General features: G+C 54.3%; 149 protein-coding genes, 1 pseudogene and 1 riboswitch (1 of these 151 cut by a window edge). Of the genes and pseudogenes, 35 read left to right on the forward strand and 115 right to left on the reverse strand.

Annotated elements, in window-relative coordinates:
• Together ACI1P1_RS08525 and ACI1P1_RS08530 are read right to left on the reverse strand one after the other, a co-directional pair.
• Window positions 1-344 (reverse strand): hypothetical protein (locus tag ACI1P1_RS08525; RefSeq protein ID WP_416215952.1); only part of this gene is annotated, 344 nt, incomplete at its 3' end.
• Window positions 345-519: 175 nt separating this feature from the next.
• Window positions 520-5034, reverse strand: coding sequence for a DEAD/DEAH box helicase (locus tag ACI1P1_RS08530; protein ID WP_416215953.1), 4515 nt, complete (start codon window positions 5032-5034; stop codon window positions 520-522).
• A 308-nt stretch (window positions 5035-5342) separates the two neighbouring features.
• Between ACI1P1_RS08530 and ACI1P1_RS08535 the strand changes: the two genes are divergently transcribed.
• Entirely contained in the window at window positions 5343-7565 is a 2223-nt protein-coding gene (locus ACI1P1_RS08535; protein WP_416215954.1) for a methyl-accepting chemotaxis protein, read from the forward strand.
• Between the two features lie 953 nt (window positions 7566-8518).
• On the opposite strand, the gene ACI1P1_RS08540 is transcribed toward ACI1P1_RS08535, so the two are convergent.
• Window positions 8519-8818: a hypothetical protein gene (locus ACI1P1_RS08540; protein ID WP_416215955.1), complete on the reverse strand. Its 300-nt coding sequence runs from the start codon at window positions 8816-8818 to the stop codon at window positions 8519-8521.
• Between the two features lie 164 nt (window positions 8819-8982).
• Between ACI1P1_RS08540 and ACI1P1_RS08545 the strand changes: the two genes are divergently transcribed.
• Complete coding sequence (locus tag ACI1P1_RS08545; protein ID WP_416215956.1) at window positions 8983-9492, forward strand: hypothetical protein; 510 nt, start codon at window positions 8983-8985, stop codon at window positions 9490-9492.
• Here ACI1P1_RS08545 and ACI1P1_RS08550 read toward each other — a convergent pair whose 3' ends face one another.
• The gene (locus tag ACI1P1_RS08550) at window positions 9493-10926 is read right to left on the reverse strand and encodes a stalk domain-containing protein (protein WP_416215957.1); all 1434 of its coding nucleotides are present in this window, start codon (window positions 10924-10926) and stop codon (window positions 9493-9495) included.
• A 180-nt stretch (window positions 10927-11106) separates the two neighbouring features.
• Here ACI1P1_RS08550 and yhbH point away from each other — a divergent pair, with 180 nt between their 5' ends.
• The 8 genes from yhbH to ACI1P1_RS08590 all read left to right on the forward strand — a co-directional run bounded on the left by yhbH (window position 11107) and on the right by ACI1P1_RS08590 (window position 18880).
• Window positions 11107-12255, forward strand: coding sequence for a sporulation protein YhbH (gene yhbH, locus ACI1P1_RS08555; RefSeq protein WP_416215958.1), 1149 nt, complete (start codon window positions 11107-11109; stop codon window positions 12253-12255).
• 228 nt (window positions 12256-12483) lie between these two features.
• Entirely contained in the window at window positions 12484-12690 is a 207-nt protein-coding gene (locus ACI1P1_RS08560; protein WP_416215959.1) for a TOBE domain-containing protein, read from the forward strand.
• Window positions 12691-12926: 236 nt separating this feature from the next.
• A complete protein-coding gene (modA, locus tag ACI1P1_RS08565) occupies window positions 12927-13802 on the forward strand; it encodes a molybdate ABC transporter substrate-binding protein (RefSeq protein ID WP_416215960.1) in 876 nt (291 codons plus the stop codon).
• Between the two features lie 5 nt (window positions 13803-13807).
• Window positions 13808-14485 (forward strand): molybdate ABC transporter permease subunit, encoded by a 678-nt coding sequence (gene modB / locus ACI1P1_RS08570; RefSeq protein WP_416216224.1) that lies wholly within the window; start codon window positions 13808-13810, stop codon window positions 14483-14485.
• 207 nt (window positions 14486-14692) lie between these two features.
• A complete protein-coding gene (locus ACI1P1_RS08575; RefSeq protein WP_416215961.1) occupies window positions 14693-16300 on the forward strand; it encodes a spore germination protein in 1608 nt (535 codons plus the stop codon).
• Complete coding sequence (locus tag ACI1P1_RS08580) at window positions 16297-17397, forward strand: GerAB/ArcD/ProY family transporter (protein WP_416215962.1); 1101 nt, start codon at window positions 16297-16299, stop codon at window positions 17395-17397. The genes ACI1P1_RS08575 and ACI1P1_RS08580 overlap by 4 nt, the downstream gene beginning before the upstream one ends.
• Before the next feature lie 2 nt (window positions 17398-17399).
• Window positions 17400-18629: a Ger(x)C family spore germination protein gene (locus ACI1P1_RS08585; protein WP_416215963.1), complete on the forward strand. Its 1230-nt coding sequence runs from the start codon at window positions 17400-17402 to the stop codon at window positions 18627-18629.
• Complete coding sequence (locus ACI1P1_RS08590; RefSeq protein WP_416215964.1) at window positions 18626-18880, forward strand: hypothetical protein; 255 nt, start codon at window positions 18626-18628, stop codon at window positions 18878-18880. The genes ACI1P1_RS08585 and ACI1P1_RS08590 overlap by 4 nt, the downstream gene beginning before the upstream one ends.
• A gap of 11 nt (window positions 18881-18891) precedes the next feature.
• Here ACI1P1_RS08590 and recQ read toward each other — a convergent pair whose 3' ends face one another.
• Window positions 18892-20682, reverse strand: a complete 1791-nt coding sequence (gene recQ / locus ACI1P1_RS08595) for a DNA helicase RecQ (protein ID WP_416215965.1) — start codon at window positions 20680-20682, stop codon at window positions 18892-18894.
• Window positions 20683-20845: 163 nt separating this feature from the next.
• A complete protein-coding gene (locus tag ACI1P1_RS08600) occupies window positions 20846-21544 on the reverse strand; it encodes a TerC family protein (protein WP_416215966.1) in 699 nt (232 codons plus the stop codon).
• Between the two features lie 797 nt (window positions 21545-22341).
• Between ACI1P1_RS08600 and ACI1P1_RS08605 the strand changes: the two genes are divergently transcribed.
• Window positions 22342-23418 (forward strand): bifunctional 3-deoxy-7-phosphoheptulonate synthase/chorismate mutase, encoded by a 1077-nt coding sequence (locus tag ACI1P1_RS08605; protein ID WP_416215967.1) that lies wholly within the window; start codon window positions 22342-22344, stop codon window positions 23416-23418.
• Window positions 23419-23506: 88 nt separating this feature from the next.
• Here ACI1P1_RS08605 and ACI1P1_RS08610 read toward each other — a convergent pair whose 3' ends face one another.
• Window positions 23507-25105: a PstS family phosphate ABC transporter substrate-binding protein gene (locus ACI1P1_RS08610; RefSeq protein ID WP_416215968.1), complete on the reverse strand. Its 1599-nt coding sequence runs from the start codon at window positions 25103-25105 to the stop codon at window positions 23507-23509.
• A 199-nt stretch (window positions 25106-25304) separates the two neighbouring features.
• Here ACI1P1_RS08610 and ACI1P1_RS08615 point away from each other — a divergent pair, with 199 nt between their 5' ends.
• Window positions 25305-26282 carry a YpdA family putative bacillithiol disulfide reductase gene (locus ACI1P1_RS08615; protein WP_416215969.1) on the forward strand — a complete coding sequence of 326 codons (978 nt, stop codon included), beginning with the start codon at window positions 25305-25307 and terminating at the stop codon, window positions 26280-26282.
• 625 nt (window positions 26283-26907) lie between these two features.
• On the opposite strand, the gene ACI1P1_RS08620 is transcribed toward ACI1P1_RS08615, so the two are convergent.
• The gene (locus tag ACI1P1_RS08620; protein ID WP_416215970.1) at window positions 26908-29949 is read right to left on the reverse strand and encodes a glycoside hydrolase family 2 TIM barrel-domain containing protein; all 3042 of its coding nucleotides are present in this window, start codon (window positions 29947-29949) and stop codon (window positions 26908-26910) included.
• 82 nt (window positions 29950-30031) lie between these two features.
• Between ACI1P1_RS08620 and ACI1P1_RS08625 the strand changes: the two genes are divergently transcribed.
• A complete protein-coding gene (locus tag ACI1P1_RS08625) occupies window positions 30032-30256 on the forward strand; it encodes a hypothetical protein (RefSeq protein ID WP_416215971.1) in 225 nt (74 codons plus the stop codon).
• A 306-nt stretch (window positions 30257-30562) separates the two neighbouring features.
• Here ACI1P1_RS08625 and ACI1P1_RS08630 read toward each other — a convergent pair whose 3' ends face one another.
• The 3 genes from ACI1P1_RS08630 to ACI1P1_RS08640 form a co-directional block, all read right to left on the reverse strand.
• Window positions 30563-35476, reverse strand: a complete 4914-nt coding sequence (locus ACI1P1_RS08630) for a family 43 glycosylhydrolase (RefSeq protein WP_416215972.1) — start codon at window positions 35474-35476, stop codon at window positions 30563-30565.
• A gap of 166 nt (window positions 35477-35642) precedes the next feature.
• Entirely contained in the window at window positions 35643-40523 is a 4881-nt protein-coding gene (locus ACI1P1_RS08635) for an S-layer homology domain-containing protein (protein WP_416215973.1), read from the reverse strand.
• A gap of 418 nt (window positions 40524-40941) precedes the next feature.
• A complete protein-coding gene (locus tag ACI1P1_RS08640) occupies window positions 40942-41892 on the reverse strand; it encodes an acetylxylan esterase (RefSeq protein WP_416215974.1) in 951 nt (316 codons plus the stop codon).
• 217 nt (window positions 41893-42109) lie between these two features.
• Between ACI1P1_RS08640 and ACI1P1_RS08645 the strand changes: the two genes are divergently transcribed.
• Window positions 42110-43252: a zinc-dependent alcohol dehydrogenase gene (locus ACI1P1_RS08645; protein WP_416215975.1), complete on the forward strand. Its 1143-nt coding sequence runs from the start codon at window positions 42110-42112 to the stop codon at window positions 43250-43252.
• Window positions 43253-43327: 75 nt separating this feature from the next.
• On the opposite strand, the gene ACI1P1_RS08650 is transcribed toward ACI1P1_RS08645, so the two are convergent.
• The 13 genes from ACI1P1_RS08650 to ACI1P1_RS08710 all read right to left on the reverse strand — a co-directional run bounded on the left by ACI1P1_RS08650 (window position 43328) and on the right by ACI1P1_RS08710 (window position 63824).
• Window positions 43328-44203, reverse strand: a complete 876-nt coding sequence (locus tag ACI1P1_RS08650) for a nitroreductase family protein (protein WP_416215976.1) — start codon at window positions 44201-44203, stop codon at window positions 43328-43330.
• Between the two features lie 430 nt (window positions 44204-44633).
• Window positions 44634-46415, reverse strand: coding sequence for an S-layer homology domain-containing protein (locus ACI1P1_RS08655; RefSeq protein ID WP_416215977.1), 1782 nt, complete (start codon window positions 46413-46415; stop codon window positions 44634-44636).
• A 95-nt stretch (window positions 46416-46510) separates the two neighbouring features.
• Window positions 46511-49822, reverse strand: coding sequence for a rhamnogalacturonan lyase (locus ACI1P1_RS08660; RefSeq protein ID WP_416216225.1), 3312 nt, complete (start codon window positions 49820-49822; stop codon window positions 46511-46513).
• A gap of 326 nt (window positions 49823-50148) precedes the next feature.
• The gene (locus tag ACI1P1_RS08665; RefSeq protein WP_416215978.1) at window positions 50149-50415 is read right to left on the reverse strand and encodes a hypothetical protein; all 267 of its coding nucleotides are present in this window, start codon (window positions 50413-50415) and stop codon (window positions 50149-50151) included.
• Between the two features lie 190 nt (window positions 50416-50605).
• On the reverse strand, window positions 50606-51448 hold the full coding sequence (locus tag ACI1P1_RS08670) for a metallophosphoesterase family protein (RefSeq protein ID WP_416215979.1): 843 nt from the start codon (window positions 51446-51448) through the stop codon (window positions 50606-50608).
• Between the two features lie 627 nt (window positions 51449-52075).
• The gene (locus ACI1P1_RS08675) at window positions 52076-52813 is read right to left on the reverse strand and encodes a ThuA domain-containing protein (RefSeq protein ID WP_416215980.1); all 738 of its coding nucleotides are present in this window, start codon (window positions 52811-52813) and stop codon (window positions 52076-52078) included.
• Between the two features lie 157 nt (window positions 52814-52970).
• On the reverse strand, window positions 52971-54488 hold the full coding sequence (locus tag ACI1P1_RS08680; RefSeq protein ID WP_416215981.1) for a glycoside hydrolase family 43 protein: 1518 nt from the start codon (window positions 54486-54488) through the stop codon (window positions 52971-52973).
• Window positions 54475-56589, reverse strand: coding sequence for a beta-galactosidase (locus ACI1P1_RS08685; RefSeq protein ID WP_416215982.1), 2115 nt, complete (start codon window positions 56587-56589; stop codon window positions 54475-54477). The genes ACI1P1_RS08680 and ACI1P1_RS08685 overlap by 14 nt, the downstream gene beginning before the upstream one ends.
• Before the next feature lie 141 nt (window positions 56590-56730).
• Window positions 56731-58416: an extracellular solute-binding protein gene (locus tag ACI1P1_RS08690; RefSeq protein ID WP_416215983.1), complete on the reverse strand. Its 1686-nt coding sequence runs from the start codon at window positions 58414-58416 to the stop codon at window positions 56731-56733.
• 58 nt (window positions 58417-58474) lie between these two features.
• Window positions 58475-59344: a carbohydrate ABC transporter permease gene (locus ACI1P1_RS08695; protein ID WP_416215984.1), complete on the reverse strand. Its 870-nt coding sequence runs from the start codon at window positions 59342-59344 to the stop codon at window positions 58475-58477.
• Between the two features lie 31 nt (window positions 59345-59375).
• On the reverse strand, window positions 59376-60338 hold the full coding sequence (locus tag ACI1P1_RS08700) for an ABC transporter permease (RefSeq protein ID WP_416215985.1): 963 nt from the start codon (window positions 60336-60338) through the stop codon (window positions 59376-59378).
• A 169-nt stretch (window positions 60339-60507) separates the two neighbouring features.
• The gene (locus ACI1P1_RS08705; RefSeq protein ID WP_416215986.1) at window positions 60508-62007 is read right to left on the reverse strand and encodes a response regulator transcription factor; all 1500 of its coding nucleotides are present in this window, start codon (window positions 62005-62007) and stop codon (window positions 60508-60510) included.
• Complete coding sequence (locus ACI1P1_RS08710; RefSeq protein WP_416215987.1) at window positions 62004-63824, reverse strand: sensor histidine kinase; 1821 nt, start codon at window positions 63822-63824, stop codon at window positions 62004-62006. Before ACI1P1_RS08710 ends, ACI1P1_RS08705 begins: the two co-directional genes overlap by 4 nt.
• A gap of 200 nt (window positions 63825-64024) precedes the next feature.
• Between ACI1P1_RS08710 and ACI1P1_RS08715 the strand changes: the two genes are divergently transcribed.
• Window positions 64025-65479, forward strand: coding sequence for a SpoVR family protein (locus ACI1P1_RS08715; RefSeq protein ID WP_416216226.1), 1455 nt, complete (start codon window positions 64025-64027; stop codon window positions 65477-65479).
• A gap of 244 nt (window positions 65480-65723) precedes the next feature.
• On the opposite strand, the gene ACI1P1_RS08720 is transcribed toward ACI1P1_RS08715, so the two are convergent.
• The 17 genes from ACI1P1_RS08720 to ACI1P1_RS08800 all read right to left on the reverse strand — a co-directional run bounded on the left by ACI1P1_RS08720 (window position 65724) and on the right by ACI1P1_RS08800 (window position 94156).
• Window positions 65724-67706: a response regulator gene (locus tag ACI1P1_RS08720; RefSeq protein ID WP_416215988.1), complete on the reverse strand. Its 1983-nt coding sequence runs from the start codon at window positions 67704-67706 to the stop codon at window positions 65724-65726.
• A 25-nt stretch (window positions 67707-67731) separates the two neighbouring features.
• The gene (locus ACI1P1_RS08725) at window positions 67732-68598 is read right to left on the reverse strand and encodes a CheR family methyltransferase (RefSeq protein ID WP_416216227.1); all 867 of its coding nucleotides are present in this window, start codon (window positions 68596-68598) and stop codon (window positions 67732-67734) included.
• 16 nt (window positions 68599-68614) lie between these two features.
• Complete coding sequence (locus ACI1P1_RS08730) at window positions 68615-72244, reverse strand: response regulator (RefSeq protein ID WP_416215989.1); 3630 nt, start codon at window positions 72242-72244, stop codon at window positions 68615-68617.
• 159 nt (window positions 72245-72403) lie between these two features.
• Window positions 72404-73948, reverse strand: a complete 1545-nt coding sequence (locus ACI1P1_RS08735) for an extracellular solute-binding protein (protein ID WP_416215990.1) — start codon at window positions 73946-73948, stop codon at window positions 72404-72406.
• Between the two features lie 101 nt (window positions 73949-74049).
• Window positions 74050-74922: a carbohydrate ABC transporter permease gene (locus ACI1P1_RS08740; protein WP_416215991.1), complete on the reverse strand. Its 873-nt coding sequence runs from the start codon at window positions 74920-74922 to the stop codon at window positions 74050-74052.
• Window positions 74923-74955: 33 nt separating this feature from the next.
• On the reverse strand, window positions 74956-75921 hold the full coding sequence (locus ACI1P1_RS08745; RefSeq protein ID WP_416215992.1) for an ABC transporter permease: 966 nt from the start codon (window positions 75919-75921) through the stop codon (window positions 74956-74958).
• Window positions 75922-76146: 225 nt separating this feature from the next.
• Complete coding sequence (locus ACI1P1_RS08750) at window positions 76147-77628, reverse strand: extracellular solute-binding protein (RefSeq protein WP_416215993.1); 1482 nt, start codon at window positions 77626-77628, stop codon at window positions 76147-76149.
• The gene (locus ACI1P1_RS08755) at window positions 77625-79937 is read right to left on the reverse strand and encodes a helix-turn-helix domain-containing protein (protein ID WP_416215994.1); all 2313 of its coding nucleotides are present in this window, start codon (window positions 79935-79937) and stop codon (window positions 77625-77627) included. The genes ACI1P1_RS08750 and ACI1P1_RS08755 overlap by 4 nt, the downstream gene beginning before the upstream one ends.
• A 47-nt stretch (window positions 79938-79984) precedes the next feature.
• On the reverse strand, window positions 79985-80179 hold the full coding sequence (locus tag ACI1P1_RS08760; RefSeq protein ID WP_416215995.1) for a hypothetical protein: 195 nt from the start codon (window positions 80177-80179) through the stop codon (window positions 79985-79987).
• Window positions 80180-80707: 528 nt separating this feature from the next.
• Window positions 80708-82291, reverse strand: a complete 1584-nt coding sequence (locus ACI1P1_RS08765; RefSeq protein ID WP_416215996.1) for an ABC transporter substrate-binding protein — start codon at window positions 82289-82291, stop codon at window positions 80708-80710.
• 58 nt (window positions 82292-82349) lie between these two features.
• Window positions 82350-83228 (reverse strand): carbohydrate ABC transporter permease, encoded by an 879-nt coding sequence (locus ACI1P1_RS08770; RefSeq protein WP_416215997.1) that lies wholly within the window; start codon window positions 83226-83228, stop codon window positions 82350-82352.
• Window positions 83229-83244: 16 nt separating this feature from the next.
• Window positions 83245-84219: an ABC transporter permease gene (locus ACI1P1_RS08775; protein WP_416215998.1), complete on the reverse strand. Its 975-nt coding sequence runs from the start codon at window positions 84217-84219 to the stop codon at window positions 83245-83247.
• Between the two features lie 258 nt (window positions 84220-84477).
• A complete protein-coding gene (locus ACI1P1_RS08780; protein WP_416215999.1) occupies window positions 84478-85866 on the reverse strand; it encodes an ABC transporter substrate-binding protein in 1389 nt (462 codons plus the stop codon).
• A 31-nt stretch (window positions 85867-85897) separates the two neighbouring features.
• On the reverse strand, window positions 85898-87253 hold the full coding sequence (locus ACI1P1_RS08785; RefSeq protein ID WP_416216000.1) for a response regulator transcription factor: 1356 nt from the start codon (window positions 87251-87253) through the stop codon (window positions 85898-85900).
• Entirely contained in the window at window positions 87246-89051 is a 1806-nt protein-coding gene (locus ACI1P1_RS08790; protein WP_416216001.1) for a sensor histidine kinase, read from the reverse strand. The genes ACI1P1_RS08785 and ACI1P1_RS08790 overlap by 8 nt, the downstream gene beginning before the upstream one ends.
• A gap of 160 nt (window positions 89052-89211) precedes the next feature.
• Window positions 89212-89787 (reverse strand): putative ABC transporter permease, encoded by a 576-nt coding sequence (locus ACI1P1_RS08795; RefSeq protein WP_416216002.1) that lies wholly within the window; start codon window positions 89785-89787, stop codon window positions 89212-89214.
• A 46-nt stretch (window positions 89788-89833) separates the two neighbouring features.
• Window positions 89834-94156 (reverse strand): acyl-CoA dehydratase activase-related protein, encoded by a 4323-nt coding sequence (locus ACI1P1_RS08800; protein WP_416216003.1) that lies wholly within the window; start codon window positions 94154-94156, stop codon window positions 89834-89836.
• 328 nt (window positions 94157-94484) lie between these two features.
• A riboswitch (glycine riboswitch) is annotated at window positions 94485-94579 on the forward strand.
• A gap of 168 nt (window positions 94580-94747) precedes the next feature.
• On the opposite strand from ACI1P1_RS08800, the gene ACI1P1_RS08805 reads away from it, so the two are divergent.
• The gene (locus ACI1P1_RS08805; protein ID WP_416216004.1) at window positions 94748-96130 is read left to right on the forward strand and encodes an alanine/glycine:cation symporter family protein; all 1383 of its coding nucleotides are present in this window, start codon (window positions 94748-94750) and stop codon (window positions 96128-96130) included.
• 68 nt (window positions 96131-96198) lie between these two features.
• On the opposite strand, the gene ACI1P1_RS08810 is transcribed toward ACI1P1_RS08805, so the two are convergent.
• The 5 genes from ACI1P1_RS08810 to ACI1P1_RS08830 form a co-directional block, all read right to left on the reverse strand.
• On the reverse strand, window positions 96199-97854 hold the full coding sequence (locus ACI1P1_RS08810; protein WP_416216005.1) for an ABC transporter substrate-binding protein: 1656 nt from the start codon (window positions 97852-97854) through the stop codon (window positions 96199-96201).
• A gap of 153 nt (window positions 97855-98007) precedes the next feature.
• Entirely contained in the window at window positions 98008-98832 is an 825-nt protein-coding gene (locus ACI1P1_RS08815; protein ID WP_416216228.1) for a carbohydrate ABC transporter permease, read from the reverse strand.
• Between the two features lie 68 nt (window positions 98833-98900).
• Window positions 98901-99878, reverse strand: a complete 978-nt coding sequence (locus ACI1P1_RS08820) for an ABC transporter permease (RefSeq protein ID WP_416216006.1) — start codon at window positions 99876-99878, stop codon at window positions 98901-98903.
• An 18-nt stretch (window positions 99879-99896) separates the two neighbouring features.
• Complete coding sequence (locus ACI1P1_RS08825) at window positions 99897-101873, reverse strand: glycoside hydrolase family 20 zincin-like fold domain-containing protein (RefSeq protein ID WP_416216007.1); 1977 nt, start codon at window positions 101871-101873, stop codon at window positions 99897-99899.
• Window positions 101830-104049, reverse strand: a complete 2220-nt coding sequence (locus tag ACI1P1_RS08830; RefSeq protein ID WP_416216008.1) for a glycoside hydrolase family 3 C-terminal domain-containing protein — start codon at window positions 104047-104049, stop codon at window positions 101830-101832. Before ACI1P1_RS08830 ends, ACI1P1_RS08825 begins: the two co-directional genes overlap by 44 nt.
• Before the next feature lie 258 nt (window positions 104050-104307).
• Between ACI1P1_RS08830 and ACI1P1_RS08835 the strand changes: the two genes are divergently transcribed.
• The gene (locus ACI1P1_RS08835; protein ID WP_416216009.1) at window positions 104308-105186 is read left to right on the forward strand and encodes a helix-turn-helix transcriptional regulator; all 879 of its coding nucleotides are present in this window, start codon (window positions 104308-104310) and stop codon (window positions 105184-105186) included.
• A gap of 106 nt (window positions 105187-105292) precedes the next feature.
• Here ACI1P1_RS08835 and hfq read toward each other — a convergent pair whose 3' ends face one another.
• The 3 genes from hfq to ACI1P1_RS08850 form a co-directional block, all read right to left on the reverse strand.
• Window positions 105293-105487, reverse strand: a complete 195-nt coding sequence (gene hfq, locus ACI1P1_RS08840; RefSeq protein WP_416216010.1) for an RNA chaperone Hfq — start codon at window positions 105485-105487, stop codon at window positions 105293-105295.
• Window positions 105488-105615: 128 nt separating this feature from the next.
• Complete coding sequence (locus ACI1P1_RS08845) at window positions 105616-106917, reverse strand: glycosyl hydrolase family 18 protein (protein ID WP_416216011.1); 1302 nt, start codon at window positions 106915-106917, stop codon at window positions 105616-105618.
• 526 nt (window positions 106918-107443) lie between these two features.
• Complete coding sequence (locus ACI1P1_RS08850; protein WP_416216012.1) at window positions 107444-108556, reverse strand: CobW family GTP-binding protein; 1113 nt, start codon at window positions 108554-108556, stop codon at window positions 107444-107446.
• 181 nt (window positions 108557-108737) lie between these two features.
• On the opposite strand from ACI1P1_RS08850, the gene ACI1P1_RS08855 reads away from it, so the two are divergent.
• Window positions 108738-109256 (forward strand): MogA/MoaB family molybdenum cofactor biosynthesis protein, encoded by a 519-nt coding sequence (locus ACI1P1_RS08855; RefSeq protein ID WP_416216013.1) that lies wholly within the window; start codon window positions 108738-108740, stop codon window positions 109254-109256.
• Between the two features lie 102 nt (window positions 109257-109358).
• Here ACI1P1_RS08855 and ACI1P1_RS08860 read toward each other — a convergent pair whose 3' ends face one another.
• The 5 genes from ACI1P1_RS08860 to ACI1P1_RS08880 form a co-directional block, all read right to left on the reverse strand.
• Complete coding sequence (locus ACI1P1_RS08860; RefSeq protein ID WP_416216014.1) at window positions 109359-109766, reverse strand: bacteriohemerythrin; 408 nt, start codon at window positions 109764-109766, stop codon at window positions 109359-109361.
• 216 nt (window positions 109767-109982) lie between these two features.
• Complete coding sequence (locus ACI1P1_RS08865; RefSeq protein WP_416216015.1) at window positions 109983-110477, reverse strand: GtrA family protein; 495 nt, start codon at window positions 110475-110477, stop codon at window positions 109983-109985.
• A 60-nt stretch (window positions 110478-110537) separates the two neighbouring features.
• A complete protein-coding gene (locus tag ACI1P1_RS08870) occupies window positions 110538-111509 on the reverse strand; it encodes a glycosyltransferase family 2 protein (RefSeq protein ID WP_416216016.1) in 972 nt (323 codons plus the stop codon).
• An 88-nt stretch (window positions 111510-111597) separates the two neighbouring features.
• Window positions 111598-115494, reverse strand: coding sequence for a glycosyltransferase family 39 protein (locus ACI1P1_RS08875; protein WP_416216017.1), 3897 nt, complete (start codon window positions 115492-115494; stop codon window positions 111598-111600).
• A gap of 170 nt (window positions 115495-115664) precedes the next feature.
• Window positions 115665-117569 (reverse strand): DUF2334 domain-containing protein, encoded by a 1905-nt coding sequence (locus ACI1P1_RS08880; RefSeq protein WP_416216018.1) that lies wholly within the window; start codon window positions 117567-117569, stop codon window positions 115665-115667.
• 271 nt (window positions 117570-117840) lie between these two features.
• Here ACI1P1_RS08880 and ACI1P1_RS08885 point away from each other — a divergent pair, with 271 nt between their 5' ends.
• Complete coding sequence (locus ACI1P1_RS08885; RefSeq protein ID WP_416216019.1) at window positions 117841-118935, forward strand: M15 family metallopeptidase; 1095 nt, start codon at window positions 117841-117843, stop codon at window positions 118933-118935.
• Between the two features lie 835 nt (window positions 118936-119770).
• Here the strand turns inward: ACI1P1_RS08885 and ACI1P1_RS08890 are convergent.
• The 6 genes from ACI1P1_RS08890 to ACI1P1_RS08915 form a co-directional block, all read right to left on the reverse strand.
• A complete protein-coding gene (locus tag ACI1P1_RS08890; protein ID WP_416216020.1) occupies window positions 119771-120445 on the reverse strand; it encodes a winged helix DNA-binding protein in 675 nt (224 codons plus the stop codon).
• A gap of 334 nt (window positions 120446-120779) precedes the next feature.
• Entirely contained in the window at window positions 120780-125453 is a 4674-nt protein-coding gene (locus ACI1P1_RS08895; protein ID WP_416216021.1) for a glycoside hydrolase family 9 protein, read from the reverse strand.
• Between the two features lie 156 nt (window positions 125454-125609).
• Complete coding sequence (locus ACI1P1_RS08900; RefSeq protein ID WP_416216022.1) at window positions 125610-126962, reverse strand: hypothetical protein; 1353 nt, start codon at window positions 126960-126962, stop codon at window positions 125610-125612.
• A 25-nt stretch (window positions 126963-126987) separates the two neighbouring features.
• Entirely contained in the window at window positions 126988-128553 is a 1566-nt protein-coding gene (locus ACI1P1_RS08905; RefSeq protein ID WP_416216023.1) for an extracellular solute-binding protein, read from the reverse strand.
• Window positions 128554-128693: 140 nt separating this feature from the next.
• Complete coding sequence (locus ACI1P1_RS08910; RefSeq protein ID WP_416216024.1) at window positions 128694-129605, reverse strand: carbohydrate ABC transporter permease; 912 nt, start codon at window positions 129603-129605, stop codon at window positions 128694-128696.
• A 32-nt stretch (window positions 129606-129637) separates the two neighbouring features.
• Window positions 129638-130612 (reverse strand): ABC transporter permease, encoded by a 975-nt coding sequence (locus tag ACI1P1_RS08915; RefSeq protein ID WP_416216025.1) that lies wholly within the window; start codon window positions 130610-130612, stop codon window positions 129638-129640.
• Window positions 130613-131361: 749 nt separating this feature from the next.
• On the opposite strand from ACI1P1_RS08915, the gene ACI1P1_RS08920 reads away from it, so the two are divergent.
• From ACI1P1_RS08920 to ACI1P1_RS08935, 4 genes are all read left to right on the forward strand, one after another.
• The gene (locus tag ACI1P1_RS08920) at window positions 131362-132030 is read left to right on the forward strand and encodes a DNA-binding response regulator (RefSeq protein ID WP_416216026.1); all 669 of its coding nucleotides are present in this window, start codon (window positions 131362-131364) and stop codon (window positions 132028-132030) included.
• Window positions 132031-132130: 100 nt separating this feature from the next.
• The gene (locus ACI1P1_RS08925; protein ID WP_416216027.1) at window positions 132131-133672 is read left to right on the forward strand and encodes a GNAT family N-acetyltransferase; all 1542 of its coding nucleotides are present in this window, start codon (window positions 132131-132133) and stop codon (window positions 133670-133672) included.
• Window positions 133673-133699: 27 nt separating this feature from the next.
• Window positions 133700-135229 carry a PrpR N-terminal domain-containing protein gene (locus ACI1P1_RS08930; RefSeq protein WP_416216229.1) on the forward strand — a complete coding sequence of 510 codons (1530 nt, stop codon included), beginning with the start codon at window positions 133700-133702 and terminating at the stop codon, window positions 135227-135229.
• Between the two features lie 98 nt (window positions 135230-135327).
• Complete coding sequence (locus ACI1P1_RS08935; protein WP_416216028.1) at window positions 135328-136668, forward strand: MATE family efflux transporter; 1341 nt, start codon at window positions 135328-135330, stop codon at window positions 136666-136668.
• A 755-nt stretch (window positions 136669-137423) separates the two neighbouring features.
• On the opposite strand, the gene ACI1P1_RS08940 is transcribed toward ACI1P1_RS08935, so the two are convergent.
• From ACI1P1_RS08940 to ACI1P1_RS09065, 26 genes are all read right to left on the reverse strand, one after another.
• On the reverse strand, window positions 137424-139715 hold the full coding sequence (locus ACI1P1_RS08940; RefSeq protein WP_416216029.1) for a bifunctional 2',3'-cyclic-nucleotide 2'-phosphodiesterase/3'-nucleotidase: 2292 nt from the start codon (window positions 139713-139715) through the stop codon (window positions 137424-137426).
• Window positions 139716-139842: 127 nt separating this feature from the next.
• Window positions 139843-141534: a sensor histidine kinase gene (locus ACI1P1_RS08945; protein ID WP_416216030.1), complete on the reverse strand. Its 1692-nt coding sequence runs from the start codon at window positions 141532-141534 to the stop codon at window positions 139843-139845.
• Between the two features lie 40 nt (window positions 141535-141574).
• Window positions 141575-143260, reverse strand: a complete 1686-nt coding sequence (locus ACI1P1_RS08950; RefSeq protein ID WP_416216031.1) for a response regulator transcription factor — start codon at window positions 143258-143260, stop codon at window positions 141575-141577.
• 834 nt (window positions 143261-144094) lie between these two features.
• A complete protein-coding gene (locus ACI1P1_RS08955; protein WP_416216032.1) occupies window positions 144095-145609 on the reverse strand; it encodes an ABC transporter substrate-binding protein in 1515 nt (504 codons plus the stop codon).
• Between the two features lie 182 nt (window positions 145610-145791).
• Window positions 145792-146685 carry a carbohydrate ABC transporter permease gene (locus tag ACI1P1_RS08960; protein WP_416216033.1) on the reverse strand — a complete coding sequence of 298 codons (894 nt, stop codon included), beginning with the start codon at window positions 146683-146685 and terminating at the stop codon, window positions 145792-145794.
• A 14-nt stretch (window positions 146686-146699) separates the two neighbouring features.
• Window positions 146700-147680 carry an ABC transporter permease gene (locus ACI1P1_RS08965; protein WP_416216034.1) on the reverse strand — a complete coding sequence of 327 codons (981 nt, stop codon included), beginning with the start codon at window positions 147678-147680 and terminating at the stop codon, window positions 146700-146702.
• A 130-nt stretch (window positions 147681-147810) separates the two neighbouring features.
• Entirely contained in the window at window positions 147811-149769 is a 1959-nt protein-coding gene (locus ACI1P1_RS08970) for a right-handed parallel beta-helix repeat-containing protein (RefSeq protein ID WP_416216230.1), read from the reverse strand.
• A gap of 251 nt (window positions 149770-150020) precedes the next feature.
• Complete coding sequence (locus ACI1P1_RS08975) at window positions 150021-152360, reverse strand: helix-turn-helix domain-containing protein (protein ID WP_416216035.1); 2340 nt, start codon at window positions 152358-152360, stop codon at window positions 150021-150023.
• A gap of 233 nt (window positions 152361-152593) precedes the next feature.
• Complete coding sequence (locus ACI1P1_RS08980) at window positions 152594-155062, reverse strand: beta-galactosidase (protein WP_416216036.1); 2469 nt, start codon at window positions 155060-155062, stop codon at window positions 152594-152596.
• A 549-nt stretch (window positions 155063-155611) separates the two neighbouring features.
• Window positions 155612-161677: an S-layer homology domain-containing protein gene (locus tag ACI1P1_RS08985; protein ID WP_416216037.1), complete on the reverse strand. Its 6066-nt coding sequence runs from the start codon at window positions 161675-161677 to the stop codon at window positions 155612-155614.
• 266 nt (window positions 161678-161943) lie between these two features.
• Window positions 161944-162957 (reverse strand): hypothetical protein, encoded by a 1014-nt coding sequence (locus tag ACI1P1_RS08990; protein WP_416216038.1) that lies wholly within the window; start codon window positions 162955-162957, stop codon window positions 161944-161946.
• Between the two features lie 497 nt (window positions 162958-163454).
• On the reverse strand, window positions 163455-164510 hold the full coding sequence (locus ACI1P1_RS08995; protein WP_416216039.1) for a PT domain-containing protein: 1056 nt from the start codon (window positions 164508-164510) through the stop codon (window positions 163455-163457).
• A 203-nt stretch (window positions 164511-164713) separates the two neighbouring features.
• Window positions 164714-165976: an MFS transporter gene (locus ACI1P1_RS09000; protein ID WP_416216040.1), complete on the reverse strand. Its 1263-nt coding sequence runs from the start codon at window positions 165974-165976 to the stop codon at window positions 164714-164716.
• Between the two features lie 105 nt (window positions 165977-166081).
• Window positions 166082-167245 carry a winged helix-turn-helix domain-containing protein gene (locus tag ACI1P1_RS09005; protein WP_416216041.1) on the reverse strand — a complete coding sequence of 388 codons (1164 nt, stop codon included), beginning with the start codon at window positions 167243-167245 and terminating at the stop codon, window positions 166082-166084.
• A 141-nt stretch (window positions 167246-167386) separates the two neighbouring features.
• Window positions 167387-168574, reverse strand: coding sequence for a sugar ABC transporter permease (locus tag ACI1P1_RS09010; RefSeq protein ID WP_416216042.1), 1188 nt, complete (start codon window positions 168572-168574; stop codon window positions 167387-167389).
• 1 nt (window position 168575) lies between these two features.
• Window positions 168576-170087: a xylose ABC transporter ATP-binding protein gene (locus ACI1P1_RS09015; RefSeq protein WP_416216043.1), complete on the reverse strand. Its 1512-nt coding sequence runs from the start codon at window positions 170085-170087 to the stop codon at window positions 168576-168578.
• Between the two features lie 95 nt (window positions 170088-170182).
• Window positions 170183-171271, reverse strand: a complete 1089-nt coding sequence (gene xylF, locus ACI1P1_RS09020; RefSeq protein WP_416216231.1) for a D-xylose ABC transporter substrate-binding protein — start codon at window positions 171269-171271, stop codon at window positions 170183-170185.
• A 509-nt stretch (window positions 171272-171780) separates the two neighbouring features.
• Entirely contained in the window at window positions 171781-173349 is a 1569-nt protein-coding gene (locus ACI1P1_RS09025; protein WP_416216044.1) for a helix-turn-helix domain-containing protein, read from the reverse strand.
• A complete protein-coding gene (locus ACI1P1_RS09030; RefSeq protein ID WP_416216045.1) occupies window positions 173342-174799 on the reverse strand; it encodes a sensor histidine kinase in 1458 nt (485 codons plus the stop codon). Before ACI1P1_RS09030 ends, ACI1P1_RS09025 begins: the two co-directional genes overlap by 8 nt.
• A complete protein-coding gene (locus tag ACI1P1_RS09035; RefSeq protein ID WP_416216046.1) occupies window positions 174796-175791 on the reverse strand; it encodes a sugar-binding protein in 996 nt (331 codons plus the stop codon). The genes ACI1P1_RS09030 and ACI1P1_RS09035 overlap by 4 nt, the downstream gene beginning before the upstream one ends.
• A 480-nt stretch (window positions 175792-176271) precedes the next feature.
• Window positions 176272-177006 (reverse strand): ABC transporter permease, encoded by a 735-nt coding sequence (locus tag ACI1P1_RS09040; protein WP_416216047.1) that lies wholly within the window; start codon window positions 177004-177006, stop codon window positions 176272-176274.
• Window positions 177007-177062: 56 nt separating this feature from the next.
• Window positions 177063-177857, reverse strand: coding sequence for an ABC transporter permease (locus tag ACI1P1_RS09045; RefSeq protein WP_416216048.1), 795 nt, complete (start codon window positions 177855-177857; stop codon window positions 177063-177065).
• Window positions 177854-178837 carry an ABC transporter ATP-binding protein gene (locus tag ACI1P1_RS09050; protein ID WP_416216049.1) on the reverse strand — a complete coding sequence of 328 codons (984 nt, stop codon included), beginning with the start codon at window positions 178835-178837 and terminating at the stop codon, window positions 177854-177856. Before ACI1P1_RS09050 ends, ACI1P1_RS09045 begins: the two co-directional genes overlap by 4 nt.
• Window positions 178834-180774, reverse strand: a complete 1941-nt coding sequence (locus ACI1P1_RS09055; protein WP_416216050.1) for an endonuclease MutS2 — start codon at window positions 180772-180774, stop codon at window positions 178834-178836. The genes ACI1P1_RS09050 and ACI1P1_RS09055 overlap by 4 nt, the downstream gene beginning before the upstream one ends.
• Window positions 180775-181281: 507 nt before the next feature.
• Window positions 181282-181914, reverse strand: coding sequence for a Maf family protein (locus tag ACI1P1_RS09060; protein WP_416216051.1), 633 nt, complete (start codon window positions 181912-181914; stop codon window positions 181282-181284).
• A 33-nt stretch (window positions 181915-181947) separates the two neighbouring features.
• Window positions 181948-182190 carry a DUF4321 domain-containing protein gene (locus ACI1P1_RS09065; protein ID WP_416216052.1) on the reverse strand — a complete coding sequence of 81 codons (243 nt, stop codon included), beginning with the start codon at window positions 182188-182190 and terminating at the stop codon, window positions 181948-181950.
• A gap of 198 nt (window positions 182191-182388) precedes the next feature.
• Between ACI1P1_RS09065 and ACI1P1_RS09070 the strand changes: the two genes are divergently transcribed.
• Window positions 182389-183669 carry an N-acetylmuramoyl-L-alanine amidase gene (locus tag ACI1P1_RS09070; RefSeq protein ID WP_416216053.1) on the forward strand — a complete coding sequence of 427 codons (1281 nt, stop codon included), beginning with the start codon at window positions 182389-182391 and terminating at the stop codon, window positions 183667-183669.
• A gap of 272 nt (window positions 183670-183941) precedes the next feature.
• Here the strand turns inward: ACI1P1_RS09070 and ACI1P1_RS09075 are convergent, their stop codons facing one another.
• The 4 genes from ACI1P1_RS09075 to ACI1P1_RS09090 all read right to left on the reverse strand — a co-directional run bounded on the left by ACI1P1_RS09075 (window position 183942) and on the right by ACI1P1_RS09090 (window position 191401).
• Window positions 183942-185498, reverse strand: coding sequence for an SPOR domain-containing protein (locus ACI1P1_RS09075; RefSeq protein ID WP_416216054.1), 1557 nt, complete (start codon window positions 185496-185498; stop codon window positions 183942-183944).
• Window positions 185499-185642: 144 nt separating this feature from the next.
• Window positions 185643-187028, reverse strand: a complete 1386-nt coding sequence (gene murC / locus ACI1P1_RS09080; protein ID WP_416216055.1) for a UDP-N-acetylmuramate--L-alanine ligase — start codon at window positions 187026-187028, stop codon at window positions 185643-185645.
• A gap of 7 nt (window positions 187029-187035) precedes the next feature.
• Complete coding sequence (locus tag ACI1P1_RS09085; protein WP_416216056.1) at window positions 187036-188478, reverse strand: bifunctional folylpolyglutamate synthase/dihydrofolate synthase; 1443 nt, start codon at window positions 188476-188478, stop codon at window positions 187036-187038.
• Between the two features lie 289 nt (window positions 188479-188767).
• Window positions 188768-191401, reverse strand: coding sequence for a valine--tRNA ligase (locus tag ACI1P1_RS09090; RefSeq protein WP_416216232.1), 2634 nt, complete (start codon window positions 191399-191401; stop codon window positions 188768-188770).
• 549 nt (window positions 191402-191950) lie between these two features.
• Here ACI1P1_RS09090 and ACI1P1_RS09095 point away from each other — a divergent pair.
• The 5 genes and pseudogenes from ACI1P1_RS09095 to ACI1P1_RS09110 all read left to right on the forward strand — a co-directional run bounded on the left by ACI1P1_RS09095 (window position 191951) and on the right by ACI1P1_RS09110 (window position 195479).
• Window positions 191951-193018, forward strand: a complete 1068-nt coding sequence (locus tag ACI1P1_RS09095; RefSeq protein ID WP_416216057.1) for a hypothetical protein — start codon at window positions 191951-191953, stop codon at window positions 193016-193018.
• A gap of 273 nt (window positions 193019-193291) precedes the next feature.
• Window positions 193292-194146 (forward strand): annotated as a pseudogene (locus ACI1P1_RS09100) (NTTRR-F1 domain); the annotation flags it as partial.
• A 69-nt stretch (window positions 194147-194215) separates the two neighbouring features.
• Entirely contained in the window at window positions 194216-194464 is a 249-nt protein-coding gene (locus tag ACI1P1_RS29735; RefSeq protein ID WP_463605675.1) for a DUF4183 domain-containing protein, read from the forward strand.
• 85 nt (window positions 194465-194549) lie between these two features.
• Complete coding sequence (locus ACI1P1_RS09105; RefSeq protein WP_416216059.1) at window positions 194550-194834, forward strand: DUF4183 domain-containing protein; 285 nt, start codon at window positions 194550-194552, stop codon at window positions 194832-194834.
• A gap of 348 nt (window positions 194835-195182) precedes the next feature.
• Complete coding sequence (locus ACI1P1_RS09110; RefSeq protein ID WP_416216060.1) at window positions 195183-195479, forward strand: hypothetical protein; 297 nt, start codon at window positions 195183-195185, stop codon at window positions 195477-195479.
• A gap of 611 nt (window positions 195480-196090) precedes the next feature.
• Here the strand turns inward: ACI1P1_RS09110 and ACI1P1_RS09115 are convergent.
• The 3 genes from ACI1P1_RS09115 to ACI1P1_RS09125 all read right to left on the reverse strand — a co-directional run bounded on the left by ACI1P1_RS09115 (window position 196091) and on the right by ACI1P1_RS09125 (window position 203245).
• Window positions 196091-198106, reverse strand: a complete 2016-nt coding sequence (locus tag ACI1P1_RS09115) for a discoidin domain-containing protein (RefSeq protein ID WP_416216061.1) — start codon at window positions 198104-198106, stop codon at window positions 196091-196093.
• A 90-nt stretch (window positions 198107-198196) separates the two neighbouring features.
• Complete coding sequence (locus ACI1P1_RS09120; protein ID WP_416216062.1) at window positions 198197-202618, reverse strand: S-layer homology domain-containing protein; 4422 nt, start codon at window positions 202616-202618, stop codon at window positions 198197-198199.
• A 318-nt stretch (window positions 202619-202936) separates the two neighbouring features.
• Window positions 202937-203245 carry a carbohydrate-binding protein gene (locus ACI1P1_RS09125; protein WP_416216063.1) on the reverse strand — a complete coding sequence of 103 codons (309 nt, stop codon included), beginning with the start codon at window positions 203243-203245 and terminating at the stop codon, window positions 202937-202939.
• Between the two features lie 196 nt (window positions 203246-203441).
• Here ACI1P1_RS09125 and ACI1P1_RS09130 point away from each other — a divergent pair, with 196 nt between their 5' ends.
• Window positions 203442-203603, forward strand: coding sequence for a hypothetical protein (locus tag ACI1P1_RS09130; protein WP_416216064.1), 162 nt, complete (start codon window positions 203442-203444; stop codon window positions 203601-203603).
• A 105-nt stretch (window positions 203604-203708) separates the two neighbouring features.
• Here the strand turns inward: ACI1P1_RS09130 and ACI1P1_RS09135 are convergent, their stop codons facing one another.
• The 7 genes from ACI1P1_RS09135 to ACI1P1_RS09165 form a co-directional block, all read right to left on the reverse strand.
• Entirely contained in the window at window positions 203709-204455 is a 747-nt protein-coding gene (locus ACI1P1_RS09135) for a Cof-type HAD-IIB family hydrolase (RefSeq protein WP_416216065.1), read from the reverse strand.
• Window positions 204456-204468: 13 nt separating this feature from the next.
• On the reverse strand, window positions 204469-205161 hold the full coding sequence (locus tag ACI1P1_RS09140) for an MgtC/SapB family protein (RefSeq protein ID WP_416216066.1): 693 nt from the start codon (window positions 205159-205161) through the stop codon (window positions 204469-204471).
• A 17-nt stretch (window positions 205162-205178) separates the two neighbouring features.
• Window positions 205179-206129, reverse strand: a complete 951-nt coding sequence (locus tag ACI1P1_RS09145) for an MTP-1 family protein (RefSeq protein ID WP_416216067.1) — start codon at window positions 206127-206129, stop codon at window positions 205179-205181.
• A 48-nt stretch (window positions 206130-206177) separates the two neighbouring features.
• Window positions 206178-207749: an extracellular solute-binding protein gene (locus tag ACI1P1_RS09150; RefSeq protein ID WP_416216068.1), complete on the reverse strand. Its 1572-nt coding sequence runs from the start codon at window positions 207747-207749 to the stop codon at window positions 206178-206180.
• A gap of 55 nt (window positions 207750-207804) precedes the next feature.
• On the reverse strand, window positions 207805-208677 hold the full coding sequence (locus ACI1P1_RS09155) for a carbohydrate ABC transporter permease (protein WP_416216069.1): 873 nt from the start codon (window positions 208675-208677) through the stop codon (window positions 207805-207807).
• A gap of 13 nt (window positions 208678-208690) precedes the next feature.
• The gene (locus ACI1P1_RS09160) at window positions 208691-209626 is read right to left on the reverse strand and encodes an ABC transporter permease (RefSeq protein WP_258525441.1); all 936 of its coding nucleotides are present in this window, start codon (window positions 209624-209626) and stop codon (window positions 208691-208693) included.
• A gap of 106 nt (window positions 209627-209732) precedes the next feature.
• Window positions 209733-210557: an endonuclease/exonuclease/phosphatase family protein gene (locus tag ACI1P1_RS09165; RefSeq protein WP_416216070.1), complete on the reverse strand. Its 825-nt coding sequence runs from the start codon at window positions 210555-210557 to the stop codon at window positions 209733-209735.
• Between the two features lie 212 nt (window positions 210558-210769).
• Here ACI1P1_RS09165 and ACI1P1_RS09170 point away from each other — a divergent pair, with 212 nt between their 5' ends.
• Together ACI1P1_RS09170 and tnpA are read left to right on the forward strand one after the other, a co-directional pair.
• Window positions 210770-213100 carry a helix-turn-helix domain-containing protein gene (locus tag ACI1P1_RS09170; protein ID WP_416216071.1) on the forward strand — a complete coding sequence of 777 codons (2331 nt, stop codon included), beginning with the start codon at window positions 210770-210772 and terminating at the stop codon, window positions 213098-213100.
• Window positions 213101-213209: 109 nt separating this feature from the next.
• On the forward strand, window positions 213210-213350 hold the full coding sequence (gene tnpA / locus ACI1P1_RS09175; RefSeq protein WP_416216072.1) for an IS66 family insertion sequence element accessory protein TnpA: 141 nt from the start codon (window positions 213210-213212) through the stop codon (window positions 213348-213350).
• Window positions 213351-213766: 416 nt separating this feature from the next.
• On the opposite strand, the gene ACI1P1_RS09180 is transcribed toward tnpA, so the two are convergent.
• The 15 genes from ACI1P1_RS09180 to ACI1P1_RS09250 all read right to left on the reverse strand — a co-directional run bounded on the left by ACI1P1_RS09180 (window position 213767) and on the right by ACI1P1_RS09250 (window position 228528).
• Window positions 213767-214354, reverse strand: coding sequence for a hypothetical protein (locus ACI1P1_RS09180; RefSeq protein WP_416216073.1), 588 nt, complete (start codon window positions 214352-214354; stop codon window positions 213767-213769).
• The gene (locus ACI1P1_RS09185; RefSeq protein ID WP_416216074.1) at window positions 214347-215333 is read right to left on the reverse strand and encodes a hypothetical protein; all 987 of its coding nucleotides are present in this window, start codon (window positions 215331-215333) and stop codon (window positions 214347-214349) included. The genes ACI1P1_RS09180 and ACI1P1_RS09185 overlap by 8 nt, the downstream gene beginning before the upstream one ends.
• 6 nt (window positions 215334-215339) lie before the next feature.
• Window positions 215340-216512 (reverse strand): AMP-binding protein, encoded by a 1173-nt coding sequence (locus ACI1P1_RS09190; RefSeq protein WP_416216075.1) that lies wholly within the window; start codon window positions 216510-216512, stop codon window positions 215340-215342.
• Window positions 216505-216729, reverse strand: a complete 225-nt coding sequence (locus ACI1P1_RS09195; protein WP_416216076.1) for an acyl carrier protein — start codon at window positions 216727-216729, stop codon at window positions 216505-216507. Before ACI1P1_RS09195 ends, ACI1P1_RS09190 begins: the two co-directional genes overlap by 8 nt.
• Before the next feature lie 10 nt (window positions 216730-216739).
• Entirely contained in the window at window positions 216740-218311 is a 1572-nt protein-coding gene (locus tag ACI1P1_RS09200) for a class I adenylate-forming enzyme family protein (protein ID WP_416216077.1), read from the reverse strand.
• Window positions 218312-218342: 31 nt separating this feature from the next.
• Window positions 218343-219245 (reverse strand): sugar phosphate isomerase/epimerase family protein, encoded by a 903-nt coding sequence (locus ACI1P1_RS09205; protein ID WP_416216078.1) that lies wholly within the window; start codon window positions 219243-219245, stop codon window positions 218343-218345.
• Window positions 219246-219247: 2 nt separating this feature from the next.
• Entirely contained in the window at window positions 219248-220213 is a 966-nt protein-coding gene (locus ACI1P1_RS09210; protein ID WP_416216079.1) for a hypothetical protein, read from the reverse strand.
• A gap of 297 nt (window positions 220214-220510) precedes the next feature.
• Window positions 220511-222289 (reverse strand): ABC transporter ATP-binding protein, encoded by a 1779-nt coding sequence (locus tag ACI1P1_RS09215; protein ID WP_416216080.1) that lies wholly within the window; start codon window positions 222287-222289, stop codon window positions 220511-220513.
• On the reverse strand, window positions 222267-223643 hold the full coding sequence (locus tag ACI1P1_RS09220; RefSeq protein ID WP_416216081.1) for a glycosyltransferase family 4 protein: 1377 nt from the start codon (window positions 223641-223643) through the stop codon (window positions 222267-222269). Before ACI1P1_RS09220 ends, ACI1P1_RS09215 begins: the two co-directional genes overlap by 23 nt.
• Window positions 223640-223906: an acyl carrier protein gene (locus ACI1P1_RS09225; RefSeq protein ID WP_416216082.1), complete on the reverse strand. Its 267-nt coding sequence runs from the start codon at window positions 223904-223906 to the stop codon at window positions 223640-223642. The genes ACI1P1_RS09220 and ACI1P1_RS09225 overlap by 4 nt, the downstream gene beginning before the upstream one ends.
• A gap of 21 nt (window positions 223907-223927) precedes the next feature.
• On the reverse strand, window positions 223928-225049 hold the full coding sequence (locus ACI1P1_RS09230) for a DegT/DnrJ/EryC1/StrS family aminotransferase (protein WP_416216083.1): 1122 nt from the start codon (window positions 225047-225049) through the stop codon (window positions 223928-223930).
• 8 nt (window positions 225050-225057) lie between these two features.
• A complete protein-coding gene (locus tag ACI1P1_RS09235) occupies window positions 225058-226080 on the reverse strand; it encodes a Gfo/Idh/MocA family protein (RefSeq protein WP_416216084.1) in 1023 nt (340 codons plus the stop codon).
• A 9-nt stretch (window positions 226081-226089) separates the two neighbouring features.
• Window positions 226090-226353, reverse strand: a complete 264-nt coding sequence (locus tag ACI1P1_RS09240; protein ID WP_416216085.1) for a phosphopantetheine-binding protein — start codon at window positions 226351-226353, stop codon at window positions 226090-226092.
• A gap of 2 nt (window positions 226354-226355) precedes the next feature.
• Window positions 226356-227585 (reverse strand): AMP-binding protein, encoded by a 1230-nt coding sequence (locus ACI1P1_RS09245; RefSeq protein WP_416216086.1) that lies wholly within the window; start codon window positions 227583-227585, stop codon window positions 226356-226358.
• Window positions 227586-227673: 88 nt separating this feature from the next.
• A complete protein-coding gene (locus ACI1P1_RS09250; RefSeq protein WP_416216087.1) occupies window positions 227674-228528 on the reverse strand; it encodes an AraC family transcriptional regulator in 855 nt (284 codons plus the stop codon).
• A 451-nt stretch (window positions 228529-228979) separates the two neighbouring features.
• Between ACI1P1_RS09250 and ACI1P1_RS09255 the strand changes: the two genes are divergently transcribed.
• The 3 genes from ACI1P1_RS09255 to ACI1P1_RS09265 form a co-directional block, all read left to right on the forward strand.
• Window positions 228980-229618 carry a response regulator transcription factor gene (locus ACI1P1_RS09255; RefSeq protein ID WP_416216088.1) on the forward strand — a complete coding sequence of 213 codons (639 nt, stop codon included), beginning with the start codon at window positions 228980-228982 and terminating at the stop codon, window positions 229616-229618.
• A gap of 20 nt (window positions 229619-229638) precedes the next feature.
• Window positions 229639-230538, forward strand: coding sequence for a polyprenyl synthetase family protein (locus ACI1P1_RS09260; RefSeq protein ID WP_416216089.1), 900 nt, complete (start codon window positions 229639-229641; stop codon window positions 230536-230538).
• A gap of 110 nt (window positions 230539-230648) precedes the next feature.
• Window positions 230649-230686, forward strand: partial view of a hypothetical protein gene (locus tag ACI1P1_RS09265; protein WP_416216090.1) — the 5' end (the start) only. It continues 148 nt past the right edge of the window; only the first 38 of its 186 coding nucleotides appear in the window; its start codon is at window positions 230649-230651; the stop codon falls past the right edge of the window.

Here is a 230686-nt window from a genome sequence, read left to right on the forward strand (position 1 = left end):
CGAGAGGACGACAAGTAGTGGACAGGCCGCCAAAGGAAGCACAGGTACTCAAAAAAATCATCGTGAAGTAACAACCAGATAGCCAAAAAAAAGGAAAATGCCGCCATGTTTAGTTGCCTATTCTCTTTTTTGATGAAGAGCAGAGAAGGACATGTAAATATTTTCAACAAAAGCATGTTTATCCCTATCTCTAGGCATCCACCTAGCCATGTTAAGTTTAGTGCATCGCCAGTGCAAATAGCGTCGCTCACCGCCGTTAAAGTTACGGCGGCGGCACTGGCTGCTGCATCTTGGCCTAGCGCGGACATTTCCCTTCTGTTATGCTGCCGCGCAGGCTCCTTCATCAGAACCCCATACTCCTTTTACCGCGCCTGTTCTACCACCTATGACCAAATCAACGCCGTTACATTCCGCTCACCCTTCATCCTTCCCCGACTAACTTCTATATTAGCTTCTACCACTAACAGCTTCTTCCACTAAGCAATGTTCCCTTGCCACTGACCGCCCGCACCTTCCACCCTACCGCCTATACTTCAGCGCAGTCGGCCAGAAGATGAACCGCGTGCGGTCCAGCTCTCCTCCCAAACGCCGGAAATCCTCCACTAGCCCGGATTCCGCTGCAGGCCGGCCGTTCCAGCGCTCCAACGTAATTTTGCTGAGATGATGTCTGGCGATTAACGTGCTGAACACCTCCGCCAGAATTGCGGCGAGACGTTCGTTCTGCCCTTGCACGGCAGCCGGATGCCCGGGGAATACGGCTACATGTTTGCCGAAATTCTCCATCCACAGGCATAGGGCATTACCCTCGTACACCAAAAAATTGCCCGGCTTACGGGCAAACTGGACTCCCGGCAGCTCCGGCCATTCCACCCAGGCGCCGAAAGGATTGGCAGGGTCCGCCGCGGAAATCAGCACGGGTTTCCCCGTGTCTCCGGGCAAAGCCGCCTCCAGCTGCTCCACCGTCTCCCGTGTGGTAAATTGCATCGCCGGAATGTCCTTGACGAAGAAACCCCTGACAGCCATCCCCCAATCCTCCAGCTTGCGCAGCACACCCGACAGCTGTTCCCAGCCGTAAGGCGCTGCCGTTGCCGCCACCCCCCGGGTCAACAGACCGAAATTCTCCATCCAGCGTTTGCTGTAGGATAAGGCGCAGGCCTCCGCATTCTCCTCTTCCCCAGGCAGCAGCGCGTACCACCGGCCAAAGCCGGACTGGAACTCTCCGCGTTTGCCGCGGGCGCCCGACGGAGACCCGGCGGCCAGCCGGAGAGGCGCAAACTGGTCGTTGGCCGCCCGGCCCTCCCATACCAGCTCCATCAGCTTGGGGAGCAGACCGGAAGGAGGCTCCCCCGTTTCCCGGGAGAGCGCCGTCAGGAAGCTGGCTCCCTTGGAAGCCAGCAAAGCGAGAAGCTCAGGCTGCGACGAAGCAGGTCCGCCTAAAGCTCTGCGGATAAAGGGCTCCGCCTCTCCCCGTTCGGCAGCCAGAAAAAAGGCGATCCGCCCTTCCTTCTCGTCCTCCTCCTTGCGTCCCATCCAGAACAGCTCCCCCGCTGCGCACAGCTGGTCCAGCCACTCCTTGCGGTATTCCTTCAGGCGGGCGGGAAACACCATCTTCTCCCAATAGGCTACCGGAAGATAAATCCCCTGGAGCTGCCCGACAATCCGCAGCAAACCCTCCGGGCCTTCCAAACGGCGCTCCGGAAGCAGATACTGGGTTTGCAGCAGATGAAGTGCATACCGGGAGGCCTCAATGGCTCCATGCTTTACCCGGAAATCCGAGATGGAGGTGCGCACCAACCGTTCGGCAATTTTGGATGCCGTGTACAATCCGGTTTCCTGCGGCCCGGCAAAAGGGGCCGTAGTAGCCGTTCCGTCCGCCAGCCACCCCGCCGTCCACGCCTCAGCCAGCCCTTCTTCCACCCCGAAGCGGGCCGTCAGCTCCTCCGAGCGGAAGGAAAGCACACGCTCCACATACCGCCTGGCAATAAAAGAAGCCTCCGGCGTATGGGGAAAACCCGCATACCACGCTTCCTCATCGCGGCTGACAAACCGTTCCTCTCCTGCCACGCGAATGCTCCTCACGCTACCAGCCTCAAGCAGCTGAGGCAGCAGCTCATCCGCTGACGATAGAGGACCGCCACTCCCATCGCCAACACCGGCTCGTCCGTTGACCCCATTTTCGGCAATACCCTCCTGCCCTCCGGCAACTTCAGCGCCAGCTTCCGGCCCTGAAGCTCCTTCTCCGGCTGCAGACCGCCATAACCGGTCCAGTTCCTCCCGGGACAGGTCGCCGTATTCCTTTAGAAGGCGGAGCAGGATGCGTTTTTCACCGTCCGCATCCCCGCCCGCAGCAGCAAGCCAAGCAGGATGCGCCAGCCTGCGTTTTTCCTCCTCCAGCACCTGTCGGCTAATCAGCGTGCGCAGGCCCTCCTGGCCGAACCATTCCGCAGCCAGCTCCCGGTTGATGCCCAGAAGCCGCATATGGACATCACGTCCCAGCGCATCTGACTCATACAGGGACGTCATCGCAAAATCATTCATAAACCGCATGGCAAAGGGCGACGGCGCAATGGAATCCACCGTCTGCAGCTGAACGGCACCTGTCCGCAAATCCTCCAGCAGCCGGTGCAGTCCCGGCACATCCAGCTCCTCCTCCAGGCATACCGCATACGCCTCCCTCAGATAAGGATACTTATCCGCAAAAGGAAGGGCCTGCTTCAAAAGCTCCTCACTCCGGAAGCGCATGGTCCAGGAGGATTGGCGCTCATAGCCTCTGGCCAGCAGCAGCGAGGTTTCCGCCACCCGGCGAAAGGCTCTGCCGAACATGGGCGTACCCGGCAGCGCCTCCCACAGCAGCTCCTCCAGTTGGGAGGTAGACAGCCGTCCCGGCTCCAGCAGCCAATCCGGATTCCAGCCGGAGAAAACAAACTCCATACCGTCATCCTTGGCGATGGAATACACCTGGGTCGGACTTAGCGCGTCAAAACGCATCCGCAGTGCCATCTCCCAGGTTCGGTGGATACGGCGGCCCAACAGGCTGTGCACCACCAGATGATGCCGCTCCCCGTCATCCTTGTAATGCTCCGCCACAATCAGCGTATCCGTCGGCACCAGACCATGTTTGTCCTGGCTGCGGATATAACCCACCAGCTCGGAGGCCGCATCCTCATCCAGCCTGTATTCCTCCATCAGCCCCTGCATCAGCAGGCGCTCCTTCTCCTCATCTCCACTGTGCCGGGAAGCGTCCCGGATAAAGGCCAGCATACCGCCGATGCTTGTGCCGATCAGCGGGCTGCGGCCTCCCGCCTCCGCTTTCCAGAAAGGAATTTCACTGTAGCTGTGGTCGCTCTCCGTCACATAAACCCGGTCATGGCGGATGGAGCGGATTGTCCATGAACTGGCTCCCAGCTGGAAGGCATCCCCCGGCCTGCTTTCATATACATACTCCTCGTCCAGCTCCCCCAGATGCATCCGTGTCTCTGCATGATGCACCGGAAAAGCGGAGGTTTGGGGAATGGTTCCGCTCCCCATGGAGGCGGCAATGGCCGAGCCCGGAAGCCGGAACAGCTTGTCCGTGTCCCGGTTCCAGCCGATCAGCGGCCGGGAGAACGGATACCTGCCGGATAACACATCCAGCATGGCTTCATAACGCTCCCAAGGATAGTCCCGGTAACAGTCACTGCCGGCCGCCACACGGAACCATGATTCAGGGCTCCATTCCTCACCGGTCCCTGCGGCCGCCACGGCGGCAACCGTGTGCTGCGACAGCACATCCAGCTTATGGCGGGGAATGCGGATATCTTCAATGTCACGTTGGGCCACCGCCTTGGCCAGCACTGCCGCCTCCGGCAAATCCCCCCGGGTGCGGACAATCACAACCCCACGGCTTTCCCCGCCGACGGCATGGCCAGCCCGTCCAAAACGCTGGATGCCTGCAGCCGCCTCCTTGGGCGAGTCAATCTGGAGCACCACATCGATTTCTCCCACGTCAATTCCCAGCTCCAAGGTAGAGGTAGCCACCAGACAGCGCAGCTCCCCCGCCTTGAGCATGGATTCGACCTCCAGGCGCCGCTCCCGGGACACGCTGCCGTGATGGGACCGGGCCATTTCGTACCCTACATGTTCGTTCAGACGCAGGGTGAGCCGCTCGCAAAGCCGCCTGTTGTTTACAAAAATAAGCACCGACCGGGCGCCCTCCATACACTGCAGAATCCGCTGCACCAACGGCCCCCAGACCGCCTCCTTGTCCATGGCCCGGACACCTCTGGCCGGCATGGTCACGGATACGGTAAGTCTGCGCTCCATGGGGCTTTCCACAATATGGACAGGTCTTGGCATCATCTCTCCAGCACCACTGTCCGAGTGCTCCGGTTCCTCCCAGCCGCCCAGGTACCGGGCAACGCGCTCCAGCGGCTTCTGGGTGGCGGATACACCGATGCGCTGGGGATTCTCCCCGCAGAGAAAAGCCAGCCGTTCCAGCGACAAGGAAAGATGCACTCCTCTTTTGTCCGAGGCCAAATCATGAATTTCATCCACAATCACCTGCCTGACGGTGCGCAGAATCTCCCTGGCCTTCACCGCAGTCAGCATCAAATAGAGGGATTCCGGGGTGGTGATGAGGAGATCCGGAGGATGGCGGAGCATGGAAGCCCGAGTGCTTTGGGAGGTGTCCCCCGTCCGCACCCCAACCGTAAAGCCGGGCCACTCCGTCTGCCCCTCCTTGGCAACTGCCGACAGCTCCGCCGCAAACCGGAATATATGATGGTGGATATCGTTGTTCAGCGCCTTCAGCGGAGTCACATAAAGGAGCTTCACTCCCCTTCTGGCTGAGCCGGCCTCCTGTTCCCCCGCTTCCCGGACAATCCGGTCCAGGCAGGGCAGGAGTGCGGCCAAGGTTTTACCGGAGCCGGTAGGTGCGGCGATGAGGGTGCTATACCCTCCGGCAATGGCCTCCCAAGCCTCCTCCTGCACAGGGGTAGGCGAGCCGAAGGATTGTTTGAACCAAGCTTCAATAACCGGATGAAAGGAAACGGACATTTCCGCCAAAACTCCTCTCTTTTATATGAAAATGGTAAGCTACAGAGCATTCCGTCACTTTTGGGAATAAACTACGAACGTATTTTCTGTATCATACCATGAACAAGCCCAGTTCTCCATATTCTTCCTAAACGCCCTTCCTCCTATTTAAATCCGGAAAAGACGAACGTTTTGTCATATTTTCAGAATAATCTTCGAATTTTCACTTATTTGTCTCATTCCACTTCATCATTTCGACACTTCCTATGTTACAATACTTAACATCAAAAACAGAACATTATACATAGTCGATGACTGGGGGAAGAAGTATGTTTGGCTGGCTCGGATTTCGGAAAGGCCTTCCGCTGTGGTGGTCATGCAGGCTTAACAAGCATTTAAAGGAGGATATCGAGGAGATTTTCGAAGGGATTGCCCATACCCGCAAGGACCTTCTGACGGAATGGGCGACGGACTGCTGGACCCATCTGGAGCGGTATTGTGCGGAAGCGGCTTCCTCTGTGCAGGGAGGCGCGTTGTGGCAAGCCGAGTCTGCCCCTGTATGGGAGCGATTGTCACAGGCGGTACGTCAGCGGGCTGCGGATTTTTCGGAGCTGTTCGTACTGGACAGCAAGCTGGATGTTATCTATTCTACCTATGCCCCGCACATGGGGCAAAATGCCTCCGACGCTCCCTTCCGCGAGGGTGTTCTCTATTCCTCCAAGCAGAAGGACGGCCGATGCCTGTACGGCCCGTATGCCGATCCGTTGACCGTCAAGATCGGACCCAGCACCTCCTCTTTTCACGATAAAATGACCCTGCTGTTCATCTACCCCATCATGAGCGGCGGAACCTGGATGGGGGCGTTGTGCGGCCGGGTGCCCAACGATGTCCTGGGCGATCTGATCCAGCGGGAATCGGGCCATGTTTATCCGGATTCGGGTGACAATTACCTGTTTATGGCCTCCCCTGTCCTGCGTAAGGAGATTGCGCCGGGAACCGCGTTGTCCCGCAGCCGCTTCGAGGACCGGACCTTCACCCACGGGGAAAATCTGAAGGATGGCGTGTCCACGGACTGGGGAACGGTGCGGGTTTCAGAGCATACGGAGCTGGAGCTGATGTTCACCGACCCGGCCACCGGGCAGCTGCACCCGGGAGTGGCAGGGACCATTGCCAAGGGCAGCAACCTGTTTGTGGAGTTTCCCGGGTATTCGGATTACCGGCATATTTCTGTTATCGGCAAGGGTGTGACCTTCCGGCTTCCCCATTGTCCGGATTTGTGGGGCATGATGTGCGAGGGGGATCTGGAGGAGGTGTACCGGCTGCGGAGCATCGATTTCAAAATCCGCCGCGTCCAGTTTCCCGTAGTGCTGCTGTTTGCTCTGGCGGGAGCGTCCCTGTGCGGCGTGGCCGTGGCTAGGGATGTGCCCGTGCTGTATGCGGCGTTGGCCATGGGTATGCTGCAGCTGATTGGCGGCTGGGCGGTCGCCCAGACCTCCCGGCATAGAGGGACGCTGCCTATCGCGGACAGTCTGCGGCGGATCAACCGCTTCATCCGGATCAATGCGGAGGGCAAGGGGGATTTGACCCAGCGGCTGGACACCAACCATTTCGCAGGCGACGAAACCCGGGAGCTGGCCAAGTGGATCAACAACATGAACGACTCTCTGGAGGTTGTGATGCTCAAGGTGAAGCATGCCTCCGAGGATGTGCGCGCCAACCAGCGGGAGCTGGGCCAGTCCACGGACGCCACGCTGACGGCGACAGAGCGGATGGGTGAGGAAATCCATTCCATGATCCGCAGTATCCGCAGCCAGTTGAAGGATATTGACATTGCCAAGGATGTGGCCTATGAGATGAAGGCGACCCTGGCGGAGCTGGAGGCCAAGGCCTCCGAGCAGATTGCAGTGGCCCAGGGCGAGGTGGAGCGGATCGGCGGCAAAATGTCGCAGATCTCCGACACGGTGGCGGAGACCAACAAAACGATTCTGACCTTCATGGATACGGCCAGGCAGATCGGCGAGGTGCTGGAGGTAATCGGGCAGATTTCCTCCCAAACCAACCTGTTGGCCTTGAACGCTTCTATTGAAGCCGCCCGGGTTGGCGAACACGGCAAGGGCTTTTCGGTGGTGGCCAGCGAAATCCGCAAGCTGGCGGACATGACCCACTCCTCCACCGGCCAGATTCAGGAGACGGTGGAGCTGATCTACCGCAACGCGCAGTTGGCGGTGGCCTCCATGGAGGAGGGCAGCCGGGTGGTGGAGGAAGGCAACCTGCTGGTTGCCGCGGCGACTGAGCTGTTGTACAGTGCCAATGCCGGCGACAGCCAGAAGAGCCGGGCCGTGGACGAGGTGGTGGAGCTGATGGAAAAGATCGCCGCCATCAGCATCGAAAACCGCCGCATCTCCAGCCAGGTGGAAAACAAGGTGCAGGGCCTGTTGGCCGACATGGGTAATGTGCGCTACAGCTCCAATCAGGTGGATGCCATCACCATGTTCCTGCAGCAGCTGGTCGGCCAATTCCGCCTGCGGGAGGCCGGTCAGCGGAAGGGCTGATTGCGCAGCAGTATTGCGGGCACAGCTGAGTGGACGCCACATGCCGCCCAACAGGCGGATATAGGATGCAACGGTATGCAGCGGTAATAAACGGAATAGCGGAAGCCGAGCTTCCGCTATTTCCTGTGGACGAGGGCGGATGGGGCCGTTAGCGGAAGGGGAACTTCCGTTATCACCGGCCATTCCTGGACCAAACCCAGCAAAACCGCCCAATAGAGGAAGACGGGCTTCCGCTAGTGCTTCAATCTGAGCATTTCGCAGCAAATAGCGGAAGAAGGGCTTCCGCTAGTGCTTCAATCTGAGCATTTCGCAGCAAATAGCGGAAGAAGGGCTTCCGCTAGTGCTTCAATCTGAGCATTTCGCAGCAAATAGCGGAAGAAGGGCTTCCGCTAGTGCTTCAATCTGAGCATTTCGCAGCAAATAGCGGAAGCTACCTTCCGCTATCTGCCCTATTGGGGTGCCGCTGCTCCAATAGCGGAAGGCCTTTTCCGCTATTGGCCCTTGAAGCAAGCTCCCGGCAGCGAATCCCATCAATTAGCGAAAATCCTTTCCGTTATAGCCGCTTCCACGCCCTCACAGCACGGCATAACGGAAAAACGTTTCCGCTACCCTGAAATAACATGGTCCGAGCCACAGGCTGGATGTGTTATGAAAGCCTCGAAATCGGCAAAACCGATTTGAGGGCCTTCTCCGACATTCATCTCTCTTCGGTGCATCGGGTACCGCAGCTTGGGTGGCTATTCCAGCTAAAGCGGCAGCTGCGGAGGCTGAGTGTGACGAGGCCTGCTCCCCCAAAGCGCAAAAAAACCGCTCTGCGAGCGGCTATTTTGCGATGTTATCCTCAGCGGAATCTTGCAAGGGGTGTCGCTCATGGCGTTCTCAATGTTTGCCGCCACTATTGGGCGCGGTGGGCACTTCACCATGTCTTCATCTGACCCGCCGTCAACGCCGCCTTACACAACCCCAACGTCGTGCTGGCCAACGATGAGCTTCACCGGCTCCAGGTATACCCGGGTTTTGTTGAAGTCGCCCAACAGGTCGATCTCCATATCGGTGATCTTGGAGCGCATGGTTTTGCCCTCACGGCGGTCATACACTACTTCGAACTGGCGCAGGCCCAACTGGTGAGTGATAACGGTAGCGCCCAGCACCGGCTGCGGCGTATCCACCTCTGCATGCTCGAATAAAACCTCGGTCAAAATCTCATCATTCATATCCACAATGCGGACCTGCTGGCACAGCGTATATTTCATCTCAAATCCCCCGATTCCTGATAAATTCAGCCCTTATCCTTCCAAAGGCGCGTGTCGTTATATCCCGAATCATACCACAATTTGGAGAAAATATCCTTTTATTTTTGGGTAGCAGAAAAATTTGCCAGCGTTTCCACCCCCATGCTACCATTGAGAAAACAAACATGGAGGTGATCGAGTTGGAGCATCCCACTAACAGCCCGGTCCAGCAAGATCCGGCATCCGACCACAGGAGCACCACAGACACGGCTACCCCCGGGTATAACGGCTTCTCCCCGGTTGATCCGTATGATGCCACTCCGCCCCGCCGGAAGCAGTCCGGGTTGGGTATCGCGTCCTTTACGATTTTTGCCAGTATGGCCCTAATATTCGTCATTATGCTGGGAAGCGTAGCGGTAAAAATCACCGGACTCATCGATGCGGAAACCGGCGTTGCCGATTATGAAGAGCTGGAACGCAGAATGGCGGAGATGCCGGAGCTGGCCTTCATGAGCATAGCACTTCTGGGCACCCTGTTCGGCAATCTCATCGGGCTGATCCTGGGTATCATCGGTCTTGTCCAGAAGGAGCGCAAAAAGGTATTCGCCGTGCTGGGCACCGTCTTAAACGGCATTGTTATCATCGGCTTGGCCTTAATGGTGCTGGTTACAGTAGCGGCCATTTCTGCACTCTGATCAGAAGCTCAGCGACACACGGTAGAGGCTCTGATCCCATGCGACCTTGCCGCCCCAGCTCTCCACCACATACCGGACCGGCACATACAAGCGGCCGTCCACAATGACGGGAGGCGTATCCAGCGCTTCCTTTTTGCCGTCCACCAGAACCTCGGGCCGGTCGGGAGTGAAGGTCAGGGTTTTGCCGTCCTTCACCACAGACAAATTGCCCGCCTGCTCATTCCACTTGAACTCGGCGCCCAAAGCCTGCAGCAGCGGCCGTATAGGCACCAGGGTCGTATCCTGGCGGATAAAGCCCTGGAACTCAGGCCGGAACTGTCCGTTTACCTCCAGTTGTGTGCGGGGCTCCGCCAGTCTGCGGACCACCAGCACATTGCTCAGATCGCGTCCGGGTTTCGTCAGCACGGTTCCTTCAGCATACAGCGCAGAACTGGCGCCGCCGTCCAGATTCATCGCTTCCCGGAGCCCCAGGGCAACCGCCGCCTCCGCTTCCTGTTGCACGGTTACCCCGTCCATGGTTCCCATCACCAGCCTGCCCTCTGCGTCCACGCCAACAAAGCTTCTGCGGTTTGCCTGGGAAGTAAGCTTCGGATCATCAAAACCATCCCGCGCAAAATCCACATCCACCGCCCCGGCGGTTACCAGCTTCGGTCCTGCTCCGATGGCGGCCAGCCACTGGCCTGCATCAACGGACTCCCCGCTCACCGCATCCTTGGCTACTGTCTCCAGATCCACAGTATCTCCCACCTGAACCCGCGGGAGCAGGTTTCTGCGGTTGTTTTCGCTGTTCCCCGCCAGGAATACATACCCGTCTCCGGGTACAGACACCGACGCTTCAGTGATTTGGGTCACCACATTTTCGCGGATCACAATTTTGGTGCTGTTGGGATAGTCGATTACTCTGCCCATAGCAGGCGTGTACCAGACCACCTGATCGGTTTGACTGTCCCCGTAATATTTATTGACGCCCCACGGAAAATAGGTAGAGGTCTGTTTGCCTTGGACAAAGGTAACCCGGATGCCCAGCTCCACATGGCGGATAACAGGAAGCTTGTCCGCCATCCAAATCAGGGACTGGTTGGTTCCGGAATGCACCGTCTCCCCTGAAGCAACCAGAAGCCCGTTGGGATAACGGACGTCCGCCGCTTTTTCGTAGGCGTTGAAGAAGGTTCCGTTAACGGCTGCAGCCGCATGAGTCCGCTCCACAATGGCGGTGAAGGACTCATCATATCCAATGGCGCTGCGGGCTGTAACCGGCTCCAGGGCCAGCATCGGATCGCGCAGATCCACCCGCACCAAATTGACCGGGATCGTCCTGCCCCGGACCACAACCTGTTCCGTTCCCGCCTGAACCGAAGGGCTGGCGGCATAAGCGGCTTGTCCTGTCGCCAGTAAGCCGGCTGTACATAGTAGAATCAGCAGCTTGCGCATCATGTCGTCCTCCTCATTCCATTCTGTCTTGAATGCATTGTCCATTAATCATAACAGGTTTATGACGCATGCACTATGCGTTTTGTTCCACTGGAAAAATGAAGAAAAGCCCGCGAACATACCTCCCGCCGCGCTGAATATACTTAACCATAACAAGCTGCGAAGAAAAGGGAGGAATTCGAAGTGACGGAACCGCTATTTATCGTCTCCCGCGAGGATTGGTCCCTGCACCGCAAGGGCTATCAGGACCAGACACGCCATCAGGAGAAGGTGCGCGAGGCAATCAAACAGAATCTTCCCGATATGGTGACGGACGAAAGCATCGTCATGTCGGACGGCAAGCAGGTGGTGCGCGTCCCCATCAAAAGCATCGACGAGTACCGCTTCCGTTATAACTACAACAAGCAAAAGCATGTGGGTCAAGGAGACGGGGACTCGCAAGTCGGGGATGTGCTGGGGGTTGACCGCGAGGCCCAGAAAAAAGGGCCGGGCAAGGGTGAAGGCGCTGGAGACCAGCCCGGCGAGGATTATTACGAGGCGGAGATCAGCATGGCTGAGCTGGAGGAGCTGCTGTTCGAGGAGCTGGAGCTGCCCAACCTGGAGGAGAAGCAGCGGGAGATGCTCCAATCCAAGGATGTGGTGTTTCACGATATCCGCAAAAAAGGCATCATGTCCAACATAGACAAAAAACGTACCATTATCGAAAACATGAAGCGCAATGCCAATGCGGGCAAACCCGGGATCCACGGCATCTCTCCGGACGATCTGCGCTTCAAAACCTGGGAAGAGGTGCAGAAGCCCCACTCCAACGCGGTTGTGCTGGCTCTGATGGACACCTCCGGCTCCATGGGCTCCTTCGAGAAATATATCGCCCGCAGCTTCTTCTTCTGGATGGCCCGGTTTCTGCGCCGCAAATACGAGCATGTGGAAATCGTCTTCGTCGCCCACCATACCGAGGCCAAGGAGGTCACGGAGGAAGATTTCTTCACCCGTGGCGAAAGCGGCGGCACCATCTGCTCCTCCGCGTACCAGAAGGCAATAGACATCATCGATACCCGTTATCCCCCCGCCAACTGGAACATCTATCCCTTTCACTTCTCCGACGGCGACAATCTGACCTCCGACAACGAAAAATGCGTCAATCTCATCCAGGAGCTGATCAAACGGGCCAACATGTTCGGCTACGGAGAAGTGAACCAGTATAACCGGAGCTCTACTCTGATGTCCGCCTATAAGAATATCCAGCATAAGAAGTTTCTCTATCATGTCATCCGGGAAAAAGGCGATGTATACAAGGCGCTGAAGACCTTTTTTACCAAACCCGCACTCTGAAGCACATACCATTAAGCTTTCCCTCCCGCCCGGCGATCCTGCCGGGTTTTTGTCATGCCCTTTGGGAATTCTGTTGAAAAAAGGAAGGTAAAGTTTTACAATGGCGCTATACTTCCCGGTCCGGCACCTTGGAATCCTCCGCAGGCTATTGCGGACAAGCTGCGTATGGCAGCACTGGGCCGTGTTGCAAACACGCCCTAGCTCATTTGGAGAAGGGAGGGAAAAACCATGAAGATCAGCGCACGCAATCAGCTGCCCGGTACGGTTGTGGAAATCAGCGAGGGACAGGTCAATGCCAAGGTTGTGGTAGACATCGGCGGCGGCCATACCATCACCTCCATCATCTCTGTCGAATCCTTGAAGGAGCTGGAGCTTACAGTTGGCTCCGCCGTTACCACCGTCATCAAGTCCTCCTCCGTTATGCTGATGGCATAAGAGCCACTCATGCTGCGGTTACCGCCGCACCAACCCGCAAAAGCCCCCTTCCTGATCCAGGTCAAGGGGGTTTTGTGTTGTGCGAGATATGTGCTGTGCAGATATGTTATCAAATATAACAAATTATAATTAAATATAACACGATCATATAATGTTCACGATTTCATTATTTACATGTCATCATTAGCTATAGTAATATGTGTAATCATATATAGATAACCACGGGAGGGAAAATCATGCTGATGAATGGAAAATGGACCAAACTCACCATGGCCTGCGCCTTGGCGCTTGCCGCCTTTACCGGATTGGCGGGCTGCGGAGAAAAGGACGAGCCTGCCGGAGCCGCCGCCGCTGCAAGCCCATCGGCCGTATCTGCCGCTGCAAGCCTGTCCCCTTCACCCACCAAAACCCCGGAGCCGGTGGAGCTGATCATTTCCGCCGCAGCCAGCTTGACCGAAAGCCTGAATGAGATCAAAACCCTTTACGCCCAAAAGGCACCTCATGTGAAGCTTACCTTCAACTATGGCGCATCCGGCACCCTCCAGCAGCAAATCGAACAAGGCGCTCCCGCCGACCTTTTCCTCTCCGCCGGCAAAAAACAAATGGATGCGCTGGTATCCAAGCAGCTCATTGATTCCGCCACCGCCAAGAATCTGCTGTTGAACGATCTGGTGCTGGTTGTGTCCGCCGACAGCAAGCTATCCATCACCAAAGTGGAGGACCTGGCCAAGGATGAGGTGAAGAAGCTTGCGGTGGGTACACCCGAATCGGTTCCGGCGGGCAGCTACGCCAAGGAAACCTTGACCTATTACAAGCTGTGGGAAACCCTCCAGCCGAAGATCGTACTGACGAAGGATGTCAAGCAGGTGCTCTCCTATGTGGAGACCGGCAACACCGAAGCCGGCTTCGTCTACAAAACCGACGCCTCCTCCTCCAAGAATGCCAAAATCATTCTGACTGCCGATCCGGCCAGCCACGCAGCCATCGAATATCCCATCGGCGTAGTGAAGGCTACCAAACAGCCTGCGGCAGCCAAGGAATTCTACAACTACCTGCAAACTAAAGAAGCGCTGGACGTATTTGTCAAATACGGCTTCACGCTTCCTAAATAATGCCTATGGGAGACCTGCTCACGAAACCGGAATTTCTCAATCCGCTGCTTTTGTCACTTAAGGTTTCGCTGATCTCCAGCGTCATTGTTTTTCTGATCGGAATTGGGATTGCCTGGGTTATGACCACCAAGCGGGTCAAGGGTAAAACGCTGCTGGAAACCATTTTTCTTCTGCCTATGGTGCTGCCTCCTACCGTAATCGGCTTTATCCTGCTGGTGCTGGTCGGGAGAAAAACCTGGTTCGGCAGACTGGTGGAGCGGATATTCGACCATTCCTTCATCTTCAGCTGGTGGGCTGCGGTGGCCGCTGCCGTGGTGGTTTCCTTCCCGCTGGTGTACCAATCCCTGAAGGCAGGCTTCCAGTCCATTGAACGGGAGCTTCAGGACTCGGCCCGATCCATGGGGGCCAATGAATGGCAGGTCCTGCTGCATATTACCATGCCCTTAGCCTGGAGAGCCTTGGTAACAGGATATGTGTTGGGTTTTGCCCGGGGATTAGGCGAATTCGGCGCCACCTTGATGGTGGCAGGCAATATTCCCGGCCGCACCCAAACCATCCCCACCGGCATTTATTTTGCCGTGGATTCAGGGAACACCTCCCTCGCCTGGCTGTTGAGCGGTGCCACCATCGCCATTTCCTTCATTATGCTGTTGTTCACCGGCAAGCTGAAGGGCACCTCCTGAATCAACGGGAACCCGCATATTCATAGAGCCCGAGTCTACTGTCCCAAGCGGCAGTTGGCCCGGGCTTCTTTGTGTGGACGCATAAAACAGGACCAAACATCGAATCCTACATGAAAGAGCTATGTATATTCTGGAAGGACTGCCTATTTACTGCGATCCGCCCAAGTCTTACAGGGCTGTGCCCCACCCGGAAGGAGGAAGGCAAGCATGAACGTTCTGAACGGAAAACCGGCGAAAAAACGCAAGCATAAACATGCCCCCCGAACGGAGCCCAAAAAGCCCCCTCAACCGCTGACGGAAAGCCTTGATCAAAACCTGTCCCTCATCCATGGCGAATTGGTAGAGAATGTAGATGTCACCTTCCGCTATATGACCAATGAAGTGCGTATGGCGGTTATTCTGGTCGAAGGCATTGTGGATGCCGGCAAAATTGACAGGGACCTGCTGCAAACTCTGGTTAAGCCCGGTTTTGGCCAACGGGATAACCTGTCGGGATTAACCGGCGACGCCCTTCTGACTGCCGCAGCGGATGCGGTGCCCCTGGGTATGGTGAAGACTGTAAACACTGTCGAGGCCATTTTCTCAGGCCTGTTCGGGGGTTCGGCCATTGTCCTGATTGAGGGCTGCAGCCAGGCGCTGGCGGTTAACGTATCCGGCGGTGAGCAGCGCGCGGTGGAGGAGACCACCACCCAAACCGTCATCCGGGGTCCGAAGGAAGGCTTCAACGAAAACCTGCGCACCAATCTTTCTCTGGTACGCAGACGGATTAAATCCCCCAAGCTGGCGTCCAAGATGCTCCTGATGGGGGAGGTCACCCAAACTGAGGTGGCTATGATCTATTTGGACGGCATCGCGCGGCAGGAAATTGTAGATGAGGTATACAAACGCCTTTCGCAAATTGAAACCGATGCAATTCTGGACTCCGGCTATATCGAAGAATTTATTCAGGATTCCAGCTACAGCCCTTTTCCCACGTTAATCAATACCGAACGGCCTGATGTTGTGGTAGGCGCCTTATTGGAGGGGAAGGTAGCCGTAATGGTGGACGGCACACCCTTTGTTTTGATTGCGCCGGCGTTGTTCACCCGCTACTTCCAATCCAGCGAAGATTATTACCAGCGGGCGGATATCTCCAGCTTTCTGCGGATCATCCGGTTTGTGGCATTTTTTCTGTCGATGCTTCTCCCCGCCTTGTACATTTCCATTACCACCTTCCATCAGGAGATGCTCCCTACTCCCCTTCTGATCAGCCTGGCTGCCCAACGGGAGGGAGTGCCGTTTCCGGCTTTTATTGAAGCGATATTGATGGAGCTTACCTTCGAGGTGCTGCGGGAGGCGGGGGTACGGATGCCGCGGGCCATCGGACCCGCTATCTCCATTGTAGGCGCCTTGGTGCTGGGGCAAGCGGCGGTTCAGGCCGGATTGGTATCGGCGGCTATGGTCATCGTGGTATCCTTCACCGCCATATCCAACTTCGTCGTGCCGTACATCAGCATGTCCATCTCTGCCCGGCTGATCCGTTTCGCCATGATGATCCTGGGTGGCTCCTTCGGGCTGTTCGGGATTATGTCCGGAATGATGCTGGTCCTGATTCATTTGGAGAGTCTGCGCTCCTTCGGAGTGCCGTACATGACCCCCTTCTCTCCCCTCCGGCTGTCGGAGCTCAAGGATGTGCTGATCCGCGCTCCCCAGTGGGCCATGATTCACCGTCCCAGCACCAGCAATCCCGCCAATACCAAGCGGCAGTCCAAAGGCCAGCAGCCTTTACCCCCTCAGCAGCCGGAGGGAGGCGGGCAGGAAGGAGACGGATCATGAAGGAGCATATTTCGGTCTGGCAGTTAGGGGCTTTGATTTATGCCACCATCATTCCCACCGCCATTCTGGTTGTGCCGAGTGTGGTGATGGCCCATTCCAAGCAGGACGCCTGGATTTCCATTGCCGGAGCAACCGTTCTGGGAGTGGGGATTGCCTGGCTGACCGGCGCCCTTGCCATGCGGGTTCCCCAGTCATCTTCCTTTTTGGGCTGGATCTCCCAGAGGTTAGGCAAGTGGATTGCCATTGTAGTGGGCCTGCTGCTGACCCTGTACTACATCTCCATCTCCTCGATCATTCTGCAGGAGTTTACGAATATCCTGTCCGATCAGATTCTGTTCGAAACACCGGATTGGGTCATTATGTTCATCATCATGTGCGTTTGCAGCTATGCCGTTTATGGAGGAGTTGAGGTTATCGCCCGGGTTAACGGGGTGGTCACCACCGTCAGCATTATCACGTATTGCATAAGCCTGCTTCTGTTCATAAACCTGATTGAACCGAGCCAGCTGCTGCCGGTGATGAACACCCCTTTTCCCCATATCGCATACGGCGGCCTTCTGCCGTTGGGATGGCTGTCGGAAACAGCTCTTGTTCTGCTGCTTGGCCCGTTTTTGCAGTCCAAAAAAGGAATTGCCAAAGCAGCCATGGGCGGCACCGTAGCCGCCGGCTTTCACCTGACCATCACCGTAGCCCTGTGTCTGATTCTGTTCGGTCCGATCATGCCGCAGCAATTCCGCTACCCCACCTTCAGCATGATCGAAATCATCAAGCTGGGCACAACGCTGGAGCGTCTGGATATTTTGTTCGTATCCTTCTGGGTATGCACCATTTATATCAAAATGACGCTGTTCCTGTTCGGCGCTTTTCACTGTCTGACGGAAACCTTCCGCATCAAACCGTCCAAATCCGTGCTGCTGGGGTTGAATCTTGTGATTATGGCGACAGCCTTTGTGTCCTACCACGATGAAACCGTATTCGATAACCAGATGCAGCATATTACCCCGTACGAGCTGCTTGGGATGAATCTGGTTCTGCCGGCCCTGCTGGCTGTGGCCCTTTTCATCCGCAAAAAAGTCCCCCGGAAAAGGAGGTCTTAAAGATGGGGCGTTCCCGCCGGTTGGTGATCCTGTTGACACTTTCGTCTATTGTCCTTGGAGGATGCTGGGACCGCACGGAATTGAACGAGCTCTCCATTACCTCAGCGGCCGCCTTGGATATAGCCAAAAACGGGCAGTGGGTGCTGTCCTTCCAGGTGATCCTTCCCTCCTCCATCTCCGCGGCAGCGGGGACTTCAGGCGGACCCAGCGGCCAGGTGCCGGTTGTGGTGTATTCCACCGAAGGGGATACCATCAAGGGCGCCGTGTCCGAAAGCTATATGGAGGCGCCGCGGAAGCTGTATTTTGGCCATAACAGCATTCTGGTTATCGGGGAGGAGGCTGCCAAAAAAGGCTTCAGCCAAATGGTCGACCTGTACCTGCGCAATTCGGATTCCCGGGAGACGGTGAGCATTCTCATCGCGTCCGGAGACGGCCGGTCCATCCTGGAGCAGCTGCTTAGCTCGGAGCCGATTCCGGGCATCGGTCTGGAGCGTATCCTGGAGAAGCAGGAGCGGTACCTGTCCAAAATCCCCAATGTGCGGATGTATGACTTAATTAAGAAGATGCTGAGTCCGTCCCACAGCACTCTGGTTCCGGAGGTTATTATTTCCGGTTCCAAGGAGGTTACAGGTATTGACCAGCTGAAGCAAACCACCGTCCCCTCCAAGCTGCGTCTGGGAAGGGCCGCCATCATCAAGGAAACCAAGCTGGTGGGATGGATGAGTGATGAAGAAGCGCTTGGCGCTTCCTTCTTAAGCGACCAGGTCCGGGCCTCCACGATTCCCTTCGCCTCCGATCCGGACAAGGAAGATGCCAAAGATTCCACCTTCATGGTAACCAGCTCCAAAACCAGGATTAAAGTCCAGGAGGCAGACGGCAAATTCAATGTGAACGTCAAGATCGAGATAGAAGGATGGCTGAATGAAACCGGAAGCTCCACGAATCTCCTCAAGCCGGAAACCATCCGAAAGATGGAGGAAAGCGTCCAAAACGAGGTAGTCGGCATGTGCAAACGGGCATGGGCCGCCTCAAAAAAAGCCAATGCCGATGTGGCAGGCATCTCGGAGTGGATTCACCGGAGATATCCGAAGCAATGGAAGCAGATGGAGCAGGACCAGGAGGATGTGTTCAAAAAAGTCAATCTGCAGGTTAACGCTGAAGTGAAAATGAAAAAGGTCGGGCTCAGCAACAAGGGGTACAATAAACTTTCGAAGAAGGAACAGGAGCAATGAACGGAATTCTTGCGGCTTTCGTTATTCTGTTGGTGTCCGGGCTGGTGATGTACCTAGGCTTCAAGATGTCCGGTAAAAATAACAAAAAAGGCAAGCTGGTGTATGCTTGCCTTGTGGTATGGGCTGCTTATATGGCATTTGCCAAGCAGTTCGATCTGGACCCGCTGAATACCGTCACTCTGCGCACCGTGGTCCTGTCTCCAATCAGTAAATTTGTGGAGCAGTATATCTTCGGGATGACAAACGAATAACGGGTATGCGGCTACCGGTGCTTCCTGATCTCCTCCAGGAACGCATTGCCGTACTTGTCGAACTTATGCTTGCCGACCCCTTTGACGGCCAGCATCTCATCCTCGCTGCCAGGCAGCCGGACACACATATCACGCAATGTGGCATCGTGGAATATGGTGAAGGGAGGCACCCGCTCCCGTTCGGCGAAGGACCGGCGCAGCTGCCGCAGCTTGTCGAAGAGGGCCTCGTCCGCTCCGCCGGCAGCGGCGCCGGCATTGCCCCCTCCGGCCGCCTGGGGCAGAATTACCACCCGGTGGAAGACACGCTCCGTGCCTTCCAGCACACTGCGTGCCTTGGGGGTAAGGGACAGTACCGGGTATTGGCTGTCCGACAGGTTCAGGTAGCCATCCGCCACCAGCACACTGATCAGGCCGGTGATGTCCTTTTCCTTCACTTGTTTCATGATTCCGTAGGTGGGCAGCTGGTCAAAGCCCATCTGCTTGATCTTGGCATCCCCCGACCCCCGGAGCACCTTGGCGGTCATGGTGACGCCGAACCGCTGGCGCATGCGGACAATGCACGAAAAAATCTTCTGCGCCTCCACGGTAATATCATTAAGCTCCCGCTCGTCGGTGCAGCTGCTGCAGCGCCCGCAGGGTTCCGCCGTGTGGCCTCCGAAATACGATACGATATAGGATTGCAGACAGTCCGTGGTGTGGCAATAATCCACCATGTCATTCAAATTGCTGTACTCCTGCTTCTTGCGCTCCGGCTCCGAATCGCCTTGCTCCAGCAGGAATTTCTGGGTCATGATGTCCTGGGCGGCAAACAAGAGAATACACTCCCCCGGCTCCCCGTCCCGTCCGGCGCGTCCCGCCTCCTGATAATACGATTCCAGGTTCTTCGGCAGATTATAATGGATGACGAACCGGACATTGGATTTGTCGATGCCCATTCCGAAGGCGTTGGTAGCTACCATAACCTTGGTCATGTCGTACAAAAACAGCTCCTGGCTGCGGCTGCGCTCCTCATCGCTTAAGCCCGCATGGTAACGTCCGGCGGAGATGCCCAGCCGGTTCAGATACCGGTGGACTTCCTCCACCTCCTTGCGCGTGGAGGCGTAGATGATGCCGGCATCCTTGGGACGCGAGCGCAGGTAGCTGGCGATATAATCCTTCTTGTCCGCTCCCTTGACCACCGACAGGCTTAAATTCTCCCGCTCGTAGCCCGTGGTGATCCGCAGGGGATCGCTGAGCCCCAATTGGCGGACGATATCCTCCTTTACCACATCCGTGGCGGTAGCAGTAAAGGCGGCCAGCACGGGGCGGGGCTTGATCCACTGCAGAAGCCGGTTCACCGCCAGATAGCTGGGCCGGAAATCATGGCCCCATTGGGAAACGCAGTGGGCCTCGTCCACCGCCACCAGCGGGATAGAGAGCTCCTGCACCAGCTGGCAGAAGCGTTCGGATTCCAGCCGCTCGGGCGCCACATACACGATCTTATAGGCTCCCGCGGCAATCTTGCGGTACGTATCATTCAGCTCCCTGACGGAGAGCGTGCTGTTCAGAAGTGCAGCCGGAATGCCAATCTGGTTCAGGGCGTCGGCCTGGTCCTTCATCAGAGAGATGAGGGGGGACACCACCAGGGTGATACCGGGCAGCATCGCCGCCGGAAGCTGGTAACAGACGGATTTGCCGGCTCCTGTAGGCATCACGCCGAGGGCATCTCTGCCTTGAAGGATGCTCTCTACCAGCTCCTCCTGGCCCCTTTTAAACGAATCATAGCCAAAATGCTTTTTTAATTGGATGTGCGCCTGTTGCAACTTGCTGCCCTCCCAAATCCCCGCATCCGGGGTGCCTTTCTTTCGTTCGCAGCCTCTCCGGCTTGTCCGGAATTTGGCTCTTGTGTAACTGTACCATAGAAAAAAGGCCCCGTCACGCCCTGAGTAAGGGCGCCGTAGACCTGAAGTCCGCTGCTGCTTTTGCTTAAGCGGAGGCTGTGTGGTGATCGGATTTGGCTGCGGGAGCCGGCGCGTTGTTCTGGCGTTTGTTGAGCCAGTAGCCGACACCAAGGCAGATTGCAACAATAACAACCTCGATGGCATAACGCAGGAAACCGCCGCCCAGCACGTCAGCGATGAAGCCTTCGCCGGTAATCATCTTACCGGAGGTATAGGCCAGAATTGCCGCCCCCAGATAAATGATCTTGGGGAAACGGTCCATCAAGCGGATGACCAGGGTACTGCCGTAGACCATAATCGGGATGCTGATCAAGAGGCCCACAATAACCAGGGTATAGTTGTGGTTGGCTGCGCCGGCAACGGCCAGCACGTTGTCCAGACCCATCACCATGTCGGCGATAATAATGGTGCCTACTGCCTTCCAGATGCTCATGCCCGCATTAATATGGGCTTCCTCTTCCTTCTTTTCCACCAGAAGCTTAATGGCAATATACATCAGGAGAAGACCGCCGACCAGCTTGAGGCCTGTCAGACTAAGCAGCCAAACCACCAGAATGGTGGACACCGCACGGATGACAATCGCGCCGATGGTTCCTCCGATAATCGCTTTCTTCTGTTGATGCTGGGGCAGGTTCCGTGCAGCCATGCCGATAACAATGGCATTGTCCCCTGCCAGAAACAGGTCGATCATCACAATCGACAGGAGTGAAATAATAAAGTCCATCTGTGCCAAGTCCTTTCTGGGTATGAGTGTAAAGGGCACGTCCTATGTTTACCCCAAATAAGTCTTTCGCCCCGGACAGGCCCCCGTTGCAATAAAAAACAGGCCTGCTGCCGATAGGCAAAGGCCTGTGAAGAAACAGAAAACAGCCTTTACCGTGTTCGGTAAAGGTCTCGCTAACAACGTAACGTTGCCAACAAAGCCGGGGTTTCCCCGTACTGACGACTTTGCTGTAAGAGCTACTCCCCTTTATAGCCGATGAATTAGCTTAAATATAGGCCTGCTCCAAGGAGATGTCAAGACCTTTTTGCATGAAAACCTTCCATTGCCGCCGTATCAAATGCCACCCCCCGGCCGCTGTGCCGCTTTATCGCAAAACAGCGTTCATGCAGGAGCTTGCGCTTTTCCGGACGATGCTCTATAATCGCTTCTAACATGAATCACAGGCTTTCCCCAAACTTCCGCAAAACACGTTGCAGGAGAGAGTAAGCGACAGTATGTTCCGACAGGAAAGGCTTGCCACCGACTGAGAGCAGGCCTCAAGGAAACGCTCCGCCGAAGTTCACTCCGAAGTGGTGCTTTGAACCCCCGCCCCGTGCGGCCAGTAGAGGCAACCGGTCCCCATACCGTTATCATGGTCCAGAGGAAGAGATCCGCCGCTGTCTATGTATATTCAGGCATACGGGCCAACGGGTCGATTCGAATTAGGGTGGTACCACAGCTTCTTGCGTCCCTTGCGACGGAGGGCTTTTTTTATTTTCAGCTATAACCCAAATTTACCAAAACAGGGAGTGTGCGAAATGGAAAATTTGCAACTGGAACAACTAAGAAAGCAGCTGGACAGCATTAACAGCCAGCTGTTGGAGCTGATCTCGGAGCGTGCGTCAATCGCCAAGATGATTGGTGAGGTCAAGCAAAAGCAAGGGATTCCGAAATTTGACCCGGTGCGCGAGCATGCCATGCTGGAAAGCCTGGTGGAGGCCAACAAAGGTCCGTTTGACGATGCCACCATCCGCCACCTGTTCAAGCAGATCTTCAAGGCTTCCTTGGATCTGCAAAAAACCAACCACCGCAAGGAGCTGTTGGTCAGCCGCAAAAAGCAATCCGCCGACACGGTGATTACGGTGAAGGATCTGTCCATCGGCGGCGCTTCCTCCGTCATGGTGGCAGGCCCCTGCTCCGTGGAAAGCCGCGAGCAGCTGCGCACGGTTGCCGCAGCCCTGAAGGAATCCGGTGTGAAGCTGATGCGCGGCGGTGCCTTCAAACCCCGTTCATCCCCATATGATTTCCAAGGCTTGGGCATTGAAGGCCTGCAGCTGATGAAGGAAGTAGCCGACGAGTTCGGTCTGGCCACGATCAGCGAAATCGTGGATCCCGCCCATATCGAAATTGCCGGCCAGTACATCGATTTTATCCAAATCGGCGCCCGCAATATGCAAAACTTCGAGCTGCTGAAGGCAGCCGGCGAATCCCGCACACCCATCGTGCTGAAGCGCGGCCTGGCAGCTACCCTGGAGGAGTTCATCCTGGCGGCGGAATACATTGTTTCCCGCGGCAACAACCAGGTCATCCTCATCGAACGCGGTATCCGCACCTATGAGAAGTGGACCCGGAACACCCTGGACATCTCCGCCGTTCCGATTCTGAAGCAGGAAACCCACCTGCCGGTGCTGGTAGACGTGACTCATTCCACCGGCCGCAAGGATATTCTGGTGCCGTGCGCCAAAGCAGCCCTGGCTGCCGGTGCAGACGGCATCATGGTGGAGGTTCACCCGAACCCGCCTACAGCCTTGTCCGATGCGGACCAACAGCTGGATATTCCTCAATTCCAGAAGTTCATGACCGACGTCCTGGGCTCCGGGCTGTTCAAGAAATAATAAGATATATGATGAAAAAGCCGCCGGCAGCGATTGCTCCGGCGGCTTTGTTGTATGTTACACACACGGCAGGCAGTAGCGGATTGCATCAATTCGAGGAGCTTTTCACTGGCACATACCCGGTTTTCTCCACCAGCTCCTGCCCCTCCGGGGAGGTCATCCAATCCAGCATCTTCTTTACCTGCGGGCTGGTATTGGACTTGAGGGTGACCGCGTAGAAATGCCCTGCGAAAGGATAGCTGCCGTCCCGGATGGTATCCGGTGAGGGTTTGATCCCATTCACCGCCAGATACTTGATCCGGTTATCCTTCACCATGGAGGAGGCGTAATACATAAAGGTATACCCCAGGGCGTTTTTGGAATTGCGGTAGGACGCAACCTTGGAAATCACCTCGCCCATCCCTCCGGCGCGGCTGATGGTATCGGGCTCCATCATCTCCAATCCCTTCATGACCTTGTTCTGCATGGTAGTCTGGCTGCCCGAATCCTGCGGCCGCTGGTAGGGGAGAATGTCTAGATTTTTGCCCCCTACCTCATTCCAGTTGGTGATCTTGCCGGTATAGATATCCCGGATTTCTTGTATGGACAGATCCTTCACCGGATTGTTCTTGTTGGCAAAAAAGACAAAGGCGTCGCTGCCTAATGGTGTCATGACAAGCTCTTCCTGCCGGGACCGGACCACCTCCAACTGGGCTTGGGACGGCTCCGCTACAATAATAATATCCGCTTTTTTGTTGATGAGATTCTCATATGCATTGGGGGTTGTGGTGCACATGACGATGGAATACGGAAACTCGTCCACGGAGACATATACGTTGTGACGGGTCTCTGTGGCTGTGTTTTGTTTATTCCATTCCCCAAGTCCCTCATAAACCGTCTCGGCGAACGCAGCATATATGGGGTACAAAGCGGTGGCTCCGTCCAGCCGGGGCATTTCGTTCAGGTCCGTGAAGCTGAGCTGGGGTTTGTGGCCAAGCGTGGCCAAACCGTTGTTTTTCTTGAAAGGCGCTATCTTCGAAAGATCGTATTCGGACAGGTCGGTTTTCATCCCGGCTTCCCCGTATCGGAGCTTGGCGATTCCATCCTGGATCTGCTCCTTGTTGGCGATGCCGATGAATAGCCAGGTGCACGCGGCGATGGCAATTAGACAGCCTGCTGCACGCCACGCAACCGTCCTGCCGGAGCTCCGGCGGCTCCGGATGTCCCACCATACAAAACCCAGGACAAATCCGGCGGCAGCGGACAGCTCATGCACCGGCATCAACCCGCCTAACCCGCCTAACACCAAGAGCAAATTGACGATCAGATAGGCGGGATTGGCCCAGGCGAACACACCCCAAGCGGGACTATTGTAATTGCCGTTGGAGACTGTGTAAGCATAAACGGCGATGATAAGCAGTAAAACCAGCGGTGCCGCCACCGGTACATAACGCGCCCAAGGCGACGTGGGTTTGCTGCGGCTGCCTGTGCAGAATGCGATTCCCGCTACTGCTCCGACCGCCAGCGGAATCACGAATACCAGGCTTAATTGGCCCAGCCCGTATTCGCCTCCGGCATGAAAGGCATTGGACATCAGCAGGGGGACAAACACCAGGGATAACAATAAAGGAAGAGCCAAAAAGATAATCAATACAATATTTACGATGTACCCGGGACGCAAGCTTTGATGATCGGGTGTGGAACTCAAGACGCACCTCCATGGTAATTGAATCCAATATCCATACATCGGATACAGGTCCATCCATATTATAGCATAACCTTGTACGGCTTTTGACCGGACCGTGTTATTTCAGGAGATGTGCTACAATAATAAGGTAGTGTATGGAATGGAATGGAATAGTATGGTTTGGTTGGTTCACAAAGTCCTGCTGTCGGAGGTTAAGGCCATGGAAGAGGTCATTATTATCGGAGCGGGTCCCTGCGGCCTGTCCGCCGGAATTGAGCTGAAGCGTGCAGGGTTTGATCCTTTGCTTCTGGAAAAGCATGTGGTCGCCCACAGCATCAGCCAGTATCCCACTTACATGCAGTTTTTCAGCTCACCGGAGCTGTTGGAGATCGGAGACTACCCCTTTTCCACCCCCAACGATAAGCCTTACCGCCTGGAGGCGCTGACCTATTACCGCAATGTAGCTCAGCACAGCCAGGTCCGCATCCGGTCCTATGAGGAGGCGACGGCGGTTATTCCGCAGGCGGATGGAAGCTTTATTGTCGAAACGCTGAACCGGTTGGGAGAAAAAACAGCCCATGCCGCCCGTTCTGTGGTTGTGGCCACAGGCTACTTCGACCATCCCAATCTGTTGGGCATTCCCGGGGAGGAGCTGCCCAATGTGACGCATTTCTACCGGGAGGCCCATCCGTACACCGGGATGCGGGTTTGTATTATCGGGGGCAACAACTCCGCCGTGGATGCCGCCATGGATCTGCTGAAGGTCAATGCATCGGTTACGGTGGTCTACCGGGGTTCGGACTATTCGCCCAACATCAAACCTTGGGTCCGGCCGATATTTGAAAGTATGGTGAATAAGGGACGTGTCCGTATGCTGTTCAACTCTACGGTAGAGGTCATCAGCCTGGGCCATGTAAGGGTCCGGACTCCGGAGGGGGTGCAGGAGCTGGAGAACGACTTTGTGCTGGCCTTAACCGGCTTCCGCTCCAGCCGCCGTTTCCTGTCCGCCGCCGGGGTGACCGTGGAGGGGGATTGGGAAATCCCCAAGTTTGATCCGGCTACCATGGAAACCAATGTGCCCGGCTTGTATTTGGCCGGAGTGGTGGCTGCGGGGCGGGACGCCAATGAAATTTTCATTGAGACCGGGCGCAGCCATGGCAAGCTGATCGCCGCCCATCTGCTGGCGGGGCGGGCTTAAAGGCGCAGGCAAATGCGCGGGCAGCGCACAGGCAGCACCAGCTGGGAGCCAGCGAGCAGCGACAGCGTGGAGCGACAGCGTGGAGCGACAGCGTGGAGCGACAGCGCATGGAGCCAGCGAGCAGGAATTGCGCTGAGGCAGCGCGCAAGGCAGTGGGCAGAAGGCATGGGGCTTGCCACCAGGCAGTTGTGCCGGCAGCAAACAGACCCTAACGGGAGCAAGCTTCCCGTTAGGGTCTGTTTGTTGCGGCGGGCTGGCCCGGAGCAGCGCGAGGGTTATGTTACGGACCGTACAGCCGCTATTCGGCTAAAATGCGCCTATGTGAGTTTTTCGCGGACACAGGAGACGTTATTTGGCTGTTTCGAGCCCGGAATAGCGGCTTTTACCGCAGATAACGGAACCAGAGTCCACCAAAGCGGAAAAGTTCCTGTTTTCCGGGGAATAGCGGCTTCTCTGTCCGTTAGAACCCGGCTTCCGCCCACTCCCTCCGGCCACCCGTACACTACACACAATCTCCCGCGCTCCCCTGCCTTCAGTTCACTCCGCACCTTCCGCTCACTCCCTCCGGTCACCGGCACACCATGCACTGTCCCCCTGTTTCCAGGTCTTCAGCACACTTTCGCGCCTACAGCTCCTCCTTAAACACCGGGGTGATGCTAAGGCTGAAACTGAATTCCTTTTCGTTCAGGCGGTATTGATCCAACAGCTCCGGCCCGCAGGAATTGGAGCCCACTCCGCTCAGCTTGTAATCCAACTGCACAATGGTTTCCTTCCGGGGGGACAGCTCATAGGTGTGCTTCGCCTTGTCCAGATCCGCGGGTGTATAATGGGAGGCATTGAAGGAAAAATGCTCCGCACCGGAGACAAACTTCAGTCCCATCCCCAGTAGATTGGATACGATCACCCAGTCCGCGCCATAGCGGGAGCCGTTTTCCTGGGGCATCACGTAATTCTCGAACATGTCGTCCACGCTAACCAGATATTTGCCCTTCTTGACACTGTGGCGTTTGTCCATATAGCTTTCATGCGGCCCGTATCCGAAATATTCCACCTCTTCATTGCCTGCGGGCATAGTCATCTGCAGGCCGAAACGGGGAAGGAACGGCACATCCTCCCGCACCTGGACCCGGGTTTCCAGTGTAATCCCGCCTGCCGGGTCTACCTGCCAGACGGCTTCACCGTGGAGGATGGGCTTGCGGATATATCCCCCAAGTGAATAGTGGACTGCAATCTCCACTCCGCCAGCCTGCGTTTTGGACCAGGTGGTGTTGTACACCTTCATTCCGGCGCGGTCAAATCCCTCGATCTGCCACTTGTGGCGGATGTTCCGGTCATTATCCGTCGGCGCCCGCCAGATGTTGAAGCTCACAGGACCGGCCAACATGTGCACCCCGTGATAGGTAATTCCGGTAAACACACCCTCGTACAAGTCAAAAGCATGGCTGAACTCGAAGCCGGAAACCGCCAGCACATGTCCCCTTTGCTCAGCCTCTACCGGCACCACAGGCTCCAACGCAGCCGCGGACAACGCGGTGTCACCGGCAGCCTTGGCAGGCAGATGGAACTGGGCGAACACCACCTCATAACCGGCCTCCGCCCACGGATAATCCTGGCGGGTGCGCGCGCTTACTGTCAGATAATACCGTCCGGCCCCATCAGCCGGAAGCATATAAGGCACCTGCACAATGCAGCTTTCACCGGGCGTTGCATTTACGCCGGAGAGCTCCCCTTGGGCTACACACTCCCCGTCCTTTTCCACCTTCCATCCAAAAAACAGCGCGGACAAGTCTACAAAGTCATACAGGTTGGTCACGCTCAGTTGGCCCGCGGCCAAGTCCTTCTCGCCGATCCGCACCGGGGCAATGATTTGCTTCAGCTCCAGCAGGCCCTTATGAGGCTTCCGGTCCGGGCTAACCAGGCCGTCGATGCAGAAGTTGCCGTCGTGGGGCTTATCCCCAAAATCTCCGCCGTATGCGTAATAAGGTACTCCATCCTCCGTTCGGGTGAGAATGCCGTGGTCGCACCATTCCCATACACAACCGCCCATCAGCTTCGGATAACGGTAGATGACATCCCAATAATCCTTCAGGTCACCGGGGCCATTGCCCATGGCATGGCTGTATTCGCATTGAAACAACGGCTTCGTGTTATCCGGATTCTCCGCAAACTCAATCATCTCCGAGATGGAGGCGTACATCCGGCTTTGCACATCCAGAGCGTCAATATTAGGATCGCCGTTATATTTGGCCGCTGCGCCTTCATAATGAACAGGACGGGAGAGATCACGCCTGCGGGTCCATTCCGCCATGGCGATATGGTTGGGCCCGTAGCCGGATTCATTGCCCATGGACCACATCACAATGCAGGCATGGTTTTTGTCCCGCTCTACCATACGGACAGCCCGCTCCACAAAGGCCGTTTTCCAATCCGGGTGGTTGGTCAAAGTATGGAAGCTTCCCGCCTCCCAGGAGCCTGCGTTCACCACGCCGTGGCACTCCAGATCCGCCTCGTCCACCACATAGAAGCCGTACTGGTCGCATAATTCAAGAAAGCGGGGATCATTGGGATAGTGGGAGGTGCGAATGGTATTCACGTTATGGGCCTTCATCAGATTCAGGTCCTGGATCATATGGTTCAACGGAATGGTTTGCCCCAGCTGCGGATGGGAATCATGCCGGTTCACACCCTTCAGCTTGATAGCCCTGCCGTTTACGGTGAATACCCCTTCCTGTATTTTCACTTCCTTGAACCCGGTGGAAAAACGCAGCGTTTCCCCTCCCGCCGTCAGATACAGCCTGTACAGATAAGGAGTCTCGGCATTCCACAGCACCGGTTTCTCCACCACTAACCTGATCAGACCGGAGCCGTCAATGTGAGCGCTTCCGTTGGCAACCGCAGAACCCGCCGCATCCTTCAATACAGCCGAAACCTGAACCGGACCGATGGTTTCAATCTCACATTGAAGTGCGGCATGGCTGAAGTCCGGGGCCAGCTCCTGACGGTTGAACACATCGCGGATGTGCTGCTGCTCCCGGGCTAACAGATACACGTCCCGGTAGATACCGGAGAATCTCCACAGATCCTGATCCTCCAGATAAGTTCCGTCGCACCACTTCAGCACCATAACGGCGATCCGGTTGACGCCTGAGTGCAGCTTATCGGTGATGCGGAATTCTGCAGGAATCCGGCTGCCTTGGCTGTAGCCCGCATATTCTCCGTTTACCCACAGATAGAAGCAGGAGTTGACCCCTTCGAACACCAGATATTGTTCCTTGTCCTTCCATGTATCCTTCAACCGGAATTCTCTGACATACAGCCCCGCGGGATTGGCATCGGGTACAAATGGAGGATCGAAGGGAATCGGATAATTCACGTTGGTATAATGCAGCTGGTCATAGCCGTTGGTCTGCCAGCAGGAGGGCACCAGCAGATCGTCCCACCCGGAAACCTCCGCATCCGCGCGGTAAAAGTCCTCCGGCACCTCTTTGACACTGGGGTAGTAGCTGAACTTCCAACCGCCGTTCAGTGTCTGGTAGTGGGGCGAAGCACCTCTTTTGGCGGAATCTGCGGAGGCCTCGTCCCGGTATGGAATGTAATAAGCCCGGGGTGCCTCACGGTTTTCCTGCAGCACCTCAGGGTTCTCCCAATATCGGTTTACCTGAATCATCACCATCGCTCCTTTGTGTTCGGATATAACGATATGATTATTATAATAGTTGATTTCCCTTTCATCTATGGAAATTTATTAAATGAGAATAAAACAATATGAATATATAAAAGAAAATACTAGCCAGATTATCCGCTTGTTGAGCAGCCCCGAAGCAGCTTGTGAGCAGCTTGCGAGCGGCTTCGGCAGCGGCTTCTGCACAACTACCGCACGGCAGCTTCCGCAGTGGCTCGGGAGAGGCTTCGGCACGGTTTCGGCAGTGGCTTCGGCGGCAGCTTCGGCTTGGCTTCGGCGGCAGCTTCAGTAACGGCTTCTTGGAGTTACCCCCGCTGTGCTAACGGACCAGAAATCCGTTATTTATCAAAAATGCACTCTTATGAAAATCTTGCGGACCAAGGATCCGTTATTTGCTTGCCCGCCCCTCCAAAAACCACATTTTGATCCAAATAAGGGCTTCTCAGTCCGTAAAAACGGGAATACGACGTTTTTTCAGAAAATAACGGAACCTGGGTCCGTTAGCAAAACCACTACACAAAAAACCAAGGAGCGTTAGCGGGGACAAACCGCCTGGCTCCTTGGTCTTATTGATTTTACTTAGAATCAACAGCTTCTCTTAGTTGCTGCGCCACGCGATATAACGCATCAACATGGCGGACAGCTCCGCCCGGGAGACTGCACTGGCGGGCTCCAGGAGGTTGCCTTCTTTGCCGTTCAGGATACCGGCCGACACAGCCCAAGCCATGGCATCGTTTGCCCAGCCGGAGATCTCTCCGCTGTCCGCAAAGCTTTTGCCGTTGCTGCTTGGCGCAGGCTGACCGGCGTACCGGTGCAGGATCGTAGCCAACTGCTCCCGCGTGATGGAAGCTTCCGGAGCGCTGCCGTCGCTGATGCCAGAGGCCGCCGCCCAATCCTTAGCCTTGCTGTACCAATATTCCCCTCCGTCGGTCTCCACACCCTGCAGGCGCGCCATAACCGTGAACAGCATAGCACGGCTCAGTGTTGCATCTGGTGCGAAGCTTCCTTTATCCGTTCCGGTGAACAATCCGCTGCCGGTGGTGAAGGCGATCGCCTCGGCTGCCCAATGCGTGCCGGGCACATCCTGGAAGCTGACCTTGTGGTCAGTCACCTCTACGGTCATATTGCTCTTGGCGGTAAAGCTTACTCCCTCCGCTGAAACTACCGTTCCGATGATCTCCCGGGTTCCGTTATCCCGGACCGCATAAACCACCGTGGAAGCAGAAGCATTCGTAAACGGAACAGTGACCTGCGCCCGTGCCACACCTTCCGGCATAACAACAGCGGAGGTTACCTTCCCGAGGGCAGTTACAGTGGTTTCTACCTTAACTCCCTTCACATCCGTTGTGACAATACGGCTGCTGCCATCCGGTTTGCTGACGGTTTCACGCTTGCTTCCGTTTTGTTTGGTGACAATCTCGGTCGTAGTACCGTTGCTTTCCTTCGTAACCACCTCACGGTCCCCATTCGGCCAAACCGTAGTTTCCGTCACTGCACCAGTTGCCGGGTCGGTTACACTGGTGGTAGTGCTGCCGTCCTCGTTTTTGGTCCCGGCAGGAGGTGTAGTTGAAGCGGGTGGAGTGGTCCCTCCGTTTGAGGTCTCCGGGTCAGGATCGCTTGGGCTGGAATCCGAGTACACACTTGCCGTCACCGTACACGCAGCGGTAAAACTGCCATCCTTCGTAGTCGCCGTAATCACCGCCGTACCGGCGGCATGAACGGTTACCAGCCCCTGTCCGTCCACAGTAGCCACAGCCGCATTGGAGCTGCTCCAGGCTACTGTTTTGTCTGCTGCATCAGCAGGCTTTACATCCGCGGTGAGCTGAACCGTTTTCGCCCCATGGTTGGAATACAGCTGGGCGGTAGTCTGGTTCAGGGTCACCCCGGTCACATGAACGGGAGGTGTTTCCGGTTGCGTGTATACACTTACCGTCACCGTACAAGCAGCGGTAAACCCGCCATCCTTCGTAGTCGCTGTAATGACCGCTGTACCGGCGGCATGAACCGTTACAAGTCCTTGTTCATCCACAGTAGCCACTGCCGGAGCGGAGCTGCTCCAGGTCACTGCTTTGTCTGCCGCATCAGCAGGTTTCACATCTGCGGTGAGCTGAACCGTTGAAGCCCCATGGTTGGAATACAGCTGTGCGGTAGTCTGGTTCAGGGTCACCCCGGTGACTTTGACCGGCGGAGCTTGGTACTCTGCAATGGTCAAGGCCACATGGGGACTGGCTTTATGGGTATCCGTAGCAGTGTAACGCACCCAATACGTTCCCGGGGACAAATTGGCTATCTCCGTCCCCTCCACTGCTTTCCAGGTGATCCCATTGTCGGAGGACCATTCCATGGAGGCGTTAACCCCGGTAATGCGCCCATCCGTGGCCCCAGCCGCTGTTGCATCGGTATGTGTAAGTCCCTCCGGCGCAGCCTTTGGTCCTCCGATCACCATCGTCTTGAAATCATCGAAGTCCATGGAGGCATTGGCATAACCGTCAATGCCGAATAGCTGGCCAACCAGCTTGTTGCCGCCTGCATGGCGGAAATTGTAATCGGTGGCGATCACAGCATCATTGACATAAACGGTATACTTCTTGGCATTCCAGTCGGCCACCATCTTGATGTGGTACCAGGTATTTAATTGGAAGTCGATGAGCTTATTCTTTGTGGGACCGTTTTGCACCAGAATTTTGCCCATATCAAAAGCGGAAACCACGGAATAATTGCCGGTGCCGCTGTCATTCCTCACCATGGCGCCATTGGCGTATTGGAAGCTGGTATTCAACCGGGCGCGGTATTCAATGACAATGCGCTCATCCTCTCCCGACTTTACCTCGCCTGCAAACGGCAGGAACAGGTTTACTTTGCCTGAAGTAGCGGTTGTAGTCAGCCGGAGGAATTTATTGCCGGACTCTTCCTGAACCGCAGCCGCAGCTCCATTCGTCAGAGCCTCAGAGGTGATGCCGTACGGAAATTTGCCTACCGTATCACCGGAGAAATCCCGGTAAGCGTTATAGATAGCGCCGTCCTGATTATTGTTCAGTGACCCTAACAGCGCGGCTTCCGCCTGGGCCAGACTCTCCAGCTCCGCCTCAAACTGTTCCTTGGTCAGCTCGGCGTTTAAAGCCATGGGCTCTGCCTTGTTCACCTCAGCCACGAAGGCATCGTACTTGGCTTGGCTATAGTTGCCTAATCCATCGCCCAACGGATAGGAGAGGTTAACCAGCTTATTGTTCAGCTGGTTTACCACTTCGTCCAGTCCCCATCCCGGAATCACCTCTACGGCAATAGCCGCAGGAAGATCACGGCCATCCACCTTCAAGGTGGCCGGCACCTGAACCGTACCCAGGGAGCTGAAATTCAAGCCCTCCGGCTGCCAGCTCACCACATCCGCCTGCTTCGGCACATTATGGTAAACAACATCCACAACAGAGGGCCGCTTCGGTGCCATACCGGAGGATGTCTTCACGGTAGAAGCAACCTGAACTGCATCAGAGGACGCAACCACCGTCGCGGTGAAGATGGCCTGTTTGCCTTTGTAATCGGCAGTAATAAGCGCTGTACCCGGTGAAACTGCATAGACCGATTGTGTAACCGAATCTGCGACAATTCTGGCTACTCCGGGATTGCTGCTGGTATATTGGACATCCCCTGCCGGTGCATTCACCATCTCATAGTTTGAAAAACGGGCGGTTATTTGCAAGGGACGGCTTGTTTGTCCGGCTGTCAGCAGGCGGTCCAAACCGCCGTATGCAATGGACTGGACAGCTTTGGGCGCCGCGGCGACAGTAATGGCCGCAGTTGTGGTTTTACCGTTATAGGTGGCAGTGATGGTGGCGCTGCCTGCACCAACAGCATTGACGTAGCCGCCTCCATCAACAACAGCTACTCTGGTGTCGGAGGAGGTGATTACGGCTCCTGTCTCCACAGCGGAATACGTTGTGCCTGTCACCGTATACAGCGGCAGCGGCAAGGAGCCATTCAGCCCCAAGGTATACCCCGGTGCACCGAATAACAGCTCCGATGTGTTCAGCCTAACAAGATCCAGACTGTCGATGTCGGCGAAATTGTTGCCCTTCGAGAACCGGAGGACATTGCTGCCTTCCTTCAGATACAGCTTCGCTGAAGAAAGCCCCCAGCGGTTCACTCCTGAATAAACAATGCCCAAGTTGGCACCGGAGCCCCCGTTGACCGACAGAATATGGGACGCATCGTTGGCACTGGGTGAGCCATTGGCATTGCGCACGGCCAGCAGATAAAAACCCGCCTCCGGCACGTTAACGGTAAATTGGACAACATCATTGGGATTGTTGAGGTTTGTGACCTTCATTCCCCCGGAAGCACTGGGCTCCCGACGGACAGCGGGCGTCCCTTCACCGGCCGGGTCCTTCACCAGCTGTGCCTGCTCCGCTTCATAACGCTGTCTCACCGGCTCGCCGGAGGGTACGGCAATTGGAGTGTTGGGATCCACCGGCACACCCAGGTTCGGTGTATGGTCGGCATTCCACGTGAACTTCTGCGTGTGGACCTTGCGGGTCCAGCCTGATCCCGGCCAGCGGGCCGCATGATAAATGATCCAGTCCTCGGTGCCGTCCGGAGACGAGACGATACTGTGATGGCCAGGGCCGTAAACGCCGTTGGCGCTGGAGAAAATCGGCTGGTCTTTTTTGACCCAGGATGCGGGATTCATCAAATCGTCGCCTGTTTTGGCTGTAATTAGTCCCAGACAGTAGCTGTCCGTCCAGCTTCCGTTGGCGGAATAAATCAGGTTGATGGTGTCGTCCTTAACCGTAACCTGAGGGCCTTCATTAATTCTGGCCGGAAGCGACTCCCAGTCGTATTGGGATGTGGAAATCAACACCCGCTCCGAGCTGATGGTCCACGGGTTGCTCATTTTGGCGATGTATAGGTTCTGGAAGCTTCCATCCGTTTCCTCCCAGCCGGACCAGATGAAATAATGCTGCTCCCCAACCGTCAGCACCGTGCCGTCAATGGCCCAACGGTCACTGGGATCGGTAATTTTGCCCTTAAACTCCCATGTACCTGTCATAGGATCGGCACTGGAATTTTCCACCACATACATGCGGTGGTTGGCATTAGTTCCGTTGTCAGCGGCAAAGTAGACATACCATTTATAATTGCCGTCGGTATCCTTCAAATAATGCATCTCCGGGGCCCACACATTGGAGCTGTACATGGTGCCGGACACCGGTGACCAGGTCAGGCGTCTTTCCCCCGCCTCAATGCCGGAGATGGTCTTCGATCTGCGGATCATGACACCGCTGCTGTTAGCAAAAGCATTGTAGTAATAGCCGTCCGTATGCTTATAAACCCACGGGTCAGCGCCTGTTTGCATAATCACGTTGTAAAAATCCGACACTGTTTTGCCCTCCTGTGCAGAAACCGAATCCGGCTTGGATTGCCCCGGCTCTGCCGCCGCAGCCACTCCGCCCCATTGCGGGAGCATCAGCAGCACCGCGAGAAAAAGCAGCAGAGACCTGAATTTTTTCTTGACCATTTGTACGCCTCCTTGGAATCTTCGCTGCCCGTTGACTGACATGCTGCCTAAACCGCTTTCATTTCCTTGTCCCCTTGTTGGATCAGGCTTTCCCATCCGTTCCCTCATTCTACCTTTCCAGAAACCGCATAAAAATGGACAATCTTAAATTGTTTTTGTAATCGTTTTAAATGTTGCGCAGCATATTCAGCAGCACTTTTACTGCCTCTGCCCGTGTTGCCTGATCGCCGGGAGCGAATTGATTCCCTTCCCTGCCTGCCAAAATGCCCCGTTTGCTCAAGGCCGCTGCGGCCCCTTTGGCCCAATCGGGAATAGCCGTGTCATCTGCAAACGCTGTGGATGATGCCGATTCGTCTTTAAGGCCCAGCGCGTTGGCAATCATCTTGACCATCTCACTGCGGGTAATTCTGGCATCCGGGCGGAAGGAGCCGTCCTCGTAGCCGGAAATAATCCCTGCTTGCACCGCCTGGGCCACAGCGTTCAGCGCCCATTCGCCAATTTTTTCCAAATCGGTAAACGGCAGCGGCTCGCTATTCAAGAGCTTCTCTTGCGGCCGAAGCGCATTAATGAGCATAACAGCAAATTCTGCGCGTGTTACAGCTCCATCCGGCTTGAATGTGCCGTCGGGATAACCGCTGACGATTCCCAGCTCAACCGCTTGTTTAATATCGGATTCCGCCCAGTGCGCCGCCAGGTCACGGAAGCTGACTGCCGGTTTCGAAGCGGGAGGGGTTGCCGGCTGGCGGGCGCTGTTTCCGGGTTTCACCGGCACTTCCGGTGGTACTGGAAGAGGACTTTCCCCGGAAGAATCCCCATCTGACGAACTGTCCCCGGAAGAGCCTCCCGAACTATTCACCGTCCACTGCGCATACAGAGTTATATCCGCTCCGCCCATTGTGAACGTTTGGCCTTCCTTATAACCGGCTCCGCTGCCGTCCGCCTGCACATTCCAGCCGGCAAAGCTATACCCGGGCTTATCCAGACCGCCGGTGTTGCCATAGACGGAGACGGTGACACCTTGCTCATAGCTGCCGCCATCTGCCGGCGCCAAACCGCTTGCCGCACCGTTGGCGTTATAAATCACCTTGTAGGACGGCGCTTGGAACACCGCTGTAATGACCACCTCCTCGTCGGGCATGGTAAAGGTATTATCGTTCACCTTCAAGCTGCTGGGGGCATCCACTCTCCAGCCCTTGAAGAGCTGACCCGGGTCCGGCGTGGCGGTGAGAGTAACCGCCATGTCCTTCACGGCGGATGCCAGACTGGCACTTGCAGTACCGCGCCCTTCAATTGCCACCTTAATCGGGTGGCTGGCCAGGGCAAAGCTGTCTATTACATTGACGCTGAGAACCGCCGGATTCCCCTGATTAAACTGGATGGAGAAGTCAACGGTATCGCCGCTTTTCAGCCCCAGTCCGGCCATAGCCTCCTGCTTGATAGTCAGAGTTTCCCCGTTGACCGTATACCCCTCCGGTCCCAAGGGGCTATTGTATACAGAACCGGTCACTGTTGACGCGTATACCACCCCGGTTACGGACTGCGCTTCATTCCAGATAATACTCGTGTTTATATCCCCGGGAACATACAGATCATAGGTCGCCTTTTCCGGGCTGACATCCGCATCCTTCTTGGAGACCGCAATGGTGAAATCCTTGGAGTAGCTCACGCCCGCTCCGCTTCCTTCTTCAATCGTGGCCGTAACCACCGCTGTTCCCGCTCTAGTAGCGGACAGCACATTCCCGTCCAGGCTGGCTCTGGTTTGCCCGGCATCCTTGATGCTCCAAGTAATGCTTTTGCGGGTAGCCCAATCCGGAGTGACCGTACCCAGAAGAGTCAGATCCTGTCCGGCCTGAAATGCAGCAGGGACATCCATGATGTCGGACACCGCGTGGAAGGCAGTGTCATACAGGTTGCGCAGCTCAATCTTAAACCGCTGGTGGTCCTGCCCCTCATCATCGGCCAGCCGGATCACAGCATTGTTGCTTTTGGACGCGTCATTGACCGTAATCACCTTGCCGTTGCTTTTGTTAATGATTTTGTAATAATCGCCGTCCTTCTCCAGACGCCACTGCTCCGTTTCCGAGGGGGTGGGAGCCGTTTCAATCGTATCATTCAGAATCAGCTCCTGGGTTGCCGAACCAGGCTTGACGTCGAGGAAACGTGCACCACGCATAATCAGAATCCGGTAATAGCCTGTTCCCAGATCCACGAACCGCATCAGCTGGCTATTGGTATCCCCATTGGAAAATTGGATAACCGCAGCTCCCTGATTGTACTTTTCGCCAGCTACACTCAGCGCCTTGCCGCTGTGCTTCGGCTGGATTTTCACCATCTTCTCGGGGTTCAGCTCCTTGGCCGCCGTACTCATGAATCCCCCGCTGAACTTATCCAGGGTCAGGCTGTCCATATTCAGCTGTCCGGTATCCCCATCCTCACGGCGGAATTCAATGCTGTTCTTGCCGGCCTGCAGTCTGACCGTCTCCGTGGCATCCGCCCAGGTGTCCCAATTGGCTGTAGGCGGCAAGGATACCTGCTTGATCCGTTGGCCGTTCACGTACATGCTCATGGTGCGGTTGGTCGACTGTACACCCGAATAACGCAGGGTGGACGTATAGTCTGCCGTATAAGGGACATTCACATCAAAGCTGATGGCATCCCCTTTTTTCTGAAATAAGCCGGCATAACCGTTGCCCTCAAACCATAGGCGGTCCCGTCCGATCCCCGGTGTGCCTGTGAGGGTTGCCGTCTCCGCCTGATACTTCCAGGGAGTGCGTTTGTTCAGATGGACATTATCGATATGGATAATACCGGGGTCTCCGTCTGTATTCGTATAGGTGATGCTATTTTTTCCCTTGTTCAGAGGAACGGTTACTACCTGCTCCTTCCACACCGCAGCACCTCCGGAATGAGGGAGGACCACCTCCTGCACAGGCACACCATTGACTTCAACCAACAAGGTTTTGCCGCCTGTCTCTGTGGCATACCGCAGCTTAAGATCATAGGAGGCCGCATATTCCACATTCACCGGGAATTCCACAGACGAGTTTACTTGAGTCAAGCCGCTCACATAACCCGTTCCGGTATTCCCAGCCTGAGCCTGAACCGTTCCGGCATCCGCTCCTCCTGAGGTGATGGCGGATTCCGCCTCATACGTCCAGGTAGCCGCTTCCGTAACTGTGATGTAATCCAGATTCACATTGGCCGTATCCCCGCTGTCCCGTTTGTAGGTGATGACATTGCTTCCTTCCTTCAGGAATACATTGTCATACCGGTCAGCCCACTTGTCCCATTGCTTCAGGCCGTAGAAATTAGCCTCCTTGATTCTGACCCCATTCACGTACACGCTCAGAGTTCCGTCGTTCTCCGTTCCTGCGCCGTAGGCCAGCTTGACCGAATAGCTGCCGGCATGAGGAGCGTTTACGTTGAAGCTGACCGCCGCTTCGGGTCCGTTGAGTCCTCCGGCATAGCCTGTACCGCTGTATCCGGGATTCACTTGAGCAATTGCCGCACCACCCGACAGCGCTGCATTTTCCGCTTCATACAAGACGCCTTTTTTGACAATGATGGCATCCAAGCCCAAGGCGCTTTTGCCGGAAAGACGCACGGTATTGCTGCCGCTGTTCAATTGAATGTTGTGAACGGTTTTCAAGTCGAAATTCAGCTTGTTCTCCGGCCCGGCATTGGATGGGAAATCAAGCGCAGCAGGAGTCTGCCCGTTCACGCCCAATGTCATGGTGACCGGGTCTGCCGTATTGTTGTTGTAGCGGAAGTCCAGGGAATAGGTCCCGCCAACATCCGTGTTAATGGTAAACTCCGTATAGTCGCTGTCACTGGCATTGCTGTACCGGGCGTACCGGCCGGAGGAGGCATAGATGCTGTTCATGGTTGCTCTTGTCGCCCCTGATAATTCCATGTCCTCTGCTTCATAAACCTCGCTTTTTTCCTCCCCGGAGGGGCGGCTCAGCACGGTGCCGGGGTTGGAGGGGATACCCAGGTTAATGAAATCATTGTCATCCCAATTGATCCGTTGGGCCCGGACCTCTCTGTTCTTGCCGCCTTGACTATGAGTCGGTATACCATGGTATGTATTCCAGTCCTCTGTACCGTCCTCAGATTTCAGGAATAGCGGCGATCCGGTGGAATAGGAACCGTTTTCATCCGAACGCTTCATAATCGGCACGGGATGTTTGATCCAGGCCGCCTCATTCTCTACATCCTGGGTAAGATCCGCATAGGACAGGCCAACCGCGTAATTGTCATGGGTATAGCTGCTGGCGGAATAAGCAAAGAAAACCTTGCCGTTGCGCTCCACCACGGCTGCGCCTTCATTCACATTATCCACGTACTTCTCCCAATCATAGGTGGGCCGGGCCAGCGTAATCTCTTCCCCCTCCAATGTCCACGGATTTTTCATCTTGACAATGGTGGGGCATTCATCGAATCTCACATTTCCCGTTGCGGGGTCGGTGTAATAGAAATATTTGGTGTAGCTCATGTATCTCTGGCCTTTGATGTTGACGAAACCGAGAGGCAGTCCATAGCTTTGTGTATTCAGCAGCCCCTCTTGGGGAGTGAGTCCGTCTCCATTATCGTAGGAACCCTTCAGCTCCCAGGTCCCCTCGAAGGGATCGGGCGAGCTGTTCTCCAGCACATAAGAGCTGGGATGGCCATACGCAAATCGCCCCGCCTCATCGCTTACCTTCGGACCGGAGGCGAAATAGATGTACCATTTGCCATCAATTCGGTGGGCATCGGGCCCCCAGATGAATTCCAAGTTATCAGGCCGCTTCCATACCTCCTTGCTCTTGGCCGTAGATACGCCGAGTATGGTTTCATGCCGCTTTAATACCACATTGCCGTCGCCGGCTGCCGAATAATAATATCCGTCGTCCTGCCGTTCAATGGTGGGGTCGGCCCCCTTCATCAGCGGGTTCAGATAGTGGGAGGATACATCCGCATAGGCGACATTGCTCCCCATGCCTACATTAACCAGCAGCGTAGCCAGGAGCACCGCCAGGGACAAAGCAAATAAACCCATTTTCCTCATTACATCAATTTCCTCCTCAGGGGATTTGGTGTGGAGCATTTGGGCAGACAGGAAACGACTTTTTGAATAAACCGCTTACATTTTGCGAAAGCTTCCCATGGGCTGCTTCCAGTGTAATGGGATCCTTCCCCTGCAAGCCTTAAGAATCTTTAGGTTTTTCTTTACAATTTTTGTTTTTCGAGACGCAGACTCTTCCATTTGCGTGGAAAAAAGGAAAAACCGCCGGAACTTCCTCCGGCGGTTTAAGACATTTTAATTAAGGTGTGTCTGAAAACTCCGAGGGGAGCAAATTTTAGCGAATTTTCGTTCCAGGCAAGGCACTTGCCCGCAGGTGTACCGGGGGTACGTCAAGGGGAAGTAACGAAGTCAGGGGCGAAAAGGCGTTAAAAGGGCCCTCAAGCGAGTTTTTAGACACGCTCTAAAATACCTGCTTGCGGATAAACTCCAGCACCGTGCGCACATGCTTCGGACCTGTGGCATGTCCGTGGGACGGGAAAATCTCGATCTGCTTCTCCGACTCAATGCGGTTATAAGCAGCAAACACCGCTTCAGGGGGACAAACCGTGTCCTTCAATCCGACGCTCACCAGCACGGGAATGCGGATGCGGTCTGCCAGCACCGCATTGTCGAAGTAGCTGAGGGTATCCAGCGCCGTCTCCAATTGCTCGGGATAACGCCCGATGTAGTCCGCCACCTCCGACAAGGAGCCGGTGGTGTTGAAGACGGCCCAGTCCAGATAGCATAAATTAGGAATATCCGCCACGGCAAAGCTATGTCTGCAGCCCACGGCACTGACGATGAGAGCAAGGCCCCCGCCTTGGCTTCCTCCGGCTACCCCTACACGTGCAGAGTCGATTTCCGGCTGCTCCAGCACCCAATCCACCGCACGGATAGCATCGGTAATATAGGATTTGTAGTAGCTTTTGTGTGGATCGGTGATGCCGCGGGTCACCCAGCCTCTGGTTTTGCCGCCTTCAAGGGGGGCCAGATCGCCGGTTTCGCCGCCTTGGCCGCGGATATCAATCGAGAAGACAGCCAGCCCGGCCAATAGATAATGGGCAAAATGCTCGGGCATTCCGCGGCTTCCGGTATACCCGTGGTAATACACAACACAGGGATACCGGTCCTTCCCCAAAAATTCAGGCACCAGATAAATCCCGTGAATGGGGGTGCCGTCAATCCCGTTGTAAACAACATCGTAAGCAGCTACTCCCTCAAGCGGCGTAGCCATCGCCTGGCGGGTACCGGACAAGGGAGTTTCCCTTGTTTCCGCCAACACATCCGTCCAGAATGCATCCAGATCCTGCGGGGCGTGCAGTTTGGGAAAATGCGCATGAAGATCCTTGATTCTGGTCTCAATAAACGTCATTGCTCTTCCTCCTGTTTCGTCCTGTTCGGGTTTCATTATGGAGCGGGACGTTTGGAAAATCAATCATTTTTGACGGATTTTCGAGGGATTCTGCAAAGCTTCTGGACAAAAAGGTGAACTTGGATAAAAAGAGATGAATCCGTTATCCATTTTTGGCATATGGGTCTGACTCTTTGGAAATGCTAACCAAAATGTTTATCAAAGGAGGACGAAACGAATGAAAGCTTTGACTTACCAGGGCATGCGCCGGGTCAAGGTCCGGGAGGTCGCCGATCCCACGCTGCAAAAACCCGATGATATCCTTGTCCGCATCACCTCCACCACCATCTGCGGCTCGGATCTGCATCTGTTTAACGGGGAAATCCCCAATACTCCCAAGGACTTCGTGATCGGCCACGAGCCGATGGGGATTGTGGAGGAGGCGGGACCGGAGGTCACCAGCGTCAAAAAAGGCGACCGTGTCATTATCCCGTTCAATGTTTCCTGCGGGCAGTGCTGGTATTGCACCCATCAGTTGGAGAGCCAATGCGACCAAAGCAATCCTTTCCTGCATGGGGATACCGGCGGTTATTTCGGCTACAGTGATACTTACGGCGGTTATCCGGGGGGCCAGGCGGAGTATATGCGGGTTCCTTTCGCCAACTTTATGCCGTTTAAGGTGCCGGAGGATGCCGAGCTTCCGGATGAAAAGCTGCTGTTCCTCTCCGATATTGTTCCTACCGCCTATTGGAGTGTGGTGAACGCCGGGGTGAAGGACGGGGATACCGTAATCATTCTGGGATGCGGACCGGTGGGGCTTCTGGCGCAAAAGTTTGCCTGGCAGAAGGGGGCCAAGCGGGTCATTGCCGTGGATCACGTGGATTACCGGCTGGAGCATGCGCGGCGCACCAACAAGGTGGAAGCCTTCAACTTCAAAACCACAGATAATCTGCTGGGGCATCTGGAGGAAATCACCGGGGGTGGAGCCGATGTGGTCATTGACTGCGTGGGGCTGGACGCGGAAAAAACCGTGCTGGAGGTAGTAGAAACCCTCCTGAAGATTCAAGGCGGAGGCCTCGGCGCGTTCCGGATGGCCACCAAGCTGGTGCGCAAGGGCGGCACCATTCAGGTTACCGGGGTTTATGGCATGAATTACAACGCCTTTCCTTTCGGCGATTTATTCGCCCGGAACATTACGCTTAGGATGGGACAGGCGCCGGTCATTCACTTTGTGCCGGAGCTGTACCGGCAGATCAAGGAGGAGGTTTTTGACCCGACGGATATTATCTCGCACACCCTGCCCTTGACCGAAGCGGAGCATGGATACCATATTTTCGATAAAAAAGAGGATCATGCCATTAAGGTGCTGCTGAAGCCTTAGGCGGGCTCGGTTAAAGCAAAAAGCAAAAAGCCCTTTCCCTTTGTAAGGGGAGAGGGCTTTTGGTGCTGCTGCCGGTTAGGCCTTAACCACCCAGCTGGCGATATATTCAGTCCGGGCATCGGGCAATGCGAGTTGGGGATCCCGCTGCACCCAGCTTCCCTCTACTCCCGCCGCGCCGCAGCCCAGCTCAAAATGGCTCATGGCGATGCCCATATCCGTTAGCTGCATCACCTCACTGTAATTCGGTGTATGCGCCAGGTACAGATGGACGGCTTTCCGGTCCTCGGACAGCACCAGACGCCAAGGCTGCTTGTTGGAAGCGGAAGGCCCCAGACGGACCATCTCCACCGGCAGAGCAAAGACTCCGGCAGCCTTCTCCTCCAGGGGACGGCCAAAGGCGCCGTCACAAAACAGCTCGCTCCAGCCCTTTTTGTTGTCGGCCTTCACCAGTGTCCGCATGGCGGACCTGAGCAAACCTTCCTTTCCCTGCGGGTAGCCGATAGGCGTGATGCAAGGGATGGTTTCATGGTCGGCCAGATTGATTTCCCTGCCGAAGGAATTGCGGTTGAAGGTGCCGCCCATCCAGCATGTGCCGATTCCCCTGTCGGTCAGGAAGAGCACCAGCTTCTCAAAAGCGTAGCCAAAATCCAACAGCGCGGTTTTGTTATCCTTCGGAATCACACCCACCAGATACGCCTGGGGATTCTTGATCATGCCGTAGGTTCCCAGCTTGATCCCCTTCTCCGAAACGGCGCCGGTAACCTTCACTAAATCCAGTCGTGTGATGCCGCCGAAGGGTCCGGTAAGCCGGCTTGGGTCAGCGGCATACCGGGCAATCGCCTCGTAGTCTTCTTCACTAATCGGACGCGCCTCGTAGTTGCGGACGGACATCCGCTTGCGGATCACAGCAGCAGTGTCCGACAATGCAAAATCCTTGATCGTGGTTTTCATTAACCAACCTTCCTTCTTCCGGAAAATAACGCGTTCTTTATGAATATCCTCATTATCCCTTGAGTGGGATATGGCGTCAAGGAGTCGCTTGTTCTCCGAATCGGGGCTACCGGGACTTGGGGAGCTTCGGGGGCTTCGGGGGTTTCGCACAACCTACCACGCCTTGACCGCTAACGGAACTCAGTGACTCTTAGCGGCCGAAAAGACGCTTCCCCGCATCCTAACGGAACTCAGACACCCTTAGGCTGGTTCTGGGCGGATTTAGGCGGCATATACCAGCTCTAACAGTCGCTGATTTCCGTTAAAGCAGAATATTCGCGGGATTTAGCCTCTAAGTGCTCCTGAGTTCCGTTAGCCGCCGGAGGAAGGCAAAAACCGCCCGCCTTCGCACAGATGTGCGGCAGACGAACGGTTTTACTTGATGAATAACCTATTGCAGCATATAAATCCGGTACATGAACACGGCGGTTTCAGCCCGGGTCGCTTGACCCAGGGGATGAATTTGCCCGTTGTAGCCGTCAATCAGTTTGGCGGAAACCAATGCCGCCGCCGCGTCACGGGCGTAAGCCGCAACATCCGCATTGTCAGCAAAGGCATCCAACGCATTGGCTGTTCCGTTGAGGGAATAGCCTGTAGCCTTCAGAGCCCGCACCGTCAGGGCCATCATATCCTGCCGGGTGACGGGAGCCTGGGGATGGAAGCTGCCATCCTCCCCGCCTTGGGCGATACCCAGCTTTTTGGCAACCGCTACTGCGTCGGCATAATAATCACCTGCGGCCACATCCTTAAAGTTATCTGTTGCTTCAGCTGTAAGTCCCAGTGTTTTGACCAGCAACACCGTATAATCGGCGCGAGTTACAGATTTGTCCGGATCATAGGTTTGCAGCGTATCGCTGGTGCCGTTGATGATCCCCTTGGAGGCCAGCACTTCAACCGCCTGCTTGGACCAGGTGTAATTTTCCAGGTCGCTAAAGGTTTTTGGAGTGTAGCTAACCGCATACTTGCTGAAGTGAGAGGTGGTAAAGACCACCGCACCCTTCTTCGCGTCGAAGCGGCCATTATAAACCGGCGTCCGTTCACCGGATGCGGCAATATAGGTTACGGACAGCTTCTCCGCATCCTCACCTGCAGCCGGTTGATACGGAATGGCGACCTGCACAGGTGCTCCCGTGTTGCTCCATGCAGCAGCTTTGCCATCCAGAAGGAGCGACACATCAATGACCTTCTTATCCGCCGCATGCTCCGGCTTCCCAACGGTCAAGGAGACGGCAACAGTGGTACCGGCCTTCAGCTCCAAGGTGCTCAGCATGGAGGAAGGCAGCGTGACCTCGCCTGCACTGCTGACAAGGGTCAGCTCATGCTTGCCGTTTGCCGCACGCAACGCCTCCACCGGCAGCTGCACCAGATAAGCGCCGGCGGTGCCGTCCAGCTTCAACGTTACTTTCTTGAGCCCGTCTGTACCAGCCACTGCCTTGCCCAATGCATCTTGCAGCGCAGTCAGCGAAAGCGCCGCTTCTTGGCGTTGAGCGGTTTCGTTGAACTTGCCTTGCAGGGTGACGGAGACGGAGCCGTCGGTGTTAACCGGTGAAGAAGGAGCAGGGGTTAGGACAGGACCGCTACCTGAGGTAGTGGAGTCCGGTGTCGAGTCAGGCGTCGGATCCGGTGTAGGATCTGATGTCGGACTTGGTGTTGTACTTGGTGTTGTACTTGGTGTCGGACTTGGTGTCGGACTTGGTGTCGGACTTGGTGTCGGACTTGGTGTCGGACTTGGTGTCGGACTTGGTGTCGGACTTGGTGTCGGACTTGGTGTCGGACTTGGTGTCGGACTTGGTGTTGTACTTGGTGTCGGACTTGGTGTCGGCTCTGTTCCTGGCTTGGTATAATTTACGCTCTGGGAGACGACCTCAGTTATTCCTCCACCGCCGATTTTCACGGTGTATGTTCCTTCTACACTAAGAACAGTTTTGTATTGAAACGTAAACTCCCCATCCGCATCAGCCGTAGCCTGGTCAATCATATCCAGCTTGCCCTCAGGGCTCAGCACTTGAAAGGTAACGGCAGATCCGGGCTTTGCCCCTTGACCTGTCACGGATACCAAGCCGGTGGTATTGTTCAGATGAACTGTTGCAAGCAGGCCTTCGGCGAAAACATGTTGAAAGCCAGACAATGACAACACTAATGCAATAATCAGCATACTTGTAAGCTTCTTCAACGAGCACCCTCCTCCGCTAATAATCGCGATCCTTATCGTACACGGCAAGCAGGAATATGCCGTGAGGGCATATCCCACTTTCCCGGTGCCCGGTGCTACTCCAGAATTTCTACATTGGACAAGGGCTTCATATCAGTGATGTTATCCCATACGAATACTTTCACCTTATGGCCCTGAACATCATCCGGCAAACGGAATCCGGCTTGCAAGGTTTGATCTTGGCCGCTTTTGGCATTCCATTTGACGGATGCATAGTTCTTCAATGTATTTTCTGCATCGTAGAGTGCGACAATCAACGTAACTTCCTGAGTAATTGTGCTTTTATTGGAGATATCTGCGGTCACTTGAATATCCCCGCCTGCTGAAAGATGAGAAACCGTCTCTCCGGCAAAATTGGTGAAACTGATATTACGGATTACAAATTCCTGCTTTGCATTGGTATAATCCAGTTTCGGTACTTTCAAACCACCTGCCAGCACTTTGTCTTTCACATCTTCACCCAGATAAAAGCTGAGGTGAGGCGGCTGATTATAAGCAGTATTTTGCCATCCAATAGCATTACGGTACACCGGATCGTGCATTAACGTATACAGCCGGTAGTCTGTTGGTGTAGTCGTGCTATAAATCCGCAGCTCAGTGCTATCTGTATTGGGCAGGACAATCTCTTCCCGCCAGTCGCCAAGAATATCTGCTTGAAGAGTTGGCGTAGCCTTTGTACCATTGCTGCTTACTGTATCCGTAAAGGTTTTTACTAAATCAAATTTATTGGTTGTACTGTTATACTTCGTTACCTTGGAACCGCCTGGAATCGGCGCACTGGTAGAAGAGTTAGCTGCACCATCAAACAACTCCTGCAGCAAGTCACCATCCCAATAGATCGCAAAGTTCGTGGAAATCCCGCTTGGTTTGGAGTTTAGTACCGCACCTGTTTGGACATTGTACACGCCTCCGCCTTCCGCAACTGTAGAACCGGCAGATCCCCAGAATTCGTGCCCTTTTGAGGGGGTGATATTAGCAATCAATCCCCGGCCTGCATCTACATATCCATAATAAGATTGAAGCGTTTCCCCGGTAGCTGCATCATGATATTCCAAGGAAGCAACCTCTGGGATTTCATGGACACCGTATACCTGCAAACCTTCCCGATCAGGATCAAAAGCGCCCAAATGAAGCGCATCCCCATGTGAGCCCATCTCCCGCTGCATGTTGCCATCCATGGTATACAGAATGGAACCATCGTCATCCAGTGTCAGGGAGCCTGCTACAATCTCATCTTTGCCGTCATTATCCACATCACCTGTTGCCAGACTATGGTAACCAAGCCCGCCTCCTTTACCGACAACATCAGAATCAAATGTCCAATCCTCAACAAGTTGGCCATTTATCAGACTATAGGCAACGTAAGAGGTGCGTTCATAATAACCTCTGCCGAATACTGCGCTTGGTTTTTTTCCGTCCAGATATGCAAGTCCTGCAAGGAAACGATCGGAACGGTTGTACCAGGAATCACCCCAAGACTTACCACCATCTTCCCCTAAAGGAAAAGCATAATTAACAGTGTCGATTTCTCTACCGGTTAATCCTTCAAAAACAGTCATAAATTCCGGCCCGCCTATAATATGGCCATTATTATTCTCAGTATTAACATACGCACCGTTTTTGTTGATGTCTCCGATGACACTTATGACTTTATTGCTGTCATAAATACCGTTGGTGGCGCCATATACAACTGTGGCATCAGCCGTTTTTATCATCATTTCACTTTTGCCGTCTTGATTAAAGTCCGCTACTATAAATTGATTGTAATGGGCGCCGGAGGTCAGGTTTAAGCCCATATTCATACGCCATAACAACGTGCCGTCAAGCTTATACGCATCAAAAATAGTCGGACCCGTCATCGCTGTTTGTGAACTATCAATAGCATTGGAGGGATACCATTTGACGATAATCTCATATTGACCGTCTCCGTCCAAATCCCCGACAGAAGCATCATTCGCACTATAGGTGTATGTGCCACTGGCTGTCGAGCCACCATCAGGCTTTTGTAAAGGGAAAGAAAGATAATCTTTGGCTAAAGCCGTAACCTCAGTTGTTTCAGTGGGCTGATTGTCCGTCAAGGTCTCAATAATATACTTATCTTCGGCAAATCCATTGACATCCAAATAATTAGTTGCAGTGAGCGGAGCGACATTCAGCTTGGTTCCGTTCTTGTAAATATTGAATGCCACATTTTCTGCATATTCAGTGGCTAATAAACGCCAGCTAACAAAAATACCGCTATCTGCTTTCAGTGCTACAGCCCCTCTGTCCAACCATTCAGCAGATCTCGGTTGTGTAGCGGGCTCTAAACGATTGTATACGTAATGTACAGCCTCATTACGATTCAAAGCGTTGGAAAGACCAGCGGGTGTCACCACGGTTCCAATGAATTTGTATATCCCCGGTTCATGAGGGTTCCAGCTTTTCCCAACAGCTTTCCATTCAGAAATGGCAGCCGTCGTTTTTGTATTGTTGGCCAGGGTCAAATTAACAATAGAGGGTAATCCAATCGTTTGGGTATCTGTGGTAGTTTGATCCACATATACCTGGTGGTAAGGCATTTTGTTTACCAGAATAATAGTGTTATCAGGAACTGCTGTCCTATAAATCCCCATGTTATCCAGATAACTGGTCCATGTGATATTATTACCGGCTGTCCGCAGACCCACGATTTTAATAGAATCCAAAAAACCGTTAAATACAATGGTCTCCATCGAAATCGTATGTTCCTCATAAATACCGGAGCTCTTATCCTTGATTCTAACAATCATTTCATTTGCGATTTGGTCAAACAGCACACTAATGGTGTACCAGTTTAAAGGATTGGAAAATTGCGTGGTGACTGGAGCATTGGAGCCGGCTACAAATGCCAGGGGCGAATTATTTACATTTCGCAGTGCAAACACAATAAGTCCGGAACCATCCAGTAATCTGAACTCGCCTCCGTTTTCACTGGGATTGCCGCCCTTGTCATTTACCTTCCCCGGATACCAGTCAAACTGTACTAATATTTGTGCACCAGTCACTGGTTTATCCAGTTTTTTACTTGCTACCCGTCCACCCTTCTGATCAGTCATGGTGTAAGCAAGCTTTGCCGTAGTGTTACCTCCCACATCGGCTCCATAGACACTTAAGGTTGCATTGGAAGTCGTAAATCCCCAATTTGCCGGGGTAAGCGGCTCCGTATCTCCAAAATCCGTAAAATACACAGCAGACCCTACAGTATTGTAAACCTGATCGATAACGGTAGATCTGTTACCGCTTCCATTTTGCTGCGAGTCAGGATCTGCCGCCAATACCGTTACAGCTTGGGACAGCATCAAAACAATTGCCAGCATTGCGGATATCATAGATTTGTTTTTTCTCATCCAACCCACGCTTTATTCACTCCTTATTATGAAATTTAATCCCACGCCCTGGCTGTTGGAGACACCAGGCCTTGCATCCTTTCACCTCCCATTGGTAATGTAAACGATTAAAGTTAACTTCTCTTACCATTGGCCTTGCAGCAACCTGTCCACATGTTACCATCCCTATTTTTCCAACGTCTATTGCACATTTTTGAATATCCTGCAAATTCGCCAGAATTCCCCTTTTTTCACCTTTGAACTTTCTTGATTAGGTTTGTCTTTTTTTGAGTACAAGAAAAAACCGGCCCCCTCCTGCTTAGGCATGGGAGAGATCCGGTCAAGTTTTATACACCCAGCATACGGAGCAGAAGTCCCACTGCCGCTACGAATAGTCCCCCTGAACTAATGAGAATCCCGATCAGCCACTTTTGATAATCCGCCTGTCTGTTACGCAGCTGCTCCACCTCATCCCGCAGCTCCTCCACTCTCACCTGCAACGCCCGAGTGGCCTGCAACGCATCCATGCCAATATCACGGGCGGAATGGATCATATCCAGCTTGGTTTCCACCCGAGTTAAGCGCTGTAAAATTTCGTTGGTTTCATCCGGCATCCCTTATCATCCCCTCATCCTCCATTTGTACAAGATATGCCAAAAGAGCTATGCCCGCTTAGTTACTCTATCTATTTGAATCAAATTTTAAGTTGAAAGATTTGGATATGACCCTGCGAAATGGCAAAAAAAGCCCCGCAGCATGCTGCAGAGCCTGAAAAAACATGGGATGACGGTACAATCGTTTCTTCTATCTTTTCACAGATTCACGGACCAACGCAATGACTGTCTCCCGGTCCGCCTCCGTCCCCCGGGCTTCCGCTGTAGGGTGGAAATGCTCCATATGCCGGAAGATGACGGGGGTGTGCAGATGAAGTCCGGGCACATCCACATCCGCTGCTGTAATGCGGATCTCCGTGTCCCCGATCTCCACTACCCGGAAGGCATGCTGATCCAGACAGGCGGATATCTGCACAAACGTCCAATTGCCCTTCTGTGCGATAGAATCCACATGGGTATGACCGTTGAAATAGATACCCGTGCCCGTTTTGCGCTGGAGCACCTCCCATAAAGGGATGTCCGGATGAACCGACGCTTTTTCGTCAGTGGAACGGGCGGTTGTGTCGTAGACGGGATGATGGGCGAATACCAGAACGGGTTTGTCGCCGGACGCCTCCAGCACATCGGATAGCCAGGCCAGCTGCCGCTCATCCACCTCCCCACTCCAATCGTCGTAATCCATCTCCTTGGCCGTATCCAAAAAGACCAATACAGCCGCATCCGTCTCTACTGACCGGTAACGGGCTTGACCTGTAAGCTCAAGCACCTGCTTCCGCGGCTGGGCATACAGATCATGGTTGCCAAGCACATGGTAGAAATTGCGGGGTCTGCGGTTAAGCAGCCGGTACACCTCCCGCAGCTCCTCCGTGCGTCCATAGTTAGTGAGGTCCCCCAACGAAATATGTACATCCCCTTCCAGCTCCAGATACCTGTCCAAAAGAGCCCCATAAAACTCGTCTCTGGCCTCCAGCCATTCCGGAACCGCCTCATCCGCCTGATGATAATGCAGGTCTCCCATTACGATCAGCTTCATTGCCATCACTCCTATCCTTTTGAATGGGTATTTTCCTATTGTATAAAAAAGAACCCGAAAAAGCCTCCGGCGCATGCACCGAAGAAAAACGTTGCTGTTCCGGGTTTTTTCTCCCTGACTCCACCCGTTCCCTGTATGCGGTTGTCTGTTCAACTGCTTGCTCCTATATTAGCGTGTATGTGTTTGCGGAGCATTATCTGCTTGTAAGGTTTCTGTAAAAGAGGGCCTCGGCAGACCTGCAGAAGCCTGCTTGCTCCTGCAGACACCTGCTGACCAAATGTAAGCGCCAAACAATGTTCGCTATTGCTCCATCAGCGGCTCCTTTTAACCATGTAAGCGTCAAACAATGTATGCTATTTCAACTTTTGAGGTCTTTTTACGTGCGTTTTACCCGAATAGCATACATTTCTTGTACGCTATTCAGTCAAACATGTTGGATTTAGCCAAATAGCATACATTTGCGGTTCGTTATCATTTCTGTGCATCCCCTCCAGCGGTTAGATGTCCTCGAGCGGGTTGCTCTCCACCGGGTTTGCAAACATGGCCTAATCATGATGATATAAAAAAACCTCCGTACCGCAGCATAACCGCGGATTACGGAGGTTGAATGAATCACTTCAAGCCGGCCTACTCGTACACCGGGACCTGCTCCAAGGGTTGGGCGTTGCCGTATTTGGGGTACTCCCTGCCTGTGGGAGCCGCCCAGCTCACCGCATTGCGGATCACCGTCAGCACCTGCTCATTGTAATAGGTCGGGTAGGTTTCATGACCCGGACGGAAGTAGAAGATCTTGCCCTGGCCCCGGTGGAAGGTACAGCCGCTGCGGAACACCTCGCCGCCGGCAAACCAGCTGACCAGAACGGTCTCATCGGGCTGGGGGATATCGAAGTGCTCCCCATACATCTCCTCGTGTGGGAGCTCGAAGCATTCGCCGATGCCCTCCACAATCGGATGACCGGGGGAGATGACCCACAGGCGTTCCTTCTCGCCGATTTCCCGCCATTTCAGATCGCAGGAGGTACCCATCAGCTTCTTGAAAATTTTGGAGAAGTGGCCAGAATGGAGCACAATCAGGCCCATACCGTGCAGCACCCGCTGGTACACCCGCTCCACCACTTCATCTGACACATCGCCATGGGCGGTATGCCCCCACCACAGCAGTACATCTGTGTCTGCCAGCCGTTCCTCCGTCAAACCGTGCTCCGGCTCATCCAGAGTCGCTGTCACAATCTCCAGATTCTCCTTTATGCCCAGTCCGTCCGCCAACGCGCCATGAATTCCCTTTGGATATACGCTCCGCACCTTTTCGCTTGTCTGCTCGTGCCGGTTTTCGTTCCATATGGTAACTTTAATTCGTTTTGCCATCCTCTGTCGCCCCTTATCAGGATTAACTTGGTCCATGCCCACGATCAGCAGGGATTCTGATCTGATTATAGGAAAAACCCTGGATGAAAGCTAGGCGAGATCTTGCCTCATTGCTATCGGATTTTGCCCATCCATTTCCGCAGCAGACGACGCTGTTCTAATCGTCCCCTTCATAAAGAAACCAGTCAAAGTCAGCAGGTACAGCGGAGCGTTGACCATTTCCTGTTGCATACATGCCGATAAAAACTCCCGTAAACCCTCCGGCTACCTCTGTAGACAACAGCCCGCATTCCCCTATGCCCATCGAGACCGGCTCTTCACTACTTCCGGCAGAATATCCGAAGGAATAATGCGTTTTGTCCGCATGAACCGTTAAGATAACCGTGTCCTTGAACCAGGGCACTTCCTTTTCTACCTTCCACAACGTCCCCAGCCTTCTGCGGAAAATAAGCCTTCGTTCACCCTCCAGCAGCGTTACCGCCAGCTCATAATGGAAGCGTTCATTCATATACACCGTAATCCCGGCCTCTTCACCGTCGCGCTGGGGGATGAACGACAATTGTGCGGCGATACGGCAAACAAAGTGCTGCTGCCTTCTGCCGACAAAAGCAACCGGTCCTGCTTCATTCAAGGCAGCTGGAGCACCATACAGCGTTAAGCAACTGCTCCGCCGGGAGAGTGACCAATTGGCCGGGTCCGGTGAACGCAGGAAATTCCATCGTGGAGCAAGGACGGCTTCGTTGAAATCATCCCGGATATGAACCTGGGAAACTCCCTCTTGTGATCCGCTCCAGCCAGGCCCGGGCTCAGATAATGTACCCTTGTCCCCGATGACCGGCCATCCATCCTCCATCCAGGAGACCGGCGCCAGGAAGGTTTCCCTGCCGAGATGATGCTGCATGGGATACCCGACTGGTCGGATACCCAGGAATACAGCCCACCACCTGCCATCCGGCGCCTGAATCAGATCTGCATGACCTGTGGCATGCACCGGCTTGTGGAGGCTTCTGTGGGAGAGGATCGGGTTATACGGACAGCTCTCGAAGGGGCCGTCCGGTTTCTTCCCTCTTGCCACCGTCACCATGTGGCCGTATTCCGTGCCGCCTTCCGCGATCAGCAGATAATACCATTCCCCAATCCGGTACAGATGCGGGCCCTCCGGATATTGGCCTCCGGTTCCCCGCCAGATCAGAGAAAGCTCCGACAGCCGTTTTCCCGAGCCAAGATCAATCCGGCTTTGATACACCCCTTGACCCTCTGCGTCATAAGAGGTGGTATAATAGACCGTTCCATCCGTATCCACGAACATATCCGGATCGATACCGGGCTGATTCACATATACGGGGTCAGACCAATCCCCTCTCGGATCATCGGTGTATACATAGAAGTTGCCGCCTTTTGTTACATTGGTGGTGGTCATGTAGAACAGGCCGTTGTAATACCGGATAGTGGGAGCATAGATCCCGCCGGAGCTCCAGGCATCACTCAGTTGCGCTTGCTCCGGCCGTGTCAATACATGACCGATTTGCTCCCAATGTACAAGATCCTTGCTGTGAAACAACGGAACACCGGGAAAATATTCGAAGGAGCTGGTCACCAAATAATAGTCGTCCCCCACTCTGCAAACGCTGGGGTCCGGATGAAAACCACTGATAACAGGCTTATATGGATTCATAACGGCCCTTCTCCCTCCGTTCTCCCGATTTCGACTCTACCGGCTCATAAGAATCCAGCCTTACGATCCACACATCCCTTCCCGCAAGCTTCATTTCCCCGCCTGGAACCCGGTTGCCGGTCAAAAGCTCCGTGCCCAACCGTCCGCCCAAATTGATCGTAATGGAATCCTCATTATGATTCAGAATAAACATATACCCTTGACCGTCCTTGCTGCGCAGCGTCGTTTCTACCCCCTCCGGCAAACCGGGAATAACAGGGGCAATGCCAAGGGAGCTGCATAAGCGGGGCAGCCATTCCTGCAGGAAGTCCGCTTCCGGACTGGTCGCCAAGTACCAGGCTTCGCCTTCACCGAACCTGTTGACGGTAAGCGCAGGCATTCCATGATAGAAATCGTCGCCAAACACGGCCTTCACAATAGCACCCTCGGAATGGACCAAGTCACACAGCAGGCCGCACCCGTATACCTGCTTCAAGCCGGGCGGGGTCTCCTTCCATACGATCCGGTTCCGTTGGCTGGGCAATAAAGCATCGATTTCCTCCACCCACAAACCAAGCAGCTTCCGAAGCTCACCGGGATATCCCCCTGTTCTGACCAGATCATTCTCATCCACAATGCCGCTGAAGAAGGTGGTGATGAGCGTACCGCCGGCTTCAACATATTGTTCAAGCCTGTCTGCCATCCCCTGCTTCACCATATATAACACTGGGGCAATGAGCAGATCATAGCCGCTTAGCTCGGCTTCCGCACCCACCATATCCACTTCGACTCCCGAACGGAACAGCGCATCATAAACCTTATGAATCTCGTCCATGTAGTTCAGGGCGATGGTTGGCCCACTGGACATTTCGACAGCCCACCAATTCTCCCAGTCGAACAGAATGGCAGCTTTCGCCCGGACCCGTGTATCCAGCAGTTGATCAGCCAGCTTCCCAAGCTCCGCACCCAACCGGGAGCATTCGCGGAACACCCGGGTATGCTCGTGGCCGGCATGCTCGATGACGGCGCCGTGATATTTCTCGCAGGCTCCTACCGACCGGCGGAGCTGGAAGAACAGCACCGTATCGGCACCGCGCGCAACCGCCTGATAGCTCCACAGTCTCATCACACCGGGACGCTTAAGGGAATTATAGGGCTGCCAATTCTGCTGGCTGGGGGTCTGCTCCATCAGCATGAATGGCTGGCCGTCCTTCAGGCCACGCATCAGGTCATGAACCATAGCCGTGAAGCTGTATGGTGTATCCAGCCGGGGATAGTTATCCCATGATACAACATCCATGTGTTTGGCCCATTTGTGGTAATCAAGCTTTTTGAAGGCTCCCATCAGATTTGTTGTGACGGGAATGTCCGGTGTGTGTTTCCTCACTGCTTCACATTCCAGCTTGAAGCAATCCAGCAGGCTGTCAGAATAAAAACCAATATAATCCAAGGATATCCCCTGGAAGTTTGTTGCAGTCCGCCCGTTGGCACCCTGCCACTCCTCACTGAGTTCATTGGGAAGGACGATATCCTCCCATTCGTAGAAGGTATGCCCCCAGAAGGACGTGTTCCAGGCGCGGTTCAGCTCATCCAATGTGCCGTAGCGTGTTTGCGCCCATACACGGAATGCTCCTTCGCAGTTATCACAATAACAATTTCCGGCTCCGCCATATTCGTTATTGATATGCCACATGAGAAGAGCCGGATGATCCTTATATCGTTCGGCAAGCTTTTCGGCCATACGGGCTGCATAGGTACGGTAAGTGGGACTGTTGGGACAGAAGTTATGTCTTCCGCCGAACTTACGTTTGTTGCCGTGGAAATTGACCTGCAGCACATCGGGATACTTCCGCGCCATCCAGGCGGGATGCACAGCAGTGCTTGTGGCCAGACAGACGCCGATTCCGTCTGCATGGAGCTTATCCATCATTTCGTCCAGCCATTGAAAATCATAAGTTTCTTCATCTGGCTGGTTTTTCGCCCAAGTGAATACATTCAATGTGACCACATCGATGCCTGCCAGCTTGAACAAACGCAGATCCTCATCCCAGACACCCGTTTCCCACTGATCCGGATTATAGTCACCACCGTACCAGATTTTAGGCTTACGTATACTCAGCATCCTATTCCACCTCCACGATTCGTATTTTTTGTATGGGAAATGAGCGGTTAGTGAACAAAAACCCTGGCCCAATGAACCCAGGACCAAGGCTTTGTTCATCCTCCGCGAACCTACCGCGGCAGCTCCGCTTATTGGCATGCCCTACTTAAATGCCGCACGCTGGGATTCATAAATTTTGTAGAAATCATCCCACACCAGGATATTATTCTTTTCCTTGCCCCACCAATCCAGATACCAGGCTTCGATATCCTTGCCCCCTTGTTTCTCCCACAGGGCTTTGGCTTCCGCATATGCTTGATCCACCGTGTAAGACTTGCCTCCAATAATGGCCTTAATGAACAAATCGTCAATCGGCTTGGTCAGGTTGGCCATCTTGGTCTGCAGATCCTTGGGCAGCTCCGGCATATGCTCAGAGTGGGTGATCCCCTCGCCCACCGGGATTTTCTCCATATATACATTCCGTGCTTCCTTGAACAAACGCAGGGCTTCCTTTTGTTCAGGAATGCTTTCACTCAGGAAGGTTTCAGTATAGCCGTATTTGCCGCTTTCCAACCGGCTGTAGATCATATTAAAATCGCTGTTCCAGCTGACTTCATTCTTGTACTTGTCATTATCCAGAATCGTCGGACGTCCGTCGGCATCCAGCTTATAATGTGTGCCTTCAATGCCATAGCGGAACACATTGCCCGTTTCAGGTTTGGCCAGGAAATCAATCTGGCGGATAATCGCTTCCGGATCCTTGGCTCTGGCATTCACAACCGCAGTCATTTGAACCGGGTTATTCCATACCACGGTGAACCGTCCGACCGGTGACTTCGGCAGGGGCAAAATGGAGAGTTTGCCATTCGGCACATTCTTCATAAAGGTAGCCAATTCCTTGGCAGCGAAGGCAGCGTAATCGTTGGTCATCCAGCTCATAATTCCTACCTTGCCGTTCAGGAAGTCCTGCGCAGCCTTGGAGCCGTCCTTATCCGTCAGGAAGTCCTTGTCCATCACACCCGCTTCGTACAAATCCCGCTTGAACTGGGCTTGCAGCTTCATATTTTCCAGCCCGAACTGCAGCTCTTTCTTCTCGTTAACATTTACCCAGTTGGCGTTAAACATATACCGGATGGGGCCGCCCATACCACCGGACTGAATGCCTGCAATACCGTAGGTATCGTTTTTGCCATTGCCGTCCGGATCCTTCTCCGTAAAGGCTTTCGCCACCGCTACCATTTCCTCCGTGGTTTTGGGCATCTGAAGACCCAGCTTATCCAGCCAATCCTGCCGGATAAACACGCTGGACAGTGGATACACCTCGTTGATCCGGCCTACCTCATACAGCTTGCCGTCGCTTTTGATACCCGCTTTTTTCAACTGCGGATACTTCTGCATCAACCCCTTATACACGGTGCTGTTCTTTTCGATCAGATCATCCAGAGGCATAAGCTGCTTTTGGGCGAACAGGGAGTTGCGGATGCCGGTGCCGAATTCAAATATAAGATCGGGTGCGCTGCCCGAAGCAAACAGCACATTCAGCTTCTGCGCAGATTCCCAGCGGGGAACAGCTGTATATTTCACATCGTTGGGTCCTTTTTCGTTCATCCACTTGGACCACATATTATCCTCAATGGTTCCCATCCCGTTGGGCACATTCCCCCGCTCATAGATGGTTGCGGTTATTTTGCCCCGTTTCACTGCCGTCCCGGTGGAGGCTTTAGGCGTTTCCCCGGCGGGTTTGGACGTTTCGGAGGAAGCCTGATTGTTGGTACCCGAACAGCCTGCAAGCATCGAAGCACTTATAACTCCCGCTAAACCAATATAAGCCCAGCCTTTCTTTTGCATACCATCGCCCCTTATCATCTTATTGGACCTGGACATCTGCAAGCCTCTATGCTGACCATCAACCCTTAATCGAACCCAGCATCACCCCTTTAACAAAATATTGCTGCAGGAAGGGATACACGAGCAGGATGGGCACAACCATAATGATAACCGCAGCGGACCGGATTCCGTCCGGCGTCAGGTTGGAAATCATATCCGGGTCGGAGAAATCCTGCACCATGGAGGTGGATTTGATCATGTTCTGTACAAGCACAGTCAAATTATATTTGGCCGTGTCGTTGATATAAATCATCACGCTCATAAATGCATTCCAAAAGCCGACTCCGCAGAACAGCGCAATGGTGGCCAACACAGGTTTGGACAAGGGCAGCATAATGTTAAAGAGAATACGGGTTTCGCTGCAGCCGTCAATCCGCGCCGCTTCCTCCAGCTCATAAGGTATGTTGGCAAAGTAGGTCCGCATAATCAGCACATTGTATGCGCTCACAAGACCAGGCAGCCAAAGGGCGCTGTATGAATCCACAAGCCCCAGCTTGGAGACGACCAGATACGTCGGAATCAGACCGCCGTTGAAAAGCATCGTGAAGACCATAGCCAGTGTAAAGAAGTTCCTTGCATAGAACTGCCGTCGTGACAACGGATAAGCAGCCATAATGGTAGCCGATACACTGAGGAGCGTTCCGATTACCGTAATCTCAACACTGTTCCAGAAGGCATTTACAATGGGCGTTCCTTTAAATAGGCTTTCAAAGGAATACAGCGTCCAGCCCACCGGAACAAGGGACACCCTCCCGCTCATAATGGCATCGGCATCACTAAGCGACAACGCGATGACATTCATTAACGGTATGATACAGCTAAGGGCAAGCAAGGTGAGTATGACATAGTTAACGGCATAGAAAATTTTTTCTCCGGTTGTATCGCGCATCTTCTTCCTCCAATCCCGGCTGTCCGGAATATTACCATAATCCCTCATTGAACCGTCGTGCGATATAGTTCGCACTTACAACCAGCACCAATGCAACCAGAGATTCAAACAGCCCCATCGCCGTTGTCAGACTGAATTGAGCCCCCTGCAGACCAATCCGGAAAATATAAGTGCTAATCACATCGGCAATCTCGTTGACGTTTGCATTTTGCAGCATGTATACCTGATCAAAACCGACCTCCATCACTCTTCCCATGGACAGAATAAGCAGAAGAATAATCGTGGAGCGGATGCCGGGCAGGGTGATATGCCAGATTTGGCGGGCCTTGGTAGCTCCGTCCATATTAGCCGCTTCGTATAAGCTGGGATCAATGGTGGTCAGTGCAGCCAGGAAGATAATCGCATTGAAGCCCATGTCCTTCCATATTCCCGAACCAACGAATACGGCGACCCACGAGAAATTATGGTACATGAAGGCGTACGGCTCTCCAAAAATCATTTTTACGGCGTTGTTAATCATGCCATTCTCCAGGGAAAACAGGGTCATGATCATCATCGATATGATGACCCAGGACAGGAAATGGGGCATATAAACAATGGTTTGCACCGTCCGTTTGAAGGGCATGCTGCGGACCTCGTTCAGCAGAATTGCCAAAACAATAGGTACCGGAAAACCGAAAACGATGCTGAGAATGCTTAATACGAATGTGTTGCGGATGATTTCCAAGGTTCGGGGGTCCTGCAGCAGGGTTTCGAAAAAATGGAGACCCACCCACGGACTGTGAAGAATGCCGTCAAAAAAATTGTAGTCCTTAAAGGCAATGATCAGTCCCCCCATAGGAGCGTATTTGAAAATAAGAAAGTACAGGACAATAGGGGCAAACATAATGATCAAGGGAATATTGGATTTGAACCGCCTCAGCCTCTGGTTATGCAGCCTGCGTTTCGCTTCTTGCGCCGCTTGGGGCACTTCCTGCAGTGGTATGCTGTCCATAGGAGCTCCTTTCGTGAGTGATGGGTTGGATCGCTTATGTTTTATTATATGGAAAGGCCCGCCACCGGGCATTTGATATCCACTGACAGTTTTTAAATATCCTACACACTTCAGCTTTTTCCATAAAAAAAGACCGTCTTCGCAATTCGCGCGCCGGTCCGTATCCTTGTTACTGTGATTTCCTGTATTCGCTTGGTGAGATTCCAGTAAACTGCTTAAACACTGTGGTGAAGTAGCTGGCATTATCAAACCCGGTCTGCTCGGCGATTTCCGTCATCCGCATTTTGGTGCAGGCCAAGAGTGCCTTGGACTTCTCCACCCGCAGCCTGCTGACATAATTGCTGAAGGCGATTCCCGTCTCCCGTTTGAACAGGTTGCTCAAATAATTGGGCGTAACATGGACATGGGCGGAGACGGCCTGCAGGGAACAGTGCTCCCGGTAATGGGTTTCAATATACTGCTTTGCCCGAATGACCACATTATCCCGCTTCTCCTGAAGCCAGCCTTCGAACAGCCGGAGGAAGGTTTCCGCCTTATGCCCGGCCCACTCGGTAATTTGCTTATTCTCGGTGAACAACAGAAGGTCTCCCGGATGTAAATCATCATAGTCCTCCGCTTTCAAATGCTTAAAATCAATGGCCAGCAAATCGGACAATGCCGTTACCATGGCATAGATTTCGATCTTGCAGGTTTGGAGGGGAAGGCCGGCGGCACGGTGAATAAACCCGGTAAGCTTGCTCCGTGCCTCTTCCACATCCCCAATGATGAGCTCGGACAATATGCTCTCCCGCAGGGCCAAGGACCGGACGGCATCGTGATCCCCCTGCAGATTCTGGGTTTGTGCGGTGCCCCGCAGCCCGGCGTATCCATCTGCAAGCAGCTCCAGCTCATCCATGGTCCCGCCGAAGCTCCAGCCCGTCTTCAGATGAAGCAGCGCATTCACATTTTCCGCCACTGAGGCGCAGTAGGGTTCAACCACTCCGGGTGCAAGCAGAAATATACATTCTCCGCTGCTTACAGACAGAAAGACACTGTTACGGGCTTGATCCTGCACCTGCAGCAGCTCCCCGGCAATATTCGAGATGGCGTAATGGAGCAGCTTTACATCCTTTTCAAGGTAGTTTCGTCCCTCCGGAAAAAAGCTCTCCACCTGTAATAACCACAGCTCATATCCCCGCAGTAAACCGCTCATTTCATCCCAATCCTGTTTATCACAAGGCAGCCGGAACAAGGCGGCGCGCAGCGTATTGAGTTGTTTCTCCCGCAGCCGCAGCTTCTTTTCCAGCTGTTTTTGCCTGAAGCGTTCATAAGCGGTACGCAGAATGCGGCATGTGTCCGGAATCGACATGGGCTTCAGTAGAAACTCCATCACTCCGTAACGCAACGCCAGCTGCGCATACTCAAAGTCCCGGTAGCCTGTCAGTATGATGACCATAATATCGCTTCCTGCTTTCGCAAGCCGTTCGGTTAACATCAATCCGTCCACAACCGGCATCCGGATATCGGTAATGATAAGGTCGGGGCTGACGGTTTCGATTAAAGCAAAGGCTTCCTCGCCATCCGAGGCTTCTCCGACCACCTCCCAGCCTAATTGTTCGTTGCCGATTAGTTTCATCAGCCCGTCCCGGCACCAGGACTCGTCATCGACGATAAGCAATTTTCCAATCATGTCTTTCCGCCCTCCCATTCCGTCTTGTCCGGCAGCCGCAGCCTTATCTTCGTTCCCAACCCAGGTGTGGAGAGAATCTGAATACCGTATGGTTTGCCGTGCATCAGCTCAATCCGCCGGACAACACTGCTCAGGCCGATGCCTTCGCGTTCGCTTGATTGATGGGCCAATGAAGGCTCAGGCAGGAGGATGCTGCGAATGGTTTCTTCCGTCATGCCGCAGCCGTTGTCTTCAATATCCAGCACGAGGAAGGATATACTCTGGTCCGTGCCTGTTTCCCTGTACCCTCTGAGGGTGAGGTGATGTCCGGTTTTTTTATCCCGGAAGGCATGTACGAATACGTTCTCGACGACAGGCTGTATAAGCAGCCGGATGATCCTGCAGTCGTACAGCTCCTCCGGGACATCAATTTCCGCCGTCAGCACTTCCTTGTGCCTGGCCTTCTGTATGCTCAGGTAATGATCAATCTGCTTCAGCTCATCCCGCAGTGTTGTTAACCGTCCCGCAGGCTCCAATGTATACTGCAGCATCTCGGATAATGAATTCACTAGCTGTGCTGCTTCCTCATCACCAAGAGAATAGAATCTCCAGAAGAACATCCCCAGTGAATTGTATAAAAAATGTGGGTTCAGCTGTGCCTGGATCGCCTTTAATTCCGCTTCCTTCTCGCTTAATTCCCGTTGATAAACCTCGCGGATGAGGGTGTCGATCTGCTCCGTCATCTGGTTAAAGCGGTCTCCGATAAATCCAAGCTCATCCCTTGAACGGATATCCACCCGCGTATCAAACTTGCCCGTACGCACCAGTGTCATCGCTTTGACCAGACTCTTGAGCGGACTCAGCAGCCGTTTGCTGATAATGGTAATAATTAACCAGAAAAGCAGGATGCTGGCGATAGCCGACATAACCGCCACCTTCAGGATCAGCTGGCTGCGGTGGTGAATCTCCCTCAAGGAAGCACGGCTGACCAAGGTAAAGTTGACCTTATCGGATATCTGCTTGGTGTACAGATAGGACCCCCCGTCCTCTTGGACAATGAGATCTCCCCGGTCCTCCATAGGAGGCAGGATGATTTCCTGCTGCACTCCGGATTCCGTTGAATGATAGAGCATGGCCCCGTTGGAATCGTATAAGTAGGTCTCCGTGTCGCCAAGCTGGCGCAAGTCCTTCAAGTAGGTCTCGAACAAGGATGTGTTAAGCAGGATCAGCATCACGCCATAGGTGTCCAGCTCCGTTGACCGCATAAGCCGCGCGGCTAACACCCAATTTTTGTAGGCATAATCCTGAAAAAACTGCTCCTCTCCAACCCCACGCCAAATATATTCCCCGCTTGTTTCCCCTAATTGGCCGATGGTTTCATTCAGAAAACCCGGGTCAAGCTGCTGGAAGGAGCCCGCGTACGTGCCCAGATTAAACATATTGTTCTTCAAATCGTAAATCCGGATGGCGATAATCTCCGGTGCATCTAGCCGCACCTGACGCAGCTGCTCCTCCAGCTCATGCTCCAGCATAAACCGTTCGTAGGAGCTTGTACTCTCCTCCACCCCGCTGACAAGCTCCTTGACCATGGGGTTGAAGATGATGTACTCCGAAATGCGGTATATATCCTTGATTCGCGAATCCAGCCGGGCCAGCACCTGCTGATTCTGCATGCTGTACTGGCGGCTCAGCTCTTCGTTGAATAGCGTCAAATGAACCCGATAGGTAATGAGGCCTGTTATTCCGGAGATGCCGAGATTGACGGCAACGAGAATGAGGATGAGCTTGGTGCTGAAGGTGAACCGCCGCCGAAGCAGCCGGACTACAATGTCGCGCATAGAACCCACCCTTTATTTGGAAGTATGCCCTTACATTTTCGCACAGGATGATGGTTTGTACAATATCCCGCCCCCGTTCACCGGCAGTTCCCGAAGGCCCCTCCTGCCATGTGCATATCAGCAACAGCGCAAACATAAAAATGTTACGAACCCGATTTTTGAAATTCACAGCCCCCTGCGGGCTGTATTCAACCGGTAACATGAACCGCCTAAGGAGGGAACCCACCTTGCACCAGGATGAAATCAACGCACTGGAGCGTTCGATCGCCGAAATTACCGAAATCGCCACAGGCTTTGGCCTGGACTTTTACCCCATGCGGTACGAAATTTGCCCGGCGGATATCATCTATACCTTCGGCGCGTACGGTATGCCCACCCGCTTCAGCCACTGGAGCTTCGGGAAGACGTTCCACCGGATGAAGACGCAATACGACTTCGGCCTCTCCAAAATTTATGAGCTGGTGATCAACTCCAACCCCTGCTACGCCTTTCTCCTGGACGGCAACTCTCTCATCCAGAACAAGCTGATTGTCGCCCACGTGCTGGCCCACTGCGACTTCTTCAAGAACAATGCCCGCTTCTCCAAAACCAACCGGAACATGGTGGAGAGCATGTCGGCCACGGCCGAGCGGATACGGTCCTACGAGATCAAATACGGCACCGACCGGGTAGAGCAGTTTATCGATGCGGTGCTGGCTATCCAGGAGCATGTGGACCCGGACCTGGTACGTCCTTACCGTCCCAACCGGTATGATATGGACGGCGACGGAATTATGGATCAGGCGGAGGAGGCATTCGTCAAAACCACCGGCTACGAGGATTTGTGGGAGCTGGAGACGGAAGGGGATGCCGCGGCGGAGGATAAGCCCAAACGGTTTCCCCCTAAGCCGGAAAAGGATATCCTCTGGTTCATTCAAGAGTATTCTCCGATCCTGGAGCCTTGGCAGCGGGATATTCTCACCATGCTGCGGGATGAGATGCTCTACTTCTGGCCCCAGATGGAGACGAAAATTATGAATGAAGGCTGGGCCTCCTACTGGCACCAGCGGATTCTCCGGGAGCTTGATCTGACCAGCGAAGAGACCATCGAATACTCCAAGCTGAATTCGGGTGTGGTGCAGCCCTCCCGGAACAGTTTGAACCCGTATTATTTGGGGTTGAAAATCCTGGAGGACATTGAGAAGCGCTGGGATGAACCCAGTGAAGAGGATATCCGGCGGTTCGGACGGAAGCCTGGCCAAGGCCGGGCGAAGATTTTTGAAGTGCGGGAATTTGACTCCGATACCTCCTTCATCCGCAACTACCTGACCAAACAGCTGGTGGAGGATCTGGATCTGTATGTATTCGAGAAGAAGGGCGTCGAATGGAAAATCACCGACAAAACCTGGGAGCATATCCGCGATCAGCTGGTGTATGCAAGAGTCAACGGGGGTTTTCCTTATCTGGTAATCACCGACGGGAATCACACTGGGAACGGGGAGCTGTTCCTGAAGCATATGTATGAGGGTGTGGAGCTGGATTTGAAGTATGTGGAGCGTACCTTACCTTATGTGTACCGGCTCTGGGGCAAAACCATCCATCTGGAGAGCGTGGTGGAGGATAAACCGGTGCTTTTCACCTTCGACGGCAAGAAGAATAACAGGAAGTTTTTGTAGATAGAAGAGGCTGTCCAAAAAGCCCCCAAATAGAAAAGCTGACCAGAAACATGGAAGTTTTCTGGCCAGCTTTTTTTTGGTGTGGCTCCAACGGACAGTTGGCCGCTATTATAGCGGAAAAACGGTCTTTTCTTATTTTACGCGGACTCAGAAGCTGTTAAATAGACGAATCATCCCTATGCGGACGGACTTTAGCGAGAATAACGTCCTCTGTGTCAGCAGCTGCTTCATTCTCCCCCTGGCCTTAGGTGGTATGCCGCAAGATAAGCTGGCGCAGTCCTTCCATGCGGATAGGCTTGCGGATAATCTCAGCAAAACCCGCCTCCATACATGCCCTCTCCTGTTCCTTGCTTGAATCATCGGTTAGGGCAATCAGCGTCTCATTCCCGTCCGGGGGACTTGTCTGCTGCAAACGTCTGCCCAGTTCGGTTACATGGGAGTCCGGCTGATGGATATCCACAATCACCAGGTCATAGCTCCGGCCCGAAGCACGTGCCTGCAAGGCTTTTTCCCCGTTACGGACAAGCTCCACGGAATGGCCCAGATGCCGCAGCATATGCTGCAGGAGGCTCCGGTCCAGCTCCCGGTCATCCACCACCAGAATCTGCTGGGGCTGCATCGGCACAAGGGCCTTTACGTCCGCCAGATGGATGGCTTGATCCAAATCCAGCAGGCTGGCCTCGGCAGAGCTGCACAAACGGAATACCACCTGGACGGCCACCAGTGCGCCTGGCTCTCCGGGGGCTTCAATGCGGATAGAACCGCCCATCATCTCCGCCAGTGACTTGGCAATGGGAAGGCCAAGTCCGGCGCCGTTGTTTATCCTTCCGTGGGAATCCTCCCCTTGGGCGAAGGAGTTTAGCAGCAGATCCGCCTTATTCGGAGGAATCCCGATGCCGGTGTCTTTCACCAGGAACTCAGCAGTTACGCTGTTTTCGGTGCGGGCGGTTTGCAGCACGAAAACATAAACTCCCCCATTATTCGTAAATTTTACAGCATTTCCTACCACATGGATCAGAATCTGCCGCAGCCGCGCCGCATCACCCAACACAGCGGCTGGCAGCTCGGGGTCCATCATCACCACAAAATCCAATTGCTGAGCCTTCAGCTGGCCTGCAAAAATATCTCTGACCTGCTCCAGACAGCCCCGGAGAGAAAAGGCCTCCTCCTCCAGCTCCATTCCTCCGGATTCCAGCCTGGAATAATCAAGCAGATTGTTCATGATCGACACCATCGCATTGCCGCTTTGCATGATCATGTCTGCAAGCTTCCGCTGCTCCGGCTCCAGACCGGACTCCATCAGAAGATCCATCATGCCTGTCACCCCGCTCAGGGGATCTCGGATTTTATGGCTCAAAAAGGCAAACAAGCCTGACTTGGAGGAGGAAGCCCGTTCGGCAGCTTCCTTCGCCTGGATCAAGGCCTCTTCCGCTTTACGCCGCTCCGTGATGTCACGGATGCTGCAGGCAAACAAAAGACCTCCGTCCGTGGAATACCCCAGCTGAATTTCTGCAGGGAACTCGGAACCATCCTGCCGCGACAGCTCGGTTTCCCACCGTTTCCCGGCCATCTCCTGAAAGGGAGACTGCACCAGCCCGGGCAGTAAAAAGGACAGCGGGCGGTTGACCAGATTGTCGGAGGTGTACCCGAATTGCTCTGTTGCAGCCGGATTCACCCGGAGAATCGTCCCGCGGCGGTCAAACACAACAACGGTATCCAAGGAGGTTTCCATCACAATCCTGGCCTGGGCCTCCGCCTTGGTCAGCTGCTCCGTCGCCTGTACCAAGGCCTCATTGGCTTGGGTCAGCTGGGCGGTTTGGTGCTGCAGCCTCAGCTGCATTTTGAAGAGCCGGACAAAAGCCTGCACCTTCGCCTTCAGAATTTGGGGAACAAAGGGCTTCACCATATAGTCAATGCCACCGGCAGAATAACCTGCGGAAAGATGGATGGCATCCTTACTGGTGGCGCTTAAGAATATAATCGGGATATGCCGGGACCGTTCATAGGCTTGAATATGCCGGGCGGTTTCGAAGCCGTCCATATCAGGCATTTGCACATCCAGCAGGATCAGTGAAATTTCATCCCGCAGCAGACATTTCAGCGCTTCAGAGCCTGAATTCGCACGAATCAGCCTGTAGGGTTCGTCCGCCAATACAGCCTCGAGAGCCAGCAGGTTCTCAGGGTGGTCATCCACCAGCAAAATATTGACGGAATTATCGCTCTCCAATGGGATTCTCCCTCATCTCTATCACTTATTTGATTCTCCGGTAGAGCTTTTCTTTCTCGTTAATAGGTTCATAACAATCCGAACCTGCAAAATTGGAGACGGTTTCCGGGCTGCCCAGCGACAGAAAGCCGAACATGGCCAGACTGTCATAGAAAAGCTGGTGGACGCGGTTCTGGAGCTGGCGGTCAAAGTAAATCATCACATTCCGGCACATAATGACGTTGAATTCGTTAAAGGAGTGGTCCGTCACCAGGTTATGGCTGGCGTACACCACATTGCGCAGAAGCGTTGGACGGAACCTGGCCTCGTTATGCTCCACCGTATAATACTCGGAGAAATCACGGGTTCCTCCCGCAAGCCGGTAATTAACGGCAAACTTCTCCATAATGGAGAGGGGGTACTGTCCTTCCCGGGCCAAGGTCAACGCACCTTCGTCAATGTCGGTGGCATAGATGCGCGCCTTGTCGTACACCCCCTCCTCCTCCAGCAGGATCGCCATGGACAGCACCTCTTCACCTCTGGAGCACCCTGCATGCCAAATACGGATGTACGGATAGGTGCGCAGAAACGGGATAACCTTCTCCCGGAATTCCTTGAACATGGATGGGTCACGATACATTTCACTGACACTGACAATCAGCAAATCCAGAAGCAGAAACAGCTGGCGCGGATCATGGAGAATGCGGGGGATGAAGCCGGAAATCGTGCGTTCCCCCATAACCTGCATGGCATGCAGAATCCGGCGGCGGATGGAATCGTACGCGTAATTCCGGAAATCGTATCCGTAGGCTTGATAAATGGCCTGCAGAAGCAGCTGGATTTCCAGCTTCTCGTGACTGCCGGCCGTCTCCGCTTCATCCGGGGGGTAGACAACGTCGTAATCGGGTCGGATGAATCATCCCCTCCTTTTACTTATATAGCCATACCTTCAATAGGGAAAGCAGCTTTTCAATATCGATGGGCTTGCTGATATAATCGGAAGCCCCCATATCAATGCAGCGCTGCCGGTCTTCCTTCATGGCCTTGGCGGTAAGCGCGATAATCGGCACCGTGTCCAGCTCTGGCATTTGCCGGATCGCCTTGATGGCCTGGTAGCCGTCCAGTTCGGGCATCATGATATCCATCAGAATAAGATCGAAATCGGGATCCCTCTCCAGCTGCTCAAGAGCCTCTTTTCCATTTTCAACAAAGGTTACGTTCAAGTGATGGGACTGCAGCACATTCGTCAGTGCGAAGATGTTGCGGATATCGTCCTCCACAAGTAAAATGCGTTTACCCCGGAACAGATCCTCGTCCTTATACAGCTTCTTGAGAATGAGCCGGCGGTTTTCCGGCAAATGGGCTTCAACACGGTGCAGGAACAGCGCCGTTTCGTCGAACAACCGCTCCTCGGATTTAACATTCTTGATAATGATGCTCTCTGCATATTTGCGGATTTCGAGTTCTTCCTTGCGGTCCAGCTCCCTGCCGGTGTAGATAATAATCGGGAGCTGTCGGAGCTCCTCCCTCTGCCGGATCCGGTCCAGAATTTCGAAGCCGGAGATATCCCCCAGACCGAGGTCCAGCACCATACAATCATAATGGCTCTGCTCCAGCTCGTCCAATGCCTCTTGACCCGAGGATACCGCTTTGATGATGACATCATCATGCTCCATCAGATGGACCATACTGTCCCGCAGTACCTCATCATCCTCTACGATCAGCAGGCGTTTGACGGAGCGGTCCAGGAAATGCTCGATCCGGGACAGGGCGTTATCCAGCCCCTGCCGGTCAACCGGCTTCTGCAAATAGGCGATAGCGCCCTTCAGCAGCCCCTGCTGCGCCTCATCCACAATAGAAATTACATGGACAGGAATGTGGCGCAATTCCGGCTGCTGCTTCAGCCGCTCCAGCACGGACCAGCCGTCGATAACGGGCAGCTCAATATCCAGAATGATGGCATCCGGCTTATACCTATTGGCTAACGCCAGCCCTTTGTCTCCCTGAAGCGCAACGATGCCCTTAAACCTCCGCTCGCGGATCTGATCCAAAAGAATCTTGGCAAAACGCTTATCATCCTCAATAATCAGCATCACCCGGTCTTCCGGCTGCAGGTCATGACGGTCATCGGGCAAGTCCTCCGCCCCTACCCATTCCTGGTTTGCCTCCGGTTGGAGCGGAGCCAGCACATCAGGCGCTGGCAGGAGGGCTGGAGCAGGTGCTTCATCCACAGCCGCAACAGCAATTTCCTTCATGGATTGTGTACTTCCTGCCTTGGGAGCCACAGGCAGATATAGTGTGAAGTGGCTGCCGGCCCCTTCCCGGCTCTCCACCTCGATGCGCCCGCCCAATAGAAGAGCCAGATCCCGGCTGATGGTCAGACCCAAGCCGGTCCCCCCATACTTGCGGCTGGTTGACCCGTCCGCCTGCTGGAAGGCTTCGAAGATAATCGCCTTTTTCTCCTCGGCAATACCAATTCCGGTGTCGGTTACGCTGAACGAGATCTCTGGCTCCCCGTTCTTTCCTTCTGCACTGCCAATCTGGAGCTGTATCTGGCCCTGGTTGGTGAATTTGAACGCATTGGAGAGCAGATTCTTCAAGATCTGCAGCAGACGGTGGGAGTCCGTTACCAACTTCTGCGTCTGCAGACTTTCCTCCAGCTCTAAGAGAAAATCAATATTCTTCTTCTCCGCCAGGGTATGGAAGCTGCGCTCCAGGCTGCCCAGGATTTCATCCCAGGAAACCGGCTCAAGCTCAATGTTCATCTGCCCCGATTCGATCTTGGACAAATCGAGAATTTCATCAATCAGCCGCAGCAGATCGCTTCCTGCCGAATGAATGGTGGATGCGAACTCAATCTGCTTCGTCTGCAGATTGCCCTCCCGGTTCTCCGCCAGCAGCTGGGACAAGATAAGCAGGCTGTTCAGCGGGGTACGGAGCTCATGGGACATATTCGCCAGGAATTCGGACTTATAGCGGGAGGCGGTCATCAAATCGTTCGCCTGCTGCTCCAGAAGCGTCTTCTGCTCTTCAATGCGCACATTCGTTTCCTGCATCCGCCGCGCATTCTGGAGAAGCTGGTCGGATCGTTTGGTCAGCTCCTCATTGTTGGTTTCCAGATCCTCCTGCTGAAGCTTCAAGCGCATCTCTGACTGGCGGAGAGAGTCGTTGGCCGTCTTCAATTCATCCTGCTGGGCCATCAATTCTTCCGACTGTGCCGTCAATTCCTCGGTCTGCTGCTGCAGCTCCTCGGACATGGCTTGGGATTCCTCCAACAGGCGTTTGACCTCCATCTGGTTCAGCACATTATTAATCATCATTCCAATTGTGCTGCGGGTTTGCTCCGCAAGCTTCCGGTGCTGGGACGTAAACACGGCAAAGGATGCAAATTCCAGGACACCGTAAACACGGCCTTCATGTTCAATGGGCACAATCAGAATGCTGTTGGGGTTGGATGCCCCCAATCCGGTAGTAATCTGAATGTGGTGGTCCGGAACCTGCTCCAGCAGACATATCCGGTTTTCGGCGGCGCTTTGGCCGATCAGTCCTGCCCCCATCCGGAAGCTTTCCATTCCCGGGTCATCCCCGTTGGCAGCGTAAGAAGCATATTTCACCAGCTTGTCGCCGGAACGGAGATAGAACACCCCGAAGCCTGCACCCAGCAGCTCTGCCAGCTTCCGGACAAGGACTTGTGCCAGCGGGGAAATGTCGGACTGCCCCTGATAAGAGGTGGCCACCTCGGTTATCCCGGTCTGCAGCCAATTCTGCCTCTCCTGGCTCTCCAGGAGCAGGTTGGTGGCATCGCTCAAATCCTTCACTTCATCCCGGGTGTTCGTGACAATCCGTTTGCCCGTCTGGGCGCCGTCCGCCTTAGCAATTTCGGTGATGGCTCCGATAACATCCTTGATGGTTTTGACAATGGAATTAGACAGCATGGTGCCCGTAATGATGGAAATTACCACAATGAGAGCAAAAATAATGGTCAGGGCCAGCTGCAAGCCCGTATTCTGCCCATTCAGACCGGAGACCCGCTCCTGGGTCAAGGCCAGCTCGGACTGGCGGAAATCCTCCAATTGCTTGCGGAGGGGATCGATAATTTGTTTGCCCGCATCAACCTTGAAAAAATTCTGAAGGCTGGCGGTATCCCCCTCCCGCTTAAAAGCAATTGTGGGTTCTCCGGCTGTTTTGATCCACTCCTCGATTCCCGACTTAATCAGCTGCAGCTTCCGCTGCTGCCCGGGATTATCCTCCACCATCGCGGATAATTCCTCATAATCCAGCGGCCACTGGGTCTTGCCGGTTACATAAGGCTCCAGATAAGCTTCATCGCCTGCGATAATGTATCCCCGCTGCCCGGTTTCCATATCAATAACATGCTTCTCCACCTGGTTCGCCAGGTTATGAACCGCAATGTCGTGCTCGGTTATAAATTCAATCGCCCGCTGCAGGGAAGCAATTTGATTGTTTAGCAAAAGCAGCGCCGATCCCAGGAATAACAGGATGATCATGTAGCCGACAATCATTTTGGAGCGTATCGTAAATCTGCCTTTGCGGAACATGCCCACTTTCCTCTCCTGGTAGACTTTTTCTACTAGCTATTATAGATGTTGGGGGGAAAGGCGACAATCTTATTTCGTAGACTGTTCATATAACAGGACAAAGCTGCCCCTTCGCCGTTGATTTGGCAAGGGACAGCCTCTTTTTTCAAGAAAGCCTTTTTATTTTTTGGTCTTCAGGTAATCCGCCTTATATTCCTCCATCAGCTTGTCGCCGCCGGCTTTTTTCCACTTGTCGATTTCCGCTTTCCAGCCGGCCTCATCGATTTTGCCCATAATGAACTTGGTTTCGGCATCCGTAATCATCTGCTCCAGCTCTTTGCCCCGTTCGGTGTAGATGGTGGAGACCAATGTCAATGCAGGATTGTTGACGATAAACTTGTCATTTTCCGTGACGATTTTTTTGTTCTTCAGGAACAGGTCCGTATCCTTCGTCACTTTATCCATATTGTAGTTGTCGCCCCGCTGGATCAGCGTATCCCGGTACGGCTTCACTTCCTTGGCGTCGGCGTCCTTATCCAATGAAACAGTGAAGTTGCCGTCGATCTTGTAATGCTTGCCCTCAATGCCCTTGTTCAGCAGATAGACCATTTCCTTGTCCAGCAGCTTATCAAGGAAACTCAGCACCCGCTTCAGCTCCGCTTCGTTCTTCACGGAGGACTTGGGGATGGTCAGAATGCCCGCGTTGCCGCTTTCGGCAGGAACCCGAATGCCGTTCGGACCCTCCAGGGGAGCTGCGTCCATCTGTGCCGTAGGCACCACCTTGATCAGGTTCGTCAGCATGGACTGGGCATTGCCCCCGGAAATCCGGAAGGCCACCCGGCCGGACTCATACGCCTTGTCGTTAGTGGAAGCCTCAACAACGGCAAAATCCTGGTTGATCAGATTTTCCTGGTACAGGCGCTTAAACAGCTTCATGGTATTGAAGAACTCATCGGTCATGAACTCGGGGGTAAAATTGCCCTTGTCATCCACCTTCCATTTGTTCGGACCGCCCTGCGCCACGGCAAAACGGGTGAGGGTGGAGCCTGTCCCCTGATTGTAGGCCTTATCCAGCAGATAGCCGTAGGTATCCTTCTTACCGTTTTTGTCCGGGTCTCCGTCTCCCATGGCCTTGAATATGGCGTACCAGTCATCCAGGGTTTTGGGGAGCTTCAACCCGGCGGCATCCATCCAATCCTTGCGGTAGTGGACCACAGCCCGGCCCATATCCCGGAAGATGGGAATGCCGTAGAGCTTGCCGTCGGCTTTGATATTGTCGTAATAGGCCTGAGGCTGGGCCGCCAAATTTTTGTAATCCTTCAGATACGGGCCGATTTCCCAGAATACATCGGACCTCATAGCATTGATGATGGTGGGCACATAGTTGACCTTGAGCAGCTTGGGCAGCTCATTGGAGGCGATCATAACATTGATTTTTTCGTCATAGGCGGAGGTGGGAATCCACTGAAAGCTCAGATTGGTATTGGTGTACTTGGCCAGCGCCTGCTCCAGGGCATTACCCTTGGCGGGCACCTCGCCCACCTGGTTGACCGTGATGGTCAGGTCAAACGGCTTTTCCTCCTTAACCGGCTGGCTGCTTGCCCCCGGGCTTGCGGCTGTTGGGCTTCCGGCAACGGAGGCCGGTTCGTCCGATCCGCCGCAGGCCGACAGGACCGTGGATGCCAGCATGGCGGTGCCTACCAATAATGCTGCTTGTTTCTTCATTTTTTTGCTGCCCCTTTACAATAGAATTGGATGTCTATGTCAGCGCCACGCCGTTGTGCCGGCACGGGATTCATAGCGGTGAAGCCGGTTGCGGGTTACGGTCAGCCTTTGACCGAACCCAACATTACGCCCTTGGCGAAGTGCTTCTGGAGGAACGGGTACACCATCAAAATCGGGATGGTCGCGAAGACAATAACGGCCATCCGGATGGTCAGCGGCTGGATATCTGCACTGTCGATGGTGGTGTCCCCGATGCTGCTTTGGGCCAGGATGACGATTTCACGGAGCAGCACCTGAATGGGCCACATCCGGTTATCATTGATGTACAGGATGGCATTGAAGAATTGGTTCCAGTGCCCCACCGCGTAGAAAAGCCCGAAGGTGGCCATAGCCGGAAGCGACAAGGGCAGCACGATCCGGAACAGCACCCCCACATCATTGCAGCCGTCGATCCGCGCGGAATCCTCCAGGCCGTCCGGAATGTTCTGGAAGAAATTCTTCAAGACAATCAGGTTAAACGCGCTGATGGCGCTGGGGATCATCAGGGCCCACAGGGAATTGGTCAGATGCAGGGCCTTCACCACAAAGTAGGTGGGAATCATCCCGCCGCCGAACAGCATGGTGAACAACACACCCAGGAGAATGATTTGCCGACCCCGGAGCTGGGTTTTGGCCAGCGGGTAAGCCATCAGAGAGGTGAACAGCAGGTTGATGAAGGTGCCCACGACGGTGATGTAAATGGAGACCAGCATGCTTCGGAACAGCGTGTCCGTAGAAAAAATATACCGATATGAGGCCAGAGACCATTCCTTCGGCCACAAGATAAGCCCGCCCTTGGCCACCTCGGCAGGGCTGGCGAAGGAAACGGCCACCACATAGACAAAGGGCAGCACACAGATGAGGGCGATGAGAAGCAGCAGCATGTGGTTGATGATATCGAAGATCCGGTTGCCCAGGGTTTTATCATGAATCATGTTTATGCTCCCGTCCTTTCTTGGGGGCCGGCATCAATAGATGCCTTCCTCGCCGAATTTTTTGGCCATCCAGTTGGAGCCCAGCACCAGCGCCAGGCCGATAGCGGATTTGAACAGCCCCACCGCTGCGCTGTAGCTGTACTGCGCCTGGGTTAAGCCCTTGGTATATACATAGGTGTCGAACACTTCGCCTACCTCCCGATTTGTGGGAGTCAGCATCAGGAAGATGTGCTCAAAGCCGGAATCCATAAAGTTGCCCAGCCGCAAAATAAGCAAAATCACAATGGTGCTGCGGATAGCGGGAAGGGTAATATGCCACAGCTGCCGCCAGCGGCCTGCCCCGTCAATTCTTGCCGCCTCATACTGCTGCAGGTCCACCCCGGCCAGAGCGGCCAGGAAGATAACCGTGCCCCAGCCTACCTCTTTCCAGATGGATTGGGTAATAATCATGGTCCGGAACCATTCCGCTTCCAGCAGGAAGGCGATTTTGCGGCCGGTGATCCGGTACAGGAATTCGTTCAAGATACCGCTCTCCGTGGTAAGCAGAATGTAGAAGATCCCCACCACCACAACCCAGGATACGAAGTGGGGAATGTAAACAAGGGTCTGCACGAAGCTTTTGAATTTGGTACGGCGCACCTCGTTTAACATCAGGGACAGGATAATTGGCAGCGGAAAGAAAAACACAATATTGTATACGGCCAGAATCACCGTATTCCGGAACAGCATGCCGAATTGCGGCTCCGCAAAAAAACGCTGGAAATGCTTCAGCCCTACCCAAGGGCTGTCAAAAAAACCGAGATGGGGCCGGTAGTCCTGGAAGGCCATAGTCACCCCGTACATGGGCACATATTTGAAGATAATGAAGTACAGCACCCCGGGCAGCAGCATCAGATACAGCCACCTGTCCCGGAGCAGATCCCTCCTCAGCAAACCCAGCTTTCCCCGCTTGACGGGAACGGCCGCTCTTGCGGCCGGGGCGTAAGCGTCTTGCTTCATTTCGCAACCTCCTCGTTTGATGTCTCGTCTCGCCATTATGTATGTCCCTGGGCCCCATTATTGCGGGCTGCCGGGATGCCCGGCAATAACGCGCAGCCAACTTCATGCTTGCGGAGGGCAATATGGCCACGGATAACCCCCAGCCAACCTGGACATATGCCCCAATCAACTCCATGCGGACAAAAAAACGGCAGCCGGTCCCTCAGGACCGCTGCCGTGCTGCTCCTATTGCTTCTTGGCATACGCCTCTTCATATTCCCTGATCATCCGGTCGCCCCCGGCTTGCCTCCATTTGTTCAGCTCGGTCTGCCAACCCGCTTCATCCAGCTTTCCCATAATAAATTTGGTCTGGGCATCCGTAATCAGGAGCTCCAGCTCCTTGCCCCGCTCCACATAGGTGCCGGAATCCAGGGTCAACGCAGGATTGGGTACAATATAAGCTTCATTCTCCCTGCCAATCCGCTGGTTTTTGCGGTAGAGATCCGGCTGCAGGTTTCGCTTCCAATCCGCCTCCGCCTCCGTCAGATGCGGCAGCATGTCACGGTAGGGCTTCACCTCCTTGTGATGAAGCGTCCGGTCCAGCATTTCCGCATACCCGTCCTTCCGGGACCAATGCCGGTTTTCCAGACCGTTAATCAGCAGCGCCTGCAAGGCAGGCTCCATTAACCGGTTCAAAAAGCCGAGGATTTGTTTGACCTCGTCTTCTGTTTTCACCGCATCCTTGGGAATGGCGAGGAAGCCTGCATTGCCCGGTTCTCCCGGAAGACGCCTACCTTGCGGCCCGGTCAGCGGAGCAACGTCCACCACAGCTCCGGGTGAGGATTTGACCAGCATATCCTGCCACGTTTGGGCGTTGCCTCCCGAGAGCATCAGTCCCGCACGCCCGGATTCATACATTTTGGTGGTTTCGATGGTATCCGTAATGGCAAAATCACGGTTGATCAAATTCTCCTGGTACAGCCGCCGGAACAGCCTCATGGTCTCAAAAAAAGGCTCGGTCATGAACTCCGGGGTAAAACGCCCGTTCTCCACCTTCCATTTGGCCGGACCGCCTTGGGAAACGGAGATTCGGGTGAGAATGGAGCCGATATCCTGGTTGTACCGTTTCTCCAGCACCAGTCCGTAGGTATCCTGCCTGCCGTTGCCGTCCGGGTCCTCCAGAGTCAAAGCACGGATGGCCCGGTACCAATCCTCCAGGGTGACAGGCAGCTCCAGTCCCAGCCGGTCAAACCAGTCCTTGCGGTATTGAATGGCCGCCCTTCCCAAATCACGGAAAAGCGGAATGCCGTAAACCCTTCCGTCAACGGAGATATTATCGTAATACCGGCGGTCCACTGCCTGCAATTCCTTAAACTCCGGCAGATAGGGGCCAATTTCCCAGAATTGGTCCGACTTCAGCGTGGACATCATCGTGGGTGAGTAGCCCAGCTTGATCAGCTTGGGAAGCTCCCCTGCGGCAATCATCAGCCGCACCTTCTCCTCATAGGCGGAATAGGGAATCCACTGGATCTGGAGAGCGGTTTGGGTGTATTCCTCAATAGCCTGCTCCACCATATTGTTCTTGGGGGGAAGCTCACCCGTGAGGCTTAAGCCCATGGTCAGATAAAACGGCTTGCCTTCCGCGGCGGGATCAGAGCGGCTTCCGCAGGAGGCCAATGTGCCGGAGACCAGCAGCAGGCCGCACAGCACGGCAGGGCGGATGTTCATTCGGCGCTCCCCCTCATCATTTTGTCCCGGTATTGGCCGGGGGTGATCTCATACAGCTTCTTGTAGCTGCGGATAAAGGAGCTGATGTTCTTGTACTGCAGCCGCTCCCCGATTTCCGAAACCTTCAGATCGGTGGTTTCCAGCAGCACCTTGGCCATTTTCATCCGGTAATCCGACAAATATTCACTGAAGGTCACCCCGATTTCCCGTTTGAAAATACGGCTGACATACACCGGATGGTAGCTGAGCAGCTGGGCGCAGGATTCCAGGCTAATATCCTCCTGATAATGCTCCTGGATGATTTTCACCAGCTTATCTGCGATTTTCACATATTGGGTGTCGGTTTTTTCGGATAGAATCCGGATCAGGGGTGCGATCAGCCTGGATTCGAACCAGTGGATGATTTCCTCCCTGGTTTGCAAATGGAAAAGCTTCTCCACTTTCCCTTCCTCCCCGGGCACCTCGCTTAAGGGAATCCCGTGATCCTGGGCGATCTGCAGAACCCGTGACGCAAGCTGCAGCAGCAGCGGCTGGTGGGCATGGAAGGCTCCTTCCTTAAACAGCATGGCGCTGAGGTACTGCCGGAGAATTTCCGAGGCGCTTGCCGCCTGCATTTCCCGGATGGCATACACCAGCCGTTCCTCCAGCACCCGGAGATGGGAATATTCATAACAATCCGCCGGAGGAAGGGGTTCGATGTCGCCGTAATGGACGATCATTTCCGCCCCCAGCCGGATGCGGGCTTTCAGGGCGGTGAGGCTTTCCCCATAGGCCTTGACCGTTTCCCGGATATCAGCGAACGGGCTGCTGATGCCGATGCTGGCCTTCAGTTGCAGCACCTGTCCGGCATGGTGCTTGACGGCTTCCGCGAAGGTATAAAAGGCGGCTTTGGCCTCCTCTGGCGTATCCGCCTGGACCGCCACAATGGTGACCTGGGAATACTGCACGGTAATGGGCGGGAACCGGTTGGAGGCAGGCAGCACCTCCTGGGCAATGTTGCCTACGGCATACAGCAGAAGCTCCCGGTCCTCCTCGTTGTAGCGGGTGTCCTGCAGGTTATCTACCTGCAGCGCTAGCACCCCCAGATGACTCCATTTCTCCGGGAATCCCTCCATAGCGGAGCGGAGGATATAGTCGTTTTCGGTAATTTGGCCCGTCAGCAGCTTCAGCACAAAAAATTCCTTCAGATGGCTGGCCTGCCCCAGCATCTGCTGCTCCACCCGGTCCCGGGATACCACCAGGGACTGGATACTGGTTTTGATATATTCCAGCTCATCCCGCCCCGGACGGGGAGGCTCCTCCTGGGCAGAGCGTTTGATGCCCGTCACCATCTCCAGCAGCTTGCGGATGGGCCGGTACATCCGGCGTGAGCCATAGAGGGCAGCCGCCGAAACAGCCAGCAGAATAGCCGCACACATGGCCAGTGTCATCTCGGCGATGGCCCGGGACTCCGCCCGCAGGGCTTCAATGGACAGCAGGGATACATAGGTCCAGCCGTTGTAGGCGGAGGTCCGGTAAAGAGCGGCCACCTCCTTGCCCTCCATACGGGTATGGAACAAACCTGACGGCTGCTCCGGATTGGCGCCGAGCTTTTCCAGGACAGCCCGGTTGACGGTCTCATAGGCAGTCTGGGGTTGACCGCCGCCCAGAATGGCGGTTCCCGCCCGGTCCAGCACATAGCTGTAATTGGTGGAAGCAGGGGAATTCAGGGCTTCATTAATATCCGAGGCCATGACCCGGATCACCAACAGCCCCTGGGGCCTGTCCGTTTGGGGGAGGATGGGGATTTTGTGGACCAGCGTAACTGTCTCCACTGTTCCTTCTCCCTCCTCTCCGTTAGTGGCGGGGGTCCCTGCATGCCATAGGATGCTTTTGGGGGAGGCGGCATAATCCATAAATTCCCCGACATTCTCCATTTCCTGCAAAGGCTTCAAGGTGTTCAGACTCAGCGCCCAGCTGCGCTCCAGATTCACCAGATAGGCCTGGGTAATAACTACATCGCTGGATTGCAGGTTGTAAAGCCCTTCCGTCAATTCGCGGATGGCTTCGAAATCGGTAATATCGTAGGACATCGCCATGGAAGCCTTTACAAGAGAGGAGTTGGCAAACTGCGTGGCGGATTTTTCCACAGACCGCAGCATTTGCTCTATGCGCATTTGGGTTTGGGTCAGCCACTGCATATTTACCTCCTTGACCTTACTCTCCACGTTCTCGGAGGCGATGGTATAGGAGGCGATTCCGATGATTACGGCAGGGAGCACCCCCAGTAGAAGACTGAATGAAAGAAGACGCAGCAAATATTTGCTCACCCTGGTTCCTCCTGCTCTGCTAACCCGGTCCGAAGGCCGGAAGATTGTCACCTTCCATCATCCGGTTCCGGGCGGGTTTCTGGCAATATGCAGCAGATAACTTTTTCCTTTTTCAGGGTGATTTTGTGCAATTGTACAGGGTTTACACCATATCCAGCGGCATTTTGCGGCTTGGTTTCCTGGAGGGGCATGAGGTCATATTCGATCCCTCTGGAGCCAAGATGGTAGAGCACCTGATTCACGGCGCAGCCTGTTCCTCCGTCCGTTTCGGATTAGTTTGAGTATACCCATTCCCGTCAGGGTGTCCAAGGAGGACGTTGGGGGGCACTGATGGGGAGGCAGAGTTGACACTGGTACGACTCCATCCTGCAAAAGTGCAGTTATTTTATGGGCAGCCCCTCCATTGGGCGCGTTATCCTGCAAAAGTGCAGTTATTTTTGAGAAAACTGCCCTTTTACAGCTGTACAGGTAAAAACAACTGCATTTTTGCATTTGGAGGTGTCTCCCGGGCAAATCCGCGTAAAATAACTGCACTTTTGCAGTTAGCCCCAACCACTAGCCTATCTTTTGAGCTTATCTGATTAGCCCACCTGATGAGCTTATCTGATTAGCCTACCTGATGAGCATATCCGTCAAGTCTGTCCGATGATTTTATTCGCCAAGCCTATCTGATGCGCTTATCCGATGTGCTTACGGGCACAACAGCAGAAGCCAAAAAACCGCCCGGCGCTATCGGCTTTCGCCATAGGCAGGACGGTGATTCGCATCCATTATTTCTTCTTCGTTTTGGCCCATTCATCCAGCTGGCGCTGCTTCTCGTCGATGATCTTCTGCATCCCGGCCTCCTTCAGCTTGGCGACAAACTGGGGAATGTACTTATCCGGGTCCACCGTGCCAGTAATCAGAGAGCCGTTGAATTGGGTGATAACGGTCTGGGTGGCGGCCACTTCATTTTTTACCTTTTCAGGATCGAACACAAAACCCAAGGCGGTGGATTTTTGTGCACTGTCGTTGAATTTTTTGTATTGGTCCCAAATATCCTTGTCCTCGGTCTTCCAGATATAGGAGTTCAGCTGATTGCCGAACATCCAGGGCAGATTCAGGTTATAGGCGACGGAAGCGGCATCCACACCCTGCGGGTAATCGATGATATTATCCGACACCTTCACATAGTGCTTTCCCTCGATGCCCCAGTCCAGCAGATTCAACAGATATTTGTCCGTATACAACAGGTTCAGGAACATCATGGCCCGCTCCGGGTCCTTGGAGGTTTTGGAGATGCCGAACATGGCGCTGGTGGTGTCGCCGGTGGTAGTGTATGGTTTCGTCAGCTCCACTACAGACATGGGCATGCCTGCATTGCGGGACTCCTGATTGGCAAAACCCGGCTTCATGGATTCGCCGTAGGAGAAGGCCTTGCCTGCCTTCACGGCCAGATATTCGCTGTCCTTGTTGGTGGCCCCGTCCTTGTTGATGTAGCCCAGGTTATACCACTTGTGCATCAGCTTGGTCAGCTCCAGATACTGCGGCGTCTGGTACATATCGATGACCTTCAGATCATTGGCGCTGCGGTCCAGCACACCGGGGCCGTCCCCCAGCATGTCGAACAAGCCGTAGCCGAGAATGGCGCTGGCGGGAGAACGGTCGCTTTTCACCTGAAGCGGGGTGATGCCGGGCTCCTTCTCCTTAATGGTCGCAAGCATCGGCTCGAAGTCCTTCAGCTCCTTGACTGCAGACAGATCGAATTTATACTTGTCGACCAAATCCTTACGCATGACTACACCCTTGGTGGCGGCGAACTCCTTGTTGGCCACAACGGCATAGACCTTATTATTAATCTTGCCGCCCTCCACATAGTCGGGATTCAGCACTCCTTTGATGCCTTGACCGTACTTGTTCAGGAGGTCATCCAGCTCAATCAGCTGCCCCCTGGCCGCCTGGGAGCCCAGGAAGTACCAGGACGCAGTAAACATCAGATCAAACTGCTCATTGGAGGCAAACATCAGGTTGGTTTTGTTGGTCCAGGCGCCCCAGTCAATGGGCATAATTTCGATGGTGGCATTGATTTTTTGGGTCAGGTACTTGTTCATCTCCTCCTGTACCGCGGGCAGATCCTTGGGCACACCGCCGGACGGGAACATGATCCGCAGCTTATACGGCTTCAGCTCCGCAGCCTTGCCGGCGTCCGGTGCCTTGCTGGCCTCCGGCGCTTTGGTCGCCGCTGCTCCTGCCGCTGTTGCCGCCGCAGACGGACTGGGCGCGGATTCTTCCTTGCCGGAGCATGCCGCCAGCACCGAAGAGAACGCCAGTACAGACGATAAGGCAAAAACCAGTTGTCTCTTTCCTTTTGCCATGGAAAACCCTCCATATGAATCAATTTGATATGATAAGCCGGAGCTTGAGGCCCCGGGGTTACCCTTTTACCGCGCCGACAGTCAGACCCTTGATAAAATACTTTTGGAAGAAGGGATAGGCCAGCACAATGGGTCCGATGCCGATAATGGCCATAGCCATCCGTACGGTTTCTGTAGGCATGGCGGCAATCTGCTCCGATGCATGGTTATTGCGGGTATTCTGCACCAGAAACTGAATGTTCAGGAGAATTCGGTTCAGCAGATATTGGAGACTGTAGATCTTGGAATTGTTGATGTAGACCATGCTGTTGAACCAGTCATTCCAGTAGTTCAGCGTATAGAACAGCCCAATGGTAGCCAGCACCGGCGTGGACAAGCGGAGCACAATTTGGGCGAAAATCCGGAACTCCCCTGCGCCGTCCATATACGCCGATTCGATAATGGCCATGGGAATGGAGGTGGCGAAGAAGGTGCGCATGATCAGGACGAAGAAGCCATTCAGCAGCAGCCCGGGAATAATCAGCCCCCAGACGGAATCCTTCACGTTGACCAGTTGGGTGAACACCAGATACCACGGCACCAGGCCGCCGTTGAACAGGATGGTGAAGAAGATGAAGAAGGCCAAGGGTTTCTGGAAGGGGAAGTCCCGGCGGGATAAGGGATAGGACAGGAGCGCCGTCAAACACAGCCCCATTCCCGTACCTGTCAGCGTGACCAGAATCGTAACTCCATAGGCCCGGATAATGGTGAAGGAGTCCAGGAACAGATAGCGGTACGCCTCGAGGCTGATTTTGGCCGGGAAAAAGGAATAGCCGTTGCGGATGATGGTCATTTCATCAGTCAGGGAAACCATAAATACCAGCAGCAGCGGAAGTACGGTGCAGCATACGAAGAACCAGAAGATCAGATGGATAAACAAGGGTGTCCGTGTTTTCACTAGTGCTTCCTCCTCCTTAGAACAGCGCCTGATCGCGGTTGACCTTGCGCACCACCAGATTGGACAGCATCACCAGGATGAAGCCAACCACCGATTGGTACAGCCCCGCAGCGGAGGCCATGCCCAGATCCCCCAGCTGGAGCAGCGCCCGGTACACGTAGGTGTCAATGACATTGGTGACGGGATAGAGCAGCCCTGAATCCATCGGCACCTGGTAAAACAACCCGAAATCCGCGTAGAATATCCGGCCGATCTGCAGCAGCACCATGGTGATGATTACCGGGGTCAGAAGAGGCACGGTAATGCTTTTCACCTGCTGCCACTTGCTTGCCCCGTCGATAAGGGCGGCCTCGTAATACTCGTGGTCAATGCCGACAATAGCAGCGATGTAAATCACGCAGTAATAGCCGATGCTCTTCCAGGTGTTGACGATGACCAGAATCAGCGGCCAGTGTTTGGTTTCGTGGTACCAGGAGACCGGCTCCATCCCGAAGAACGGCAGAACGGACTTGTTCAGCAGCCCGTATTCGGAGCTGAGCAGACTGTACACCAGATAGGCGATGACCACCGCGGACAGAAAATAAGGCAGAAGCAGCGCGCTTTGGTAAAAGCTGCGCCACAGCTTCAGGCGCACCTCGTTGAGCATAATGGCCAGGGCCACTGAACAAACCAGCGTCACCACAATAAACACCAGGTTGTAAAGCAGGGTATTGCGCGTAATGACGAAGGCATCCGAGGTGCCGAACAGGAACTCGAAATTCTTCAAACCTACCCAGTCGCTTTTCCAGATACCCTTGGTGAAGTTCACATTCTTGAAGGCGATGGCCGTACCGAACATGGGCAGATAATTGTTCAGCAAGAGATACAGAATTCCGGGTGCGGCCATCAGCAGCATGGCCCGGTACCGGACTACATTCCGTATGAACCGGTTCAGCGGCCTCCGTTTTTTGAGGATGGTGGTTTGACTTGCTGCGGTTAGCTCCATTCGCATTCCCTCCGGTGTTTGATGCTTTCAGTATAGAATGGCGGGGAAGCGCTTACGAGGTGTGTTCTATCTGAAAGTATGTCAGATATTACTTATCCTCCCAGAGCGGTCCCGCAAAAAAAGGGCTCCTCCCGAAAGTCATAGATGAATACGATTCACCTGGATTGACTTTTGAGATAGCCCTTCTGATAGCCTTCGGATTTACACGTGAACACGAAATTTTGCATATGAAACGGGCAAACCAGCCCTTCTTCGTTCCGTCTGTTACTTCCCCTTCAGTTGGTCAAACACCCTTTCCTGCAGCCGGTCCGACGCCAGCTTCAGCCGCGCCTCCGGGTCCTCCGTTTTGGAGGTCAGCACATCCTGGATGACACCCGCAATTTCAGCATAACAAGCCTGGGCCTCGTACAACGGCTCCTCCTTGCCGTCAAGTAGGCGGAGCAGTGCCGGATCAAAGCGGTACACATTCTCATGTTTGTCCAAAATCCCCTGCACCTTGCCCGCGTACACCGAATCCGGACGCCAATAATTCATCAGCCTGGGCACATAAAGCTGCCCCAGCCGTTTCCGGTCGAGGATTTCCTCCTCCAAGGCCTGCAAACTTGTCTCCGTGAACATTTCCTCCGTAAGAAAGGAGAAGGCCCATTCCCGCTGGCCGGAGGTGGCATAAGGGCTGATCACATGGTAGTTGCCGCCGAATACCCCTGTATGCCTGCCGCCCTTCGCCAGCGACGGCATCGGGTATACCACCAGCTCCTCCGCCTTCATCCGGCCCTGATTGACGGCATAATCCACCACATCGCCGCTGCCGGCCATAATCATCGCTCCCCTGCCCAATGAAAAATGGTTGAAGGCGTCCAGGTAACCCATAACCCAGTTGGTGGGCAGCACCCGGGCCTCCTTCATGGCCCTGTACAATTCCAGCGTTTGCAGCCCGGCTTCTGAATACAGCGCGGACCGGATGCCTCCGTCCGCTTCGACAGCCACATCCCCGCCTGCAGCATACAGGAAGCTGACCCAATTCCAGCCTGCTTCATTGCCTTTGGTCATCGGCACGTAGCCTGCGATGCCGCGCTCCGGATCGCTTACCCGGACGGCCGCTTCCAGGAACTCATCCCATGTCCAGTCCAGAGGCGGCAGGGGAACCCCTTTTTCCCGGAACAGCTTCTTGTTCAACGTCACCGTCATCAAATAGCCTTGCTCCGGAACGGCACTGTATTGCCCGTTTACCGTAAAAGGCTTCATCAGGACGGGATTCAGCTCTCCGGTGTGGGGCCAGCGGCTCATCAAGTCCGTGATGTCGCTCATCCACTTGCGCTGCAGCAGGATTCTTCCTTCGGAGGCGTAGGTGTTGTACTCCGTGGCAATCTGATTGGTGGCAATCCGGATGCCGATCTGGTCAGGGGCATACTGCCAATTGTCCGTGTGCACATTGATCCCGGGGTATTTCTCCCGGAAGCGGGTGATTCTTTTTTGCAGGGAGGTGATCTCCACAGGTTTGTCGAAGGGGGCGATCTGCACCGTAATGTTAACGCCTTCACCGGCGGCAGGCGGCTCCGAAGGGGTGGAGACAGCAAAAGAGCTGCATCCGGCAGCCAGCAGCAGTGCAAGAAACCCGCAGATACGGACAAGTGTATGTTTGGGCCTGCTCATGGAATCCCCCCTGGTTCGGATAACGCCCGGTTTACCCCTTCAGCTCGGACGGGCTGATGCCGAAATGCTTCTTGAATATTTTACTAAAGTGCTCCGGAGATTCATACCCTACCGCTTCGGCAATCTCATAACGGCGCAGGTCTGTGCGGAGCAAGAGCCGTTTGCCCTCCTCCATCCGCAGCTTGGTCACATAATCCCAGAGGTTCAGGCCTACCATTTTTTTGAACAGATAACTGAGGTAATTGGGGCTTAAGTGGACATAATCGGCAACATCCTGCAGCTTCAGCCCCTTCTGGCTGTAGGCGGTGGCGATAAACTGGAGCGCCTGCTGGATGGAGCGGTTATTGTCCTCGGCCAGCTGCTCTTGATCGGGCATTGCCGCCCTGGCCGCCGACCCGGCTGAGGGAGAAGCTCCCGGTGCACCTGGCTGGAAATCCTCTGCGAAAAAAATGGAATGGTCCTTATGGAACCGGCTCCAGCCCAACGCATGGCAGGCCTCTAGGTACATGGCGGGAAGCTGTCCCAAGCCGCTGTGGATGGTGCTGATCCCGATTTCATGCTTCACGTGCAGATACCGGGAGATATTGGCATGGATCAGCTGGGCCAGCATCAGCAGCTGATTGGCTCCCGTTAAGGTAAAGCGGTCCCGGGAGGGATCCAGTTGGAGAATGATTTCAATGGCTCCGCCGGTGCCGCAGAAGAGGATTTTCTCCCACTTCTCCAGCGTTTCCTCCACAATGTTCAAGGCTGCATAGAGAAACAGCTGCTTATCCCGGAAGCTGAGGTTGCTGCTGCCGCTGGACCCCGCAGTCTGGAAATCCATACGCACATGGAATAGAGCATAACTGGCCTCCTCCTCCACAGCATATCCCTGGGCCTTCAGAATGGACTTGACCTCCGGCTCCCGCATCTCCTCCGTCAGGAGCTGGTTCAGAATAAAATATTTCCCTGCCTGCGCCTCCTCCGCCGCCGCCTGGGACCTGCCGGAGGTCTCCGCCAGGCCACGCAGCTTTACATCCCGGCTGGTCAGCACATGGCTCACCACCTCCAGGAATTGGGGCGGGGAGATGGGTTTGACCAGATAGTCCTTCACCCCGAAGCGGAGGGCATGACGGGCGTATTCGAATTCGCCATGGGCGGACAGCACAATAACCGGAAGGGTGGGATTCTCCACAAACACCGCCTCAATAAGCTCAATCCCGTTCATCCCGGACATTTGGATATCCGTAATAATGAGATCGACGGTCTCCAGACGCAAATAATCCAGCGCATCGAATCCGTTGTAGGCAGTGAAGACTTCCTTAATCTCCAACCCGGACCGGGCCAGCAGCGAGGAGATGCCCTTGCAGATCATCGGCTCGTCATCCACGATCAGAATATTAACCATATTTTCTCTCCTCCTGGGTTTCCCTGGCGGTATGGGCTTCCCCGTCCACAGCGGGCACAATCAGGGTCACAATGGTGCCTCCCCCCGGCCGGGGGGCATAACGGAGCCCGTACTGCTCCCCGTAATGCAGCTTAATCCGCTTCTCCACATTCCGGATGCCGTATCCCCCGTTGGGCAGCTCCTCCCGCAGAATCCGGCCAATCCGGTCGTAATCCACCGGCTTGAAGCCGTTGTCCTCCATATCGATCCGGACCCGCTCCCCCTCCAGCCTTACGGAGATGTACAGCTCCCCTTCACTGCCCATATGTTTGATTCCGTGCAGGATTGAATTTTCGGCCAAGGGCTGCAGGATTACCTTGGGGATCAAATAACCGGCGGCTTGTTCCTCAATGCTCCAGACAATCCGGTAGGAATAGTCATGACGCTTCAGCTGCAGCCTCAGGTAGGCCTCCAGATGAGTGAGCTCCTCGCGGATGGGAATCATCAGCTTGCCGCTGCTGAGGCCGATGCGCATTAGCATGGATAAATCCTTGATCATCTCCGCCGATTCCGGCGCCCCCTCAAAGGTGGTTTTCCAATAAATGGACTCCAGGGTGTTGTACAGCAAATGGGGATTGATCTGCGACTGGAGAATGGTCAGTTCGGTCTCAATCTGCTTGATCTCTAGCATGTATTTATCATGGATGGTCTGGTTCAGCCGTTCAGTCATCTGCTCGAACCGTTCCGACAGAATCCCGATCTCGTCCTTGCGGCGCAGGCCGATCCGCGGCAGCTGCCTGCCCGGCTCATAGGCCCGCATGTAGGAGGCCAGTCTGGACAAGGGCCGCAGGATCTCGCGGAAGAAGAAGATAATCGCCAGGAACAGCAGGACAAAATACAAAAGCATAACCACATGCAGCATCCGCTGGATGGAGGCGTGTTCACTTAAGATAGCCGACAATGGAAACGCATACAAAAGCTTGGTGCGGCTATCCTCACTGTGATGGGTAACGAACATCCACTCCGCCCCGTCCACCTTGACTGTGGCCACCTGATCCTGAAGCAGTCCCACCTGCGGAGGGATAGGCGCAGGCTGGCCCAGACTTTCCGTTCCCGTTCCGCTCAATACCGCATTGTTCTCGTTCAGCAGCATAATTTTACCCTTGGGAGGCAGATTGACCGTGGCCATGTCTCTTCGCAGCGCCGTATCCATCCCGGTGACCACCAGGGTTCCGATGGGCTTGTCGCCTTGGGAAATGCTGTTCATCTGGCGAAGATAAGCCAGGGTATGCTCTCCGGACGGATTAATCCCGAACCGGCGGATGACCATCAGGCTGCCCTTGCCCTTATCCGCATACGCCTGGAGGAACCAGTCATAATCCCGGAAGGAGCGGATATAGAAAACCCCTCCGGTTCTGGTGTTGGGGTCGGGTGTGAAAAAATACGTCTGCTGCTCATCGGGAATGAACAGGGAATAGTTGAACTCCGTGGTAGAGTATTGGGACAGCAGCGTGTCCATACGGATAAACCGTTCAAACCGGTCGCTTTCCGACAGCTCCGTCAGCACCAGCATCTGCTGGGTATCCTGGGCGTTCATCAGCCGCTGGGTGGCTTCGTCCATGGACATGAGCACCCGGTCCAGCGTCAGGTGGTTGGCCTTCACCAGCTGAAGCATGGTTTTGCCCACCTGATCCTGAGTGGCCCCCTCTACCCGTATGGCGATGATTCCGTCGATAACCAGGATAGGCAGCACAATAAAAAACACAAACATCAGAATCAGCTTTTGGCGGAGGTTCATTCTGTTCACCCAGGCTGCCAACGGCCATCCATCCCTTCGGGCGGGTCTCGATCCCATTATTATGAAGGAAACCGCCGCGGGAAACCAGAGGCAATATTACGAGCTTCAGGTGCCATCTTACGAAAAAAAAGCCCCCGGCGCTTTAACTTCAACGCGGAGGCTTCTCGCCATAATATAAATCCTATTTGGCTGCAGGCCGCAAGGCCCGGGCCGACTTGAATACAGTCCAGCCCACATCCATAAGCAGCACCGTCAGCGCCAGCTGCCAGCCCCCGTTCTCCCAGAGGGGCCCGGCCAGCCGGTACAGCCACGCCGCGGCAGGCTGGAGCACATAGACCATAACGAACACCAGCAGGGTCCAATACAGGGAGAAGCGCAAACAGACCAGACCATCCAGTTGGAAGCTGCATCCCTCGTAGCTCCAATACTGCTTGTGGAACACATGGCGAAGCATCAGCCCGCTTATATATTCCACTGCCGTCGGCACGGTAAAGGCCAGAAGGACCATCACCCACAAGGGCGTATCCGGTCCGGAGAGCAGAAGAAGCAGCACGGGGGCGAAGCCGTACATAGGCTTCCAGGGTCCCGTCAAAAATCCCTCTCCCGCAAATCTCCCCTCCACCGCCCGGTGGTAACCATGCTCCAGCATCCAGCCCATACAGGCGTACAGCAGAAAGTAAAACAGAATACCGGGCCAATCGTCCAGCGGTAAATAGGCCGGAGCACCGTAGCCCAAATAACCGGACAGCACTTCCATCCGCCACGCCTCCTCCCACAGGATTTTCCCTGTGGGTTAGGATGCATCAGGAGAAGGATAAATATTCCTTGGCGGTCTGAACAGGTTCCGGCAAGGGGGTTTCCTCTTCCTCCGCCGGCCGGTTCATCTTGAGGGCGCCGGCGATCATCAGCTTCAGCCGGTTCAGCTGGTTCACCTCGGCTGCGCCCGGATCATAATCGATAGCCGCCAGATTGGCATGGGGGTAACGCTCCTTCAGCGTCTTGAACATGCCTCTGCCTGTAATGTGGTTGGGCAGACAGGCGAAGGGCTGGAGGCAGGCGATATTATGGACCCCGTCCTCGATCAGCTCCACCATCTCGGCGGTGAGCAGCCAGCCCTCCCCGCATTGATTGCCCAGGGATACCAGCCCCTCCACCTTGCGGGTTAGCTCCATGATGGTATGGGGCGGCGTAAACCGGGTGCTCTTGGACAGAGCCGCACGCATTTCCGTACGGTAACCTTCGAGAATTTTGGTGACCGCCTGCATGGCAAGATGCTTGCTTACTTTCCGGTTCAGCTTTTTATAATAAAAGTCGGAATCATAGATGCAGTACAAGAAAAAGTCCAGCAGGTCCGGCACCACGGCTTCCATACCCTCCTGCTCCAGGTAACCCACAATATCATTGTTGGCGCCGGGATGGAACTTGATGAGGATCTCACCGACCACACCCACGCGGGGTTTGCGGCCATCGTGAAGGGGAAGCCCCTCGAAATCCTCCACAATGCTGCGGATGGTGGCTTTGTACACATTCCGTTTTCCGGAACGGACAGATTCCTTGCAGCGGTCCATCCACTTCCGGAACAAGGCTGCAGCTGCTCCCGCCTCCAGCTCATAAGGCCGGGTCCGGTACAGGAGCCGCATCAGCAAATCCCCATAAGCAAAGGCCATAACACCCTTGTTCAGCAGCCCCAGAGAAACCTTGAAGCCCGGGCCGGAGGGTTCGGAGGTGAAGCCCAGGGGGATCACCGCCACATCCCCGAAGCCCGCATCGGCCAAAGCCTTGCGCAGGAAGCCGATGTAGTTGGTAGCCCGGCAGCCGCCTCCGGTCTGGGTAATCATCACGGAGGTGTTCTTCGGGTCATACTTGCCGGACTTCAGGGCCGACACCAGCTGGCCCACCACCAGGATGGAGGGGAAGCAGGCGTCATTGTTCACAAACTGCAGACCCGCATCCACCGTTTTTTTGTCGGTGGTTGTAATCACCTTCAGATTGTAGCCTGATGCCTGGAAGGCCTCCTCCAGCAGCTCGAAGTGGATCGGCGACATCTGCGGCACCAGAATGGTATGGTTCCGGCGCATGTCCTCGGTGAACAGCCTCCGGGTACGTTTGCCTCTACCCGGCGCTGCTGCAGCCGCCGCCGTACCGCCGGTGTCCGTTCTCTTCCGCTCCAACGCCCGGCGTTCCTCCATGGCCGCCAAGAGGGACCGGATGCGGATGCGCACCGCCCCCAAATTGCTGCCTTCGTCGATCTTCAAGAGGGTAAACATCCGGCCGGACTGCTCAAGAATTTCCTTCACCTGGTCTCCGGTAATGGCATCGATGCCGCAGCCGAAGGAGTTCAGCTGCACCAGCTCCAGGTTCGGCTCACGGGCCACCAGAGAGGCAGCCGCATACAGCCGGGAATGGTACATCCATTGATCCACGAAGGTCAGGGGACGCTCCACCTTCTCCAGATGGGCAACGGAATCCTCCGTTAGGACGGCAAGCCCCATTCCTGCTACCAGATCAGGGATACCGTGATGGATTTCCGGATCCAGATGATAAGGGCGTCCCGCCAGCACAATGCCCCGCTGCCCCGTAGCCTTCAGCATCTGCAGGGTTTCCTCCCCCTTGCGGCGGATATCCGCCTGGGCCCGGGTTTCCTCCTCCCTGGCCGCCAGCACCGCCGCCTCCACCTCATGGCGGGTGACGCCGTACTCCTGCAGCTCCTCATACAGCCGCCGGGCCAGGCGCTCTGTATTGTCATAGGGCAGATACGGGTACAGGAAGGGCACTTCCCGCTCCTTCAGCACATCCAGATTGTTGTGCAGCACCTCCGGGTAGGAGGCCACAACCGGACAATTGTAATGGTCGTTGGCATCGGGATGTTCGTTGCGCTCATAAGGCAGGCATGGATAAAAGATAAACCGCACATCCCGTTTCGCCAGACTGGTGACATGGCCGTGTGTCAGCTTGGCCGGGAAGCAGACCGTATCCGAAGGTACGGACTCCAGTCCCTGCTCATACAGCCGCCGGGTGGACTTGGGCGACAGCTCCACTCTGAACTTCAGGGCCGTGAAGAAGGTATGCCAGAAGGGATAATTCTCGTACATGTTCAGCACCCGAGGAATGCCCACCTTGCCCCGGACCGCTTCCTCCTCCGGCAGGGACTTGTAGCCGAACAGCCGCTTGTATTTGTAATCGAACAGATTGGGCGTATCCCCGCAGGACTTCTCCCCGCCAGCTCCCCGTTCGCAGCGGTTGCCGGTCACGTGGCGCCTGCCGTCGCCGAAGCTGTTCACTGTCATCAGACATTGGTTGCCGCACAGCTTGCAGCGCTCCATCTTCGACTCGAAGGCCAGGAGCTCCAAGGCCTCCGCACCCAGAAGCGTGCTGCGCTCATTGGCGGCGCCGCGTTCACGGGCGATCAGGGCGGCGCCGAAGGCGCCCATGATGCCGGCAATCTCCGGCCGCACCGTCTCCCGGCCCGTCAGCCGTTCAAAAGCCCGCAGCACCGCATCATTCTTGAAGGTTCCTCCCTGAACGACGATATGCCGGCCCAGCTCCTCCGGGTTGCGAATCTTGATCACCTTGTACAGGGCATTATGAATTACAGAGTAGGATAGCCCCGCAGAGATTTCCCCCACGGTAGCGCCTTCCTTCTGGGCCTGCTTCACCTTGGAGTTCATGAAGACGGTGCAGCGGGAGCCCAGGTCCAAGGGCTCCTTGGCCAGCAAGGCGTTCTGCGCGAACTCCTCCACATTCATCTGCAGGGATTCGGCGAAGGATTCCAGGAAGGAGCCGCAGCCCGACGAGCAGGCCTCGTTTAGCATGATGCTGTCGATGGCCCCGTTTTTGATCCGCAGGCACTTCATATCCTGGCCGCCGATATCGATGATCAGATCCACCTCCGGCAGGAAATAGCTTGCCGCCTTATAGTGGGCCACCGTCTCGATCTCGCCCCATTCGGCACCCAGCGCCGCCTGGATCAGCCCCTCGCCGTACCCGGTAATGGTGGCACCGGCTACAGTGGCTCCCGCAGGCATCTCCTGGTACATCTCCCGCACGATGGAAACTGCCGATTGAAGCGGTTTGCCGCCGTTGCGCATATACCGGGTAAACAAAAGGTTGCCCTCTTCGTCGATCAGGGCCGCTTTGGTGGTGGTGGAGCCGGCATCGATCCCTAAGAAGCATTTGCCCGCATAATCAGCCAGGCTGCGCTGCCCTACGGTCCGGTTATGTCTATGCCGGAACTGCTCCAGCTCCTCCTCCGAGGCAAACAGAGGCGCAAGCCTGCCGGAGGCCTCCTCACGGGCCTCGAACAGCCGGGGCAGGGATGCTCCCAGAGACTTGATGGTCACCGGCTCATCTCCACGGGCGGACAACGCCGCCCCCATAGCCACGTACAACTGGGAATGCGCAGGCATGATCACCTGCTCCGGAGGCAAAGCGAGGGTTTCGATAAAACGCCGCCGCAGCTCCGTCAGGTAGTACAGAGGTCCTCCCAGGAATGCCACATTGCCTTTGATTTTTTTGCCGCCCGCCAACCCTCCGATGGTCTGGTTTACCACGGCTTGGAAGACGGAGGCGGCAATGTCCTCCCGGTTGGCGCCTTCATTCAGAAGCGGCTGCACGTCCGTTTTGGCGAACACGCCGCAGCGCGAGGCGATGGGGTACAGCGTCTGGTAGCGGCCTGCCAGCTCGTTCAAGCCTGCCGCGTCAGTCTGGAGCAGCGCCGCCATCTGGTCCACGAAGGCTCCCGTGCCGCCGGCACAGGCGCCGTTCATCCGCTGGTCCACCGTCCCCTGGAAAAACGTGATCTTGGCATCCTCGCCCCCCAGCTCAATGGCCACATCCGTGTGGGGGATAAACCGCTCCACCGCCTCCGTTCCGGCCACCACCTCCTGGATGAAGGGCAGACCCAGCCACTTGGAGACGGCAATGCCGCCGGAACCGGTTACGCGCACAGATACGCTGGAGCCGGAATAACGGACACAGGCCTCTTTTAACAAACGAAATGTTGTGGTGCGGATATCCGAGTAATGGCGTTCGTATTTGTCATAGATCAGCTGCCCATGCCCATCCAGAATCACCAGCTTTACAGTTGTGGAACCGATATCCAGTCCCATGCATAACCGATCCCTCATGTGTGTTCACACTCTTTCTACTGCCAACCCGAATTGGCATATGAAGTCTATCTTCCCATTATAATGCCGAACCCGCCCGGACGTAAGACCTTAATTATCATTATTCAAATCTTTACAGACATAGGCTATGCTTTTATTCTCCGGGAAAGATGACCATTCACACTTTGTTCACTTGTTGCCTTCCATAGAGGCGGTTATAATTAACCAAAATTCAATTTACAACTTCATAATTCAATCAGCTGGATGATGTTAGCGGGAGATGAAACCATCGTTTCAACCGAAGGGGTACGCTCTCAGGTGCTTCCGAACAGGAAGCGGGACCGTTAACGGACAGCACTCTGGAGAGATCCATTATTGGGCGCCGAAGGGGCACGGCAGGCAATACCTGCTTAAACTCTCAGGCAAAAGGACAGAGACGGGTTCACTTGGAAGGAATGCTCCGCGTTTATGTTTATTGACATGGGTATTTTCCTTGCTGTTATTTATGCATACCCGTATTTTCCCATACCTATAATCGGTTTTTCAGAGTCGGATCCTATGGATCGGGCTTTTTTTGTTTACCAAAACTTGATAAGGGAGAAGGAATGACACATGGGTATATTGGAAAGCATCGACAGCTGGATATGGGGTCCACCCCTTCTGATTCTGGTCATGGGAACCGGCATTCTGCTTACGGTCAGGCTCGGTCTGCTGCAAGTGCTGCGCCTACCGAAGGCGCTCCGGCTCATCGGCAAAGCTCCTAACGAAGGAAATGGCGATATAAGCAGCTTCGGGGCTCTCAGCACAGCACTGGCCGCGACTGTGGGTACGGGAAATATTGTCGGCGTAGCTACTGCCATCAAGATGGGAGGCCCCGGCGCGCTTTTCTGGATGCTATTGGCCGCGTTCTTGGGCATGGCTACCAAATATGCAGAAGGTCTGTTGGCGGTTAAATACCGGGTCAAAGACAAACACGGGCAATTTTCCGGAGGGCCCATGTATTACATTGAAAACGGTATGGGGCGTCGTTTTAAGCCGTTAGCCATCCTGTTTGCCGCCAGCGGCGTCCTTGTTGCCCTGTTTGGTATCGGCACTTTCCCCCAGGTGAATGCCATTGTCACCTCAACCGAATCCAGCTTTGGCATTCCTGTGGCGGTAACCGCAGTTGTGATCGCTATCCTGACTGCTGTCGTTACCATCGGCGGCATTAAAAGCATCTCCAACGTTTCTACCAAAATTGTGCCTTTTATGTCTGTTCTGTATGTTGCAGCTTGTCTTGGCGTTCTGATCCGGTTTGCCGGAGAGCTCCCATCCGTTATCGCGCTTATTTGGGAATCCGCCTTCTCCGCCACGGCGGCAAGCGGCGGCTTTGCCGGAGCAACTATTATGCTGGCCCTGAGAAGCGGCGTAGCCAGAGGTATTTTCTCCAATGAATCGGGATTGGGGAGCGCCCCCATCGCCGCAGCTGCAGCCAAAACCAAATGGCCGGCAGAGCAAGGGCTGATTTCCATGACCGGGACATTTATCGATACGATCATTATCTGTAATCTGACAGGCTTGGCTCTCCTTGTATCCGGCGTATGGAACGGCAGCAGCGCAGGGGCAAGCATGACGCAGGATGCCTTCGCAAGCGCCTTCCCTGCCTTCGGCGCCGAAATCATCACTGTCTCCCTTATCCTTTTTGCCTTCACCACGATAATCGGCTGGAACTATTACGGTGAACGCTGCGTCGAATATCTCGTCGGTGTCAAAGGAATCAAACCCTACCGTTACATTTTTGTAGCCATTGTTGCAGGCGGCGCTTTCATCAAGCTGGACGCCATCTGGCTGCTGGCAGATATCGTCAATGGCTTAATGGCCTTCCCCAATCTGATTGCCCTTATCGCCTTGTCTGGAGTAGTTGTGGCGGAAACCCGCAAATACCGGAAACATACCCAAGACGAGGCAGCGGCTAAATTTTCATTGAAGTCAGACGGCTTGCCGAAAGCGGAATAACCCGATTGGCAGCAGCAAAAGGCGTCCCGGAGGACGCCTTTTTGTATGCCTTTTTCCGGCTTGCCGTATTAATAGCCGAGCATCGACTTGGTTTTAGCGAATACATCGTTGGCCATTTTGGTGTAGCGGGCGGAGCCGTTGGCCTCCGCTTGTTTGACGTATGCATCCCAGCCGGAGTTGATGTCCTGCTGGCCGGTAATAAACTTCAGGGTAGCAGTGGAAATAAAGTCCATCAGCGGCTTGGAGATCAGGTTCATTTGCTCGCCTTCATCCGCAGAAGCCATGATGGGCGGAGCCGACTTCCGGGGCTGACGGTTCTTCAGAACACGGTCTGTAAAGTTCTTCTCGCCTTCTGTCATTTTGGACAAACGCAGCTTGGTGGTGCCGCCGTAAGCGAATACGCCGTTGGCAAAGCCATAATCCACGTTCAGCTTTTTGGTGCCGGTGGGGTTCATGCCGTTATAGGTAATATCCTTGGTCAGGGCAAAGTTGCCGTTGGCGTCCTTGGTATAGGTTTCGCCTTCCACACCCCACAGGCTCAGGGTTTGGCCTTCATCGGAATACCAGAGCCAGTCAACAAAACGCAGCATCTTGATGAATTTCTCCTGACCCAGCTCATCCAGCGCTTTTTTGCTGATCATCACGCCATTTTCCAGACGGGAGTTTTCAATTTGCGGCAGACCCTTGGGACCGCCTGGTTGAATGGTCATGTACAGGTCGGCGTTGGGCACCTGCATCTTGGCCTTGGATTCAGCCAGGAACTGGTAGTTGCCGTTGATCACATAGGTGTCACCCTTGTAGAACTTGGCCCGGGCGGCATCATCGTTTTGCGTGAAAGACTCAGGGTCCAACAGGCCTTCCTTCACCAGTTTGTTCAGGTAGGTTACATAAGCCTTATAGTCGGCGGTAGTATTGGCGAAATAAAATTCCTTCTTGTCCTTGTCAAACTGCAAACCATTGGCTTGACCCCAACCAGCGGTTACGCCGTAGGTTATGGCGGCAATATTCATGGTAGATTTGCCGGTGTACTGGTCGGACCATACATATTTGGCACCTGTAAACGTCTTTACCTTTTTAAGCGCTTCATAAAAATCTTCATAGGTCCACTTGTTTTCCAATGCTTCCACATCTACGCCGGCAGCCTTGAACACATCCTTGCGGATCACGTAGGAGTATCCGCCGCCGGCAGACTCCCACAGGCCGGGAAGCACATAATACTTGCCGTTAGCCTGCAGCTTGGCTTGCAGGTCACTCTCCAGCCCCCAATCCTTCACAGCCTTGGTATAGTTGGGCATATATTTCACCCAGTCGCTGATGGGAACAATCTGTCCGCCTGCCACAAAAGATGCTTCCTCATAGGTTTTGGGAATGATGTACGGGGCGTCGCCGCTGTTGACCAGGAGGGATTTCTGGTTTTCATATTCCGTCCGAGCTGTCACCGTCAGCTTCATATTCACATTGCTTTTTTCGGTGATGGCGCTCCACAGCCGCCAGTTTTGTTTGTACGGGTAGGCTTCGTTATCGCTGTACATAACGGAATAAGTGACAGGCTCGTTGGACTTGAAGGTTTTGTTTTCGCCGTACGTGTAGTCCAGCTTGGATTCATCCACCGGGGCACTGGCATTCGGCGAGGAGCCGGAATCCTTGGAATCGCTGCATGCAACCAGCCCTGCTGCCATAATAACAGCCAACGTACCACTCATAACTTTGCTAATTGTTTTCATACGAACCTCCCTGTACTTTTTTGCGCCAGCAAAAACTGGCCTCGTAAGCTTCTTCTGGATTTTGGCATGTATGGCGCAAAGACCGAAGAACCCCCCCGGGATTTACGCGTTTTAATGAGGAGCGGTGCAAAGCTGCGGCAAGCGCTTGCCTAATCAGCCCTTAACCGAACCAATCATCATACCCTGAACGAAATACTTCTGCACAAACGGGTAAATGCAGATAATGGGCAGTGAGGTCAGCACCATGGCTGCGGACTTGATGGTGGCGGCGATTTGCCGGTCAGTCTCGGAGCTGGCCCCTGCTTCCGCCGCGGTGCCTCCCAGACTATCGATCAGTTGGCGCAGATAAAGCGCTACCGGCCACTTGTCCTTGGACTGGAGGTACAGTGACGGACCAAACCAGTTATTCCACAAGCCCACCATGCTGAACAGTACCATCGTGGCCAGAATCGGCTTGGACAAGGGTACCGTAATCCGGGTAAAGATGCCGTACACACCCAGTCCATCCACCTTGGCCGCCTCTTCAATCTCGCCAGGAAGGCTGGAGAAGAAGGTTTTTACCAAGATCACGTTAAAAGCGCTGATGGCGCCGGGGATGACAATGGCCCAGATGGTATCCCGCATACCCAGGGATTTGGCGATCATAATGTAGTTGGGAATCAGTCCGCCTCCGAAGTACATGGTAAATAACACGAAGGGGATGAAGAACTTGTTCAGCCGCAGCCGCTCCTTGGAGAGGGGGTACGAAATGACGGCAGTGGCGGTTACCGAGATGACCGTTCCCACTACTGCATACAGGATGGTGTTGCCGTAATACTGGAAGAACTCGGGTTTGCTGAGGATGATCTTGTAGGTTTCAAAGGTGAATTCCACGGGATACAGGAATACCTTGCCCGCATAAATGGATGCTTCCGAGCTGAAGGACTGGGCGATCAGATAGACAAAGGGATACAGCGTCACCAAACAGACGAAGGTCATGATGATGGCATTGAATACCTGAAACAGCCGGTACGAAAACGTTTCTTTTATCATTGTGCCGCTCCTTTCTACCAGAGGCTGGTTTCGGTTGTCCGCTTGGATACTTCATTGGCCAAGGTTACCAAAATCAGTCCGATAATCCCTTCGAATAATCCCACCGCGGTAGCATAGCTGAAATTGCCGCCGGTATTGCCGAAGTTGCCGCCGCCGATACCCATCCGGTATACGAAGGTAGAGATAACATCCGCTTTTTCATAGGTAAGCGGGTTATAAAGAAGCAGGATTTTCTCGAAGTTCGAACCCAGAATGCCGCCGATGTCGAGAATCAGCAGTGTCATGACCGTTGGCAGAATGCCGGGGATGGTCACATGCCACGCTAACCGGGCGCGGCTGGCGCCGTCAATTTTGGCGGCTTCGTACAGCTCCGTATTGATGCCGGTCATAGCCGCCAGGTAGAGAATCGTACCCCAGCCCAGACCCTGCCAGATGCCCGACGCCACGTAGATGGTCGGGAACCATTGGGGCAGCTGCAGGAAGGCAATTTTGGCATGTCCCAGATTTTCCAGGAGAGTGTTGACAGGACCTGTGCTGGACAGCAGCTCCTTGACCATACCCGCCACAATAACCATAGAGATAAAGTGGGGCAGGTAAGAGATGGTTTGAACCAGTTTTTTGGTCCTGATCCGGCGCAATTCATTAAGAAGCAAAGCAAAACCCAGCGTTAACGGAAAGCGGAACAGCAGATAAATAATGCTCAGCGACAGTGTATTCCGGAACGCCCGCCAAAAGTTGGGGTCCTTCATAAACATCTGGAAATATTTGAAGCCTACCCATTCAGTACCCAGGAAGTTGGGTCCGCCGCGGTATTTGCGGAAGGCGATAATATTGCCGATCATCGGCGCATATTTGAAGATCAAAAAATAGATGACCGGCAGGATCAGGAAGGTGTAAATTTTCCACTCTTTTTTGACGTGCCTCCACAGCGGCTCTTTTTTCAGGGGATAAATCTTGGTCTGGCTCAGCTTTTCCTCCAGTTGGACTGACATGCCTCCACCTCCTCCGTTTTAATAAATCGTCCGGTTCAGTTCGTCGGGAATGCCCGATTTGCGGTAGAAATACGTATTGACCATATCCCGCCATTCCCGGGCATGAAGCCGCTGCTCCTCCAGACGGGAGGCAGTGCTGCGGTGAATTTCCTCCGGCACCTTCCCGGCCAGCTCCAGCCACATCCGCACCATGGCATCCGCTTCCTCCACCCCTTCAAAATGGGTGTTGTAGATATGCTGGATCAGGGTTGTGCCGCCGGACAGCCGATGGTTGTAGGGAACGTAATGGAAGAACAGCAGCAGTTCCTCGGGACAGGTCTCCACAGTGTTGTACATGGATGCGTTCGGCTCCTTGTACTGGGTGGTGTAGCCCGTTCCCTCCGTGCTGCGGTCCACGCCTATCCCCTTGTGGTCCGCCCGGTGGTAGGTGCCCCATCTGTCATATTCATATCCGTCCACATTGGGCCCGTAATGATGGTTAGGGTTAACCATCCAGCCGATGCCCAGCGGGGAGGTGTATTTCTCGTAGGTTTTCCATGAGCCCATCAGGATGTTCTCCACCACGGCCAGCACCCGGGGATCGGTTCCGAAGGTCAGCGTTGCCCATTCCCGGGCGATCTCCTCGGAGGTGAGGGACGGGTCGAAGCTGAGTCTTCCGAAGCCGTACCAGTTGGCTGCGGCCAGATCATGGCCGGTCCAGTTGGAATCATCCCCCGTATTGGCCACGGCTGCCATGCCGCAATTGGTACGCCCGTGGGTTTTGCCGCTGGCGATATCCCTTACCGTGTCTTTTTCCGGAGCACAGTGAGTTCGGAAATCCAATACCTCGCGGAACATGGGGATCAGATAGCATACATGACGCTGCTGCCCGGTATATTCCTGGGCAATCTGAACCTCCAGCATCTGGTTGGTGGCCTCAAGTCCTCCGAAGAGGGGAGAAACCGGCTCCCTTACTTGAAAATCCATGGGACCATTCTTGATTTGGAGAATGACATTATCGTGAAAAGTGCCGTCCAGGGGCTGGAAGTGATCGTAGCCTGCCCGCGCCCGGTCTGTTTTGCGGTCCCGCCAATCCTGCTTGCAGTTGTATACGAAGCAGCGCCAGATGATCAGTCCGCCCCACGGCTTGATGATATCCGCCAGCATATTGGCCCCGTCGGCATGGGTCCTGCCATAGGTGAAGGGGCCGGGGCGCCCTTCGGAATCCGCCTTGATGAGGAAGCCGCCCAGGCCGGGCAAAGCCTCGTACACCTCCTGCAGCTTCTCTTGCCACCAGCTGACCACACCGGCATCCAGCGGGTCGGACGTATCCAGGCTGCCCAGCTCCAGCGGAGCGGCGAAGTTCAGGCTCAGGAAAAGCCGGATCCCGTATCCGGCAAAAATATGCTGCAGGCTGCGGAGCTTATCGAAGTACCGGCCGGTAATCAGGCTGGTGGCCGCATGCTTTACGTTGACGTTGTTGATCACAACTCCATTGATGCCAACGGATGCAGCCAAACGGGCGTAATCCCGGGTCCGGTCATTAACCAGTATTTCGTCATTCTGAAAAAAGAAGGATTTCCCGGAGTAGCCCCGTTCAATACTGCCGTCCATATTGTCCCAATGGTTCAGCATGCGCAATGGGTTATCCGGGGTTTGGCTCTCCCGGATCTCCTGGACGGGAACCTCGGCCTGCAGCCGGCGGAGGAGCTGGAAGATACCGTACAGCACACCGGCAGAGCTTCCGCCTTCGATGGTATAGGCGGCTTCGCCGGGGTAGATCCGGTAGGCCTCTGTCTTGAGCTCAGGGCTCACCTGGAGCCGGATACCGGCTTCCTCCGGTGCTTCCGTCCGGGGCAGCTCCACCCCGAACATCCCTTGGGCTGCCAGCTGCAGCTCCCGGATGCCGCTGTCCAGAACGGCATCCCCTTCTTGCGTATATACTCCCGTCAGATACTGGCGGAAACCGGGTTCACTGACCGTCCGGTAACACAGCCACGCCTGAGAATGTGCCATTCCCGATTTCACCTCTTTCGCTGATCTCATACTCTCCGTCTGCCGTTACTGTGAGTGCCTGCGGAGCTTTGCCGGTGAGAAACCGGCTTCTTTCGTCAGGCTGGGAGGTACCGGCGTAGACCGTATAGCTTCCCTTCAACACCCGGCGGACGCCTGCCTCATCGCATAAGCTGAATGCCTCCAAGGGCAGCTGAAGGGTAATCTCCTGCTCATCTCCCGGCTGGAGGCGCACCTTGCGGAAGGCCTTTAATTGCGGATTCGGCGTATGGTCGCGATCCGCCTTCACATACAGCTGGACCACCTCTCCGCCTGCCATGCTGCCCATATTGCGCAATTTTACAGTCACTTGTATGCCGGCTTCGGTAATATGGGACGTATCCGCTTTCACTCCGTCCAGATGGAAGTCGGTATAGGATAAGCCGTACCCGAAGGGATACAAAGGCTCTGATTGCATATAGCGGTATGTGCGGTTCTTCATGGAGTAATCCGTAAACTCCGGCAGCTGGTCGTCTTCCTTGTAGAAGGTAACCGGAAGCTTGCCTTCCGGGGAGAATTCCCCGAAGATAGCCTCGGCAATGGCTTTGCCGCCCTGTGAACCGGGATACCAGCCTTGGATAACGGCAGGCACATGGGCATCCGCCCAATCCACTGCCAGCGCACTGCCCGACAGCAGCACCAGAATCACCGGCTTGCCGCTTTCGTAAGCGGTTTTCAGCACTTCGCTTTGCAGCCCCGGCAGCTTCAGGTTCGGCTTGTCACCACTGGCAAATTGATTGCCTTGGTCCCCTTCCTCACCCTCCAGGCCGGAATCCAGCCCCAGGCATACGACAATCACGTCGCTCTCCTTGCAAACGCCCTTCACCTCGGAAATCCGGTCATTTTCCAGTCCCAATCCGCTCATCCGGTTCTTGTATAAATGGCAGCCCTCCGAATAGAATACCCGGACGTCCTCGCCTACATAGTCCTGGATTCCTTCCACCACCGTAATGTAACGGGAGGCGGTGCCTTCATAATTGCCTACCAGCGCCCTCCGGTTATCGGCATTGGGACCGATAACGCCAATGGTGCGAATGGTTTTTTTGTCAAGAGGCAGCAGCTGGTTCTCATTCTTCAAAAGCACCAGACATTCCCGGGCAGCCTTGCGGTTCAGTTCGCGCATGGCATCCGAATCCACCTGATCATACCGGATCGTGGAGTACGGCACCTTCTCCTGCTCCTCAAACAGCCCCAGCTTCATCCTCGTGGTGAACAGCCGGATTACAGCCTGGTCAATCTGCTCCTCGGTCACCAGTCCGTCCTTCACGGCTTCCAGCAGATAAACGAAGATGTTGCCGCAATTCAGATCACAGCCGTTTTTCACAGCAAGCGCAACGGATTCAATAGGAGTTTCCGTCACCTTATGGTGTTCATGGAAATCCCGGATGGCCCAGCAGTCGGATACCACATGGCCTTCAAATTGCCAGCTATCCCGAAGAATTTTCTTCAACAGAAGCTCGCTGCCGCAGCACGGTTCGCCGTTAGTGCGGTTATAGGCGCCCATAACCGCTTCCACCTTGGCTTCCTGTACACAGGTGCGGAAAGCCGGCAGATAGGTTTCGTACAGATCCTGCTCGGACACCACAGCGTCGAATTGATGGCGGATATCCTCAGGTCCCGAATGGACGGCGAAATGTTTGGCGCAAGCGGCCACCTTCATATATTGTTCATCCTGGCCCTGCAGCCCCCGGATAAACCGGACAGCCAGCCGGGAGGTCAGATGCGGGTCCTCGCCGTAGGTTTCATGGCCCCGGCCCCAGCGGGGATCGCGGAAAATATTCACGTTGGGAGCCCAGAAGGTCAGCCCTTTATAAATGTCGGTATCATCGAATTCCTGCTGCATGTTGAACTTGGCTCTCGCCTCCGTGGAAACGGCATCCGCCACCTCCTCCAGCAATTCCTCGTCAAAGGTTGCCGCCAGCCCGATGGCCTGGGGGAATACCGTTGCCACACCGGCTCTGGCCACTCCGTGCAAGCCTTCATTCCACCAATTATAAGATTTAACCTCAAGGCGCTCAATAGCCGGCGCCGTATGCAGCATTTGATAAACCTTTTCTTCCAGAGTCATCCGGCCGACCAGCGCTTCAGCCCGTTCCCGGTACTCCTTCAATTTGGTTGCGTTCTTGACCAGCTCCATCATCCAAATCCACATCCTCTCTCTTTGTCATGCTGAAGACAGCAATATATGCTATAGTAGACATATGGCTAGTTTCGTAAAAATAAGGGATTTAATGGCATATGAAAATAATGAATACGGTTACAACTTTCATGTAAGCCCTTAAATTTTACTTGCTACACCTTTATTATAGCCATTCCAGGTGTGGTTTCTCCTTGATTGTTGCGATCCATTAATCAAAAATTGCTATTTTATTTCACCTTTGAAAGGATGTATATACTCATGATTGAAATTCTCCACGGCACCCATGAAACCGTGTCCTATGAGGAGCGCTTCGGCATCCGCTTGTATCTGAACGAGCAAGCCGAGGATTATCCAATCCATTGGCATACTGCCGCAGAGATTATTATGCCGCTGGAGAATTGGTATAAAGCCGTTGTGAACGGCACCGAGCATGTCCTGCAGCCTGGCGACATTCTGGTGATTCCCCCCGGGGAGCTGCACCAGCTGTTTGCTCCTCCCCACGGCAACCGGATCATTCTGCAGTTTGACAGCACCCAGCTCCATATGCTGAACGGCTTTGCCTCCAGTCTGCATCTGCTCCGCCCCTGCACCGTCGTCCGCAAGGATACGGATGAAGGGCTTCACAGCGTGCTCAAGCCGCTTTTGCTGGACATTATGGAGGAATATTTCAGCAATACGCTTCTCAAGGAAGCAGCGGCCTATTCCTTCCTGATCCAATTCTTCGTTACGCTGGGCCGGCACTTCCTGAAGGGGGAGAACCGCTTTCCCAATACCACCAGCCGCAAGCAGCATGAATATATGGAAAAGTTTTTGGAGGTTTGCGATTACATCAATTCCCACTGTGCGGAAACCCTCCAATTGGACGACCTAGCTGCTCTGGCCGGCTTCAGCAAATACCATTTTATCCGGCTGTTCAAGCAGTTTGTGGGGATGTCCTGCTACAGCTATCTGAACCAGCAGCGGATCATGTATGCGGAGAAGCTGCTCATCGATCCCAGCCTGTCCATTACCGATGTGGCCATGCAGTCCGGCTTTGTAAGCTTGGCTACCTTCAACCGCGTTTTCAAAACCTACAAAAACTGCACCCCCACCCAGTACAAGCTGCTTCAGGGCGTCCATATTCTCAACGAGGCCTGATTGATGCAGACGGGTATCCTTTTTTGAAAACAAACTAACCCGGCCTGAGTGTGTTCAGGCCGGGCTTTACGTGCAGAAACTGCGTCGGAACAAGGCTTTACAGCGCTTACTCCGGTATGATGGTGGACAATGCGTGTTTGTACAGCATGCTTTGTTTGCCCGAGCGTGCCCGGACCAGAACCACAAATTTGTCAAAAGCCTCGATTCTTCCCTTCAACGGAACTCCATTCACGGTAATGACGGTGCATTCCCGCTTTTCCTTCCACAACTGATGAAGCTGTTCATCCTGGTTGACGGTCATAGCCATCCCTCTCTCTCTATCAGGTTTGCTATTCCCTTCTACTATAGCACACGGCCGGCGATACCATCCAAGATTTGATTGGAAAGATCAGGTTTATTTTTTTGTGTGCACCGCTGCTGCTGCCATTATCACGGAGGAGTTGGCGTGGGTTTTTTGACAATGGTAAAATTGCTCTCCAGCAAAAGCCAGTTCTGCGGGAACGGAAGCCCCAGCTTCCAGTAGCTGATTCCCCGGATACCCAGCTCCTTCAGCAGATTGAATTTGGCCTGGATGGACCGGGCATCCTCAAACCAAACCACATGCTCCTTGCCTTCACTTGTATAGTTAAAATGGGGCGCCTGCGCCTGGTAGTCATACTGAATGGCAACGCCGTTTTGTCTGGCCAGCTCTATGGCTGCTTGGGGACTTACCGCCCGGGCAAAGGGTCCGCCCTGCACAAAAGGCAGGGTCCAGTCATACCCGTACAGGTTTTGCCCCATCATAATTTTGTTGGCGGGAATCTCTGTGAGTGCATATTCCAGCACCCGGCGCACCGGGCCGATGGGTGAAACCGGCTGGGGCGGGCCACCGCTGTAGCCCCATTCGTAGGTCATGATCACCACAAAGTCCACAATCTGGCCGTGGGCTCTGTAATCATGGGCCTCGTACCATTTGCCCTGCTGGGTTGCGCTGGTTTTGGGCGCCAACGCGGTAGAGATCAGATACCCCTTTGCATGAATTCGGGCAGCCGCTTTGCGCAGAAACGCATTGTATGCCTCCTTGTCCGCGGGGCGCAGGAACTCCATGTCAAAGTGGATATCCCGGAAGCCCAGACGGTCTGCTGTAGACAGGATGTTATCCAGCAGCGTGTTTTGCAGCTCCTCGTTGCTCAGGATGACCTGCCCCAGCTCGTCGCTGAAGCGGTCATTTTCCAGATTGGTGACCACCATCATCAGGGTCACGCCGTTGTTGCGGGCAATGTCTGGCAGACCGCCTAATGGAGGCGCCTGAAGGGTTCCGTCCCGGTTGATTCTGAAGCTGAAGGGCGCCAGATAGGTGAGGCGGGGCGCCGCCTGCCGGGATGCCTCGGTCAGGGCTGCGCTGACCTCATTGCCGCGGGGCTCCACGTAGGCATTGACCTCCGCTCTTCGTTTGGGCTGCGGGGGGATGTAGAGGCGGGTGCCGATGGTGAGGGTCCCACTTACCGGAATCCGGTTGACGCGGGCCAGCTCCTGGTACGGGATCCCCCACTGCCTGCCGATGCTGTAAAGGGAATCTCCCCGTTTGACCCAATAATAGGAGCCTTCGATGGGAATCACCAAGGCCTGGCCTACCACCAAACCCACGGCAGCGGGGATTTCATTGGCTGCGGCAATAGCGTCCACTGTAGTGCTGTACGACTGCGCGATGCCAAACAAGGTTTGTCCTGCTTGCACAACATGAATTTGCACAATTCTCCTCCTCCGGAATGTCCTGTCCTGCCATTACTATCACACATATGCGGGACGGCCCGGGATAAGACGCAAAAATTGCGCTGGAGGTATTTGAGTAAATTTGGGCTGTTAGCCCCCGGCGGGCTAACGGAAGCCAGAGTCTCATGCCCCCTCAGGCTAACGGAAGCCAGAGCCCTTATTTGAGCAAAAAAGCCGCTTTTGAAATTCTAACGGCGGCCACGGACGTTATTTGAGCCAAAAGGGCTTGCAGCAGCCCATGTGGAGGCAAATAACGGCGCTCACTTCCGTTAGATTTCTAAACAGCTTGTTTTGGAGTAAATAAGGGCCGTGGCTTCCGTTAGAACGGACTGAGGCGACCCGGTAAGCACGGAGGCCGCGCAGGTATTCGATTTATCGCATAAAATCGTGTACTTCTTATCGCATACAATCATGTACTTCGCCCGCTTGGGGGCGATTATATTCGATATGTCGCATATAATCGAGCCTTCTCCCATCTAGAGCGACGCCCTCTCCCGCCTCCGTCTTAGCTATCTGCCCCTTCCGCCTCCAGCCGGTCCATTTCCGCTTCCAGGAACGCACGAGGGATCTGCTCCCCAATAAACACCACCACATCGGGGACGTTGATCTGGGGTGTGATCTTCATAAAGTCCGCCTGCCTGTAGGCATACTGGAATAGGTAGCGGCTTGAGGTATCCTTGAAGGTAAGCACACCCTTGGCCCGGTATACCTCCTCCGGCAGACGCCCTACCAGAGCTTCGAAGGCCTCGCTGTCCACCGGACCCGAAAGATACCGGGTGTATACCATGACATGCTCATGGCTGTGGTGATACCCACCAGAATGTTCATGCTCATGGTGATCATGGTCGTGGTGGTGATTATGGTCGTGATCGTGGCCACAACCACATCCATGCTCCTTTTGCTCACCGCCATGCTCATGCCCGCAGCTATGTTCTTCCCCATGCCCATGCTCCGCCCCGTGTCCATGCCCTTCTCCGCAGGCGCATCCGGCGTTCTTCTGCTTCGGCGAACCGTCCAGCCGGTCCAGCAGACTCAGGTCAATGTCCGATTTCACTGCGCGAACCAACAACCCATGGGGATTCCACCCCCGCAGCGTCTCCTCCAGGGAAACCAGCACCGGCTCGTCCACCAAATCGGTTTTGTTCAGAACGATCAAAGAGGCACAGCGGCTCTGCTCCTCCAGCAAACGGTAGGTTTTGCCTGATGCCTTGGCCGTTTCATCCACCAGCATAGCCGCATCCGCAACGGTAATCACACCCTTCAGCTCCATGCGGGTATACAGGGACGCCTCCGTTACGCCGTCCAGGATTTCCATAGGATTGGCCACACCGGTAGCTTCAATAAATATGGCATCGGGGGCTTCATCCCGGATCAGCTGCTGCACCGCAATCCCCAGATCCCCTTGGACCGTACAGCAGATGCACCCGTCCAGAAGCTCCGCCATAGGAACCTCCAGGCCAACGGCCACACCGTCCAGATTCACCTCGCCCAGCTCATTCATCACAACAGCGGGCTTCTGCCCCTTTTCTTGCAGGGACCGGATGATCCGGCTTAATAAGGTCGTTTTGCCGCTCCCCAAAAACCCTGCCAATATATAGACCGGCACAGGATGCTCCATCCACATGCTCCTCCTTCAAGGCTCGTGTCAAAAGAGCCGCTCAATGGTAATTGTTACGATTACTCACAATGGTAATACTATAGTCTCTGGATTTCAACCTGTCAATCGAAGGGTTCTGTGGTACACTTGGAACAAGCCGGAAGCCGCTATACGGCTTCACTACTAAACAAGGAGCCTCAATATGGAAACCTCCGTCCAGATTCACCGGCGTGAAGCCCCGTCCAGCGTCCGGTGTATGATTTTGACCCTATCCGATACCCGTACTCCCGATACCGACAAAAGCGGCCAGACCATCCGGCAGCTGCTGGAGGAGGCAGGGCATGTAGTGACCAAATACCATGTGATCAAAGACGACAGAGCCGGCATACAGGAGCTGCTGCTCCAGGCGGCCGCAAATCCTGAGGTAGAAGCGGTTCTGATGAACGGCGGAACGGGCATTGCCCCCCGGGATAACGCCTACGAGGCGGTGAAGGAGCTCCTGGACAAAGAAATGCACGGCTTCGGCGAAATTTTCCGCTACCTGAGCTTTACGGAGGATATTGGCACAGCCGCCATCTTGAGCCGCGCCATTGCCGGTGTAAAGGGGCAGACCGCCATTTTCTCCATGCCCGGATCAACGGGAGCCGTTAAGCTGGCCATGACCCGGATCATCCTGCCCGAGCTGGGACATGTGATGCGGGAAATCTACAAGCAAAAATAACCGCAGCAGCCTCGCCGCTACAGCCTATAGCACAAAAAGCCCCTGAAGACACGGACCTCCGTCCGCAGTTCTCCAGGGGTTCTTTCATTGCACTACAATAAACTACACAATATTGTTAATGCGAAGGAACTGGCCGATCTTCATGTCGCTTTTGCTGATGTGGGACAAAAGCCAGTCCGTCAGGGTGCGGTTCAGCTTCAGAGTGGTAACCACGGTGGCGCCCTGGTTCTGGATGCTGGCTTCCAGCTCCAACACGGAGGCTACGAAGTCATCGTGATCTTTTTTGTGCTCGGCGTACTCTGGGTAATTGTACTTCAGCATGATTTCTTCCTCCGAACGGAAATGCTCCACGGTATAGTCCCTGAGAAAAGCAAGGGTTTCCATAATTTTATCCTTGCCCTTCTGCTGGATGCACGCGTCCAAAAATTCATTCAGCTTCACCACCAGCTCCTGATGCTGCTGGTCCACTTCATCAACCCCGATATTGTACGTCTCTCTCCATGAGATCATTGCCTTCACTTCTCCCTTATGCGTTCCGGAATATGACCATTACCTCTTTCATTAAAACGATTTCCTCCCTCCGCATACCGTAAAATCCATCACAATTTCTTTAAAATTTCGATAAAATATGGATAAAATGTTCAAATGATGTCGGTATTGGTCGCGAGGGCCACGGCGCCACAGAACAAAAAAAAGCGCCGAAGCTTCGCTTCAGCGCTAAACCGGCTACTTGCCGCGGAACACCCACAGCTTGCTGCCGATATAATTTACCACCACCGTGACGGCGGTCACTCCTATTTTGGCTATCAGCGGGTGGAGGCCCAGGCCGGTCTTGAGAACATACAGCAGCGCGATGGATAACAGAAGCGTACCAATATTCACCAGGACAAACCGGGCGAATTCCCCCTTGTCCACCCGGCCCGCCTTCCGGTTCTCCGCGCCGGCTGCACCCTTGCCTCCAAAGGTCCACAGCTTGTTCACCACATAGCTGTTCATCGTCCCGGCTGAATAGGAGAACACCTGAGCCACCAGGTATTGCACCCCGAACCAGGTCAGGAGCGCATACACCAGAAAGTCCACCGCCGTATTCATAACCCCTACCAGTCCGAACTTGATAAATTGGATCAGCCCCAACATCCGGCCGCCGTTATCTGCTGACAGGGACGGCCCCTTCGCCTGTTCCATAACGGAGTGTCCGGCTTCCCCCTGCTCTTCAACCATATTTCATCCACCGCTTTCTCTCACCCATGTTCATCCAGCCTAACCCAAGCTTTACCGTAGTCAGCGGACCCGTTCCGGCTCAGGGGCCTGTTCACGGGTGCTGGAAGCTCCACCCTTCACCTCTTGTATGATGTACAGAGGCCGGTCCTTGGACTCATCGTAAATCCGGCCGATATATTCACCGATGATGCCCAGCAGGATCAGCACAATACCGTTAAAAAACAGGTTAATAGCCACAGTGGATGCCCATCCGGCCGTGGTGGACTCGGTAAACAGCGCCTGGTACAGCACCACCAGCAGATAGATGAAGCTTAAGCCCGAAAGAAAAAATCCCAGATAAGTAGCCAGCTTTAACGGCTTGTACGAAAAGGAGGTAATGCCGTCCATGGCGAAGCGGATCATCTTCTTCAAGGGGTACTTGGTTTCCCCCGCCCAACGCTCCTCCCGCACATACTCCACGGAGGTCTGGCGGAAGCCTACCCAGCTGACCAGGCCGCGGACAAAGCGGTTCTTCTCCTTCAGCCCCCGCAGCACATCCGCCACCTTGCGGTCGATCAACCGGAAATCTCCGGTGTCCACAGGAATTTCGACATTGGTCATGCTCCGCAGAAGCCGGTAAAAAAACTTGGCCGTTGCTTTTTTGAATATCGTCTCGCCCTTGCGCTTGGAGCGTTTGCCATACACAACATCGAAGCCTTCCTTCCACTTGCCGATCATCTCGAGAATAATGGAAGGCGGGTCCTGTAAATCCGCGTCAATCACCACAATCGCCCTGCCCGCGGCATAATCCATACCGGCAGTAATGGCAATCTGATGGCCGAAGTTCCGGGAGAAATCCAGAAGACGGACGTTGGAATCACTGTCGCACAGCCGGCTGACAATCTCCACCGTTCTATCCCGGCTGCCGTCATTGACGAACAGCAGCTCGTAGGACTCCCGGGTTTGATCCATAACTTCCTTCAAGCGTTTGTAGGTTTCCTCAATAACCGCCTCTTCGTTATACATCGGAACGATAATCGAATACTGTACCATGTTTCCTTCCCTCCTGCCGTCCCGACCGGCCAAGCCTGCATCGGGGCAGCTTTCTCGATATAAGCGGTTTTGTCATGTCCACCGCAGTCTAATTGCTGTAGAAATACCAGGTGCCGAACCAGCGCAGCACATTGGCCACATAGGACTTGTCCACCACCATGCCGGACAGAACCGGATAGAACAGGATAAACAGCAGCAGCGCGGTCCCCATATACAACCAGTTTACCCAACGCCGCATCCCGAACTCCTCATTCAGAATCTTGAAGACATAAACCAGGCACAGCACGATAAACGGCACCATGGCAAAATAGTGATAGATAAAGGTCAGCCGGGTGACCAGCATCCATGGAAGATACTGGGAGCAGAAGGCGGTCAGGATGACGATCATCCCTTTTTCCCTTCTGCGGATGGCCAGAACGGTAACAATGATGACCGCCACAAGGCCCAGCCACCACACCAGCGGATTGCCCATGGATACTATGCTCGATACCTGTCCGGCAGGCAGCAGCGATTGCCCGGAGTAGAACCAGATGGGCTTCACGATAAACGGCCATTCCCACCAGGGGGAGGCAAAGCCGTGAGTCGCCACCAGTTTGCTGTGGTAGTCCCACATGTCTTTTTGATACTGGATCAGATGGTCCAGGGAGAAACCCTCCCCGGGAACTGTCATATACGGGATAAAAGAGGCGCTGTAAATGATCCCCGGAATGATAACGAAGAACGGAATACACCATAAAACCGTTTTGATAAGGGAGGGCCAGAACAGCCTGCGGACCCGCTCAAGGGCAATCCGCTGCAGGGCCGGGTCGTTATCCCCCCTGCCGGTTTGATCGGCGTCCGTGATCCACAGCAGGGCATTCTTCCGCCTGCCGCCACCGGAGCGGCCTTCAGGCTGGCCCTCCGCCTGCAGCGCATCTCCTGCTGCCTGGTATTCCCGGAATCTCCCGTAGAGAGAAGCGAAGAATAGCACGGCCAAACCAGCGCCTCCGTAAAGCACAATCCACTTGCTGGCAGCACCGATGCCGAAGAACAGACCCGACAGGAACAGCGGCAAGAGCGTCTTCCGCAGCGGAACCCGGTAGAAGCTCATGGTCATATACTTGTACATAAAGTAGAACATCAGCATGATGAAGAACACGCCGTACGTATCAATCGTTGCAATCCGCGTCTGGGCAAAATGCATAAAGTCAAAGGTGAACAGGAATGCCGCCATAAACGCCAGATGAGTCGAGCGGAACAGCCGCTTTCCGAACACATACATAATCGGAACCATGGCGATTCCGAACAGATTGCCCATGATCCGCCAGCCGAAAGGATTCATCCCGAACAGCTTGATGCCGATGGCAATAATCAGCTTGCCCAGCGGAGGATGGGTATTTTCGTACGGCTTGATGTTGTGGATATGCTCATACGCGGTGCGCGGATGATAGATTTCGTCGAAATAACTGCCGTCCATATATGTCGGATGGTAAGGGGAGTCCTCCGGTTCGTCGAACAATAACGAAATAGAGCCGCGCACAGGAGGCGTCATGCCATCGGTATGTATAGAAGCCACAGCCAGCGGCCGTTCCCCGTCCTTTTCAAAGAAAGCCAGCTCGCTTAAAGAAATGCCGCCCGTTTCCACAGTAAACTTCGCATAACGGGCTTCCACATCCGTTTTCAGCACACTCCACGTGAAGAACTTGGTGTAGGTGACATCCACGGTCTGCGGATTAGCCCAGGCTTCGGGCGTTTCCTTGGCAAATTCGATTTTTAGCTTGCCCTCACCAATTTCGGCGTAGCTGTTGACCCGCTCAATATGCTTCACGGAGCCAAAATCCACATAGAAGCTTTCGCCGCTGACCGCCGGCTCCCACACGGTTTCCGGGGCCTTCAGCGATCCCAGGTTATAGAAGGACACCGCAGCATATACCGCCGTCAATCCCAGCATCAGCTGCCAGTCCCGCCGCGTCATACCAAGGCGCAGGTTTTCCGGCAAGCCTTTGGACGGCTTTGTTCCCTCTATGCTGTTCGCCAAGGCAGTATCCCGAAGTGCGTGCTCCAGCTTTGGATCATAAACGGGACGCACCTGCCCCTTCACAAACACATCATAGCCGATTTTCAGCAAATAACCAAATAAAGTCAGGCTTGCAAAGGATACCAGCAGCATAACCCCGTCCGTTTTGGCCGGTGTTGCCCCGTCCCAGCTCAGGTTCAGCACATACGCTACGTTCAGGTAATGACAGACGGATAATCCTACAAAGGACAGCAAGAGACGCCTGTCCTTCACATAAATGAAGGCGGCCAGGAGCAGGGCTACTGCCGGGAACCAGTAGCGTTCATGCATTTTGGAGCCGAAGAGGAACATGGTGGAAATCAGCACCAGCCCGATAAAATACGGCAGTCCCTCGGTGTGGTGCTTCCCCTTCAGGAAATAATACAACGCCAGCCCCACGGCAACAAAAATAAACAGCGTGCCCCAGGTACCATACGAGAACAAAATGAACGTATCCCCAAGCGGCTTCCAGTTCCCAAGTGTAAGGGCGTACAGATTAAAGGCGTTTAATGAGGCAAAAGGGTACGACATCAGTGTTTCCTTGTATAAATGGAAGATCCACGCGGGCTTCATGGACAAGGAAAACGGAAGAATCCCTGCCAGGAAAACAGCCAGGCCGCTGGCAGCCGATTGGAGCAGTACCTTCCAGCTTTTGGTCTGCCAAAAGAAAAACAGCAGCACCGGCGTAAAAATTAATGCCTGGGGTTTGATCAGAACCGCAAGGGCGAACAGGATACCCGCTCTAATCGCCTTTTTGTCCCGGACCGCATTCAGGGTCAGGAGCAGGAACAAGGTGAAGAAGGAATCCACCTGGCCCCAGTTGGCCGAGTTGACCAGAACCGCCGGGTTGAACACATATAGCAGCGCAATCCCGAAGGCGGCGCCTTGACCCAGCTTTTTAACGGCCATCCGGTAGAACAAACCTGCCGTAGCCAGGTCCGCCAGCATAGCCGGCAGCTTCATCAGAATAAGCAGCGGCAGGGAATCCATGGCCAGGTTATAGAAGCTCTGGATTTTGCCGAGCACATACAGCACATAGATGTATCCGGGAGGGTAGTCCACGAACATATCCGTATCGTAAAAATGAGTCAGCCCGCCGCTTGCGGCATGGGAGGCCCAGGCCTTGAAGGTATTCATGTCGCTGACATAACCCTGGCTTTTGGCCAGGACCAGCCGCCACACCAGCCCGGCGGACAGAAGCCCGAACAGCCACAGTTGGGCTTGTGTGGGTGAAAAACGCTCCAAACGGTCCTTGCGGAACAGATTTATGTATGCAATGCCGTACAGCATAAAGAAAGCCAGAGCATACCCCATCAGCTTGAAGGGGGTGCCTGTGGTGGCGGCGGCCGGTTTGCCGTCCGATCCCGTGGAGGTTTTGGCTTCGCTGAAGGAACCGACAGTGACGCCTGCAGGAGCGGTGTCTACCTCCTCCAGCTTGATGTCGTCAAACCAGGCTTTCCCTTTATTCAAGCTGCCGTATCCTCCCAGGCGCGCGGCAACCTTCATTTCCTTTTGTTTGTCCCCGGTTCTGCCATACAGCTCTACGAACAAAAATTCGCCGCCGGTATCCAGCAGATCGGCGGACATATCCATGGAGCCCAGCACCGACAGGTTGGCTCCCTTAAAACCGCTTGTGGCCCCCTCCGCCCTGATCCAGCCGGAGAGCTTGTACAAGGTTTTGGGCTTAACCTCTACCTTTTGTACCCATTTCGCATCGTTTTCTCTCGTACTCTCGATATAAGCGGCCTTGCTGCCACTATGAACGGGTGAATCCGTTACTGTAAACCTGCTGTAGGAATCCCCGCTGTTCCAGACATCCGTTTCCCAAGATGAAGCGCCTTCTTCAAAACCGGAATTATGTAAAAGACCCTCTGCGGCAAACCCAACACCTGCCCACAAAAACAAACCCAGCAAGGAGCAGATTCCCAGCTTTCCCAACCACGACTTCATCTTCGCGACCTCCACCCGTCTCTCGCATTCTTCTACCATTATGCCAAATGGATACCCGAATGAACAAGTACATCACGCCAAAAACACCAAAAACCGCCAAAATCCCAAGGATAAACGCCTATCACAAAGCAAACCCGGCGCTTCAGCACCGGGTCTGTTCTCCAAGTCTCTTAATATTCCTGCTGCATCTGGAAGGAAATCGCCGTATCCAGCGAGCCGTCCGGCTCCATCAGGGCCAGATCGCTACGCCCGTCCCCGTCCAGATCCATCACAAGGGGCCGTGCCCCCTCCAGCCCCCATGGGCCAAGGGTCGAGAACTTGTTATAGCCGCCTTCCTCGTCCTGGCGGTAAAGCGTTACCCTGCGGTCGGAGTCGTTCCAGATTAGCATATCCTCCAGGCCGTCCCCGTTGAAATCCCCGGCCAGCTGCTTGTCGCCCATTCCTCCGGCAAGGGAGATTTCCCTGCGTTCAGCGGTCCATGTATTCTCTCCGGGTAAAACCTCAAGCCGGATGCAGGAATTTCCTGTTTTGCGGCAATACGACAGCTGGTCTGCACCGGTTTGTTTGTCGGTAAGCAGCTGCATGCTCCGGTAATCCGCGACACGGCCCCGTTTTTCCTCACCGCGCTTCCATTCCCCGTTGGGTTGTTTGATATAGGGAATCAGTTGAGCCCCATCGGCGGTCACAACAGCCAGAGTGAAGCCGCCGCCCCGCTGCTGCAGGACCTGCGCCGCACTTAAGGCAGGCAGCTCAGGGAGCTTCCAGGTGCCGGAAAGGGTATAGCTGCCATTCGCCGCCAGATACAGCTCCAGTTGACCGGCCGCCCGGATCACCCACAAATCTGCTGCTCCATCGCCGTTAGCATCCTTCAGACTGAACAAATCCCCCTTCTGCTTGGGAACCTGCGCCCACAGCTCTGCCGCGGGCAGGGGGTCATTGCGTTTGCCCGTATAGCTGCCCGGCCGCACCTCCACCTGGCCTTGATCCCGCCATACGACGGTATCCGTCTGGCCGTCTCCGGTGGCATCCCCCAGCCGTGTGTTGCGGGTTATGGTTCCGGCGGGAAGCTCCGACCACGGCGTAAAAGGAACCTCATCCAGAAGGGAGCGGAAGGTATAGCCTCTCTCCTTGATGGCGGCAATCAGCCGCTGCAGGTTGGTTTTGCTTTTGTCGGGATAGGCATATTCCGGCAGGCCGTTGCGGTATAGCTGTGTGCCGTTCTCATCCGCCACCGGCTGCAGGAATTTGAATTCCAGGAAGGCGTGGTAGAAGAAGGACGGCAGTTTATCCGTTTTGCCCAATTGATCCAGGATCAGCTTTTCATCCTTGTTGTATGGAATGTAGGAATACGGGGTGGGCACATAGGCGACTCCCCTTGTTTTTGCCCCAGATAAGCTATTGATGTCCGTCTTAAGATGGATCTCCGTTTGGGAGGGCTGGGTAATTTCATTCTCATATATAATTCCGAATTGGGAGGCAAAAGCCGGATACTGCGCTACCGCTCCATGATAATGGGGCGTTTCCCAGAAGGCGGGCTTGATCCCCACCGCATCGAATATCTTCAGCCCTTCCGTCATCCGCTGCGCCGCAAAAGCAGGCGACAGCGTCTCCGGCACGTCCGGAACGTTAAACTCATTGCCGATGCCGGATTCCTGGTGGCCATCCGCCCGTTTGGTTTCCCCAACCTGGTGGGTGAAACCATGCATGCCAATCACAGCCCCGTCTGAAGCTGCTTTCTTCAATACGGCGACAAGGCTTTCGGTGTACAAATCCCCCATTTGGTCCAGGGACCGGCTGTAGGAGAGGCCATTCTCCCCATAATTCACCCAGCGGGGGATCACCCCGATCTGGTAATGGACACCCTGCTCCGCGAGATACTCCAGAACCGTCCGAAGCTTGCCCAACTGGTCCATGTTGGAGTATTCCCCTCCGGGGCCAACATCCTCCAGACGCAGCATAATCACCTTGGGCTCACTGTTCTCGCCGGAAGCCAGCATGATCTGGTAAGAGGCAAACAGCAGCGCCAGCACAATGAAAGAAATAACTGTTTTGGCAAGGGATATGCGAAGGCTCATGATGAACACCCTCCTGCGGGCGATTTTATCGTAAAACGCTTACATATTATATCCTGATTCCATTGCGATCTCTATAAGATTAACACTTGTTTCGACAAATTGCCGCATCTTTTTATTGAAAACTTCGTGATTTTTTCACAATTATGTACCGATCCGTTTACGTCCTTCAAAAAGGAGAGTTAGGCATTAATTAGCTAGAGTGCTATAATAGGGTTGCTTTTGTGTACTAAGCTTTCCCTGTGCATTGTTAGACAGGGGCAAGGAGGAACTTATGTCATCCATTTCGAAGAAAAAGCTTGCTGTCTGCGTGTTAGGCTCCCTGTTGACCGGAAGCGTGGTTTTGAGCGGCTGCGGCAACGACAAGGCGGGGCCCTCGTCTTCGGCGCCGGCCACATCACCTGCTGGCTCTGCCTCGGCACCCGCCAGCGCGTCTCCGTCACCCGCCGCGGGTAAAAACGGCAGCGTCCAGTCTATTGCCTTTGACGCGGCCGAGACCACTGTGGCGCCGGGACAAACGCTGCGCTTAGCGCTTACCGGACTCAACGCCAAAAAAGAAAAAACAACCATATCCGATGCCAAAGCCATCGTCTATACGTCGGACAAACCCGAGCTGCTTGCCGTTGACGCAAACGGTGTTGTGAAGCCCGGACCCAAAGGCGTCACGGGTGCCCATGCGGTTATCAGTGCCGAGTACCAAGGAAAGAAGGCAACGGTCGGCGTTACCATAAAATATGCCCTGGAGGACACGGTCAAAACCGTTTCCGGCAAAAATATCGTAACCAACGAAACGGATATCGCCGTGGTGGTGAACAAGGAACGGGGATTGCCGGATACCTATGAACCGACGGATCTGACGGAGCCCAATGTGGATTTTTCCTTCAGCGGCAAGGCCGACAAGCGGATGCTGCGCAAGGAAGCCGCATTGGCGCTGGAAAAGCTGTTCAAACAAGCCTCCGGCGACGGCATCAAGCTCTACGGCGTATCCGGCTACCGCTCCCGGGCTACTCAGGTGAGCGTGTACAACAACAACGTCAAAACCCAGGGCCAGGCGGAGGCGGACAAGGTCAGCGCACGCCCCGGCTTCAGCGAGCATCAGACGGGTCTTGCCATCGACGTCTCCAGCCAAAGCGCTAAGTTTGCGCTGGAGGAGGTGTTCGGCACCACCAAGGAGGGCAAGTGGCTGGCGGAGCACGCCCATGAAACGGGCTTCATCATCCGTTATCCCAAGGGCAAGGAAAGCATCACCGGGTACAGCTACGAGCCGTGGCATATCCGCTATGTAGGCGTGGATATCGCCAAGGTGGTGTATGAGAACCGCTGGACCCTGGAGGAGTATTTCCGGAACGCTGTGCCGGTAAACGGCTAAGCGGCAGTCTCACACCGTGATAAGTAAACAAAGCAGAGCTTGGCCGTGTAACGACGGCGGTTGAGGCTCTGCTTTTTCATACTTTTACCATATCTTGCGTAATATTCACCTAACTATGTACCTCGACTAGCCGCGTACCTCTAACTGAATCCACCGGAATCCCACCTTTTCCGCGTCCCAAATGCAAAAGTGCATCTATTCCACCGGATTTCGGCCCATCCCTGGTCCCAAATGTAAAAGTGCATCTAATTTCCGCCGCGGGCCCCTTTTTGCATCCATTCGGCGGAAATAACTGCACTTTTGCAGGATAGACCGTAAAAACCAAGGTTAGTTTAACAAATAACTGCACTTTTGCATTTCGGTAGATCGCTGAATTTCAATAGGTGCTGGCAGAAACGTTTCCGCGTGTGCATCTTCGCCCCACCAGCTCACCCTCTTCCAAACGAGTCAAACTAGTATTCCTTTTACCCTAGCCTGCATGGCGGATTATATTCAGGCGCGACATTTACCAAATTAAGCCCCGTCCATCCTGCAGAAATGCATCTATTTTCTTGATTCGAATCGCTCCCTGCTCGCCAAATGCAAAAGTACATCTATTCTACCGGATTTCCGCCGCTCTCCTTGCCCAAATGCAAAAGTACATCTATTTTCCGCCGCGGGCTCCATTTTGGACCCATCTGGCTAAAATAACTGCACTTTTGCAGGATAGACAGTAAAAACCAAGGTTAGTTTACCAAATAACTGCACTTTTGCATTTTAAAAGAGGCGCCAGAGAGGTAGAGGTGTATCGAATCCATCAGTAACGTTTTCGCGCGCGCCTCTCACTACTTACCCTCTACAGATAGCCCACTGCCCGGGGCAGCAGCCGGTAACGGACAACCCGCTTGCCCTCCGCCCCTCCTTCCGCCGTAAACAAGCCTTTTTCGCACAGTGCCTTCAGCGTCCGGACGACAGTCCGGTGATTGAGGCCCAACTGCTCCGAAGCATCCATGGGCCGCAGCCTGCCGCCGAGGCAGCAAGCCAGGCGGACCAGCTCACGCTCCCTCACCGTCAACCCTCCGCTATGGCCATCCTTCTGCAGAAACCGGCTCAACACCATTCGCAGAAGAGTGATACACTGCTCCGGTCGCTGCTGGACATCATCATAGGCAAGGGCTACCACCTGGAATCCCAATGCCGTCAAAAAAGTTTCACGGTTCAGCTCGTTGCAGTATTTTTGCCGGTCCATATCCCGCACATGGGGGCCGAAGCCCTTGATTTCGATGGCCAGCTTGAGATAAGGCGTGATCCAGACAAAATCGCAGAAGTAGCTTAATCCCCGCCAGTCTGTCACCTCGTATTCCGGATGCAATCCCTCATAATGCCCCTGCAGCGGCCAACCAGATATTGCGGCAAAACAAAGCCTCCGCCTCCCTGTGCCCCCGTTCCAAACGTCCCCGCCGCTCCCCAGTCCGCTTCTCCAAATGATCCAGGAGAAACTCCCGATGTGCTTCAACTTCGTCCATTCCATCCACTCTCCATCCCCGCAAAAAATAAAAGAAGAACACCCCAAGCATAAAATCTAGCTTAGGGCGTTCTTCGCCATACACAGTATTATAGATGATCTTCAGTCAGCATGCTACCCTGAAATAACATGGTTCGAGCCGCAGGCTGGATGTACAAAGGAAGCCTTGAAAGCAGCAAAGCCGATTAGTTGCACCAAGGATTGATTCCCGGTCATTGCATTGGTAATTCAGTCATTGGTGATCAGTCATTGGTAATTCAGTCATTGGTATCAGTCATCGAAGATCCGTCATCTATGCGGCGGACCATAACATGAATGGCAGCACCAAAATTCTGCCCCCTCACTTCGGCGTCAGCCGCACATAGTCCAGCACCAGCCGGTAGCCTTTGCTGGAGACGTTTTTACCAGTGCTGGTGAAGCGCAGCACCAGCTCCCCTCCCGCCGGGAACGCAACATCTCCCAGGTCAATTTCCTGATAGACCGCGCCCGTGGGCAAATCATACAGATCCATAGGCGCACCCTGGTTCACGCCGTTGACGGACAGCTGATAGATGCCGCGGTCGTTATTCTTCATCACGCCAACCTTTACATTGTACAGCTTGCCGCCAGTAGCCAACGCTGCTGCAGCCGACGGATTCAGACCGTAGACGCTGCCGCTGACGGTAAAACCAGCCATGTCACTGTCATCCGGCGGAAGCTCCACACCAATACCGGTATAACCGCCATACACCTGCCCCGTCACCGTTTCCGCACCATACACAGCAGCAGTGACGCCGCTTCGCAGTGCCGTTACCCCGGCAGGGCTCCAGCGGTACTCCACAAAATCCCCAACCGCGTTGGCCGCCAGGTTGGTGCCTTGGCCGCCGCTCAGCTTGGTGTCTGTACGCAGGGTATGGGCATCCCCTGCCGACATAGCGGCAACAGTCAACTGCTCCGCCTCTAGGAGCAGAGGGCCCGGCGGCAGCGGCGCGGTTACCACAGGACCGGTCACCACAGGGGCAGCCACCACCGCGGACGTATTGTCCGTAGTGCGGAAATAATACGAGTGGGTGCCCAGCCCTAAACGAGTCGAATACGTATACTGCTTGCCGTCCGTATATACCGTATCCGCCGTGTTGAGCTCCGCCATATCCCGGATCACACCGTCGATCACCACCTGCACCCGGAACGGCTTCTGATTGTCCACATCCTGATAGTCCGCACTGAAGGTGAACAGAGTATCCGTATCCCCGGCCACAGCGTTTACACCTGTACCGCTCAATACCGGCGCTGTGCCGGAGGGCTGGTTGGAGGCGTAAATCTCATCGATCCACAGCTCGCCTGGAACCGCCGTGGTTTCCTTCAGCCATACCTCCAGATGGACCGCCTTTTTGTCGAGGGTGCCGGAGGCGTCCAAATCGAAGTTGAAGGTGGTCCATTCCGTGGGCACCGCAATATATCCGCCGGAGCCGGTAATCTTCACCCGCATGCCGTCATAGCCGGGATTTTTCATAACCACGGTGAGATAACGGTAGCCGGACAAGTCCACCTTATCCTTCCACGGCTCAAACTTGGCCTGGGACTTGGTGGAGGCGGAGTTATGGGTAAACCGGCCGATGCTCCGGCCGTCCTCCGTACCGTCCGTATATACACCCGAACCGCCGTCCTGGTTGTACCAGTTCACCCAGTCCAAACCTCCCCCTCCCCAGGTGCCCTGTCCGCTGAAATTATCGTACAACAGCGGATGTCCCGGATCAGGCAGGGGCGGTGCAACAGTGAAATGAGTGGCGCTGTAGGTGGAGCGCCCGTCCGCTGCCGTTCCCCGGACATAAGCCCGTTTATTGGTATACGGAGCCAAAGAAGAGGTATCGTACTGCGCAGTGTAAACCCCGCCGGAGCCGGTCATAGGCTGGTACGACCCGTCCACCCGGTAATCCATAGCGCTGACTGCCCCCTGGGGTTCGGCAAACACCGTCACCATCCCGGTCACATAATCCCCGATGGCAGGAGTGGTTACGGGAAGCTCCGGCAAGGCCTGCCCGCCAACGGAAGCATCCGATGTGCCACTGAGGGCCATGACTGAATACAGCAAACCGGCTTGTATACTAATACTGAACTCGTTGTACCTCCACTGGTTCAGGTCATCCTCCGGGAAAGGACGATCCTCATACCAGGGGCTGACACTGGCCTTGTTTTTGGTATCCTTCATATTGGGTCCTGCCACCATAGCCCCCGGAACCACCACACCCCGGTTGGTGGAGCTGCGGGCTTCCTCATCCAGCCGGGTATGCACATAGCGGACATGATCCGTACCCACACCGGACACCCAGCTTTTGTTCCAGGGATTGTTACCGAAGATCCAGTACAGCCCTTTCATCGCCGCCTGTTTCACCGCAGGATCGGGAAATAGATCGTTGTAGCGGAGGGCATCGCCGATGTAAGAGCCCAAAGGCTCGTTGACGCCGAAGTTGCCGAACTCGTTCAGCACCCCATAAGGCGTATCATCCTGGGAAGTCAGGAAATACTCCATTTGTTTGTCCAGAACGCTTTTGATATGCGCTTTCACCGCCGTATCCGCCACCGGGTAGAACTCCGCCAGTGTCATCGGCCGCATATCCCAATAGTTGGTGGAGCGCAGATCACCCGGCGCGATAGCGCTGATCCGGGGCAAAGCGGCATTCTTATATTCCGCAGCTCCGGTCAGCAGATACAACTCCACCTCCGCCCACAGCAGCGTATTGGGAATGCCTCCCGTCGTAACGTAGCTGCCCGGGTCAGGACCGACCCAGTTCAGGGCGAATTGGTAAAAAGGCACAGCCGCAGCGGAAATGGTATTGGAAAAGTCCTGGAGTTCCGCCACCTTGGACGAAGAAACACGCCCGTTGGCAATAGCGTCGTTAATGGCCCGGGCCGTCGCCGCCAAGGCACCCGCCGCCTTGCCGGAGCCGCCCACACACAGCTCCCGCAGGGTAGGATCGTCTGCCGTACCGACGATGTTGTCTGTAGCCTTCTCCGGATGTTTGAAGTCCGTGTAGTTCTTGATATTATAGATAGCTCCGTCCATCTGATCAGCGAACTTCATCAGATATTCGCTGCCGAAAATCGCCTCGTCGAGAAGATCCGGGATGCCGTTGGCGTCATTGTCGTAATTGACCTCAGGGGAGTCCGCATGCCGCAGATAAGCCAGGGCAATTTCCCCGGTGACCCACTGGTTGCCGCCGTATTTGCCATAGTCCCCGGCATCGAACCAGCCCCCGGTAAGATCATAATGGGTGCCATCGGCGGCCACGGCATCATCCAGGAAGGATTCGGGATGGAATACCTTGGCCGAAGGGGCGATATCGCTGTAGCCCGCCGGATAGCTGACCCGGGTGTCCGTGGACCGTTGGAGCCGGTAGAAGGCGGTCATTTCATCCTTAAAGCTGTTCCACAGATTGCTTCTGATGGGGAAGTTGTAGGAGGTTTTGCCGTTGGTTGTGATGGTGAAGCTCTCTCCGGTTTGGGTGAAGGAGGAAAAGTCAAGGGAATAGGCATGTTTGCCCCAGATTACACCCTCATCCTTCAGGTTACCGGACCAAACAGCTGCAGCGCCGCTTTTAATCTGGACACTAAGGTCAGTCAGCGCATCCACTGCCGTAACCGTAGCCAGTTTGTAATCCAACGCCCCATAACCGGCTTGGGAAACATTGATGCTGTCCACCAGGTTTCCGGTATACAGCACCGCCTTCACCTGGTCCACCGCCACCGCAGCACCGGAGGAGACCGTTTCTTTTTCACCTGTAACCCGGACAGTCAGGGTATGCGCCCCGTTCAACAGCTCCGGACTGGTATACAGCAGGACATGCTCCTGCCGGGAAGCGGCATAAGCCGATACGGCCAGCTCCTCTCCTCCGTCTATGGAGATGCCGGCAATCCCGTAACCCGGTGCCTTGGCCCCATAAAGCTGCACCTTGGTACCGGTGAAGCGGAAGGTGGCTGTATCCCCGGCAGCCGCCGATACATGCTGGTCCCCGCCAAAACTGCCTGCAGTAGCAGCACCATACTGCCAGCCTGTTCCGGCATACTGGAACTGGGCGGCCCCGGGCCCAATAGCGTTATCGTTCACATCTGCCGTCTGCCATACACTAGCTACTGTAATCGGTTGGCCGGTCCACACCGCCGGGTCATTATGGGCATCCGTTGCGCGGATGGCGTAGGTATGGGTCCCGGCAGACAGCTTCGTTGCCAGGATATAGTCCTTGCCGTCGGCGTACTGGAAGTCCCCGCGCTCCACCTCATCCATCGCGATAACCGTGGTATCATCAAGCACCAGCTGCACCGCAAACGGCGCATCGTTATCCGGGTCCGTGTAGGTGGCCCGGAAGGTAAAACGGGTATTTTCATCCCCGGAGATCTGGTCCACTCCTGTATTGCTGAGTGTCGCAGGTTGGCCTTCGGCAGGAGAAGTCCCCTTAATCTCATCAATCAGAATTTCCCCATATTGCCCCCCCGTCTGGCGGAGCCAGATGGAGAAGTGGATGCTCTTGCGGTTCAGCACCGGAAACTGGTCCAGATCAAAATTGAAGGTGGTCCAATCCTGGGGTACCGTGATCCAATCCCCGGACAGATTGTAGCTGTTGGTGCCGTCGGTAATGCCGATGCGGATGCGGGCTCCCTCGTTGCCGGGATTCTTCATGACAAAGGTTATGTAACGGTAGCCATAGAAGTTGCCGTTGTCATGCTGGGGCTCGAACTTGGCCCAGGAGGAGGCAGTGGCCGGGGTTTGGGTGAATTTGCCTACAGCTCTGCCGTCTGCCGTTACCTTGGCATACGTGCCTGTTCCCCCGGCCTGGTTGTACCAGTTCGCCCAATTTTGCGTGAAGGTTCCCCCATTGGAAAAATCATCGTACACCATGGGCGTGTTGGGTCCGGGAAGTGGCGCAACAGCTCCCATCGCGATCAGGGGTGCGGACAACAACAGGACAAGCGCCAGCAGAAGCGGCACCACCCTCCTTCCCATCCGGTTTTTGCTCCCAGGCAGAAATAAAGCATACATGTCATTTTCCTCCTTTGTAATCGTTTACATATGTATATAAAAATCAGGGCACACCTTCCCAGAGACTGCGATGCAGCTCATTTTTCCGGATGTGTGCCCTGATGTGTGCTTATTGTGTATCTTGACGTGTACCTAACTGCCTTTTGCAAATGACTGCTACTGTCCGGCCTTAAATTCCAGCTCAATCACCATAGGCTCTCCCGTCAGATTAAACCGGAGAAAGGCCAATTCGTCCTTGATGATTTTCACCTGCGCTCCGGCCAGCGAGCAGGAGGCCAGACGGAAGCCGGCTAGATCATCCCAATACACCAGACCGAAGGGAATGGCTTTCCACTCCCCAATCTCATAGGTGAACCGGATGGCCGTCTCCGTTCGTTCATAGTGGCGGACGAATACCGGCGGAGCCTCCTCGGCGTATTCCCTGGCGCCGTCCGCACTGCCGGTGTAGCTGCGGAGCAGTCGCGGTCTGCATTCCCCTTTGACAAAACCCATCTGGGCATCCTTGTCGTAGGTGAGGAAAGCATCGGGCCACGGACCCAGCCCCACCCCGCCCAGCGTCAGGGTATATTCATTGATCTGCGGCCGGATAGGTTTGTCGCGGGTCAGCATGTAAACCGGTTCTGTTTCCTCGTACCTCTTGCCATACTCGCCCAACGCCTGGGGCAATGTCGTCAGCGTAATGCCAAAGCCGGTAATGTACTGGAAGAACCGGTCCAGCATCCCCTCGCAGGCCTCCACATGGGACGCGGGAAACACCTGAAACTGCGGGGTAAATTCCATCTCATGGGCCTCTTGATGCTGTAGGAAATAGACACGGTCATTATGGTCGGTATTATCCAGATACTCCTGAAATACCAGCTTCCAATACTCGATGTCCTCTCCCGAGCAGAGTCCGGCGCGCAGCACATCGTTGGGATCGGTGGAATACAGCACGGGACTGCCGGTGCTCCAGGTCTGATGCAAATCCCGGGCGGTCCATTCGCAGGCTACCACCTTGCCTTTTCCCGGATGGGGAGCCGTATATCTGGCCGGGTCCACAAACCAGGAGCCCCAGGGAATGCCCTTGTGGGTAATGCCGTCCCACCATACCTGCTCCCAGCAGTAGCCCCACATGCCCCGGAAGTCCAGCTCCTCCAGCACTTCAATCACTTCATTATAAATTTTGCCTCTGCCGGCAATTTTCACTTGCACCCAGGGGAAATGCTCCTGGACAAGCTGCCAGTCCTGCTCCAGCTTTTGCTTCAATACAGCCTTCGACCCGCCTGCCTCCTCCTCGAAAAAAGGGCATTGCAGAATCACGTCATCCCCATAAGCTTCATGCCACTCCCGGATCCGGTCCGCCAACACGGGGATGGAACCCCGGTTGACGATCCAGGTGACAGGTATGCCGTAACGGTGGGCCAAGGCTGCGGTTCTTTCCACACCTTCAACAGCCGTTCCTTTTCCCCAGGGTGTGTCATAATGGGAGGCATAGCTGACGAAGGTGTAGATCAAACGTTCCGGTTTCAATATATTCCGCCTCCTGAGCAAATCCTTATTTCTTCGACTCTACCAGCCACGCATCGATTTGAGTCTGCATTTCGGCCTGAACCTTCTCTAACCCGGCGGCTTTCAGCTTGGTATTGCGTTCGTCCAGCATCTTGGAGGGGTTGGGCAAAGCACCGGTGCTGATCGCCTTATACTCATTGACGACTGTAGTCAATTGGGCAATTTCATTCTTCACCTTGGTATCGTCGAAGGTAAAACCCAGCAGCGGGAAACGGGTGGCTTCGTTGTTGAATTTTTTCCAGCTTTCATACAGGTCATCCGGTTGTCCGGGCTTCAGGTAGTTCAGGAACTGGTTGCCCACCACCCAAAAAAGAGCGGTATCGCCATAGCCGGAATCCTTGATGGGCTCGATGCGGTTGGCGCTGAGCTTCTTGTAGTGTTTGCCTTCAATCCCGTTCACCAGCAGGTTGATCACATACGGATCGGTGTGCAGGTAGTTCAGCACCATCATCGCCCGTTCGGGGTTTTTGGAGGTCCTGGAGATGGACATCATGGAGCCGGTAGCCAGATCAGTGGTGACAATCGGCTCTTCGATGACATGGGACACCCAATCGAAATTGTCAGCCAGCTTCAGCTCAATGTCTGCGCCCGGCTTCCACACGGTAGATTGCAGCCAAAGCTTGCCTTGTTTGCGGATATCGGCCACGTTGGTTGTGGTGGTAGCGGCGTCGGCGTTGATGTATCCCTTTTCATAATATTTGCGGAAAAGCTCTGCATCGGTTTTGTTCAGAGTGACGATGTCCTGGTCCAGCACAGTCTTGACCTTCATGTCCTTGGACTTGTAATCCATGAAGAACATGGGCAGCTTGCCGGGAGTCGGGCCGATGGGACGGTAGTTGGAGCGGGTTTCGTACATCATGAAGCTGACCGGACCGCCTGCCACATACAGGTTGGTGAAGGTGGGCTCCTTTTCCTTGATGGTGGCAAAATACGGCTCCAGATCCTCCATCTTATTGATCTTATCAATAGGAATATTATATTTGTCTACGATATCCTTGCGGTAGGTGAAGGCTTTGCCTTGTGTAATTTCCTTGTTCGTGGGAATGGCATACAGCTTGCCTTTATAACGGGGCGCCTCCAAATAAAGGGGATGCAGCTCCTTCTTCAAGCCTTGACCGTATTTCTCCACCAGGGAATCCAGCTCCAGGAATGCGCCCTTGGTAACGTTGGAGGAAAAGCCCAGCCAGGAGGCGGTAAACAAGAGATCCATCTTCTCGCCGGTGTTCATCATCAGCTCGGTTTTCTTCTGGTAGTCGCTGGGGGCGATGGGCTGCAGGGACACGGTGGTGTTGATTTTTTCCTTCAAATATTCATTGAGCTTCTCTTGGATGACTGGGTCATCCTTTTGCGGCTTGCCGTAATAGATAATGGATACCTCATACGGGTCCAGCTTGGCGGCTTGGGGGCTGGCTGCAGGGGCAGTGGTGCCGGCCGGTGTGCTGGGGGCGGTGCTAGGGGTGCTCTCCGAGCTGCTGCCGCAGCCGGCCAATGCGGTGGTTAATCCGACCGCCAATGCCACAGGTGCAAGTAATGCCGATTTTTTACGGTTCATTTTTTGTGACCCTCCCTGTAATGGATAATATGTCAAACGGCCGTCAAACTCAACAGGCTGCTGATGTAGGGCGGCCGGTGAAGCACGGTGTAACGGCGGAAGGCGGATTCCGCCATGCGTCTCCCATCAAACGACTTCGGCTATCCCTTGACGGCGCCGACCGTCAGACCCTTCACGAAGTATTTCTGGAAGAAGGGATACACTACGAGAATCGGCCCCATCCCCACTACAGCCATGGCCATTTGCAGGGACTCATTAGGCAAGTCCTTCAACAGCTCGGGGTTTTGCATGGCAAGGGCCATATTTTCCCGGATATACTGCACATCCTTCAGCACCCGCATCATCAGGAATTGGAGGGGGTACATGGCCTCTTTATTAATGAAGAGCAGGGCGTTGAACCAGTCGTTCCAGTACAGAATGGTGGAGAACAGCGCCATGGTGGCCATCACCGGCAAGGACAAGGGCAGGATGATCTGGATGAATATCCGCAGCTCCCCCGCTCCGTCGATTTTGGCGGATTCAATTAAGGCCGGATGGATGGTGGTCTGGAAAAAGGTCCGCATAATAATGACGTTAAACGGGATAATCAGCAGCGGCAAAATCAGGGACAGGTACGAGTCCTTCAGGCCCAGGGCCTGGGTGTACACCATATACTTGCTCACCATCCCTCCGCTGAACAGCATGGTGAAGAACAGGAAGAAGGTAAAGAATGAACGCAGCGGATAATCTCTGCGGGAGATAGGATACGCGAACATTGCCATCAATAGCACGCTCAGCACGGTTCCCGCAACCGTAATGCCGATGCTGACGCCGTATGCATTGAAGATGGTGGACGCATCGGTAAACATGGTCCGGTATGCGGTTAACGACCACTGACTGGGCCAGAAGCTGTAGCCTTCATTGATGAGAACATCGCCGTTGGTAAAGGATACGATGATGACCAGCACCACCGGGAGCACGCAGGCCAGCGACAAAAGTACAAATGCTAGATTGAGCATGAGGTTGGATACGGGTGAAATGCGGTTTTCCCGCCGGGCGGTTGTGGCTGCCACAGCATGTGCACCTCCTTAGATAAGAGCGGAGTTTAGAATAAAGCCTGCTCCGAGTCGATTTTGCGGACAACGCCATTGGTGAAAATGACCATAATAAAGCCCAATACGGATTGCACCAACGCCGCTGCGGAGGACATGCCGATATCGTTCAGTTGGGTCATGACCCGGTAAACATAGGTATCTACCGTATCCGTCACCGGATAGAGCATCCCGGAGTCCATGGTGACCTGATAGAACAAGCCAAAATCCGAGTTGAACACATGTCCCATGTTCAGGATGGTCATAATGATGATAATCGGCCGGATGGAGGGCAGCGTGATGTGCCAGATTTGCCTCCACTTGCTGGCTCCGTCGATGACGGCGGCTTCATAATATTCCGGATCGATGCCGGAGATGGCGGCAATGTACACCACCGCTCCCATGCCTACCCCCTTCCACGCGCTGACGATGGTCAGAATGAAGGGCCAATACTGCTTATCCATGTACCAGGAAATGGGCTCCTTTCCCAGCCATTCCAGAATGGAGGTATTAATGAAGCCGCTGGTGGGATGTAGAAAGGCATACACCAGATAGCTCACTACCACCATGGACAAAAAATGGGGCATAATCAGGAACGTCTGGTACGTGCGGGCGGCCAGGCGGCTGCGCAGCTCGTTGATGGCTACGGCCAATGCCACGGATAACAGCAGGTTCAAAAACATAAAGGTCAGGCTGTACCCGACGGTGTTGCGGACGATCCGCCACAAGGAGCCGTTGTTGAACAGGAAGGTAAAGTTCTCCGTGCCCACCCAGGGGCTATGCCAAATCCCGTCAATATAATTGATCTTCTTGAAGGCAATGAACAGCCCGAACATGGGCAGGTAATTGTTCAGGATCAGGACGGCTACCGTCGGCAGCACCATCAGCGTCAGATACCGGAACTTCCAGAATTGGCGCCATTTTTTGAGCCCTGCCCCAACGGCTCTCTCTTGCAGCGCAACCCTTGGCGGTGCGGCTGTTTCTCTCACATGCTCCACTCCTTTCATCTGCATACTGTAAGTATAAAACGGGGGTGGTCCGATGACGATGATCTATCCTTGTTTCATCGTGACGGATTCTCGTGGGGTTTGTTGGGGGCGGGTTGGGCCGGTGGGGATCAACTTTATCGCCTGTTCTACCTCCCCTGCTTGTCCACGTTTCTCTCATTTGACCACTGCCCACGCTGCCCACGTTTCTCTCGTTTGACCGCTGCCCTCGTTTCTCCCGCTCCAACCGTATACCACACTTATTCCATTCCAACCGTATAGCCCACTCATTCCACTCCAACCGTTTGCCCCTTCCGCGTCCCCCATTTCTACCACTTCCGGCATGATAGCGGACCGCAAATGTCTGCTATTTATCAGCGGCACCCTCTTTTGGGCAAAATAGCGACATGATTTGTCTGCTATTGCTGTGAAAAGCCTCACTTTCGCCTTCCAGAGAGCATTTAGCAGACATTTTATGTCGTTATTCTGGTTGTTTTCTACTTTTTAGCCAAATAGCAGACATTGTTTGCCGCTTACATTTCTCAAATGTCCATTTGGGAAGGCCGAATGGTGGTCCGCCGCTAGTTGAGTGACGGTTTGCCGCTAGTCTGGAGTACATTAATAGCTATATTGCCATCCGGAGCTTGTTTTGTTACGATAAACGCATACGGGCACAACCATGCGTGAAGCACACGCCGCACATCCTCCGGGATGCTGCGGTTTTTTTATTTCCGTCAGAGGAGAGGATCCTAATGAGCTATGAGCGTGAATATGCCGCCTTTATGGAACATCAGCAAAAAGGCCGCAGCAGAGAAAGCCTTCGCAGGCTGCAGGAAGGGCACGGTTACCTGGAGCAGTTGTTTCTTCAACAGGTTTGGTGGCCGGCGGTGGGCAGCTTTGAACATTTGTATGCGGAATATGAGGTGAGCGGGCTGGTGCAGGGCTTCCGGTTTCTGGACTTTGCCTATCTCCGGCCACCCTACCGCCTTTGCTTTGAGCTGGATGGCTTCGGCAGCCACGCCAAGGATCTGAACCGGTGGCAGTTCGCGGACCAGTTGCAGCGGCAAAACCATCTGATCTTCGAAGATTGGAAGGTGTTCCGTTTCGCCCTTGATGATGTAAAGGAGAAGCCCCAGCGATGCCAGTTGTTTATCCAACAGCTGCTGGGCAAGTATTACGGTTCCCTATTGACCGCTCCCCACTTCAGCCAAAAAGAAAGGCAACTGGCCCAATTCTTCGTGCATCTGGGCCAAGAGGTTACGCCTTCGTCGGCGGCAACATTTCTACAAACCAGCAGAGACCACACACGACGCATTTTAAGCAGTCTGCGCGCAAAAGGAATTATTGTACCCCTTAAAGGAAAGCAGCGTATCCGGGCTTACATCCTGAATCCGGATAACAGCCGGGTCCGGTTGGACTAATGGTCTGTTAAGCTTCCGTTATTTGCAAAACGGATTGAATCCGCACGATTATTCCATTACCATAAACAAAGATGAAAGTGCAGATTAAAGGAGGCGGAAGATGAACCGGAATAGTGGAACACGGGAAACAAAAGCAGACTCCATCCATGTACATATGGTCGTTGGGCATTCCTTTGCTGGCAGCTTGAAGCTTGCATTAGCCCAAACGGTGGGTCCACCTTCTCATGAGCTGATTGTGTTGGAGGAACATTATGCCATCGGGCCCCTCGGCGGACTGGATTCGCGGGAAGGCCGTGCCGCGCGCAGCCAATGGTTCGGTGCCCATATAACGGACGGGGGCAAGGCATATGATCATTTTGAAGAGGAGTATACGATCCTCCTTGCTTGCATCTCCCGCATCCCGCCTCAAGCCGAAGTCATTCTGTGGGCCGGAGACAATGCCAGCGAGCAGGCCGGACTGCGGCATTCCCTTTATTTGCTGCGGGATAAGCCGAATCCTGTATCAGTCTATAATGCCTGTGCCATTTGCGAAAAGCTGTTCAACCGTCCCGAAGCCTTCATTCAATACAGGCACTCAGGCGAAATACCGCCGGACAAGCTCCGTCAAGCTCTGCTGACCATTGATGGCAGCGGACGTCTGACCTTGGAGGAGCGCAGCTGGCTGGAGCAGGAATGGCTTGATATAGCTGGGCAAAAGGGGAACTTGCGTATCTGGGAGCATGAAGCGGTCACAGAAGTGCCGGAGGATTATTTTGACGGGTATCTGCTGGAGAAGCTGGATGTGTTAAGAGAGCCTGGAGATGGACTTTCTTTGAAGGCAGCGCGTTTATTGGGAGAGGCCATTGGTTATTGTGAGCAGAATATTCCCGAATACTTCTTCGAATACCGGCTGCGGGAGCTAGTGAATGCCGGTGTGTTGGAGATACACGCTGAGCCGGCTGCTATGCGGTATTACAGCATCAAGCGAAAATCTGTTGAGCTGCACACACGCGGCGAGGACCCGGATATGCAGCAGGCTGGCGAATCGGGATCACAGCCCCCCGGTATTGGGAAGGCAGAATACAGCCTGGAAGCTACACCGCAAAACCAGCCTCTTCAACTGCAGACTCCCCGGCTGCTTCTGAAATCCGGCAATGATGTGACATCAGAGGCGGTTCTGGATTATTTCCTGCGCAATAAGGAGTTTCTTGCCGAGTGGGAGATATTGCGGCAGCCGCAGTTCTACACGTTGGAGGCGCAGAAGCAGATGCTGGCCGAGGACAAGGTTAATTCTGAGCGGGGACAGCTGGTTAAGCTGTGGCTGTGCAAGGCGGAGGAGCCGGAACGGGTGATCGGGTCTGTGGCCCTTTCCAACATTGTACGGGGCGCCTTCCAGTCCTGCCACTTGGGATACCGGCTGGACGGGACGGAACAGGGAAAAGGCTATATGACCGAGGCCGTCAAAGAAGTAGCAGCCTATGCCTTTCAAAAGCTGGGCCTGCACCGCATCGAAGCCAACGTTATGCCTCGCAACTTAGCCTCCCTGAAGGTTACGGAGAAGCTGGGCTTTTATCATGAGGGGTTGGCCAAGCAATACCTGAGGATCAATGGCAAGTGGGAGGATCACATCCATATGGTCTTGTTAAATGAGGAAATGGAGTAAGCCAAAAGCTAGGGAGGCCCGCGTGTGATGACAAGAATTTTGATTCTGGCCCCGTATGCGGGCCTTAAGGAGCTGGCCGCGGCAGTGGCGGAGGAATATCCCGAAGCCTATATCCAAGTGCACCTAGGCAATTATCTCAACGGGCCGCAGCTCTTATTGGAGCTGAATGCGGCAGAGCATTTCGATGCGGTGATTACCCGTGGGGGGACGGTGGATGCCTGCCGGAGGGTATCTCCCATTCCCGTTATCGAAATGCCGGTCAATGCCTTTGATATGATCCGGGTCATCCAGCTGTCTGCAGGCTACACAGGCCAAAAAGCGCTCCTGGCCTATCCCAATATTGTCCGATCCTTCGCCCAATTAAGCGATCTGCTGGGGTATGCCGTACCTGCAGCCGCTTACCGGGAGCACCGGGAGGTTCACGAGCTGGTCCTGAGTCTGAAAAACGACGGCTGCGAACTGGTGGTGGGAGACCAGATTGTGTACCAGACGGCCCAGGAGCTGGGGATGAACAGCATTCTGCTTACCAGCGGGGCGGAGGCGGTCCGAAGCGCCATCGAGGAGGCCATCCGGTGGACCACCGCATTATCCCATCAGAAGCAGGCAGCTCCCTCCTTCGCCCACCCCGTCAAGGTGATGGGAAATTCGAGTGTTTTTGCCGATGATGCCATTCTTGTGGTTCCGAAGGAAGAACTGCTGCCAAGCGCGGTCCACACCGTGTTTCCACCTGAGGTCATGCTCCAGCTGACGGAATGGAGTGATACTCCCCTGCCCACCATCATTACAGGAGAGGAGGGTATGTGCAAGGATGACGCCGGGTTTCTCTGCTGCTGCTTCGGCTCCGTCAAGCGCAAAAGGCTGGTCCGTGTCAGCTGCGGGTCCATCACAGATACCGGTGTGTTCAGCCGGCTGGATGGGCTTTTGGAGGAGCTTTTGCCGGAAGGGGAGCTTACCCTGTTTTTGGAGGACATCACCGGTTTATGGCCCGAAGGCCAACAGCAGCTCCTGCCTCTGCTCAAAAGGCTGTCCAAGGACAGCCGAGTCAAAATGATTTCCACAGCGGAGCTGCCTGTGGAGACGGCAGTGAAAAGCGGAAAGCTGCTGCGGCAGCTTAAGCCCTATTTGGATGAGGTGAGAATGGAACTGAAGCCTCTTGCCGCTTATGCCTCGGATATCCCCAACATGGTAAGCATGTATCTGGCTGCTCTGGACGTGAGATGCGGTATCCGGGCCGTAGGTGTAAAGGAAAACGGCATCCGTCTGCTGCGCGAGTATCCTTGGCCGGGAAACCTGCGGCAGTTTATGCGGGTGGTCAATGAGCTGGCCCTGGGCTGCAAGGGCGCGTATATTCCGGAAAACCAAGTCCGCCACGCCTTGGAGCGGGAGCACCGCCACTATTCCCAAGCCAGTCTGGCGCCTATGGATTTAAGCGGCAGCCTCAAGGAAATTGAAGCCCGGGTCATCCGCCATGTAATGGAAGAGGAAGGTTTGAACCAGGCCAAGGTGGAAAAAAGACTGGGGATTAGCCACAGCACGTTATGGAGAAAGCTGAAATAGTTTCATTTTGAAACAAATCGCTGCCAATCTTCGTTGAAGCTTCATCGTCATCTGACTACAATATTCCTGACAAACGACGATGAAAGAAGTGTTGACACATGATCCGGGACATGACCAGCGGCAATACGGCCAAACATCTGATTCACTTTTCCATTCCTTTTGTTCTGGGGAATATGCTGCAGCTGACTTACAATGCGGTCGATTCCATCATTATCGGCAGGTTCGCCGGGAAGGACGCCCTTGCAGCGGTGGGTACCTCCACCCCTATTATCAACATTCTGATTCTGGGTATTTCCGGGATCTGTATCGGAGCCTCGGTGCTGATGAGCGAGCTGTTCGGCGCGGGCAACGAAAAGGAACTGAAAAAAGCCGTCTCCACCACCCTATTGTTCGGCGGTGTTTTCTCCATTTTCATTATGATGCTGGGGCTGATCTTCGCCCCGGGCCTGCTGCGGCTTCTCGGCGTCCCCCAGGAAATTATGCATTCCTCCACTCTGTTTCTGCGCATCAGCTTAACCGCCACTCCGTTTATTTATTGGTACAATGCGGTTTCCGCAGCTATGAGAAGTGTAGGCGACTCCAAAACACCCATCCGTTTCCTCGCCATTGCATCCGTGCTTAATGCCTGTTTGGATCTGCTGTTTGTGGCTGTGCTGGACTGGGGAGTGGCGGGAGCCGCTTTGGGGACCAACATCGCTGAAGCATGTTCGGCAATATTTTGTATGGTGTATATTTACCGGAAAGTGCCGCTGCTCCGTTTGGGGAAAGCGGATTTCCGCTTCGACCGGAGTATGCTGGACCGGATTCTCCGCCACGGCAGTGTCACGGCTCTGCAGCAATCCGCCCAGCCTATCGGCAAGCTGATCATTCAGGGTGTGGTCAATCCGCTGGGGGTGGATGCCATTGCGGCGTTTAATGCGGTGAACCGTGTGGATGATTTTGCGTTTACCCCGCAGCAGAGTATCTCCCACGGGATGATGACCTTTGTGGCCCAGAACCGCGGCGCTAAGAAAAAGGACCGGGTATTGTCCGGCCTGAAGGTTGGCCTGAAGCTGGAGTTCTGCTATTGGATTCTGATCGGCGTGCTGGCCTTCAGCCTGAAGGAGCCGATTATGCGGCTGTTTGTGAAGGCTGAGGACGTATCTACTATCCAGTTGGGCGTGGACTATCTGAAATGGATGGCTCTTTTTTACCTGTTCCCGGCGTTTACCAACGGGATTCAGGGGTTCTTCCGGGGGATGGGCAATATGAAAATCACCCTGCTATCCACCCTGATCCAAATCACCACCCGGGTCATATTCGTGTTGATCCTGGTCCCCCACGTGGGCCTGAACGGCACAGCCTATGCCAATGCTATCGGCTGGACGCTGATGCTGGCTTATGAGGTGCCCTATTATTTCCGGTTCAAAAAGCGGCATACGCTGCTGCAGGGGGGGTGAGGTACTCGGTGGTGAGACTGCTGTGAGGCTACTGTGGGCCAGGAGTGCCACTCCTCGAGACAGCTTTTTCGGTGCCGCGGCTCTTAGGAGATACCGGAATTTGTAAGGAAATAATGCCCAGGTGGTACCTGGCATTTCACTTTCGGTGATGGCCGTTGGTCATTGGGACGGGAATGATGCACAGGCGGTGCCTGGGATGTCACTTTCGGCAGATGGCCACTGGACCTGGGAAATTCTAACGGCGGTGAGCGCCGCTATTAGAGCAAAAAAGCGCCTCCACGGATTCTAACGGAAGTGAGAGCCTCTATTTGCCCTGAAACAGGGGGAAATCCCCGCGGCGAAGGCAAATAAGGGCTCCTGCTTCCGTTAGATTTTTTGAAGGGCCGTTTTCGGCCAAATAAGGGCGCTCACTTCCGTTAAAATTGCAGGTGGCCTACGGGCAAGGGACCGAGGACGGTCTTCAGGCACGAAACCGGAACGGGCGGACTGCGGGCTGGGTATCCATGCAAGCGACCGGGCTGAATATAAAGCCCCGTAGTCCCGATGAGCCTGACTCATCCCACGCTAACCCCTACCGTCGTTGCCGCCACGTCAGCTTACACCGCCTCGCCTCCAATCAGCTCCTACCGCCCGCAGCGGCTGTCTCCAACGAACCGCCACCGCACCGCCAAAAAGCCCGTCCCACGGAAGAATCCGCTAAGGACGGGCTTTGTGATGTAGCCACGCGTGCTGCTAAAATTCAGCGGCGCTGCCTTTTATTGAGCCGGGACCAGGATCTGCTGGCCGATGTGGATCAGGTTCGGGTTGGCCAGCTTGTTGTAGGAGGCCAGCTTCTGCCAGGTGGTTTTGTACTTGATGCCGATGGCCCACAGGGTGTCACCCTTGACCACGGTGTAGACGGTATCCGCGGCAGCTTCAGGCTGCGGTGCAGCCGGTGCCGGTACAGGCGCAGCCGGAGCTGGCGCTGGTGCAGCAGGCGCAGGCGCCGGAGCAACCGGTGCCGGAGCGGGTACAGTTGGAGCCGGTACAGGAGCCGGTGCTACAGGAGCCTCCGGAGCGGTTGCGCCTTCGGCGACCAGCTTCAGCTGGTACTCGGCGTAGCCATCCGTAGTGTTGCCCACATACACCAGGGAGTCGATCCCGTCGGAGAAGCTTTTGGAATCCGGCGAGGTTTTGAAGCTTACATTAGCGCTGCCAATAGTAGGCGCCAGGGACCAGTTGCCGTCCGCGGTGGGGTTAATGGTTTTGTACTCGCGGATGTAATCAATAACGGCCTGGCGGTTTTCATCCGGGGAAGCCAGGATGATACGTTTGCCGTCCGGATTGGCGAACTTGCTGCTGGACGCCCGGTAGTTATTGGAAGCGACCACAAACTTTTGCGCCGGGTCAATGGCCTTGCCTTCAAACTGCAGGTTTACAATTCGGCTGGACGTCGGGTTCAACGCTTCGCCGGTTGCCTTGTATTTGGCAGGCTGGGTCACATCGATTTGGTAGCTGACGCCGTCGATGACGTCGAAGTTGTAGGTCGGGAAGTCGTTGTTGATCAGCTCCTGCTTGGCTGTGCTGGAGGGATCCACCTGGTTGAACTGGCCGGCAGACCATTCCAGCCATTCCTTCAGCTCGGCGCCGCTTACCAGCACCGCATTCACCGTGTTGGAATACAGGTACAGGTCAGCCACATTCTTGATGGCAATATCACCGGTAGGAATATTGGTGTAATAGTTCGGGCCTTGGCGTCCGCCAGCCTTGAAAGGAGCGCCTGCGGAGAGAACAGGGATGCCTTCGTACTCCGTGCCTTGAAGATGCTTCTCCACGTACCACTTCTGGGCATTGGTCACAATCTGGATGGAAGGATCATCCTGGATCAATGCAAACCAGCTGTTGATGGGAGCCGTGGTGGTGCCTACCGGCCCGCGTACATAGTCCAAGGTATGCTGGTGGTCTTCCTTAACCGCATCCAGCACCTCCTGATCTGCATCCACCAGGGATTTTTTGGCTGTGGCATCATAAATCGGCTGAACGGTTACCGCCGAATCGGTAACCGACCATTTGCCGCCCGCCAGGCTCAGCTTCAGGTCGATGATACCCAGATTGTTGCCCCAATAGCCGGGTTCAACAGATGGCACACCGTTGATGGTTCCCTTGGCCAGATCCACTCCCGGCTGGTCCTTGAAGGCGGCGCTCGGGAACACCTTATGGGCGTGGCCGAACAGGATGGCATTAATATCCTTCACCTTGCTCAGGTACAGCACGGAGTTTTCCATTTTGTCCGCCTGCGGAATATTCTCGAAGCCGGAATGGGGAATGGCAACCACAATGTCGGCACCCTTGGCCTTCATTTCGGGCACAAACTTCTCGGCGGTTTTGACGATATCCTTCACCACCACCTTGCCCTCCAGCTTAGCCTTGTCCCATTGAAGGATTTGCGGAGGCACAAAGCCGATAACGCCCACCTTCAACGTGTGCTTGGCACCGCTGTTGTCCGTGACCTCTTTATCCAGAATCAGATAAGGGGTAAACATATTCTTGTCATTGGATTCATCCTGGTCATGATCATCCACATAGATGTTGGCATTCACGTAAGGAAAATTGGAGCCCTCCAGGGAGGTATCGAGGAAGTCCAGGCCATAGTTAAACTCGTGGTTGCCCAGGTTGCCCACATCATAATCCAGCAGATTCATAGCCTTGTAAACGGGGTGGGTTTCACCCTGCTGAAGGGGATCTACCGTAGCCACATAGTCGCCCAGCGGATTGCCCTGGATCAGGTCGCCGTTGTCGAACAGCAGGCTGTTCTTGGCCGCTTGGCGGGCTTGTTTGATCAGCGAGGCGGTTTTGGCAAAGCCGTATTCATCTGTAGGCTTGTCCGCAAAATAATCATAGTTCACCATGTTTACATGCAGATCCGTGGTTTCCATAATCCGCAGGTCTACCGTAACCGCCCCGTCCTGGGCAGCTGCGGGAAGCACAGCAGGCAGGGTCAGCAGACTGGCTGCCACCGTGGCCGATAGGACTTTTTTCCAAGCTGAAAACCTGTTTGTACCTGACAAATGGAGTTCCTCCTCTATTCTCTCTGGTATGTAGGCCAAAAAACACCATACAATAATCATTCTAAAATAGAGTCAGAGAAATGTCACGATAATTTTTTGTAAATTTATCCAATGAAAATTTGAGCAATTAATCTTTGATCTGAACGGGCACCACAATGGAAGCGATGAGACCGCCCTCGGGCCGCAGCCGGTATTCCAGCCCGTAGGCTTCGCCGTAATGAAGCTGGATGCGCTGATGCACATTGCGGATGCCATACCCCTTGTCCCGAAGCGTGCCGTCCACGATCTGGCGCAGCTTCGCCAAGTCCACCGGAATAAAGCCGTTATCCTCCACCAGAATGTGCAGCTGCTCCCCTTGGCGCCTCACCCGGAGCCACAGCTGGCCCTCCCCGTCCATACTCTGGACCCCGTGGAAAATCGCATTTTCCACCAGCGGCTGAATCACCACCTTGGGCACCATACAGCTCTCCACCCCCTCCTCAATTTCCCAAAATACCTCGAGAACACCGGGATACCGCTTCATCTGAAGACGGATGTAGGCCTGCACATGCTCCAGCTCCTCGCTGACAGTAATGATGCTTTTGCCCTTGCTTAATCCGATGCGCAGCAGCTTGGACAGATCCTTCACCATACTCCCCACATCCTGATTGCCGCTGCCCAGCGCATACCAATAGATGGAATCCAGGGTATTATACAAAAGATGGGGCGTAATCTGGGAGTGCAGCGCCGACAGCTCCTGCTCCTTCTGCTTGATCTGCATGCCGTAATTTTCCTCGATGGACTGGTCCAAACGCTGGGTCATCCGGATAAAGGCCTGGTACAGCAGGCCGAATTCGTCTGTCCGCTGCCGCGGCAGAGAGGTGTCGAAGGGCAGCCGCTGGCCCGGCTCATACACCCGGGTGAACATCACCAGCTTGCCCAAGGGTTTAATAATATCCCGGATCAGATACAGCACGAACAACAGCACAAATAACAGATAGACCCCCAGCATGACGGTAATGGTCCGCTGGAATTGGGTCTGGTTGCCGGTAATGGAGGCCAGCGGAATCTTGTAGACCAGCCGGGTGCCAAAGCCGTTTTCATAGGATACCGCATATAAATGGGCATGGCTGCCGCTGGCGTAGGAAAACCCCGATTCCTGACTGCCCAGTGAACCAGGCAGCTCCCCCGGGAGCAGCGTGCCCTCCCCGTATTGCATCAGAAGCTCACCCCGGCTGTCGTAGAGGAAAATCGCCGCATCCTTGGGAAGCTGCACAGCGATCATATTCTTCATCAGAAGCACCTCCAGCTTGGACACAGCCAAAAAACCCAGAGTCTCCTCATACTTTTCTGGATGGAGAATCGTCCGGGTGAAGGAAACCGTGGGCAGTCCGCTGCTGGTGCTGGTCAGCCGGACTACTCCCGCCCCTTTTTCCGTCAGGGTCGCCTCCGCCCAGGGTGGATACTCCTCCTCGTTCCCGCTTAGGTAGATAATCCCCTTGCTTTTGGTGGTGGCATCCACAGGCAGCATATTCTCTTCCTTGAGGTATAAGGCATACTCCGTCCCGTCGGAGGACCAGCGCCCCAGAATGGCATCTGCCTCGGTCAGCTCCCCCATGGTGCTGATGTTCGTCCAGAAGGCCAGCTGCGACGGATTGCTGAAGAAATAATTGTCCAGGAACGTGATGGTTTTGTCGCGCACGGAAATCAGCGTATTCTCCATCATGGCATGGTTCTGCTTCACCAATTGGAGCATGGTTTTGCCTACCTCGTCCTGAATGGTGGCGGAGGTTTTGGAGGAGGAGATCCAGCCCACCGCCAGGAAAGGCCCGATGATCAAAAGACAAAACGCCAGGATGACCTTATGTTGGAGTCTCAGATTAATTCCCCCTGAACGCCTTGCGGTAATCCGCTGGCGTAATGCCCGTCAACCGTTTGAACATACGACTGAAATGCTCCGGCGATTGGTAGCCCACCTGATAGGAAATTTCATAACGCTTCCGGTCCGTCCCGGCCAGAAGCCGTTTGGCCTCCTCCATCCGCACTTCCGACACGTAGTCCCAGACGTTGGCGCCGGTTTCTTTTTTGAACAGATAGCTGATGTAGGCCGGGCTAAAATGGACCTCTCCTGCGATGTCCTGGATTTTCAGCTCATGATTGCCGTAATGGCTCTGGATAAAGGTTTTGATCCGGGTCACCACCGTCTGGTCCCGCTCGCTGATGCAGGCCTTCAATAATACCGACAGCTCCTGCATATAACGGATCAGCGCCTGGGACTTGACTCCGGGGTCCATTCCCCGAAAGTACAGATCCGGGTCCAAACGGCGGAAGGAGTCGCTTTTGTCAACCCCATAGTCGAACAGGAGGCCGTACAGGCGGTACACCAGAATGCCGAAGCAGCTGTGAAAAAGCCCCTCCGACCCGGCAAGACCATCCAGCATCATCAGCATGGCCTGCAGCTCCTCCTTGGGGCCAAGAACCGGCCTCGGCTGGGGCGAACCGTCCTCCTCCATTCCTTCGGAACGGTCCTCCTCCTTCAGCTTCTGCACCAAAACCTCCACCTTGGCCACCCAGTCCATCATCCGCAGGCTGCCGAGAGACGCCATATCCGCATAATAAAGAATGCGGTTGTCCGGGTGCAGCTTCCGCCATTCGATGGCTGCCTCCGCCTCCTCCATCAGCTTGGGCAGCATGGACAGGCTGGCGCTGAGGGAGCTTAAGCCTACCGTCGCGGTTACGTTCAGGTACTGCTTGAGATTCATCACGATGGTCTGGCCGATCAGATTCAGCCGGGAGTTCAGATGCAGTGGGGTTCCGGCGGCCTCCTCCGCCTCCAGCTGAATCACGCAGACCAACTGGTTGCCGAAGCCGTTGAAGGCGACGCCGCACCAGTCAGACAGACTTTCCTCCAGAATATTAATAGAAGCATATTTCAGAAGCTTCCGGTCGCCCAGGGTAATCTCCTGCTGACTAAAGCCGCCCTTGCTCAAATCCAGATGTACGATGGCAATGCCGCAGCTGGCCCCTTGTTCCTTCAAGGTTCCCCCGATATCCTGGAGCAGCTCCCGGTAGTCCTTCTCCTGCAGTTCTCTGGCGGTCACCAGCTCCATCAGCGCCTCCTGCCGTTTGGCCTTCTGCAGCAGCTCGCTGCTGTCCTTAGGGGCCGACTCCCGCAGGGTCAGCCGACCGGCCTCCTCCTTCTCCCGGAGCACCCGTCCCACCACCTGGGTCAGCTCCTCCAGCTCCACCGGCTTAATTAGATAATCTTTGGCGCCGAGGCGGAGAGACATTTTGGCGAAATCGAATTTTTCGTGGGCGGAAATCACGATCACCGGCAGATGAGGCTGCTCCAGCAGGATGGCCTCCATCAGCTCAATGCCGTTCATCATACCCATCTGGATGTCAGTCATCACCAGATCATACGCATCCATCCGCAGACAGTCCAAGGCTTCGAATCCATTGGAAGCGGTTTCCACATCACTAATCTGAAGCGGGCCGCTTAACAGATAATCCTTAATTCCGGCGCACACCCGAGGTTCATCATCGACTACAAGCACTCTGTACACCGCACATCATCCTTTGCTCCGGCCATTGTCCGCCAGCTTCTTTTACTCCCATGTTAGCATGGGCGGCGGGGCGGCTTATGATGTATTCCTGTTTGTTGGTGATCTATTTTACGCGGATTCCCGAAGCGGTGGTGTTCACCACCTGTCCTGCATCCAGTGTAGAGTAAATAGACGGAGGATGCCAGAGGGAATAGGGGCGGCGGATACCCGGCAGGGGTTAGAGAAACACGAGGGGGAGAGCAGCAGAATACGGGGAAAATGATAGCGGACCGCAAATGCCGGCTGGATGCTGTACATAGAATGATAGCGAACCATAAATGTCGGTTACATACTGTACACAGAATGATAGCGGACCGCAAATGTCTGCTATATGCCGAACATGGCTGCTTTCGGTCATCATAACGACATTATTTGTCTGCTAATCCATCCGAATCCCCGATTTTAAGCCTGATTTGAAGCAATAGCAGACATTTTATGTCGGTATTTCAGCAAAATGGGCCTATTCAGAGAATTAGCAGACATTTTATGTCGCTATTCAGCAAAATGGGCCCATCCAGAGAATTAGCAGATAATGATTGCTGCTTACACAAATGTGCTCCTGCCTGCCCCGGCTTCCCATCTCCCTCTTACGCACACAGCGCCGAATCCACGCAAAAAAACCTTCCGGGTTATCCCCGGAAGGTATCAAATCCCCCTTGCTTACCCTCCTGCTCTCGCACAGCCACCGCTACTTTCCGCGAAGCTGCGCGCTGTAAAGCCCTGACGGGCGGTTATCCCGACCTGCCAGGGCAGGGGAACCACAATCCAGCCCAGCGGTCCCCTCCTCCAGCCAGCTTATTTGGCCTTGCTCTTCAGGAACGCATCGATTTGCGTCCGGTATTCCGCCAGGACCTTCTCGGAGCCCGCCTTCAGGCGTTTGTCCAGGAACTGGGGCAAATATTTGTCGGGATCCACGGTGCCGGTTTCGATGACCTTGCGGAACTCGTTCTCCACCGCCTTCAGGTTGGCCATCTCAGCCTTCACCGGCTCGCTGTTGAATTTGAAGCCGTAGAGATAAGGCTTCTTCGCCGAATCATTGGCTTTTTTGGTCCGTTCCCAGGTATCCGCGGCCTGACCGTCCATCAAGTAGCCGATGGTCACATTGCCCATGACCCAGTTCATGTTGGGAGCGTAACCGCCGCCGGCAATATCCTTGATGGTGTTGGTGCCGGTTTTGGTGTAATGTTTGTTCTCAATGCCGAAGGACAGCAGATTATATAGAGCGGGATCGGTGTTCACCAGCTCCAGAAGCATCATGGCCCGGTCCGGGTTTTTGGAGGTGCGGCTGATGGCCGAGATGGTAGCGGTGACGCCGGTAAACTCCGGCTCCATCAGAGGCACAAACACCACATCATTCCCACCGTTGCCGGCCTTGGCAGCGGCTTCCCCGCCTGGCTTCTGGGTATAGTCGAAGGTGGTGGCGTACACGCCTTTTTTCTCCACATCCGCCTTGTTCTTCAAGGTAGCGGCATCCTCGTTGATATACCCCTTCTTGTACCAGTCGTAGGCCATGGCCACATGCTGCTTATATTCCGGAGTGGCAAAATAGTCCTCCACCGTCACCTTGTCGCCGTTTACTCTGTAGGCAATGACATTGCCATGGCTGCTGACCCCGTATACGGAGGGGGAGTAGAAGTCATTGTTAATGCCGAAGGGAATAATGCCTGGTTCATTCTTTTTGATTTGCTCAAAAAAGGGCTCGATGTCCTTGTACGATTTGATCTTGGAGATGTCCAGCTTATACTTGTCGGCAAACCGCTTCTGGACCACAAAACCTGCGGATTTGGCGGCAATCTGGTAGTTGGGCACACCGTAGGTTTTACCGCCGATCCTCACATCCTCCCAGGCGGAGGCGGGCAGGCTGGCCTTCAGCTTGGAGCCATTTTTGTCCAGCAGGGCATCCAGCTCCAGGAAGGCGCCCTTCTGGGCGTTATTACTGAAATTAAATCGCCAGTCGGAGGTCCACACAATGTCGAAGGCTTCGCCTGCTGCCAGGATGGTATTCATCTTCTGCTCGTAATCTGCACCGGCAATAGGCTTCAGCTTCACAGTGGCATTGATTTTGGGCTTGATGTATTTGTTGACCTCTGTCTCCACGGAAGCCAGATCCGGCTGGGCGGTGCCATCCAGATAGTACCAGACCAGATCCACCGGCGGCAGAGTGCTTGCAGAGGGTGCTGCCGATGAAGGTGCAGCGGAGCCGGATGTGGCAGCCGGACTGCTGCTGCTGTTGCTATTGCCCCCGCAGCCCGTCAGGGCCAGACCGGCGGCGAGAATGCCGAAGAATGCGCGTTTTTTGAGTAAACTCATGGAAAACAACCTCCCCTTATTGTTCATTCTACTTGTTGCGGGCCTACCTGATCCAGCCTGTTGTGCAGCATGCATCACTCCCTTCGGAAATTAAGCATTCCAGCCCCTAGGGTTGTCTTCAAACTCCAAGGGGGCAGATTGTGGCGATAAAAGATGCCCTCAAGCGGGATTGAAGATAGTCCCTACCCCTTGAGCGAACCTACTGTCAGCCCCTGCACAAAGTACCGCTGGAAGAACGGGAACACCAGCAGCATCGGACCTGCGGCGAGAATCACCATGGCCATCCGGGCGGACAGCGCCGGGAAATCCTTGGGTGTGGTGCCCAACTGCGACAGCATCTGCTCGTTCTGGGTCATAAACTCGATGCTGTCCATGATCCGCACCAGCATCAGCTGCAGGGTCACCAGGTTGGGATTGTCAATATAGAGCATGGCAGGGAACCAGGAGTTCCAGAAGCCGAAGGAGATAAACAGGCCAATGGTAGCCAAGGCCGGCAAGGCCAGCGGAAGAATAATCCGGAAGAAAATCGTCAGCTCCCGGGCGCCGTCCACCTTGGCGGACTCGATGATTTCCCCGGGGATTTTGCCCAGAAAACCCTTCATGACCATAATGTTAAACGGTGTCAGCATCCCGGACAGAATCAGCGCCCAGAGGGTATCCTTCAGATGGAGCACCTGGGTCATCAGAATGTACGAGGGCACCAGCCCGCCGTTAAACAGCATGGTGAAGAAAATAATGAAGGTGCCGATCCGGTTATAGCGGAAGTCCTGCCGGGAAATCACATAGGCGGTCATCGCCGTCAGGAGCAGGCCGAAGCAGGTTCCCGCTATGGTCACCGTTCCGGTAACGCCGTATGCCTGGAGAATGGCCTTCGGCGCCTGCAGCACCAGGCTGTAGGCCTCGACGCTGAATACCCGGGGCAGAATGGAGTAGCCATTTTGGATCAAATCCGCTTCGGAACTGAGGGAAATGGACACCACCAGCAGAAAGGGCAGCACCATGGACAAGGTAACCAGGATAAACAGCAGATGAATGGCCGCTTGCGAGATCCGGCTGGGTTTCATAGATTTGTGCATGTGGACTCCCCTTTCTACCAGAGTGAATTTTCCTTATCCAGATTGCGTACAACGGCGTTGGCCGCGACCACCAGAATCAGGCCGACGATGGATTGGTACAGCCCCACGGCTGCCGACATGCCCACATCCCCTACGCTGCGCAGAGCCCGATAGACATAAGTGTCGATAATATCTGTGGTGGGATAGGTCAGACCTGCATTGTTGGGGATAAAATAGTGCAGCCCGAAGTCCCCGTTGAAAATCCCGCCCACCGACAGAATCAAAAGAATCGTGATCAGCGGCGTCAGCAGCGGCAGTGTGATTTTCACCGCCATCTGGAAGCGGTTGGCCCCGTCGATCCGGGCGGCCTCGTAATACTCCTGGTTGAGGCCCATAATGCCGGCGTAATACACCAGCGCGGAGAACCCTACCTTTTTCCAGAGGCTGACCACGTTCAGAATGACGGGCCACGGTTCCTTTTCGAGAAACCACTTATGCGGCTCCATACCGAACCAGCCCAGAATGGTGTTCAGATACCCTGTCTGATGGTCCAAAAACGCGTAGGTGATATAGCTCACCACCACCCAGGACAGGAAATACGGAAAGAACAGTGCCGTCTGGTACACCTTGGTGCTTTTGCGGCTGATCTCATTCAGCAGAATGGCGAACAGCAATGCAAACGATGTGGTCAGAAGAATGTAGCCCAGCTCGTAGGACACCGTGTTCCGGGTTATCCGCCAGGCATCCTCGGACACGAAGAAAAACTTGAAGTTCTGGAAACCCACCCAATCGCTGCCCCAGATGCCTTTGTCAAACCGGTACTGCTTAAAGGCCAGCACGATTCCGAACATGGGCAGGTAGGAAAAGATAATAATGTACAGAAGACCGGGCGAGATCAGACCGATCATCTCCAGATTTCGCTTCAGATGCTTCCACTCCCGGGCAAGCCGCGACACCTTCTTTGGGGTTGCGGCCGCTTCCGTCTTGTCCGCGGTTGATTGCATAATGCGTTCCATGTTGTCCCCCCTTCCCTTTGCTCCTTGCACCCTTATCATGCCAAGGAAACCCGGCTCACGGAAAGTCCGAAAACTCAGCCTTTGTATGAATTCCGGAGGAAGGGGGTGTGCGAAAAATAGGGAAAGCTCATTAAGGCTGGACGCCTGCCAGAGAATGCACGGTGCTCCACTCCGTCCAGGGCAGCTCCACAAAGCCTAAGCCAAAGGCGGGAGAGCCTGCTTGCAGCTTGTAGTTGTTGGAGGACACACTGGTGAACAGCGGGTCGGCCACCAGGGAGCTGGCATCCTTGCCGCTTAGCTTAGGCACCTGGTACAGCAGATTGTAGTCGCTGGTATAGGTGCCGCCGGTGAAGAAGTCCAGATACTTGGGCCAGGAGGCGGTTTTGGAGTAGATGATATTGCGCTCAATCACCGTATTGGAGGGTACATGCTGGGTGGTTCCCCATTCCAGCCGGACAAATTTGTCCTTGCCGTCCTCATGCCCCAGGCCCTTCCAGATGCTCCGTCCGATGATCCCCACATTGTTGCGGATCACATTGTTGTCGCCGCCGTGAACAAATACCGCCGCCCGGCTGTGGTCCTTGATAAAATTCCCCGTTACCTCCACGCCGCTGGTTTCGTCATCCAGGTAGATGCCGTCCGCGCCATAGGGGTATTGGAAAACCGGGTTGGTCCAGTCGCTCATCCGCCCGCCGGTATCCTCGATATAGTTATAGCGCAGGATCGTATCTGTATCATTGCCTCCCCGGCCCAGCATCTCGATAGCGCCGGTATCCTGGGTCTCCCGGTTGGTGAAGCGGATCTTGTTGTACTCCACCGTATTGCCCGTATGGATGGTGGCCGTATCCCAGCGTTTGATGGAAATGCCGTAGCGGGCGGTATATTCAATCCGGTTATGGTCGATCCGGTTGTTCTTGACGCCGTAAGCCATGACGGCGCCTCCGCTTTTTTTGACCAGGCCGATATGGTGCATGTAGTTCCAGTTCACTGCGTTGGAGTCCGCACCGTAGGCCAGCTCCACCCCGGTGGTGCCGATCTGGGCCATTTCGTTGTGGTTGACATTGTTGCTGCTGGAGCCGGTAAGGATGATGCCCTTGCCCACATTCAGGAACCGGTTGTTGTAAAAGCCGTTGCCGTTGGCGCCGTTCTTCAGCTCAATGGCAGGTTGGCTGTAGGGGGTATCGGTGAAGCTGAGCCGCTCCACTACCACCTGGCCGGCGCCGTCCAGGGACAGGATGGTTCTCCGGGGCACCACCGCTCCTTGGCTCAGGAGCTTGGCGCTGTCCGCAGGTTTGAACAGCAGCTTGCTGTCGGAGGTCCGGTAGGCGAATTCGCCGGTTTCATCCAGATAAGCCGGGTTGTTCAGCAGCCGGTAGGTGCCGTTGGTGGAGATCACGTACCGGACATTGCCGGAGAGATTCAAGAGATTATTGGCAGCATCAATGGAGGTGACGTTCAAAAGGTCATTTTCCCAGCGGCGGACAGCGAAGGTCTCCACCTTCAAACCGGGCACGTAATCGGAGGCGGTTACCTCCCCCGCCTTGAACTTTACCTTGTTCATGGCCGTTTGGGCGTCGGCGAAATAATGCCCGTAGGTATACGGATTGGCCGCGTCATACGCCTTTTTCTCGGCGATCCGCTGGCGGGTCCCGTCGAAAATCAGCTCCATGTCCGTGGGGGTGGACAAGGAGGCGGAATAGATACCGCTGCCCTCCGCCGCAAATCCCGTCACCCGGTCTCCGCCGCTTAAGGTCACCGTTTCCCCGTCATAGGCCCGGTACCGGGTGCCGCTGTCCGCTGATGTCAGCACCAGGGTAGAGGACATGTAATAGGTGCCTGCCCGGATCAGAGTGGTTTTGACCGTGCCCGTCCGCATGGCATCCCTTGCTTTGGCGAGGGTGCGGAAAGGACCGTCCGTCCCGGCACTGTTGGGGGCGTCCAGGGTTCCGGACCAGCTGTCATTGCCATTCAACGCCACATAATAGTTACCCGCCGCCTGTGCGGGTGGAGGAGCCATAGACACTCCCACCGACCATAACAGCAAAACCGCAATCCACAAACGACCCGCCTTTCCCCAAACCTTCTTCATCACGTTGATCACTCCCTTTGGAGGTATCGCGGCAGTCTCAAATGTAATGTAAGCGCTTTATTTTCCGCGTACAGCAATCATGCCCCATTTTGCATCATGAGGCACAGTGCGAATTATCCGTTTTTGTCTATACAGGCATATGAATCCCGCATTTTTGTATTGGAAAAGGCAGGCTGAAGGCATATTCCCCTGCCCGCAGACCTGCCACGGCAGCATCCGGTCACCCGCTGGTCCGATGCGTCTTCTTCCGGCTAATAAATCACCTTTTTCAGACGGTACTCATTGGGGGTTACCCCGAATTTGTTCTTGAACAGCTTGTAGAAATTGCTCCGGTTAATGAAGCCCACCCGCTCCATAACGTCAGATACGCTCCGGTCCGTCGTCTCCAGGAGCCGCACTGTGTGGGCCAGCCGGATTTCCGTAATATACTCGGCCACGGACAAACCCTCGCTTTGCTTGAACAGCTTGCCCACGTGGGCGGAGGACATCTTCAGCATGGAGGCGATGCCCTGCAGGCTTAGATTCGGGTCCTCATAGCGGTCTTCGATATATTCCTTGATGGTATCGAATAAAATCCGGTTTTTCCCGGCGTCCCCGTCCTCCTGCTGCTTCTGCAGCTCCCGGAACAGAGCAGCCAGTTCCTCCGCCATGGCGTCCAGGGTCTCCTTCTCCAAAAGCTGCTTCTGCAGCTGGTTCCAGTCCACGGACAAGGGCCTCAGCTTGTTCGTGTTCATCTCTCCCACCGCCTGCTTAACAGCGGCCAGCACCAGCAGCACCGCATGGTAAATATTGTCCGGGTGCAGCCGGCCCATAAACTGGAACAGCTTCTGGGCTGTTTCGCTGAAGGCGGCGGCATTGCCCGATTTAATCGCCTCCGCCAGCCGCTTCTCCAGCTCCTGCGGCAGATTGAAGTCACGGTTATCCAGCCGGGCCTTCACCATTTCATACGCGATGATAGAGCGCGGACCGTACACCACCCGGTACTCCAGCACCTGCTGAGCCAGCTCGTAGCTTTTGGACATATCCTCATGACCCGTAAACACCGGTCCAAGAGCAACGGACAGGCTGAGGCGGTAATACGCCTCCACAATGCCGATGATTTCCCGCATGGCCTCCCCGATTTTTTCCCCGAAGCCTTCCGGCTCGAAGCCGCTGATAATCATCACAAAATGGCCGCTCCGCAAATCCACACTTTCGCACCGGTAATGCCGGGAGATCACCTCCTCCGCAATGTTCATCACTGCAAAGGCATACAGCCGTTTCTCTGCCTTGGAGGCGGTCTGGTCAAACTGGCGGTAGTGGTCGATGGACAGAATTGCCACCATCATAGCCGAATCCGGCTCCAGATGGAGGCCGTGCTCCCGGATTTGCTCCTGAAGCTCCGTCCGGGAGACCGCGCCACTGTCCGCCAACAGCCCCCGCAGGTTGTAGTTGCGGATCAGGCGCAGATCCGTTTCCGCCAGCTTGGGGTCCGCTGCCGCTTCCTTGATCTCCAGCATCCGGTTATAGGTTTCGGACAAAATCGCCAGATCATCCTTAGGGGTGGACGGGTCCTCACCCAGTACGCCGCCGCTGACCCGGATTTGCCCGACCAGGTTGCGGATGGGCCCGTAGAGCCGGTGGGAAACCAGCACGGAGAGCACCAGAGAGGCCAGGAAAAAACCGGCGGTCAGCGCCAGTGTAGTGGTTTTCCAGCGGGCAAGCGCTCCAAAAAGGGTGTCATAGGGCTGGAGGCTGACGATGGTCCAGCGGAACATATCCGTAGGCATATAGGTAACCAGCTGCTTTTCCCCGCCCAGCACCAAAGAAAACAGCCCGGGTTTTCCCTCCTCCTTCCCCCGGCTTTCCCCGATGGTCTGGGACAAAGCAGGGTCCAGCTCCTGGGGCTTCAAATCTGCTCCGAAAGCGCTGCCATCTTTTCCAATAACAAGCAGCTTGCCGGCCTGCTCCGTGCCGATATCATTCAGCCGCCGGATATTGTCAAATACCCAGTCCGGCTTCACATTCACAATCAGGGCGCTGCTGCCGGGTTTGTAGGCGGTGTTGGACTCATACAGCATATAGCTGAATACATTGTGCTCCGGGTTGGCGGCGGTTTTCAGGCTCATGGGCACCAGCTCCGCCTTGGATACCCGGTCCGGCTGGGACAGGTATTGGCGGAGCTGGGCCGTCAAGGCCGTTTCGTATTGGATATCCAGATTGCCTCCGGCATAAAAGCCGTCAATTCTGGCATTGTAGAGGATGACCGAATCGATATACGTGTTGCTGTTGACCCATTTGTCCAGCTTATACTGCTTGTTGGCTTGCTCGAAGGCATCCAGCGGCGCTCCGTAGAGCATGGCGATGATATCATGGTCCACAAACAGGTTGAAGGCTTGGGTATCGATCATTTTGCCAAGTAGCCCGATATTGGAGTTGACCTGGGAGAGCACCTTCATATTGGCATCATATTGGGTCTCCCTGACGGTTTTCTCCGAATACCGGTACAGGGTCAAGGCGGTGAGGGATAACGTGAGCGTAATCAGGAGCGAAATGGACAGCAGAATCCGCTGCAGATACTTTCTCGAACGGTAGGCAGATAACAGCCTCATCTGACTCCCTCCATTTGGTTAGTATGAACTGACTGGTTAGTGTGAACCGATTATATCACGCTTGCTCCGGTTAGGGTGAGTTTGAAAACTCCGAGAGGAGCTGATTTTGCCAAATTTTTGTTTCAGGCAAGGCACTTTCGTGAAGGCGTACCGGGGGTACGTCAAGCGAAAGTAACGCAGGATGGGACAAAAAGGTGGTGAAAGATGCCCTCAAGCGGGTTTTCAGACACGCCCTAAGCACCAGCCGCCTCCACCCGGAGGGAAACCGGCTCGTGGCCGTGGGTGTACAGGGCAATATGCAGCCCTTCCTGCTCGGTGACAGGAAGGGGGCGACCGTCTGCGAAGATCCGCACAGGCCGGTCAAAGGCTATTTCCCCGCTGGTGCCCGGTGTGCCCGCCGCCTCCCAAAGGGTATAGCCGTCATCCAGCGGCACCAACTCGCTGGTACAGTACACCAGCTCGCCATAAGGCAAGCGCACCAGCGTTGGCATCATACGCGCTGTAAGGGGGGCAATGTACAAAACGGACTGTTGGGGAAAGGTCAAGTATCCGCCCTTCCGCCTCAGCCGGATACGGTCACACCGCTCTGCCCCTGTTGTGTTGACAGCCGTCACCAGTTGGAACCCATCCTTGCTCCGAACCACGGTATGGTAGATGTCGTACTCCGCGTGGACTGCCCGGCCCTCCGCCAGCAGAGGCAGCAGCAGCAGCTTCAGCGACTCCACATTGTCCAATCCGGTAAACTGCGGGGCGAACCCCAGCACCAGCGCCTCTCCGCTGCCGAAGGGATGCCGGTATCCGACGGTTTCGCCTTCGTAGGTTATCAGGCAGCTGCCCGCGCCTGGAAGCTCCAGCGTGTTCAGCTGGTCCGCCGGGATACCGTCCAGCTCCTTCATCCGCATAAAGCGGCGGCCGATGTCCCCGGCTGTTAGCCCGAAGCGGGGGATCTCCCGGCGGAGCCGGAAGCCTGTTGCCTGTGCAAGCAGGGGCAGGTCAAGGCCATCCGGTGTTTGAACGGGAACCTCCGGATAAAAGACCACCTTGCCCCCTTTTTCCCCATGCCGCATCACGTACTCCATCGCCTCTTTCGACAAGGTGCCGTCGTTGGGGATAATCAGGAGCTCCGGAAATCCCGGCTCCCGGTTGGGCATATCCAGATCCATCAGTGCAAACTGGACGTTGCTCATGGTGAGCATCTTGGTGAGAGCCTCGATGCTGTCCACCACCTGCTTGGAACGGTTGGCCGACAGGGTGGAGGCACCGGAGGAGTGATCCTCGAACACGGACAGCTCACTGCCCGCATACTGCGCCAGCAGGTAGAGCTCCTGGGACAGGCCGATCACCGCGTCATAGGCCTTGGCCGTTCCGGCCAGCTCCCGCTCCCACCCGGCGGCAAACCGGTTGAACTCTCCCGTCATCCGGTAGACGGTATTCTCCTCTCCGTAGGCGGATACGGGATCGGCGAACAGATCATAGGCGTCCGTCACATAGGTGCGGCTGAAGCCCTTTTCCCCCGAGGCAAAAATAAAATAATTGTACCCGTCCATCCCGTGCCCCAGCAACGTGCGCAGATGCACCGGATAATTCAGATGGTTGGGCACCTGGTCCAGGGTCATCCAGCCTGCTCCCACCTCGATGGCGATGGCGGGACGGTCCGGGGCCTGCATCTTCAGCGCCTCCAGCCTGAAGACGATTTTGGGAAGTCCGTTGGCATCCATATGGTACCCGTACTTGAGATAGGAGTGGCAGGTGGTGAGAATCTCCTCCCCCTGCTCCTTCATGTACGCGGCGAAAGCGGCATGATTGCCCGGGCCGCGGAAAAAGCCGTTGATGGGCTCATTGTAGGTGTTGGGTACCTGAAGGCCATATTTGCGGCTCCAACGGGCCAGCAGGGCGGCATACCGGTAGACATATTCCGTACGGAACCGCATCCAGTCCAGATAAAGCCGTTTCTTGCCCTGTGCATCCGTTCCCTGCAGCTTGGGATGGATGGCGGCCAGGCCGGCTGCTTTCGTTCCGTATCGCCGGTTCAGCTCCTCCAGGCTGCCGAACCGCTCCAGCAGGCTATGCTGGAACAGCCCTGGCGTGTCTCCGTCACCCAATACCTTTGGGTCATACAAGGAACCCTCCGGATCAAGTCCGGTAAACAGCAGATTCATTTCGTTATCCGGCTGATGGAGAATGATGGGGCCGCCGTTTTCGATGGAAAACCGCTTGAGCAGCGGAATCACCTGAGCATACCAGCACTCCGCCAGCTCCAGGAAACGATCCCCCAGCTGCTGCGGCACATGATTGCCCTGCCCTACCCAAAAGGCGGGACTGCCGTTCGGCTTGGCGCTGACCGTCTCGGGATATTGCCGGTACATCCAGTGCGGATGTCCCCCGTCTACATATTCGGCATTGATGAAGGGGCCGGGTTTGGCTATGACGTACAGGCCCATGGAGGAGGCCAATTCCAGAAAACCCACCACATCCCGCTCGGCAAGGGTTTCTCCGGTAAAGTCGAACCTCCCCTCCTCGGGCTCATGAAAATCCCAGGGGATGTACGTGGCGATGGTGTTCAAATGATTGTCCCGGGCTTTCTCCAGCATGGTCCTCCAGCGGCTCTTGTAAATCCGGAAATAGTGGATCTCTCCGGAACGCAGCAAAACCTCCTTGCCGTCAATCTGGATGGTCCGTCCTTCGATGCGGATATGTCCCATGTTTGCTCCCCCGTTTTGGTCGGTGATGGCCGGTTATGGTCCGGCCGTGCCGTTTTTCTTTATTGTCCTTTATTGGGGCGGGAAGGGGGAAGTGCTGAAGTTCGACAATTGTGCCGGGGAGGTGTGTGATTTTTGCGCATTTGTCCCCAAATAAACCACACGTGGCAAGCTGCATTCCCACCCGTTTTACACCTGAACATGAAATTTCGCATATAAAATGGTTGGGCGAGGCTTAATGGAGGGGTTAAACACGATTTTTCAACTATAAATCAGGTTGTAGGAGCGGAATGGGCCTAATAGATATGAAAAACCGAGTATAAACGGTTATTTCATGATAAAAAGGAATTTTATATATGATTTTTCGAGTTCAGCTCCACTGTTAAAAAACTGCGCAAAAAGCACAGTACCCTAACAGGCAGCAGTCAGCCCACTGGAGGACGTTCTAAAGAAAACAAAAAAAAGCTGACGGATAAACTTTACGTTTCTCCGCCAACTTCGTTATGCCGGGGCTTTGGGAACAGCCCTTTCGAGGTTTAAATGAAAGGTTTCTTAATGTCCTTCCTGCTTATCCAACAGCCGGTACAACACTGCGGCCGCTTCCGCCCGAGTGGCCGTATCCAGCGGCGCAAACCGGTTGCCGGGCTGGCCGTTGATCAATCCGGTCTGCTGGGCTTGAGCCACCGCTTCCTTGGCCCAAGAAGCAATCTCCCCGTTGTCCGCAAATGAGACGGCGCCAGCCTGACTGCTATTTGGAGAATTGGCGGTCTTCCCGTATACTCTCATGATAATTACCGCCATCTCCTGGCGGGTAATGCGGTCCAACGGACGAATGCCCTCCGCTGATCCCTCAAGAATGCCCTCCCGAACGGAGGCGGCAATAATGTTTGCGTACCAGTCACCCGGGTCCACATCCGCAAACCCGCCGGTATAAACCGTGGCCGGCAATCCCAGCAGCCGTGCGGCCATAGCGGCAAATTCCGCCCGTGTCACACTTGCCTCCGGGGAGAAATCCGTCTCCGTTACCCCGTCCAGCATATGTTTGGCCGCCATAACCTGAATGATATCCGTTGCCCAATGGGTGGCGGGAACATCGGCGAAGTTCCGGTTGTAAACAAAAGCCGCATAGGATGTCTGAGCTGATTCCGTCATCTCGAAGGCAATCCCGGTTTTCTCCTTGTTAACCTTACCGCCTGCGTAATCCCACTTTCCACTGCTTTGGTTGTACACGTATAGGCCTGCCTTGCGCCAATCACCCGTTCCCCGAAGCTTGACCGTTGCCTCCAACGGCTGAGCCAGCTTCACGTCCCGGTCTCCAGCTGTAACGGAGATGCTGATCATAGAACTGAGGGCCGCCAGACCGGCCTGCGTTCCCTTAGCCTCCCCGCTGTTGGCAATCATCACCCTAATATTGTCCGTAATTCCATCCAGCTTCAATGAGCCGTGGGGCAGCAAAAGATGAACGTCGCCGCTCTGAATCACCACTGTTTTGCCCGCTTTTTGCAGCTCGGACAAGTCCTTTGCCGGAAGCTCTACTGCCTTGGCAGAGGTTTGGCCCATTGCGCTTACATCGATAACGATGTCCTGTTCCCCCGTGCGGACAAAACTGCTGAGCTTGGCAGAGGAAACGGTCAGGACAGCCGTATCCCCGGAGGTTGCAACTGTTCCAAGCTCATGGCTGATGCTGCCGGTACTGCCGCCAGGACCGGTATAGGTATAATCCGGAGTTCCGGTGTCAACGGGATCGGGTGGTGAAGTGGGCGGAGCCTCCAGACGGAAGCGGATCTCATATACCTTCACTGCACCCCCATGGGCTGTGACGGTGACGCTGGCTGTACCCTCCGGCCCGTCGGCTTGCACAATATCCACCTGTGACCGCGGGTCCAGCGGTACAGCCGTGACCCGCGGAGCGGCGGGGGTACCGAAGGGAAGCACAATAGTATAGACTGTTACCTCCGGTGAAAAATCCGGCACTATCGCTCCGCCCGCCCAGAGCCGCTGCAAATCCGCATTGCCGCCGGGTTCTTCCCATTGGAAGGCAATCCGGTACTCGGCGGATTGCGCCTGGTCGGCGGACATAACGGACACCGTCGCCGTGCCGGGAGCGTAAACCGCCTGAGTCACCGTGACCGCTGCGGAAGGATCAAAGGCGTCCGCCGTCACCTCAGGCGCCGCCACAGTACCATAAGGCAGCAGCACTGTATAGTTGCCCGGCTCGTAAACGAAGCCGGTCACCGTCGACTCTCCTGCCCGCAGATCCTTCAGCGTAACCGCGGAATAATAATCCTTGTAGATCTCGATGCCCTGCAGCATCGGGTCGCCCTTTACGTTCAGCAGCTCCACGGTCAGCTTGCCGTCCTGGACACGGGTGTCATACGGCCCGTACCTGACTGTATGGTTCCTCAGCTCGCTGCCCGCCATGGTGGCGGCCCGGCTGCCCTCCACATTGATATGGAAGGAGCGGTTCCGGTCTGCGGAGGGCTCCATAAACCAGAGGTACACCCGGTAGGTTTGATAGGTGCCTTCAGTTACCGTCTGCTCCAGCTTCAGGGATTGCTTCGAAACGCTTAGATTTGTGTTCATCATATGAGTCAAATCGTAGTCATCTTCGAACGGCAGCGGGAAATTGGCTGTTTTCCCCGCTACCGGCGCTGCCCCGGCCCCCGTCACCCCCGTGAAGCCTTCGGCCTTGGCGGCATTGTAGGACTGCCAATCCCGGCCGTCAATCCTCACTGCCTCCCCGTTCAGATTGATGCCCTTCCAGAAGACCGACCGGTCCGCGTGGGGCCAAACCTGCACGGCCACTCCCGGCGACTCGTTGCCGGAGCCGTCCATATTAACCAGCCGGAGATTAACCGGCAGTCCGTTGACCAAACCTTCCACACGGGCCTTCTGTACTCCGCGCTCGGCCTCAGCCACAACCTCAGTCCCGTTGTAAATCCGCACCTTGAAAATATCGGTGTCCGCCGCATCCTTCCAGGTAATCAGCGCTTCGCCGTCCCCGTTGGATACCGCAGGCTCCAGCACATCACCGGGTGCAACGGAATCCGGCGGCAGGGTAATGGGCTCACCGGAATAGAACACGGTGATTTTGGGCCGCAGCGTTACGCTGGAGTATTGGGAGGAAGCGAAGGTCCGGGTGCCGTTTGCGGTAGAGGGGACATCCTCCAGCAGCACAACGCCGAAATTTTGCTCCGGATGGGCAATCCAATCCCGGGCCGCCGCCGTCACGTCAAAATGATACCACCGCCCCGGCACATAGGAGGTAATGACGTTATCCAAGGCCGTCTCCGAGCCTGTTTCCCAGCTGGGCTTCGTATTCAGGCTCACCCCGGTTATCAGTTCACCGTCCACTACTGTGCCTACCGGATTGCCATCAATGTTGGTGCCGCCTCCGTAGCCGTTGCCCTCCTCCCAGGGGCTGGTGACCCGGTGCACATCCACGGTTTTGAAGTTCTCCGACGAAGCCCGAGTCTGGGTGTGGTACAGCTCAATAAACGCACCCGTTATGGTCCGGTCTGCCGGAATCTGCGTCAGGTCGAAACGGACCAGCGCAAACTTGTCATCTGTCCCCGTCCCGTTATACCGGGCCATCTCAAACTCGGGGTATGCTCCGTTATTATTGCCGACCCCCTGCCAATGGGACATCAGGCTGGCATCCGCCGCCCCGTCATAGCCGTTCATCCCTTCCTGAAGCACCATCTTGTTCCCCGGCAGGTTAGGCATGGGGCCGTCCCCGGGAATTTCCGGCGGTGCAGGGGGCGTAGGCTGCCGCACCGGCAGGCGGATTCCATTTTCGATAAACACGGTATCCGTCCCAAAATCATAATACCGCTGCTCGGGTGTGCTTCCAGGCATCTGGACCTGGTTCTCCCGCACAATGGTATACGCCGCCACAGGACTGTCCAGCTTCACCTGCGTCTGTACGTTGTTATGCTCCATCACGTTATACCGGATATTCGCCTTGGGCGCCGGGAAGAAATTATACCCGCCGGATTCAATATAGAGGGACCGGACCGTATTATCCGTTATGACATTGCCCAGCGCCGCTACGGACCGGGGCGAATCGATGCGCAGCCCGCCGCCGAAGACCATGTACGCCCGGGAGCCCGCAGAATGTTTGATCACATTGTAATAGGACGGGTGGAAGGTGGTCAGGTTCCGGTCGAAGCTGTTAATCACCGTCCCCCCGTTGCCTGCTGTGGGCGAACCTCCGCTGCCCAGCTCAGAGCGGTTGTTGTCAAAAATATTCCCCAACGCCTGCCCGTACATCCGCATATCATTGCCCTTGTTATTGGAGGCGGTGTTGTCCGTCACAATATTCTTGTAGAAGAACCGGCTGATGGCCACACGGGAGGTGGCATCCGGCACAATGGTCCAGCTCCGATCTACCGTTACGGTGTCTGCCGTGTTCCCGGTGATGCGGCGGTATTGGCCCAGCCCCTTGCCCTCTACAACCAGCACATACTCGTCCCTCAGCACATTGGCATCCCACTTCATGCCCTTCACACTGGCGGAGGAAACATCTGCGGCATATACATTGCCGTAATGAAGAATTTTATTGCCATCCCCCGTAAAATCAGTGTCCACATCCACCAGTGCATCAAACAACAGAATCTCCCCGTCATTGGTAGGTGTGGTTTCGTTGCCGATATATTGAGTATCATTGCGGGCAATATAGTTCATCGCCGTGGGCTTGAAGCTGCCCCAGCGGGGGTGCAGGGTAAAGTTAAAGCCCCGGGCGCCGCCGCGTTTGCCGTTATCATCCCGCCCGTCGATCCGGTTATCCGTAAACAGGTTTTGGTACGAATTGGCAAAGTTGGCCGGCGTCCAGGCTTTGCCCAGAAAGGTGTTGCCGGAAATCCGGCTGTTGGACATCTTGTTCAGCGTAATGGCTCCCCCGGATTCAATGATGCTGTCCAGGATTGCGATCCTGCTGAAGCCGGTGTTGCCGCCATCCCCCCAGATGCCGCCGAACATGGATTTTTTGGCCAGTCCGGGATACCAGGTCCGCAGCTCAATATTGCGGATGGTCACATCCTGAAGGCTATCCTTCAGCACGATCCCCCTGTCCACACTGGCACTGCCTTCAATCCGCATATCCTCGATGCCGGAGCCGGAGCCCGCTATGCTGATCATCTCCGGGCCTTCCCCGTTGTCCTTACCCCCGGTGGGACCGGTGTCCAAATACTTCAGAACGGTGGCCTCCGCTCCTTGCCCCTTCAGAGTTACCCCCGCCTTCAGCGTCAGCTTTTGCAGGCCCGTCTCAGGCTTAGCGCCCACAACCAAAGAACCGGAGGCGGTCCCGGTGAAAAATTCCAAATCGGCAATGTAGCCTTTTTTGCCCTCAGCCGGAATATACCGCAGATAGCGGTAAACCCCGGGATTGTTCACCGCCGCCACATTTCCGTTAAAAGAAGGCTTCGCCGGAATCGTGTACAGGTCCGTATACGTTGTGCCGTCCACAGAGCCCTGGAACCGGCCCCCGATCATATCCGCGTCAATGGTGGCATTGGTGGAAGGCCGCGGGAAATAGCGGATGGCCGTTACCTGCCGGGCATTGCCGTCCCCCAGATCGATGCCCACATAGCCGGAGCCTGTGCCGTTATAATCGTAGAAGGTAGCGCTGTTGGAATCGAAGGCGCGGAAATATTCCCGGTCCGTCCCGTAGGAGGGAGTGCCGCCGAAGAGGTCGGCCGGGATCAGCTTAACCAGTCCCGCTGCCGGCGGGGCCTGCTCCTTATCCAGATGGAACACGCCTGCCGGCAGACGCACCGTCCCGCCTCCGGCGGCAGACGCCGCATCAATGGCCGACTGGATGGCCTGTGTGTCATCCACCCCGTCATCCGCCACAGCCCCGTAAGCCGTCACCTCAAAAATACCGGCCGGCGCCGGTGTGTTCACCAGACGAATGTCCGTTTTGCTCCAGCCGTATTCGCCGCCGTGTCCGTTATGCACCCACACCTCGTCATATTGTCCGGCCGCCGCCCCTTCGGGCACCTGGAATACCACCTCATAAGGAGATGCGGAATGAACTGCTACCTCTGAAAGCGCAGACGTAGCTTTGTTCCGCAGCCAAACCCGGCTGTCTCCGGGAAGATTGCCGTTATTCCGGGTCAGATTGGTGCCGATTACCGTCACCTCACGGGACTTCGCCAGATTCAGCACATTGGGATACACATAGAGCACATCCGTTTTGTTGACGAATACCGGCGCGCTGACCCCACCTGCGGGATTTTGCGCATACAGCGCATATTGACCGTAGGGAACCCCTGCCGGAATAACAGCGGATGCGGCGGACGCATCCGTAAATATAGGCTGAATCAGCTGACCCGCCCCGCCGGGCACATCCTGCTCCGTTCTGGGCGAAACAAGCTGGGCAGCCGTATCGGCTCCGGGATCCCGATCCTCCAGAAGCCGCAGACCGATCACCGCCCCCTCCAACCCCTCGCCAATCAGCTGCACGGTGCTGTCTGGCATCACATTCTCCGGTGATGCCTGGACAAGCACCGGAGCGGCTGCCGAAGCGGCTGCCTGCGGGACAGGATAATTGTAAGCGCTTGCCAAAATACCCAGGCTGAGTGCTGCCGCCAACCCTTTGCGAAACCATTTTCCCATTAACCATCAACCTCCCTTTTTGTCATGGCTTACCGTAGTCCAGTCAAACAGAGAATTCCCCCTAACGAATATAGGACTCGTCCGGCCTCCAACGTACCTGCCGCATCCTCTCCTCCATTTTGTCGGAAAGGCTGGTGTTTACGCCAGTTTGCTTCCCGCAGATTTGTCCGCATCCGCTGTATGATTTTTCCGAAAACGTCCCTCGGGAGCCCATAAAAAAGGAATGGCCTGTATAAGCGCCATTCCGGGTATTCCTTTTTTCAGATTTAATCCTCAAAATAATTGATTACGGAAGTAATGCTGATAGCATTCATCTCGTTGGACCAAATTACTCTAAAATCCAGAGCTTTGGCAATATCCCGAAGTTTGAAGTAGTTATTGCCGTTGATGTAATAGGCACCGATACCCAGAGTCTTCCCATTAAGCTGAACCTCGGAGTTGCTGGGAACAGCCTGTTGCTCGCCTACTGCCCCGGATATCTCCAGTTCACCGCCGACAGGAGTATATGCTGTATCAGACTTCACACTGATAGCCTGACTCGCAGTATCATAACCGACTTCAAATTCCTTATTTGTATGGTAAAGAGCCTTAGCCAAGTCGCGAAGTTTAAAATAATTGTTGCCATCAATATTGTATGCTTCTATAGCAATTTCTCTACCATTTACAAACACCTTAGTAGCATTGGAAACCGCGATTGCAGGCTGCAATTCCGGTTTTTTCACCGGCTCTTGGTCTGGCTCGACTGTTGTCAGATCTCCGGTTTGGGTCACTTTCACAAGAAATTTCCCTTTTTTGGCGCCAGGGGCTATGGTATAAGAGACTTCATAAAATCCGCTTTTCTCCAGTACCGCATAATTTCCGGCAGCCATAAGATATTCTCCAGTAAAGCCTTCCGGAAGCTGGGATGTATACGTATAACGACCATCATCTTTTTTGATAGCATAGTCTTTTTTCTTAAAAGCCAATGGCTCCTCTTGACCAAGTTCAAGGTTTCTATCCTTTAGTTTTGCTTTAGGATAGTACGTTATATTCTGAAATCCATAATCTTGCCTACCATCGAAAGAAATGGTAGTGGATTCATCAGCTTTAATATAAAAAACTAACAAATTTCCATTTATTCTCTCACTGTCCACAACGTTTTGCATTTTAATTGACTGATTTTCGGAAATATCAGCAACAGCATTGTGACCATCATCAGCGTAAGCAGCTGTCCAAGAAAAGACAGACATCAACATGAACAGCGCTACAGCAAACGATATTTTCTGAGTACCGACTCTCATTTTTCATCCTCCATACGTAAATTTTTCCACCAACCTCTCCCATCATATAATAAATATATGATCAACTCTATACAAATTCTATTATTTTAGCAGATTGATATCCAAGAAAAAGCCCATTGTGCATACCGACAGGATGGGTCTCTCTCCCCTCATGTGAGCCGACAATCCTAATAATTCTACTCAGTCTGTCCGTTCAGCAGTGTTGGCTGTCCGCTCTAACGGAACTATATGACACTTAGGAGTCAATAGTTGATGATTTTTTGCGCTAACGGAACCCAGAGACGCTTAGCGCGAGAAAGTGGGAGTGATATCCGCCGCCAGCTCCTTTAAGAGCCTCTCCGTTCCGTTAGCGCCGGTTTTCCTGCAATTTTGCCCGCTAAGTGCCGCAGAGTTCCGTTACAGAAAAGCAGTTTTCCTTGACACCCTATAACGGGAAATCCTGCGTTTGTACAAAAAAAGAGGCCCCAAAACCGGGCCTCTTCCTTGTCGTGTTATCGTTATTCCGCTACATAATCAATGGCTGTATCAATGCCGATCATGTTCAGCTTGGCGTCCCAGGTGACGCCGATATTAAAGGCCTTGGCAATGTCCCGGAGTTTGAAGTAGTTGTTGCCGTTAATGTTGTAGGCGCCAAGCTCCAGCTTTTTACCATTGAGCATCAATGCGGAGCTGCTGGGAACAGCCTGTTGGTTTCCGGTCACGCCGGAGGCTTCCAGTTCGCCGCCAACCGCGGTATAAGCGGCTTCTGCTTTCAGGCTGATCGCATTGCTGGCTGCATCAAAACCCACCTCGAATTGTTTGCCGGAGCCATTGACTGCTTTAGCCAAATCACGGAGCTTGAAGTAGTTGTTGCCGTCGATGTTGTACGCCTCAAAAGCAACCTCCTTGCCGTTGACCATTACCTTGGAGGCGGTGGGAACCGCGGCGGCCGGCTTCAGCTCCGGTTTGTTCGCAGGCTCCTGCACAGGCTCTTTAGCAGGTTCCTTCGCAGGCTCTTGGGCCGGTTCCTTCGTTGGCTCCGCTGCCGGCTGTCCGCCTGTTTCATCCGCCCAGGTCAGCTGTACAAAAAAGCTCTTTTTGTCGGCTCCTGGTTTGGCGGCATAAGCGATTTCATAAACGCCGTTCTGCTCCAGAACGGCAAAGTTGCCGGCGGACATAAAGTATTCACCGGATTCCGGAAGCTTAGTCGTATATTTCGGGAAATCATCGTCTGTTTTGACGACATAATACTTCTCCATGAATTCCAACTCTTGGCCTTTGCCCAATTCAAGCTTCCCGTCCTTCAGCACAGCCTCCGGATAAAAGGTGATACCCTGGTAACCATAATCGTCATATCCGTCGAAGAAAATGGAGCTGGACGAGTTAATGTGAATGAGATCTGCAGTTCCATTAACTTTTTCCTTGCCGACCACAGAGTGAATCGTAATCTCCTGATTATCGGAAACGCTTACAACCGTGCTCTCGTCCTCTGCAAAAGCAGGCACCACAGCAAATACTGACATCACTACCGCTACCAACAGGGACAACGACATTCGTTTGGGGCTAAATCTCATTTCTCATCCTCCATACGGTTAAATTTTCCAATCCTTTATTCTCTTCCATTATATAAGAAAAATGTTAACTGATCTATCTATAAAATTCCATTTTGTCTAATCATCCAACATATTTCTACATTTCATCCAACGGAATTCGCCATCTGCAGACAAAAGCAAAAGAGGCGCCTGAATAGGCGCCCCAAATATGCGTAATGCCCAGGTCAAGCTTTCGGCTTTGGCCAGAAAAACCCCCGGAACAGCACTCCCACCACCCCGATGGCGGCAATCACCAGCCCCAGGATGAAGAAGATACGGGCCGGTCCCGCCATTTGTACCATCCCCCCGCCAAGCAGAGGCGCCGCTATCATCACAAAACCCAAAACGGTGCTTTGGATGCCGAATACCCGTCCGGTCATATGCGGCGGCGTTTCCTTCTGCAGGCAATAATGGAAGGTGACCATAAACATGCCGTTCCCAAGTCCCAATACAAACCCCAATGCTAGTACAGGCAGGATAGAGCTGCCCACCGGAAGCAAACCCAGTCCTCCGATTGACGATCCGATGAGCATATATCCCCCGCCCAGCTTCCAGCCATAACCGCCCGGACTATTCCGCTTGCTCAGAATGGTAATGATCAGAACTGCGCCTGCACCCGCAGCCGCCACCATCCAGCCCAGCATAGCCTCCTGGTCCGGGGCGATCATCCGAAACAGACTGGTAAATTGAAAATCCACCAATTGAATGGCCATCGATCCTGCCAAGCCGAACAGCATCGTAAATAACAGCAGCCTGCTGCGAAAAATAAAGCTCCACCCTTCCTTCCACATGGCTTTCAGGGTTTGTTTTTGCGCAGTTGGGTCATCTTCATTCATCCCCGTGTGGGCCTGGGCGGCCTCCGCATTCCGGACGGTAAACAAAAGACCGTAGGAGCCGATCCGGAAGAAAGCACAGAGCAGAATACACCATTGAGGGGACAAAAAGGACAACGCAAGTCCGCCAAGCAGCGGGCCGGCAAGCTTCGAGCCCTGGTTGACGATTCCATTCAGGGAGGTGGCCTGCAGCAGCTGGTCCTCCCTGACCAGACGACGGGTGAGAGCCTGCTGAGCCGGCACATTCATGGTAGAGACTGCCGCACGAAGCGCGATGATCGGAAGCAGCCACGCCATATTCGGCGCCAGCAGGACGAGCAGGGTCAGCACTGCCGTTGTCAGATCACAGATCCGCATGAGCTTCAGCTTGTTCAATTTGTCTGCAGCCACACCTGCGGCGGAGCCCAGCAGAATGCCGGGCAGAGCGACGGCTACGGGAATCAGCGCCAGCATCAGCGGGCTTACCTGCCACCGGTACCCCACCAGCACCTGGATGGCCAATACATCGAACCAATCGCCGAAGGTCGCCGCCGCGTATGCGCTGTATACCCGGACATACACCTTGTTGCGCAGCAGGCTTGCGGCCGGTCTCTCTTGCTGTAGAACCAATGACATCTCGTTTTCCTCCGCATCCCAATAAAATCATGTTCCCCAATGAATGAGGCTATGATCTTATCCTAACGGTGAAATGTCAGAGGAATATCAGAGAAGCCGAGGCCATTACCGCAAGGCTTGCTGCATGGCCGTTTCCAGGGTCTGAAGCAGTCCATTCCCCAAAAACTGTTCAAAAAAAGCTTGGTACAGGCTTTTATATTTGGAACGGAGCTTGTCATCCCCCAGCCTGTCCACATAATGCATAATCCGGTGCAAAGCATGAAGCTGCAGCGGGACGAATCCGCTTTTCTCCAAAATAGCCAGCCCTTCATCCAAATAACGTTCGGCATCCTGATGCTTGCGCTGCCTCAGCTTCCACAATCCCGTAGCAATCCGGAACCCCCCCATTTCCCGCAAATAAGGCTTTTCAACCAATATGGAGGTTTCCAATCGGGCTGCCAGCTGTTCAATCACAGCATCCCCGCTCTCTGCTACGATATGGGCAAACATTAGCGTAATAATCGCATATGGAAGAAAGGTGGAATAGTCCGGGTGTTCGGAAATGAATTGCTCCGTCAGCCTAAGCCGTTCCATAGCCTTCTCTATGTATCCGTCCAAAATGTATAAATCCACTATATTGAGAATTTCAAGCTCCGTGTGATGGTTTACAGGAAGGAGCCCCCGTTCAAGCACCGTCTCGCAGTATGCCATTCTTTGGCCCGAATCGCCGGTATACATATAGAAAAGAAGCAGGAAATAGAAGCGCGACTTCCAGGGATACTCCTCCGTCCGGAGCAGCCATTCCACATCCCCCTGGACAAAATGGAGATAAACCGCATAAAACGGGTCCAGCTCATAACCCAATACATCCTGCTGTCTGGCCAGGATCATCATGGAGCGGCCTTGGCCGTAGGTATGATACTTGCCGAATACATTCCGCATCGCCTGGTTCAAAGCCGGATCACGGGCGGCAGGAACCGTATCGTGCAAGCCTGTTTGTTCCTTCAAAACCAGACTGTAGCCCTGGCCCCGGACCGTCCGGATTTCCAGGCCGTGCAGCACGGACAGCTTCTTCCGAAGCCGGTACACATGGTCATCCACCGTCCGTTCCACGGGATACTCCATGGGCCATACCTGATCCAACAGCTGCTCCCGGCTATAGGCGCGCCCCTGATGCGAATAGAGAAACGCCAGCAGCGCATATTCCTTGGGAAGCAGCCGGATGGTCAGGCCCTCCGCCTCTACCTGGTACTGGACTTCATCAAAGCTCAAATGCATAATTGCACCCAAATTGCTGCCTCATAATCGTTATTCTAGCTCCTTCGCGGCTATCAAAATGTCCCGGATTTCCTCCAATCGATTTCACAGCTACGAATAGAAGGCATGATCCATACTCCATTATATCCAATTTTCACAGAAACGACAGGTCTGTTATTTACCTGCCTTCTTCCGGTTGGCAATATCCAGCCACACGGCAAAAACAAGGATGCTGCCCTTCACCACATACTGCCAGAAGGACTCCAAGCCCATGAGGGACATCCCGTTGTCCAGAGACGTCATGACCAATGCGCCGATGATCGCCCCGGTGATTTTGCCCGAGCCGCCCATTAAGGAGGTGCCCCCGATCACACACGCGGCGATAGCATCCATCTCCGCCATGTTGCCCGCCGAAATGGTAGCCGACGACAGCCGGGAGGTCAGCACAAGAGAAGCAATGGCCCCCAGCAGGCCGCTGAACAAAAAGACAACAAGTGTTTTGGCTTTGATGTTGATACCGGACAGCCGCGCTGCCTCCAGATTGCCGCCGATAGCATAGATGTGACGGCCGAGGGTGGTTCTTGTAGCAATGAAGGAGAAGATCAAGGCCAGTGCAATGACGAAAATAATGGGAAACGGGATGCCCTTATAGCTGTTTACCACCAGCACAAACGCGATGACCAGCAGGCTGGAGCCGGCCATTTTCAACAGATCGATCTGCAAGGGGGCCACCTTGAACCCGTATTTCTGGCGGGAGCTGCGTTTGCGCAGGGTAGACCAGACCATCCCGGCCACCGCCGCTCCGGCTAACAGCCAACCGAAGCCTTTGGCAAAATACGCATTTCCCATCATGGTAAAGTTCGTGTCGGAAATCGAGATGGTCATGGAATGGGTGACACCCATGAGCACACCCCGAAATACCAGCATCCCCCCCAGTGTAACGATAAAAGCGGGAACCGCCTTGTAGGCCACCAGCCAGCCCTGGAACATGCCCAGCACGGCGCCTGCAGCCAGAGTGCCGACAATCACCACACCTGTGGGCAGCCCCCACCAATTGCTCAGGATGGCGGCGATCCCTCCGGTTAGCCCCACAATGGAGCCCACCGACAAATCAATATGTCCGGCCACAATTACCAGCACCATACCGATGGCGAGAATGGCCGTTACCGACATTTGGGTAAACAGATTGGACAGATTCCGGGGTGTCAGGAAGGTATCATTCATCAGGCCGAACATTAGCCAGATCAGAACCAGGGCGCCTACCATGGTATAAGCGCGGACATCCATTTTGCCGAACAGCGGTCTCTTCTTGACAGGTTGGGTGACGGCGGACGGATCGGCCGTTTGAGTTATCGGTTGCATGTTATTTTCCTCCTGTTGCAGCCAGCATAATCGTTTCCTGTGTTGCTTCCCTGTAATCCAGCTCCTGCACAAGCTGCCCTTCGCACATGACAAGAATCCGGTCACTCATGCCAAGCACCTCCGGAAGCTCGGATGAAATCATAAGAATCGCCACCCCTTGCTCGACCAGGCGGTTCATCAGGTTATAAATTTCGTATTTGGCCCCGACGTCAATCCCCCGGGTCGGTTCGTCCATGATCAGGATGGTGGGATTGGACATGAGCCATTTGCCGATGACGACCTTCTGCTGATTGCCGCCGGACAAGGTACCTGCCGGAGTTTCCAGGGAAGCCGTCTTTGTTTTCAGCTCCCGGACGTACTGTTCTCCCCAGCGGATTTCCTCGTTATCGTTAATAATCCCGAAGCGGGACACTCTGCCCATTGTCGCCATGGTGGTATTGGTTTTCACGTCCATCGGCAGGACCAGCCCCTGGCGTTTGCGGTCCTCCGTGACCAAAGCCATTCCTGCTGCTATAGCATCCGCGACACTCCTGATCCGCGCAGGCTTGCCATTGATCCGCACCTCTCCCTCCGCCCTGCCTTCATAAGCTCCGAAGAGACTGGAAACCAGCTCCGTGCGGCCCGCTCCCATCAAACCGGCGATCCCGAGAATTTCCCCGCGGCGCAGCTGGAAGCTGGCATCCCGGATCACCTTCTGATCCGCCTTTTCCTTGTGCCATACTCTGTAATGGTTAACCTCCAGAACAACCTCACCGGGACGGTGGGGGACACGGGGATACCGTTCGGTCAGCTCTCTGCCTACCATCAGGGATACAATCTGGTCGTCATTGGTTTCGTTGCGGTCCAGCGTGGCAATGGTCTGCCCATCCCGCAGGACGGTAATGGAATCCGCCAGCCGGAACACCTCCGGCATCTTGTGGGAGATGTAGATGCAGGATACCCCCTGGGACCGGAGCTGGTTCAGAATCCCCGCCAGAATCTCCACCTCGCTTTCGGTCAAAGCAGCGGTGGGTTCATCGAGAATGAGAATCCGGGTATGCTTGGATAAGGCCTTTGCAATTTCCACCAGCTGCTGCTGTCCGATGCCCAAATTGCCGATTGGGGTATCCGGGCTCATATGCAGGCCGACCCGCTCCAGCCAGTCCGCAGCCGCGCGGTACAGCTGATCCCATTGGATAACCCCCCGTTTGACAGGCTCGGAGCCGAGGAAGATGTTCTCTCCTATGGTCATTTCCTTGACCAGCGCCAGCTCCTGGTGGATGATGGCGATGCCCGCACGCTCCGCATCCGTGATGGAGGCGAAGGTTTTGGGCTCACCGTCCACCTTGATTTCCCCTGTATAGGTGCCCGACGGGTACAAGCCGCTCAGCACCTTCATCAGCGTTGACTTGCCTGCCCCGTTTTCCCCGCACAGGGCATGAATCTCCCCCTGGCGGACCTTCAGGTTTACGCCGCTCAGGGCTTTGACGCCAGGGAATTCTTTGGTGATGTGATTCATCTCTAAGGCATACATGCTCCCAGCCCCTATCTGTAAAATGAGGGACGGCGGATGTCCGCCGCCCCTCCTGTATCGCCGTGCTTCTGTGTGATGCTGCTTCACGCTTAGGATTACGGCTTCGGCCATTGATCCTTCGGCACGTTCTTGTACACATCCTCGAGCTTATGGAAGCCGTCCTTGATGACGGTATCCGCTAGATTGGATTTGTCTACCGCGATGGGGTCCAGCAGAATGGACGGCACATCAATCTTGCCGTTGTTGACCTTTTTGCCCGCGTCGGCAACCTTGCCGTCCTTGGCCAGAGCAACAGCCATCTCCGCCGCCTTGGTGGCGATGGACTTGATCGGCTTGTAAACCGTCATCGTCTGGGTTCCTTCCGCGATCCGCTGGACAGCCGCCAAGTCCGCATCCTGGCCGGATACCGGGATTTTGCCGGCCAGCCCCTGCGCCGCCAGCGCCTGGATGGCGCCGCCGGCAGTACCATCGTTAGCCGCTACCACAGCCTGAATGTTGTTCTTATTCGCCGTCAGCGCATTCTCCATGTTCTTCAGCGCTTCCTCCGGCTTCCAGTCCTTGGAGAACTGGTCGTACACGATCTTGATGTCGCCCTTTTCCTTCAGCGGATTCAGCACCTTCATAGCGCCTTCCTTGAACATATGGGCGTTGTTATCCGTGTCCGCGCCGCCGATATAAACGAAATTCCCTTTGCCAACCTTGGAGGTTACCGCTTGAGCCTGCATTTCACCCACCCGCACATTGTCGAAGGAGATGTAATAATCCACCTCCGAGTTCTTGATCAGCCGGTCGTAGGAGATGACCTTGATGCCTTCTTTGTGCGCCTTGTCCACAATGGGGGCGGTGGCTTCCGCATTATGGGGGATTACCACAAGCACATCCACGCCTTGGGAAATCAGCTGCTCCGCTTGGCTCATCTGGGTGGCGTCATCCCCGTTGGCCGCCAGCACCTTCACTTCACCGCCCATCTCCTTGACCTTGGCAGAGAAGATATCCCGGTCCTTCTGCCAGCGCTCCTCCTTGAGCGTATCCATGGACATGCCGATGATGAGCTTGCCGTCATCCTTCTTGCCTGCCGCAGCCGGTTGGCCGGATGCCCCTGCCGCCGGTGAGGCTGCAGTTGATTTGGTATCATTGCCATTGGTGACGGCGCCGCAGCCTGCCACCGATGCGCCCAGCAGCATCGCCGCCAAGGTGATGCTTGTGCCTTTGCTCCATTTGTTCATGAACGAGATCTCCCCTTTTCGATATCGTCATCGTCGCTTGACGGTTGGTTCCGCTTACACATTCATTGTAGCAAGGGCGGATACCGGGGGAATATGCTGGCGACCTGCACTAATTTGGCTTGCAGCAGCATGGATTCATGATGTTTTGAAAGCGTATACACCTTATTTGCAGAACAAGCACTATTTTGGCGGCTTCCAGCACAAATGCGTTGGTGGTCGCGGGGGCCCGGGGCAGCGGCGGATTGTGTGCTCGGTTTTTCATATGTAAGTGGTCGCTGAAGCCCCAGTTCGGCGGTTTATACTCGGTTTTTCATACATAAATGGCCGCGGGAGCCCCAGTTCGGCGGTTTATACTCGGTTTTTCATATACAGGTAGGCACGTGGGCCCGTGCTCGGTCGCGAAAGGCCTTGTGAAGTAACAAGAATGCCCCCGAGCCAGAACGGCTGCGCGGGAGCATTCCGAAATTTCATTCCGCCCCTTGCTGGCGGTATTCCGTCGGCGTTACGCCGGTGGTTTTTTTGAAGATGCGGCTGAAATAGTTGGGGTCGTTATACCCCACCTCGTAGCAAATCTCCTTGAAGCTCAACTCCCCGTCCGCTAACAGCCTCTTGGCCTCACCAATCCGCAGCCGGGTCAGATAGTCGGTGAAGTTCTCCCCCGTGTACTGCTTGAACACCTTGCTGAAATAATACGGGCTCAGATTCACCGATTCGGCCGTCTGCTCCATGGACACATCGGTTTTGTACCATTGCTCCATATACCTCTTGGCCCGCTCTATCACATGCTGCTGCCGCTGCTCCCGCTCTGCCGACATGGCGGCCAGCAGCCTCTCCACCTGCTCCCCCGCCGCATGCCGCAGCGTCTCCTCCCCCTCTGCCGCGGCCAGCTCCGCCAGCAGCTCCCGGGGCACCCGCACCGGGAGGCGCCGGGCCGCAGACAGAAGCATGGCGCAGACCTCATTGCGGCAGCGGATCATATCGCCCGGCGCAATGGCGAAGAGACTATCCAGAATTTGCCCGATCCGCCAACGCGCCTCCTCGGCCTGCTGCCTCCTCAGGGCCTCTAAAAGGCCCTGCTCCAGCTCAGCGGCCAGCTCCTGCTCCTCCGGCTGACGCATATCCTCGGCATGCCTTATCCGCAGCTGGGCGTCGGACGGCACTGCCGATGCCGATAAGGATGCCGCCCGGTACGAATCCCGGAGCCCGTGAACACCCTCGGAGAGCGGACCAATGCCGATAATGGGAGTCAACCCGAAGCGGTTTTGCACATAATCGAGGAACTCCTCCCCCCGGCGGACAGCCTCTACCCGTTGGGTGAAGCCGGCCCCCCGCTCCGCCACCGGCACCATCACCGCGATTTTATTGCCCAGAAGAGGACTGACCATACAGGCCAGCCGCGATTTGGCATATACTTTGAAGCTGTTGTACAGCTCCTGCCGGACCTGGCGGAAAACCTCCCAGCCCGCCTCACCCAAGGGAAACACCAGCACCATCGCATAACCGGTGCTCCACTGCAGCCCGGCCAGTCCCGTCAAATGGGACAGGTCCGTCTCCAGAACACAATCGGTCATCAGCATCAGGGTCAGCTCATTCTCCACCAACGGGAGCAGCCGGGACAGCTTCTCTCTCAGCACCAGTTCCTCCGCCCGCCGGCTCCGCTCTCCCTCCTTCTCGGTCATCAGGCGGTGCAGCACCTCCAGCAGTTCCTCGCGTTTCGCCGGCTTCAGAATATATTCCTTCACCCCTAAGGAAACAGCCTCCTTGGCATAGGCAAAAAAATCATGCGCTGTCACCAGCACCACCCTGGCCTCCGGCTGGCGCTTGCGGATTTCCCGGATGGCATCCAGCCCCTGAATGCCCGGCATCTTGATATCCATGAAGATAAAATCGGGACGCTCCTCCTCCGCCAGCTGAATGGCCTTGCGGCCGTTCTCCGCATGGACATAGGTGAACATGTCAGGCAGCATACGCCTTGTCATCATCTCCAGGCCTTCCCGCTCCAGCGCCTCGTCGTCCGCGATCATAAGCTTATACATGGCCTTCCTCCCTTCCCGGGGAATGGGTCCGCACAGGCAACTGAAACCGGACCGTCGTCCCTCCGCCCAGGCTGCTTTCAATGTCAATCTGCTCCCCGCCGTCAAAAAATAAATGCAGCCGCTTAAAGACATTGGCCGTCCCCAGCCCGGTAGAGCCCGCTTTACTGTGGAAGGGGGCCGAAACCTCCTCTGTCCAGGAATGGAGCAGCTTTGTCCGCGTCTTGGCGTCCATTCCCGCCCCGTTATCTTTAATTTCGATCAGAACCCGGGAGCCAGATGAGGCAATGCGCAGCATAAGCAAGGCGCCCTCCTCCATATTTTCCACACCGTGTATCAGGGCATTCTCCAGAATCGGCTGCAGAGTCAGACAGGGCACCGCCTGATCCAGCGCCCCCTCGTCAATCTCCGTCTCGAACCGGATCCGCTCCCGGAAGCGGGCTTTTTGGATGGCCATGTATTCGCCTGCATGCTCTACCTCCTCCCGCAGAGTTACGGGATGATTCAGCTTCTGGAGATTATAACGGAGCAGCCGGGAAACGGAGACCGTCAGGTCGCTGGTTTTCTCCGCCCCCTCCAGATAGGCCAGCTTGGCAACGGCATTCAGAGTATTAAACAGGAAGTGGGGATTGATCTGGCTCTGCAGCGTCTTCAGCTCCAATTCCTTGACCAGGCGGTCCTTCTCCATACTTTTGACGTTCTTCTCCATCAGGTCCCGGATATTGTCCAGCATCTGATTGAAGGTCTGGCACAGAATCCCAATCTCGTCTCCCGTATGCATATTGGGCGCCTTGGTATCCCATTTCCCCTTGGAAATCTGCTTGGCGGTCAGCACCAGACGACGGATCGGCCCGCTGATGCTGGAGGACAGCCACAAGGAAATCACTACGCTTAGAATCGCCACCGTAAAAACCAGATACACCCCGATCCGGTTGATCCGTTTGTTGGAGCCCATGATATCCTCGTAGAGCGGCCGGTAATGCTCCAGCTCCAGATCAACCAGCGCCTGCCCGTCCTCGGCAATATACCGGGAGGTCTGCTCTGCCTGAAGATACGCCACCGCCTTGGTTTTGGAATCCAGCTCCATGCTGGTCAGAAGCTCCCATGTCTGATCGAGGAACGTGTCCATCATATTCACATAATTCTCTACCTGGAGGGTGTTGGACACATTCTTCTCCATCTCTCCGATGTTTCGTCTCAGCTCCCGCAGCCCCTTGACATGCCGCTCCAGCTCGGGATAACTCTCGGCATCCAGTTGGATCACATAACGGTTCAGATAACGCATGACCTCCTTGCTCTCCCGGGAAACCTGCTTATAAAGCAGAAGGCGGTCCATCATCACCGAATAGGTCTCCTGGACATTGCGGCTGCTATTGAAGATAAAATAACTGACAAAGCTCAGCAGCAGAGCCAGCAAGGGAATGAAGATGAACATTTTCTTATGGATGCTCATGGAGTTTTACCTCCATCGGCCACCGGCGGGCTGCTGCGGTCCATCACATCTGCGTTGGTATAACGGATATCCTGGAATGGCTTCCCTTCAAAATGGTTCTCCAGCAGCTGTACCGACAGCTCTCCCATCCGGTAGGGCTGCTGAACAACCGTGGCCAAAATCTCCCCGTTGCGAATGGCGTGAATGGTATCCGGCAGATCATCGAAGCCGATAATCTGTATATCCTTACGCTTCAAGCTCCTGGCCGATTGGAGAATACCCAAGGCATCCGTCGCGCTGGTTCCAACCATAACGGTAATTTCCGGGTGGCTCTGCAGCATTTCCGCCGCCTGCTGGATGGCCTCCATCATGGAGATATTGGAGGAGCGGACATCCACAATGGCAAGCTCCGGATATTCCCGAATCACACGTTTGATCCCTTCCAGACGTTGGAGCTGGTTTTCCGCACTTTCGCTGCCGATAATAACGCCGATTTTCCCCGTTCCTTCGGTGGCCTTCACCACCAGCTGTCCCAGCTTCCGTCCCGCCTCCAGATTATCTGTCCCGACAAAGGCCATCCGTTTGCTGTCCGGCGCATCTGTATCCACGGTAACCACCGGTATGCCCCGCTCCACCGCCTTGTTGATGACCGGGTTAAACTTGGCCTGGTTCAGGCCCTGCACGATGATGCCATCCACCCTCGACGCGATGGCCTTCTCCAGCAGCTTCAGCTGCTCCTCCATATTGTTGCGGACTGGTCCGATACATTCGATGGCGATGCGTGCTTTCTCCGCGGCTTTTATGGCTCCTTGCTCCACCAATTGCCAATAAGGATGGCCCTGCTCCTGCTCGATCAGCACAATGTGCCGTTCCTGACCCGAAGGCTGGCTGCCGCCCCGAAGCTGGTCTGTGATCCGGGTAATTTTGATGGTTTCCTGGGCGAAGCTGGTCATAAAATACGAAAAAACAGCCAGCACCACCAGGCTGCCAATCAGCCACTTTTTATCCGTCAAGCTTTTGTCCCCCTCTATTCGCATAAATCAATTGTAAGCGATTACATTTTTAATGGACATACAATGGGCGTTCCACTTAAGTATATAGTACCGAAAAACCTGTGGATACGGGTAAAGGAAGCTAGCATTTTTTTGCCGGTGACTAGCACCAGGACGCAGAAAAAGAAGGTGCTGTCCAAAAAGTCCGTCAAGATGAATAAATATTCGGCAGAAAGGACCGGGAGGAAAAGGGTGGCTTGAGGGCGAGTTTTTTGGCCGCTTTTTACCATAAAATCGAATCAAAAGAAAGCGGACAAAACGTGTTTGAAGCTTCCAAGACAGCCTTTTCCGGGAGGGAGTGTATCTTTCCGAATATTTATTCATTCCATTTGACTTTTTGAACAGCACCCTCCTGTTTAGGCAGTAATTGTTACCCTTGGCAAACGCCTATTCATACTACCGCGATTGAAACCAAGCATCGAACATCATCGTCCGCTTGAATTAGCTGCTCGCGCTTTTGTAATGCCTGAGTCCAAAGCTCCAGAACCATAGTGCAATACAGGTAAAGCAAACCACTGTCAGCAGCCCGTACATGATTCCGGCTGCTCCCAGCTTCCCGGCAATAAATTGGGTAGGCAGGGTTGACATGATCCCATACGGAAGCACGAAGTAAAACAACACCTTGAACGCTCCCTTGAAAAGGGTTCCCGGTACCTTCATGCATAGCTCCAGCAGCTCTTCCAGCCTTGTGATGTTCCCCGCAGAAATAACAAAAAAGGGGATGGTCCGCAGAATTAGCCCCACGTCATACCAGAGAACCGTCATCAGCAGCACCAGCAGCACATACCCCCCCATATTCCAAACCGTCATATCCACTGTTGTCTGTGACAGGCCGTAGCCGATAATTCCCATGCTCAGGAATAGTAAGGGAACGGAGCCGGGATTAATGTTCTCAAAGGTAAGCCGCAGCAAGGGGTTCATAGGTTTGGTCAAATAATGATCCAGATTGCCGTTGGCTATCTTGGCGGGAATACCGTTTATTCCGAAGAAGAACAGGACCATATTGAGCGCATTGATCAGAGAAAAGGTTCCGATAAAAATGTACATTTCCCCTTGCGTCCAGCCTCCTATGGAATCGACTTGCGAGTATATGGAAGAAAAGACCAGAAGCTGCACGAGAAACAGGCTGCCGTCAACAAAGAACGCTCCGAAAAAAGACAGCCGAAATACCATCATGTGGGATAATTTCATTTTGAAAAGAATTAGGATGATACGCAATTGTTTGCCCAGACTCATATCCCCACCCCATCATACCTGATGCGCAGCCGGTTATAGGCCATCCGGTTAATCGGAATAAACAGCAGCACCCACACCGACAGCGAGATAAGCCCTGCCGCGATTTCTTCGTGATTCCTGCCTACAAGCAGCATGGAGGGGAGATAGGTCACGTAATAAAAGGGGAACAAGCGCATCCCCTCTTGTATACCCGGCGGCAGTAAGCTCAAAGGCATCATGGTCCCGGTTATAAAAGCGACCATCATTCCTTTAATCATCAGAAACAAGCCGATATCCTGGAATTTGAAGGTGAGTATGCCAAGCAAAAAGTTCAGCTGAATCATAAATAGCAGGCCCAGAACAAGCATGATTACAGCGGGGACAATTACGGCAGGGTCCGCCGTCAGGACAAGTCTGATCCGGAATATTACTGTCCAAACCAGGGCAGCGGCCAGATTAAACAACATATAGAAAGCAGCCGCCCCCGCAGTTCGCGCGATAAAATTCCCCAATACCTGGGACGGGATGACCATATACTTGGAAAATGACCCGTCGCGGATGCGAGCGGAGATTTCACCGCTGACCCCGTTTGACATATCCAGCTGGGACAGAAAAGAGCTGATGATGTAGTAGCTTAGCATCGTATTGTAGGTAAACCCGGCAACCTCATTTTTTTCCCCAAAAATAGCTCCCCACAGAATGTAAGCGAACAGGATCTTGGTGATGGTAAACAGCATATGAAAAGCAATATCAAACCGCCAAACCAGCTGGGCTTTAAAGATAATTTTGGAAATTTCAACGTATTTCCTCATAGGCATGGCCTTCCACGGTCATTATAAATGCGTTCTACCACATTTCCGATATCTTCTTCCTCAACGGTTACATCACGGATGCTGTAGTGATTCATCAATTCCTTCAGGATGAACTGTGCCCGTTCTTTTCTGACCATAAACGAAAGCATAAACGGATTTTGCTCTATGATGTCCACCTCCTCCTTCAGTGCAACCTCCGTCTCCTCCTCAAAGGCAACGCTGATTTTTTTATGGGTTTGGTACTTTTCAAAAAGAGTCGTTGTATCGCCGTCATACAGCTTCGTACCCGCATTGATGACTACGCATCTTCTGCATAAGCTCAAGATATCCTCCATGTAATGAGAGGTCAACAGCACCGTCGTGCCTTTTTCCGCATTAACTTCTTTCAGAAAGTTGCGGATTTGCTTCTGGGCAACCGCATCCAGCCCGATCGTTGGTTCATCCAGAAACAGGACCTTCGGATTATGAAGCAGGGCCGCTATCAGCTCCATCTTCATCCGCTCACCCAGGGACAGCGTTCTTACTTGCACATTCAGATAGGCTTCCACACCGAACAGCTCCATAAAATAGCTCAGATTCCTGCGGTATTCCTGCTCCGGAATACTGTATAGCTCCTTGAACAGCAGAAACGTATCGGCCGCGGACAGCTCGAAGAACAGCTGGCTTTTTTGGCCCATGACCACGGCATACTGGCGCTTTAGCTCATTCTCCAGCGTGTTTGGGTAGAAGCCCAGCACGGACAATTCACCTGATGTTTTGGCAATAATACCGGTCAGCATTTTGATCAGGGTTGTTTTTCCGGCGCCATTGGGACCGATCAATCCTACAAACTCTCCTTGTTGTACTTCAAGATTGAAGTCGGACACTGCGGTTTTTTCAATATACCGGCGATGGAAAAGGCTTTTTACGCTTCCAAGCAAACCTTCCTCCTTTTCAAAGCGGCGGTAGGATTTCGTGAGATGGGCAGTTTGAATGATCATGAATCCTGATCCTCCTTATACGTGACAGTCAATCCCGGCTGATGCCCTTTTTCCATCCGGTGCCTTGCTTTACGGTTCTCCACCGTGTCGAACACAATGGAAAAATCGTAGTCCTCGGGATACAGCTCGGTTGCCGGAACAAGCAGCTTTACCCTCTTGTGTCTGATGAACTGCTTCTTTCCCTTGATTTGCACGCCGAGCATTCCGTTTTCATCCGAACGTTTAAAAATAATCCCGACTTCCTTTTGCGGATAAACCGTTACACTGTCCCCGATCTGAAACTTCTGCCCGCCATGCTGCACCGTTTTGGGAGGTGCATCCTTCTTCAGCCGGGGAGCCGCCGGCCTTACGTGCTTCGCATTCTTAGTGGTGTCCGTGTCAAAATGATGCGCTTCCTCCGGCAGGGGCGTTCCATTCGGCTTGTAGGCTTCCGCATACGCTCGCTTCAGCATATGGGGCGGAAAGCCAAGACGCTCAGCGATGTGCAAGGCGCAGCTTTCGCCGGCTTCTCCGATGCTCAGGCTGTACAGCGGCTTCAAGGTATCCCTGTCGAATTCCATTCTGGCGTTGATCAGCCCTTTGGATTGCATGGCAAATTCCTTGACCTGAGGATAGTGGGTCGTAGCTACAAACAGGCAGTTCTTGCGCCTGAGCTCATCCAGAATGGCGATAGCCAGCCCCATTCCCTCGGCAGGATCGGTGCCGGAGCCCAATTCGTCAAGAAGCACCAACGTTTCATCTGTTGTCTGCTCCAGAATTTGGATGATGCCTGTCAAGTGGGCAGAAAAAGTGGACAGATTCTCCGCGATGCTTTGACCATCCCCAATATCGCATAAAACAGCATTGTTCATGCAAAAGGAGGTTCCTTCAGCCGCGGGAACATGCAAACCGCTTTGAGCCATAAGCGACAATAACCCTACCGTTTTCAGGGCAACGGTTTTGCCGCCGGTGTTGGGCCCGGTCACGACGATTCCTTGATATTCGCCGCCTAACTGAAAATCCAGGGGTATGCAGGATTCCTGCTTCAGCAGCGGATGGCGGCCCTGCCGGATGATGATCCGCCGGTCGGTTGTCAGCGGCACGGGAATCGCCTGCATCTGCGTAGAGAGCTTGGCTTTGGCAAAAATGAAATCCAGGGTTTCCATATGCTCCCTGTTCTGCTCGATTTCTGCGACTTGCTCTTCAACCAGTGCCGTAAGGGCACAGAGGACTTTTCTGATCTCATCCTCCTCCTCCAGCTGCAAAACGGTTATTTCATCCTGCAGCCTCCTGACGGATGCAGGCTCAATGAAGTATGTGCTGCCCGTGCCCGAGGCTTCGATAACCGTTCCATTCACCTGATTTTTGTATTCCTTCCTCACCGGAAGCACAAACCTGCCTGAACGGGTGGTGACGTATCCGTCGGCGAACCAGGCTTTATTACTGCGGAGAATATCGGCTAGCTTGGTTTTTACGGCTGCGGCGGCATTCTCCAGCTTTCGGCGGACTTGATGCAGGGCCGGGGACGCACTGCTGTCAACGATGCCATTGCGGATGGAGCGTTCAATCTCCTCTTGGAGTCCGTTCAATTCATGGAGCGAACCCCCGTAGAAGGCGATATCCACGTTTAGGAACTCCGACTTTCTCAGATAGCCCTTCATCCGTTTACATGAGCTCAAAAACTGCGAGACGTTTACTAGCTGTTCAGGAAAAAGCATTGCTCCCTGGCGTACCGTGCTTAACACCGGGTCAAGCTCCTTCATCAGCGCAAGGGGAGGATTGCCGACAGCGTCCAGCATTTTCCTCGCTTCCGTTGTTTCGTGCATCTGGTTTCTGCATTGGCTTTCGTTTAAGGACGGCTGCAGCGCCAGCAGCTTCTCTCTGGCCCCTTCCGACATGGCCAATTCGGCAAGACGTGCAAGTACCGTATGAAACTCCAGTGTATAATTCTGATTCATTGAACAAACCTCCCTTGGATGTTGAGACGCAAAAAATCCGCACGAGAGGCTGCCCCGGCTCCCAGATCAGATCTGAAAGCAGGCAGAATACTCCTGCGGGCGCATCAACCAGACATACCACCGGTAGGCGGTTTGAGGTTGGGAGATGTAACAATTTGAAGAAATACTAAAAAGAGCGCAACGGAAAAAGCCCATCGCACTCCGCAAAATCCCGGAAAAAACCACATTCCGGTCAATATGCTGTATAACTCAAATGGTTATCACGGAGTATTCTGTAAGGCGTCATTTCAAAAACGCGGCAAGCCGTACGCTTGAGCGTTCTTGGAAAGGCAGACTGAAACAAAGCAGGCGCTATCCTGCTTCTCCCCAGGCAAGCCTCTCTCAACTATTCAGTTGAAAATCACCATTACAGAAGATACCGACATGAAAACCATCCTTTCAAACTGTATTTGATCCTCATCATATAGGAGAGCCTTGGAAAAGTCAATCCACGGCAAATTCATTTGCTCAAAACGGGCTGATGCCCCATTTTCCCAGCATTTGATATAGCCGGTTCACCGGCAGCCCCATTACGCTGAAGAAATCCCCTGCAATTTTCTCAATAAACAACGCGCCCATTCCTTGCACACCGTATGCCCCGGCCTTGTCCATCGGCTCGCCAGTACGGATATACGACCAAATTTCCTCTTCAGTCATCGGGCTGAAGGTGACTTGGCTGACTGTATGACTTACAGCCGGAGGGTTATCCTTCAAACCGCCGCCGGGTAGACAAGCTACGCCGGTGTACACCTCATGCCTGCGCCCCTGGAGGCTGGAGAGCATCCGGAATGCATCCTCCTCATCAACGGGTTTGCCCAATACCTTGCCATCCACCACCACAATGGTATCGGAGCCCACAACCACCCAGGATTCAGACGCAGGGTCAACCCCCATCCCATCTGCAGCAAGGCTTTCTTCCGTAGCTCTTGCCTTGCGCAGGGACAGCTCCTCCACAATTTTGGCAGGCTCCCAATCCTCCGGCACGGATTCATCTGCATGGCTTGCCCGCACGATCACCGGGAGCTGCAAAAGCCCGATCAATTCCTGTCTTCTTGGCGAGGAAGAAGCCAGCACCAGCGCCAAACCGTTATGTTGCACCATTTTACCCACTCCTGTCATCTCTCTTGGTCAGAATTACAGCTTCCTATAAAGCCAGACGGCCGCGGCCAGGCCCATCAGGCTGAGGATATTAAGCTTAATTTGGATCGAAATGTTGTATTTAATGAAATTCAAATCCGCCGCCGGGTCCCAGCTCACACTGGTTGTCCGCAGGAAAAACGCCGCGGCATCCACCGGTTCCAGCAATCCGGATACAATGCTTGCCGCCACTAAACCCAACAGCAGGAACAGCACAAGGGTCAATCCGTTCTTCTTCATCCGAAACACTCCGTCCGAGGGATAGTTATCCTTCCCTATTCTATAGAAAAAGCGGAACGGCGTCTATTCGGGATTCCACGAAATGTTGGGCGAAACAAGCCGCTTTGTCGACACTTTGTGCCAATTTGCAACTTTTTCCTCTTATCAACCGGTTCCCGGCCTAGTAATATAGAGGTTGGGAGGTGGGCCGGATTGCTCATGGGTACAAAAAAAATGATTACAGGCCTTCTTATCCTGGTTTTCGCGGTAGCGCAACCAGCCCCGGCTTGGGCCGGAGCGGCTAAGATTGTTCTTGACGCCGGACATGGCGGCTCTGATCCTGGAGCGGTGGGCGTCAACGGCTTGTATGAGAAAACGGTTAACTTCGATGTTGTGAATCGCGTCAAGGCGATTCTGGAAGGCCGCGGTTATGAGGTCGCTCTCACCCGGGATTCGGATATTTACTTGTCCCTGGCGCAGCGGGTGGCCATAACCAACAGCCTGGCTCCGGATTTGTTCGTATCGGTGCATGCCAATGCCCATACCAACCCATCCATTAACGGCAGTTTGGTGCTCTATTACGATAAAGATTACCCGCAAGCGGATTATCCGCCCAGCGATGCCATGGCGGCGCTTACGCCGGAGAGCAAACGGCTGGCGCAGCTGGTGCAGGATGCAATGGTGAAAAGCGCCGGCACCGTGGACCGGGGATTAGTTCCCTCTGCGGTTTATGTGGCCCGGATGGGTTCGGTTCCAAGTATCCTCGTGGAAACCGCCTTCTTGTCCAATGCAGGAGATGCCGCCAATTTAGCGGATGCCGACTTCCGGCAGAAGCTGGCCGCGGGCATTGCCGTGGGCATTGAGGCTTACAAGCCCTTGGAAAAGCCAGGTGCCTTTGCCGATGTTTCCTTATCCCACTGGGCCAATGAGGCTATCCTCAAATTGAAGAACAAGGGCATATTGGAGGGCGAAGCCGGTAAATACTACCCGGAGCGGGCTTTGACCCGGGCGGAGTTCGTGACCATGCTGGAGCGGCAATTTTCGCTGCCAGAGCCTGCTGCGGCCGGGGGAACCACCCCAGGCAACGCCACTGTAACTGGGAGCACATACGGCGGCGGTTCAGGTGGAAGCCAGGGTACGTCGGCTGCTGCGGTGAAATTCAAGGACCTGCCCGCCAGCCACTGGGCCTATGCCGTAATGCAAAAGGCCGCCTCCACCGGCATCCTGTCCGGTTATGAGGACGGCACCATCCGGCCGGACAAACCCTTGACCCGCGGGGAAGCGGCGGCGCTGATCGACCGGGTGATCTGGCCGGGCAGCAGCCAGAAGGCCACCGCCACTGTCTTCAAGGATGTGCCGCTGTCCTTGTGGTCAGCCGCTTCAATTAACAGGCTCAAGGACAAAGGCATTGTGGAGGGCGCCACCGCCACCACCTTCGCTCCTGAACGGAGTATGACCCGGGCAGAAATGGCCGCTTTGTTGTCGCGGCTGATCCGGTGACGGTGACGCTACCGCTGTAACGGAACCAAGAGGCGCTTAGAGGCTGAAATAGGCCCAAATTGAAAAATAACGGAACTCTCAGGCTCTTAGAGGACAAAATAGCTGCCGCTCGGCTGCATGTTGTCTTCTAAGAGCTTTTAAGTTCCGTTATAAATCGGCTGGATCGTTTCCCGGCAGCTAAGCGCTTCTCTGTTCCGTTACAGGCTCAAGGCTCTACTGGCCGCAGGGGCGGTGACCCTAGCCCAGCCCAGCCTAGCCAAGCCCCGGAGCCATCAGCTTTGACCGATTTTAGTGAGGAGCTCCTTCTCGGCGATGACGAACTGCATGGTGTAGGTTTGGGCCTGCCACAGCATGGCTGTGGACGGGTTCTTTTTGTATTCGTCCAAGGAGGTTTTGGCGGAATTCAAGGCGTTGTTCATCCGCTGGAGGACGGCTTTGTTCTCCTCTCCCCCCTCTTGGGCAACGGTGGACGACAGCTGGGACCAGGCGGTATGGGCGGTGGCGATAGATTGCATAGTGGAAGCATCCGGTGCTCCCGGAATGCTTCCCGCCTCCAGATTCATCACCGTCAGGCGGTTGATGGATTCCACCAGCTTGTCGGACTGCTGGAGGTAGGATTTCAGCGTTTCCCCGTTGCCGTTCCAACGGACCTTGCTGACAGCCGGAACCGCATAAGCCTTCACGTAAATGTCCAGCTTGCTTTTTTCCTTGAGCTGATTACCCAGGGTCACGGCGCTTTCCTTATCGGCTGCCATGCCTGCGAATACATAATATTTGTCTGTTTGTTCACTGGCTGCGGCCAAACCTTTTTTCAGCAAATCGCTTTTAGCCTGATCCGCACCCTGTTGGGCGGAGAAGGTTCCGTTTTGGAGCAGCGAGTAGGTTTTGCCTGCATATGACATGGCGATCTCCTTGCCGGAGGAAGTCGCTGCTCCGGCCCCTGCCGCTGTGCCGCCGGCGGCATTCTGGACGTTTCCGTTTACCGGCAGCGCATTCTGCCCTTGGCCGGCCGGATTTTGGGCCGTCTGGGCAGTGCTGCCTCCGCTTGTATCGTCCGGGCCGTTGAACAGGGACAGCGCCAGGAAACCCAGCATCACCCCGGTCACCGCTGCTCCGGCAATAGCTGCGGTGATTTTCAGCCACGGGGTGCGGTTATGGCGCACATACCGGGGACCGCTGACCTCCGGCCCATCCCAGGCCGGGCCGCCCCAGGTAGGGCCATCGGGATCATTGCGGTCCTCGGCCTCCTGGTCCCAACGAACTGTCCGGCGCCGCACATAAGGGCCTTCCGGCTGACCGTCCCCCTCAAACCCGGGGGTGCCGTCCTCCCGCAGCCATTCCTCATCCGCAGGCAGATTCGCCGTTTCGCGCAGCTGCTGCTCCCGGTAGCCGCGGCTGTCTTCGGCACTAGTCCGGCCCTCCGGCCTTCTGTAGCGGTAGCCGTCAGGCCGCCCCGAAATGGGATCCCCCATAGGACGGCGGCCTTCCCGTTCGTTGGACTCCCGGATCATGTCCTCGATCCGCTGGGTTTCCGCATCGAATGGGCTGCTCCACGCGCCAAAATCCGTCGTATACTGGTTCAGGCTCTGATAATCCCGGATTTCCCGCTGCTGGGAGGGACCACGGGAGCCCTTCTGCTGCCAATAGTCCTCCTGGCTTCCGGAAGCGTCCTCTTGCTCCGGCCCCTTCTGCTCCTCCACCACCTGGTACTCCTCCTGGAACAAAGGAATCACTCTGTTGGGCTCGCGTCCGTTCCCGGCATCATTCACTCCGTCATTCCGCTTGTCCTTATCCCCGTCAAAACGGTATGTGATTCTTGCTTTATTCATCCGTATCTCTCCTTGTCCAACTCATCGATAGTTTACTTTATGATAGAGATGGAAGAGTTAGAACAGGGAAGTCCAGGTTGTAGGACAAAAATGCCCCGGACCGCCTCTCCATGGAGGGATTCCGGGGCTGCTCATTATATTACCTTATTCCTCGCCGTACCTAGCCCGCAGATCCTTGGCCAACCGGTCGGCTACCTTCCAGATGTCGCCTGCACCCATCGTGATGACCAAATCACCGCTGGTTACCGTACTCTGCAAATAGTCGAACACATCATCCTTGGTGGGCAGATGGCGCACCTGCGGATTGCTGTTCTCCCGGATCAGGCCTGCCAGCCGGGCGGAGCTGATGCCTTCGATCTGCTGCTCTCCCGCCGGGCTGTAGATATCCGTCAGCACCACCTCATCGGCTTCCGGGAACGCCCTGCTGAACTGGTCCAGCAGGAAAAAGGTCCGGGTGTAGCGCTGGGGCTGGAAGACGGCCACAATCCGTTTGCCCGTTGCTCTGGCTGCGCTGATGGTGGCTTCAATCTCGGTGGGATGGTGGGCATAATCATCAATGACCAGGATGCCACCCGACTCCCCCATCACCTGGAACCGGCGTTTGGCGCCGCGGAAGTCCACAATGGCCTCTGCGATCTGGCTGAAGCTTAAGCCAGCATCCAGGCAGACAATCAGGGTCGCCAGAGCGTTGTACACATTGTGCTTGCCGGGGACGGACAGCCTCATGGTCCCCAGAATCTCGTCTTTATGATGAACCGTGAACTGGACCCTGCGGTCACCCAGAATCAGGTCATGGGCGGAATAATCCGCTCCTTTCCCAAGCCCGTAGGTAACGGCCTTGCCGCCCAGCTCAGGAAGCATGGCTTCGATATAAGGATCGTCGGCGCATACCACCGCCTTGCCGTCCGATTTGACTTGGCTCAGGAAACGGGCATAAGCGCTTTTAAGCTTTTCGAAATCCCCGTCGTAATGCTCCAGATGATCCGCTTCAATGTTGGTGACCACGCCCAGGTAGGGGTGGTACTGCAGGAAGGTGCCGTCGCTTTCATCCGCTTCGGCCACTACATAGTCGCCCTTGCCCGCCTTGGCGTTGCTGCCAAGATTAAGGATTTCGCCCCCGATAATATACGTCGGATCCGTTCCGCACTGCTCCAGCACCAGCGAAATCATGGAGGAGGTGGTGGTTTTGCCGTGGGCGCCTGCAACCGCAACGCCCTTCTTGGTATTCAACAGCCGGGCCAGCATCTCCGAGCGGTGGATAACGGGAATATTCAGCTCTTCCGCACGTTTGATCTCCACATTATCCTTGGACAGCGCGGTGGAATACACGACCAGGTCGGCCCCTTGCACATGCTCGGCTTCGTGGCCGATGAACACGTCGGCTCCCTTTTTGGCCAGCTTCTCGGTCAATTCCTGCTGCGCCAGGTCGGACCCCGACACATGGAAGCCCATTTCCAGCATAACTTTGGCGATGGCGCTCATCCCATAACCGCCAATTCCTATAAAATGAACGTGCTCCGAAGTGTTCACGCGCGTCTCACCAGCCCTTTTCAGAATCGGTATGATACAACATCCAGGTCCGAACGTCAGATATTAAGTACAATGTGCCCGATACAACCGCCAGGTCCCCGGGCGAAGTGAGAGCGGTAAGCCGCTCCAGCGCTTTTTTCCAGTCGGGCTCTATGATGATGGCAGGCTGCGGGGAGAGGCGGGACGCCAAAGGCATGGCAAGCTCCGCCAGCTTGGCGGCATCCAGTTTTTTATGGAAATCCGGTTCCGTAAAGATCACAGTGTCTGCTATAGGCAGTATATGCTCCAGATAGCCCGTATGATTCTTGGTGGAAATCATGCCCATCATCAGATGAAGCTTCTGCCGGGCGTAGGCGGGTCCCTCCAGTGCCCGGGCAAGACTCTCCGCTCCTTCCGGATTATGGGCGCCGTCCAGGAGAACCCGGGGATTGGCGGAAATCAGCTCCAGCCGTCCGGGCCAGCGTGCCTCCGCAAAACCGGCATACAAGGAATCCTCCTCCAGCACCAGTGCCTGATACTGCCGCAGAACCTCAATCACCATCATTGCTACCGAAGCGTTCTTCAACTGATGGGGGCCATTCAGCCCCACAACCAGATTGTCGTACCGGCAAAAGGGACCGTTCCAGTGAATGCTTTGCCGGTTCAACTCCTCCGACTTCACCTCATAAGAAAACTGCCGCCCTAGTTCATACAAAGGCGCCTGCAGCTCCTTCGTTTTGGCGCGGATCACCTCCAGCACGGGTGGCTGATCGCAGGCCGTCACCACCGGCACTCCGGATTTGATAATCCCCGCCTTCTCCTCCGCCACCTTGGCCAGTGTGTCACCCAGAATTTCCATATGATCATGCCCTACATTGGTAATGACACATATCACCGGAGTGACGATATTGGTGGAATCCAGCCTTCCCCCAAGCCCGGTTTCCCAAACCACATAATCCGGGTAGGTTACGGTGCCGTAATACATCAAAGCCAGAGCCGTGGAAACCTCGAACATCGTGGGGGATTCCAGCTCTGTAGCAGCGATTTCCTCCACAAGAGGCTTCAGCCGGCGGCAGAGGCGCAGCAGTTCCTCCTCCGGTATATCCAATCCGTTGTATTGGATCCGGTTGGTATACTTTTCGATATAAGGGGAGGTAAAGGTGCCTACATCATAGCCGTTAGCCAACAGCACCTTAGTCAGATAGGCGCAGGTGGAGCCCTTGCCGTTGGTGCCCGCCACATGAATAAACTTCAGTCTGCGCTCCGGGTGGTCCAGCATGTCCATCAGCCGCTCCATACGCTTCAGCCCGGGTTTCATCCCCAGGGATACCAGCCCGGTGATCCATTCCACCGCTTCCCGGTAATCCCCCAGCCCGGCTTCCGCGAACTCCGTATGCTCTCCCGTCTCCGGCTTTCCGCTGTGTTCCCGGTCCAAATCATTCCTATTGTCGATCCGATTCTCATGTACCATGAGCTCATCCCTTATCACTATATGATCGGCTGTCCCTTCGGATACAGCCATCTGTCACGCTTGCGACGGATAATTGGCGAAAATTAGAAAAAGCTCCAGGGCGGATATATATTCACTGGACAACATTCACTACCGGGATAGGCTTGTCTTGGAAGCTCAAACACGTTTTGTCGGCCTCAAGCCAACCTATCCCTCTCGTTCATGTTTGCGGATATATATTCATTCTTTATCGCACAAGCGAGCCAGCGCCTTCATAAAGACGCTGACTCTGCTATGTCCGTTGCTTCAATTAACCCTTCAGCTCCGCCAGGCGGGCTGCCACAATTTCACGTTTGGAGGAATAGTCGGCCATCTTGGCCTTCTCTTCCTCAATTACCTTGGCCGGAGCCTTGGCGACAAAACCTTCATTGGCCAGCTTCTTCTCGACACGCTCCACCTCGCTGTTGAGGCTCTGGATTTCCTTCTCCAGACGGGCAATTTCCTGGGCAATATCAATCAGACCTGCCAGAGGCAGATACAGCTCGGCTCCTGTTACCACAGCAGTCATGGCCTTGGCCGGCGCTTCCAGTGCGGTGTTCACTTCAAGCAGCGAGGTGCCGCAGAAGCGCTTCAGGTATTCCGTGTTCCGCTCCAAGGCCGCTTGGGCTTGGGTGTCTGCGGGCTTCAGCAGCAGCTCGATTTTTTTGGACATGGGCACATTCACTTCCGCCCGGATATTCCGCACCGAACGGATAATATCCATCAGGAAAGCCATCTCGCCAACAGCCTCCGGCGCTTCCAAGGCAGGGTTGTATTGCGGCCAATCGGACAGCATGATGGTCTCGCCTTCATGGGGCAGATGCTGCCAGATCTCTTCGCTGATAAACGGCATAAACGGATGGATCAGGCGCAGCGTCCGGTCCAGCACATACGCGAGAACCGCCTGGGTGCTAGTCTTGGCTTCCACATCGGTGCCGTAGAGGGACAGCTTGGCGAACTCAATGTACCAGTCGCACAGGTCATCCCAGATAAAGTTATACAAAAGCCGGCCGGTTTCGCCGAATTCGTATTGATCCATCAGACGGGTAACATCCCGTACAGTCTCGTTCAGACGGTGAAGAACCCAACGGTCGGAGGTAGACAGCTTCCGGTTCAGGTGAACATCCGCAAGCTCCACACCCTCCAGATTCATCAGTGCAAAGCGGGAGGCATTCCAGATCTTGTTGGCAAAATTGCGGATTTGCTCCACCCGTTCCCACCGGAAACGAAGGTCCTGGCCTTGCGTGCTGCTGGTGGAAATCATGAAGCGCATGGCGTCCGCGCCGTACTTCTCGATAACCTCCAACGGGTCCACACCGTTGCCCAGGGACTTGGACATCTTGCGTCCTTCCGAATCCCGCACCAAACCGTGAATCAGCACATCCTTGAAGGGGATTTCATCGGTGAATTCCAATCCCATGAAGATCATCCGGGACACCCAGAACGGAATAATGTCGTAACCCGTAACCAGCACGCTGGTGGGATAGTACCGCTTCAGATCATCGGTAGCTTCCGGCCAGCCCAGTGTGGAGAACGGCCACAGCCCGGAGCTGAACCAGGTATCCAGCACATCCTCGTCCTGGCGGATTTGGGCGCTTCCGCACTTGGCGCAAGCCGTCACTTCTTCTTCGGAAACATGCAGCTCGCCGCAAGCCTCACAATAGTAGGCGGGAATCCGGTGGCCCCACCACAGCTGGCGCGAAATACACCAATCGCGGACATTTTCGATCCATTGCATATACGTCCGTTCAAAACGCTCCGTCACAAAATGGGTGCCCTTACCGCTCTTCTGGGCGGCAATCGCCCGCTCCGCCAACGGCTTCATGGACACGAACCATTGCGTGGACAGGTACGGCTCAATAACAGCGCCGCTGCGTTCGCTGTGGCCCACCTGATGCAGATGGTCCTCAATCTTTACCAGCACACCTTGCTCCTTCAGATCGGCAACCAGTTGCTTGCGGCATTCGAAACGGTCCTGCCCGTTGTATTTGCCAGCATTTTCGTTCATGGTGCCGGTTTCGTCCATAACCAGGACTTGAGGCAGATTATGGCGTCTGCCTACTTCGAAGTCGTTGGGGTCGTGGGCGGGGGTAATCTTAACCGCACCGCTGCCGAACTCTTTTTCCACATAGTCGTCTGCAATCACCGGAATTTCCCGGCCCACAATTGGAAGCACCAATGTCTTGCCGATCAGATGGGCGTAGCGCTCATCCTTGGGGTTGACGGCTACCGCCGTATCGCCCAGCATGGTCTCCGGACGGGTGGTGGCCACAATGATGCTGCCGCTGCCGTCCTTCAAGGGATACTCCAGGTGATACAGATGCCCCTGCACTTCCTTATATTCCACTTCAATATCCGACAAGGCCGTACGGGCTGCCGGGTCCCAGTTGATGATATATTTGCCCCGGTAAATCAGGCCCTTCTCATACAGCTTGACGAACACCTGGCGGACTGCCTTGTTCAGGCCCTCATCCAGGGTAAACCGCTCCCGGGAATAATCCAGCGCCAGACCCATTTTGGCCCATTGGTCGCGGATAATGTCGTTATAGTGCCCTTTCCACTCCCACACCTTCTCCAGGAACTTCTCCCGGCCCAGATCATAGCGGGTAATCCCTTCGGCACGGAGCTTCTGCTCCACCTTGGTTTGGGTCGCGATTCCGGCATGGTCCGAACCCGGCAGCCACAGGGTGTCGTAGCCCTGCATCCGCTTCATCCGGGTGAGAATATCCTGCAGGGTAAAATCCAGCGCATGCCCGATATGCAGCATTCCCGTTACATTCGGGGGCGGGATCACGATAGTGAAGGTTTCCTTGTCCGGACGTTTGCCCGCTTCGAAATACCCGTTTTGCTTCCAATATTCATACCACTTGGTTTCCGCTTCCTTCGGATCGTATGTGGTCGGCATGCCGCCGGCCGCTTTGGACGTGTCGGCTGCGGCTGTTTCCAGCGCTTCTTCATGCAGTTCTGCCATGTGAATCCCCTCCGCCATTTCATTCAAATTGAGTTCAAGCCAACAAAAAAAGCCCTCCGTCCTCATCAAAGGACGAAAGGCTAACGCTTCCGTGGTACCACCTTCATTCCGCGGCACAACCATAAGGGTACGCCTGCGGCACTCAATAAACGGATAACGGCCGTCTGCCGGCAAATTGTACACGGCACCCTCTCGGGTCCCTCCAATCTGCAGCTCCGGGGCGACTTCGTGGATGCTTGCTCCTACGCGGAACCTTGCAGCCGTTACCGGCTCCGCTCTCTGTGAAGGAAAATCCGTCTACTACTCCCCATCCAAGCTTGTATGGAAAATTTATATATTCTATGATATACGACTGCCGCACGTGAGTCAACAGGCAGGCTTACGTTTAGTATGGGCAAGTTGTGAAGGTTGTATGCACAGGAAGTTCCCCAATCGGGGAGCATATGGTAAAATATTCATATCATACGCGGAATGGTGGATAGCGTGATTATGCTGCAGCAGAAGGGGCTTCCGGAAGAACGGGCGATTATCGACGATACAGTCATTAGACGGGTCAAACACTATATTGCCGGCAAACATCCCGGGTTCACTGCAGAGCAGCAGGAGGATGTGTTCTCCAATGCCATTCATCGGATCATCGATGTCCAGCTGCCGGAATTTGAGGAGAGCACCCGGGTCATACTCCGTCAGAGGCTGCTGGCACGTTTGAATCAGGAGGGGGCAGCGCCACTTTTGACCCAGGATGTGCTGGAGGCTTGCCTGCTGCTGGAGCTGGAGGAGCCTGCTCTTGCGCAGCTTGAGGTGTGGATGGGCAAACATGAATTAGCCGCCGGCTCTTGTCCTCCTTTTGCATCTCCATATCCGTTGATACCAAAAAAGCTGTCGCTTCCTCAGGAGCACTTGTCTCAGGAGCCCCTTGCTCATCAAGCTTCACTCCCTTCATCGGGTAGCCGCAGGATCTGGCAGTTGGCCGGGGCGGCCTTGCTGGTCTTCTTTTTGTGGGCTGCAGGCGCTCCTACTGAACCGGACATTCATCCCAAGGTTGACTACAACGCTTCGCTCTCTTCCGCATCTGTTGATTCCACCTCCCTGCCTGCAATCTCCGACTTTCCGCTTCCCGATGAATATACCTACCATCAAGTCAACACGGCAGAATTGAAAGGCTGGCTGCAGTCCAGAAGCTCCCTGTTGGCTGAAGAGCCCTATTTTTCCGCCATTCTCGAAGCCGCTGAGAGGAACAACCTGAATCCGCTGCTTCTCTTCGCCATTACCGGTCAGGAGCAGGGTTATGTGCCCAAGGAAAAGAAGCAGGCGAAGAAAATTGCCAACAATCCCTTCAATGTACATCACAGCTGGCAAGCGTATAACACAGGCATTGCTGACTCGGCCCATATTGCCTCCAAAACCATCCTCTCCATCAGCCGCACCCGACCTGAAGGAGCCCATCCGATTCAATGGTTGAATACCCGGTATGCGGAGGATCCCGAGTGGTGGGTGGGCGTCAACTCTATTTTTGAGAAGCTGCGCAGGGAAATTCCTGCTAAGCCTTGAATCTCTATTCTTCTAAGGCGTGTTTGCAAACATGGCCGTAATCCCCGAATTTTCGACCAAGCCCCCGTTTATTCTACCGGAACAGGAGTCTTACATCCCTTTTTCATGCATAGATTATAATAACTGCTAATAGGAAGCGCTGATCCCTTGAAGAAGGAGGTGCTGCATTTGCGTTTGTTCAACCCACTTGAACGGTAGACCAGCTTGAAACAATCGTCAATTTGGGTTCGCAAAAGCCCCTGGGATTTTCTAAAAACAGGAGTGGATGATGAAGTGGCAATTCAATTAAATAACCGAATTCTTAACTACAGCTTCGAACAAGGTTTGACAAATTGGGTGGCCGTCAACACCGTTGTCAGCTCTATATCCAAAAGCGGTTTTCAAAGCGCCCAGCTATTGGCCGGACTTCCCAACGCTTCCCTGCAGCAAGCAGTCGTGACAGCTCCCGGAGAAGGACTTTATGTGTCGGTGTCTCTGGACTATCCTTTTGCCGGAACAAGCCCGGTAGTAGTCGTAACTGTTAATTTTTTCTCCAGCTCCGCCATCTATCTCGGCAATGGTTTTACGCTGGTGGTGCCACCGGGCTTTTTCACCAATTCCCAGTGGCAGATGTTTGAGGGCGTAACTACCCCGGCACCGGCGGGAACCGCTTCTGCCCAAATTTCCATCAGTATGGCTCCGCAGCCTTCCACAACCAGCATATTGGTGGACGATGTTATTCTGATGAGCGCTGTTGATCTCACTCCTAGCGTAACCGGCCCCACGGGAGCCACAGGCGCTGCGGGAGCTGCGGGGCAAACCGGTCCCACGGGACGTACCGGAGCTACAGGCGTGACGGGGGTAACGGGTGTTACTGGCCCCACGGGAGCCACTGGCACTGCGGGAACTGCAGGGCAAACCGGCCCCACGGGACGTACCGGAGCTACGGGAGTGACGGGGATAACGGGGGCCTCCGGGGCTACGGGTGTTACTGGGACCGCGGGGGTGACCGGGGCTACTGGAGGCACGGGGGCTACGGGAGCCACGGGGGCTACTGGCGCTACGGGGGTGACCGGAACTTCTGGCGTAACCGGAGCAACAGGAGCTACCGGTGAAACTGGGGCTACTGGAGCGACGGGTGCGACGGGCGACATTTCGGCAATAGAAATTGTTTCTACCGCAAACCGATACTTTCATTTCCCACCTGCAGATCTGAACTTGTCTTCCTCTGTTACAATTCCTGCAGGGGAGTTCAGCGATGATAATGGAAACAGCGTTACCGAATTTGCCGGACTAGGCACAAACAGCTTCAATAATCTATTCATTAATGGTCTTGTACAACCTGGCAATTTATATAGCATTAGTCCCGGCATGTTGTTCTTTCCTGCACAAAGCGGCAGCATATTTGCTGGTACGCCTATCATTATTGAGACTGTACAATTTAATCTTCAACTGCAAGGTGGATAAAAATGGTTATCATTCCCCGTTCCTTCGCCCTTACTACCTCCGAATCTACCACATATACTATTTTTAGGTAGGGAGGTGAGAAATCATGCCAATCGTAACCCCATATCAAAATAGTCTGAGATTCGCATCCACCTTTGGTGCAGGGACAGGAACGGGGGCAACATTCGCTATTGCTGCCACAGCATTTACTGACGACGGCGGCACTGCCGCGACAGCATTTCCGGGCTCGTTCAATTATTACAATCTGTATATTAACGGCATTTTGCAAACAGCGGATACGTCCACCGTTACGACGACTGCGATTACCATCCCGGGTGGAGACGTCCTGAGTGACGGCACACCCCTTGTCGTTCAGTTCGTCGTGTCTTAAGGTGACTTGATCATTCGATAATTCTATAAAAAAACCTTTTTTCAACTTCTATCCCAGATAGAAGTTGTTTTTTTCCTCCTTTGACCTCGGGCCTATTATAAAAGGCTCCACTGGAGCTACTGGCATTACTGGAGCTACCGGGGAAACCGGCTTCACCGCAGAACAGCGGGAGGCTATGATGTCCAAAGCCCTCCACCGGATCTATCGGAGGGCTTCTGCCCGTGCGGCTTCTTTTGCAGCCTTTCGCAGGTGCCGGCAAATGGGCAGGTGCTCCGACTAAACCGGTGCTTCCCCCTGAGGACAGCTCCGGCGCCTCCCTCTTTTCCCCGACCTTCTGAATCTATGCCCATGCCCATTGTCTCCGATTCTCCGCTTCCCCTTGTATATACCTATCATCCTGTCGACCCCCTGCAATTGAAGAACTGGCTTCAGGCCAGAAACTCTCTGTTTGCCGATGATCCCTACTTCTCAGCCATCCTTGAAGCAGCCGAGAGGAACAACCTGAATCCGCTGCTTCTTTTCGCCATTACCGGACAGGAGCAGGGATATGTGCCCAGGGAAAACAAGCAGGCGAAGAAAATTGCCAACAATCCCTTCAATGTGCATCACAGCTGGCAAGCGTATAACATAGGCATTGCCGACTAGGCCCATATTGCCTCCAAAACCATCCTCACCATCAGCCGCACCCGACCGGAGGATACCCATCCCAACCAGTGCTTGAACTCCCAGTGCGCGGAGGATCCCGAATGGTGGGTAGGCGTCAACTCTATTTTTGAAAAGCTGCGCCGGGAAATTTCTGCTGCGCATTGAATTTCCATTCTTCTAAGCCGTGTTTGTAAACACGACCTAAATCCCCGAATTTTCGACCAAGCCCCCGCTTCTTCTACCGGAACAGAAGTCTTACATCCCTTTTTCATGCATAGATTGTAATAACTGCTAATAGAAATGCCAGCCATCCGCAACACGCAACGGTATTGCCAGCTTACGGGCAGCGGGGCGTGTTAGGTTGTCCTTCCTTCGTAAGAGCCGATTCCAAAACCTTTGCGGCGTTGCAGTTGATTCTCCAACTTCCGATCCTCCTCATTGTGCTTGTTTGTGAGACTAACACTAAGCCATATCAGCGCATTTTTGTATTTCGAAAACAGCATTTGCTTTCACAATTCATCCATTTGGTTTATGAAAGCAATAAAAAACATTCATTTTATAGAAAAGAGGGCTCCAGCTAAGTGGAACCCTCCCGCCTGATTTCATATTTGTTAATAAATACGTAAGGAAGATGTTTTGTCGTTCCAGCCATATGGACTTAGCGATGTCTGATCCGCAGTCAATGTCAGCATGGAACCTTGAAAATTATTATCCCAATATAGTTCTACCGTCGCTCCTCCGTATATTCTCAGGGAGGTAATATCGTCGTTTCGGATCCCGGCCTCCTGGAGCTCGGCAAGCGTATAATTCCCTTTGGGCAGGCTGACCGCATATCCGCCATAGCTTCCGTCCTTGTAGAATGTCCCGCCCTGCTGCTGCCCGTATACCCCAAGTTCATAGATGCGGGCCGAGTTATCCCCGTTCCTGGCCGTACTATCCGTAACGAGCAATCGAACATATCTGCCGAATGTATTCACTTGGTGCGTGGTTGCATTGGCCTTGTTGTTCTCGACATTCACTTCGCTGGTCCAATCGGTGCCATTGTCGCTTACTTGAATTTGGTAGGCCACCGTATTGTAATCAGCATTCTCACCGCCCGCTGCGGCATGCAGTATGATAAATTGTGTGAAGTTGTGACGGACACCCAAATCCAATTGCAACCAATGTGGCTCGGCCCCAACAGAGCACCATTTGCTATTTCCAACGGTTGTTCCATCCACGGCTTTTTCCGGCGTTTCCTCGCTGCGATAGCCGTCCGCACTTACGGATGCATTTCGAGCGACATTCACGTAATCAAACAATTGCAGCTCAGACAGTTGTAGAGCGGAGCCGCCGTTGCTCGTTATCTCTAGCCGGATATATTCGAAGCCGGTGGCATTGTTGAACGTATATTCCTTCGTCTGAAAACGCAATTCAAAACTTTGATTGGATCTGGTGTCGAGAGTGACCCAATTCACGCCGTCATTCGAACCCTTGACCGTCCAATTTTTCGGATCACGAGTCGTCTTGTTGTCATTCGCTGAGGAGATGCGATACCGATTCACGACAAACTGGCTTTCGTTTGCGAATCGGAACTGAATCCACGCTGTGCCGTGAGGAGTGTAATATTTAGTTAATTTGTTGTGATCGAACGCCTTTGTTATATCCTCGCCGACCGGACTGTCTGTATATTGTGACGACGGGCTTCCGAAGTTCGTACGATCCGGGGCCGGGTCTCCTGTCAACGGTATGTCTACCACCAATTGAATCGGGTAATGATCGGAAGGATAGTGCCCGTTCTCGTTGTATCTGTTAATTTGGATCGATTGGATCTGGCGAACATTTCGTTGGAAAATCCAATCGATATGACCTGTCGTCGTAGATCCGTCGAAGTTGCTATAGGTGCCGTCATCATCCGCATAAGAGTGACCCGCATCCGCCCACGTATCATTCAGGTCTGAATTCTGAAGCGCAAGGAAGGCGTTGCTTGTTTCCTGTACGTTCAGATCTCCTCCGAGAAGCACCGGCGCGTTAGGTGAAATCGCATATTGGGCGATCCGATCCAGGATAACGGAAGCTGCCTGCTCTTGTGCGCCTTCCGTCAATCCAAAATGAGTGTTGAAGTAATTAAACTCGGCTTTATTGTTATCCTTGGACCTAAACTTGGCCCAGGTGCAAATGCGAGGCCAAGCCGTATCATACGAACTCTTGCTGCCGACGATATCCGGCGTATCGCTTAACCAGAATTGTCCCGATTCTACCACTTCGAACTTGTCCGATCGATACATGATGTTGTTGTATTCATTGGTTGTATTGCCGAAGCGCGAGATTCCAATCGAAGCGTACGGTCCGTTCAAGTGACCCAACAAGTAGTCAATCTGAAATTGATAGCCTTCCTGCATTCCCAATACGTCAGGGCCGAACGAATCGATCGCGTTGACGACCCTGTCTTTACGAACGTCCCAGGCTTGGTCGCCACTTCCCGATCCCCCGTTGCGAATATTGAAAGTCATAATCTTAAGATTGTACGGGCTCAATTCCACGGCTGTTGCTCTTGAGACTGGTTGTACGCCAAGGCCGAATCCGGTAAAGGCGACCACGATTGCCAGCATCATAATAAAACGCTTTCTTATATTTGCAAACATCATTATCACTCCTCGCTTTATAATGCAAACATAACGCAGAAGCATCATAATGAGTTCTCTGCGTTATGTTTGTCAAACTATTTAATTGAGAATCTATTTGTCAAGCATATTCAGCAGCAAGGTCACGGCTTCCGCGCGGGTCGCTGAATCGTTCGGAGCGAATATATCCCCTCCTCGTCCGCTGATGATGCCGAGCCCTGTGAGAGCCTTGACCGCCGATTTGGCCCATTGCGGAATCTTCTCGTCGTCGACGAAACCCGTATCCGTTGCCTGATCCGCCGGAAACTGAAGCGCCTTGGCGATCATGACTGCCATCTCCGATCGCGTGATAATTGTATTCGGGCGGAAATTGCCGTCCTCATAACCGCTGACGATACCAGCTTCGACGGCTTGGGCGACCGCTTTCGCCGCCCACTCACCGATCTTGTCGCGGTCCTTGAACGTTAGCACTGTGTCAGTAGTCTCCTTCTTCAGCGCATTCATCAGCATGATCGTAAACTCGGCGCGTGTGACAGACTTGTTCGGCTTGAACGTGCCATCAGGATAACCGACAACCAGCTTCTTGGCCACTGCGCTGATGATGGAGCTATTCGCCCAATGCCCTTCAATATCCGAGAATGTCGGCAATGACGGGTTCGGCTCACCATCGGCCTGCTCTATCGTCATTACCGCGAATTTAGTGAAGTGATTTACCTCGGCTGTGATACGATCTCCTTCAATCTTGCCGCCAATTTCAACCCAAACTTTTTTGGCTTCATCATAGTAGAAGATCGCAGCTCTTTGACCTGCCTTCACCGCAGTCTGATCGAACTTCAGCGAGATCGTGACCGGTTTTTTGAAGTTGCCGAAGACATTCTTCAGCATCTCGAACACATGGCTGACGATGTCACCCTGATCCGTCTTCCATTGCGCCGCATCAAGCAGCTTCTCTATTGTGATGCGCAACTCTTGTTCGGCTGCGCCTGCGGGAACCTTGACGAGAGCTGCATCTTCAAGGCCAACCTCACCGGCTTTCCCGGCAGGTATGACGATGCTGCCGCTGGTCGATTTGACAGGGTTGTCGGTGACTGGGGTGTTACCGTTATCCGAGGGTGTCGACGGTTCTGACGGTTCAGCTGGTAACACGACAGCCGGTTCTGTCCGTAGTTCGCTAACTTTGAGCGATTTACCCACACCGATTGCGAACACCTTGATGATGAAATCTTTATTGCCGTCCCAACTTGTTATTTTCCTCAAGTCGAAGGTGAATACACCCGTTTCATCAGTGTCACCTTGTATTGTGATATCTCCTCCACCTTGATGAGGTTCCGTATGAAGCTTGAGCGCCCATTTCGCCCCATCGTCCAGGCTATCAATTTTGACTCGAAGAATGGGAAGATCGGTAAGATTGTAAGACACAGGAATCCCTGCATATCCGAAACTTCTATCCTTATAGATAGTTCCGTCATAGTTCATTTCATTTACGCTAATCGTACCGACACCGTCAGTCGCTGTTACTTTGCCGTATCTTAAGTCCGTCCAATCCGAAACATCGGAAAAATCCTCGATTTGCAAAGGTTGAACACCAGCTGTCGGCAACATGTCCTTGGAGTACGCTGTGGATTGGAATCCGAGAATCCGGGTGTACACGAGGATCGCTGTCGCTCCACTTGGTACCGTTTTTTTGTCAAAAGTGTAATTTACGTCTTCCATGTTGCCCACCGGAATTGTTGCGATTGGAACCTCTGACAGTTTCCCGCTTGCATTTCCCCAAAATAGGGCGTATTCCTGGTCGTCAACGGGGTTATTCGTTGGCGTGATGGTTATTTTGCCGCTTACCAAATGGTCCGACGAAACAGCAGCTGCCAGATACGGCAAGCCAAGTTCCTCATTCGCCAATTCGTAGATCGGCTTGGAAGGATTCGATTGGGCGGATTCGCCGACCGCATTTACAGCTGACACAGTAAACGTGTATTCGCCATCCTTATCCAGCCCTGTGACGGAAATTGGGCTTGCGTCTCCCTTCTCCGTCTTGATGGGAATGCCGCCCTGCAATACGGTAACCTTATAATTCAGAATGTCACTTCCTCCATCATCCCTGGATGGAACGAAGAGCACTTTGGCCGATCCCTCATCAGAGGCCGCATATACGTCGTGGGGCGCACCAGGAACAGTTGCCCCCACGCGGCCGGTTAATGGAATTTCCACGACCAATTCAACTGGATAATGATCGGAAGGATAGATACCACCTTCATTGTAATGATTAATCTTGATCGATTGAATCTTGTTTACATTGCGTTCGAAAATCCAATCGATGTGTCCCTCGTTAAGTAAGCCTTCAAAATTACCGTAGGTGCCGTCATCCGTATAGGAGTGCCCCGCTTTCGCCCAGGTATCGTTGAGGCTGGAATTCTCAAGCAATCTAAAAGCGGCGTTGTCTGTGTCAGCATTTAAATCTCCCCCCAGAAATACGGGTACATCTGGCGAGTCCACAATTTGGTCCATCTGATCCAGAATTACGGAGGAACCTTGCTTCTTAGCCTCATCTTTCGTTGAGAAATGGGTGTTAAAGTAATAAAACTCAGCTTGCGGGTTATCTATTGCCTTGAACTTAGCCCAGGTGGCTATACGAGGAAATTGCGGATCAAATAAGCTCTTACTGCCCACAAGATTCGGTGTATCGCTTAACCAGAATGTTCCCGAATCCACCACTTCGAATTTGTCAGAACGATACAAAATGTTATTATATTCTTCTTCCGTATTGCCATAGCGCGAGACTCCAATTGAGGCATACTGTTCGTCCAAGTTATTGATCAAATAATTAATAAGTTCGTTATGGGCTTCCTGCATGCCAAACACGTCTGGAGCAAAATCATTAATGATTTTGGTAAATATTCTTTTGCGAGTGTTCCATAATTCTGCATCAACACCTGATCCGTCCTTGATATTGAACGTCATTAAATTCAGTTTGTACGTTGGAATCGGTGCCGCGATTGCCACCGCTGAATAATCACTCTCTCCTTCAGCGTTCTTAGCCTTTACCGCGAATACGTATTCCTTGCCGATCGTTAGGCCTGTCGCCGTGAACGCAGCGTCCGTCACGTCTATTCCAACGCGCTCCCAATCAGCAGGATTCTCCGGTGCAGCCGAGCTCTCATATTGGTATACATCGTAACGATCCGCTACCCCGTAACCACCCGCATCTACGATATTATTCCATGACAAGGCCGCCCATGAATTCCCGACCGATGCAACGAGGTCGTTGGGTGCCGCCGGTGCTGATGCTGGCTCCGCCCACAGTTCGCTGACTCTGAAGGACTTGTTTCCTGTGCCGCTCGGATACACGAGTCTGATTGTGAAGTTTTTTAAACCAGCCATCCCCCATGACTGATCTACCTTACGTAGATCGAAGGCAAATTCGCCGGTTTTGACAGTGTCAGTTACTACCGTTAATTCCCCGTCACTTGTTTTAAGTTTTAGTGCCCATGTTATTCCTTCGTCAACGCTGTCCATCTTAAGACGAAGGATTGGAAGATCGGTAACGTTGTAGGTCACCGGAATTCCTACATTCCCCCACTTATCCTCCGTATGGGTGATCACCCCAACACCGTCAATTTCCTCAATTGTACCCCTTGTCAAGTCCGTCCATTTTGAAACATCGCCATCGCTAAAGTCTTCCAGCTGCAGCGGCACAATCTCACCTGAGGAATCTTCCGATGCAGGTATCACGATCGCAGTCCCGGAAAAATCGCTTTCACCTAGTTCGTTCGCAGCCTTTATCGCGAATGTGTAGCTTGTACCATTCGTAAGTCCTGTCACGGTGTACGTAGGATCTGTCACGTCTGTTCCTACAAGATTCCAATCAGCGGGATCCACCGGTGCAACCGCGCCTTCATATTGGTATACATTGTAACTGACCGTACCTGCCGAAGCATTCCATGACAAGGTCGCCGATGTATCACCGGCTACTGCAATGAGGCCGCTTGGCGTCGATGGCACTCCTGGCTCCGCCCAAAGTTCGCTGATACGGAACGATTTGTCCTTCGTATTACTCCCGAACATCAGTCTTATTTCGAAGTTCTTTTCACCGCTCCAGTTCTTTGTATACTCATTTTTCCTCAAATCGAAGGTAATTTCGCCAGTTTTATTCGTATCGCCTTGTATCGTTTTATCTCCGTCGCCTGCATTCAGCTTTAATGCCCACAGACCTCCCTCGTCAACGCTGTCAATCTTAAGCCGAAGGATGGGTAGCTCAGAGACATTGTAGATCACCGATTTCGCTGAATATCCATAACTGTTACTATTGGGGGTCATCACCCCAACACCATCGATCACTTCAAATGTACCACGACCTTTGTAGACGTCCGTCCAATCTGAAACATCGATGAAGTCCTCAAGCAGCAAAGGCGCAATATCACCTGAGGAACCCTCCGCCGCTTCTGCCCTAGGGGCATATATACCAAGACCCAATCCCGCAAATACCAACAAACCTGTTAGAAACCAGATAAAGCGCTTTCTTATCTTAAAACCCGCCATTAATCCATTCACTCCCTTAACACAATTATTGTTTGCCTTATAAGGTTAGCAAGCGCTTGCAATATAGGTCAATTTCGAAAACTGGATACGGCTTTAAATGTGCCGTATCCTGCTTTCAAAATCCGGCATTCGCTTTCACTTTTAAGCATAGTGAAACAAATTGGGCAACAAGGGCTTTCGTCAAACAATGGGAGGAATTCATTCATGAAGGGCACTTTAAGCCGACTCATCCGATATAAAGCATTCAAGAAAATCGTGATCTCTTATTTTGTCCTCATCCTTATTTCCATAAGCTTGCTGTCCGGCGTGCTGTTCTCCCTATTCTCTGCCAGCGTCATCAAGGAGATCGATCGCAATGCCAGACTGTTGGAGCCTGGGTATCCCCGCTTGCGGAAGATACATCGATGCAGTCGGCGTCGGAGAACACACCGCTTCCGCACCGATCTCTCCAAATTGAACATTGGAGTAGAATGCCCATGACCCGGAGAGGGAGCCGCCCAAATTGTTTCCTTCCGCATGGACAACCGAGAAGGCGTCATATTCCCCCGCTTCGATCCGGGTATAGGCATCCTTGGGCTCGTTGCCGATCCTGGTGTCATAGATGCCGGGCGAGGCATAGAAAGGCATCCAGCACATCCGACGGGGAGGCAACCGTCCGACCCGCCGCTAGCTTGAATTTGAACAGTTGATTTTGCGTCAGATTTTCCGGAGAGATAGATTTATAGGAGGAGACCGAAGCCGTCGGACCGTTAAACGGCGAATTGGTGGACCTCTGCGTCCAGCCGCCTCTCCGGATTCCTAGTAGATGCGCAGGGTGTAGGTGGTGGTGTATCCGGCGGAATCCTTCACATACAGCAGGATGGGATTATCCCCCTTCCGCCAGTTGGAACTGAAGCACGCTGTGCCCCTGGGTCTGGTACTGGAGCACCAGCTCATCGGCCTTTTGCTTGACCTGAATGGAACAGAAGGTTTGAATTTAGTCTGAGCTTTGGTGGTTAATGATTGAAAAACAAGGAGACAAGCCACTTTTCACCTGTCCCCCTGTTTTTCCTGATGCCATTCTCCAGGCTTCCCGCTGCCGCCAGTTATTTCAGTTCAGGAGATAAGTACGGATGGCCTGGGCCACCCCATCCTCTTCATTGGTGCCGGTTACGGCGTCGGCAGCCTGCTTTACTGCCTCCTGGGCATTGCCCATGGCGATGCCCAGTCCTGCCGCCCGGAGCATTTCCAGATCATTCAGGCTGTCGCCGCAGGCCGCCACCTCCTCCATGCGGATGTCAAGCAAGCGGCATACCTCCCGCAGGCCGTTGGCTTTATTGATCCCCAGCGGGTTCACCTCAATATTGCGCGGACTGGAGTTGGTCAGCTCATACCGGCCTGTTTCGGCCAGAATGTCCCGGATTTGCGCAAGCACGGCAGGATCATCCGAATGAAGACCGAACTTCAGCCACGGATCATCAGCGGGGCGGCGCACATGCCCGGGCCAGTTTCGGGTAGTAAACACGTCATTCACCGTATAGGCCCAATACCGGCAATGCCGCCCGGAGGCCAAAGCATAAAGCTCGGCTACCCACTCATCCTGAAGCACATGCCGCATCATAATTTTCCCCGGAGCAGACCATACCTCGCTGCCGTTAAGGGTTACCAACGGGGAGTTCAGACCCAGCTTGCGGATATACCCCTCAATGCTCTGAACCTCCCGGCCTGTGGCGAACATGACGGTGATTCCGCTTGCGACGGCCTGCCCGATCCATTGGCAGGTGGTGTCGGTAATTTCATGGGCGGCATTCAGCACCGTTCCATCCATATCAAGAGCAAGCAGCTTGTACGCTGACAATATAACCACTCCACTACATCTTAATTTCCGCGTGCCGCACATGGGAGTCGGCGCGAACCGCCAGCTTCGAGATCCGCTGCTTCCATTCCGTCTGTTTATTGGACAGGATGAAATGAAGCTGCACCGTGCCCTCCTCCAGCATGTTCATCTTCAGGGATTTGACACGGACTCCCTCATCCCGGAAAAAGTCCAGAAAGATTCCCGGATTTCCTTCCTTCGCAAGGGTGACCGTGTAGGCTTCTGTTTTGTTGGAGGCGAACAGCCGCTTCTCCAGCCTGGGCAATACCAGGAGGCTGACCAGCACGCAGACGAGGGTAAGCAATGCCCCGTAATAAAACCCTGCCCCGACGGCGATGCCCATAGCGGCCACCACCCACAGGGAGGCGGCGGTGGTCAGGCCAGAGATGGCATTGCCGTTGCGCATGATGGTGCCTGCCCCCAAAAAGCCAATCCCGCTGATAATCTGCGCAGCAATGCGGCCAGGGTCCATCCGCACACTGGGTTCATCGACAAACTGGCTAAACCCGTAGATGGAGATCAGGGTGATAAGCGTAGAGCCCAGGCAGACCAGAATATGGGTGCGGAACCCGGCGTGATGCTGCCCCCGCTCCCGCTCCAATCCCACAAGACCACCAACCAGGAGAGCCATCCCAATGCGGATGCTGATTTCCATATAGTCAATTTGCCATACACCAAGACCGGCCATTAGCTCCTTCACCTGCCTTACACGATCTTTCCATGTCCCGCAAACGGATAGTCGATGGTGAGCCTTCCCGTTTGGCAATCTCCGATGCCGCTGTAAAGATCGGCCTTGCCGTCCGCCCGCATAACAATGCCGGAGGTAAACGCGCAATCCGCCAGATTCGGCTTTTTGGCCGGTCCGGGGGGATAGCAGGTGCGGGTTCCAATCAGGCGCAGGTCTTTTGCCAACCGTGTCTGCGGATCGAATACCAAGGACATATTCATATACACCTTCAGCTCGCCGCCGTCCTCATCCCGGTCCCTGTAGCAAATATGACCAATAATTCCAATGTTACCACTGTCCAGCAGGTAAGCCTGGTTGACTCCACCCCATTCGCCATGGCCAAAAATGTCGGAGATGTATGGAGCTTGGGCAATTGTCTCCGATGTCAGCTCATCCAGGCTGTTGATCACCGTAAAGCCGATCATGGATTCGCTTCCGTACTTCCCCTTCACCTCCTCCCCCCGCGGCCGGGAGAAGACCCCGATCCGCCCGTCGGCCAGCTGCACCAGGCGGATGTCCTTCATCTTCCTGGGTCCAGTGGCAAAATATCTTAAATCCTGCAAATCCGGACCGCGGAAGAAATATCCGAAATAGGTGCTGACTTTTCCCGCCTCATACTGGACACTGGTTCCGCCAAGAACAACCTCATGATTGATGATGCTGACAAAAGGGTCCTCCAGGGTATAAATCATGCTGTCCGGCACCAGCGTCCATTCATCCTTGCCCGTTTCCTCAAACAGACGCACCCAGGACCGGGCCCACTCCTCACGGCGCTCCACCCTTCCAAACAAAAAGCGTTTGCCGTTCCACTGAAAAGGAATAGAGCAATTATAGACATCAAAACCATCCACACCGCGGAAGGCAAGCAGCGCACTTTCATAAATATGTTTGTTCAGCTCAAATGCAGCTCTTCGTTCAAGCAGACTCATTTCTGTTCACTCCCGTATGTGATATTTCCAGCCTGTTCCGGCCCGGCCTTATTTCCCTTGTGTGGCCTGATACTCCTTGAATTGCCGCTGGTATTCGGCCACTACCTTGTCAAGCCCCGCCTTCTTCATCTTATCAAGGGCAGCCGGGAAGGCTTTGTCATATTCCAGAACCCCCATGTAAATGGGAACAATGCTGGCTGCGGCTTCCGAGGCGATATTGGTGTATTCTGTCCGCACGCTGGTGGGATCAAATACAAAGTTGGCGGCGATGCTGTTCACGGCCTTGGTATTGGCCTCATACAGAACCTTGTTATTCTCGGGAATGCTGTTCTCCAGATCGAAGCGCATGAAGTTCACATTGCCGTTTTGGGATTCTGATCCCTTGTAGCCGGGTTTATTGTTGTTGGCCGGATCATTGATGGCCTTCATGCCCTTGTCCCCGTCCTTGGTATAATGCTTGCCTTCAATCCCATACTGGAACAGGTCGTAATTCTCCTGGCTGGCCAAAATCCAGTCCATAAGCTGGATAGCCTCCTCCGGATGTTTGCTGTTCACCGGCACGGCATTGCCGTTCTTGAAAGTCAGCGGCCGCAAATATACCTTCTCCGGGTTAAACCAGACGACTCCGATATCGTTCACGGTGGCATCGGGATTATTCTTCTTCAATGCGCTTAAGCTGCCGCCTGTGCCAAGATTGATAAACCAGTCCCCGTTGTCAAGCTGGGCCTTGACCTGCTCCTGCTTCAGGACGAGAATATCCGGATTGGTAATGCCTTTGGTGTACAGCTTGCGCAGGAATTCCGCATCCTTCTTAAACTCCTCCGTCTCAATCCACGATTTCACTGTACCGTTTTGATTCACATAGAAAAACTTGTCCTTGACTGTAAACGGAAACGTATCATAGGTCCGGTGCAAAATCGTGGTATGCAGGCTGACCGGATCAAAGTCCGCCTTGGTGGTAAAATACGGCTTGGTGCTTCCCTTCCAGTTCTTCATGACGATTTCCGAGACACTGATCAGCTCATCCGGAGTGGTGGGTTCCTTCAGGTTGTTCTGCTTCAGAATATCCCGGCGGATGTTGAATTCTCCCTCGCTGGCCATCTCCACCCAATAAGAGGGTACGGCATAATACTTGCCATTAATTTGGGCCCCGTCGAAAATGTCATCCGGAATATGCTTTTTCAGATTCTTCCCGTATTTCTCAATGGCTCCGGTAATATCGGCCAAGGCGCCGCGGTTGTAGTAGCTGGAGAAGGGGGTGCGGTCCTGCATAATATGAAACAGGTCGAAATCCTCGCCGGTGGAAAGCATCAGATTAAGCTTCTGATCCCAGGCGTCGCTGGGAATATACACCTTCTCCAGCTCAATATTCAGCCCGTCCGCCTGCAGCTTCTTGTTAATGGCAGCCATGACTTCCTTGTAATCCTTGGGCTCTGTGCCGGGCGCAATGTACTTCAGCTTGACCGGCTGGGCCGGTTTTGCGGTGGCGCCGTTTGAATTTGCAGCGGATGACGGCTGGGCCGTCCCCTCCTGGACCTTGTCGGATGTTTTCGCGCTGCATCCGGCAATGGAGCTGGCTGCAAGAAGACCGGCAAGGGCAAGAGTGAAGCTTTTTCTCATGTGGATCGACTCCTTTTCTCATCTATATATAAACCCGAATGGGATTTATATTATATCAACCTTTTACCGAACCGATTACAAGGCCCTTCACAAAATACTTTTGCAAATAGGGGTAAAAGAAGACGATGGGACCGATGGTAACTACAGCAGTAGCCATTTTCACCGATTCCGCCGGAAGGGTAACATCATCCGCTCCGGCCAGCATGGTCATTTCGTTCAGCATACTGATCTCGGATTTCAGCCGCAGCAGCATAAATTGCAGTGGGTACAGACTCTTGTCGTCAATGAGCATAATGGCGTTCCACCAGTTGTTCCAATAATCCAGCCCGTAAAAAAGGGCAATGGTGGCCAGAACCGGCGTGCTGAGGGGAAAGTAAATCCGGAAGGCAATCGCCAGATCATTGGCCCCGTCGATGGTAGCGGATTCCCGCAGGGAATCGGGAACGCCCCCCATAAAATTGCGCACCAGAAACAGATTAAACGGACTGAACAGAAGGGAAGGAATGATCAGCGCCAGAATATTGTTGGTAAGCCCCAGGGAACGGTTCATTAAGTACCACGGAACAATGCCCGCGCTGAAGATCATGGTGATGAAAAAATAAAGGGCCAGCCCATTGCGGTACCGCACACTTTTATTGGCCAGCGTGTAGCCGGCCATAGCCGTAATCAGAACCGCCGCTACTGTCCCCGCAAGGGTGACAAAAATGGAGATCAGATAACTGCGCATTACCTGTGATCCGCCGGTAAAAATGACCTGGTATGCATATAAGGAAAAGTTCTCCGGAAAAAGGCTGTATCCGTTGCGCAAAATGGCATCCTCGTCCGTTATGGAAATTATCAGGACAAGAAGCATGGGAAGAAGGCATAAGGCCGAATAAACGGCAACGCATACATACATGACTGCTCTGCTGACGGAAAGCTTTCTCACTTTCATTCCTCCTTCAATAAAGGGCGCCGTCCTTGAAGAACGTGCGGGTGATCCAGTTGGTGCCGAAGACCAAGATGAAACCGACTGCGGATTGGAACAATCCCACAGCCATGGCCTCCGAAGGATCGCCGACCTGCCTCAAGGAGCGGAATACATAGGTGTCAATGATATCCGTTGTGGGATAGAGAGTGCCGTTATCTCCCACCAACGCGTAAATCATTCCGAAATCCCCATACATAATCTTGCCGATGGACAGCAGCATCAGAATCACCACGGTAGGCATCATCAGCGGGATGGTAATCCGCAAGCACATCTGCCAGCGATTTGCCCCGTCGATCTGCGCCGCCTCATACAAGGTATCATCAATCCCGGTGATGGTGGCCAGATAGATCACGGCGCTCATTCCCGCTCCTTTCCACACATGCATCACAGTCAGAATCACCGGCCACACCCCAGGCTGGGTATACCAGTTAACGGCGTCCAGATGGAGCTTGACCAGTAGTTGGTTGACAATCCCCATATCCATGGAAAAAAACGCGTACAGCACATAGCTGATAACAATCCAGGAGATAAAGTTGGGAAAAAGCATAATCGATTGGCTGAGCTTCACAAAAAGCTTCTTGCGCAGCTCATTCAGGACCAGCGCGATGGTCAGTGCCGTCAACGTGCCGAAGAAGATAAAAAGCATATTCAGAAATATGGTATTGAAGGTAACAGTAAAGGCTTTGTTGGAGCGGAAGAAAAATTCGAAGTTCTTCAACCCCACCCATTCACTGTTCCATATTCCTTTTTTGTAATTGAACCGCTGAAAGGCAATCATCATGTAGGGATAGGTCATATATCCGAAAATAAAGGTGTACAGCATGGCCGGGAACACCAGCACATACGATGTTGGATTTTTCAGGATATCGGATAAAAGCCCCTTCCTCCGGCGAAGATGTGTATTCACGCTCAAGTCCTCCCATTCAAATGTCGTGCAGCCGTGTTGTTCGCTGTGAAGCTAACTTTACGGCATCTCCAAGCCTTTTGTATATTTCAAATCCCGGCTTTTGCTTTCATAATGCGGCTGCCAGCTTGCAGGGCGCGGGAATATCGATAACCAGCTGCACCGGATAATGGTCGGAGGGGTACTTCCCCTGTTGGTGATACCGGTTGATTTCGATGGAACGGATTCCAAGGGCATTTCTCTGAAATATCCAATCAATATGCTCCTTATCGGGGGAGCCTTCAAAGTGGTGGACGGTTCCGTCCCCGTCAAAGGGGCGGCCTGCGCCGGTCCAGGTATCCTGCAAGCCGGTGCCTTCGATTCGCCTGAATAAAGGATGGGTTTCCTCCAGATTGAAATCGCCGCCAAGAAAAACCGGAATCTGCGGGGAGGAGACAATCTGGCCGATCCTCTCCAGGATGACATGGACCCCTTGGACCTTGGCCTCCTCCGCCAGCCCAAGATGCGTATTAAAGTAATAGAAGGCGGGGGCTGAAGTATCATTAAGCAGCGCAAATTGGGCCCAGGTACAGATTCGCGGATATTTGGCTTCGCTGCGGCTCTTGCTGCCTGCGGTATCCGGCGTATCGCTGAGCCAGAATTGCCCCCATTCCAATACCTGATATTTGTCCGCACGATACAGAATGTTGTTGTATTCATCCTCCGTATTCCCGTAGCGGGATACGCCAATGGATTGATAGGAAGGGCCCAGCCCGGCAAGAAGGTCTTGAATCTGGCTTTCATATCCCTCCTGCAGCCCTGCCAGATCAGGTCCGAAGGAGCGGATGGCCCGGACGGCCAGCCTCCTGCGTTTATCCCAGCCCGCATCTCCCAAGCCTGAAGGGTTGCGGATGTTAAAGGTCATCAGCTTTACCTGCAAAGCGCCTGCATTCATGTTTATCCCTCCGGTTTATCGCAGTTCCCCCTCATCATAGGCGGCGCCTCCGGGACTGTCTATTTTAAAAACCGGCTTTCCCCTTCAGATTGTGGCCAAGGGGTTTCAAAATGGGGGAATCGCTTTCATTTTTCGGCAATCGGGTATCGGTTTTAGTGAATATGCCCTATAGTATAAGTACCATTCCAGCAGCAAGTGGGAGGAAAACCGCCATGAGACGCATCCTGGGCCGCCTGATCCGCTACAAAAGCTTTCAAAAGCTGGCCATTTCTTATTTCCTGCTCGTTCTGCTTACCTTGAGCGTGCTTTCGACTGTGCTGTTTTCCCTCTTTTCCAACAGCGCCGTGAAGGAAATTGACCGCAACTCCAAAATCATGCTGGCCCAAATCAGCTATGCCTCCGATGTGGTGTACAATCAGGTCATGACCATCGGCAACGCCCTGATCACCGAACCCCAGATGATTTCCTTTCTGAATGCCGCCCAAGAAGACAAAACGCAAAATTATTCGGTTTTCAGGCAGCTTGCCCAGATCAAAAACGCCTATCCCTCCTTGTACAGCATCGGCCTCTACCGTCCTTCCACAGGAACCAATGTGGATACGTCAGGCTTGCCTTTTGACAAGTCCCTTTACGGAATCAGCGCCAAGCAGTATATGGAGTTCTATCCTCGGGAGCTGACCGCCAGCGGCATCAACAACAATCAACCGGTCAAGCTTCTGACCTTTCTGCTTTTTCCCGATTATTCGCTGCGTTCCTCGGCCAATCCACTGATCTATATCAATGTGGAAGAGAATACCATTCTGAATACCATCAACAAAATTGACAAGGGAAACTCCATGAACAATGTGTTTGTTATGAATCAGGAGGGGCGTGTGCTGTCCCATACCGATTCCAATCTGTTTATGAAGGATCTTTCCGCCCAGCGGTATATCCAGCAGATTCTTCTGGAGAACAAACCCGAGCACAGCTTCCAAACCACCATCGAAAACGAAAGGCATCTGGTTACTTATGTAAAATCCGCCTCGATGAATTGGTATTTTGTCAGCGTCACTCCCTACAAGAAGATGATCTCCAACATCCGCGAGCTGCGGACGGTCACTCTGATTACGGCCGCGGGGTTGGTTCTGGCCGGATTCCTGCTTTCCATCCTGCTGACAAGGAATATGTATAAGCCCATGTCCTCCCTGTTTGATCTTGTAAAGCCCCGGTCGGCGCCCTCATCCTCCCCGGTCATTGACGAGTATCAGGTGCTGACAGAGATGTTCCTTTCCCTGGAGGAAAATGAACGCTCCATGCAGTTTGTGATCAACCGTTCCGCGCGGACGCTCCGGGAGCATTATTTGCAGGCGCTGCTGAAGGGCAGCACCCGGAACATGGACGCGCCGGAGGAAATCATCGCCATGATTGACAAACAACTGACCGGACCTTATTTTTACACCGTGGTGTTTAAAATGGACGATATGAGCGGAATGGCAGACCGGAGCGGCACCGAGCAGTCCTTGCTCCGGTTTGCCCTCTGCAATATTGCCAAGGAAATTCTGGAGCACTACGGCGCTTCCGACATTCTGATTACGGAAGAGAATGAATCGGTTGCCGTCATCCAGAGCAGCTCCGGCGAGCTTCCGGCCGGGCTGAAGGATGCCCTGCGGTCTGTCCAGCATTTCATGAGCCGCTACTTCAAATTGACGGTTTCCGCCGGCATCGGGGACCGGTTCAGCGGACGGAGAAATATCCAGTATTCCTATTCCTCCGCGCTGCAGTATGTCAAGTACCGGATGATTTACGGAAAGGAATCCATTCTCGATCAGGGGGAAATCCGCTCCCATTTCATGACGGTGCTGAACTATCCCACTGCCGCCGAGAAAAAACTGACCGAGCTGATCCAGTCGGGAAAGCCGGAGGACATCCAAGAGCAGGTGGAGCATTTTGTCCGGCATGTTTCGGCGGCAACCTGCAATCAGGCTGTCACCTATTGCCTGCAGCTTCTCCTGTCGCAGTATAAGCATTTTGAATACCTGGGAACCAATGAGGCTTCCTTCTTTAACAAATATCTGGATGCGGCGGCCGCCATTGAAGCGGCGGAGAGTCTGGAGGAGATTACGGGGATTATTCAGGAGTTCTGCTTCGGCATCCGCAGCTTGATCCGGGAGAAAAGCCAGTGGCTCAATGCCCAGAAGCATAACAGTGTAATTGAAACGGTCCAGGCATATGTCCATGACCATTATGCCGAAGCTAATCTGTCGCTGGAGACGGTTTCCCAATTCGCAGGCCTGTCCTCCAGCTACCTGGGCAAGCTGTTCAAGAGCACGATGGGCATGTCCTTCAGCGAATATCTGAGCCATACCCGCCTGGAGAAAGCTCGAGATCTGCTCCTGACTACCGAGGAAACGGCGTTCAGGATCAGCGAATCGGTGGGCATGTACAATGTTTCCTACTTCACTACCCTGTTCAAAAAGAAATATGGCGTCACCCCCTCCATGTACCGGGAGCAAGCCGCTCTAAAACGAATCATCGGCAGCGAAAGGGATTTGTCAGGAGAGTGAGTTGTCTCGCTTCAGTTTCCCGTAGATCGTAAGCGTCAAACCTAATAACCCACCTTCCAACGAGATCCATCATCCTGCATATCTCGTCGCGAAAGGGTGGATTCTGTTTATGGAAAGCTCGTTACAAAACCAATGGACCGAACGAATTGCCGCCGATCAAGCCAGCGGGTTAACGATGAAAGTCTGGTGCGAAGCCCAGAATCTCACAGTGCATCAATTGAAATACTGGCTGTACAAAGCCCAACGTTAAGGGAAGACCTCACCGTTTTTTCGCTCGGTTACGCTCACGGAGAACGTAAACACCACCACCTGTCTGTTTAATCAACGGGCTGTTGCCCATCCTTAACGTCAGTGTGACGCTGTTAACCCTAAGATCAATATTAGGCAGCGCGGCCGTCACCTTAGCGGGAGATGTTACCTTGAACGCCGGGGATGTCATCGGACTGTTTTATGATGCCGACGGATTAACCCTAACCCTTAATCTGGGCGGCGGCGCAAGCAGCGGCATTGTTTGGTCCATCCACCAGATCACGTAAATTCTGAAGCAGCCAGCCGGTTCTACAAATACGGATAATCAACAAGAGGCTATTCCAAAAGTCACGAAGGTGACGGAGGAATAGCCTCTCCCTTTGCATACCGTTTGCCAATGTCCATTATGGATTGGGTTTATTCATCGTAAAGGCTTATTGCAAAAATGTACATAAACGGATTATCCGGCAGCCGTATGCTTTGGACAGGCTGGTCTCGCCGAAGGTTAACGGCATATTGCCAAACAGCGGTGGACTGCTCCATAAGGATATCCTGCCGGTGGTGATAGGGCATGAGAATAGCCAGCTGCTCTCCATAGGGATACTCGTTGTTCGGAAACTTATCATGGTCGTACCAGTCCAACAGGTACAGTCTTTTTTGCTCCGAGCTTCCATCCGTATAAGTAACCGTCATCTCCTCGCTAAAGCTGCCGTTAACAGCCAATCCCAATACCGAAAGCCTTCCATACCCGTCCGCCGGATCAAGATGAATCGTCTGCTCCTCACAGCAGACCACATCCTCGCGGCCAGCATCCGTTACCGGAAACTGGAATGAAACCCGGTTAAGCTCCACCGGCACCCCGTTGGGCAGGACGGGACCGGGCAGACTGGAGAAGCTTTGGTCCATCCTGATGTCCATATCGAGAGGTGGCCAGTTTACAATTTTCCAATTGAAATAGGGGGTTAGATCAACGTGATAAACGCAAATGCCAGCTGCTTTAGTCAAGCTGCCTCATCCTCCCAACCAGTCTCTCCATCTCATCGGCACATTGCCCCTCCAGATCAATGATCAGACGCAGCTTATCCTCAAACTTTGCCGGATCATACTGGGTCTTAATCTTGGTCAGCATAAGATGGTTCCGCAGTGTATTCCATGCACTGATGGTCTTATCGAATAGAAGGTTTAATTCTGAGGCATCCATCCCATAGTGGGGGCTCCGTTTGTCCTGCTGGATAAAGGTCAAAAATTCGATGAACATAAGCCGGGAATCGGTCAAGCTCTTCAATTGCTTGTACCACGAATCCACATAAAACGCCCCATATTCCCGAAGCTCCAGCATATCCTTCATAAACTGGATAATTCCATAAATGCCTGTCGGAACCTCCCCGTCCTTCGTTCCACGGATTCTGGATACACATTTCTCCACCTGGCTGGCCGCAAGACCGGCGGGCGGTACGAATTCATCCGGTTTCTCCAGTTCAAAGGCGTGTTTGCCATTGGAAATGAACGAAGCGTTGAAGGTGTTAAAATCAAACCAGCCTACGAATTCCGTAGGAAACAAGTCCACCAGATAGATCTGATTGGTGGCAGCATCATAGTCAGTGGCAACAATGAAGTGGGGTTCACGTGTCTTCCTGTGGCTGGCCGACCAGGGAATGTACCAGCCGTCAATAACCACAATAAGACAACGGTCCGGGCCGCGTTTGATTGTAAGCAGATCGATCAGATCCTGATTGGTGTAAGTGGTCTGGGGCTTCTTCAAAATCTTGTCGATGCTATCCTGCAACGGGTAGCGGATGGGTGAGGAGTTGGTAAACAGACCAATGGGCGAAAAATAATAAAAGGACCAGCTGTCGGAAAACAACCACTGGTAGGGAATGTCCACCGATGCGTAAAAAGCGCTGACCAGTGTCTCATAGCATTGCAGCACCTGATTACCATGATGGTACTTCTTGGGTATTCTCAATTCCAGAGCTTGGATCATGTCCCTTTAAGCCTCCTCATGTGGTGAAACCATTGCCGGCTCCCCGATTAAACATATAAAAGGATGACGCTTGCCGCTTATGGGGTGTGGAGGAATTTGACTGACCGCTTCCACTTGAAGGTCCAGCTTATCTACAAGCAGGCACTGCTTAAGCTGAAGTGCCAGCTTCTCTCCGATTTCCCGCCGCTTATCCTCATCCAGATGTGCGGCTACCAGCCGAAGCCGAAAGGAGGTGTAATCCTCCTGAACCATCTGGTACTGGCGCATGCCGATCTCTTCAGACAGCTGCTTATAGAAGCGGTCCAGATATCGGAGCACCGAAGGGCTCAGCACTCTGCCGGGAAGCCTGATTTGGGAGCCCCGGAACGGCAGCAGCTCAAGGGTTAACGAACCCTTCTTTTCGTCGCGGATTAGCCTTCCCATATCCCCTGTCCGGTACCGGACAAAAGGCATGTGCTTCAGCACCAGAGAGGTGACCACAAGCTCGCCGTATTCACAGGGGAGCACCGGATGTCCATTGTCCGGGTCCACCGCTTCCACGTACACATGCTCCTGGTCCACCTCCAGCTTCCCCTCCCTGTTGGTGAATGCAATCATCCACAGCTCTTCCATGCCGTAGTAGTCCACCAGTGGAACCCCGAAGGCCTCCTCAATAACACGGCGGTCGGAATCATAAATATGCTCACCCCAGCTTTGCACAAAGCGCAGATTTGAGGGGATAGCCAGCCTCCGCTCCTGGAAGTGGCCCACCAGCTCGGCCAGAATGGAGCTTCTTCCCTGTATCATGTCAGGAGAGGTCCTGACGATTTCCTGAGCATACTTGGCAAGCATCTTGGGATGTATGCCTGCGGAGTTTCCAACCAGTACACTGTGGTAGCGAAGCGGCAGCCCCCAACTCATTCGCTTTCTTTGAATAGCCAGGGATAGGGCCATCAGCTCGCTTCTCGTTTTGAGACAGCGGAAGGGTTCTCCGGTGCTGCCGGAGGTGTAGGACTCTACTACATCGGGATCTGAAGCTGCTGGCACAAACAGCTCCCGGTGCCGGTTCATCATGCGTTTGTCCATAAGAGGAAGCGACATAAAGTCCGCTGACCCGCTGCAGTAATTCTTATAGAAGGGATGCTTCTGAAGAAGCACGGCTGCCAGCTCCTGAAGTTTTGGTTCAGCCTGGTCAATCATCCTTCAGTCTCTCCTGTACAAATTCCAGCACCGTCCCCACAGAGAAAAACAGCTCAGGACGGATATCCTCCACCTCCAGTCTAATAGGAAAACGGTCTTCCAACGATGCCAGGAGCTCCATAAACTGGATGGAGTCCAACCCCAGGTCAAGGGTCAGACGGCTATCCACCGTAATTTTCTCCCGGGGGAGCTTGCTGATGGCTGATAATAGTTCCATAATCGGTTCTTCAACGGATTCCACCTTCGGACACAATCCTCTCACACTCCATGGCCCAGATTCGTAGTGCAGCTCGGTCCAGTTTGCCGGAATTGGTAATGGGCAAGCCGGAGACGATGCGAATTTCCTTGGGACGGTACATAGGACTCATTGTGCTGCGTACGTAAGCAGACAGCTCCTCACAGAGCTCCCCTGCCTCAACGGCACTTCCGCCCGCCTGTTCAATAAAGGCAACCAGGCGTTCCCCCTCCTCCGCCGTGTAGGAGGTAACCCCAACACTTCCGACAGCAGGATGTGTGGCTAGCACAGCTTCAATTTGTTCCGGATAAACCGTATGGCCTCCTGCATTCAGTGCGGTATCGCCACGGCCTGCCACATACAGGAAACCCTCCCGATCCTTGCAGCCCAGGTCCCGGGTCCGCAAGCCCTGCGGAGTCAATGTCTCCCTTGTACGTTCAGGCATATTGTAGTAACCAAGCATCACGTTAGGCCCGGAGACAAAGATTTCCCCCTGCTCTTCCGGGTCAGCCTCCCCGCCATCCGGCCTACGCACCGTAATCTCAACCCCCGGCACCGGAATCCCTGCCGAACCCGGCCTTAACCACAGCTCTTCAGCTGGCAGATAAGAAACCCGCGGAGAAGCCTCCGTAAGACCATAGGATGGCATAATATCCACCCAGGGAATACGTTGTTTCAGTTCAAGGAGCGTATCCGGCGGTACCGCTCCGCCTACGATAATCATCCTCTCCAGAGTGGCCAGATCCTCTTTTTTCCATAGGGAGGATTTCATCCATGGGACAACAGCAGAAGGCACTGTGCACAGAAAGGTAATCCCGTGGGCCTTGACCAGGCGAATCAGCTCCAGCGGATGCAGGACGCCGTCGAACAAGAACAGATCCGCCCCCCTATCCAACGCCAGCAGCCATTCACCGGTAATGGTCGAGCTGTACCCGAAGGACTTGGTGAGAAGGACACGGTCATCGGCCGTGAGACGAATATAGTCCTGAATGGACCGGACATTGGACAGCATGTTGCAGTCGCTGAGCATGATTCCCTTGGGTTTGCCAGTAGAACCCGAGGACATGAAGATAACCGAGGCCTCCGGCGGAGGCGAGTAGCTCCGCGTATGCACGGAACGCAGGCCGTTTGGATGGAGACGCTGCACAATTCCGCATTCCCCGTCCATAACGGCTGCGGGATAAGATACGTTCCCATCCAGGGTATCGCTGCGGTTGAACGCGGAAATGCGTTCACCCGGGACAATGGCCAGCTCCGCCTCCAGAAACCGGCACAGCTCCCGGACTTCCTCCTTGGTTGCCCGCGGATGTACGGGTACAGCAATTCCGCCTGCCAGGAGAACCGCCATTAAGGCTTGCAAATAGCCGGGAGACTGCTCCATCCAGATAACGGCCAGAAAGGTCCCGGTGCAATCCCGCTCCTCCTGCAGAATTTCGGATAAAGCAAGGGCTCCAGCATACATATCCGAATAATCCATCCGGATAAGCTTGCCTCCCTCCGAATACCAGACCCCTCTGCCGCTTCTGGCAGTTTCTCTGAACCATGAGCCCCATTTCCTGTCCATAGCTAAGCTCATCCCTCTCCCGTTCCTGCTGTCATTCAGAAGCTCTCATTCCGTCATATGCAGGTGTTCGTTCAAGCTCTCGCAACCATTCCCGTTCTTCCTTCAAATAATAAAACGGCCGTTCCCCAAACCATTCCATGGATAGCCCATGACCAACTTGGAGCTCCGACAAGTGTCGAAGCAGCGGCTTATAGGAGATGGCCCCTTCCCCTAATGCCACAATTCCCTGCCGGGAGCCAAAGGGGGAATACACATTATTCGGCTCAAATACCGGCAGATAGGACGCTGCCGTAATATTCTTCAGATGGAGATGATACACGTCATCCTGCAAGGCGTCATAAGCCTCCAAGGGCGGTGTGCCGCTCTCCCAGAGATGCAGAATATCCAGGTTAACTCTCATATTCGGCATATCTACCTTCTGCAGCAGCCATTCGGTGGACTCCAGCGTATCCGCTAAGGTATCGGGATGGGTCTCAACGACCAGAACCATATCCTCCTTCATAAGCCCTTCCGCTGCCCGCTGAAGCATCCGGCAGGTGCGCTCCTTATACTCCTCCGGTGCTGCGGCGCTGGCCTTGCCTCCCGCAAACACCCGAATATGACGCGTCCGGAACAATAGTCCCAATTGCAGCCATTCATCAAGCTTACGGTCCAATTCCTTCCTATCAGCCTCCTCCGCACACCGGACGGCCTCCTGCGTAGGGCCGCCTTCAGCTACCCGCAGGTAATCGCTGATCATGTTAATGGACAGCCCGCAGGCATACAGCTCCTCCACAAGAGCTGCCGCGCGTTCCCGGGAGGCTTGCGCCATAGAGCGGGCATGAACCCCCCACAGCTCAATTCCCTGATAGCCCGTATCCTTGGCAAAACGGATCAGATCGCCAAAGCCGGCCAGCTCGTGCCGGAATGAAATGGTACACAGATAGCAGTTCATCACTATTTTCCTCCCAGCTCTGACAAACGGTATAGGAATGTACGTTCCGATTGGATAATGTCCTCATTTTTAGCCACAAGTGAATCAAGCAGATTTGGAAGCGGGTTGATTTTCAGCTTCACAAGGAGATAGTTAAACCGGGTCCATTGCTTCACGACATCGTCGAATAAGCCGGAGACGTTCTGTTCGTCTTTCTCCGGTATAACGTGAAGCCGCTTCAAGGCCTCCCATACCTTCTTTCTCATGGTAATGATGGAGGTCACCGTCAAAATATTTTGTCCGATCCAGTCCGGAAGCCTGGAGGGGTTCGCCTGCAGCAGCACAGCAATATCCTTGGTAAAGGAAAGTAGCGCATTGCGGCCGCTTCGGGTTTCCTCCGTTTCGAAATAATCCCGGTTGTTCCGGGCCGCATACAAAAACAGCTCCTGATTTGTATGCTTAGGGGAGGGTTCATAGAAATGCAGCATGTGCACATAGAGCTGCCCTTTGTAAACGCCTGCCTGCAAGAGGATCTCCTCCGGCACCCAGCCCTCATATCCGGCTACCGGGTCGGCTACAAGAAAGCATCTGTCCTCCTCCCGGAAGCCGCACAGCAGAATGGAGTGGGTAAAGCCCGAGTCGTCATAACTTAGCATGGAGCTTGGAAAGAACGGCAGCCTGGAGGCTTTGCAGTCCAATAATGCCAATCCTCCGTCGGCAAAACGGTGAGTAAGCTCTTCGGGGGTAGTTTTGCGGAAGGCCACCTCTACTCCGTAAATGGTCTTGAGATTTTTCAGGTTCATGCTTTTTTTGCTGGAAACCAGCACCTTGAAGAAATAGTTAATATTCCAATAATCCAGAAGGTACCATTCGGGCACCCGGCCCTTCATACCCAGAGCTGTCATGACGCAGGACGCGATACATTCCATAGGCGCCAGCTGAATCAGATGGAACTGGGGCTTATAAGCTATTTCTGCGGCTTCTCCCATTCTATACACCTCCTATACGTTCCCAGGAGTCTGTCCGACGGAGTGGTTTTAATGAATAAATATTCACTGGCAACATTCACTACCGGGATAGGCTTGGCTTGGAAGCTCAAACACGTTTTGTCGGCTTTGATTGGATTAGATTATTAAGGTGTCAAAGCCGCCAAAAAACTCGCCCTCAAAGCGTATGCTTCCGAAGCCAGTTTTCCTTACGGAAAACTTTTACGACCTATCCCTCCCGTTTCATGTTACTGAATATTTATTCACCATTTTCTTTCGTCGGACAGACTCCTAGGGTAGTCAAACCGGCACAGCCTGGCTCTCATCATCATGGGCCGCCAAAAGCGACTGGTACAGCTCACAATGACGTCCAAGCTCCTCATGTGTGCCCTGACCCACAATTTTCCCGCTGTCCAGCACGAAGATCTGATCGGCATTGCGGATGGTATCCAGAAGATGGGTGGCCACAAGAATGGTCTTCCCCTTCATCATACTGCGCAGCTCGCGCAGCACTTCTTCCTCCGTAATGTTGTCCAGCGAGGAGGTTGGTTCATCCAGCACCAGAATATCCGGCTTCTTCAGGAGAACCCGGGCAATTGCAATGCGCTGGCGCTGCCCGCCGGATAATTGGGCACCCTTGTAGTCCACAGGCGTATGGATGCCTTGGGGGAGCTGATCCATGAATTCCTTCAGGTTGGCGCTGCAGGCCGCTTCGTAAACTTCCTCCTCGGTAGCGTTCAGATTCCCGATGGCAATATTCTCGAATAAGGTCCCCTTGAAGAGGAAGGTATCCTGGAACACAACGCCAAACCGGGCGTTAATCTCGCTCCGGGATATGGAGTCCAAGGAGCTGCCGTCTACAATAATCTCTCCTGCCTGCCTGTCCACCAAACCAAGGACTGCCTTGAACAGCGTGGTTTTGCCGGAGCCGCTGCGCCCTACGAATGCGGCGGTTTGCCCCTTGGGAATACGGAATCTGACTTCATCCAGAATAACCTTCCCTTCACTTGCCACATGCAGGTCCCACACTTGAACAGCATCCATCTCTACCTCTGCTGCTGCCGGTGCCTGGATCATCTCGGTATTCTGAGCGGGAGGCTGGCTGGTAAAGCTTTTTTCCGGCGGTGTCTTCAGGAATTCTGCAATTCTGTCTGATGCCACCTCCGCCTTACGGATATCCCCATAAGAGTCGGCAATCGCGCGAATAGGGTTCAGTACGTTATTTAGATAGGAAATAGATGCGATCAGCACACCGATGGTGATGCTTTCGCCGATCACCTGGCGTCCTCCCATATAATAGGTCAGTACAATAATGACACTGATAATAAGGGAGCTGACCGAATTCATGGAAGAGCGGAACAAAGTTTCCTTAGTGCTGCTGCTGACCAGCCCTTTGTACATTTGCCGGTTACGCTCCTCCTCCCAGTGCTCCAGCCCGAATAAGCGGATTTCCTTGGAGCCGTCAATACACTCCACCAAATGCCCGCCTATGGTTTCGTTGTGGTTGCGCACCTGCTCGGCATACCTCCGGATCAGGGAACGGAAAATGCGGGGAACGGTCATAATGAGAACGGTGCTTACTCCTGCCATTAAGGCCAATCTCCAATCCATCAGGCACAGAATCCCCAATGCCATGGCCATCATAAGGATATGTGAAATCATGTCCACCAGAGTTTTGTTCAGGAAAAAGGAGAGTGAGGCGGAATCGAACCCGAGAAGGGCAAGATACCGGCCCGACCCGTCCTTTTCAATATGGCGGATGGGAATTTGCCGGATATGGCGGGTAAGCGTCTCCCGGATATCCAGCGTATTGCGGATGTCCAGGTAGCTGAACAGGCTCCACCTTCCCACAGAGGACCCGGCGGAAGCGGCAGCCAGCACCAGGGACAGGATAAGCAGCGGCCACATCTCATTGTGATGGCCCTGAATCAGGACTCTGTCGATAAACCGGGCGAATATAAGCGGCTGTATCAAGCTGAAGCCAAGATCCCCCAGCATACAGGCGAATCCGGCGATCCGGTGCCTGGGACGGGAAACGATGAGCGGCTTAATCGCTTTAATCATGGTATACAGAGACATTATCATAGCTCCCCGGAAAATGATGGATGATCGGCTTCGCCGCAGCAGCCCAACGCTCCCGGTCCATCCGGGTGCTGCGCAGCACGGTCAAAGGATTGCAGTTCAAAAGCTCCGGCGCCCTAAGCTCCGAGAGGCGGTACATCTCCGGCTGTTCTCCGATAGGCCGGGTAAGAAGGGCTGCCTGCAGGCCGGCGGGGTTATCCGTGGCTAAAGCCCTGTCGAGAGCCTCCACCACCCTGGGCATAATCAGCTTGTAGCTGTAGCGCTTGGCATTCCAGTGTGCCCGGTCCGACATGGAGCGGGCCAGCTCCCGGTCCTGGTACAGCCGGACAACCTGTTTGGCAACTTCCATATAATCAAAAACCGGCGTATCTCCGGACCACCGGCAGCTGATCAGCAGTCCGTCCTTCCCATGCTCCGCCACCTCCCGTATGCCGTCCCAGCCTGTACACACCACGGGAATGCCCCAGGCCTTGGCTTCAAGCAGATTAAAACCGAAGGTTTCCCCCGGATCAGTGGACAAATTGACCAACACATCCGCCTTCCGGAACAGCTCTTCCTTTTCCTCACCCATAACCGGTCCTGTAAAGGAAACCGCTTCTTCTAACCCCAGCTCGTGAACAAGGCTCTGGAGCTTCAGGCGGTACTCCGTGATCTCCGTATGATCGGTGCCGGTATAATCCCCTGCGACCAGCAGGCGGGCGGATGGAATATGCTGCCTCACCTCATGAAGCATCAGAAGCTGCTTGTCGATATTCTTCACCTGCTCCAGCCGTCCGATGGACAGGATGTGAAAGGCCGGATCACCCTGCCTCCCCATACCCGGTTCCCCCGCCCTCTTCGGACTGTCCTCCACCCGGATGCACAATGGAATAACCGGTGAAGCCTCATAAACCGGAGACAGGTTTGTTAAAGCCTGCTTGGCTGAATGGGTGGCAGCCAGCACCACATCCCTGCTGCATAGAAAAGGGGTAATGCTCAGCCAATGCCGGAGCCAGTGCTCCGATCCGACGGAATGGGCAATCATCAGAAAGCCCGTTGGAAGTCCGGCCAGACTCCGCGCTGCCAGCAGGTAGGGGGTCAAAGCAGGCAAATTGGCATAGATGGCATCCAGCTCATAAGCCCGAACCAGCTCCGACAGTCCCTTCGCTATCACTCCCAGCTTTGCTGCCGACATATCGGGCCATGTATCAGCAGGACCCCCCATCAGCTTGATCCAACGGATGGAAGGAATTTTCACCACATCTGCATAACACCCTAAATACTCGATCCACTGAGTATCGATGGCACGCTCGTTGATTCTGCCGGATTGGCCGCCCACACATCCGATGCGCTGCCGCCTTATCCCCCTCATCCTGTCTTCTCCCGGTATTTATGGGACACAAGCTCTGCCAGTGTGGAAATGGTGGAGAAATAGGAGTGGTCCAGCTCCTCATCATCAAAGCAGATGCCATACTTTTGCTCCAACTGGACAATCAGGTTGATCATCAGAACGGAATCCACCCCCAGCTCCTTCAGATCATCTGTTGGGGAAACCTCTGTTCCTTCAACCAGCTCGGCAATCAGCTCCTGAATTTCGTCCGTTATTTGCTTAAGAGTAGTATTTGAAGAACTCATATACGTTTCCCCCACCCGATCCTAGATTTGCACCTTCCCCAGCACATCCCTGACAACTGCTGAGATTCCCGCTATATCCTCTTCTGTCAAGGCAATATTCATGGGCAGGGATAAGATTTCCCCCGCAATCTCCTCTGACGCCGGGAAGTCTCCTGCCTGATAACCGAGGTGCGAAAAGGCCTTCATACGGTGAATAGGCTCCGGGTATTGGATGGCGGTAAGAACCCCGTGCTTCTGTAGCTGCTTGCGGAGTGTATCCCGCCTGTCGGCTTCTATACGGATCACGTACAGGTGGTACACATGGCTTTCGTCGCCCCGGCTTCCGGGAAGCTTGACCCCGGAGCAGTTCCCCAGGTAGGACTCATACATGCCCGCAACCTCCCGGCGCTTCCCGGACCATTCGTCCAAATAAGCCAGCTTCAGCTGAAGGGCCGCTGCCTGAATGGGGTCAAGCCGGCTGTTCACACCGGGAAATTCATGCTGGTAACGAACCTCTCCCCCGTGGTTGCGCCATTTCCGCAGGCCAGTGGCAAGCTGAGGATCTGAGGTAATAACAGCTCCGCCGTCACCAAGGGCCCCCAGATTCTTATCGGGATAAAAGCTGAAGCAGCCTGCTGTTCCCATACTTCCCGCTTTCCTGCCCAATAAGGATGCACCGGCTGCCTGTGCGCTGTCCTCCACCACAGCGATGCCCCGCTCCTCCGCCCAGGGAATAAGCGTGGTCAGGTCTACCATTTGTCCGTACAGATGTACGGGGATAATCGCTTTGGTTCTTGGCGTAACCAGACGCTTCACCTGCTCCAGATCAATCAGGTACGTATCCGGGTCACAATCGGCCAGAACCGGAAGAGCACCCGTATGATGAATGGCCTCCACAGTAGCGATAAAGGTGTTAGCCGCCGTAATGACCTCGTCACCGGGCCCAATATGGAGTGCCTTCAGCGTCAGATAAATAGCATCTGTCCCATTGGCAACGCCAATTCCATACTGTGCACCAGAATAGCTGGCAAAGGCCTCCTCAAACCGGGTAACCGGCACTCCCCCGACGAATACGCCCCGGGCTGCAATCTCCTCTACCTCCCGCAGCCATTCATCGCGGATAAGCGCAAACTCCGCCTGTGGCGAAGAAAAGGTTACTCTCATCTGGCTTCTCAGCTCCCTCTTATTCCGGCAGGAGTCTCCACGGCCGTTTGATCCGTGCCGCCCTGCCTGATCTGTTCCAATAAGCTCATCACTTGAATCGCCTGCTCCAGCGTCACCTCTGGAACCCCTTTACCCCTGATGGCTTGCACGAAGGTGGCATAGATCCGCTCGGCTGCGGAGCGGCTGTTGCTCTCCAGAGGAAGAACCACCGGCTCATGCCCCTTCTCCAGGAGAACAGCCTCCTTATCGCTGTTTACCTGGATGGTGGCCCGGTCTCCGCCAATGATCCATAGAGGAAGCTTGGCCTGAGAGGCAAAATTCACCTCCATGAAGGCAGTAATTCCGCTGTCGAACATCAGTTCTCCATGAACATAATCCTCCGTATCCCCCTTATTCCAGGAGAGGCGTTGTGAGAAGGAGCGGACTGTGGTCACTCTTCCCAGGGGCAGCATAAGAAGCTGGTCTGCCAAATGCACACCCCAATCCAGTATGGCGCCGCCGCCGGAGGATTGACGGTTCCGCCATTCGGGATCATAGGATTTCACACCGAATGAAGCCCCGGAGCCGAACATATGGTGCCGCCTTTCAATAAACAGCGTCTCCCCCGCCAGCTTTTCCTCCAAAGCACGGAGCACAAACATGAAGTCCGCATCGAACCTGCGGTTATGAAATACACTGACAACCCGTCCCACACTGTCAGCCAATCGTTTTAGCTCCACAGCCTCGCCGGTTTTTACCGTAACGGGCTTTTCCATAAGCACATGGGCCCCCGCCAGCAGGGCAAGCCGGGCAATCTCATAATGGGATACCGGAGGGGTAGCCACAAGCACGGCGTCCAAATTCTCCTCCAGAAGCTCTGACAGGGAGGGAAAGACCGGCAGCCCCCTCCTGGCAGCCAATGCAGCCCGCTCCGGGGTGATATCATAAACACCGGCTACGCTGATGCCTTCCATTTTCTTTATAATGGGAAGATGGATCAGCTCCACAATACGCCCGAATCCGACAATTCCTAAACGGATCACATCGCTCATGGGCAACTCCTAAGCAATCTTGTGCTGGCGGAGCTCCTCAATGAATGTAACGAGGGAGCCCAGGGTCTGGAATACCGCAGGATCCACATCCTCCTCCGGAACACTGATGCCGAACTCCTCCTCCACATATACAATCAGCTGCAAAACCATAATGGAGTCAATAAACAGGTCCTGATAGACCCGGCTTGCCTCCGTCACATTCTCGGGAAGCTTAACCTCCAGGTTCTGCTGCATCAGTTCGCATAGGGTATTCATAATTTGCTCTCTTGTCATTGTCACACACGCTCCTTATTTTCTAATAAAGTCCGGCTGATCTTCCCCCGCTCGTTCTTGGGAATCTCCGCTGCGAACTCAATATGCCGCGGAATCTTGTAGGGTGCCAGCTTATCCACACACCAGCTTTTGACCGTTTCCGGCGTCATCAATATCTCCTCTGCTACGATCATTGCCTTGACCGCATCGCCCCAGACCGGATGTCTGGACCGGTAGACCACCACCTCCTTTATGCCCGGACAAGACAGAATGACCTCCTCCACCTCTCCCGGAATCACCTTATAGCCCGAAACATTAATAAGCTCATCCGCCCTGCCGAGAATATGAAGATGGTTGGCTTCATCCCAATACCCGCAATCATGGGTCCGGTACCAGTGTCCGCCAATTAAGACGGCTACCTCTCCAGGGTCTTCCCCTGTTTTGGAAACGCTTAAATAAACATGCTTTAGAGGACTCCCAACATCCGTTGTTGCAGATGGATTGAAGGACAAGGACAAAGCTCCGGTTTCCGTGGAGCCGTACTGTTGAAGCACTTGGATGGAGCTTCGTTTTAATTTTTCCAGTAAACCTTGGGTAAGCGGTGCGCCGGATGCGACCACCCGGTGGAAGGCAAGCTTGTCCCCTGATAGAGTAAGTAGCAGCTGGAGCATGAAGGGAACAGCATACACAATGCTTTGCGGAATGGATTTAATGACCTTAATGGCAAGCTTGGGATTCTGGCCCGTTATAATAACGGGATCGGTGCCCCGTTCCAATGCGGCAAGAACACCTGTAATCAGCCCGAAGGAATGGGACAACGGGACCAGCACAATAGGCGTTTCCTCCGGGCTTGCGCCAAGTGCGGCATTGTAGTGAACAATCTCCTCTTGCACACCTTGCCAGGTTCTGCGAATCAGCTTGGGCGTGCCTGTCGTCCCGGAGGTATATTGGTAGAGAGAGGCTTCCCCCCGGGCACGGTCACTCTCCAGTGGAACAATCTCCGGTGTACCGCCTGTCAGGAGCAGATGCGCTCCTGCATTCTGAGCCTGCATAAGCGCTGTATGGAACGGGGTATCCGAAGGCAAAAGAAGAACAGAGCCGTCCGTGGACATCGCATGCAAAACAGCTCCTAAATAAACCAAGGGATCATTGCTGCCAACCGCCACCAAACAACCGTCAAAGCCTTCAACCATAGGACGGATACAGGCAAGTACATCCGCCCTTGTGATCAATTGCTCATTGATCCGTATCATTATTCACGCTCCCTTGTCCGCTTTTGTATTATTATAAAACACAATAAAATTCCTATATATACCTTATTTTTAATATTACCCCTTATTATTAAGTTCCTGCCTGAATCATCTGCAGCACATTTATTTTCCTGTCCGAATATGCCGGAGGCCTCCGGTGCTTCTGCCTGTATTGCACCGGTGTAAGCCCGGTGGATTGCCTGAGATGCAAGGCCAACGCATCCGGCTTGTTAATACCCACTTGACGGCAAATTTCTTTAATGGTGCATCCGGTGGTTTCCAAAAGCTGAACGGCAGTCTTCAAACGGAGCAGCTTCAGATAGCGCATAGGGGTAACGCCCATGATGATTTTGAACTCCTCGCAGAAATAATTCGGATGGTAGTTCACCGCCGCTGCAATTGCGGCAAGATCCAAATCCGCATCGGATAAGTGCGCGGTCATATAACGGACTGCATAAATAATAGGCCTGCCTTTAATATCCGTGGGGGCTTCGCGCTCCGGTTCAGGCTGTTCAGAACGGTCCTTATGCAGGACATACAAAATTTCCGTAATCAAGGCATAAAGAGCGGACGAATAAAGAAATTGCCCATGCAGATCCTGAGGCTCATCCATATCTGTCCGGAAGGTTTCCAGTGTACGCCGGATGGCGGAAGCCGGAGGGATAACCACCGGATGGCGGAACTCATTAAGCGCTCTCCCCAGAAAAGGCGCGGCACGGAAACGGATCATCCTTCCTTCGTTTTCCACATGCAGAAGGGGCACTTTCTTCGCAGGCGGTGGAACAAGGACTGCCTGATCCCGCTTCACCCGGATCTCGAATTCCCCATAACGGAGCATCATTTCCTGACTGTTGGGATAAAGGAGCACATACTCTCCCTGGACGGTTTTTACAGGCAATGCGAGCGGACTGGAACCAATCAACGTAACCGGCAGCTCCAGCTTCAACGGAACATCCCTCCCAGCTCTTATTGTTGACAGGAAACCATTCCCATCATCAAGTGGATTATACCAATAAAAGTTATTTCGTACCGCATAAAAAGGGTACATGTCGCATAAAAACGGTACATGCTGACGGATTTTGGAATGAGAAATGTCCTTTCTGATATAACGAAAAATTTCAAACAAAAAAGAATTGCCCATCCGCTCAATTCAGCCGATGTACAATTCTTTAGCGGTTTGGTAAAATTATACCAAGATTCTAGTACCCGTTCGATTGCCAATCGGTTTCTTCTGACAGACTAATAAAGAAGGCTTTATTTTTTTCGGTTTTTTTGTCTTTTTTTGTGTATGCAATTCCGGAAACGGACGGGAAAATAGGTCTTCAGTTAGGGACCGTATAAGCCCGGATCAGATATACATATTTCTATTTCCATACCCATGCGGGAGGTGCCGGACAATGGACGCAATCGTCAAAGCACTGGTCGTTGACGACCATCCCCTGCTTGCTCATGCTACACGGGACATGCTGCACAAAACAGGGGAAATTGACGTAGTAAGTGTTGTAGGAACAGGAACGGACTGCCTGGAACAGGTCCGGGTGCATGAGCCCGGGCTGATCTTCCTGGATTACCAGCTGCCGGATACCACCGGAACAGAGCTGACCAAGATCATCAAGGCCGAATATCCGCACATTCATATCATTATTTTCACCGGTGTGGACTACATGGAATTCTACGACCAGTTGGTGGAGGCCGGGGTGAGCGGGGTACTGTCCAAGGAATCCGGCATCCGCACCATCCGGAATATGGTCTGGTGTGTGCTGGATAACCACACGATGCTGCCGATGCCCATGTACCATCAGCTGCGTCTGGGCAACCGGCATATGAACGATCCCCATTCGAAGCTTGATCAGGAGGAGCTGAACATCATGAATATGCTCCTCAAAGGTGCCACCTACGATCAGATTGCCGACAACATCCATATGAGCCGGCGCACCGTGGACAACTATATGAAACGGATTTTCGAGAAGATGGGAGTTAAGAACCGGCTGGAGGCCATTGAGGCGTTTCTGGTCAAGGGAACCAAATCCCCATGAACCAGGAGACCGCACAGGAAATGGCGCGTATTATCCGGTCACAGCCGTATGACGGCGAGTTCCAGGAGCTGCTGCTTTCATTCGTCTCGGAAAAAGCCAAGGAACGCGGCTCCTGGTCGGACATTGTCCGCTGTGTACATACCTTATACTCCGGGGCCAACCCCCGGATCGACACCATTGCCGCGGCAGCGGAATTAGCTGTATTGGCTTCAGATATTATGGACGATCTGCAGGATAACGACCAAACGGACAAGCTGTGGATGCAATGCCCCCCTGCCCATGCACTGAATGCGATCGTGGCGCTGATGATGTGCTTCACCAGTGAGCTTGGCAGGTGCGGTTTGCCATCTGAGGCCATTGCGGATGCGGGCAGGATCATCTCCCGGTCCCTGCAGGGCCAATACCGCGACATCCGGAATACAGCGCAAACCCCGGACGAATATCTTCAGCTGGTGCAAGAAAAATCCGGCTCTCTCTTCCAGCTGGTGGTGCATCTGGGAAGCGCCGCAGCGGACGCCGGAGGCCCGCAATGGAACCTGTTGATGGACCTGGCGGATTGTACGGGGATGATCCACCAGATTCAGAATGATCTCCGGGACATCACCCGTCTGGGCCAAAAGAACGATGTTCTCCTGAAGCGCAGAACCTTGCCGGTTCTATATTTGCTTTCCTTAACCGAGGAATGGGAGTTCCGGCACTTCCAGCAGTATTACCGCGGTGAAATGGACTGGGAAGAGTTTCTGCAGCGGACCGGCGATTACGGGACTTTTATTGACGCGTCGGGATGCCTGGAATATTCAATGGTGGTTCAGGGCCTTTGCGTAGACCGTGCGGAGGAGCTGATGGTGCAGATGGATGTGCCCCCCTCCCGGAAAGAGCAGCTCAGAGAAATCATGTACGGAGCATTCGTGCGGGAATAAACACTTACCCATCCTTTAATTTCGGTTTAATGGAAATTTCCGGCATAACCCGGACAGCCCCTGTCATAAGTTGATGATAGACCAGGCTGAAAAGGAGTGGAGCCAAGTTCATGCAGCAATGGTGGCGTAAAATTGAACGGTGGTGGTG

Origin of the sequence: Paenibacillus mesotrionivorans, assembly GCF_046098205.1 — a bacterium.
Lineage (GTDB): Bacteria > Bacillota > Bacilli > Paenibacillales > NBRC-103111 > Paenibacillus_AR > Paenibacillus_AR mesotrionivorans.

Bases quoted from the DNA above. Each gene is read 5' to 3' on its own strand.
- ACI1P1_RS08530 (WP_416215953.1), bottom strand. From the start codon at position 5,034: ATGTCCGTTTCCTTTCATCCGGTTATTGAAGCTTGGTTCAAACAATCC.
- ACI1P1_RS08535 (WP_416215954.1), top strand. From the start codon at position 5,343: ATGTTTGGCTGGCTCGGATTTCGGAAAGGCCTTCCGCTGTGGTGGTCA.
- ACI1P1_RS08540 (WP_416215955.1), bottom strand. From the start codon at position 8,818: ATGAAATATACGCTGTGCCAGCAGGTCCGCATTGTGGATATGAATGAT.
- ACI1P1_RS08545 (WP_416215956.1), top strand. From the start codon at position 8,983: ATGGAGGTGATCGAGTTGGAGCATCCCACTAACAGCCCGGTCCAGCAA.
- ACI1P1_RS08550 (WP_416215957.1), bottom strand. From the start codon at position 10,926: ATGATGCGCAAGCTGCTGATTCTACTATGTACAGCCGGCTTACTGGCG.
- ACI1P1_RS08560 (WP_416215959.1), top strand. From the start codon at position 12,484: ATGAAGATCAGCGCACGCAATCAGCTGCCCGGTACGGTTGTGGAAATC.
- modA (WP_416215960.1), top strand. From the start codon at position 12,927: ATGCTGATGAATGGAAAATGGACCAAACTCACCATGGCCTGCGCCTTG.
- modB (WP_416216224.1), top strand. From the start codon at position 13,808: ATGGGAGACCTGCTCACGAAACCGGAATTTCTCAATCCGCTGCTTTTG.
- ACI1P1_RS08575 (WP_416215961.1), top strand. From the start codon at position 14,693: ATGAACGTTCTGAACGGAAAACCGGCGAAAAAACGCAAGCATAAACAT.
- ACI1P1_RS08580 (WP_416215962.1), top strand. From the start codon at position 16,297: ATGAAGGAGCATATTTCGGTCTGGCAGTTAGGGGCTTTGATTTATGCC.
- ACI1P1_RS08585 (WP_416215963.1), top strand. From the start codon at position 17,400: ATGGGGCGTTCCCGCCGGTTGGTGATCCTGTTGACACTTTCGTCTATT.
- ACI1P1_RS08590 (WP_416215964.1), top strand. From the start codon at position 18,626: ATGAACGGAATTCTTGCGGCTTTCGTTATTCTGTTGGTGTCCGGGCTG.
- ACI1P1_RS08600 (WP_416215966.1), bottom strand. From the start codon at position 21,544: ATGGACTTTATTATTTCACTCCTGTCGATTGTGATGATCGACCTGTTT.
- ACI1P1_RS08605 (WP_416215967.1), top strand. From the start codon at position 22,342: ATGGAAAATTTGCAACTGGAACAACTAAGAAAGCAGCTGGACAGCATT.
- ACI1P1_RS08615 (WP_416215969.1), top strand. From the start codon at position 25,305: ATGGAAGAGGTCATTATTATCGGAGCGGGTCCCTGCGGCCTGTCCGCC.
- ACI1P1_RS08620 (WP_416215970.1), bottom strand. From the start codon at position 29,949: ATGATTCAGGTAAACCGATATTGGGAGAACCCTGAGGTGCTGCAGGAA.
- ACI1P1_RS08625 (WP_416215971.1), top strand. From the start codon at position 30,032: ATGAGAATAAAACAATATGAATATATAAAAGAAAATACTAGCCAGATT.
- ACI1P1_RS08630 (WP_416215972.1), bottom strand. From the start codon at position 35,476: ATGGTCAAGAAAAAATTCAGGTCTCTGCTGCTTTTTCTCGCGGTGCTG.
- ACI1P1_RS08635 (WP_416215973.1), bottom strand. From the start codon at position 40,523: ATGAGGAAAATGGGTTTATTTGCTTTGTCCCTGGCGGTGCTCCTGGCT.
- ACI1P1_RS08640 (WP_416215974.1), bottom strand. From the start codon at position 41,892: ATGACGTTTATTGAGACCAGAATCAAGGATCTTCATGCGCATTTTCCC.
- ACI1P1_RS08645 (WP_416215975.1), top strand. From the start codon at position 42,110: ATGAAAGCTTTGACTTACCAGGGCATGCGCCGGGTCAAGGTCCGGGAG.
- ACI1P1_RS08650 (WP_416215976.1), bottom strand. From the start codon at position 44,203: ATGAAAACCACGATCAAGGATTTTGCATTGTCGGACACTGCTGCTGTG.
- ACI1P1_RS08660 (WP_416216225.1), bottom strand. From the start codon at position 49,822: ATGAGAAAAAACAAATCTATGATATCCGCAATGCTGGCAATTGTTTTG.
- ACI1P1_RS08665 (WP_416215978.1), bottom strand. From the start codon at position 50,415: ATGCCGGATGAAACCAACGAAATTTTACAGCGCTTAACTCGGGTGGAA.
- ACI1P1_RS08670 (WP_416215979.1), bottom strand. From the start codon at position 51,448: ATGAAGCTGATCGTAATGGGAGACCTGCATTATCATCAGGCGGATGAG.
- ACI1P1_RS08675 (WP_416215980.1), bottom strand. From the start codon at position 52,813: ATGGCAAAACGAATTAAAGTTACCATATGGAACGAAAACCGGCACGAG.
- ACI1P1_RS08680 (WP_416215981.1), bottom strand. From the start codon at position 54,488: ATGAATCCATATAAGCCTGTTATCAGTGGTTTTCATCCGGACCCCAGC.
- ACI1P1_RS08685 (WP_416215982.1), bottom strand. From the start codon at position 56,589: ATGCTGAGTATACGTAAGCCTAAAATCTGGTACGGTGGTGACTATAAT.
- ACI1P1_RS08690 (WP_416215983.1), bottom strand. From the start codon at position 58,416: ATGCAAAAGAAAGGCTGGGCTTATATTGGTTTAGCGGGAGTTATAAGT.
- ACI1P1_RS08695 (WP_416215984.1), bottom strand. From the start codon at position 59,344: ATGCGCGATACAACCGGAGAAAAAATTTTCTATGCCGTTAACTATGTC.
- ACI1P1_RS08700 (WP_416215985.1), bottom strand. From the start codon at position 60,338: ATGGACAGCATACCACTGCAGGAAGTGCCCCAAGCGGCGCAAGAAGCG.
- ACI1P1_RS08705 (WP_416215986.1), bottom strand. From the start codon at position 62,007: ATGATTGGAAAATTGCTTATCGTCGATGACGAGTCCTGGTGCCGGGAC.
- ACI1P1_RS08710 (WP_416215987.1), bottom strand. From the start codon at position 63,824: ATGCGCGACATTGTAGTCCGGCTGCTTCGGCGGCGGTTCACCTTCAGC.
- ACI1P1_RS08715 (WP_416216226.1), top strand. From the start codon at position 64,025: ATGAACCGCCTAAGGAGGGAACCCACCTTGCACCAGGATGAAATCAAC.
- ACI1P1_RS08730 (WP_416215989.1), bottom strand. From the start codon at position 72,244: ATGTTCCGCAAAGGCAGATTTACGATACGCTCCAAAATGATTGTCGGC.
- ACI1P1_RS08735 (WP_416215990.1), bottom strand. From the start codon at position 73,948: ATGAAGAAACAAGCAGCATTATTGGTAGGCACCGCCATGCTGGCATCC.
- ACI1P1_RS08740 (WP_416215991.1), bottom strand. From the start codon at position 74,922: ATGATTCATGATAAAACCCTGGGCAACCGGATCTTCGATATCATCAAC.
- ACI1P1_RS08745 (WP_416215992.1), bottom strand. From the start codon at position 75,921: ATGAAGCAAGACGCTTACGCCCCGGCCGCAAGAGCGGCCGTTCCCGTC.
- ACI1P1_RS08750 (WP_416215993.1), bottom strand. From the start codon at position 77,628: ATGAACATCCGCCCTGCCGTGCTGTGCGGCCTGCTGCTGGTCTCCGGC.
- ACI1P1_RS08765 (WP_416215996.1), bottom strand. From the start codon at position 82,291: ATGGCAAAAGGAAAGAGACAACTGGTTTTTGCCTTATCGTCTGTACTG.
- ACI1P1_RS08775 (WP_416215998.1), bottom strand. From the start codon at position 84,219: ATGCGAATGGAGCTAACCGCAGCAAGTCAAACCACCATCCTCAAAAAA.
- ACI1P1_RS08780 (WP_416215999.1), bottom strand. From the start codon at position 85,866: ATGAGCAGGCCCAAACATACACTTGTCCGTATCTGCGGGTTTCTTGCA.
- ACI1P1_RS08785 (WP_416216000.1), bottom strand. From the start codon at position 87,253: ATGGTTAATATTCTGATCGTGGATGACGAGCCGATGATCTGCAAGGGC.
- ACI1P1_RS08795 (WP_416216002.1), bottom strand. From the start codon at position 89,787: ATGGAAGTGCTGTCCGGTTATTTGGGCTACGGTGCTCCGGCCTATTTA.
- ACI1P1_RS08800 (WP_416216003.1), bottom strand. From the start codon at position 94,156: ATGAGGGATCGGTTATGCATGGGACTGGATATCGGTTCCACAACTGTA.
- ACI1P1_RS08805 (WP_416216004.1), top strand. From the start codon at position 94,748: ATGGGTATATTGGAAAGCATCGACAGCTGGATATGGGGTCCACCCCTT.
- ACI1P1_RS08810 (WP_416216005.1), bottom strand. From the start codon at position 97,854: ATGAAAACAATTAGCAAAGTTATGAGTGGTACGTTGGCTGTTATTATG.
- ACI1P1_RS08815 (WP_416216228.1), bottom strand. From the start codon at position 98,832: ATGACCTTCGTCTGTTTGGTGACGCTGTATCCCTTTGTCTATCTGATC.
- ACI1P1_RS08820 (WP_416216006.1), bottom strand. From the start codon at position 99,878: ATGTCAGTCCAACTGGAGGAAAAGCTGAGCCAGACCAAGATTTATCCC.
- ACI1P1_RS08825 (WP_416216007.1), bottom strand. From the start codon at position 101,873: ATGGCACATTCTCAGGCGTGGCTGTGTTACCGGACGGTCAGTGAACCC.
- ACI1P1_RS08830 (WP_416216008.1), bottom strand. From the start codon at position 104,049: ATGATGGAGCTGGTCAAGAACGCAACCAAATTGAAGGAGTACCGGGAA.
- ACI1P1_RS08835 (WP_416216009.1), top strand. From the start codon at position 104,308: ATGATTGAAATTCTCCACGGCACCCATGAAACCGTGTCCTATGAGGAG.
- hfq (WP_416216010.1), bottom strand. From the start codon at position 105,487: ATGACCGTCAACCAGGATGAACAGCTTCATCAGTTGTGGAAGGAAAAG.
- ACI1P1_RS08850 (WP_416216012.1), bottom strand. From the start codon at position 108,556: ATGGAGCATCCTGTGCCGGTCTATATATTGGCAGGGTTTTTGGGGAGC.
- ACI1P1_RS08855 (WP_416216013.1), top strand. From the start codon at position 108,738: ATGGAAACCTCCGTCCAGATTCACCGGCGTGAAGCCCCGTCCAGCGTC.
- ACI1P1_RS08860 (WP_416216014.1), bottom strand. From the start codon at position 109,766: ATGATCTCATGGAGAGAGACGTACAATATCGGGGTTGATGAAGTGGAC.
- ACI1P1_RS08865 (WP_416216015.1), bottom strand. From the start codon at position 110,477: ATGGTTGAAGAGCAGGGGGAAGCCGGACACTCCGTTATGGAACAGGCG.
- ACI1P1_RS08870 (WP_416216016.1), bottom strand. From the start codon at position 111,509: ATGGTACAGTATTCGATTATCGTTCCGATGTATAACGAAGAGGCGGTT.
- ACI1P1_RS08875 (WP_416216017.1), bottom strand. From the start codon at position 115,494: ATGAAGTCGTGGTTGGGAAAGCTGGGAATCTGCTCCTTGCTGGGTTTG.
- ACI1P1_RS08880 (WP_416216018.1), bottom strand. From the start codon at position 117,569: ATGAGCCTTCGCATATCCCTTGCCAAAACAGTTATTTCTTTCATTGTG.
- ACI1P1_RS08885 (WP_416216019.1), top strand. From the start codon at position 117,841: ATGTCATCCATTTCGAAGAAAAAGCTTGCTGTCTGCGTGTTAGGCTCC.
- ACI1P1_RS08890 (WP_416216020.1), bottom strand. From the start codon at position 120,445: ATGGAATGGACGAAGTTGAAGCACATCGGGAGTTTCTCCTGGATCATT.
- ACI1P1_RS08895 (WP_416216021.1), bottom strand. From the start codon at position 125,453: ATGTATGCTTTATTTCTGCCTGGGAGCAAAAACCGGATGGGAAGGAGG.
- ACI1P1_RS08905 (WP_416216023.1), bottom strand. From the start codon at position 128,553: ATGAACCGTAAAAAATCGGCATTACTTGCACCTGTGGCATTGGCGGTC.
- ACI1P1_RS08920 (WP_416216026.1), top strand. From the start codon at position 131,362: ATGAGCTATGAGCGTGAATATGCCGCCTTTATGGAACATCAGCAAAAA.
- ACI1P1_RS08925 (WP_416216027.1), top strand. From the start codon at position 132,131: ATGAACCGGAATAGTGGAACACGGGAAACAAAAGCAGACTCCATCCAT.
- ACI1P1_RS08930 (WP_416216229.1), top strand. From the start codon at position 133,700: ATGACAAGAATTTTGATTCTGGCCCCGTATGCGGGCCTTAAGGAGCTG.
- ACI1P1_RS08935 (WP_416216028.1), top strand. From the start codon at position 135,328: ATGATCCGGGACATGACCAGCGGCAATACGGCCAAACATCTGATTCAC.
- ACI1P1_RS08955 (WP_416216032.1), bottom strand. From the start codon at position 145,609: ATGAGTTTACTCAAAAAACGCGCATTCTTCGGCATTCTCGCCGCCGGT.
- ACI1P1_RS08960 (WP_416216033.1), bottom strand. From the start codon at position 146,685: ATGCACAAATCTATGAAACCCAGCCGGATCTCGCAAGCGGCCATTCAT.
- ACI1P1_RS08965 (WP_416216034.1), bottom strand. From the start codon at position 147,680: ATGGAACGCATTATGCAATCAACCGCGGACAAGACGGAAGCGGCCGCA.
- ACI1P1_RS08970 (WP_416216230.1), bottom strand. From the start codon at position 149,769: ATGAAGAAGGTTTGGGGAAAGGCGGGTCGTTTGTGGATTGCGGTTTTG.
- ACI1P1_RS08975 (WP_416216035.1), bottom strand. From the start codon at position 152,360: ATGAGGCTGTTATCTGCCTACCGTTCGAGAAAGTATCTGCAGCGGATT.
- ACI1P1_RS08980 (WP_416216036.1), bottom strand. From the start codon at position 155,062: ATGGGACATATCCGCATCGAAGGACGGACCATCCAGATTGACGGCAAG.
- ACI1P1_RS08985 (WP_416216037.1), bottom strand. From the start codon at position 161,677: ATGGGAAAATGGTTTCGCAAAGGGTTGGCGGCAGCACTCAGCCTGGGT.
- ACI1P1_RS08990 (WP_416216038.1), bottom strand. From the start codon at position 162,957: ATGAGAGTCGGTACTCAGAAAATATCGTTTGCTGTAGCGCTGTTCATG.
- ACI1P1_RS08995 (WP_416216039.1), bottom strand. From the start codon at position 164,510: ATGAGATTTAGCCCCAAACGAATGTCGTTGTCCCTGTTGGTAGCGGTA.
- ACI1P1_RS09000 (WP_416216040.1), bottom strand. From the start codon at position 165,976: ATGTCATTGGTTCTACAGCAAGAGAGACCGGCCGCAAGCCTGCTGCGC.
- ACI1P1_RS09010 (WP_416216042.1), bottom strand. From the start codon at position 168,574: ATGCAACCGATAACTCAAACGGCCGATCCGTCCGCCGTCACCCAACCT.
- ACI1P1_RS09015 (WP_416216043.1), bottom strand. From the start codon at position 170,087: ATGTATGCCTTAGAGATGAATCACATCACCAAAGAATTCCCTGGCGTC.
- xylF (WP_416216231.1), bottom strand. From the start codon at position 171,271: ATGCTGCTGGGCGCATCGGTGGCAGGCTGCGGCGCCGTCACCAATGGC.
- ACI1P1_RS09025 (WP_416216044.1), bottom strand. From the start codon at position 173,349: ATGTATAAGCTTATGATCGCGGACGACGAGGCGCTGGAGCGGGAAGGC.
- ACI1P1_RS09030 (WP_416216045.1), bottom strand. From the start codon at position 174,799: ATGAGCATCCATAAGAAAATGTTCATCTTCATTCCCTTGCTGGCTCTG.
- ACI1P1_RS09040 (WP_416216047.1), bottom strand. From the start codon at position 177,006: ATGATGGTATTTCGGCTGTCTTTTTTCGGAGCGTTCTTTGTTGACGGC.
- ACI1P1_RS09045 (WP_416216048.1), bottom strand. From the start codon at position 177,857: ATGAGGAAATACGTTGAAATTTCCAAAATTATCTTTAAAGCCCAGCTG.
- ACI1P1_RS09050 (WP_416216049.1), bottom strand. From the start codon at position 178,837: ATGATCATTCAAACTGCCCATCTCACGAAATCCTACCGCCGCTTTGAA.
- ACI1P1_RS09055 (WP_416216050.1), bottom strand. From the start codon at position 180,774: ATGAATCAGAATTATACACTGGAGTTTCATACGGTACTTGCACGTCTT.
- ACI1P1_RS09060 (WP_416216051.1), bottom strand. From the start codon at position 181,914: ATGGTGCAACATAACGGTTTGGCGCTGGTGCTGGCTTCTTCCTCGCCA.
- ACI1P1_RS09065 (WP_416216052.1), bottom strand. From the start codon at position 182,190: ATGAAGAAGAACGGATTGACCCTTGTGCTGTTCCTGCTGTTGGGTTTA.
- ACI1P1_RS09070 (WP_416216053.1), top strand. From the start codon at position 182,389: ATGGGTACAAAAAAAATGATTACAGGCCTTCTTATCCTGGTTTTCGCG.
- ACI1P1_RS09075 (WP_416216054.1), bottom strand. From the start codon at position 185,498: ATGAATAAAGCAAGAATCACATACCGTTTTGACGGGGATAAGGACAAG.
- ACI1P1_RS09085 (WP_416216056.1), bottom strand. From the start codon at position 188,478: ATGGTACATGAGAATCGGATCGACAATAGGAATGATTTGGACCGGGAA.
- ACI1P1_RS09090 (WP_416216232.1), bottom strand. From the start codon at position 191,401: ATGCCGACCACATACGATCCGAAGGAAGCGGAAACCAAGTGGTATGAA.
- ACI1P1_RS09105 (WP_416216059.1), top strand. From the start codon at position 194,550: ATGCCAATCGTAACCCCATATCAAAATAGTCTGAGATTCGCATCCACC.
- ACI1P1_RS09110 (WP_416216060.1), top strand. From the start codon at position 195,183: ATGCCCATTGTCTCCGATTCTCCGCTTCCCCTTGTATATACCTATCAT.
- ACI1P1_RS09115 (WP_416216061.1), bottom strand. From the start codon at position 198,106: ATGATGTTTGCAAATATAAGAAAGCGTTTTATTATGATGCTGGCAATC.
- ACI1P1_RS09120 (WP_416216062.1), bottom strand. From the start codon at position 202,618: ATGGCGGGTTTTAAGATAAGAAAGCGCTTTATCTGGTTTCTAACAGGT.
- ACI1P1_RS09125 (WP_416216063.1), bottom strand. From the start codon at position 203,245: ATGCCTTTCTATGCCTCGCCCGGCATCTATGACACCAGGATCGGCAAC.
- ACI1P1_RS09140 (WP_416216066.1), bottom strand. From the start codon at position 205,161: ATGGCCGGTCTTGGTGTATGGCAAATTGACTATATGGAAATCAGCATC.
- ACI1P1_RS09145 (WP_416216067.1), bottom strand. From the start codon at position 206,129: ATGAGTCTGCTTGAACGAAGAGCTGCATTTGAGCTGAACAAACATATT.
- ACI1P1_RS09150 (WP_416216068.1), bottom strand. From the start codon at position 207,749: ATGAGAAAAAGCTTCACTCTTGCCCTTGCCGGTCTTCTTGCAGCCAGC.
- ACI1P1_RS09165 (WP_416216070.1), bottom strand. From the start codon at position 210,557: ATGAATGCAGGCGCTTTGCAGGTAAAGCTGATGACCTTTAACATCCGC.
- ACI1P1_RS09170 (WP_416216071.1), top strand. From the start codon at position 210,770: ATGAGACGCATCCTGGGCCGCCTGATCCGCTACAAAAGCTTTCAAAAG.
- tnpA (WP_416216072.1), top strand. From the start codon at position 213,210: ATGGAAAGCTCGTTACAAAACCAATGGACCGAACGAATTGCCGCCGAT.
- ACI1P1_RS09185 (WP_416216074.1), bottom strand. From the start codon at position 215,333: ATGATCCAAGCTCTGGAATTGAGAATACCCAAGAAGTACCATCATGGT.
- ACI1P1_RS09190 (WP_416216075.1), bottom strand. From the start codon at position 216,512: ATGATTGACCAGGCTGAACCAAAACTTCAGGAGCTGGCAGCCGTGCTT.
- ACI1P1_RS09195 (WP_416216076.1), bottom strand. From the start codon at position 216,729: ATGGAACTATTATCAGCCATCAGCAAGCTCCCCCGGGAGAAAATTACG.
- ACI1P1_RS09200 (WP_416216077.1), bottom strand. From the start codon at position 218,311: ATGGACAGGAAATGGGGCTCATGGTTCAGAGAAACTGCCAGAAGCGGC.
- ACI1P1_RS09205 (WP_416216078.1), bottom strand. From the start codon at position 219,245: ATGAACTGCTATCTGTGTACCATTTCATTCCGGCACGAGCTGGCCGGC.
- ACI1P1_RS09210 (WP_416216079.1), bottom strand. From the start codon at position 220,213: ATGGGAGAAGCCGCAGAAATAGCTTATAAGCCCCAGTTCCATCTGATT.
- ACI1P1_RS09215 (WP_416216080.1), bottom strand. From the start codon at position 222,289: ATGTCTCTGTATACCATGATTAAAGCGATTAAGCCGCTCATCGTTTCC.
- ACI1P1_RS09220 (WP_416216081.1), bottom strand. From the start codon at position 223,643: ATGAGGGGGATAAGGCGGCAGCGCATCGGATGTGTGGGCGGCCAATCC.
- ACI1P1_RS09225 (WP_416216082.1), bottom strand. From the start codon at position 223,906: ATGAGTTCTTCAAATACTACTCTTAAGCAAATAACGGACGAAATTCAG.
- ACI1P1_RS09230 (WP_416216083.1), bottom strand. From the start codon at position 225,049: ATGAGAGTAACCTTTTCTTCGCCACAGGCGGAGTTTGCGCTTATCCGC.
- ACI1P1_RS09235 (WP_416216084.1), bottom strand. From the start codon at position 226,080: ATGAGCGATGTGATCCGTTTAGGAATTGTCGGATTCGGGCGTATTGTG.
- ACI1P1_RS09240 (WP_416216085.1), bottom strand. From the start codon at position 226,353: ATGACAAGAGAGCAAATTATGAATACCCTATGCGAACTGATGCAGCAG.
- ACI1P1_RS09245 (WP_416216086.1), bottom strand. From the start codon at position 227,585: ATGATACGGATCAATGAGCAATTGATCACAAGGGCGGATGTACTTGCC.
- ACI1P1_RS09255 (WP_416216088.1), top strand. From the start codon at position 228,980: ATGGACGCAATCGTCAAAGCACTGGTCGTTGACGACCATCCCCTGCTT.
- ACI1P1_RS09260 (WP_416216089.1), top strand. From the start codon at position 229,639: ATGGCGCGTATTATCCGGTCACAGCCGTATGACGGCGAGTTCCAGGAG.